The sequence below is a fragment of the Sphingomonas crusticola genome (assembly GCF_003391115.1).
Classification (GTDB): domain Bacteria; phylum Pseudomonadota; class Alphaproteobacteria; order Sphingomonadales; family Sphingomonadaceae; genus Sphingomonas_I; species Sphingomonas_I crusticola.
This window is the reverse complement of record NZ_QTJP01000001.1, coordinates 733,228-958,085: the sequence shown is the minus strand read 5'-3', so window position 1 is coordinate 958,085 and position 224,858 is coordinate 733,228. Positions and strand designations below refer to the sequence as shown.

230 protein-coding genes, 2 tRNA genes and 1 pseudogene (1 of these 233 running past the window's edge) are annotated in these 224,858 nt (G+C 64.8%); 122 read left to right on the top strand and 111 right to left on the bottom strand.

The annotated features are described in order from the left end of the window. Nucleotides 1-1,225, top strand: the 3' portion of a protein-coding gene (locus DX905_RS04625; RefSeq protein WP_116092329.1) for an FAD/NAD(P)-binding protein. 125 nt of this gene lie to the left of the window's left edge; only the last 1,225 of its 1,350 coding nucleotides appear in the window; its start codon lies beyond the left edge, outside the window; the stop codon is at nt 1,223-1,225. Between the two features lie 165 nt (nt 1,226-1,390). On the opposite strand, the gene DX905_RS04620 is transcribed toward DX905_RS04625, so the two are convergent. Beyond that, nucleotides 1,391-1,609, bottom strand: coding sequence for a hypothetical protein (locus tag DX905_RS04620; protein WP_116090308.1), 219 nt, complete (start codon nt 1,607-1,609; stop codon nt 1,391-1,393). Nucleotides 1,610-1,756: 147 nt separating this feature from the next. Here DX905_RS04620 and DX905_RS16370 point away from each other — a divergent pair, with 147 nt between their 5' ends. After that, complete coding sequence (locus DX905_RS16370; protein ID WP_116090307.1) at nt 1,757-2,266, top strand: hypothetical protein; 510 nt, start codon at nt 1,757-1,759, stop codon at nt 2,264-2,266. Nucleotides 2,267-2,345: 79 nt separating this feature from the next. Here DX905_RS16370 and DX905_RS04610 read toward each other — a convergent pair. Beyond that, nucleotides 2,346-2,420 (bottom strand) — tRNA-Gly (locus tag DX905_RS04610). A 200-nt stretch (nt 2,421-2,620) separates the two neighbouring features. On the opposite strand from DX905_RS04610, the gene DX905_RS04605 reads away from it, so the two are divergent. Next, a complete protein-coding gene (locus DX905_RS04605; protein WP_116090306.1) occupies nt 2,621-3,517 on the top strand; it encodes a tetratricopeptide repeat protein in 897 nt (298 codons plus the stop codon). Next, nucleotides 3,517-4,149 (top strand): LON peptidase substrate-binding domain-containing protein, encoded by a 633-nt coding sequence (locus DX905_RS04600; protein WP_116090305.1) that lies wholly within the window; start codon nt 3,517-3,519, stop codon nt 4,147-4,149. The genes DX905_RS04605 and DX905_RS04600 overlap by 1 nt, the downstream gene beginning before the upstream one ends. Nucleotides 4,150-4,267: 118 nt before the next feature. Here the strand turns inward: DX905_RS04600 and DX905_RS04595 are convergent, their stop codons facing one another. The 4 genes from DX905_RS04595 to polA form a co-directional block, all read right to left on the bottom strand. After that, on the bottom strand, nt 4,268-5,485 hold the full coding sequence (locus tag DX905_RS04595; RefSeq protein ID WP_240320717.1) for a UbiH/UbiF/VisC/COQ6 family ubiquinone biosynthesis hydroxylase: 1,218 nt from the start codon (nt 5,483-5,485) through the stop codon (nt 4,268-4,270). Between the two features lie 140 nt (nt 5,486-5,625). After that, nucleotides 5,626-7,176 (bottom strand): lipopolysaccharide biosynthesis protein, encoded by a 1,551-nt coding sequence (locus DX905_RS04590; protein WP_116090303.1) that lies wholly within the window; start codon nt 7,174-7,176, stop codon nt 5,626-5,628. Beyond that, nucleotides 7,173-7,958, bottom strand: coding sequence for a hypothetical protein (locus tag DX905_RS04585; RefSeq protein WP_116090302.1), 786 nt, complete (start codon nt 7,956-7,958; stop codon nt 7,173-7,175). Before DX905_RS04585 ends, DX905_RS04590 begins: the two co-directional genes overlap by 4 nt. Next, nucleotides 7,955-10,702 carry a DNA polymerase I gene (polA, locus tag DX905_RS04580; protein WP_116090301.1) on the bottom strand — a complete coding sequence of 916 codons (2,748 nt, stop codon included), beginning with the start codon at nt 10,700-10,702 and terminating at the stop codon, nt 7,955-7,957. Before polA ends, DX905_RS04585 begins: the two co-directional genes overlap by 4 nt. Nucleotides 10,703-10,804: 102 nt before the next feature. Between polA and DX905_RS04575 the strand changes: the two genes are divergently transcribed. After that, complete coding sequence (locus DX905_RS04575; protein ID WP_116090300.1) at nt 10,805-11,611, top strand: class I SAM-dependent methyltransferase; 807 nt, start codon at nt 10,805-10,807, stop codon at nt 11,609-11,611. Here the strand turns inward: DX905_RS04575 and DX905_RS04570 are convergent. The 4 genes from DX905_RS04570 to queG all read right to left on the bottom strand — a co-directional run bounded on the left by DX905_RS04570 (nt 11,598) and on the right by queG (nt 16,287). Then, a complete protein-coding gene (locus tag DX905_RS04570) occupies nt 11,598-12,491 on the bottom strand; it encodes an alpha/beta fold hydrolase (RefSeq protein ID WP_116090299.1) in 894 nt (297 codons plus the stop codon). The two genes, DX905_RS04575 and DX905_RS04570, sit on opposite strands and share 14 nt — an antisense overlap. A 9-nt stretch (nt 12,492-12,500) precedes the next feature. Then, nucleotides 12,501-14,105 carry an L-aspartate oxidase gene (gene nadB / locus DX905_RS04565; RefSeq protein ID WP_116090298.1) on the bottom strand — a complete coding sequence of 535 codons (1,605 nt, stop codon included), beginning with the start codon at nt 14,103-14,105 and terminating at the stop codon, nt 12,501-12,503. A 4-nt stretch (nt 14,106-14,109) separates the two neighbouring features. Further along, on the bottom strand, nt 14,110-15,036 hold the full coding sequence (locus DX905_RS04560) for an ABC transporter ATP-binding protein (RefSeq protein WP_116090297.1): 927 nt from the start codon (nt 15,034-15,036) through the stop codon (nt 14,110-14,112). Between the two features lie 96 nt (nt 15,037-15,132). Continuing rightward, entirely contained in the window at nt 15,133-16,287 is a 1,155-nt protein-coding gene (gene queG, locus DX905_RS04555; RefSeq protein ID WP_205412191.1) for a tRNA epoxyqueuosine(34) reductase QueG, read from the bottom strand. Nucleotides 16,288-16,394: 107 nt separating this feature from the next. On the opposite strand from queG, the gene msrB reads away from it, so the two are divergent. From msrB to ypfJ, 3 genes are all read left to right on the top strand, one after another. Next, nucleotides 16,395-16,883 (top strand): peptide-methionine (R)-S-oxide reductase MsrB, encoded by a 489-nt coding sequence (gene msrB, locus DX905_RS04550; protein WP_116092327.1) that lies wholly within the window; start codon nt 16,395-16,397, stop codon nt 16,881-16,883. A gap of 41 nt (nt 16,884-16,924) precedes the next feature. Further along, nucleotides 16,925-17,998 (top strand): mannose-1-phosphate guanylyltransferase/mannose-6-phosphate isomerase, encoded by a 1,074-nt coding sequence (locus DX905_RS04545; protein ID WP_116090296.1) that lies wholly within the window; start codon nt 16,925-16,927, stop codon nt 17,996-17,998. A gap of 95 nt (nt 17,999-18,093) precedes the next feature. Further along, nucleotides 18,094-19,005 carry a KPN_02809 family neutral zinc metallopeptidase gene (gene ypfJ / locus DX905_RS04540; protein ID WP_116090295.1) on the top strand — a complete coding sequence of 304 codons (912 nt, stop codon included), beginning with the start codon at nt 18,094-18,096 and terminating at the stop codon, nt 19,003-19,005. Between the two features lie 65 nt (nt 19,006-19,070). Here ypfJ and DX905_RS04535 read toward each other — a convergent pair whose 3' ends face one another. Beyond that, complete coding sequence (locus DX905_RS04535) at nt 19,071-20,786, bottom strand: PHA/PHB synthase family protein (protein WP_240320716.1); 1,716 nt, start codon at nt 20,784-20,786, stop codon at nt 19,071-19,073. Between the two features lie 111 nt (nt 20,787-20,897). Between DX905_RS04535 and DX905_RS04530 the strand changes: the two genes are divergently transcribed. Both DX905_RS04530 and DX905_RS04525 read left to right on the top strand, forming a co-directional pair. Further along, nucleotides 20,898-22,103, top strand: coding sequence for an LL-diaminopimelate aminotransferase (locus tag DX905_RS04530; RefSeq protein ID WP_116090293.1), 1,206 nt, complete (start codon nt 20,898-20,900; stop codon nt 22,101-22,103). A gap of 8 nt (nt 22,104-22,111) precedes the next feature. Next, on the top strand, nt 22,112-22,579 hold the full coding sequence (locus DX905_RS04525; RefSeq protein ID WP_116090292.1) for a DUF2721 domain-containing protein: 468 nt from the start codon (nt 22,112-22,114) through the stop codon (nt 22,577-22,579). A gap of 562 nt (nt 22,580-23,141) precedes the next feature. On the opposite strand, the gene DX905_RS04520 is transcribed toward DX905_RS04525, so the two are convergent. The 4 genes from DX905_RS04520 to DX905_RS04505 are packed head-to-tail and all read right to left on the bottom strand — an operon-like array spanning nt 23,142 to nt 25,272. Continuing rightward, nucleotides 23,142-23,438, bottom strand: coding sequence for a DUF3175 domain-containing protein (locus DX905_RS04520; protein WP_116090291.1), 297 nt, complete (start codon nt 23,436-23,438; stop codon nt 23,142-23,144). Between the two features lie 60 nt (nt 23,439-23,498). Then, nucleotides 23,499-23,987 carry a hypothetical protein gene (locus DX905_RS04515; RefSeq protein ID WP_116090290.1) on the bottom strand — a complete coding sequence of 163 codons (489 nt, stop codon included), beginning with the start codon at nt 23,985-23,987 and terminating at the stop codon, nt 23,499-23,501. After that, nucleotides 23,984-24,958 (bottom strand): thymidylate synthase, encoded by a 975-nt coding sequence (gene thyA / locus DX905_RS04510; RefSeq protein ID WP_116090289.1) that lies wholly within the window; start codon nt 24,956-24,958, stop codon nt 23,984-23,986. The genes DX905_RS04515 and thyA overlap by 4 nt, the downstream gene beginning before the upstream one ends. Nucleotides 24,959-24,987: 29 nt before the next feature. Beyond that, the gene (locus DX905_RS04505) at nt 24,988-25,272 is read right to left on the bottom strand and encodes a chorismate mutase (protein WP_116092326.1); all 285 of its coding nucleotides are present in this window, start codon (nt 25,270-25,272) and stop codon (nt 24,988-24,990) included. A 102-nt stretch (nt 25,273-25,374) separates the two neighbouring features. Between DX905_RS04505 and DX905_RS04500 the strand changes: the two genes are divergently transcribed. After that, the gene (locus DX905_RS04500) at nt 25,375-26,388 is read left to right on the top strand and encodes a polyprenyl synthetase family protein (protein WP_116090288.1); all 1,014 of its coding nucleotides are present in this window, start codon (nt 25,375-25,377) and stop codon (nt 26,386-26,388) included. A gap of 19 nt (nt 26,389-26,407) precedes the next feature. On the opposite strand, the gene DX905_RS04495 is transcribed toward DX905_RS04500, so the two are convergent. The 4 genes from DX905_RS04495 to DX905_RS04480 form a co-directional block, all read right to left on the bottom strand. Continuing rightward, complete coding sequence (locus DX905_RS04495; RefSeq protein WP_240320715.1) at nt 26,408-27,790, bottom strand: sugar porter family MFS transporter; 1,383 nt, start codon at nt 27,788-27,790, stop codon at nt 26,408-26,410. A gap of 124 nt (nt 27,791-27,914) precedes the next feature. Then, entirely contained in the window at nt 27,915-28,634 is a 720-nt protein-coding gene (locus DX905_RS04490; protein WP_116090287.1) for a Crp/Fnr family transcriptional regulator, read from the bottom strand. 99 nt (nt 28,635-28,733) lie between these two features. Next, nucleotides 28,734-30,581 carry a DUF885 domain-containing protein gene (locus tag DX905_RS04485; protein WP_116092324.1) on the bottom strand — a complete coding sequence of 616 codons (1,848 nt, stop codon included), beginning with the start codon at nt 30,579-30,581 and terminating at the stop codon, nt 28,734-28,736. 56 nt (nt 30,582-30,637) lie between these two features. Further along, a complete protein-coding gene (locus DX905_RS04480; protein ID WP_116090286.1) occupies nt 30,638-31,240 on the bottom strand; it encodes a thymidine kinase in 603 nt (200 codons plus the stop codon). Nucleotides 31,241-31,421: 181 nt separating this feature from the next. Here DX905_RS04480 and hrpB point away from each other — a divergent pair, with 181 nt between their 5' ends. From hrpB to DX905_RS04450, 6 genes are all read left to right on the top strand, one after another. Beyond that, on the top strand, nt 31,422-33,860 hold the full coding sequence (gene hrpB / locus DX905_RS04475; protein WP_116090285.1) for an ATP-dependent helicase HrpB: 2,439 nt from the start codon (nt 31,422-31,424) through the stop codon (nt 33,858-33,860). An 89-nt stretch (nt 33,861-33,949) separates the two neighbouring features. After that, nucleotides 33,950-34,327, top strand: a complete 378-nt coding sequence (locus tag DX905_RS04470; RefSeq protein WP_116092323.1) for a hypothetical protein — start codon at nt 33,950-33,952, stop codon at nt 34,325-34,327. Beyond that, entirely contained in the window at nt 34,324-35,466 is a 1,143-nt protein-coding gene (locus tag DX905_RS04465; RefSeq protein ID WP_116090284.1) for a glutathionylspermidine synthase family protein, read from the top strand. The genes DX905_RS04470 and DX905_RS04465 overlap by 4 nt, the downstream gene beginning before the upstream one ends. Nucleotides 35,467-35,665: 199 nt before the next feature. Then, nucleotides 35,666-35,965, top strand: coding sequence for an NADH dehydrogenase ubiquinone Fe-S protein 4 (locus DX905_RS04460; RefSeq protein ID WP_116090283.1), 300 nt, complete (start codon nt 35,666-35,668; stop codon nt 35,963-35,965). Continuing rightward, nucleotides 35,965-36,561 (top strand): YdeI/OmpD-associated family protein, encoded by a 597-nt coding sequence (locus DX905_RS04455; RefSeq protein WP_116090282.1) that lies wholly within the window; start codon nt 35,965-35,967, stop codon nt 36,559-36,561. The genes DX905_RS04460 and DX905_RS04455 overlap by 1 nt, the downstream gene beginning before the upstream one ends. Nucleotides 36,562-36,687: 126 nt before the next feature. Next, nucleotides 36,688-37,125 (top strand): DUF2059 domain-containing protein, encoded by a 438-nt coding sequence (locus tag DX905_RS04450; RefSeq protein ID WP_116090281.1) that lies wholly within the window; start codon nt 36,688-36,690, stop codon nt 37,123-37,125. Nucleotides 37,126-37,155: 30 nt separating this feature from the next. Here the strand turns inward: DX905_RS04450 and DX905_RS15970 are convergent, their stop codons facing one another. The 3 genes from DX905_RS15970 to DX905_RS04445 all read right to left on the bottom strand — a co-directional run bounded on the left by DX905_RS15970 (nt 37,156) and on the right by DX905_RS04445 (nt 38,387). Further along, nucleotides 37,156-37,329 carry a hypothetical protein gene (locus DX905_RS15970; RefSeq protein WP_162875459.1) on the bottom strand — a complete coding sequence of 58 codons (174 nt, stop codon included), beginning with the start codon at nt 37,327-37,329 and terminating at the stop codon, nt 37,156-37,158. Between the two features lie 157 nt (nt 37,330-37,486). Continuing rightward, a complete protein-coding gene (locus DX905_RS15965) occupies nt 37,487-37,645 on the bottom strand; it encodes a hypothetical protein (protein ID WP_162875458.1) in 159 nt (52 codons plus the stop codon). Between the two features lie 403 nt (nt 37,646-38,048). Continuing rightward, on the bottom strand, nt 38,049-38,387 hold the full coding sequence (locus DX905_RS04445; protein ID WP_116092322.1) for a YciI family protein: 339 nt from the start codon (nt 38,385-38,387) through the stop codon (nt 38,049-38,051). Nucleotides 38,388-38,506: 119 nt separating this feature from the next. Here DX905_RS04445 and DX905_RS04440 point away from each other — a divergent pair, with 119 nt between their 5' ends. Together DX905_RS04440 and DX905_RS04435 are read left to right on the top strand one after the other, a co-directional pair. Beyond that, nucleotides 38,507-38,866 carry an ArsR/SmtB family transcription factor gene (locus DX905_RS04440; protein WP_116090280.1) on the top strand — a complete coding sequence of 120 codons (360 nt, stop codon included), beginning with the start codon at nt 38,507-38,509 and terminating at the stop codon, nt 38,864-38,866. Further along, nucleotides 38,850-39,341 (top strand): SRPBCC family protein, encoded by a 492-nt coding sequence (locus tag DX905_RS04435; RefSeq protein ID WP_116090279.1) that lies wholly within the window; start codon nt 38,850-38,852, stop codon nt 39,339-39,341. Before DX905_RS04440 ends, DX905_RS04435 begins: the two co-directional genes overlap by 17 nt. A 135-nt stretch (nt 39,342-39,476) precedes the next feature. On the opposite strand, the gene DX905_RS04430 is transcribed toward DX905_RS04435, so the two are convergent. Then, the gene (locus DX905_RS04430; RefSeq protein WP_116090278.1) at nt 39,477-39,863 is read right to left on the bottom strand and encodes a hypothetical protein; all 387 of its coding nucleotides are present in this window, start codon (nt 39,861-39,863) and stop codon (nt 39,477-39,479) included. 152 nt (nt 39,864-40,015) lie between these two features. Between DX905_RS04430 and DX905_RS04425 the strand changes: the two genes are divergently transcribed. After that, complete coding sequence (locus DX905_RS04425) at nt 40,016-40,657, top strand: dihydrofolate reductase family protein (protein WP_116090277.1); 642 nt, start codon at nt 40,016-40,018, stop codon at nt 40,655-40,657. Nucleotides 40,658-40,765: 108 nt separating this feature from the next. Here the strand turns inward: DX905_RS04425 and DX905_RS15960 are convergent, their stop codons facing one another. From DX905_RS15960 to DX905_RS15955, 7 genes are read right to left on the bottom strand one after another with little or no spacing between them, the layout of a single operon-like run. Next, complete coding sequence (locus DX905_RS15960; RefSeq protein WP_162875457.1) at nt 40,766-41,818, bottom strand: hypothetical protein; 1,053 nt, start codon at nt 41,816-41,818, stop codon at nt 40,766-40,768. Between the two features lie 4 nt (nt 41,819-41,822). Next, nucleotides 41,823-42,896 carry a ribonucleotide-diphosphate reductase subunit beta gene (locus DX905_RS04420; protein ID WP_116090276.1) on the bottom strand — a complete coding sequence of 358 codons (1,074 nt, stop codon included), beginning with the start codon at nt 42,894-42,896 and terminating at the stop codon, nt 41,823-41,825. A gap of 12 nt (nt 42,897-42,908) precedes the next feature. Further along, nucleotides 42,909-43,133 carry a hypothetical protein gene (locus DX905_RS04415; RefSeq protein WP_116090275.1) on the bottom strand — a complete coding sequence of 75 codons (225 nt, stop codon included), beginning with the start codon at nt 43,131-43,133 and terminating at the stop codon, nt 42,909-42,911. A 12-nt stretch (nt 43,134-43,145) separates the two neighbouring features. Continuing rightward, the gene (locus DX905_RS04410; RefSeq protein WP_116090274.1) at nt 43,146-43,385 is read right to left on the bottom strand and encodes a hypothetical protein; all 240 of its coding nucleotides are present in this window, start codon (nt 43,383-43,385) and stop codon (nt 43,146-43,148) included. Continuing rightward, on the bottom strand, nt 43,382-43,663 hold the full coding sequence (locus DX905_RS04405; RefSeq protein ID WP_116090273.1) for a hypothetical protein: 282 nt from the start codon (nt 43,661-43,663) through the stop codon (nt 43,382-43,384). The genes DX905_RS04410 and DX905_RS04405 overlap by 4 nt, the downstream gene beginning before the upstream one ends. Before the next feature lie 20 nt (nt 43,664-43,683). Further along, nucleotides 43,684-43,896 carry a hypothetical protein gene (locus DX905_RS04400; RefSeq protein ID WP_116090272.1) on the bottom strand — a complete coding sequence of 71 codons (213 nt, stop codon included), beginning with the start codon at nt 43,894-43,896 and terminating at the stop codon, nt 43,684-43,686. Between the two features lie 10 nt (nt 43,897-43,906). After that, nucleotides 43,907-44,083, bottom strand: coding sequence for a hypothetical protein (locus tag DX905_RS15955; protein ID WP_162875456.1), 177 nt, complete (start codon nt 44,081-44,083; stop codon nt 43,907-43,909). 264 nt (nt 44,084-44,347) lie between these two features. Here DX905_RS15955 and DX905_RS04395 point away from each other — a divergent pair, with 264 nt between their 5' ends. Continuing rightward, nucleotides 44,348-44,608 carry a DUF2171 domain-containing protein gene (locus DX905_RS04395; RefSeq protein WP_116090271.1) on the top strand — a complete coding sequence of 87 codons (261 nt, stop codon included), beginning with the start codon at nt 44,348-44,350 and terminating at the stop codon, nt 44,606-44,608. A 250-nt stretch (nt 44,609-44,858) separates the two neighbouring features. Here the strand turns inward: DX905_RS04395 and DX905_RS04390 are convergent, their stop codons facing one another. The 7 genes from DX905_RS04390 to DX905_RS04365 form a co-directional block, all read right to left on the bottom strand. Further along, nucleotides 44,859-46,088, bottom strand: a complete 1,230-nt coding sequence (locus tag DX905_RS04390; protein ID WP_116090270.1) for an ABC transporter permease — start codon at nt 46,086-46,088, stop codon at nt 44,859-44,861. Next, nucleotides 46,085-46,768: an ABC transporter ATP-binding protein gene (locus tag DX905_RS04385; protein WP_116090269.1), complete on the bottom strand. Its 684-nt coding sequence runs from the start codon at nt 46,766-46,768 to the stop codon at nt 46,085-46,087. Before DX905_RS04385 ends, DX905_RS04390 begins: the two co-directional genes overlap by 4 nt. Next, nucleotides 46,755-47,990 carry an efflux RND transporter periplasmic adaptor subunit gene (locus DX905_RS04380; protein WP_116090268.1) on the bottom strand — a complete coding sequence of 412 codons (1,236 nt, stop codon included), beginning with the start codon at nt 47,988-47,990 and terminating at the stop codon, nt 46,755-46,757. The genes DX905_RS04385 and DX905_RS04380 overlap by 14 nt, the downstream gene beginning before the upstream one ends. Continuing rightward, nucleotides 47,987-48,676 (bottom strand): Yip1 family protein, encoded by a 690-nt coding sequence (locus DX905_RS04375; protein ID WP_116090267.1) that lies wholly within the window; start codon nt 48,674-48,676, stop codon nt 47,987-47,989. The genes DX905_RS04380 and DX905_RS04375 overlap by 4 nt, the downstream gene beginning before the upstream one ends. Nucleotides 48,677-48,756: 80 nt before the next feature. Beyond that, nucleotides 48,757-48,945, bottom strand: coding sequence for a hypothetical protein (locus tag DX905_RS15950; protein WP_162875455.1), 189 nt, complete (start codon nt 48,943-48,945; stop codon nt 48,757-48,759). Nucleotides 48,946-48,992: 47 nt separating this feature from the next. Further along, complete coding sequence (locus DX905_RS04370; RefSeq protein ID WP_116090266.1) at nt 48,993-49,196, bottom strand: helix-turn-helix transcriptional regulator; 204 nt, start codon at nt 49,194-49,196, stop codon at nt 48,993-48,995. Further along, entirely contained in the window at nt 49,193-49,594 is a 402-nt protein-coding gene (locus tag DX905_RS04365) for a hypothetical protein (RefSeq protein WP_116090265.1), read from the bottom strand. Before DX905_RS04365 ends, DX905_RS04370 begins: the two co-directional genes overlap by 4 nt. An 859-nt stretch (nt 49,595-50,453) precedes the next feature. On the opposite strand from DX905_RS04365, the gene DX905_RS04355 reads away from it, so the two are divergent. Both DX905_RS04355 and DX905_RS04350 read left to right on the top strand, forming a co-directional pair. Further along, nucleotides 50,454-51,527, top strand: a complete 1,074-nt coding sequence (locus DX905_RS04355) for a M50 family metallopeptidase (protein ID WP_116090263.1) — start codon at nt 50,454-50,456, stop codon at nt 51,525-51,527. A gap of 1 nt (nt 51,528) precedes the next feature. Next, nucleotides 51,529-52,947: a HesA/MoeB/ThiF family protein gene (locus DX905_RS04350; RefSeq protein ID WP_116090262.1), complete on the top strand. Its 1,419-nt coding sequence runs from the start codon at nt 51,529-51,531 to the stop codon at nt 52,945-52,947. An 18-nt stretch (nt 52,948-52,965) separates the two neighbouring features. On the opposite strand, the gene DX905_RS04345 is transcribed toward DX905_RS04350, so the two are convergent. The 3 genes from DX905_RS04345 to DX905_RS04335 all read right to left on the bottom strand — a co-directional run bounded on the left by DX905_RS04345 (nt 52,966) and on the right by DX905_RS04335 (nt 57,290). Beyond that, a complete protein-coding gene (locus DX905_RS04345; protein WP_240320932.1) occupies nt 52,966-53,826 on the bottom strand; it encodes an alpha/beta hydrolase family protein in 861 nt (286 codons plus the stop codon). Nucleotides 53,827-53,831: 5 nt separating this feature from the next. Continuing rightward, nucleotides 53,832-55,085 carry a ferritin-like domain-containing protein gene (locus tag DX905_RS04340; RefSeq protein ID WP_116090260.1) on the bottom strand — a complete coding sequence of 418 codons (1,254 nt, stop codon included), beginning with the start codon at nt 55,083-55,085 and terminating at the stop codon, nt 53,832-53,834. Nucleotides 55,086-55,388: 303 nt separating this feature from the next. After that, complete coding sequence (locus tag DX905_RS04335; protein WP_116090259.1) at nt 55,389-57,290, bottom strand: ribonucleoside-diphosphate reductase subunit alpha; 1,902 nt, start codon at nt 57,288-57,290, stop codon at nt 55,389-55,391. Between the two features lie 395 nt (nt 57,291-57,685). On the opposite strand from DX905_RS04335, the gene DX905_RS04330 reads away from it, so the two are divergent. After that, the gene (locus tag DX905_RS04330) at nt 57,686-58,339 is read left to right on the top strand and encodes a hypothetical protein (RefSeq protein WP_116090258.1); all 654 of its coding nucleotides are present in this window, start codon (nt 57,686-57,688) and stop codon (nt 58,337-58,339) included. A gap of 26 nt (nt 58,340-58,365) precedes the next feature. Here the strand turns inward: DX905_RS04330 and DX905_RS04325 are convergent, their stop codons facing one another. Next, nucleotides 58,366-58,875 (bottom strand): hypothetical protein, encoded by a 510-nt coding sequence (locus DX905_RS04325; RefSeq protein WP_116090257.1) that lies wholly within the window; start codon nt 58,873-58,875, stop codon nt 58,366-58,368. A 4-nt stretch (nt 58,876-58,879) separates the two neighbouring features. Beyond that, entirely contained in the window at nt 58,880-59,125 is a 246-nt protein-coding gene (locus tag DX905_RS04320; RefSeq protein ID WP_205412189.1) for a helix-turn-helix transcriptional regulator, read from the bottom strand. 138 nt (nt 59,126-59,263) lie between these two features. Between DX905_RS04320 and DX905_RS04315 the strand changes: the two genes are divergently transcribed. The 3 genes from DX905_RS04315 to DX905_RS04305 all read left to right on the top strand — a co-directional run bounded on the left by DX905_RS04315 (nt 59,264) and on the right by DX905_RS04305 (nt 61,913). Beyond that, nucleotides 59,264-60,412: an MBL fold metallo-hydrolase gene (locus tag DX905_RS04315; RefSeq protein ID WP_116092320.1), complete on the top strand. Its 1,149-nt coding sequence runs from the start codon at nt 59,264-59,266 to the stop codon at nt 60,410-60,412. A gap of 161 nt (nt 60,413-60,573) precedes the next feature. Next, nucleotides 60,574-61,218, top strand: a complete 645-nt coding sequence (locus DX905_RS04310) for a hypothetical protein (protein WP_116090256.1) — start codon at nt 60,574-60,576, stop codon at nt 61,216-61,218. Then, on the top strand, nt 61,215-61,913 hold the full coding sequence (locus tag DX905_RS04305; RefSeq protein WP_116090255.1) for an FG-GAP repeat domain-containing protein: 699 nt from the start codon (nt 61,215-61,217) through the stop codon (nt 61,911-61,913). The genes DX905_RS04310 and DX905_RS04305 overlap by 4 nt, the downstream gene beginning before the upstream one ends. On the opposite strand, the gene DX905_RS04300 is transcribed toward DX905_RS04305, so the two are convergent. After that, nucleotides 61,903-62,490 (bottom strand): TetR/AcrR family transcriptional regulator, encoded by a 588-nt coding sequence (locus tag DX905_RS04300; RefSeq protein ID WP_116090254.1) that lies wholly within the window; start codon nt 62,488-62,490, stop codon nt 61,903-61,905. The genes DX905_RS04305 and DX905_RS04300 overlap by 11 nt on opposite strands. Before the next feature lie 117 nt (nt 62,491-62,607). Here DX905_RS04300 and DX905_RS04295 point away from each other — a divergent pair, with 117 nt between their 5' ends. After that, nucleotides 62,608-64,707, top strand: a complete 2,100-nt coding sequence (locus DX905_RS04295) for a serine hydrolase domain-containing protein (protein ID WP_162875454.1) — start codon at nt 62,608-62,610, stop codon at nt 64,705-64,707. A gap of 178 nt (nt 64,708-64,885) precedes the next feature. Here DX905_RS04295 and DX905_RS04285 read toward each other — a convergent pair whose 3' ends face one another. The 3 genes from DX905_RS04285 to DX905_RS04275 are packed head-to-tail and all read right to left on the bottom strand — an operon-like array spanning nt 64,886 to nt 67,625. Beyond that, nucleotides 64,886-65,539 carry a glutathione S-transferase family protein gene (locus DX905_RS04285; RefSeq protein WP_116090251.1) on the bottom strand — a complete coding sequence of 218 codons (654 nt, stop codon included), beginning with the start codon at nt 65,537-65,539 and terminating at the stop codon, nt 64,886-64,888. Continuing rightward, nucleotides 65,530-66,795: an MFS transporter gene (locus DX905_RS04280; RefSeq protein ID WP_116090250.1), complete on the bottom strand. Its 1,266-nt coding sequence runs from the start codon at nt 66,793-66,795 to the stop codon at nt 65,530-65,532. Before DX905_RS04280 ends, DX905_RS04285 begins: the two co-directional genes overlap by 10 nt. Then, nucleotides 66,792-67,625, bottom strand: coding sequence for an arylamine N-acetyltransferase family protein (locus tag DX905_RS04275; protein ID WP_240320714.1), 834 nt, complete (start codon nt 67,623-67,625; stop codon nt 66,792-66,794). The genes DX905_RS04280 and DX905_RS04275 overlap by 4 nt, the downstream gene beginning before the upstream one ends. Nucleotides 67,626-67,680: 55 nt before the next feature. Here DX905_RS04275 and uvrB point away from each other — a divergent pair, with 55 nt between their 5' ends. From uvrB to DX905_RS04260, 3 genes are all read left to right on the top strand, one after another. Next, complete coding sequence (gene uvrB / locus DX905_RS04270; protein WP_116090248.1) at nt 67,681-69,879, top strand: excinuclease ABC subunit UvrB; 2,199 nt, start codon at nt 67,681-67,683, stop codon at nt 69,877-69,879. Between the two features lie 232 nt (nt 69,880-70,111). Next, nucleotides 70,112-72,451 carry a TonB-dependent receptor gene (locus tag DX905_RS04265; RefSeq protein WP_240320713.1) on the top strand — a complete coding sequence of 780 codons (2,340 nt, stop codon included), beginning with the start codon at nt 70,112-70,114 and terminating at the stop codon, nt 72,449-72,451. Then, nucleotides 72,451-73,770 carry an alkaline phosphatase family protein gene (locus DX905_RS04260; protein ID WP_116090247.1) on the top strand — a complete coding sequence of 440 codons (1,320 nt, stop codon included), beginning with the start codon at nt 72,451-72,453 and terminating at the stop codon, nt 73,768-73,770. The genes DX905_RS04265 and DX905_RS04260 overlap by 1 nt, the downstream gene beginning before the upstream one ends. Before the next feature lie 10 nt (nt 73,771-73,780). Here DX905_RS04260 and DX905_RS04255 read toward each other — a convergent pair whose 3' ends face one another. Beyond that, a complete protein-coding gene (locus DX905_RS04255; RefSeq protein ID WP_116090246.1) occupies nt 73,781-74,635 on the bottom strand; it encodes a diacylglycerol/lipid kinase family protein in 855 nt (284 codons plus the stop codon). A 161-nt stretch (nt 74,636-74,796) separates the two neighbouring features. Between DX905_RS04255 and DX905_RS04250 the strand changes: the two genes are divergently transcribed. After that, entirely contained in the window at nt 74,797-75,354 is a 558-nt protein-coding gene (locus tag DX905_RS04250; protein ID WP_116090245.1) for an outer membrane protein, read from the top strand. A gap of 35 nt (nt 75,355-75,389) precedes the next feature. On the opposite strand, the gene arsC is transcribed toward DX905_RS04250, so the two are convergent. The 3 genes from arsC to accB are packed head-to-tail and all read right to left on the bottom strand — an operon-like array spanning nt 75,390 to nt 77,581. Next, nucleotides 75,390-75,725, bottom strand: a complete 336-nt coding sequence (arsC, locus tag DX905_RS04245) for an arsenate reductase (glutaredoxin) (RefSeq protein WP_116092318.1) — start codon at nt 75,723-75,725, stop codon at nt 75,390-75,392. 8 nt (nt 75,726-75,733) lie between these two features. Then, nucleotides 75,734-77,098: an acetyl-CoA carboxylase biotin carboxylase subunit gene (gene accC / locus DX905_RS04240; RefSeq protein WP_116090244.1), complete on the bottom strand. Its 1,365-nt coding sequence runs from the start codon at nt 77,096-77,098 to the stop codon at nt 75,734-75,736. Between the two features lie 6 nt (nt 77,099-77,104). After that, on the bottom strand, nt 77,105-77,581 hold the full coding sequence (gene accB, locus DX905_RS04235; protein ID WP_205412188.1) for an acetyl-CoA carboxylase biotin carboxyl carrier protein: 477 nt from the start codon (nt 77,579-77,581) through the stop codon (nt 77,105-77,107). Nucleotides 77,582-77,708: 127 nt separating this feature from the next. Between accB and thiS the strand changes: the two genes are divergently transcribed. The 4 genes from thiS to DX905_RS04215 all read left to right on the top strand — a co-directional run bounded on the left by thiS (nt 77,709) and on the right by DX905_RS04215 (nt 82,827). Beyond that, nucleotides 77,709-78,734: a sulfur carrier protein ThiS gene (thiS, locus tag DX905_RS04230; RefSeq protein ID WP_205412293.1), complete on the top strand. Its 1,026-nt coding sequence runs from the start codon at nt 77,709-77,711 to the stop codon at nt 78,732-78,734. A 62-nt stretch (nt 78,735-78,796) separates the two neighbouring features. Continuing rightward, nucleotides 78,797-81,760, top strand: coding sequence for a TonB-dependent receptor (locus DX905_RS04225; protein WP_116090242.1), 2,964 nt, complete (start codon nt 78,797-78,799; stop codon nt 81,758-81,760). 106 nt (nt 81,761-81,866) lie between these two features. After that, nucleotides 81,867-82,370: a hypothetical protein gene (locus DX905_RS04220; RefSeq protein WP_162875453.1), complete on the top strand. Its 504-nt coding sequence runs from the start codon at nt 81,867-81,869 to the stop codon at nt 82,368-82,370. Between the two features lie 19 nt (nt 82,371-82,389). Beyond that, nucleotides 82,390-82,827 (top strand): DUF5991 domain-containing protein, encoded by a 438-nt coding sequence (locus tag DX905_RS04215; RefSeq protein WP_162875452.1) that lies wholly within the window; start codon nt 82,390-82,392, stop codon nt 82,825-82,827. A 53-nt stretch (nt 82,828-82,880) separates the two neighbouring features. On the opposite strand, the gene DX905_RS04210 is transcribed toward DX905_RS04215, so the two are convergent. Genes DX905_RS04210 through cobA form a run of 5 tightly spaced genes read right to left on the bottom strand, consistent with a single transcriptional unit; the run spans nt 82,881 to nt 86,782 of the window. Further along, nucleotides 82,881-83,660 carry a phosphoadenylyl-sulfate reductase gene (locus tag DX905_RS04210; RefSeq protein ID WP_116090239.1) on the bottom strand — a complete coding sequence of 260 codons (780 nt, stop codon included), beginning with the start codon at nt 83,658-83,660 and terminating at the stop codon, nt 82,881-82,883. Continuing rightward, nucleotides 83,653-84,075, bottom strand: a complete 423-nt coding sequence (locus tag DX905_RS04205; protein WP_116090238.1) for a DUF934 domain-containing protein — start codon at nt 84,073-84,075, stop codon at nt 83,653-83,655. The genes DX905_RS04210 and DX905_RS04205 overlap by 8 nt, the downstream gene beginning before the upstream one ends. Next, nucleotides 84,072-85,700, bottom strand: coding sequence for a nitrite/sulfite reductase (locus tag DX905_RS04200; protein WP_116090237.1), 1,629 nt, complete (start codon nt 85,698-85,700; stop codon nt 84,072-84,074). Before DX905_RS04200 ends, DX905_RS04205 begins: the two co-directional genes overlap by 4 nt. Then, nucleotides 85,701-85,997 carry a DUF2849 domain-containing protein gene (locus DX905_RS04195; RefSeq protein WP_116090236.1) on the bottom strand — a complete coding sequence of 99 codons (297 nt, stop codon included), beginning with the start codon at nt 85,995-85,997 and terminating at the stop codon, nt 85,701-85,703. It lies immediately after the preceding gene. Then, nucleotides 85,994-86,782 carry a uroporphyrinogen-III C-methyltransferase gene (cobA, locus tag DX905_RS04190; RefSeq protein ID WP_116090235.1) on the bottom strand — a complete coding sequence of 263 codons (789 nt, stop codon included), beginning with the start codon at nt 86,780-86,782 and terminating at the stop codon, nt 85,994-85,996. The genes DX905_RS04195 and cobA overlap by 4 nt, the downstream gene beginning before the upstream one ends. A 145-nt stretch (nt 86,783-86,927) precedes the next feature. Between cobA and DX905_RS04185 the strand changes: the two genes are divergently transcribed. Continuing rightward, the gene (locus DX905_RS04185; protein ID WP_240320712.1) at nt 86,928-87,587 is read left to right on the top strand and encodes a cytochrome b; all 660 of its coding nucleotides are present in this window, start codon (nt 86,928-86,930) and stop codon (nt 87,585-87,587) included. Here the strand turns inward: DX905_RS04185 and astD are convergent. Together astD and DX905_RS04175 are read right to left on the bottom strand one after the other, a co-directional pair. Continuing rightward, on the bottom strand, nt 87,584-88,993 hold the full coding sequence (gene astD, locus DX905_RS04180) for a succinylglutamate-semialdehyde dehydrogenase (protein WP_116090234.1): 1,410 nt from the start codon (nt 88,991-88,993) through the stop codon (nt 87,584-87,586). The two genes, DX905_RS04185 and astD, sit on opposite strands and share 4 nt — an antisense overlap. Beyond that, complete coding sequence (locus DX905_RS04175) at nt 88,990-90,378, bottom strand: protein adenylyltransferase SelO family protein (protein WP_116090233.1); 1,389 nt, start codon at nt 90,376-90,378, stop codon at nt 88,990-88,992. Before DX905_RS04175 ends, astD begins: the two co-directional genes overlap by 4 nt. 19 nt (nt 90,379-90,397) lie before the next feature. Between DX905_RS04175 and DX905_RS04170 the strand changes: the two genes are divergently transcribed. The 3 genes from DX905_RS04170 to DX905_RS04160 all read left to right on the top strand — a co-directional run bounded on the left by DX905_RS04170 (nt 90,398) and on the right by DX905_RS04160 (nt 93,495). Continuing rightward, nucleotides 90,398-91,267, top strand: coding sequence for an alpha/beta fold hydrolase (locus DX905_RS04170; protein ID WP_116090232.1), 870 nt, complete (start codon nt 90,398-90,400; stop codon nt 91,265-91,267). A 57-nt stretch (nt 91,268-91,324) separates the two neighbouring features. Continuing rightward, entirely contained in the window at nt 91,325-92,728 is a 1,404-nt protein-coding gene (locus tag DX905_RS04165; RefSeq protein ID WP_116092315.1) for an NAD(P)H-dependent flavin oxidoreductase, read from the top strand. A gap of 62 nt (nt 92,729-92,790) precedes the next feature. Further along, nucleotides 92,791-93,495, top strand: a complete 705-nt coding sequence (locus tag DX905_RS04160; protein ID WP_116090231.1) for a glutamine amidotransferase — start codon at nt 92,791-92,793, stop codon at nt 93,493-93,495. A gap of 57 nt (nt 93,496-93,552) precedes the next feature. On the opposite strand, the gene DX905_RS04155 is transcribed toward DX905_RS04160, so the two are convergent. After that, a complete protein-coding gene (locus tag DX905_RS04155) occupies nt 93,553-93,840 on the bottom strand; it encodes a hypothetical protein (RefSeq protein ID WP_116090230.1) in 288 nt (95 codons plus the stop codon). A 145-nt stretch (nt 93,841-93,985) separates the two neighbouring features. On the opposite strand from DX905_RS04155, the gene DX905_RS04150 reads away from it, so the two are divergent. Further along, nucleotides 93,986-94,876 (top strand): iron-containing redox enzyme family protein, encoded by an 891-nt coding sequence (locus tag DX905_RS04150; protein WP_116090229.1) that lies wholly within the window; start codon nt 93,986-93,988, stop codon nt 94,874-94,876. Nucleotides 94,877-95,041: 165 nt separating this feature from the next. Beyond that, nucleotides 95,042-95,815 (top strand): transglutaminase-like domain-containing protein, encoded by a 774-nt coding sequence (locus tag DX905_RS04145; protein ID WP_116092314.1) that lies wholly within the window; start codon nt 95,042-95,044, stop codon nt 95,813-95,815. Here the strand turns inward: DX905_RS04145 and DX905_RS04140 are convergent. From DX905_RS04140 to DX905_RS04130, 3 genes are all read right to left on the bottom strand, one after another. Next, a complete protein-coding gene (locus DX905_RS04140; protein WP_116090228.1) occupies nt 95,807-97,096 on the bottom strand; it encodes a spinster family MFS transporter in 1,290 nt (429 codons plus the stop codon). The genes DX905_RS04145 and DX905_RS04140 overlap by 9 nt on opposite strands. A 51-nt stretch (nt 97,097-97,147) precedes the next feature. Then, nucleotides 97,148-97,327: a hypothetical protein gene (locus DX905_RS04135; protein WP_116090227.1), complete on the bottom strand. Its 180-nt coding sequence runs from the start codon at nt 97,325-97,327 to the stop codon at nt 97,148-97,150. A 204-nt stretch (nt 97,328-97,531) separates the two neighbouring features. Continuing rightward, the gene (locus DX905_RS04130; protein WP_116090226.1) at nt 97,532-100,312 is read right to left on the bottom strand and encodes a TonB-dependent receptor; all 2,781 of its coding nucleotides are present in this window, start codon (nt 100,310-100,312) and stop codon (nt 97,532-97,534) included. Nucleotides 100,313-100,529: 217 nt separating this feature from the next. Between DX905_RS04130 and DX905_RS04125 the strand changes: the two genes are divergently transcribed. Further along, nucleotides 100,530-101,342, top strand: coding sequence for a ferredoxin--NADP reductase (locus DX905_RS04125; RefSeq protein WP_116090225.1), 813 nt, complete (start codon nt 100,530-100,532; stop codon nt 101,340-101,342). Here DX905_RS04125 and nudC read toward each other — a convergent pair whose 3' ends face one another. Further along, nucleotides 101,343-102,230 carry an NAD(+) diphosphatase gene (gene nudC, locus DX905_RS04120; RefSeq protein ID WP_116090224.1) on the bottom strand — a complete coding sequence of 296 codons (888 nt, stop codon included), beginning with the start codon at nt 102,228-102,230 and terminating at the stop codon, nt 101,343-101,345. It lies immediately after the preceding gene. Beyond that, on the bottom strand, nt 102,227-103,264 hold the full coding sequence (gene mutY, locus DX905_RS04115; protein ID WP_116090223.1) for an A/G-specific adenine glycosylase: 1,038 nt from the start codon (nt 103,262-103,264) through the stop codon (nt 102,227-102,229). Before mutY ends, nudC begins: the two co-directional genes overlap by 4 nt. Before the next feature lie 26 nt (nt 103,265-103,290). On the opposite strand from mutY, the gene DX905_RS04110 reads away from it, so the two are divergent. The 7 genes from DX905_RS04110 (at nt 103,291) to leuB (ending at nt 110,458) form a co-directional block, all read left to right on the top strand. Next, nucleotides 103,291-103,836, top strand: a complete 546-nt coding sequence (locus DX905_RS04110; protein ID WP_116092313.1) for a DUF721 domain-containing protein — start codon at nt 103,291-103,293, stop codon at nt 103,834-103,836. A gap of 2 nt (nt 103,837-103,838) precedes the next feature. Then, a complete protein-coding gene (locus DX905_RS04105) occupies nt 103,839-104,540 on the top strand; it encodes a thioredoxin domain-containing protein (protein WP_116090222.1) in 702 nt (233 codons plus the stop codon). Beyond that, nucleotides 104,537-105,277, top strand: coding sequence for a thioredoxin domain-containing protein (locus DX905_RS04100; protein WP_162875451.1), 741 nt, complete (start codon nt 104,537-104,539; stop codon nt 105,275-105,277). Before DX905_RS04105 ends, DX905_RS04100 begins: the two co-directional genes overlap by 4 nt. A gap of 29 nt (nt 105,278-105,306) precedes the next feature. Then, nucleotides 105,307-108,708, top strand: a complete 3,402-nt coding sequence (locus tag DX905_RS04095; protein WP_116090220.1) for a chromosome segregation SMC family protein — start codon at nt 105,307-105,309, stop codon at nt 108,706-108,708. Between the two features lie 134 nt (nt 108,709-108,842). Beyond that, the gene (locus DX905_RS04090; RefSeq protein WP_116090219.1) at nt 108,843-109,076 is read left to right on the top strand and encodes a hypothetical protein; all 234 of its coding nucleotides are present in this window, start codon (nt 108,843-108,845) and stop codon (nt 109,074-109,076) included. A gap of 4 nt (nt 109,077-109,080) precedes the next feature. Further along, nucleotides 109,081-109,236, top strand: a complete 156-nt coding sequence (locus DX905_RS15945; RefSeq protein ID WP_162875450.1) for a hypothetical protein — start codon at nt 109,081-109,083, stop codon at nt 109,234-109,236. Nucleotides 109,237-109,405: 169 nt separating this feature from the next. After that, a complete protein-coding gene (gene leuB, locus DX905_RS04085) occupies nt 109,406-110,458 on the top strand; it encodes a 3-isopropylmalate dehydrogenase (RefSeq protein ID WP_116090218.1) in 1,053 nt (350 codons plus the stop codon). 1 nt (nt 110,459) lies between these two features. Here leuB and DX905_RS04080 read toward each other — a convergent pair whose 3' ends face one another. Then, nucleotides 110,460-111,008 carry a glutathione peroxidase gene (locus tag DX905_RS04080; RefSeq protein WP_116090217.1) on the bottom strand — a complete coding sequence of 183 codons (549 nt, stop codon included), beginning with the start codon at nt 111,006-111,008 and terminating at the stop codon, nt 110,460-110,462. Between the two features lie 74 nt (nt 111,009-111,082). Between DX905_RS04080 and metZ the strand changes: the two genes are divergently transcribed. From metZ to DX905_RS04055, 5 genes are all read left to right on the top strand, one after another. After that, nucleotides 111,083-112,288, top strand: a complete 1,206-nt coding sequence (metZ, locus tag DX905_RS04075) for an O-succinylhomoserine sulfhydrylase (RefSeq protein WP_116090216.1) — start codon at nt 111,083-111,085, stop codon at nt 112,286-112,288. A gap of 11 nt (nt 112,289-112,299) precedes the next feature. Beyond that, nucleotides 112,300-112,698 carry a Co2+/Mg2+ efflux protein ApaG gene (apaG, locus tag DX905_RS04070; RefSeq protein ID WP_116092312.1) on the top strand — a complete coding sequence of 133 codons (399 nt, stop codon included), beginning with the start codon at nt 112,300-112,302 and terminating at the stop codon, nt 112,696-112,698. Further along, on the top strand, nt 112,695-113,480 hold the full coding sequence (locus DX905_RS04065) for a LysR family transcriptional regulator (protein WP_116090215.1): 786 nt from the start codon (nt 112,695-112,697) through the stop codon (nt 113,478-113,480). Before apaG ends, DX905_RS04065 begins: the two co-directional genes overlap by 4 nt. 88 nt (nt 113,481-113,568) lie before the next feature. Continuing rightward, the gene (locus tag DX905_RS04060) at nt 113,569-114,255 is read left to right on the top strand and encodes a class I SAM-dependent methyltransferase (RefSeq protein ID WP_116090214.1); all 687 of its coding nucleotides are present in this window, start codon (nt 113,569-113,571) and stop codon (nt 114,253-114,255) included. A gap of 108 nt (nt 114,256-114,363) precedes the next feature. After that, the gene (locus tag DX905_RS04055) at nt 114,364-115,308 is read left to right on the top strand and encodes an alpha/beta hydrolase (RefSeq protein ID WP_205412187.1); all 945 of its coding nucleotides are present in this window, start codon (nt 114,364-114,366) and stop codon (nt 115,306-115,308) included. Nucleotides 115,309-115,346: 38 nt separating this feature from the next. Here the strand turns inward: DX905_RS04055 and parE are convergent, their stop codons facing one another. The 3 genes from parE to DX905_RS04040 all read right to left on the bottom strand — a co-directional run bounded on the left by parE (nt 115,347) and on the right by DX905_RS04040 (nt 118,566). Further along, the gene (gene parE / locus DX905_RS04050) at nt 115,347-117,329 is read right to left on the bottom strand and encodes a DNA topoisomerase IV subunit B (RefSeq protein WP_116090212.1); all 1,983 of its coding nucleotides are present in this window, start codon (nt 117,327-117,329) and stop codon (nt 115,347-115,349) included. A gap of 72 nt (nt 117,330-117,401) precedes the next feature. Continuing rightward, a complete protein-coding gene (locus DX905_RS04045; protein ID WP_162875449.1) occupies nt 117,402-117,803 on the bottom strand; it encodes a DUF4174 domain-containing protein in 402 nt (133 codons plus the stop codon). Nucleotides 117,804-117,921: 118 nt separating this feature from the next. Then, on the bottom strand, nt 117,922-118,566 hold the full coding sequence (locus DX905_RS04040) for a GcrA family cell cycle regulator (protein WP_116090210.1): 645 nt from the start codon (nt 118,564-118,566) through the stop codon (nt 117,922-117,924). 118 nt (nt 118,567-118,684) lie between these two features. On the opposite strand from DX905_RS04040, the gene DX905_RS04035 reads away from it, so the two are divergent. After that, nucleotides 118,685-119,452, top strand: coding sequence for an ABC transporter permease (locus tag DX905_RS04035; RefSeq protein ID WP_240320929.1), 768 nt, complete (start codon nt 118,685-118,687; stop codon nt 119,450-119,452). Nucleotides 119,453-119,498: 46 nt separating this feature from the next. Here DX905_RS04035 and DX905_RS04030 read toward each other — a convergent pair whose 3' ends face one another. Beyond that, nucleotides 119,499-119,657 carry a YdcH family protein gene (locus DX905_RS04030; protein ID WP_116090208.1) on the bottom strand — a complete coding sequence of 53 codons (159 nt, stop codon included), beginning with the start codon at nt 119,655-119,657 and terminating at the stop codon, nt 119,499-119,501. Nucleotides 119,658-119,825: 168 nt separating this feature from the next. Between DX905_RS04030 and DX905_RS04025 the strand changes: the two genes are divergently transcribed. The 5 genes from DX905_RS04025 to cyoD all read left to right on the top strand — a co-directional run bounded on the left by DX905_RS04025 (nt 119,826) and on the right by cyoD (nt 124,102). Continuing rightward, nucleotides 119,826-120,014 (top strand): YdcH family protein, encoded by a 189-nt coding sequence (locus DX905_RS04025; RefSeq protein ID WP_116090207.1) that lies wholly within the window; start codon nt 119,826-119,828, stop codon nt 120,012-120,014. 107 nt (nt 120,015-120,121) lie between these two features. Further along, the gene (gene cyoA, locus DX905_RS04020) at nt 120,122-121,018 is read left to right on the top strand and encodes a ubiquinol oxidase subunit II (protein ID WP_116092311.1); all 897 of its coding nucleotides are present in this window, start codon (nt 120,122-120,124) and stop codon (nt 121,016-121,018) included. Continuing rightward, on the top strand, nt 121,015-123,030 hold the full coding sequence (gene cyoB, locus DX905_RS04015) for a cytochrome o ubiquinol oxidase subunit I (protein WP_116090206.1): 2,016 nt from the start codon (nt 121,015-121,017) through the stop codon (nt 123,028-123,030). Before cyoA ends, cyoB begins: the two co-directional genes overlap by 4 nt. Further along, the gene (cyoC, locus tag DX905_RS04010; RefSeq protein WP_116090205.1) at nt 123,027-123,716 is read left to right on the top strand and encodes a cytochrome o ubiquinol oxidase subunit III; all 690 of its coding nucleotides are present in this window, start codon (nt 123,027-123,029) and stop codon (nt 123,714-123,716) included. Before cyoB ends, cyoC begins: the two co-directional genes overlap by 4 nt. After that, on the top strand, nt 123,713-124,102 hold the full coding sequence (gene cyoD, locus DX905_RS04005; protein ID WP_116090204.1) for a cytochrome o ubiquinol oxidase subunit IV: 390 nt from the start codon (nt 123,713-123,715) through the stop codon (nt 124,100-124,102). The genes cyoC and cyoD overlap by 4 nt, the downstream gene beginning before the upstream one ends. 131 nt (nt 124,103-124,233) lie before the next feature. On the opposite strand, the gene DX905_RS04000 is transcribed toward cyoD, so the two are convergent. After that, the gene (locus tag DX905_RS04000; protein WP_116092310.1) at nt 124,234-124,704 is read right to left on the bottom strand and encodes an Hsp20 family protein; all 471 of its coding nucleotides are present in this window, start codon (nt 124,702-124,704) and stop codon (nt 124,234-124,236) included. Nucleotides 124,705-124,912: 208 nt separating this feature from the next. Between DX905_RS04000 and DX905_RS03995 the strand changes: the two genes are divergently transcribed. The 5 genes from DX905_RS03995 (at nt 124,913) to DX905_RS03975 (ending at nt 129,727) form a co-directional block, all read left to right on the top strand. Next, complete coding sequence (locus DX905_RS03995) at nt 124,913-125,332, top strand: DUF1465 family protein (RefSeq protein WP_116090203.1); 420 nt, start codon at nt 124,913-124,915, stop codon at nt 125,330-125,332. Nucleotides 125,333-125,355: 23 nt separating this feature from the next. Then, entirely contained in the window at nt 125,356-126,012 is a 657-nt protein-coding gene (locus tag DX905_RS03990; RefSeq protein ID WP_116090202.1) for an EF-hand domain-containing protein, read from the top strand. 99 nt (nt 126,013-126,111) lie between these two features. Then, nucleotides 126,112-127,383, top strand: coding sequence for a 3-methyl-2-oxobutanoate dehydrogenase (2-methylpropanoyl-transferring) subunit alpha (locus DX905_RS03985; protein ID WP_420822148.1), 1,272 nt, complete (start codon nt 126,112-126,114; stop codon nt 127,381-127,383). 62 nt (nt 127,384-127,445) lie between these two features. Next, entirely contained in the window at nt 127,446-128,450 is a 1,005-nt protein-coding gene (locus DX905_RS03980) for an alpha-ketoacid dehydrogenase subunit beta (RefSeq protein ID WP_116092309.1), read from the top strand. Beyond that, on the top strand, nt 128,450-129,727 hold the full coding sequence (locus DX905_RS03975; protein WP_116090200.1) for a dihydrolipoamide acetyltransferase family protein: 1,278 nt from the start codon (nt 128,450-128,452) through the stop codon (nt 129,725-129,727). Before DX905_RS03980 ends, DX905_RS03975 begins: the two co-directional genes overlap by 1 nt. Before the next feature lie 154 nt (nt 129,728-129,881). On the opposite strand, the gene coaA is transcribed toward DX905_RS03975, so the two are convergent. Next, the gene (gene coaA / locus DX905_RS03970; protein ID WP_240320928.1) at nt 129,882-131,120 is read right to left on the bottom strand and encodes a type I pantothenate kinase; all 1,239 of its coding nucleotides are present in this window, start codon (nt 131,118-131,120) and stop codon (nt 129,882-129,884) included. 146 nt (nt 131,121-131,266) lie between these two features. Between coaA and DX905_RS03965 the strand changes: the two genes are divergently transcribed. The 4 genes from DX905_RS03965 (at nt 131,267) to DX905_RS03950 (ending at nt 138,488) form a co-directional block, all read left to right on the top strand. Further along, nucleotides 131,267-133,432: a TonB-dependent receptor gene (locus DX905_RS03965; RefSeq protein ID WP_162875448.1), complete on the top strand. Its 2,166-nt coding sequence runs from the start codon at nt 131,267-131,269 to the stop codon at nt 133,430-133,432. Between the two features lie 102 nt (nt 133,433-133,534). Then, a complete protein-coding gene (locus DX905_RS16365) occupies nt 133,535-136,087 on the top strand; it encodes an ABC transporter substrate-binding protein (protein ID WP_116090198.1) in 2,553 nt (850 codons plus the stop codon). 158 nt (nt 136,088-136,245) lie between these two features. Further along, a complete protein-coding gene (locus DX905_RS03955) occupies nt 136,246-137,004 on the top strand; it encodes an ABC transporter permease (RefSeq protein WP_240320711.1) in 759 nt (252 codons plus the stop codon). After that, entirely contained in the window at nt 137,001-138,488 is a 1,488-nt protein-coding gene (locus tag DX905_RS03950; RefSeq protein WP_116090196.1) for an ABC transporter ATP-binding protein, read from the top strand. The genes DX905_RS03955 and DX905_RS03950 overlap by 4 nt, the downstream gene beginning before the upstream one ends. Nucleotides 138,489-138,554: 66 nt before the next feature. Here the strand turns inward: DX905_RS03950 and DX905_RS03945 are convergent, their stop codons facing one another. The 4 genes from DX905_RS03945 to argJ form a co-directional block, all read right to left on the bottom strand. Continuing rightward, nucleotides 138,555-139,349: an inositol monophosphatase family protein gene (locus DX905_RS03945; RefSeq protein ID WP_116090195.1), complete on the bottom strand. Its 795-nt coding sequence runs from the start codon at nt 139,347-139,349 to the stop codon at nt 138,555-138,557. After that, complete coding sequence (locus DX905_RS03940) at nt 139,346-139,783, bottom strand: GFA family protein (protein WP_116090194.1); 438 nt, start codon at nt 139,781-139,783, stop codon at nt 139,346-139,348. Before DX905_RS03940 ends, DX905_RS03945 begins: the two co-directional genes overlap by 4 nt. Next, the gene (locus DX905_RS16450) at nt 139,780-139,953 is read right to left on the bottom strand and encodes an SEC-C metal-binding domain-containing protein (protein WP_420822147.1); all 174 of its coding nucleotides are present in this window, start codon (nt 139,951-139,953) and stop codon (nt 139,780-139,782) included. Before DX905_RS16450 ends, DX905_RS03940 begins: the two co-directional genes overlap by 4 nt. Before the next feature lie 173 nt (nt 139,954-140,126). Beyond that, nucleotides 140,127-141,353: a bifunctional glutamate N-acetyltransferase/amino-acid acetyltransferase ArgJ gene (gene argJ / locus DX905_RS03930; protein ID WP_116090193.1), complete on the bottom strand. Its 1,227-nt coding sequence runs from the start codon at nt 141,351-141,353 to the stop codon at nt 140,127-140,129. A 114-nt stretch (nt 141,354-141,467) separates the two neighbouring features. Between argJ and DX905_RS03925 the strand changes: the two genes are divergently transcribed. From DX905_RS03925 to secA, 3 genes are all read left to right on the top strand, one after another. Then, nucleotides 141,468-142,013 carry a TonB family protein gene (locus DX905_RS03925; RefSeq protein ID WP_162875447.1) on the top strand — a complete coding sequence of 182 codons (546 nt, stop codon included), beginning with the start codon at nt 141,468-141,470 and terminating at the stop codon, nt 142,011-142,013. A 98-nt stretch (nt 142,014-142,111) separates the two neighbouring features. After that, on the top strand, nt 142,112-142,366 hold the full coding sequence (locus tag DX905_RS03920; RefSeq protein WP_116090191.1) for a hypothetical protein: 255 nt from the start codon (nt 142,112-142,114) through the stop codon (nt 142,364-142,366). 99 nt (nt 142,367-142,465) lie between these two features. Beyond that, on the top strand, nt 142,466-145,201 hold the full coding sequence (gene secA, locus DX905_RS03915; protein WP_116090190.1) for a preprotein translocase subunit SecA: 2,736 nt from the start codon (nt 142,466-142,468) through the stop codon (nt 145,199-145,201). 117 nt (nt 145,202-145,318) lie between these two features. On the opposite strand, the gene DX905_RS03910 is transcribed toward secA, so the two are convergent. The 4 genes from DX905_RS03910 to DX905_RS03895 form a co-directional block, all read right to left on the bottom strand. Further along, a complete protein-coding gene (locus DX905_RS03910) occupies nt 145,319-145,963 on the bottom strand; it encodes a hypothetical protein (protein ID WP_116090189.1) in 645 nt (214 codons plus the stop codon). Nucleotides 145,964-146,043: 80 nt separating this feature from the next. After that, nucleotides 146,044-146,613, bottom strand: coding sequence for a hypothetical protein (locus DX905_RS03905; RefSeq protein WP_116090188.1), 570 nt, complete (start codon nt 146,611-146,613; stop codon nt 146,044-146,046). Between the two features lie 50 nt (nt 146,614-146,663). Further along, nucleotides 146,664-147,215 (bottom strand): hypothetical protein, encoded by a 552-nt coding sequence (locus DX905_RS03900; RefSeq protein WP_162875446.1) that lies wholly within the window; start codon nt 147,213-147,215, stop codon nt 146,664-146,666. A 134-nt stretch (nt 147,216-147,349) separates the two neighbouring features. Then, complete coding sequence (locus tag DX905_RS03895; RefSeq protein ID WP_116090186.1) at nt 147,350-148,555, bottom strand: kynureninase; 1,206 nt, start codon at nt 148,553-148,555, stop codon at nt 147,350-147,352. 63 nt (nt 148,556-148,618) lie between these two features. On the opposite strand from DX905_RS03895, the gene DX905_RS03890 reads away from it, so the two are divergent. Both DX905_RS03890 and DX905_RS03885 read left to right on the top strand, forming a co-directional pair. Then, nucleotides 148,619-149,953 (top strand): APC family permease, encoded by a 1,335-nt coding sequence (locus tag DX905_RS03890; RefSeq protein WP_116090185.1) that lies wholly within the window; start codon nt 148,619-148,621, stop codon nt 149,951-149,953. Nucleotides 149,954-149,988: 35 nt separating this feature from the next. Then, entirely contained in the window at nt 149,989-150,996 is a 1,008-nt protein-coding gene (locus DX905_RS03885) for an alpha/beta fold hydrolase (protein ID WP_116090184.1), read from the top strand. A 13-nt stretch (nt 150,997-151,009) separates the two neighbouring features. On the opposite strand, the gene DX905_RS03880 is transcribed toward DX905_RS03885, so the two are convergent. From DX905_RS03880 to DX905_RS03860, 5 genes are all read right to left on the bottom strand, one after another. Then, entirely contained in the window at nt 151,010-151,660 is a 651-nt protein-coding gene (locus tag DX905_RS03880; RefSeq protein WP_116090183.1) for a GDSL-type esterase/lipase family protein, read from the bottom strand. 23 nt (nt 151,661-151,683) lie between these two features. Then, the gene (locus tag DX905_RS03875; RefSeq protein ID WP_116090182.1) at nt 151,684-152,691 is read right to left on the bottom strand and encodes an MBL fold metallo-hydrolase; all 1,008 of its coding nucleotides are present in this window, start codon (nt 152,689-152,691) and stop codon (nt 151,684-151,686) included. A 68-nt stretch (nt 152,692-152,759) separates the two neighbouring features. Continuing rightward, on the bottom strand, nt 152,760-153,641 hold the full coding sequence (locus tag DX905_RS03870; protein ID WP_240320710.1) for an alpha/beta hydrolase: 882 nt from the start codon (nt 153,639-153,641) through the stop codon (nt 152,760-152,762). Further along, nucleotides 153,638-157,099 (bottom strand): transcription-repair coupling factor, encoded by a 3,462-nt coding sequence (gene mfd / locus DX905_RS03865; protein ID WP_116090181.1) that lies wholly within the window; start codon nt 157,097-157,099, stop codon nt 153,638-153,640. Before mfd ends, DX905_RS03870 begins: the two co-directional genes overlap by 4 nt. After that, nucleotides 157,100-157,366 carry an FAD assembly factor SdhE gene (locus tag DX905_RS03860; RefSeq protein ID WP_116090180.1) on the bottom strand — a complete coding sequence of 89 codons (267 nt, stop codon included), beginning with the start codon at nt 157,364-157,366 and terminating at the stop codon, nt 157,100-157,102. A 73-nt stretch (nt 157,367-157,439) separates the two neighbouring features. Here DX905_RS03860 and recG point away from each other — a divergent pair, with 73 nt between their 5' ends. Both recG and DX905_RS03850 read left to right on the top strand, forming a co-directional pair. Then, entirely contained in the window at nt 157,440-159,503 is a 2,064-nt protein-coding gene (gene recG, locus DX905_RS03855; RefSeq protein WP_116090179.1) for an ATP-dependent DNA helicase RecG, read from the top strand. Nucleotides 159,504-159,551: 48 nt separating this feature from the next. Next, the gene (locus tag DX905_RS03850; RefSeq protein ID WP_116090178.1) at nt 159,552-160,121 is read left to right on the top strand and encodes a hypothetical protein; all 570 of its coding nucleotides are present in this window, start codon (nt 159,552-159,554) and stop codon (nt 160,119-160,121) included. A gap of 1 nt (nt 160,122) precedes the next feature. Here DX905_RS03850 and DX905_RS03845 read toward each other — a convergent pair whose 3' ends face one another. Together DX905_RS03845 and tyrS are read right to left on the bottom strand one after the other, a co-directional pair. Then, nucleotides 160,123-160,827, bottom strand: a complete 705-nt coding sequence (locus DX905_RS03845) for a TylF/MycF/NovP-related O-methyltransferase (protein ID WP_116090177.1) — start codon at nt 160,825-160,827, stop codon at nt 160,123-160,125. A gap of 124 nt (nt 160,828-160,951) precedes the next feature. After that, complete coding sequence (tyrS, locus tag DX905_RS03840; RefSeq protein WP_116092305.1) at nt 160,952-162,184, bottom strand: tyrosine--tRNA ligase; 1,233 nt, start codon at nt 162,182-162,184, stop codon at nt 160,952-160,954. 156 nt (nt 162,185-162,340) lie between these two features. On the opposite strand from tyrS, the gene DX905_RS03835 reads away from it, so the two are divergent. The 4 genes from DX905_RS03835 to DX905_RS03820 are packed head-to-tail and all read left to right on the top strand — an operon-like array spanning nt 162,341 to nt 165,000. Next, a complete protein-coding gene (locus tag DX905_RS03835; protein ID WP_240320709.1) occupies nt 162,341-162,862 on the top strand; it encodes a DOMON-like domain-containing protein in 522 nt (173 codons plus the stop codon). A gap of 4 nt (nt 162,863-162,866) precedes the next feature. Then, complete coding sequence (locus DX905_RS03830) at nt 162,867-164,066, top strand: exo-beta-N-acetylmuramidase NamZ family protein (protein ID WP_116090176.1); 1,200 nt, start codon at nt 162,867-162,869, stop codon at nt 164,064-164,066. A 21-nt stretch (nt 164,067-164,087) separates the two neighbouring features. Then, nucleotides 164,088-164,417: a hypothetical protein gene (locus DX905_RS03825; protein ID WP_205412186.1), complete on the top strand. Its 330-nt coding sequence runs from the start codon at nt 164,088-164,090 to the stop codon at nt 164,415-164,417. Nucleotides 164,418-164,421: 4 nt separating this feature from the next. Next, nucleotides 164,422-165,000: a TMEM175 family protein gene (locus DX905_RS03820; protein WP_116090174.1), complete on the top strand. Its 579-nt coding sequence runs from the start codon at nt 164,422-164,424 to the stop codon at nt 164,998-165,000. A 117-nt stretch (nt 165,001-165,117) separates the two neighbouring features. Here DX905_RS03820 and rpoD read toward each other — a convergent pair whose 3' ends face one another. The 4 genes from rpoD to DX905_RS03800 all read right to left on the bottom strand — a co-directional run bounded on the left by rpoD (nt 165,118) and on the right by DX905_RS03800 (nt 169,961). Continuing rightward, nucleotides 165,118-167,163: an RNA polymerase sigma factor RpoD gene (rpoD, locus tag DX905_RS03815; RefSeq protein ID WP_116090173.1), complete on the bottom strand. Its 2,046-nt coding sequence runs from the start codon at nt 167,161-167,163 to the stop codon at nt 165,118-165,120. A gap of 27 nt (nt 167,164-167,190) precedes the next feature. Then, nucleotides 167,191-169,050, bottom strand: a complete 1,860-nt coding sequence (dnaG, locus tag DX905_RS03810; RefSeq protein ID WP_116090172.1) for a DNA primase — start codon at nt 169,048-169,050, stop codon at nt 167,191-167,193. After that, on the bottom strand, nt 169,050-169,424 hold the full coding sequence (locus DX905_RS03805; RefSeq protein ID WP_116090171.1) for a GIY-YIG nuclease family protein: 375 nt from the start codon (nt 169,422-169,424) through the stop codon (nt 169,050-169,052). The genes dnaG and DX905_RS03805 overlap by 1 nt, the downstream gene beginning before the upstream one ends. Nucleotides 169,425-169,508: 84 nt before the next feature. Continuing rightward, nucleotides 169,509-169,961: a GatB/YqeY domain-containing protein gene (locus tag DX905_RS03800; RefSeq protein WP_116090170.1), complete on the bottom strand. Its 453-nt coding sequence runs from the start codon at nt 169,959-169,961 to the stop codon at nt 169,509-169,511. 139 nt (nt 169,962-170,100) lie between these two features. On the opposite strand from DX905_RS03800, the gene carA reads away from it, so the two are divergent. The 5 genes from carA (at nt 170,101) to DX905_RS03780 (ending at nt 176,232) form a co-directional block, all read left to right on the top strand. Next, entirely contained in the window at nt 170,101-171,270 is a 1,170-nt protein-coding gene (gene carA / locus DX905_RS03795; RefSeq protein ID WP_116090169.1) for a glutamine-hydrolyzing carbamoyl-phosphate synthase small subunit, read from the top strand. Then, nucleotides 171,267-171,572 (top strand): hypothetical protein, encoded by a 306-nt coding sequence (locus DX905_RS15940; protein WP_162875445.1) that lies wholly within the window; start codon nt 171,267-171,269, stop codon nt 171,570-171,572. Before carA ends, DX905_RS15940 begins: the two co-directional genes overlap by 4 nt. Beyond that, nucleotides 171,572-174,892 carry a carbamoyl-phosphate synthase large subunit gene (carB, locus tag DX905_RS03790; RefSeq protein WP_116090168.1) on the top strand — a complete coding sequence of 1,107 codons (3,321 nt, stop codon included), beginning with the start codon at nt 171,572-171,574 and terminating at the stop codon, nt 174,890-174,892. The genes DX905_RS15940 and carB overlap by 1 nt, the downstream gene beginning before the upstream one ends. 136 nt (nt 174,893-175,028) lie before the next feature. Next, nucleotides 175,029-175,505 (top strand): transcription elongation factor GreA, encoded by a 477-nt coding sequence (gene greA / locus DX905_RS03785; protein WP_116090167.1) that lies wholly within the window; start codon nt 175,029-175,031, stop codon nt 175,503-175,505. A 100-nt stretch (nt 175,506-175,605) separates the two neighbouring features. Further along, on the top strand, nt 175,606-176,232 hold the full coding sequence (locus tag DX905_RS03780) for a rhomboid family intramembrane serine protease (RefSeq protein ID WP_240320708.1): 627 nt from the start codon (nt 175,606-175,608) through the stop codon (nt 176,230-176,232). Nucleotides 176,233-176,316: 84 nt separating this feature from the next. On the opposite strand, the gene DX905_RS03775 is transcribed toward DX905_RS03780, so the two are convergent. From DX905_RS03775 to DX905_RS03750, 6 genes are all read right to left on the bottom strand, one after another. Further along, a complete protein-coding gene (locus DX905_RS03775; protein WP_116090165.1) occupies nt 176,317-176,535 on the bottom strand; it encodes a DUF4170 domain-containing protein in 219 nt (72 codons plus the stop codon). Between the two features lie 46 nt (nt 176,536-176,581). Then, the gene (locus tag DX905_RS03770) at nt 176,582-177,181 is read right to left on the bottom strand and encodes an MlaC/ttg2D family ABC transporter substrate-binding protein (RefSeq protein WP_116090164.1); all 600 of its coding nucleotides are present in this window, start codon (nt 177,179-177,181) and stop codon (nt 176,582-176,584) included. A 65-nt stretch (nt 177,182-177,246) separates the two neighbouring features. Continuing rightward, nucleotides 177,247-177,702 (bottom strand): hypothetical protein, encoded by a 456-nt coding sequence (locus DX905_RS03765; protein WP_116090163.1) that lies wholly within the window; start codon nt 177,700-177,702, stop codon nt 177,247-177,249. Beyond that, nucleotides 177,695-177,997: a DUF3618 domain-containing protein gene (locus DX905_RS03760; RefSeq protein WP_116090162.1), complete on the bottom strand. Its 303-nt coding sequence runs from the start codon at nt 177,995-177,997 to the stop codon at nt 177,695-177,697. Before DX905_RS03760 ends, DX905_RS03765 begins: the two co-directional genes overlap by 8 nt. Next, nucleotides 177,994-178,329 carry a phage holin family protein gene (locus DX905_RS03755; protein ID WP_116090161.1) on the bottom strand — a complete coding sequence of 112 codons (336 nt, stop codon included), beginning with the start codon at nt 178,327-178,329 and terminating at the stop codon, nt 177,994-177,996. The genes DX905_RS03760 and DX905_RS03755 overlap by 4 nt, the downstream gene beginning before the upstream one ends. Continuing rightward, on the bottom strand, nt 178,329-178,916 hold the full coding sequence (locus tag DX905_RS03750) for a hypothetical protein (RefSeq protein WP_116090160.1): 588 nt from the start codon (nt 178,914-178,916) through the stop codon (nt 178,329-178,331). The genes DX905_RS03755 and DX905_RS03750 overlap by 1 nt, the downstream gene beginning before the upstream one ends. 166 nt (nt 178,917-179,082) lie before the next feature. Between DX905_RS03750 and eno the strand changes: the two genes are divergently transcribed. The 13 genes from eno (at nt 179,083) to DX905_RS16445 (ending at nt 190,089) form a co-directional block, all read left to right on the top strand. Then, nucleotides 179,083-180,360, top strand: a complete 1,278-nt coding sequence (eno, locus tag DX905_RS03745) for a phosphopyruvate hydratase (protein ID WP_116090159.1) — start codon at nt 179,083-179,085, stop codon at nt 180,358-180,360. Nucleotides 180,361-180,462: 102 nt separating this feature from the next. Continuing rightward, complete coding sequence (locus DX905_RS03740) at nt 180,463-181,104, top strand: RBBP9/YdeN family alpha/beta hydrolase (protein ID WP_116090158.1); 642 nt, start codon at nt 180,463-180,465, stop codon at nt 181,102-181,104. 30 nt (nt 181,105-181,134) lie between these two features. Next, on the top strand, nt 181,135-181,443 hold the full coding sequence (locus DX905_RS03735; protein ID WP_116090157.1) for a UBP-type zinc finger domain-containing protein: 309 nt from the start codon (nt 181,135-181,137) through the stop codon (nt 181,441-181,443). A 94-nt stretch (nt 181,444-181,537) separates the two neighbouring features. After that, nucleotides 181,538-181,846, top strand: a complete 309-nt coding sequence (locus tag DX905_RS03730; RefSeq protein WP_116090156.1) for an FtsB family cell division protein — start codon at nt 181,538-181,540, stop codon at nt 181,844-181,846. A gap of 167 nt (nt 181,847-182,013) precedes the next feature. Then, entirely contained in the window at nt 182,014-183,075 is a 1,062-nt protein-coding gene (gene pdhA / locus DX905_RS03725; RefSeq protein ID WP_116090155.1) for a pyruvate dehydrogenase (acetyl-transferring) E1 component subunit alpha, read from the top strand. A 12-nt stretch (nt 183,076-183,087) separates the two neighbouring features. Beyond that, the gene (locus tag DX905_RS03720; protein ID WP_116090154.1) at nt 183,088-184,536 is read left to right on the top strand and encodes a pyruvate dehydrogenase complex E1 component subunit beta; all 1,449 of its coding nucleotides are present in this window, start codon (nt 183,088-183,090) and stop codon (nt 184,534-184,536) included. A gap of 144 nt (nt 184,537-184,680) precedes the next feature. Then, nucleotides 184,681-185,349 carry a squalene/phytoene synthase family protein gene (locus DX905_RS03715; RefSeq protein ID WP_240320707.1) on the top strand — a complete coding sequence of 223 codons (669 nt, stop codon included), beginning with the start codon at nt 184,681-184,683 and terminating at the stop codon, nt 185,347-185,349. Between the two features lie 103 nt (nt 185,350-185,452). After that, nucleotides 185,453-185,911, top strand: a complete 459-nt coding sequence (locus tag DX905_RS03710; RefSeq protein ID WP_116090153.1) for an EF-hand domain-containing protein — start codon at nt 185,453-185,455, stop codon at nt 185,909-185,911. Beyond that, the gene (locus tag DX905_RS03705; protein WP_116090152.1) at nt 185,901-186,380 is read left to right on the top strand and encodes a GNAT family N-acetyltransferase; all 480 of its coding nucleotides are present in this window, start codon (nt 185,901-185,903) and stop codon (nt 186,378-186,380) included. Before DX905_RS03710 ends, DX905_RS03705 begins: the two co-directional genes overlap by 11 nt. Nucleotides 186,381-186,708: 328 nt before the next feature. After that, on the top strand, nt 186,709-187,152 hold the full coding sequence (locus tag DX905_RS15935; protein ID WP_162875443.1) for a hypothetical protein: 444 nt from the start codon (nt 186,709-186,711) through the stop codon (nt 187,150-187,152). Between the two features lie 404 nt (nt 187,153-187,556). Continuing rightward, entirely contained in the window at nt 187,557-189,137 is a 1,581-nt protein-coding gene (locus DX905_RS03695; protein WP_116092302.1) for a ribonuclease J, read from the top strand. 7 nt (nt 189,138-189,144) lie between these two features. Continuing rightward, a complete protein-coding gene (locus DX905_RS03690) occupies nt 189,145-189,420 on the top strand; it encodes a DUF1467 family protein (RefSeq protein ID WP_116090150.1) in 276 nt (91 codons plus the stop codon). Nucleotides 189,421-189,510: 90 nt separating this feature from the next. Continuing rightward, a complete protein-coding gene (locus DX905_RS16445) occupies nt 189,511-190,089 on the top strand; it encodes an energy transducer TonB (protein WP_116090149.1) in 579 nt (192 codons plus the stop codon). Nucleotides 190,090-190,202: 113 nt separating this feature from the next. Here DX905_RS16445 and DX905_RS03680 read toward each other — a convergent pair whose 3' ends face one another. Then, nucleotides 190,203-190,634, bottom strand: coding sequence for a LysR substrate-binding domain-containing protein (locus DX905_RS03680; protein WP_116092301.1), 432 nt, complete (start codon nt 190,632-190,634; stop codon nt 190,203-190,205). 23 nt (nt 190,635-190,657) lie between these two features. Here DX905_RS03680 and DX905_RS03675 point away from each other — a divergent pair. The 5 genes and pseudogenes from DX905_RS03675 to paoC form a co-directional block, all read left to right on the top strand. Further along, nucleotides 190,658-191,383, top strand: a pseudogene (locus DX905_RS03675) (aldo/keto reductase); the annotation flags it as partial. A gap of 16 nt (nt 191,384-191,399) precedes the next feature. Then, nucleotides 191,400-191,885 (top strand): (R)-mandelonitrile lyase, encoded by a 486-nt coding sequence (locus tag DX905_RS03670; protein ID WP_240320706.1) that lies wholly within the window; start codon nt 191,400-191,402, stop codon nt 191,883-191,885. A gap of 90 nt (nt 191,886-191,975) precedes the next feature. Continuing rightward, nucleotides 191,976-192,602: an aldehyde dehydrogenase iron-sulfur subunit PaoA gene (paoA, locus tag DX905_RS03665; protein ID WP_116090147.1), complete on the top strand. Its 627-nt coding sequence runs from the start codon at nt 191,976-191,978 to the stop codon at nt 192,600-192,602. Continuing rightward, nucleotides 192,599-193,564 (top strand): FAD binding domain-containing protein, encoded by a 966-nt coding sequence (locus tag DX905_RS03660; protein ID WP_116090146.1) that lies wholly within the window; start codon nt 192,599-192,601, stop codon nt 193,562-193,564. Before paoA ends, DX905_RS03660 begins: the two co-directional genes overlap by 4 nt. Then, nucleotides 193,561-195,780 carry an aldehyde oxidoreductase molybdenum-binding subunit PaoC gene (paoC, locus tag DX905_RS03655; protein WP_116090145.1) on the top strand — a complete coding sequence of 740 codons (2,220 nt, stop codon included), beginning with the start codon at nt 193,561-193,563 and terminating at the stop codon, nt 195,778-195,780. Before DX905_RS03660 ends, paoC begins: the two co-directional genes overlap by 4 nt. Before the next feature lie 117 nt (nt 195,781-195,897). Here paoC and DX905_RS03650 read toward each other — a convergent pair whose 3' ends face one another. After that, nucleotides 195,898-198,147 carry a coiled-coil domain-containing protein gene (locus DX905_RS03650; RefSeq protein WP_162875442.1) on the bottom strand — a complete coding sequence of 750 codons (2,250 nt, stop codon included), beginning with the start codon at nt 198,145-198,147 and terminating at the stop codon, nt 195,898-195,900. A gap of 67 nt (nt 198,148-198,214) precedes the next feature. On the opposite strand from DX905_RS03650, the gene DX905_RS03645 reads away from it, so the two are divergent. Then, entirely contained in the window at nt 198,215-199,453 is a 1,239-nt protein-coding gene (locus DX905_RS03645) for a hypothetical protein (RefSeq protein ID WP_162875441.1), read from the top strand. Nucleotides 199,454-199,502: 49 nt separating this feature from the next. Next, entirely contained in the window at nt 199,503-200,018 is a 516-nt protein-coding gene (locus tag DX905_RS03640; RefSeq protein ID WP_116090142.1) for a hemerythrin domain-containing protein, read from the top strand. A gap of 43 nt (nt 200,019-200,061) precedes the next feature. Here DX905_RS03640 and DX905_RS15930 read toward each other — a convergent pair whose 3' ends face one another. The 7 genes from DX905_RS15930 to DX905_RS03610 all read right to left on the bottom strand — a co-directional run bounded on the left by DX905_RS15930 (nt 200,062) and on the right by DX905_RS03610 (nt 205,629). Beyond that, a complete protein-coding gene (locus DX905_RS15930; protein ID WP_162875440.1) occupies nt 200,062-200,208 on the bottom strand; it encodes a hypothetical protein in 147 nt (48 codons plus the stop codon). Further along, nucleotides 200,205-200,681 (bottom strand): DUF6628 family protein, encoded by a 477-nt coding sequence (locus tag DX905_RS03635; RefSeq protein WP_205412185.1) that lies wholly within the window; start codon nt 200,679-200,681, stop codon nt 200,205-200,207. Before DX905_RS03635 ends, DX905_RS15930 begins: the two co-directional genes overlap by 4 nt. Before the next feature lie 66 nt (nt 200,682-200,747). After that, nucleotides 200,748-202,070, bottom strand: coding sequence for a bifunctional folylpolyglutamate synthase/dihydrofolate synthase (locus DX905_RS03630; protein ID WP_116090140.1), 1,323 nt, complete (start codon nt 202,068-202,070; stop codon nt 200,748-200,750). A gap of 34 nt (nt 202,071-202,104) precedes the next feature. Further along, nucleotides 202,105-202,962, bottom strand: a complete 858-nt coding sequence (gene accD, locus DX905_RS03625; protein WP_116090139.1) for an acetyl-CoA carboxylase, carboxyltransferase subunit beta — start codon at nt 202,960-202,962, stop codon at nt 202,105-202,107. After that, nucleotides 202,959-203,771 carry a tryptophan synthase subunit alpha gene (gene trpA, locus DX905_RS03620; protein ID WP_116090138.1) on the bottom strand — a complete coding sequence of 271 codons (813 nt, stop codon included), beginning with the start codon at nt 203,769-203,771 and terminating at the stop codon, nt 202,959-202,961. The genes accD and trpA overlap by 4 nt, the downstream gene beginning before the upstream one ends. Further along, nucleotides 203,768-205,000, bottom strand: a complete 1,233-nt coding sequence (gene trpB / locus DX905_RS03615) for a tryptophan synthase subunit beta (protein ID WP_116090137.1) — start codon at nt 204,998-205,000, stop codon at nt 203,768-203,770. Before trpB ends, trpA begins: the two co-directional genes overlap by 4 nt. Continuing rightward, nucleotides 204,997-205,629, bottom strand: a complete 633-nt coding sequence (locus DX905_RS03610; protein WP_116090136.1) for a phosphoribosylanthranilate isomerase — start codon at nt 205,627-205,629, stop codon at nt 204,997-204,999. The genes trpB and DX905_RS03610 overlap by 4 nt, the downstream gene beginning before the upstream one ends. A 103-nt stretch (nt 205,630-205,732) precedes the next feature. Between DX905_RS03610 and DX905_RS03605 the strand changes: the two genes are divergently transcribed. Genes DX905_RS03605 through DX905_RS03580 form a run of 6 tightly spaced genes read left to right on the top strand, consistent with a single transcriptional unit; the run spans nt 205,733 to nt 210,157 of the window. Then, nucleotides 205,733-206,290 carry a CvpA family protein gene (locus DX905_RS03605; RefSeq protein ID WP_205412290.1) on the top strand — a complete coding sequence of 186 codons (558 nt, stop codon included), beginning with the start codon at nt 205,733-205,735 and terminating at the stop codon, nt 206,288-206,290. Further along, on the top strand, nt 206,287-206,721 hold the full coding sequence (locus DX905_RS03600; protein ID WP_116090134.1) for an iron-sulfur cluster assembly scaffold protein: 435 nt from the start codon (nt 206,287-206,289) through the stop codon (nt 206,719-206,721). Before DX905_RS03605 ends, DX905_RS03600 begins: the two co-directional genes overlap by 4 nt. After that, nucleotides 206,718-208,496, top strand: coding sequence for a cation:proton antiporter domain-containing protein (locus tag DX905_RS03595; protein WP_116090133.1), 1,779 nt, complete (start codon nt 206,718-206,720; stop codon nt 208,494-208,496). Before DX905_RS03600 ends, DX905_RS03595 begins: the two co-directional genes overlap by 4 nt. Next, nucleotides 208,493-208,846, top strand: coding sequence for a DUF423 domain-containing protein (locus DX905_RS03590; RefSeq protein ID WP_116090132.1), 354 nt, complete (start codon nt 208,493-208,495; stop codon nt 208,844-208,846). The genes DX905_RS03595 and DX905_RS03590 overlap by 4 nt, the downstream gene beginning before the upstream one ends. Next, nucleotides 208,843-209,238: a cupredoxin domain-containing protein gene (locus DX905_RS03585; RefSeq protein WP_116090131.1), complete on the top strand. Its 396-nt coding sequence runs from the start codon at nt 208,843-208,845 to the stop codon at nt 209,236-209,238. The genes DX905_RS03590 and DX905_RS03585 overlap by 4 nt, the downstream gene beginning before the upstream one ends. Before the next feature lie 28 nt (nt 209,239-209,266). Continuing rightward, complete coding sequence (locus DX905_RS03580) at nt 209,267-210,157, top strand: hypothetical protein (protein WP_116090130.1); 891 nt, start codon at nt 209,267-209,269, stop codon at nt 210,155-210,157. On the opposite strand, the gene aroB is transcribed toward DX905_RS03580, so the two are convergent. Beyond that, nucleotides 210,154-211,248 (bottom strand): 3-dehydroquinate synthase, encoded by a 1,095-nt coding sequence (gene aroB, locus DX905_RS03575; RefSeq protein WP_116090128.1) that lies wholly within the window; start codon nt 211,246-211,248, stop codon nt 210,154-210,156. The genes DX905_RS03580 and aroB overlap by 4 nt on opposite strands. Beyond that, nucleotides 211,245-211,787 (bottom strand): shikimate kinase, encoded by a 543-nt coding sequence (locus DX905_RS03570; RefSeq protein WP_116090126.1) that lies wholly within the window; start codon nt 211,785-211,787, stop codon nt 211,245-211,247. Before DX905_RS03570 ends, aroB begins: the two co-directional genes overlap by 4 nt. A 72-nt stretch (nt 211,788-211,859) precedes the next feature. Here DX905_RS03570 and DX905_RS16360 point away from each other — a divergent pair, with 72 nt between their 5' ends. Genes DX905_RS16360 through DX905_RS03550 form a run of 5 tightly spaced genes read left to right on the top strand, consistent with a single transcriptional unit; the run spans nt 211,860 to nt 216,099 of the window. Continuing rightward, nucleotides 211,860-211,994: a hypothetical protein gene (locus DX905_RS16360; protein ID WP_275896058.1), complete on the top strand. Its 135-nt coding sequence runs from the start codon at nt 211,860-211,862 to the stop codon at nt 211,992-211,994. Beyond that, on the top strand, nt 211,978-213,795 hold the full coding sequence (locus tag DX905_RS03565) for a hypothetical protein (RefSeq protein ID WP_116090125.1): 1,818 nt from the start codon (nt 211,978-211,980) through the stop codon (nt 213,793-213,795). The genes DX905_RS16360 and DX905_RS03565 overlap by 17 nt, the downstream gene beginning before the upstream one ends. Continuing rightward, the gene (locus DX905_RS03560; protein ID WP_116090123.1) at nt 213,792-214,730 is read left to right on the top strand and encodes a tyrosine recombinase; all 939 of its coding nucleotides are present in this window, start codon (nt 213,792-213,794) and stop codon (nt 214,728-214,730) included. The genes DX905_RS03565 and DX905_RS03560 overlap by 4 nt, the downstream gene beginning before the upstream one ends. A gap of 9 nt (nt 214,731-214,739) precedes the next feature. After that, nucleotides 214,740-215,687, top strand: a complete 948-nt coding sequence (locus DX905_RS03555) for an acetyl-CoA carboxylase carboxyltransferase subunit alpha (RefSeq protein ID WP_116090122.1) — start codon at nt 214,740-214,742, stop codon at nt 215,685-215,687. 7 nt (nt 215,688-215,694) lie between these two features. Further along, nucleotides 215,695-216,099 (top strand): (deoxy)nucleoside triphosphate pyrophosphohydrolase, encoded by a 405-nt coding sequence (locus DX905_RS03550; RefSeq protein WP_116090121.1) that lies wholly within the window; start codon nt 215,695-215,697, stop codon nt 216,097-216,099. Here the strand turns inward: DX905_RS03550 and DX905_RS03545 are convergent. After that, entirely contained in the window at nt 216,091-216,996 is a 906-nt protein-coding gene (locus DX905_RS03545; protein WP_116090120.1) for a methyltransferase domain-containing protein, read from the bottom strand. The two genes, DX905_RS03550 and DX905_RS03545, sit on opposite strands and share 9 nt — an antisense overlap. Before the next feature lie 49 nt (nt 216,997-217,045). On the opposite strand from DX905_RS03545, the gene DX905_RS03540 reads away from it, so the two are divergent. The 5 genes from DX905_RS03540 to DX905_RS03520 all read left to right on the top strand — a co-directional run bounded on the left by DX905_RS03540 (nt 217,046) and on the right by DX905_RS03520 (nt 219,459). Further along, complete coding sequence (locus tag DX905_RS03540) at nt 217,046-217,756, top strand: ComF family protein (RefSeq protein WP_240320705.1); 711 nt, start codon at nt 217,046-217,048, stop codon at nt 217,754-217,756. Between the two features lie 41 nt (nt 217,757-217,797). Further along, entirely contained in the window at nt 217,798-218,055 is a 258-nt protein-coding gene (grxC, locus tag DX905_RS03535; RefSeq protein WP_116090118.1) for a glutaredoxin 3, read from the top strand. After that, nucleotides 218,055-218,885: a carbon-nitrogen hydrolase family protein gene (locus tag DX905_RS03530; RefSeq protein WP_116090117.1), complete on the top strand. Its 831-nt coding sequence runs from the start codon at nt 218,055-218,057 to the stop codon at nt 218,883-218,885. Before grxC ends, DX905_RS03530 begins: the two co-directional genes overlap by 1 nt. Next, nucleotides 218,882-219,334 carry a DUF1178 family protein gene (locus DX905_RS03525; RefSeq protein ID WP_116090115.1) on the top strand — a complete coding sequence of 151 codons (453 nt, stop codon included), beginning with the start codon at nt 218,882-218,884 and terminating at the stop codon, nt 219,332-219,334. Before DX905_RS03530 ends, DX905_RS03525 begins: the two co-directional genes overlap by 4 nt. Before the next feature lie 48 nt (nt 219,335-219,382). Next, nucleotides 219,383-219,459, top strand: a tRNA-Arg gene (locus DX905_RS03520). Between the two features lie 4 nt (nt 219,460-219,463). On the opposite strand, the gene DX905_RS03515 is transcribed toward DX905_RS03520, so the two are convergent. From DX905_RS03515 to DX905_RS03500, 4 genes are read right to left on the bottom strand one after another with little or no spacing between them, the layout of a single operon-like run. Then, nucleotides 219,464-220,681 (bottom strand): SAM-dependent methyltransferase, encoded by a 1,218-nt coding sequence (locus DX905_RS03515; protein WP_116090113.1) that lies wholly within the window; start codon nt 220,679-220,681, stop codon nt 219,464-219,466. 41 nt (nt 220,682-220,722) lie between these two features. After that, nucleotides 220,723-222,429, bottom strand: coding sequence for an ATP-binding protein (locus DX905_RS03510; protein WP_240320704.1), 1,707 nt, complete (start codon nt 222,427-222,429; stop codon nt 220,723-220,725). Then, the gene (locus tag DX905_RS03505) at nt 222,426-222,944 is read right to left on the bottom strand and encodes a TOL_0243 family YfiR-like periplasmic protein (protein WP_162875439.1); all 519 of its coding nucleotides are present in this window, start codon (nt 222,942-222,944) and stop codon (nt 222,426-222,428) included. The genes DX905_RS03510 and DX905_RS03505 overlap by 4 nt, the downstream gene beginning before the upstream one ends. Further along, entirely contained in the window at nt 222,941-224,848 is a 1,908-nt protein-coding gene (locus DX905_RS03500; RefSeq protein WP_116090108.1) for a TOL_0244 family TonB-dependent receptor, read from the bottom strand. The genes DX905_RS03505 and DX905_RS03500 overlap by 4 nt, the downstream gene beginning before the upstream one ends. Nucleotides 224,849-224,858: the final 10 nt, after the last annotated feature.

The window sequence follows — 224,858 nt, the reverse complement described above, 5'->3', positions numbered from 1 at the left end:
GGTCGCTTATTCTGCGGCGCATCCCGACCACCTGCTCAACGTGCGCACCGGCAATATGAGCGCGCTGCCGCAGGATCCGGGCCATTTCGAACGTTGGCTTGAACGGCGCCATCCCGGCCTGGTCGGCGGCTTCGCGCCGCGCTTGATCTATGGCGACTATCTTGCGGAATTGCTGGCGCAAGCACGCGCGCTGGCGCCCGACCGGCTGCGGGTGGTGCAGGGCGAGGCAGTCGATCTCGTCGCCGTGGGGGAGGGGTGGCAGATCGCACTGGCCGACGGTGCGCGGATCGAGGCCGATGCGGTAGTGCTCGCGCCGGGCAACCTGCCACCCCATATACCAGGCGGCATCGACGCCGCGGCGCTGCCCGCTGACGCATTCGTGGCCGAGCCCTGGGGCGGCGACATCGCCGCCGGATTGTCCGCCGATGACGTCGTGCTCGTGATCGGCAGCGGGCTGACTATGATCGATATCGCCTTGTTGCTGGATGCGCGGGGCTTTGCGGGCCGGATCGTCGCTTTGTCGCGGCGCGGCCTCAGCCCGCGCGCGCATGCCGCCGTGGCGCCTTCGACGCTGGACATGCGTCCGCCGCCGAACGCCGTGGCTTTGTTGCGGCACATGCGGGTGCGCTCCCGAGCGGTCGGCTGGCGCGCGGCGGTCGATGAGGTCCGCCCCTATACCGAAGGCTTGTGGATCGCGGCGGATATGGCCGAGCGCCGCCGCTTTCTGCGCCATCTGCGGGCCTGGTGGGACGTTCACCGCCACCGCATTGCACCGCAGGTGGCTGAGAGGATTGCCTCGATGCGCGCGGCGGGGCGGCTCGAAATCGTTGCCGGCAAGCTGGCCGAGGTGGCGGCATCGGGCAATGGCCTGCGCGTCCGCTATCGCCCGCGCGGTCAGGATGCGCTGGAAACGCTCACGGTACGTCGCATCATCAATGCGAGCGGTCCGCAGGGCGACTTGCTCCGTAGCGAGGAGCCACTGCTGCGCCGGCTGATCGGGCGCGGCCTGATCCGCCCGGACCCGCTTCATCTGGGAATCGAGGTCACGCAGCAATCCGAGGTGATCGGCGCCGATGGGGCGCCGCGGCCGAATTTGCTCGCGGTCGGGCCGATGACGCGTGGGACATTCTGGGAAATCGTGGCGGTGCCGGACATCCGACGTCAGACGTGGGCGGTCGCGCGCAAGCTTTCCAACGCCCATTGGGTCGGCGGCGAGGGCCTGTAGCGGCCGCCGGATAAAAGAAGGCCCGATGGCTTGCGCCATCGGGCCGGAGGATCCGCCAGGGAGTCAACATGGCGTTGGTCCCGATATATTCCCTACTTTAGCTATAGGAAATAGAAAAGCTGCTTGCGCGGCCGATAGCTCAGCTTCGGCCGTCGCGGTGCCGGCTCAGCCGTTGGTCAGCGCGTCCGAGGTGTTGCTGCCGTTGTCGAGCGTGGCATCGACGGCATTGTCGGTGGCGCCGAGATCGGTGGCATTGAGATCGGTCGCGTTCAGATCGGCACTGGTGTCATTGACCGTGACGTTCGTATTCTCGGTCTTGCTGGTGCAAGCCGACAGGCCCAGTGCGGTAATGGCGATAAGCGGCAGAACGATAAGCTTCTTCATGGGTATTCCCTCCTGTTGGGGCGGGCAGGATAGCTACCCGATTCTCCCCCCGCAATCCCTATAGTGACGCTGGGATATTAGCGGCACCTCTTGCCAGCAAGGCGAACGAGGCCGAAACAGGCCTTCTCGCGGGCAAGGAGACCATCGGTGGCGAAGAAGGACAAGGCGGCGCGGCTGCCGAAGAAGGTCGGCGGCGTGAAGCTGCCCAAGCAATTCCGCAAGTCGGCGGGTGTTGTGGCCGAGCTCGCCCAGAACCCGATCGCGCGGGAGGTCGTGTCGGCCGCGCTTGTGGCTGGAGCAGCCGCGCTCGCCAAGCGCAGGATCAGCGGCACGCCCGCATCTGCCAATGCGAGAAAGCCGGGCGGCGAACTCGACAGCCTGGTTGCCCAAGGCAAGGACATCGGCAACATGTTCGCGCAGGGCGTAAGTGCGTTTTTCGGCGAGCTGCTGAAACCTGCGGAAAAGGCGCCGGCTCCGTCAGATCCGGCGTCGGCCAAGCCCGCTGCTTCCAAGGGCGGCGTCGCGCGTTCGGCCGCCCGGCCCGCGGGTGCCAAGCCAGTCGCGGCGAAGACTGCGGCCGCGAAGCCTGCAGCCGGAAAATCCGGAGCGGCGAAGCGCACGGTGCGCGCGAAGCCCCGGCCCAAGCCCGCATCCTGACTGGCCGCGCAGAGGCATCAACGATCGGAATTGTCATGGCCGCCGGCCGCTGGGAAAACCCAGATCGACCCATGAGAACTGGAGCGGGCGAAGGGATTCGAACCCTCGACCCCGACCTTGGCAAGGTCGTGCTCTACCCCTGAGCTACGCCCGCTCGCGTGCATCCGGGGAAGAGACCCCGGGGGTGAGGGGCGGCTGTTAGCAACCGTTTTGCGGTGCCGCAACCCCCAAGCGCCATTGGCCGTCGCGCTTTCCTGCCGCCATGACGATGCGGCTTTCGGGCTTGTGCGACTGCGCGAAGGGCCCACATAAGCCTGCGATCAATCTGGAGATACACACTTGGCGACGTTGGGAATGAGCGCGGCGGAGCGCGAGGCGATCGAGGCATTCAAGCGCGACGTGATCGAGCCGTCGATGGATGCGCTCGTCATCCTCGATTTCTGGGCGGAATGGTGCGGGCCGTGCAAGCAGCTGACGCCGGTCCTGGAAAAGGTCGCGGCCACTTATGCGGGCAAGGGCGTCAAGCTCGTCAAGATCAACGTCGACGAGCAGAAGATGATCGCGGCGCAATTTCGCGTTCAATCCATCCCGACCGTCTACGCCATTTTCCAGGGCCAGCTGGTCGCCGACCTGACCCCGGCACGGACCGAGAGCCAGGTCAGCAAGATGCTGGACGATATATTGCGCCAGCTTCCGATCCGCGGTGCCGACGATGCGGCCCACCAGGACATCGCCCCGCTGATCGCGATGGGCGAGGAGGTGCTGGAGGCGGGAGATGCCGAGCGCGCGGTGTCGATCTTTGCCCAGCTCGTTGAAATGGCGCCGGAGGATTTGCAGGTGATTGCCGGCCACGCGCGCGCCTTGCTCGCAGCCGGCCGCAAGAACGAGGCGCGCGCGGTGCTGGAAGCGGTGCCCGACGACAAGGCCAGGGACGCCGGCATTGCGCGGGCCAAAGCGGCGCTGGCCTTGGCCGACGAAGCAGGGCCGGTCGACGATCTTGCCGGGCTCAAGGCCAGGGTTGCGGCCGATCCCGACGATCAGGACGCGCGCTACGAACTTGCCGGCGGGCTGATGGCGAGCGGCGACCGCGATGGCGCGGCGGAGCTGCTGCTCGGCTCGATCGAACGCGATCGCGAATGGAATGAGAGCGCCGCGCGCAAGCGATTGTTGACCCTGTTCGAGGCTACGGGGCTTGAGGATCCATGGGTTGCAGCCGCGCGGCGCAAGCTCTCCGCGGTTCTGTTCGGCTGATGCTCAAGACTGGCACCCGCCTTTCGATTTTTCCGCTCAGCGGCGCGCTGCTGCTGCCGGGGGCCTATCTGCCGTTGCACATCTTCGAGCCGCGCTATCGTGCGCTGGTCAGCGACGCGCTGGCCCGCGACCGGCAGATCGCAATGATCCAGCCGCTGCCGGGCGAGAGCGAGGAGCATCCCGCCTTGTTCGACGTGGGGTGCGTCGGCAAGATCGGCCATGTCGAGGCGCTGCCCGACGGCCGCTTCAACCTGATCCTCGAAGGGCAGTCGCGGTTTCGGCTGTTGCGCGAGCTGGATGTCACCACACCCTTTCGCCAGATCCAGGCCGATCTCGAAAGCTTCGGCGAAGATGCCGGCGACGAGCTGGTGCTGGCGAGCGCGGCCCGCGCGGGGATCGAGCAGGAAGCGCGGCGCTTTGCCGAGGCCAAGGGCTATAACATCGACTGGGATCAGGTGGCGCGGCTGGACGACCAATCGCTCGTCAACGGGCTGGCGCAGGTGATTCCGTTCGACGTCGCCGCCAAGCAGGCGTTGCTGGAGGCGGCCAATCTGGAAGTGCGCGCCGACCTGCTGGCGGAGTTGCTGCGCTTCTCCGCCGCGGGCGACGGCGACGGGATCACATTGCAATAACTGTACTTACCCGCTCATCCTGAGTAGCCACTGAGCTTGTCGAAGTGGCGTATCGAAGGATCCTTCAAGACGAGGCTTCGGCAAGCTCAGCCTCTCTTCAGGATGAGCGGGTAATGGGCTAAACTTCCAACCCCTGCAGCAATTTCGGCAGGGCACCGGATTCGCCGCGCGCTTCGGCCATGAAGGCGCGTTTGAGCGGGGGGATGCGTCCCACCATGTCGAGCCCGAAGCGCCGTATCGCACGCGGAGCCTTGCCAGGCAGGCCGAACAGGCGGGTGAGGCCGTCGGTCGTGGCAGCGACGAGGAAGCTGTCGAGCGCGCGCCAGCGCTCGTAACGCGCCAGCAATTGCGCGTCGCCGAGATCGAGCCCCAGCCTGGCACCTTCGACCAGCACCTCGGCGAGTGCCGCGACATCGCGGAAGCCAAGGTTGAGGCCCTGGCCCGCAATCGGGTGGATGCCATGCGCGGCATCCCCGATCAGCGCGAGCCGCTCGGCGGTGATGCGCGCGGTATGGTGGAAGCCGAGCGGATAGGAAGAACGCGGGCTGACCGAACGCAGCGGCCCCAGCATGCCGCCCATCCGTTTTTCCGCCTCGGCGAGGAAAGCGCGATCGGGCAGGCCGAGCATGGCCGCGCCATGCTCGGCGGCCACCGTCCACACGATCGCCGAGCGCGGACCCTCCTGATCGTCCAGCATCGGCAGCAAGGCGAACGGGCCGCTCGGATAGAAGATTTCATGGGCGATCCCGGTGTGCGGCCGGGCATGGCCGAGCGTGGCGATGATCGCGGTGTGATCATAGCTCCAGCGCGCGACCTTGATCCCGGCGGCGGCGCGCGTCGGCGAATTGCGCCCCTCGGCGCCGATCAGCAGCGCCGCGGTGAAGACGCGGCCGTCGTCGATCGTGACGCGTGCCGACACCGCATCGCGCTCGACCGTCGCCGGCCGGGCAGGCATCAGTAAGTTGATGTTGGCGACTTCGGACGCCGCGGCATGCAAGGTCCGCCGCAGCAGCCGGTTCTCGTACATCACACCCAGCGGGCCTGACGCCGGATCGGCGTCGAAGAGCAGGGCGCGGGGCGTGAGGCCGTCGCTGACCTTGATGCTGTGGATCGGGCATCCCTGACCGGCGAGGCGCGCACCAATGCCGATCGCATCCAACATATGGTGACTGGCGCTTGCCACGGCGGAGGCGCGCCCGTCGAAGCCGCGCGCGAGCACGTCCGCAGGCTCGGCCGGATCGATCACGACGCTGGACAGGCCATGCGCGTCAAGCGCGAGCGCGAGCGTCAGGCCGACTAAGCCGCCGCCGAGGATGATGATATCTGCGTTATGCACTGCATCCTTCCCGCTCATCCTGAGGAGAGGCTGAGCTTGCCGAAGCCTCGTCTCGAGGGAGCGTCCTTCGATACGGCACTTCGTCTGGCTTACTGCCTACTCAGGATGAGCGGGTCTGGCTAGGTAACAGGCGGGTTTGGCTAGGTCGCCGCCGCCTCGTGGCTGCGGAAAAGGGCGCGGTCGTCCTGGTTGAAACCCTTGAACCAGATGATCGCGCCGAATGTGCCAAGGATCAAAGGTACGCCGACCACCAGCTCGAACCACTCGAAACTGTGCGGCAGGCGGGTCACGCCCCAGCCGAGCGTGCCCGCGATCAGCGCGGCCCAGATCAGCGACCAGCGCCAGCCGTTGACGCGTGCGCCGAGCATCCGGCGCAGCAGCAAGGCCTTGGCGATCGCAGCCAGGCCAAGCCCGACCATCAGCGCGATTGCCGGGCCGGCGGCGGCGATCGCGTCCTCGCGCGGGTCGGGCCGGGGCTTGACCCAGCCGGCGTCCGCCAGGGCAGGGAGAAGCGCCCGTAGCAGGTAGACGAAGGCGACCGACAAAGCCGCCTGGAGCACGATCATGGCGACCGATATGGCAAGGTTACGCCAAGGCGCGACGTAGATCAGAGCCGCTTCGCTCACAACTGCGGTCGCGGCGATCGCCTCCGCGGCCAGCAGGACGGCGAGCGCTCCCGTGCCGCCGACGAAGCTCGGCCCGACCAGACCCATCACGGCCTTGCCGGGGATCGACAGCGCCAGCGCGATGCCGATTTGGGCGGCGATGATCCAGAAGCCGACCTGGCGGACCTGCTTGGCGACGGCCTTCTTATTATCTTCGGCCAGATTCTGGGTGATGACCGGCCCCAGGATCGGATCGAAGCTGGTCTTGAGCTTTTGCGGCAGGCTCGCGACCTGTTGCGCCACATAATAGATGCCGACGATCGCGGGCGCGAAGAACAGGCCGAGCATGGCGATATCGAGCCGGCGCGAGCCCCATTCGATCGCGTCCGCGCCCGCCAGCGGCAGATTCTTGAGCGCGGTGCGCGACAATTGGATCGGCTCGGGCCGCCAGCCGCGCGGGCGGCCATAGGTCCGGAGCAACGGGTAAAGCGAGGCGGCGAACGCCGCCGCGGCCGAGATGGCATAGGCCATGATCAATCCGTCGCGCAGCGAATACCAGGCAAGGCCGAAGGCGGCGATGCTGATCACCCATGGCTCGATCAGCGAGCGTGCCTTCAGGGTCGCGCCGATATCGCCGCGATAGGCGAGCGCGGCGAGTGCGATGTCCGATCCCGCCCAGCCGAAGATGGTCAGCGGCAACAGATAGTCGCGGTGGTTGATCTCGCTATTGGGGAACATCAGTTGCGGCATCGCCATCAGCACGCCGGCGGCAATGACCGACGCGATCATGCCGACCAGCAGTCCGTCCCACACGACCGAGCTCGGATCGCGTTTGGTGTTGGCAAGCTGCTGCGCGAGCCCGCGCTTAAGCCCCATGGTCGCGAGCTGGCCGGCAAATTCGACGATGATCGTGGCATAGGCAAAACGGCCGAGCGCGTCGGCGCCGTACCAGCGCCCGGCGATGAACAGGAACGGCAGACGTGCCGCCAGGCGCAGCAGGAAACCCAAGAAATTAGTCCGCCCGCCCTTGGCCAGCGTCTCGATATCGCCCGGACCCGTTGCGTCGATCGCCTTCGCGCCGCTCACCGCGAAGCGAGCCCGCTCGAAAGCTTGACGAGCGGTATCGAGAAGGCCGTCGCATCGATCGAAGAAGCGTCGGTTGCCAATTCTTCCCGCACGAACGTTCCACGGCCGTCCGTCCGGTCGATCGCGACACAAACAAAGGCGCCCTTCACGCCGCACCGCCCCAGATCGACCCCGTTCATGCCCGGCAGGGGATCGGGAAGAAGCAGCTCCGTCTTGCGCGCGCAGAATTTCGCCGGCGAGGCTGCGTCGTCGCAGTCGATGCGCGCCGCCCCGCGTGCCGCACGATCGAGCGCGGCGACGGCGAAATGCACTTCGGCCGGCGACGGGTCCGTGCCGGTCTGGTTGCGCACCTCGAAATATCCCGATGTTTCCACTGGGAGCAGATGGTCGGCGGGGCAGGCCTGCGCGGCACCCGCCGGGGTTCGCCTGAAATAAAGTCCGTCCACCCGCTCCGTTTTCGAGGTGCGATGGTCAAAGACCATCGTGATCACGCGCAATGAGCATAATTCGGCAAAAGCCGTGCGGCGCGGCGCCTCTGCAAACTCGATCATGTCCGTCAGCTGGGCACGGCCTGGGGTGGGGTCGGCGAATAAGGCCGGGCGCGCGGCGACGATCTTCGGCCGGCTCTTGCCGAGAACCAGATCCGCGAGCGCGGCTGGAGGCATAGTCTGCGCCTGCGCGATCGGAATGCGCATCGCCGTCCGCGCGACGGCGGGCGACCAAGCCGCGCCGGATAATGCCGCGATCAGGCACGCGGCCCAAACTGCGCGGACGCGGCTCAATGCGCGTCGCCCCAGCTGCGGCCGGTGCCGATCTCGATGCCGAGCGGCACCGACAAGGTGACGTGCGGCCCGGCGGCGTCGGCCATGACGCGTTCGATCACCGGCTTGGCCGCCGCGACATCCTCCTCGGGCAGTTCGAATACCAGTTCGTCATGAACCTGGAGCAGCATGCGCACATGGCCCAAGCCTGCCGCCTCCAAGGCCGGGTCCATGCGCACCATCGCCCGCTTGATGATGTCGGCGCTAGTACCCTGGATCGGGGCGTTGATCGCCTGGCGTTCGGCGCTCTGGCGCTCGCCGACGGTCTTGCCCTTGATGCCCGGGAGGTGGGTCTTGCGCCCGAACAGGGTGGTGACGAACCCTTTCTCGCGCAGCTGGTTGATGGTCTCGGCCATGTAATTTTTCACTCCCGGGAAACGCTCGAAATAGCGGTCGATGATCGCCTGCGCCTCGGCGCGGTCGACCCCTAGCCGCCCAGCAAGGCCCCATGAGGAGATGCCGTAGAGGATGGCGAAGTTGATCGTCTTGGCTTTGCCGCGCGTGTCGCGGTCGACCACGCCGAACAATTCCTCGGCGGTCAGGCTATGTATGTCCTGCCCCTGTGCGAACGCCTCGCGCAATTGCGGCACGTCGGCCATGTGCGCCGCCAGGCGAAGCTCGATCTGCGAATAATCGGCCGCGAGCAGGACGTGGCTCGGAGGTGCGACGAAAGCGTGGCGGATGCGCCGACCATGCTCGCTGCGGATCGGGATGTTCTGGAGGTTGGGATCGGTCGAGGACAGGCGCCCGGTCTGGGCGATGGCAAGGCTGAAGCAGGTGTGGACGCGGTCGGTGGCGGGGTTGATCTGCTGCTGCAGCGCATCGGTATAGGTTGACTTGAGCTTGGATAGCTGGCGCCAGTCGAGCACCAGCCGGGCGACCTCGACGCCGTCGGCGGCAAGCCGTTCGAGTTCGTTCACGTCGGTCGAGTAGACGCCGGTCTTGCCCTTGCGGCCGCCGGCCAGGCCGAGCCGGTCGAACAGGACCTCGCCCAATTGCTTGGGGCTGCCGATCGTGAACGGACCGCCCGCGGCTTCGTGAACCTTCGCTTCGAGCCGGATAATCTCCTCGCCGAACTCGGTCGAGAGGCGATGCAGCTCGCCGCGATCGACCAGGATGCCGGCGCGCTCCATCTCCGCCACCACCGGGACGAGCGGGCGATCGACCAATTCGTAGACGCGATTGGCCTGCTCCGGCACCAGCCGCGGCTTGAGCCGGTGCCACAGTCGCAGGGTGACGTCGGCATCCTCGGCGGCATATTCCGTCGCCCGGTCGAGCGGCACGAGATCGAAGCTGACTTGGTTCTTACCGCTGCCGCACACATCCTTGAACTCGATGCAGGCATGATCGAGGTGACGTTTGGCAAGATCGCTCATGCCGTGGCTACCGAGCCCCGCGTCGAGATCGTAGGACAGCAGCATCGTGTCGTCATAGGGCGTGACGTCGATGCCGCTGCGGCGGAACATGATCAGGTCATATTTGAGGTTCTGCCCGATCTTGAGGATTGCCGGGTCCTCCAGCAATGGCTTGAGCCTGGCCAGCACCAGCGGATGGGGCAATTGCTCCGGCCGTTCGGTCCACAGATCCTCGCCGGCGCGGCCATGGCCAACCGGGATATAGCAGGCCTTGCCGGGGGCGGTGGCGAGGCTGACCCCGACCAGATTGGCGCGGATGCAATCGATATGGTCGGTCTCGGTATCTATCGCGACGACGCCGGCCGCATAAGCCTGTGCGATCCAGCGATCGAGATCGGGCTCGGTCGTGACCGTCTCATAATCCGTGTGGACGAACGGGACCGCGTCCGCGACCCGCGCAGGCAGCGCCGCGCTGGCTTCGTCGCCGCCCAATTTCATCAGCAGCGAGCGGAAGCCTTGGTGGGTCAGGAATTCCTGCAGTGGCGCCTTGGGCAGGCCCTTGAGGATCAAATCGTCCAACGGCTGCGGCAGCGCGCGATCGCACACCAGCCGCACCAGCTCGCGGCTGAGGCGGGCCGCGTCGGCATGTTCGATCAGGCTCTGGCTGAGCTTGGGCTTCTTGATGTCGGGCGCGGCGGCAAGCACGCCTTCGAGATCGCCGTAAGTGCGGATCAGCTCGCTCGCGGTCTTGGGGCCGACGCCGGGAACGCCGGGGACATTGTCGACGCTGTCGCCCATCAGCGCGAGCACGTCGCCCAATTGCTCGGGCTCGACTCCGAACTTCTCCAGCACATGCTCGCGGCCGAGCCGGCGATTGTTCATCGTATCGAACAGATCGAGCCGGCCGGGCTCGATCAGCTGCATCAGATCCTTGTCGGAGCTGACGATGGTGACTTTCCAATCCTCCGCCAGCGCCGCCTTGGCGTAGCAGGCGATGATGTCGTCCGCCTCGAGCCCTTCCTCCTCGATGCAGGGCAGCGAGAAGGCGCGCGTGGCGTCGCGGATCATCGGGAATTGGGGAACCAGATCCTCAGGCGGGGGCGGACGGTGCGCCTTGTACTTATCGTACATGTCGTTGCGGAACGTCTTGGACGACGCGTCGAAGATCACCGCCATGTGGGTCGGGCCATCGGCGGCGTGCAGGTCTTCGACCAGCTTCCACATCATGGTGGTGAAGCCATAGACCGCGCCCGCGGGCTGGCCATGCTTGTTGGTGAGCGGCGGAAGCCGATGATAAGCCCGGAAAATATAACCGGAGCCGTCGACGAGATAGAGATGATTGGAAGGCATGCGGCGCCGTTCTAGCAGCCTGCAGGGGCGTGCACAGCCTCCCTTTCACGAAACGTCCGTATCGGGCACAAGGCCGCTGACAATAAGATAAGGATGCCGTGCATGCGAACCGCCAGCTTTGCTACATTGATCGCGTCGGTGGTACTTACTGCCCCGGCCTATGCCGCGCCTGGCGCCGCAATCCAGGCCGCCATTGCCAATCCGGCCCGGCAGGACGCAGAGCGCCTGCGCGATCGCTATCGGCACCCGGCCGAGACGCTCGATTTCTTTGGCGTGGCGCCGGGCCAGACGCTGATCGAATATTCCCCCGGTGGCGGCTGGTATACGCGCATCCTGATGCCGCTGCTGGCCGGCAACGGCCGTTATGTCGCTGTAGTGTCGAACGATCCGCGCTCGACCGAGAATGCGCGCAAGCTGGTCGCCGGCCTGCCGGGTGGGGCCGCGGCGTTCGTGACGACGTTCGATCCTGCCACCGCGACCATGGCCGCTCCCAATAGCGCGGATCGCGTGCTGACCTTCCGGAACGTCCACAATCTGCTGATGGCGGAGGATGGCGGGGACAAGGACGGCAAGGTCGCGCTCGCCTTTTTCCGAGCCGCTTACAAGGCGCTCAAACCCGGCGGCGTGCTCGGGGTCGTCGATCACCGCCTGCCGGAAGGAGCGACGGCGCGACGCGAGGAGACAAGCGGATACGTCAAAAAGTCGACGGTGGTACGCCTTGCCACCGCCGCGGGCTTCAGGCTGGATGGCGAAAGCGAGATCAACGCTAATCCCAAGGACACGACCGATTGGCCGAAGGGTGTGTGGACGCTGCCGCCGTCTTTGCAGCTGGGGGAGCAGGATCGAGCCAAATATCTGGCGATCGGCGAAAGCGATCGCATGACCTTGCGGTTCGTCAAACCTCGGTAAGCGTGGTCGAGGAATAAAGCGCGATCAGGCGCGAGGCGACCTCCTGCGGCGCCTCGCGCGTCGGGAAATGGCCGACGCCGGGCAGGACGATCCGCTCGAACGGCCCGGTGAATTTGGCGGCGATATTCGCGCTGACGGACGGCGGGTCCACGCCGTCGGCTTCACCCTGGATATACAGGAAGGGCAGGGTCAAAGTCTTCGCCTTCCTGACATTCTCCTCGAGCCATTCGCTGCGCGGGTCGACCGCGGTCTCTCCCCAGCGGGCGCGGTAGGAATGGATCGTAATCTCCGCCCAATCGGGATTTTCGAAGGATTGCGCGACGCGATCGAACAATGCGTCATCGAACCAGCCTGCCGGTGACCAATTTTCCCACATGGTGCGGGCAAACCCCTTGGGATCCTCGCGCACTGCGTCTGCCCCGAGCTGCGTCGCCTGGAACCACTGATACCATAGCAGCCGCGCGTGCCAGAAGGGCGGCGTCGCCACGCCGCCGAGCCGGGGCGGCGATGACAGCATCGCCAGGCGCGCGACGCGGTTGGGCCAGCCGACCGCCAGCGCCTCGGCGACGTTCGAGCCCCAATCGTGACCGGCGACGAAGAAGCGCACGATCCCGAGTCGGTCCATCATGACCATCGTGTCGAGCGCGAGCACAGCGGCGTTCCCGGTGCGGGGCGTTTCGGGCGAGAGGAAGCGGGTATTGCCGAACCCGCGCAGGCTCGGCGCGATCGTGCGGAACCCCGCCTCGTTCAGCCGCTGGCCGACCGCGTCCCAGGTGCTCGCATCGTCGGGCCATCCGTGGAGCAGCAGCACCGCCGGCGCCTCCACAGGGCCTTCGTCGCGATAGTCGATTTCCAGCAGGTCGGTCTTGATCGTCGGCATTAGCGGGCCTCAGGGCATGAGGATCGTGTCGACCGCGCGGGCCTTGGTCTCGGGGAAGTCGAGCGTGTAATGGAGGCCGCGGCTTTCCTTGCGCTTCAACGCCGAGCGCACGATCAGGGTTGCCACCACCACCAGATTGCGCAGCTCGATCAGGTCGGGCGTGATCCGGTAATTGCCGTAATAATCCTCGACCTCCTGCTGAAGCAGGGTAGCGCGGTGCAGCGCGCGTTCCAGCCGCTTGGTGGTGCGGACGATGCCGACATAATCCCACATGAAGCGGCGGATCTCGCGCCAATTATGCTGGACGACGATATCCTCGTCGGAATCGCGCACCCGGCTTTCGTCCCACGGGCGGATCGGATCGGGCTCGGGCATGTCCGCCCAATGGGCCTCGATATGCCTGGCGGCCGCCTCGCCGAACACGAAGCATTCGAGCAGGGAGTTCGAAGCGAGGCGATTGGCGCCATGCAGCCCGGATTGGGTGACCTCGCCAGCGGCGTAGAGGCCGGGCAGATCGGTGCAGCCGTCGCGATCGATCATCACGCCGCCGCAGGTATAATGCATCGCCGGCACGACCGGAATCGGCTGTTTCGTGATGTCGATGCCGAGCGTCAGCAGCTTCGCGTAGATGGTCGGGAAATGATGCTCGATAAAGTCGGCCGGCTTATGGCTGATGTCGAGGTGGACATAATCGAGGCCGAGCCGCTTGATCTCGTGGTCGATCGCGCGGGCGACGATGTCGCGCGGCGCCAGTTCGGCGCGCGCATCGAAATCGGGCATGAAGCGGTGGCCGTTAGTCGGCAGCTTAAGCAGCCCGCCTTCGCCGCGCATCGCCTCGGTGATCAGGAAATTCTTGACCTCCAGATTGTAGAGGCAGGTCGGGTGGAATTGGTTGAATTCCATGTTCGACACGCGGCAACCCGCGCGCCACGCCATGGCGATGCCGTCTCCCGATGCACCGCGCGGCGCGGTCGAATATTGATAGACGCGGCCGGCGCCGCCGGTGGCGAGGATGGTCGCGCGCGCGGTGAACAAGGCGACATGGCCGGTGGCGCGATGAAGCGCGTAGACGCCGCGCACCCGGCCGTCGCCCGAATAGCGTAGCGCATGGCGGCCGGTGACGAGGTCGATCGCGACCATGTCGGTGATGAGGCTGATGTTGGGATGGGCGTGGGCGGCCCGTTCCAGCGCCTGCTGCACCGCCCAGCCGGTGGCGTCGTCGACATGGACGATGCGGCGGTGGCTATGCCCGCCCTCGCGCGTGAGATGCCACCGATCGTGGCCGCCGTCCGCCGCTGCTCCGTCGGTGGGGTTGAACGGCACGCCGAGCGCGGCGAGGCGCTCGATCGCGGCCGGGGCATGCTCGACCACGAATTCGACGGTCTTGCGGTCGTTGAGGCCCGCACCCGCCACCATCGTATCCTCGATATGGCTTTCGAACGTGTCGCCCGGTTCCAGCACCGCCGCGATGCCGCCCTGTGCCCAAGCGGTCGATCCTTCCGACAGTCCGCCCTTGGCGAGCACCGCCACCTTGCGCGTGTAGGCGAGATTGAGCGCAGCGGTGAGACCGGCCGCGCCTGAGCCGATGATCAGGACGTCATATGCGTGGGCCATCGGATCAGGCAGCCGCCGGCGCCCGGGTCAGGTTGAGGAACACATCCTCCAGATCGGCCTCGTGGGTTGAGACGTCGACGATGCCGAGCCCGGCGGCTTGCAGCGCGGCGAGCACTTCGCCGGCATTCACCTTGTCCTTGGAATAGGTGATCACCACGGTGCGCTCATTCTTGAGCTCGATCCGCTCGAAGCAGGCAGCCTGCGGGGCGGCGCTGAGGTCGCGGTCCAGCGTAACCGTCACCGCTTTCTCCTGCGCCATGGCCAGCAATTCGGGCGTCGGCCGGTTGGCGATGACCTGGCCGTGGTTGATGATCGCGATGCGATCGCAGAGCTCTTCGGCTTCCTGGAGATAGTGGGTGGTGAGGACGACGGTCACGCCATCCCCGTTCAACCGGCGCACATATTCCCAGAGCTGCTGGCGAAGCTCGACATCGACGCCCGCGGTGGGCTCGTCGAGGACCAGCACCGGCGGATTATGGACCAGGGCCTTGGCCACCAGCAGGCGGCGCTTCATGCCCCCGGACAGCGAGCGCGCATAGGCATTGGCCTTGTCGTCGAGATAGACCGCGCGCAGCAGCTCCATCGAACGGCGTTCCTTCTTCGGCACGCCATAGAGGCCGGCATAAAGCTCCAGCATCTCGAATGGGGTGAAAAAGGGATCGAACACGATCTCCTGCGGCACGATCCCGATCGAGCGCTTGGCGTTGCGCGGGTGCTCGTCGATATCGAAGCCCCAGATCGACGCCTTGCCCGACGTCTTCGTCACCAGGCCGGCGAGAATGTTGATCGTGGTCGACTTGCCCGCGCCATTGGGCCCGAGCAGCCCGAATATCTGACCCTGCGGCACGTCGAGCGTGACGTCCGTCAGCGCCTGCTTGCCACCCTTGTACGTCTTGCACAGGCCCTGAAGGCTGATCGCCGCTTCGCTCATGGCTGGAGCGTGTAGGAGCTGATTGGCGTTGGTGGAAGCACTCGCGTGCGGATCGGGACTGCCTCGCCGCTTTGCGGCTCGCAGCGACGGAGAATTCTAGATCGTCAGTGCGAGCGGCGCGAGGCAATCCAGGTCCGTCCATTCAGCGCGCACGTCCCCGTCTTTTTCAATCGCAATCCGGCGACGGCTTTCCGCCTCGAAGCGCGTCTGATCGAGGCAGGACAAGGCCCAGGCGGCGGCCCCGCGGACGACGGACGCCTCGTCGTCCAGCAACGCCAGCACGTGCGGCAGCAGGTCGCGCCGGCCGCTATTGCCCGCCGCGATCAGCGCGTTTCTGACCATTCGGTCACGGCCGATCCGCTTGATCGGCGAACCCGAGAAGATTTGCCGGAAGGCGGCATCGTCCAGCTGAAGCAGGTCGGCGAGCTCGGGCGCCGCCAGCTCTGCCCGGGCGGCAAAGGCGCGATTGGCGTGCGCGGCGTCGGCGAACTTGTTCCAGGGGCAGACTGCGAGGCAGTCGTCGCAACCATAGATACGATTGCCGATCGGCCGCCGGAATTCGAGCGGGATCGGGCCCTTATGCTCGATCGTGAGGTAGGAGATGCAGCGCCGCGCATCGAGCCGGAAAGGGGCGGGGAAGGCGTTGGTGGGGCAGGCGGCGAGACAGGCGTCGCATGAGCCGCAGCGTGTGTCGCCCGGAGCGTCGGGCGCAAGATCGAGCGTCGTCATGATCGCGCCAAGCAACAGCCAGCTGCCGTCTTTGCGGCTGACGAGGTTGGTATGCTTGCCCTGCCAGCCGATGCCGGCCGCCTCGGCGAGCGGCTTTTCCATCACCGGGGCGGTATCGACGAACACCTTGAGATTGCTGTCGGGCACGGTAGCGACCAGCCAGCGTGCCAGCGCCTTGAGCGCTTTCTTGACGACATCGTGATAATCCTGGCCCTGGGCGTAGACGGAGATGCGGCCAACGTCCGGCTCGCCCGCCAGCAGCAGCGGATCCGCCGCGGGTGCGTAGCTCATGCCCAGCATGATCACCGAGCGGACCTCGGGCCACAAGGAGGCGGGGCTGCCGCGTTGGTGCGAGCGTTCCTCCATCCACAGCATGTCGCCATGCGCACCCTCGTCGAGCCAGGTCTGGAGCCGCGGAGCGGCATGCGGCGCGGCATCGGCACGCGCGATGCCACACGCGGCAAAGCCGAGCGCGCGCGCTTCCTGCTTGATCGCCTGTTCCAGATTGAGGGGCAGTGTCACGGGCTCCTATTACCACATCGTCGCGCTGGCGCTTGTATCGCGAACCGGCGATGCACATTTTTTGGCTCGTTACGCGTTCATCACGAATGCGGCGCGAAAGGATCGGGATGCACGTTTCGAGGAGGGCATTGATCGGAGGCGGCACCGGTGCGCTGGCTGCGGTCCTGCTGTGGCCGTCGGGAGGCCGCGGCGCGCCCACGCATTACGAATATACGCTGACCGACGCGCAATGGCGCAAGAAATTGTCGCCCGCCGCCTATGACGTGCTGCGCCACGAAGGGACCGAGCGGCCGTTCAGCAGCCCGCTGCTCAAGGAGCATCGCAAGGGTATTTTTGCCTGCGCCGGATGCGGGCTCCCGAACTTCTCCTCGGCGACCAAGTTCGAGAGCGGGACCGGCTGGCCGAGCTTCTGGGCGCCGCTCAAGGATGCCGTGCTGACACGCGAGGACGGCTCGCTCGGCATGTCGCGTACCGAAGTCCATTGCCGCCGCTGCGGCGGCCATCTCGGCCACGTCTTCGACGATGGCCCCAAGCCGACCGGCTTGCGCTATTGCATGGACGGCGTAGCGCTTAGTTTCACTCCAGCGAAAGCCTGATTGCGGATGCACCTGCGGTTCGAGCGCCTGTCGAGGCGCGCATGAGTCTGATTACGCCCGTCATCCTGTCCGGAGGGTCCGGCACGCGGTTGTGGCCGCTGTCCCGCACGGGCAAGCCCAAGCAATTGCTGAGCCTCACCTCGGATGAGACGATGCTGCAGCTGACGGCGGAGCGGGCGCCGTCATCGGAGGGCTATGCGCCGCCGGTGGTGGTCGCCAACGCTGCCCACGCGGCCATGATCGAGGAGCAGCTCGGCGCGATCGGCATCGACGACGCCTTGCTGATCCTCGAGCCGGCCGGGCGCAACACCGCGCCCGCGATCGCCGCGGCCGCGCTGGCGCTGGACCGCGATGCGATAATGCTGGTCATGCCGAGCGATCATGTGATCCGCGACGTGCCGGCTTTCCGCGCGGCGATCGCGGCCGCGAAGCCGCTGGTCGAGCAAGGCTGGCTGATCACTTTCGGAATCACGCCCGACGGTCCGGAGACCGGCTATGGCTATATCCAGCGTGGCGACGAACTCGTGCCCGGCGTCGCCCGCGTTCATCATTTCGTCGAGAAGCCGGATCGCGCCACCGCCGAGCAATATCTGGCGGAAGGCAATTACAGCTGGAACGGCGGCATCTTCCTCTTCGGAGCGGGCGCTTATCTCGATGCGCTCGGCAAGCATGCGCCGGCCATCCTCGCCGCGGTCGAGCGTGCGATGCAGAGCGCGGAACGGGAAGGCGATCGCCTGTATCCCAACCCGCATGACTTTGCCGCCTCGCCCAGCCAGGCGATCGATTATGCGGTGATGGAGAAAGCTGACCGGGTTGCCGTCGTGCCGGTCGAGATGGGCTGGTCCGATGTCGGTAGCTGGGACGCGCTGCATGCGATTTCCGACATGGACGATGCGGGCAACGCGCAGCATGGCGAAGTGTTCGCCATCGATACGCAGCGCTGCCTGATCCGCAGCGAAGGGCCGGTCGTGGCGGCGGTGGGGGTCAGCGATCTGATCGTGATCGCCACGCCCGACGCGGTGCTGATCATGCCGCGCGGCGAGAGCCAGGAGGTGAAGCGTGCCATCGCCGCGCTGCAGAAGGATGGCCATATCACGCTCGATCGCGCGGTTTGACCATTCACCGCGGCACGCGATGCTCTTCGCGCGGCCGGTCTGCTGCAACCGTTCCGCCTCCGTGCCGTTAAAGGGGGAAACGTAAAGGATTTGCCATGCGGCTCGACGATTACCGGCAAAGCGACAATGTTGGCGATCAGCGCGGGCAGAGCTTCGGCGGCCTGGGTGGAGGCGGCGGCGGTCTCGGGATGATCCTGGCATTGGTCGGCAGCCGTTTCGGTATCGGCGGCGTGATCGTCGTTGTGCTGGGGGCGATGCTGTTCGGCTTCAATCCGTTCGGGGGCGGCGGCAGCGGTGTCGTCAGTCCGCAACAGCAGACCGAGGTCGGCCACAACGTCGCGACCAAGGCCTGCAACGTCGATGCCGCATCGTCCTTTTCGTGCAAGGTGCTGGCGTCCGCGGAGGATGTCTGGGCGCCGATATTCCAACAGAGTGGCCAGCGCCTGACGCCCGCCGCCCTGATTTTCTATGGCGGACAGGGCAGCTCCGGCTGCGGCGCCGCCCAGTCGGCGATGGGCCCCTTCTATTGCCCGACCGACAAACGCATCTACCTCGATACCGGCTTCTTCAACGAGCTGCAGACGCGCTTCGGCGCGTCGGGCGATTTTGCCCAGGCTTATGTGATCGCGCATGAATTCGGGCACCACATCCAGGATCAACTGGGTACGCTCGGCAGCGTGCATGACCGCCAGCAGGCGGCGGGCGAGGCGCAGGCCAATGCGTTGCAGGTCAGGGTCGAGCTCCAGGCCGATTGTTATGCAGGCGTCTATGCCGCCAATGCGAAGACGCCGCAGGGTCAGCCGGTCATGGAACCGGGCGACGTGGAGGAAGGGCTGAAGGCAGCCAGTGCGATCGGCGACGACACGCTGCAACGGTCCGCCGGGCGGACGCCGGTTCCGGACAGCTTCACCCACGGCACGTCTGCCGAACGTGTCGCCTGGCTGAGGCGCGGCCTGGAGAGCGGCGATCCGGGCAAGTGCGATACGTTCAGCGGATCGATCGGCTAGGGCTTGCGGACTTCGCGGCTGCTCTACCGCAAGGCACCTATGTTCACGTCAATCTGCATGCTCGCTCAGCGCGTCAGCACGTAGCGGCCGGGGGCGTCCTCGATCGCCTTGAGCTTGCCCTTGCCGGGGATGCGCGCGCCCTTGGCAGGGACTTCGCCGCCTGACCGTCCGTTGATCCAGGAAAGCCAGTCCGGCCACCAGCTGCCCTTATGCTCGGTCGCGCCGGCGACGAATTCGGGCAGGGTCGCGACTTTGGCGTCGTTGATCCAATATTGATATTTGCCGGCCGCCGGCGGGTTGACCACGCCGGCGATATGGCCGGACCCGGCCAGCACGAACCGCAGCGGGCCCGAAAAATGATGGGTCAGTTTCCACACGCTTTCGGGCGGCGCGATATGATCCTCGCGGCCGGCCTGGACATAGACCGGCGTCTCGATCGACGAGAGGTCGATCGGGATATCGTCGACGGTCAGCTCGCCCTTCACCAGCTTATTGTCGCGGTAGAAATCGGCGAGGTACCGGCGATGCCAGTCGGCCGGAAGGTTGGTGACGTCGCTGTTCCAGTGCAGCAGGTCGAACGGCTTGTAGTCGTCAGCCAGCAGGTAATTGTTGACGACATAATTCCAGATCAGGTCGCGCCCGCGCAACAGGTTGAAGGTCGCCCCCATATAGCGGCCGTCGAGGAAGCCCTCGGGCGCCAGGCTCTCGATCAGCGCGAGTTGGGCGTCGTCGACGAACAATTTGAGATCGCCGGCCTCGCTGAAATCGACCTGGGCGGTGAAGAAGGTCGCAGTGGCGACCTTGTCCGCCTCGCCCTTGGCGGCGAGCCAGGCGAGCAGCATCGAAAGCGCGGTGCCGGCGACGCAATAGCCTACGACATGCACGCTCGGCACGTCGAGCAGCTCCCGGATCGTATCGATCGCGTCGCGCTGCCCGCGCAGCACATAATCGTCCATCGTCGTCGTCGCCATGCCGGCGTCGGCCGACTTCCAGGAAACCATGAACACCGACAGGCCCTGGTCGAGCGCCCACTTCACGAAGCTCTTCTCGGGCGAGAGATCGAGAATGTAGAAGCGGTTTATCCACGGCGGGAAGATCAAAAGCGGCGTCGCCTGCACCTTGGGGGTGGTCGGCGCATAGTGGATCAGCTGGTAGAGCGGGGTCTCCTTGATCACCTTGCCGGGCGTGGTCGCGATCGTCTTGCCGACTTCGAACGCATTCTCGCCGACATGGCGCATCTGGCCGGCGCCGGCATCCGCCAGCATGCGCTCCAGCCCGGTCAGCAGATTCTGGCCGCGGGTTTCGATGATGCGGTCCAGCACCTGCGGGTTGGTCAGCGCGAAATTGGCCGGGCTCATCGCCTCGACGAAGCTCTGCGTGGCGAAGCGAAGCTGCTCCTTCTGCTTGGGATCGATCCCCTCGAGCGCATCCACGCCCTTGAGCAGCTGATCGGCGATCGCGACATAGCTCTGGCGGATCATGTCGAAGACCGGTTCTTCCCAGCGCGCGCCCTTGAAGCGCCGGTCTTTGCTCGCCGTGGCCGCCGCATCGCCCGCGACCGGCAACATCGACTGCCACTGCGCCATGGCGTCCTTCCACCACGCCGCCTGCGTCTCTAGCAACTCGCTGCCGGCTTTCTTATTCTCGCCGAGGATGGCGGCGGTATCGTCCACCGCCTTGAGCGCGGCGGACGCGCCATGCTCCATCAGCAATTGCTGCATGCGTCCGGCAATGCCGGTCCAATGCGCCATTTCATCCAGCAGGTTAGCGTCTTCGGCCATCATCTTCCTCGTGGGTGCCTTTAACGCGCAAAGCAGCTATAGCGACCCCGCCCGGCACGATGGGCGATACGCGCCCGCACGCAAAGAGGCTTCTTTCAACCCGAGGATCTGATGACCGAGGATTTCTACCGCATCCGCCGTTTGCCCCCTTACGTGTTCGCCGAAGTGAACGCGATGAAGGCGGCGGCGCGCGCGGCGGGCGAGGACATCATCGATCTCGGCATGGGCAATCCCGACGGCGCACCGGCGCCGCACGTGATCGACAAATTGTGCGAGGTCGCGCGCAACCCCAATGCGCATGGCTATTCGGCCTCGTCGGGCATTCCCGGCCTGAAGAAGGCGCAAGCCGGCTATTATGCGCGCCGCTTCGGGGTCGAGCTGGATCCGGCGAAGGAAGTTGTGGTGACGTTGGGCTCGAAGGAGGGCCTCGCCAACCTCGCCCAGGCGATCACCGCGCCGGGCGACGTCGTGCTCGCGCCCAACCCATCCTATCCGATCCACACGTTCGGCTTCATCATCGCGGGCGCGGCGATCCGTTCGATTCCGGCCGCGCCTGGCCCTGATTTCTTCAAGCGGCTGGAATATGCCATGGCCTATACGGTGCCGAAGCCGTCGGTGCTGGTGATCGGCTATCCGTCCAATCCGACCGCTTATGTCGCCGATCTCGCTTTCTACGAGCAGGTCGTCGCCTTCGCGAAAGAGCACAAACTCTGGGTGCTGAGCGATCTCGCTTATGCCGAGATCTATTTCGGCGACACGCCGACGCCGTCGATCCTGCAGGTGCCGGGCGCAGTGGATGTCGCGATCGAATTCACATCGATGTCGAAAACCTATTCGATGGCGGGCTGGCGGATCGGCTTCGCGGTCGGCAATCGCCAGCTGATCGGCGCGCTGACGCGGGTGAAGTCGTATCTGGATTACGGCGCCTTCACCCCTATCCAGGCGGCGGCGGTGGCGGCGCTCAACGGGCCGCAGGATATCGTCGTGGCCAATCGCCAGCTCTACAAGTCGCGCCGTGACGTGATGGTCGAAAGCTTCGGCCGGGCCGGATGGGATATCCCGTCGCCGGAGGCGTCGATGTTCGCCTGGGCGCCGATCCCGCCCGCGCTCAGGCATCTCGGCGCGCTCGAATTCTCCAAGCAATTGCTGACCCACGCCAATGTCGCTGTCGCCCCCGGCGTCGGCTTCGGCGAGGAAGGCGAGGGCTATGTCCGGCTGGCGCTGGTCGAGAACGAGCATCGCATCCGCCAGGCGGCGCGGAACGTGAAAAAATATCTCGCCAGCATGGGGGTCAATGCCGCGGCACGGGCGGGCTGACCGACGCGATGCTCGACGATATCTTCCAGGTCGCGAGCCTGCCGGGGCTGGCGCATACGATCCAGCTATCGCTGGCCCCGGCATTTCTCCTCAACGGTATCGGCATCATTCTGGGCATGCTGACCGGACGGCTGACGCGCATCGTCGATCGGGCGCGGGTGGTGGAGGCCGATTTCACGCCGCGCGACCATCCGCTGCACGCGCATCAGGTCAATGAATTGCGGCTGCTCGACCGGCGGATGCGGATCGTGAACAATGCCATCTTCTTGGCAACGGCCAGCGCGGTCGTGCTGTGCACCGTGGTGGCGATGATGTTCGTCGCGCGGCTGGCGGGCTTCAGCTTCGCGCGCACGCTGGCGGTGATGTTCGCCACCTCGCTGTTGCTGCTGATCGCGAGCCTGGTCCTGTTCCTGGTCGAGGTCCGCGTCGCGGTGCGCGCGATCCGCATCCGGGACGAGCTGCTGGAACGGAGCTGACGACTGCGCGGGTGGTAGCTGGCGTTGCCCAAGCCCGATCAAAGGCACACCAGCCCAATCGGTGTTGACAATTGTACGCACAAAGCGTACGCATCACGATGCGACGTTGATGCCCTCCTCGGCAGCTCGCCGCCCTGGCTATTTCTCAGGTTTAACAATCTGCAACGGCATCGTCGGGGTGCCCGTTCGCCGGCGGCCCAAGGCGGCTTCATCCTTGCACGGGCGGCAAATCATCAAGTTCGTTTCTGATGTTTTTTATTTTCCCGCTCGGTGAAGTTCGCGCCTGGAACGAAGCCAGCCGCCCATCGGAAGTCCCAAAACGGAAGAAGGGCCGCCGGGTTACCCCAGCGACCCTTCCAACATGGGTCAGCGGCCGGAACGTTCGGCCCGGGAGACCCCGGTGCTCCTAACCGTGGTTAGAAGCACGTCTCCCGAACGGACAGAACCGACCCCCAAGCTGAACCATGAGACATCGGTCACCTCCTTTCGCCAAGTTGAAGAGCAAGCGGAATGTGATTCATTCCGCGCTTACGAACAAGCCTTGATTTCAACTATTTTCGCGTCAGGATGCTCGGCTTCGCGCGGGCTTCCGCCCGAAGGCCTCACGCAGCTCATCCTTGGCATTTTCCAGCACCTTACGCTGCTTGGCATCCAGCCCGTCGCCGGCACGGTTGATGTAGAAGGTGAGCATCGACATCGCCGACTGAAAGGGTGTGCCCTTGCGGCGCTGGCTGTGCTCGGCCGAGCGTTTGAGCGAGGCCGCGATCGCCTTCGGATCGTCCTTCTTGAAGACCTCGCCTTCGAGGTTGAGCGCATCGCTATGCTCGGTCACATCCTGCGACCATTTCTTCGCCGCCATGATCCGCGCGCCTTGAAAATATTGGACATCGCAAAACGGGCAAGCGCGGGAGCAGGTTCCTTAGCTGCGGCAATCCTCGACCACGCGGGCCGGCTCGGCCCAGGCCGGAATGTCGATCTCGGTGAGGCCGGGGCCGCTGATCGAGAAGCGGCCGCGGCTGAAGGCGATCTGGTCGAGCGCCGGGTCGGCCGGCGCGAAACTGACCACGCTGCGCCCGTCGGTGCCGATCTGCGCGGGCCAGCTCCGCTCTGCATAGGAAGTGCGGATGGTCAGGCTGGAGGTTGCGCCGGATACGGAAATGACGATCAGCCGCCGTGCGGCATCGCATTGCATGGTCAGCAACGGCGCAATGCCTGCCGGCCCGAACGACGCGGTGCGGTTGGCGTAGCGCCACAGGCCAGGTGTGTAGGGCTTGTCGCGCCAGTCCAGGAGTTCGGTGTCATTGGGCGTGATCACTGGAACCGGCGCTGCGATCTTCGGTAGCTGCGGGGCGGGCGTGGAGCAGGCTGCCGCGAAAAACGGGAGCGCGAGGGCGAGATGCTTCTTCATATGGCGACCGGCGCCGCAATATGAGCCTGGGGCGCGTAATCGATCACGGTGAAATCCTCGATCCGATAATCGAATATGCTCGGCGGCTTGCGCAGCAGGCGCAACCGGGGGGCGCCCGCCGGGGTGCGGGCAAGCTGCTCTTCGACCAGATGTTGATGGTTCAGGTAGACGTGGACGTCGCCGCCGCTCCAGATCAGCTCGCCGGGCTCGAGATCGCATTGCTGGGCGAGCATCGCGATCAGCAAGGAGGCCGAAAAGACGTTGAAGGCGAAGCCGAGGCCAAGGTCGCACGACCGCTGCCACAGCATGCCCGACAATTTCCCGTCCGAGACGTGATATTGATAGGTCATGTGGCAGGGCGGCAGCGCCATCCCCTCCAGCTCCGCGACATTCCAGCCGGTGAATATGTGCCGGCGTGAGGCGGGGTTGTTCTTGAGACTGTCGACCAGCGCCGCGATCTGGTTGATGCCCGCGCCGCGCTTGTAAAGCCCAGGCTCGTCCGCTGCCTCGTAACGCGGCCAATCAACCCATTGCTTGCCGTAGACCGGGCCAAGCTCGCCCCATTCGGCGGCGAACGCATCGTCGCCAAGGATGCGTGCCTCGAATGCCTCGCGATCGATCGTCGCGCCGGTCGCCCGGCGATAGCGGTCGAGCGGCCAATCGGTCCAGATATGGACCTTGTCGGCAACGAGCGGCTGAATGTTGGTCGAGCCTGTGAGAAACCATAACAATTCGCGCGCCGCCGTCTTCCACGCGACCCGCTTGGTGGTGAGCAACGGCACGCGATTGTCGGAAAGGTCGAACCGCATCTGTGCCCCGAACAGGCTGCGCGTGCCGACGCCCGTACGGTCGCGGCGCTCGTCGCCGGTTTCCCAGACGCGACGCAGCAGGTCGAGATATTGCTGCTCGTAATGCATGGGATGGGGCTTAGCCCGCCCATCGGTGCGCGCCAACCCGAACCGCGTCGCCATGCTGAACTTGTTTCAGCATGGCGAAGACGTCAGGCGCTATCCCGCACGCGTTCGTGGTGGCGGATGACCTCGTCGATCACGAAGCGCAGGAACTTTTCGGAGAAATCCGGGTCGAGCCGCGCCGACTGGGCGAGCGCCCGCAGGCGGGCGATCTGCTCGGCCTCGCGCGCGGGGTCGGCCGGGGGCAGGCCGGCGGTCGCCTTGTAGCGCCCGACCGCCTGGGTGACCTTGAACCGCTCGGCGAGCAGGAAGATCAACGCCGCGTCGATATTGTCGATGCTCTGGCGAAATTCGTCGAGCTGCGCGTCGGCCACTGTCGTCTCCTGCCTCGTCCCGTTGCCCTCATGCGGGTCGACCGCGTCGGGTGCAAGTCGCCCGCTTGCCTTTGCGGGGCGGAGAGGCCTAAGCGCGGCGCCATGGTCGCCACGGTAACGCCGCTGCATCGCAAGTCTGTGCCCTCGCTCGATCCGATGATCCAGCTGGTCGCGGCCGACATGAACCAGGTCAACAAAGTCATCCTCGCGCGCATGCAATCGGACGTGCCGCTGATTCCCGAGCTGGCAGGTCACCTCATCGCCGGGGGCGGCAAGCGTATGCGGCCGATGCTGACGCTCGCCTGCGCACGGCTGCTCGATTATCCGGGCGGGCGCCACCACAAGCTCGCCGCGGCGGTCGAGTTCATTCACACGGCGACGCTGCTTCATGACGACGTCGTCGACGGCTCCGGCCTGCGGCGTGGGCGACGCACCGCCAACATCATCTGGGGCAATCCGGCGAGCGTGCTGGTCGGCGACTTCCTGTTCAGCCGCGCGTTCGAGCTGATGGTCGAAGACGGGTCGTTGCGTGTGCTCAAGACCTTGTCGCACGCCAGCGCCGTGATCGCCGAGGGCGAGGTCAATCAGCTGACCGCGCAGCGCCGGATCGAGACGAGCGAGGAACGCTATCTCGACATCATCGGCGCGAAGACTGCGGCCTTGTTCGCGGCCGCCTGCCGCATCGCCGCGATCGTGGCCGAGCGCGATCTCGCCATCGAAGATGCGCTCGATTCCTACGGCCGCAATCTCGGCATCGCCTTCCAGCTGGTTGACGATGCAATCGATTATGCGTCGGACGAAGCGACGATGGGTAAGGATGCGGGCGACGATTTCCGTGACGGCAAGGTCACGCTGCCGGTGATCCTGGCCCATGCGCGCGGCTCCGACGCCGAACGACGCTTCTGGCGCGAGGCGATGGAAGGCCACCGCACGTCGGACGCGGATCTCGCCCATGCGACCGGACTGCTCGCGCAGACCGACGCAATCGCCGATACGCTCGACCGCGCGCGCCATTATGGTCAGCGGGCGATCGATGCGCTGGCCGGCGTGGGTTCCGGCCCGGCCAAGGCGGCATTAGTCGAAGCAGTCGAGTTCGCGGTGGCGCGAGCCTATTGAACGGCTGCGGGCGGCGCGGCTATTCCAATGCCACGCCGAGCCGGCGCTCCATCTCCTCGAGCGGAACGCCCTTGGTTTCGGGGAAATAGCTCAGCACGACGATGAACTGCACCAGCATCATCGCGGCGAAGAAGAAGAAGGGCAGGCTCACCGAAATCGCGGCAATGGCCGGGAAGGTGGCGGCGATCACGGCGTCCAGTCCCCAATGAGTCGAGGCGCCGACCGCGCTGCCGCGGCCGCGTACCGAAGTGGGGAACACTTCCGAGATATAGACCCAGATGACGGCGCCGGTGCTGGGCGCGAAGAAGGCGATGAAGCCGATGAGCGCTGGCAGCACCACCCAGCCGGGCAGCATGGCGCCCATCGCGAGCCCCGCCGCCACCAGGCATGATGCCATTCCGAGCGAGCCGATCAGCAACAGCGTGCGGCGACCGATACGATCGATCAAGGCCATGCCCACCGCGGTGAAGATCGCGTTGACCACGCCGATGATAATCGCCTGCACATCGGGCGAGAGGCTGCCGCCAGCATGCGCGAAAATATCATTGAGATAATAGAGAAGCGCGTTGATGCCGGAGAGCTGGTTGAAGCCGGCAACCATGACGGCGAGCAGGATGGGTTTGCGATGCCGCCCCCAGGACAGCCGGCTGCGATCGGTGCGCACCGCCAGCGAAGCGCCGATCGTCTCGGTTTCCCGCCGCGCATCGGCTTCGCCGATGCCAACCCGGCCCAGCGCCCGCACCGCCTCCTCGATCCTCCCACGTGCAACCAGCCAGCGCGGACTGTTGGGGATGCGCAGCAGCAGGAGCAGGAACAGGAGTGCGGGAAGCGCCGATACACCGAACTTCCACCGCCAATCCTCAGCGCCAAGCGCGAGCGAGGCGATGATTGCATTGGAAAGGTAGGCGGCAAGGATGCCGAAGATCACCATGAACTGGAAGGATGCGACCAGCCTACCACGCTTCGCCGGAGGAGAGACCTCGGCGATGTAAACCGGCGCCAGTACCGACGAACCACCGACCGCCAATCCCGCGATCATCCGGAAGAAGACCAGCGACTCCCAGTTCCAGGCCAGTCCGCAGCCGAGCCCGCCGGCGATGTAGAAGAGCGCAAGGATACGCAGCGTGTTGCGGCTGCCGAAGCGGTCGCCAGGAATACCCGCTCCAAGCGCGCCCACCAAGGTGCCCCACAAGGCCGACGACACCGTCACACCGAGCCAGACGTCGCTGAGCGCATATTGCGCGCGCAGCGATTCAGTGGTGCCCGATATAACCGCGGTGTCGAAGCCGAACAGGAGGCCGGCGAGGGCAGCAGTGGCGATGCAGGCAAGCAGGCCAGGATGAAGCAGGGAAGGTTCGTTCATCGGCCCGTCGCTTCCGGCTGCTTCCGTCACAACCGCCATGGATCCCATCCTCCCGCCAAGTGGCTCCCGAATGACGCTTTAGGATTTGATTGTCGACGCCGAAGTGGTGCTGCCGGCGAGGTCAAGCGGCCAGGCGCCATCCAAGTCAGCCATCGCCAACCAATCAGTGGCGGCGGTGTTCGAGGTAGAGATAGTCCGGGTCGAACTCGCCTATCTGCTCCATCCGCGCCTGATCCTGAATGGTGACGCGCCCGCTCTTGAACTGGACAATGCCCTGATCGCGCAGCTCCTTGAGCGTCCGATTGACGTGGATCGGCGTTAGCCCCAGGCATTCGGCCAGGTCCGCCTGGGTCAAAGGCAGGGCGTAGCCGTCTTCGTCGCTCAGCCCGACCACTTCCAGCCGGACACGCATCTCGCAGAACAGAGAGGCAAGCTTGGCAATTGCCGATCGTCGGCCGAGCGACAATTCCCACTCGCGGTGGATGGCCGCGTCCAACGTGGTCGAGAACCAATAAAGACGCGTCAGATGGGGGTGTTGCTCGGTGATCCTTTCCAGCCGCTCGTGCGGCATCATCACCACCCGACAGGGCGTCAGTGTCAGCACATTATGGTCGAGATGCTTGAGCGTGAAGCTGTGGAGATCGACGAAGTCACCCGCGACATGCAGCTCGGTGATCTGGCGCTGGCCATCGCTCAAATCCTTGTAGCGACACATCATGCCGTCGAGCAGCAGGGTGCAGGCTTCGAGCTGCTCGCCTTGACGGATCACCGTCTGATCGGCGGCATAGTTTCGCACCTCGCCGAGCGCATCGCGGATAGCTTGTTCCTCTTCGGCGCTGACCGTGTCGCGCGCGCGCAGCTTGAGGAGGTGCCGTTCAATCATGAAAGCGGCCGCAGATTTTGAGTAAGAATTGCGCCATCGCCGGTCTAACGCATTTTGTGCCGGCCGGTTCTATCGGCCGCGTCCCCGCCGCGCCGGCCGTCACGCGCGGGCGCTCGCGATGTAGCGATCGACGACGCGCGCCAGCATCGTGAGCGGCATGTTGCCGCCGAGCACGATCGCATCGTCATAGGTGCGGATGTCGAAGCGCGTGCCGAGTGCGGTCTGCGCGTGTGCGCGCAAGCGGTTAATCTCGTTATGGCCCATCTTGTAGCCGCACGCCTGGCCGGGCCAGGAGCAATAGCGATTGAGCTCCGCGCGCAATTGTTCGCGCGGCTGGCCGGTGCCTTGGGAGAACCAGTCGAGTGCCTGATCGAAGCTCCAGCGTTTGGCATGGATGCCGGTGTCGACGACCAGCCGGCAGGCGCGGAAATTGATCGACTGGAGATATCCGATCTTGCCGAGTGGGTCGTCGGTATAGGCGCCAAGCTCGTCGCCCAATTGCTCGGCATAAAGCGCCCAGCCTTCGGAATAAGCGTTGAACGCGAGCAGCGAGCGGATCATCGGCAGCTTGTAGCTATATTCGCCCTGCCAGATGTGGCCGGGAATGCCCTCGTGATAGCAGAGCGTCGGCAGCGCGTAGCGCGGCCAGTTCCCATTGTCCTTGAGGTTGATGAAATAGACGCCGGGCGTGCTGCCGTCGATTGCACCGGGGCCGGCATAGCCGTCGGGCATGCCGTCCTGGATCGCTTCAGGCACGCGCTTGATGACGAGGTTGCCCTTGACCATGGTGGCGAAGGCGCGCGGCAGGCGGGTGCGGATGTCGGCAATGCGGCCGTTGAGATAGGCCAGCAATTTGGCGCGCCCCGCATCGTCGTTCGAGAAGAGCAGATCGGGCCGCTTCGACAAGGCGGTCAGCCGTGCGCCGACGCTGCCCTGGGTGATGCCCTGCGCCTTGAGCAATGTGTCGATCTGGGCATTGAGTGCGACATTCTGCTCAACGCCGAGGCGATGGAGTTCGTCGGGCGTTGCGTTCGTGGTCGTGCCGGCTTTGACGAGCCAGGTGTAATAAGCCTCGCCGTTCGGCCGCGCCCACACGCCCGGCACGTCGCTCGCCTTGGGGCGGGCGGCGGCGAGCGTCGCTGCCTGTCGTTCGAGCGCCGGTACGACTCGCTGTCGGCTCATTGCCGCGGCTTTATCCGCGTAGGAGGCGGGAAGCCCGGCCTTGGCGCATTTAGCCTTTAGACTTTCAACCAGGCCCCATTGCTCGGTCGGCTGATCGCGCATGCCGCGCAATTGCCGCACGGCAATGTCGTTGAGGAAGCCCGGCAGCAACGCGCCCTGCGCCTGATCGGCGGCGAGCCGGCCGGTTTCCCCATCGACCGCGCGCGCATAGCTTTCGATGCGGGCGAGATAGGCTTCGGCATCGGCGGCATTGGCGATATCGTGATGATTTTCAAGCGTATCGGGCAGCTCGACATAAGCGCCGGTATTTTGCGACACGACATAGGGCGTGCTGCGGTAGCTGTTGTTGCTGTTGAAGATGGCGACATCGCCAACCGGCATCGTCCGCCATCCTTCAACCGCCAGCTCGTGTGCGCTCTGGCAGACGTCCAGGTCGAGCGCGATGCCGGGTGACAGGCGGGTGCGATCGATCGCTCTCGACCGGGTCAGTCGCTCGGCGGCGCGGGCGGCCCGCTTGCGGTCGGCTTCGCGGCTGCGGTCTCCGAGCCGGCTATGGAGCGTGATGCGGGCGCCCTTGTCGATACCGAGGCCAGCAGCGGTTTCCGGGAAATCGGCGAGCAGTTCCTCGGCGATGGTGTCGAGATAGGCGGTCGCCTGCGCGTCTCCCGGCGCCGCCGTGGCGGAAATCTGCGCGCCGCTCGGGAAAGCCGCGGCCATGCCGACCGCGCCGGCGCCGGCCAGCAACTCGCGACGGGTTGTAAACATGAGGCAGGTCTCCTGGATCTTGCTTGTCATTGAGGGGAAGTGATTGTCTTCGACGCCTAGCCCTCAAACTCGGGAAGCACTCCGTCGCGCATAGCCGCCATGAAATGGCGGCGACACATGGCGACGTAACGGTCATTGCCGCCAATCTCGGTCTGCGCGCCCTCGCGCGCGGCCCGGCCAGACGCGTCGACACGCAGGTTCATGGTCGCCTTGCGGCCGCAGCCGCACACCGCCTTGATCTCGTGCAAGCTGTCGGCGAGCGCGAGCAGCCATTTGCTGCCTTCGAACAATTCGGCCTGGAAATCGGTGCGCAGGCCGTACGCCAGCACCGGGATGCCGACCTGATCGCAGATGCCGGCAAGCTGGAACACCTGCTCGCGCGACAGGAATTGCGCCTCGTCGACCAGCACGCAACTGAGCGGCGTGAGCTTATGCTGTGCAAGGATGTCGGCGCCGAGATCGGTCTCTGTCGCGAACAGGTTGGCGGCGGCTTCCAGCCCGATACGCGAGGTGATCGTGCCGGCGCGGAAGCGGTCATCGATCGCGGCGGTCCACAGCATCGTCGCCATGCCGCGCTCGCGATAATTGAAGTCGGCCTGAAGCAGGGTCGTCGATTTCCCCGCATTCATCGAGGCGTAGTAGAAATAGAGCTTGGCCATTGCATGAAGGCTATGGCGGATAGCGCGGCGGGTTTGAAGCCGGCTTTCGCAAGGCCATTACCGTCACCCTGAACTTGTCTCAGGGTCTACCCATCTCGCTTACAGCCGTGCCTGGGACATGATGGATGCTCGAAACAAGTTCAGCATGACGAAGCAGGCGGGGCGGCGCTAAGCCAATCGCGTGACCGATCTTCCTATCCATGCCGTACTGCCCTACCTGCTCGCTGCGCTGGCGGAGGGAACCGGCGCAGTGCTGGTCGCGCCGCCGGGTGCGGGCAAGACGACCGCAGTGGCGCCCGCCTTGCTCGATCAGTCCTGGTGCACGGGGCGCGTGCTGCTGCTGTCGCCGCGGCGGATTGCGGCGCGCGCGGCGGCGGAGCGGATCGCGGAAATGGCCGGCGAGCCGATCGGTGGGCGAATTGGCTATGCGACGCGGCTCGACAGCCGCCAGTCCGCGGCGACACGGCTGCTGGTGGTGACACAGGGCATCTTCGTGGCGATGGTACAGGCCGATCCCGAACTGGCCGGGATCAGCGCGGTGTTGTTTGATGAGGTCCATGAGCGCAGCCTCGACGGCGATTTCGGGCTGGCGCTGGCGCTGGACGTGCAAGGGGGGCTGCGGCCTGATCTGCGGCTGGTGGCGATGTCGGCGACGTTGGCAGGCGAACGCTTCGCGGCCTTGCTGGGTGGAGCGCCGGTTATCGAGAGCGCGGGGCGCTCGTTCCCGATCGAACATGTCTATCTCGGTCGGCGCGAGCAAAGGATCGAGGACGATATGGCGGCGGCGGTGCGGCGCGCGCTGGTGGAGACAACGGGCGGCCTACTGGCCTTCCTGCCGGGCGTGGCCGAGATCGAACGCACCGCCGAGCGGCTCGCCGGGCTTCCCCCTGAGGTCATGCTCCACCGCCTGCATGGGTCGCTAGATCCGGGCGCACAGCGGGCGGCGATCCGCGCCGAACCACCGGGCAAGCGCAAGCTGGTCCTCGCCACCGCCATCGCCGAGACCAGTCTGACGCTGGACGGGGTCTCGACCGTGGTGGATTCGGGGCTGGCGCGGCGGCCGCGCTACGACCGTGCCGCGGGCGTGACGCGGCTGTCGACCGAGCGCGTCAGCCAGGCGGCGGCGACGCAGCGCGCGGGCCGCGCCGGACGCCAGGCGCCGGGCACGGTCTATCGGCTGTGGGAGGAGGCCGCGACGGCGGGGCTGGCGCCGTTCGATCCGCCGGAGATCGCAGAGGCCGACCTGTCCGGGCTGGTGATGGCGTGCGCGATTTGGGGGGTGAGCGACCCCGTCCAATTGCGCTGGATCGACCCGCCAAGCGCGCCGGCCGTGGCGGAGGCGCGGCGGCGGCTGACGGCGTTCCGGCTGGTCGACGGGGAAGGGCGGCCGACCGCACATGGCCGTAAGGTGGCGAGCCTGCCGGTAAGCCCGCGGCTTGGCCATATGCTGGTCGCTGCGGGCGAGCATGGTTGGGGACGGACGGCGGCCGAGGTGGCGGTGTTGCTGTCGGAGCAGGGCCTGGGCGGCGGCAACGATCCCGATCTGGAGACGCGGCTGCGGCGCTGGCGCAGCGAGAGCGGGCGCCGGGCGGAGGCGGCGCGCGGGCTGGCGCAGCGCTGGGAGAAAATGGCGTCGGGCAAGGGTGGGCCCAACGACGGAGACCTGCGCCCGGTGGGCGCGTGCGTCGCCTTGGCCTTTCCGGACCGGGTGGCGAAACGGCGCGGTGCGGATGGCGCGGACTGGATCGCGACCGGCGGGCGCGGCTTCCGGCTCGACCCGGCTTCGTCGCTGGCGCGGGCGGAATGGCTGGCGGTGGCGGAGACGCAGGGCTCGGCGGCGAGCGCGCGCATCCTGTCGGCGGCGTCGATCGAGCAGGCGGAGGTCGAGGGGCTGTTCGGCGAACGGATCCAGACACGCCATATGGTGACGTTCGATCCGGCGACCGGCGGCGTCACCGCCACGCGCGAGCGGCGGCTGGGCGCGATCCGGCTGTCGTCCGGGCCGGATAGCAATGCCGATCCGGCGGACATTGCGGCCGCTTTGGTGGAAGGCGTACGGGCGCATGGCTTGGAACGGCTGCTGTGGTCGGATGCCGCCCGGGCGCTGCGTCGGCGTGCCGCGTATGTCGGCGGGGCGGATCTGTCGGACGAAGCTCTCATCGCCCGCCTGGACGAATGGCTCCCGGCTTTGGTCGAGGGTAAGCGCAAGCTGGCCGACATCGCGAGCGCCGCCCTATTCCAGGCGCTGGAAAACCTGATCGGCTGGGAGGGCAAGCAGGCGATCGACGCCCAGGCGCCGGCGCATTTCACATCGCCGCTGGGGACGACGCATGCGATCGATTATGGCGCCGAGGGCGGCCCCGCGGTCGAGCTGCGGGTGCAGGCCCTGTTCGGGCTGGCGACACATCCGATGATCGGGGGGACCCCGCTGGTGCTGCGGCTCACCTCGCCGGCCGGCCGCCCGATCCAGACGACGCGCGACCTGCCAGGCTTCTGGAAAGGGAGCTGGGCGGCGGTCGCGAAGGAGATGCGCGGGCGCTACCCGCGCCATCCCTGGCCGGACGACCCGACGCAGGCCGATCCGACGCTGAGAACGAAACGGGCGAGCGGGCGATCTTAGTCCTTCCTTTCCAGGGCAGGGGCTTACTTCGTGAAATCGTTGCCCGATTTGGCGCCGCCTCTATGCTTGAAGCGATTCCCGGGGACCCCATGAAGACGATCCATCTCAACCTGACCCTGGCCGCGGCGTCGGCGATCACGCTGGCGGCATGCGATCAGCCGGTCGACCATTGGACTGCCGAGCAGGACACGGCGATCTGCACCGACCGCAACGGCACCCGCGTGCCCGACGCACAGTGCCAGACGCATCATGTCGGCAGCGTCGGCACGGCCTTCCTGTGGTATTATCTCGGCCGCAACAGTGTGGTGCCTTATTATGGCGAGCGGGTCGCGGGGGGCTCCTTCACGCGGACGGCGGGGGCGACCTATTTCCACGCGCCGGTCAGGACCGCGATGACGCGTAGCGCGGCGGTCGCGCGCGGCGGGTTCGGGTCTTCGGCGCGCAGCTTCGGCAGCTTTGGCGAGTGATCCGCGACACGGTCGCGCCGCGGCCCGACTGGCAGGATAAAGTCGAGGCGCGGGGTCTGGTCTGGCACACGGCCGGCGGTGTGCCTTATTGGGACGAGGGCACGTTCTACCGCTTTGATCGGATCGAGGTGGACCTGATCGAGGGCGCGACGGCCGAGCTTTACCGCCTGTTCCTGGCGGCGGGGCAGGCGGTGATCGACGACCCCAAGGCACTCGCTGTGTTCGGCATCCCGGAATATTGCCACGACGCGATACGGCAGGCCTGGCAGGAGGAACCGCCGGCGCTGAATTTCGGGCGGTTCGACCTCGGCTATAGCGGCAAGGGCCCGCCCAAGCTGTTCGAGTTCAATTGCGACACGCCGACCTCGCTGCTGGAAGCTTCGGTGATCCAGTGGGACTGGAAGCAGGAGGTTCTGCCCCGCAGCGACCAGTTCAACAGCCTGCACGGACGGCTGGTCGGCAAATGGGCGGACCTGCGCACGCTCGTGCCGGACCGGCAGGTTCACTTCACCCACGTGGCCGACGCCGTCGGCGAGGATATGGTGACGGTAGCCTACCTGCGCGACACGGCGGAGGAAGCGGGCCTGAAGACCAAGGCGATCGCGATCGACGATATCGGCTGGGATCGCGCCAACGGCGTGTTCCTCGACCTGGACGAGCAGGTCATGACGACGATCTTCAAGCTATATCCGTGGGAATGGCTGACCAGCGAGCAGTTCGGCCGCAATCTTCTTACGAGCCTCGACCGGACGATCTGGATCGAGCCGATCTGGAAGATGATCTGGAGCAACAAGGCGATCCTGCCCGTGCTGTGGTCGATGTTCCCCGATCATCCCAATTTGCTGCCGGCGAGCTACAGCCCGCTCGGCGGCGATGTGGTGACCAAGCCGGCCTTGTCGCGCGAGGGCGCCAATGTGGTGATCCACCGCGACGCCAAGATGATCGCGGCGAGCTCGGGCGCCTATGACGATAGCCGCACGATCTATCAGGCGCTGTACGAGCTGCCCGAGACCGCACCCGGCTGCTACCCGGTGGTGGGCAGCTGGATCGTGGACGGCGCCCCGGCGGGGATGGGCATCCGCGAGGACGGGCTGATCACGGGCAACACCGCCCGGTTCGTGCCGCATGTCATCGGGTGAGCCGGTGGGGGGGGCGGATGGATTTTAGCCGTCGCCCAGCGGAGGCTGGGGCCCATGGCTAGCGCGGCTTGGTATATCGCGTTCCCGAGCGGCGTCGCTTGTGGTGCGGATATGAATCCCAGCCTTCGCCGGGACGACGGGTGAAGATGACGGCAGGCTAGGCCCTTGACCCGTTCGGCGGCCACGGTATCGCAGCAACATGGCACACGCCCGCATCCGTCAGCGCATCAAGAGCAGCATGCAATCGGGCCGCGCCCACGAGGGGCAGTGGATCCTCGAATATGAGCCGGCGGAGGCCAAGCGCGCCGATCCGCTGACCGGCTGGGCCGGATCGGGCGACACGCGCGAGCAGGTGCAGCTGGGCTTCGCGACGCTCGACGCGGCCAAAGCCTATGCCGAGAAGCATGGCCTGGCCTATCATGTCACGGTCGGCCAGGTGGAGCGCCCGCTCAAGATTCAGACCTATTCGGACAATTTCAAAGGCCCCGATCTGTTCTGATGACGCGCGATCCCCGGATCGACGCCTATATCGCCGCCGCCCAGCCGTTCGCGCGCCCGATCCTGGATCATCTGCGCGCCGCGATCCACGATGCCTGTCCGGACGTGACCGAGACGATCAAGTGGAGCCGGCCGTTCTTCGAGCATAAGGGGCGGATGTTCGCCGCGCTGGGCGCGTTCAAGGCCCATGCCTCGCTCGTCTTGTGGCGGATGGGGGAGACGGGTGGCGCGACCAGCCGCGACCAGGAGGGGATGGGCCAGTTCGGGAAGCTGACCAGCCTCGCCGACCTGCCCGACGAGGCCGAGTTGCGGCGCGCTATCCAGGAGGCGACGGCAGCGATCGAGGCAGGCAAGCCGATGCGGGCCAAGCCCGCGCCGCGTCCCGACCTACCGGTACCGGACGAATTGCGCGCGGCGCTAGCGGCGGCGCCCGCCGCTCAGGCCGTCTTCGACGGCTTCTCACCCAGCAACCGCCGCGATTATTGCGAGTGGATCGGCGAGGCCAAGCGGCCCGAGACACGCGCGTCGCGGGTCGCGCAGGCGGTGGAATGGATCGCCGAGGGCAAGCCGCGTCATTGGAAATATCAGCGCGGCTAAGCCCCGCGGCAGATCGTGCGGCCGTCCTCGTCCGGGCGGAGCAAGTCTTTCTGTTCATCCGCCAAAAAAGAACCGAAACCGTCGGAGACTCCCGCGCTGGCTGGGGGCCTGAAGGAGAAAAAGTATATGCTGATCGCGATCGCTCTTGCCGCCGCAATGCCCTCGGCCGAGGCCAAGGCGTTGGGGGCGCAGGTGGTGCGGATGGGGCCGGCGTCGGGGATCCTGCCGTTGCTGGCGCGCCAGCAGGCCGAGGAGCTGATCTCCGAGCATCCGGAACTAAGCGATCCCGACCGGATCACGCTGCGCGGCATTGCGCGGGATACCGCGCAGCGGGCGATGGATAAATTATTCGACGCGCTGGGGCATGGTTATGCCGCGGCGTTGAGTATCGAGGACTTGCGCAAGATTGCGGCCTTCCAACGATCGCCCGCCGCCGTCCACTATCGCGCGGCGATGGCGCAGGTCATGATCGAAGGAATGGAGATTCTCGGCGAGGTTGATCTCAAAGCCGAAGCCGTGGCGGCCTTCTGTGCCAAGACCGGCAAGCTCTGCGCTGCGAAATAGCCCCGCCGGTGTGGAGCGCGGCCCGTGGAGTCAGGCCGCGACCTGGCTGTCGCGCGTAGCCTCGGCACGGGCGCGGCGGGCATAAGCCTCGGCGAAACGCAGGTGGATGGAATGCACGGCAGGATCGGTCGTGCTCGCAGCCATCGCCCGCGCCTGGCGTTCACGTTCGAGAAAATAATTCTGGTCGTCGTTGCGCGCGAACATTGTCACGCTCCTATGCCCTACAAGCGGCAGCCCTGCGCTGACACAGCCCGCTGTCTCGACACCATGCCTGCGTAGTGAGTCGGCGCCGATGGAACCATTCATACGCCTGTTCGTAGTGGCGGCCTACTGACCTGCATCAGTAGCGGCCATTTCGGTTCTATCTCTTGTCGCTGGCCGCCTTGCGGTCGCGGATCAGCGCGTCGAGCTCGGCGATGCGGTCGCGGATCGGGGTGCCCACGGGCAGACCCTTGAGCCGCGCCTCGGCCCACAGCCGGTTACGCTCGCCCTGCAATTCCTTGATCGATGGTTCGGCCATGTCGGCGTCCTAGCGGATCGCCGCGCGGATGGCGACCGGGCGCAAGCCGGCCTCGATCGGGCGAGAGCTGGACAGCCGACCCAACGCGCAAGCAGTCCTGCGGAGGGGCAAAATAAAAAAACACCAGAAACGAACTTGATGATGCGACGCCTCGACAGCGCCAATAGCGCCAGCGGCGGCGCACGCGCGGCAGGTCGGCTATCGTCGTCGACCGGGAGCCTGCCGTAAATTATCAAACATGAGAAAGAGCCGAACGGCGTACCGAAGGCCAATGCGTCGCCCCGGCGGGCGTACGCTATGACCATACGCCAACGCGTACACGATTTGTTCCGCTTTGGCAAGCTTGCGGGCGCGGCTAAGTTTCCGCCAGGCGTGATCGAATGTGGGAAGGGCCAGCCGGGCGCTAACCGGCCGGATCATACATGAATTCGCGCAATTCCTGCGCGCAGCGGCAGGCGGCGGCGATCTTGCTGGCCCAGAGAATGGCCTCCGCGCGGGTGGGCAATTCCAGCACGGTGAAGCCGCCTCTGAGCCGGCTGCCCGGATAGATTTCGGGCGAGACCGATCCGTCGGCGGCGACCAATACAGGATCGACCTTCTCCTCGATACCGCCGCCGAAGACGTAGACGCCGGCGGCCCTGGCGTCCTCGATCACGGCATGGGCCTCGGCCACGACGACCGGGAATTCCGCGTCGGTCAGCACCATCGCTTCGCTGGGAAAGGAGATGAGATATTTGGTCATGCCGGCATGGTGCATGGTCGCATTGGCGACGGCAAGACTAGGCAGCCGGCAGGCACGTGGTCGCGCGCCATCAGACGGACTTGACGATTGCAAACTCCGCATTCTAAACAGTGAACCAAATGGTTCAGTTTGCAAATGCCCGGCTCGATGCCTCGTTCGGCGCGCTTTCCGATGCGACGCGGCGTGGCGTGCTGGAGCAGCTTGCGCGGGCGGATGCCTCGATCAGCGATCTCGCCGCGACCTTCCACATGACGCTCACCGGCATGAAGAAGCATGTCGGCGTGCTGGAGCAGGTGGGGCTGGTCACGACCGAGAAGGTCGGGCGCGTGCGGACCTGCAGGCTCGGCGTGGCCGGGCTGGAGGCGGAATCGGACTGGATCGCGCGGCAGCGCGCGCTGTGGACGGCGCGGTTCGATGCCTTGGACAAAGTGGTCGAAAATCTAAAGGCGAAGGAGCGAGACGATGGATCAGACAAATAGCGCATCCGCCGTGGGCGGCACGATCGTGGAAGGAACATCCGACCGCGAGCTGATCGTCACACGCACCTTCGACGCGCCGGCGCGGCTGTTATTCAAGGCGTGGACCACGCCCGCCTTGTTCATGCAATGGTGGGCGCCGAAGTCGATCGGCGTGCCGATGCTGTCGTGCGAGATGGATGTGCGGGTCGGCGGCGGATATTGCGTGGCGTTCGGCGAGGATGCGGCGACGGCGATGAAATTCTACGGCGAATATATTGAGGTGGTGCCGGATGCGCGGCTCGTCTGGACCAATGAGGAAGAAGCAGACGGCGCCGTGACCACGGTGACGTTCGAGGAAAAGGACGGCAAGACCTTGCTGACCTACCGCGAACTCTTTGCCTCGAAGGAAGCGCTGGACGGCGAGGGCGGCGGGATCATGCCCGAGCAACTCGACCAATTGGATGCGTTGCTGGCGAGCTTGGAGGCGGGTGCCTAGCTACGACCCGCCTCCCAACGTGACCAGGACGAGCTAACGACCGTACGGATCGGGGGCGCACGGTCGGATTGCCAGCTGCATCGCTGTGGTTGTGGACACCGCTGCTTTCGGCCTCATGTCGCGAAAGTGGGCGTTTCAGCAGGGAGTATCGGCGAAGGGATAGGCGACTACCTGATGCTCATCTTCAAAGACGATATATCCGGGACGATTAGCGCGCAGCATCCTAACCGAAAGGCCATATCTTTCGAGAACGAGCTGGTAATCACGCATTCGCTTCACGTGCTCAGTCGCGGTACCGCGAAACCAACTTAGAGCCTGGGCTTTGGCGTGCGGTTTAGACGATACCGCAAAACGCGTAGGCACGAGGAGATGCGCCTTAAACCAGGCGTATAGCTCTTCCAAGGTTTCCATGTCGCTCGGGTTCATTCGGCCGCTCTGAAGCAGCGCCTCCCCTGCTTGGAAAAGGCCCTGTCGGCGACCTGAGTCCACGTCGCGGGCATCTATCACAAACCTGACGAACATCAGGCTGCTTCCTAGCAGGTTCCACCGTCGAGGCTAACAGCGCCAACTAGCGGTGCTGACGACGAAGCGACCCCGCTAAGATAGCTTGAGCGATGTTGCCTGGGGACCGCGTATCCCGCAATCATAGTGTCAGGCGATAAAGGAGAGGCCGGATGGGGCGTGTCAGGGTGGCGGGGTTTTCGGTGTCGCTCGACGGGTTCGGGGCGGGGCCGGAGCAGAGCCTGCAGGATCCGCTGGGCAGGAACGGGCCGGCGCTGTTCGGCTGGTTCTTCGGGACGAAGACGTTCCGCGCCATGGTTGGCAAGGATGGCGGATCGGAGGGGGTGGACGAAAGCTTCGCGCATCGTGCGATGGACGGCTTCGGCGCCTTCATCCTCGGCCGCAACATGTTCGCGCACTCGCGCGGGCCGTGGACGGACGACGGCTGGAACGGATGGTGGGGCGACAATCCACCCTATCACGCGCCGACCTTCATCCTGACGCACTATCCGCGCGACCCGATCGAGATGGAGGGCGGCACCGTCTTCCACTTCGTGACCGACGGGATCGAGGCGGCGCTGGAGCGTGCGCGCGACGCCGCGGGCGAGCGCGACGTCAAGATCGGCGGAGGCGTCTCGACGGTGCGCCAATATCTGCAGGCCGGGCTGATCGACGAACTGCACTTTGCGCTGTCGCCTGTGTTGCTGGGGCGGGGGGAAGCGATGTTCGCGGGGCTGGATTTGCCGGCGCTGGGTTATCGGGTGGTGGAATCGACCGCCAGCGAGCTCGCGACGCACATTGTGGTGGGGCGCTAGGGGCCGCGATGATCGCGCAGGCGGCAATTAGGTATTGTGTCCCCGGATTAGAGGATTGTTGTCTCGGAATTCGTGTCACAAATCTAGCGAGCTCTTATTACAATCTCGTTACGGATTATGCAGTCGTTCTTTCATGTTTGTTAAATACCTTATGGGATTATCATAATGCGCGCGGTTTCTGCTCAACAGGGACTTTCCTATCTCCACGACGCAGGAACCAAGCGTTACAGCAAGAGCTGTCCCTGCTGCCGCCGACAACGGGGCCCCGCCAAAAGATGCAAGTATTCCTGCCGCAGCAGAGCTAAACGTGCTTTCTTTGGAAAAAGCTACGCCAATTGTATTATTTATTGTCTGAAATTTCCAAGCGGAGACAACTTTATCATGATGATATATCTTGCTTAACAAAGTGTCCTCTATTTCGGATGATGACTTTCCTTGAAGGTTTTCAGAGAAAAATAATCGGAGATCGCGCAGGGCCGCTCGAGATTCTGAATCGTTCCTGAATTCTACAATCATCTCCCATGGCGTTTTATTTATATCAACAAGATTCAGTCCCGAAATGTGATTAAAGAAGGTTCCATCCTCTTCTTGAGAGGCGTTCTCTTGAGAATGACTGAGCTTTCCAAGCATGGAAATTCCTTGGGCATCCCATATGGGTGAATTTGAAAAGCCCGACTCAATGATCATTCGGTCAAGAGCTTTGTTAATTATCGCCCTTTGTTGATTTGTTACCTTTTGAGAGCGACGCGCCTTATTTATCTCCGTGCTAAATGAAACATCAAGCACCTTCGAAAGGTGATCCTCCATCGGCTTGTCGCGGGGCAAGAATTTTCCGTTTTTGTCAGCCGCAGCTATATACAGCATTAATAGCCCGAAGGACGCTATAGTATGTTCAACATACACGCGCGATTCTTTGATATCGCTCCGAAATAAGCTTGATATTACCGAGTTAGTCCTAGGATCATTCAGTTTTGGAACGTAATTTTCTAATAGTTCTTCCACCATTTCCTCGGTTAGCTCTTCTCCATTCTGGCTAACCGTCGTGTTTCGGACAAATGAAGGGGTGCCCAGATCAATCGGAAAAACCCGGTCAAAATATAGGGCCGCTTCCTTTGGCGGCCCCAAGCAAACAATCTTAGAATGCGTGTCGCCCGCAGCCACGGCTTTACTCCGCCGCCACCCCGGCATGCCCGAACAGTCCGCCTTCGCCGCCGCTCTCACCCGCGCCGGCATCTTCATTAGCCACTTCGGACTTCGCCTTGGCCGACTTGCGGGCGTCGAAGCTGTCCCACACGTCGCTCCAATCGCCGCGCGTCGCCGCCTTCGAATATTCGGTGGCGCGGGTTTCGAAGAAGTTGGCGTGCTCGACGCCGTTGAGCATCGGGGCGAGCCAGGGGAGGGGGTGTTCCTCGATCATGTAGATCGGCTTGAGGCCGAGCTGGCCGAGGCGCCAATCGGCGATGTAGCGGACGTAGCGCTTGATATCCTTGGGCGTCATGCCGTTGACCGGGCCCATCTCGAACGTGAGATCGATGAAGGCGTCCTCCAGGCGGACGGTCTTCTGGCACATGTCGAGGATGTCGTCCTTGACCGCCGGCGTGAGGCATTTCCGCTCCGCGCAGAAAGCGTGGAACAGCTTGATGATGCCCTCGCAATGGAGCGTCTCGTCGCGGATTGACCAGGTGACGATCTGGCCCATGCCCTTCATCTTGTTGAAGCGCGGGAAGTTCATCAGCATCGCGAAGCTGGCGAAGAGCTGGAGCCCCTCGGTGAAGCCGCCGAACATGGCGAGCGTGCGCGCGATATCCTCGTCGGTATCGACGCCGAACTGGTTCAGATAGTCATGCTTGTCCTTCATCTCCTTATATTGGAGGAAGGCCGAATATTCGCTCTCGGGCATGCCGATCGTGTCGAGCAGATGGCTGTAGGCGGCGATGTGGACCGTCTCCATGTTGCTGAACGCGGTCAGCATCATCTTGATCTCGGTCGGCTTGAACACGCGGCCATATTTTTCGTGGTAGCAATCCTGCACCTCGACATCGGCCTGGGTGAAGAAGCGGAAGATCTGGGTGAGCAGGTTGCGCTCCTGATCGGACAGCTTCTGCGCCCAGTCGCGGCAATCCTCGCCCAGCGGCACCTCTTCGGGCAGCCAGTGGAGCTGCTGCTGACGCTTCCAGAATTCATAGGCCCAGGGATATTCGAAGGGCTTGTAGGAGCGCGAGGCTTGGAGAAGAGGCATGGTCTTGGTCCTTCAGACTAAGCTTTGAATTCGGAAGAAAAGAAAGACGATTGCAAAAAGGCCGGATGCCGCAGCGATGATCGTTCGGCTTCGCCGCGTCGCCGTGACCGCGCCAAGCGGCGACTCCCGCCGAACAAATAAAATCCAGACGCTCTGTCCGAGTACCCAGGCGCCGAGCAATAGCGCCGAGAAATCGTGTCTCCAGAAGCTGCCGTCAGTGGCTTGGGGGATGGACATCGCATTCCCCCGCTACAGCTGAATGGTCTGGATGTTGCGGACCGGTCCGAACAGCCCGAAGCAGATTGCGGCGAACAGCAGCCAGAAAAGCGGCGCCAGCGTCATGAAGAGCATGCCGATCATGCGGCGCTTGATCTCGCCCGGATTGTCCTGCGGCAGCGGCCGGCCGAGGCGCGCGAAGCGCAGGCCGTTGGCGAACAGGCCGAGGCAGACGAGCGTGCCGAGCCCGAGCATGAGCCAACCGCTGGTCATCGCCGCGCCTGACTGGCGCCGCCGGCGAAGCCGCCAATGCCGAGCACGAAGCCGAAATTATACCAGGCGCCGTTATTGGGCACCGCGTAAACGGCGATGTCGGGGCTGAAGAGCGAGACGATGAAGCTCACCGGCGCGATGAAGCCCTGGACGAGCCCGAGCAGGAAGCCGGGCGCGGACGGCTTGACCGTGCCGTGCATCTGCGTCGCGCAGGCGGCAAGCGCCAGCGGCACGGCCAGCATCGCCAACCGGGCGAGGGCGGCGCGCGAGGGCAGCATTGGGCTCCGCAAATGGCGCATCACGCGGTCTTCCAGAAGGTGATGGCGAACACGATCAGGACCAGCCCGAGCGCGGTCAGCATCGTGCCGACGATCCTCAATATATAGACCATCTGGGGCGATTTTTTGAGTCCCAAGGTCACGCGCGTGGCGTGCGGACGCAGCAGCACCGGCAGGCCGATGACGCCGATCAGCGCGCCCAATATCGCCATGATGCGCAGAGAGGTCGGCATCGGCGGAGCCCTAGACGCCATGACGATTGGCAAGGATCACGCCGAGCGCGAGCACGACGAGCAGGACCACCGCCAGCAGCACCCACGACGAGCGCGGCGTCGGGCGGCGGTTGCGCGCGGAGGATGCGGCGACGACCGCCACGGCTGCGCCGACAATCACGATGAATATGCCCGTCGTCGAATCCACGCGTCCCTCCCCCCGGCGAAAACCTCCAAGCAGAACGTAGCACGAACAGCCCGATATGTGGGTAAGGCTACGCCGATCCGCCACAAAGTCTAGCGGGTTGGCAGCCTTTTCCACAGATATCTGCGCCCGATCGTGCCCGGTGCAGGGGCGGCGGCGGGACGCCGGTCGCGACTGTCGCACGCTTGCACGAAATCGTTACATGTCCGATGCGGCTTTCCCGCGGATCGTGCGTTGGGCTGCGGCACTCTAGCGAGGGAATTCACAATGGCAGATCTGTCGAACATCACCGAACATATGGAAGTCATCGGCGCCGACGGCGTCCATGTCGGCACGGTCGATCATGTCGAAGGCGACCGTATCAAGCTGACCAAGAAGGACAGCGGCGCCGACGTGGAAGAAGGCCAGGGCGGCCATTCGGGCCACCATCATTATATCTCGGGCGGCCTCGTCGCCGAAGTCGAGGGCGACAAGGTGCGCCTGTCGGCCAATGCCGACGTCGCGATCACGTTCGAGGAAGAAGAATAAGCTTCGTTCTGCCCGCGATGTGCCGGTCACATCGCTGAAGCGGAGAGATGCGGGCGTCACTCGTGGAGTGGCGCCCGTTTCGTTTGTGGTGGGAGGGCGCGTTTCGCGCTCTTTCCCGTCATCCCGGCGGAGGCCGGGATCCATCGGGCCGCGGGCGCGGCGTGCATAAGCTGGGGGGAGGCCTAGCCGCGGAATGGACCCCGGCCTGCGCCGGGGTGACGATAGTGGGTGTATTGGCCCAGCGCCCCGGTCATTCGTAGCGCAGCGCCTCGATCGGATCGAGCGAGGCGGCGTGGGCGGCGGGGGTGACGCCGAAGAACAGGCCGACGAGGGTCGAGAAGCCGAGCGACAAGATCACCGCCCATAACGGCATGTGCACCGTCCCCAGCGCCGGCACGAGCAAGGTCGCCGCATAAGCGAGCGCGCCGCCGATCATCAATCCGACGATGCCGCCGAGCGTGGAGATGATCCCGGCCTCGGCGAGGAATTGCAGCAAGATGTGGTGGCGTTGCGCGCCGAGCGCCTTGCAGATGCCGATCTCGCGCACGCGCTCGTTCACCGAAGCGAGCATGATGTTCATGATGCCGATGCCGCCGACCAGCATCGAAATGCCGATCATGCCGCCGAACACGATCGTCAGCATGTTGGTAATGGTCGAGATCGATTCGGTCAGCTGGCGCGCGGTCATTACCGTGAAGTCGTTGTCCTGGCGCGGCTTGAGGTTGTGGAAGCCCCGCAGCAACGTCTCGATCCGGTCCTGGACCTGCTTGATCTCGTCCACGTTGCGGACGTTCATCGCGATATTGATGTCCTGCTGGTTGACGTTGGCGAGCTCGGTCTCGCCGGTCGAGAAAGGCATCAGCACGTAATCGTCCTGGCTGATGCCGAAGATCTCGCCGCGCGCCTCCATCACGCCGACGATCTTGAACCACGAGCCACTGATGTTGAGGAACTGGCCGATCGGGTTGCGGCCGAGCTTGAGATCCTTGCGCACGCGATCGCCGATCACGCACACCTTGCGCTTCGACTGCTCGTCGCCGGCGGTGAAGAAGCGGCCGAGCGCCGGATAGACCTTGTAGGTGTCCTGATACATCGGCGAGACCGCGAGCACGCGGGTGGAGGTCGAGCGGTTGCCGAAGCGCACCTCGGCCGCGCCGCCGCCATAAGGGAAGAAGGCGGGGACCATGTTGGTGACGCCGCGCACGGCGCGGGTGAGCTTGGTATAATCGACGAAGGTCAACCGGTTGCGCTTGCCGAGCAATTGATCGGCGAAACTGGTCTGCGACTGAACGGTGAGCACCGACGCGCCGAGATTGTCGAAGCTGCTCGTCACCGACGAGGAGACGCCCTGGACCAAGGCCACCACGAGCACGAGCGAGGCGACGCTGACGGTGATGCCGAGCGCGGTGAGGAAGCTGCGCGAGGAGTATCGCAGCACATTGCTGAAGGCGAGCTGGAGGATGACGCCGTAGGAGTTCATGCCGCCGCCCGCCGCTCGTCGCGTTCGACCTGGCCATCGCTGAGCGTCACCACGCGCGAGCTGCGCTGCGCGACCTTGGGATCGTGGGTGACGACGACGAGCGTCGCGCCCTCGGCGTGGAGCTGATCGAACACTTCGAGGATTTCGGCGGCGGTGCGGCTGTCGAGATTGCCGGTCGGCTCGTCGGCGAGCAGGATCGAGGGCTCGGTGACGAGCGCGCGCGCGATCGCGACGCGCTGGCGCTGGCCGCCCGAGATCTGGCTGGGGAGATGGGCGGCGCGGCCGTCGAGCCCGACGCGGCGGAGCGCCTTCCACGCGCGCTCCTTGCGCTCGGCCGCGGCCATCCGGCGATAGACCAGAGGCTGGATGACGTTCTGCAATACGGTGAGGCGGGGCAGCAGGTTGAAGCTCTGGAAAATGAAGCCGACCTCCTGGTTGCGCACCACGGCGAGCTCCTGCTCGCTCATGTCGGCAATGGCCTTGCCGTTGAGGACATAGCGGCCGCTGGTCGGCCGATCGAGGCAGCCGAGCAGGTTCATCATGGTCGACTTGCCCGAGCCGGACGAGCCGATGAAGGCGATGTAGGAATTGGCCTCGATCGTCAGGCTGATCCCGGCGAGCGCGTTGACGGTGTGATCGCCGACCAGATACCGTTTGGTGACCTCTTCAAGCCGCATCATGGCCGGCGGACCCCTTGATGGTGGCGGTGACGGGTTCGCCTTCGGTGAGGAACTTCACCTTCTTGTAGGGGCCGACGAGCACGATATCGCCGGGCTTGAGGCCCGATTTGATCTCGGTGAAATTGTCGTCGGATGCGCCGAGCGTGACGATCTGCTTGGCGACGCGGCCGTCGCGCATGACGAACACATAATTGACGACCGTGTCGCTCGCGCCGGGCGCGTCATCGTCGCTGGCGGTGGCGGTGTTGTTGTTGAATACCGCCTGCAGCGGCACCGACAACACCGGCCGCGACGAATTGACGAACACTTCGGCGCGGCATGTCATCGACGGCTTGAGCACCATCGTGTCGGGCTTGGGGAAGCCGACCTTGACGGTATAGGTGCGGGCATTGCCGGGCTGCGGCACGGGCAGACCCTCGCCGCGGCGCAGCGCCAGCGAAACGAAGTTCACCACGCCCTGCAAGGTGCGGTCGGGATAGGAGACGGGGTGGATCGCCACCCGCTGGCCGGGGCGGATCGCGGCGACGTCCGATTCGTCGACGCTGAGCTCGAGGATCATGCTGCCGGTGCGCGCGATCGTGATCAGCGAGGATCCCTGGATGCCGATCGTGCTGGGCACGGCAGTCTCGCCCGGCTTGATGTTGAGCGAGGTGACGAAGCCGGTGATCGGGGAGGAGATGGTCGTCTTGCCGAGCTCCTCGGCGGCCTGCTGGAGCATCGCGCGCGACTGGCTGATCGACAGCTGGCTGGCCTTGAGGTTGGTCTGCGCCGACACCAAGGCCTGGCGGGCATCGTCGAGCTGGCCGCGCGAGACGAAGCCGCGTTCCGCCAGCGCCGCCATGCGATCGAACTTGAGCTGTTCGGTCGTCAGCGCGGCGCGCTGCTCCACCGCGCGCTGCTGCTGGATGTCCTGGCCGGCGCGCTGCTGATCGAGCGCGGCGCGGTAGGTGCTGGCGTCGATCTGCAGGATCGGCTGGCCGGCGATGACCGCGTCGCCTTCCTTGACATAGACATGGGTGACGCGGCCGATGACCTGCGGCGACAGTTCGACTTGCCCGTCATAGACGAAGCTGCCCGAGGTGAGCACCGACGATTGCACTATCCGGTAGGCGGGATGCTCGGCCTCGATCGCCTGGGCCGCCTCGCGGCGGGTGAGATGGGCCAGTATCGGGGACAACAGGATAAGGGCGATACCCGCGAACCACAGCCAGCGACGCTTCATTTGATATGACCGATCGCCAGGATGAGCAGCCAGCCGCCATAGATCAGGAGGTAAGGCGCGCAGACGATCGCCGCGGCGGAGCGGGTCGGCATCCCCGTCAGCTGGCGCAGGCCGATGACCATCAGCACGATCTGCCAGATCGTGATCAGGTTGAGATTGGACAGCAACGTCAGATAGGGGTTGGGCCGGGTGACGTGGAAGACGAGATTGTTGAGCGAGGCCGGGTTGAGGTCTTCGGGAAACAGCCGGCCCGATGGGGTGAGATACATGGTGATCAGGCCGGCCGGGAGCAGCAGCACCACCGGCAGCGCCGCCCAGCAGACCAGCCGAAAACATTCGCCGAAGCGCCGGTTCGACCCCTGCAATTTGGTGACGAGCACGAAATAGATGGCAAGCAGGAGATCGAGCACCGGCACGATCACCAGCACGCCCGCCAGGCCGAACGCCTGCATGTTGCGCTTCGACATGAGGCCGGCGAGGACGCGCTTCTGCTGATCGGTATAGCCGACGTACATCCAGTCGACCAGCCAGCCGAAATTGACGTAGCCATAATAAAGATAGAGCAGCAACGCCGAGCAGAACAGGCAGACGGCGAGCGGGATCAGCGCGTGATTGCGTCGGTCGGCAAAGATGTCGGCGAAGGCGCCGGTCGGATCATAAAAGATGCGCGCCAGATTGCGGATCAAGAGACTGTCCTTTCCCCAGAAGACCTATGATGTGCGGATGAGCGGTGCGGAGATCTGTGCCGGCTGAGCGGTCCTGCCGCTCAGGCAGCGGGCGAGGATCTGCGGCGCCAGAAGAAGAGGATCAACACGCCCAGCCCGAGACCCTGGATGAAGCCGCCCCACCCGTCCTGATCGACGCCGAGCAAGGTACCGTGTTCGAACCGGACGATATATTGGCTGACGGCGAGCGCCAGGCAGGCGGCGATGCACAACAGGGACAATCTTCTCACGTCAGGCTCTCCATGAGGGGGGGCGGGGGATGGGGCGCGGCCACGGCTCAACTTTGCCGGGTCGGGCTGGTGAAGACGTTCTCGACCGCAAGGCCGAACAGTTCGGCGATCTTGAACGCCAGTGGCAGCGACGGGTCGTAGCGGCCGGTTTCGATCGCATTGACGCTCTGGCGCGACACGGCGAGCCGGTGGGCGAGATCGGCCTGGCTCCATCCCTGTTCTGCGCGCAACACCCTGAGCCGGTTGATCATGCAATGGCCCGGTTGGTCGCGCGATTGAACACAGCGCCGACGCCGAGACCGGCAAACCAGGCGAGGCCGACCCAATGCGCATCCGCGCGCGAGACCAGGCCGAACGAATCGAGAAACCCCCAGATGGTGGCGACGCTGAGCGCGAAGCCGCAAGACACCAAGGTCTGGCGGACCATCAGGAGGCGCACGAATTCGTCGTCTTCCTCGGTCAGATAGCGGCCGATCGCGGCGAACATGGCAATGATCGGCAGCGCCGGCAGGATCGCTGCGACATAAGCGGCGGCGCCGTCCAGCAGACCATCGCGGAACAATTGATCAACACCGACCAGGACGATGAGATAGATCAAACTCAGGGCGACAAATGAACGTCTATACCTTCGTTTGGCGGCGCCGACCATGACAACCAACCTTTCCCTTAAGTAGTGCAGGCTTTACAAAGTCACTTATCATGATCAAGGACAGAAACATCCATAGTCAAGCATAGTATTCGATTCGGCTGACATTGGATCAATCTAAAGCCATTTTGGATTAAACCTAGAGAGGTATTTGTATCTCTGCGATTTAATTAGATAAGTAACGGTGGTCGGCGCCGATCCAGCCGGTGGCTCGCAAATGCGTTTCCGATCGAAACGAGCCAGAAACGATCCAATATCGGATCGCGCTGGCGGCTGGGCTTAGTCTTGGAAACCGCAAACCTTATTATCGGCGGCGGACTTCGCCGGCGCGCGAACAGACGAACAGTCCCAAGGTCGTCATCGAACAATATTTATCGATGATGAAACTTTGCTTGTAAGAAATATCTAACCAAAATCGACAAAACGGCGTTTGATTCCGCGATTTGGCTATGATCATTTCCTAATTGCAGCGGAGGCAAGGGGTGCTTTCCGGTGTAAAAGGAGGTTTACATGACTATCGAAGAGATCAACGCAGTAGAAGCGCCTTCCGACCTCGCCTACATCGCCGGTGTTGCAGCTGGTGTCGCGGTCGTTCTGCTGTTCACGTCGTAATAACGACGCCGATCAACAGCGGTAGCACTTAACAGAGGGAAATCGATATGGTTATGGAAGAAATCCAGTCGGTCGAAGCACCCGTCTCCGACTTCGTCGCCGGCTTCTTCACCGGTGTCGGCATCGGTCTTGCCATCGCTTTTGGCTGCTGAGATCCCCACGGATCACAGCAGATATCGGTGATGCAAAGGGTCAGCCATCCTTCCGGGACGGCTGACCCTTTCCTTGGGGGTGGGGCGGAAAATCGCAGATGATACCGAGACTGAAGCCGAGCGTTTCGTTTTTTCCGATCAACGACAATCTCTTCCACGTCTACGATTCCAATACCGCGCGCCATTTCAAGCTCGGCCGGCAAGAGGTCGACTGGCTCCGCCGCTTCGATGGGCAGGCGTCGAGCGACGATCTCCGCAAGATCGTGCCGATGGAATATTTCGACGATTTTCTCGGGCATTTGCGCCGGATGCAGCTGATCGAAGGATCCGAAGCGCCGCGCAAGATCGATCCGCTCAAGATCAAGACCAAATTGTTCAATCCGGACGCTCTGCTCGACCGGTCCCTGCTCTTCTGCAAGATCTACTCGGCGATATTGTTCATGGCGACGCCGTTCCTCGTGCTCGCCAATCTGGCGATGATCGGGATGACCTGGACCCGGGTCAACGAATTGAACGCGACGATGCTGTTCTCGCCGTCGCACATCGCCTTCTTCGTGGCCTGCGTGATCGTGTCGGGCATGCTGCACGAAATGTCGCACGCGCTGGTGGCCAAGGCGCATGGCGTACATGTCCCGGTAATCGGCTTCATGTTCATGCTGTTCTACCCGGCCTTCTACGCCGACGTCAGCGGCATCAACCTGCTGGCAAAGCGCGACGACCGGATCAGAGTGCTGGTTGCCGGTATCCTCTGCAACAACGCGATCCTGTTCTTCGCGCTGGCGATCTTGGTGATTTCGCCAAGCCAGACGGTCGCCAGCCTCGCGGCGATCGTGATCGTGGCGAACCTGATGTTCGCCTTGTTCAACCTGATCCCGTTCGTCGAATATGACGGCTATTACATATTGTGCGAAATGCTCGGCGACCCGAAATTCGCGGTCACGAGCCGCATGGCGATCCTCACGCGGCGTGACGTACGGCTGATCAACATCCTGTATTTCGCGGTGAGCAACCTGTTCATCACCGCGATCATCTTCCTGCTGGTCAACGCCGTGCGCGGGTTCGTGCTGCCGTGGAGCGGGGCATGGGTCGCCAACGCCGGCGCGGTAGCGCTGTTCGCGGTGGCGATGGTGCTGATATCGCAGCGCATGCTGCGCAGCAGCGGGGTACGGTGAGATGGAGCAGCTGACGCTCAACCCCTATGCCTTCATCTCCGAAGTCGGCAATCAGTTCGTGATCAATGCCAGCCCGCGGCTGCGCTACACGTTGTCGAACCGCAACCGCGAATTGATCGACTATCTCACGACTGCCGAGCAGATCGACCGCGACCGCCTGCGCGGCTTCCTTTCGGCCGATCGCATCGAGGAGATGATCCGCAAGCGCGTGCTGATCGTCGGCAAGCCGCTGCCCCGCGAGGGCCGCTATTCGCGCCAGATGGGGTTCCTGTCCTTCTTCGCGGGCGATGCCGCGCGCGACCAGGCGGTGCTCGGCAAGGCGAACGTGTTGCTGCTCGGCGCCGGCGCAGTCGGCAGCCACGTCCTGTGGAACCTGGCCGCGATCGGCGTCGGCCAGATCACGGTGGTCGATTTCGACACGGTCGAGGAATCCAATCTCAACCGCCAACTGATGTACTGGCCCGAAGATATCGGGCGGGTGAAGGTGGAAGTGATCTGCGAGAGGATCGGCGCGTTCAACCCGAACATCATCGTCACGCCGGTCATTCAGAAGATCGAGACGATCGAGGACATCCGAACGCTGCTGCCGGGGCACCATCTGGTCGTGAAATCGATCGACACGCCGGTCGAGTCCAACGATTGGGTCAACGAGGTCTGCGTCGAGGCCGGCATTCCCTATGTCACCGGCGGCTTCCTCGACAATATGGGAGTCGTCGGTCCGGTCTACATTCCGGGGGTCGGCGCGCATTGCCTCGCCTGCCTCGACGAACCGCCGCTGTCGCGCATCCACGGCACGGGGCCGACCTTCGCGCCGCTCACCACGATCGTCTCGTCGATGATCGCGATGCACGCCTTCAAGATATTGGTTGGCCAGGGGGCAGCGCTCAAGGACCAGCTGCTGATGTACGACGTGCTCGATAACAATTGGTCGTCCGTTTCGATGACCTCCCGCAAGGCGTGTAAATTGTGCGGCAGCCCGGCGACGCCGGTGGCGAGGCCGGTCGATCCGGTCGCCGGCAAGCTGATCGCGTACCGCACGGCCGTGGTCGCGCTGACCTTGCTCGCCTCGATCATGCGGCTCGCGACCGGGAACGCCTCGGTCGGAGTGATGATGGTGGCGGTGCTGTTCGCCTCTACGCTCGCGCTCGACGCGATCACTTCCGATCAACGGGTGGTCATTCGCGAAATCTTCGTAGCCGCGATCCTGTACACGCTGATCGCAACGGTCACGTTCGTGCTGATCAATGGATTGGGTGCGCCACCGGCCGGGGCAGGAGACATTTTCGGGCGGCTCCAGCGCTTCTTCTCGATCGCATTGCAGGCCTGTCTCAGCGCAACCGTGCTGACCTTCCTCCTGATCCTGTTCCGCACCGGCGTGCAGGCGCTGCTTCGTATGGCCAGGCGGCTCAGCCCAGCCTGAGCGAAGACGCGGTCGGGACTAGGCGGCGGGTGGGTCGCAGAGGTGGAGCCAGGTTAGCACTTCGGTCTGCAGCGCGATCCGGTGATCCGAATAGCTATGGTCAGTCGGGAAATGCGCCTGCCGCAGCTTGCCGCCGCCACATCGCGCGACCGCGCGGGCAAGCGCATCGCTGCCGGGCGCAAATCCGTCGTCCGAAGTGACGAGGAGCAATGGCCGTCCGGCAAGCGCGGGGGCGAAGGTTTCGAGGCGCCATTGGTCCGACCGCGCGCCGGCCTCGTCGGCGAGCCGTCCGGGGGAGGTGCCCGACAGGATGTGTAATCCCTCGCTGGTCCCGACATTCTCGTCGACGACCGCGACTGCCCGGTCCTTGTCGGCGGCACCGAAGACAGGCCCCAGCGCGACCCCCGAGAGGAGGCCCGCGCCGATCAGGCCGGGGTCCGCCGCCGCGAGATGCGCCGCGACGAAACCGCCCATACTGTGTCCGACGACCGCGATCCGGTCGCGGTCGATGCGCGGGCCGGAGGCACGGGCGCGCAGCCAGGCCAGCGCGGCCGCGCCATCTTCCAGGCAATGGTCAAACGAGAAGCTGCCTGGGCTGCCCCACGACCCGCGGTAATGGAGCGTCAGCACGTTCCATCCGGCGCGCCGGGCAGACTGGGCGAGATCGATATTCTGCTCATTGCCGGGCAAACCGTGGAGCAGCAGAATCGTCGGGTGCGGCCCTTGCCCGCTGGCGGTGTAGAGGACCGCGTTGAGGTTGACGCCGCCGCTCGGGATCGCCTGGGCCAAGCTCTGCGCCGGCGCGGTCGGATCGGGCGGCGGGTCGCGGAGCAGGGCATCGGGGATGGCGCACATCGACGCTTCGGCGGCGGCGGCCACGTCGATCAACCGCCCAGGCCCCTAAGGCTGTCCGAGGCTCGCGTAAGCGCATCGCGGACCTTCGCGCTTTGTGCGCCGGCAGCGTTGGACAAGGCGACGGCGCGCTCCACCAGCAGTCGCCGCTCGACCGAGCCGTGAAGCAACGGCTCGACGCCGCGCAGCATGGTGAAGGTCATGCCGGCATTGACGCCGTTGTGTCCCGTAGTGGCAGGAATGCGCGCCAACGCGGTGGCAGTTTCGCCAAGGACGTGCATCAGTTCGATCGCTGCCCCCATCAGCGCATTAGGCGCGGCCCCTTCAGTTTCGGGACGGGCAAAGCATTGAACCAGGCAACGCAGCAGCAAACCGTAGGTGGCGCAGGCGAAATCGAGCAGCGTGACGGCTTCCGGATGATCGACGAAAACCTTGCCCTCGGGCTCGGGCGGCTGGCGCAATACCGGGCTGTCGGCGACTGGCCAGGCGGGCACGAAGCTGGGATCCTGACGCGTCAGCTCCTCCAACTCGTCCCTGATCCCGAGGAAACTGCGATAGTGCGATTCCTCGCGGTCGGCCGCGGAACCCTCCCCCTGTTCGACGATCACGTCGATCGCCGCCAGCGCGCCGGCCAGATCGCTGATCGGCTCGATGCCCTTGAGATCGAGCACATCGCGGCCGATCTGGCCCGCGGTCCCGCTGACGAACAGTCCGTCGCGGCCGAGCTCACGATCGAGCGCGCCGAGGTTCGACCGGATCGCTTCGTAGAGATAGCCGATGGTCGCATAATCCTGCGCGCTCGGCATCAGCCCGGGACGGGCCTGCTCGCGGCGATAATCGTCTTGCTCGAATTCCGCGCTATCCGCGCCCTCGACCCCTTGCGGCCGTTCGAGGAAGATGAAGTGATCCAGTGTCTCGGCGTTGAAGCCGGTCAGCCGGACCGCGACGCCGGAGGGGAAATAGCCGGGGGCGACCGGGAAATTGGGCCGCCCGAAATGCGGACGGCCGCCGACCGCGACGGTGAGGTTCGCCACCATCGCGAGATGCCCCATCTCCTCGATCGCGACGTTGAGGATCGCCTTGCGCCAGCGCTCCAGCGCCGCGCCCTCGGTCTCGCCGACCCCGGCTTCGCCGGCGCGCTTGAGACTGAAGACCGCGTAGAGATAGCTGCACATCAACGTGTGCTCGATCTCGGCCGCTTCCGCGAGGAGGTGCAGAAGTTGCTCGCGCGAGCCGACGACGATCTCCGGCTCGGGCGTCTGGTGCAATTCACGGCTCTCTGACATTCGCGCTCAACGAGCGAGCGCGTGAATGGGCCCGCCCGCCCACGGATTATCGGGCGGGCGCGGGCGCCCGGTCGATGTTCCGTACGGCGTTGCCTTTGGGATGCCCTTCACGACCGTCTGCGGCGAAGGCTGGCGTCGATCGGGCCGCAGGCGCGCCTATAATCGGCTCAAGCCTAGCCGCGGAATGGACCCGGCCTGCGGGCCCCCGCAAAGTACTAGTTGCGGGGAGCCCTGCGCCGGGGTGAGGGTCGTGTCGGTGACTTCAGGCCAGAGCGCCGGCCGATCAGCCGAGAATCCGGGGGATTATTGGCAGGCCAGACACTCGTCATAATCCTTGGCTTCGACCTCGATCTGGCGAAGCTCGGGCGTGTTGTCGGCTTCGACGCCGCCGGCGAAACCGGCGCGCTGGATCGACTTGGAGCGCAGATAGTAAAGCGACTTGATGCCGAGCTCCCACGCGCGGAAGTGCAGCATCAGCAGATCCCATTTCTCGACGTCGGCCGGGATGAACAGGTTCAGGGACTGGGCCTGGTCGATATAGGGCGTGCGATCGGCGGCAAGTTCGATCAGCCAGCGCTGGTCGATCTCGAAGCTGGTCTTGAAGATGTCCTTTTCCTCGGTCGTGAGGAAATCGAGATGCTGGACCGAGCCGCCTTGCTCGAGGATCGTGTTCCACACCGCGTCGCTGTTCTTCGACTTCTCGATCAGCAGTTTCTCGAGATAAGGATTCTTGATCGAGAAGCTGCCCGACAAGGTCTTATGGGTATAGATATTGGCCGGGATCGGCTCGATGCAGGCCGAAGTGCCGCCACAGATGATGCTGATCGAGGCGGTCGGCGCGATCGCGGTCTTGCAGCTGAACCGCTCCATTACGCCCATGTCGGCGGCATCGGGGCAAGGCCCGCGCTCCGTGGCGAGATGCATCGAGGCTTCGTTAACCTGCGCCTGGATATGCTTGAAGATGCGCATGTTCCAGCTCTTGGCCATCGCGCCTTCGAACGGCAGGTTGCGCGCCTGGAGGAAGGAGTGGAAGCCCATCACGCCGAGGCCGACCGAACGCTCGCGCTCCGCCGAATAGCGCGCGCGCTCCATGCCCGGCTCGGCGCGGTCGATGAAATCCTGCAGGACATTGTCGAGGAAGCGCATCACATCCTCGATGAAGCCCTTCTCGTCCTTCCACTCGTCCCACGTCTCGAGGCTCAAGGACGACAGGCAGCAGACGGCGGTGCGCGCCTCGCCATATTGGTCGCGTCCGGTCGGCAGCGTGATCTCCGAGCAGAGGTTGGAGGTCGAGACCTTGAGGCCGGCATCGCGATGATGCTTGGGCATGGCGCGGTTCACGGTGTCGGCGAAGACGATATAGGGTTCTCCGGTGGCGAGCCGGGTCTCGACCAGCTTCTGGAAGAGCGAGCGGGCATCGACTTCGCCGCGCTTCGAGCCGTCCTTGGGCGACTTGAGATCGAAGGTCGTGCCGTTGCGCACGGCTTCCATGAACTCGTCGGTCAGCAGCACGCCGTGGTGGAGGTTGAGCGCCTTGCGGTTGAAATCACCGGAGGGCTTACGGATCTCGAGGAATTCCTCGATCTCGGGATGGGCGACGTCGAGATAGACCGCGGCCGAGCCGCGCCGCAGCGAGCCCTGGCTGATGGCGAGCGTGAGGCTGTCCATGACGCGCACGAACGGGATGATGCCGCTGGTCTTGCCGTTGAGGCCGACCGGCTCGCCGATGCCGCGCACCGAACCCCAATAGGTGCCGATGCCGCCGCCGCGCGAGGCGAGCCAGACATTCTCATTCCAGGTGTCGACGATGCCGTTGAGGCTGTCGTCGACGCTATTGAGGAAGCAGGAGATGGGCAGGCCGCGCCCGGTGCCGCCATTAGAGAGAACCGGCGTGGCGGGCATGAACCACAGGCGCGAGATATAATCGTAGACGCGCTGGGCATGCGCCTGATCGTCGGCATAAGCCGAGGCGACGCGCACGAACAGATCTTGATAGCTTTCGCCGGGGAGCAGATAGCGGTCGCGCAGCGTATCCTTGCCGAATTCGGTGAGCAGCGCGTCGCGCGAATGATCGACGTCGAGCGGGAAGGGCGTGTCGCGGCGCTTGCTGCCGGTGGCGGCAGGCTCGGCCGCGGCGGTTTCCGCAACGTCCAGAAGGGTGGCCATATCGTTCGCTTCCCGCTCGCTGTTGCTCGAAAAGTCCATCGCCTGTCCCCTGTCCCGTTCCACCAATGTTCGACTCGGGGGACGTTGCCCCCGGATGCTAAGCGCATCGCCAGAGGGGGCAAGGATCGAGACCGCACGAACCCGTTCCATCCCCATGTTCCACAGGGCGGGCTCTCCCGGAAACGATATGGTGATCGCTCCGGTGAATCTCAATCTGAAGCCGGCGCCCCCTGGCCCCGACACAACAGATAGTGTCACTCCCGATTCATCCGCACAAGATGTTTAATTTATGACAAAGCGGATTGTCCGCTTGACGGGCACAAAAGAGTCAGTTTTTCGCCGCGTCGCTGCGGGTGCGAAGAACTGGGTAGGCAGGGGCCAGGGCGCGATCTTACAGTGGATCCCATGAACCTTCGGCGACGGGTGGAGGACATGTGACGACATTCAAGATGGCCCAACGGGCGGCGGTGGCAATCGCGACGCTGGCCGGGGTGATCGCCTACGCGCCGCAGGTCCTGGGTTTCCCCTATGAGGCGCGCTTCGGCCAGACAGTGGTCCGGTCAGAGCGACCGCTGCCAGCCGATTTCGGCGCGATTCTCGACGAGGCGGATGCGCTGGCGGCGCGAAGCCCCCTTTATACGGGCCCTGTCGCGCGCTTGATCTTCCTTACAAGCGGCGGCTGGCGCTGGCGGCTGGTCGCACTTCAGCAGAGCGGCGCGGTTGCATTCCGGCGGCCGCTGCGAAACCTGATCGTCGTCAACGATGCCGATCCGGCGGCGGACCGCGCCCGCAACCATCGCGCCATCGGCGGCATCCGCACGCTGCACGACGTGCTCGCGCATGAAACGACGCATATCCTGATCACCGATCATTTCGGACTGGCACGGGCAATCGCTTTCCCGCACTGGAAGGTAGAGGGCTATGCCGATCATGTCGCTGGCGCCTCCTCCGTCGATGACGCGCAGGCGCGGCAATTGCGGGCGAAAGATCCGCGCGACCCGGGGCTGGCTTATTATGATGCGCGCAGGCGGGTGGAGGCTGCGCTGGCGCGCGATCCGAGCGTGGATCATCTGTTCCTCCGGCCATGACGATGACCGAGCGGAGTCTTAGCGGGTCAGTCCTCGTCATCAGCTACGGCGGGTGGCTGGAGCCAGCTCGCGATCAGGGTGGGCAGCAGCATGAAGCAGGCCTGAAACGCAAAGGCGAGCGCGACCCAATGATTGGGATCGTGCGGGCGCCAGGCGCCGAGCGGGACGGCGACCGCCATGTAGAAGCAGCCGGCCATTGCGAGCACGGTCAGGATGATGCTGGACACGGCACCGGCACGGGCCTTCACCATCAACTCGCGTTCGTCGAGCGGGCCATCGATAGAGGGCACCATCCGCGGGCCGAAGATGCGGAAAATGAACGCACCGAGATAGCCTCCATAAAAGAGGCCTACCCCTGCCATGAAGTGCGTAACGTGCGGGAGAATCGGCTGTGCCAGCAGCACATAGCCCACGGCCATCGCCGCGATCACCAGCAAAGGCGACCAGCGCAGAGTGCGCGGCTTCACCTTCATGAACACTAGCCGGTCGATGCCGGTCGCGTAGACGGCGCGGTCCATTTTCTCGAGCAAGGTCATGGCATCACTCTCCCACCGCGGCCGCGCGGCGCAGCGCGTCGGCGACGGATTCGAAGGGTTGGAAGGAAAAGAGCAGCTCGATCGGCACACCGAAGAAGGCGGCGATCTTCATCGCAAGCTCAAGGCTGGGCTTATAGTCGCCGCGCTCGAGATAGCCGATCGTCTGGTTGTTGACGCCGACCGCCTCCGCCAAGGCGCGCCGTGACACGGCGCGTTCGGCGCGGAAAAGGGCAATGCGGTTGTATATCACTAAGCATCCATCGGTCAGAACGACGATATATTGCGTTTACACAACGATTCGCCCGAACGTCAAGAGACCGATTATTTTAACTGGCCCATTGCCCTGTTTTGGTAGCGCGCTAGTGCAGCCACGATGAAGCCGGTGCTGATGCGTATCTGGAGCTGGATCTGGCGCGGGCTGCTCGCCACCTTGATCCTGCTGTTGCTGGTGCCGGTGGTGATCCCGCCCTTCTTCGATCGCATCTACTATCGCGGGCCGGTCAGCGGCCATTTCGACGGGCAGCGTTTCTTCAATCCGGACGGTGAGCAGGGCACCGGCGGTGCGCGCAAGCGCACGCCGCTCGGCATGGCGTGGCGGATGATGACGATCAAGGACCAGGAGCCCTGGCCGGCGCACGTGGCGACGCAGCCCGGCTATCCCGCGTCCGCGGGGGTGACCTGCCCGCTCAAACCGGCTCGCGCGCTTGAGAATTGGGCGCGCTGCGTCGCCAAGGCCGACCCCAAGCGCATGTTCGTCACCTGGATCGGCCATTCGACCGTGCTGGTGCAGGCGGGTGGGATCAACATCCTGACCGATCCGATCTACGCCGAGCGCGCAGGCCCCTGGGGACTGCTCGGGCCGAAGCGGGTGCGCGATCCGGGCATCGCCTTCGACGATCTGCCGAAGATCGATCTTGTGCTCGTCAGCCATAATCACTGGGACCATATGGATCTGCCGACGCTCAAGCGGCTATGGGCGCGTGACCGGCCGCTGATCGTCACCAGCCTGGGCAATGACACGATCCTGAAGAGCGTCGGCGTGCAGGCGGTGGCACGCGACTGGGGCGGCCGAGTCCAGGTGCGGCCCGGAATCACCGTGACGATCGAGCGCGTTCATCATTGGGGCTCGCGCTGGATCAGGGACAGGAACCGCGCCTTGTGGTCCGGTTTCGCGGTGACCTTGCCCGGCGGTAATCTTTTCTTCGCGGGCGACACCGGCCCGGGCGACGGCAGCTGGCCGGTGGAAGATGCCAAGGACGGCCCCTATCGCCTGGCGCTGATCCCGATCGGCGCATTCCAGCCGCGCGAGATGATGAGCGGCAACCATATCGGCCCGGTCGAGGCGGTGGATGCCTTTCAGAAGCTGGGCGCGGCCAATGCGCTGGCGGTGCACTGGGGCACGTTCAAGCTGTCGAGCGAAGGCCTGTACGATCCGCCGAAGCTGTTGCACGCGACGTTGGCGGCGCGCGGCATCGCGCGAGGGCGATTCCGCGCGATCGAGGTCGGTCAGAATTGGGAAGTGGCGCCGCTGCGCTAAGTGATGGCGTGATGAGCGGCAGCCGCTCGCCCGTTAGCCTTTTCGCCCATTCACGAATTTGTCCTGCCCGCCGCAAGCAAGGTGACCTAGCCCGCTCCTACATTTCACCGCCTATCCGATGCCGGAACAGGCGCGGTTATTGAAGCGGTGCAGGAGCAATCATGGCTGACAATCCGACGCCTCTCACGCGGTTCGAGCTACCCCAAGCCTTCTATCTCGATAGGAGCCTGGCCTTTCCGACCGCCGTCGTTCTTACCGGCAATTACCATCGCAACGATGAAGTCGACATTCACCTCGACCGGCCCATACTCACCGACACTGGGCTGACGTCGACATTGCGCTTCGTCGCCTCCTCGGATCCGGTAGACTTTTCCCACTATGTTCCGCCGTTCACGCTGGTGGATGCAGCGGGGTTCTCGCTGGCCGCGCAACGCGGCGATTATCACATCGTCGATGTGACGGTCGTCCAGGCCGCGACCGGGGCTAAGATCGTTTATTCCACGCAAGAGCTGGCCGCCATGAGCTTCTCGACCGGCTTCAGCATCAGGAGCGGGACGCCCAACGACTTCGATGGCGGGCACCTGAGCGACATCTTGTGGCTGAACCGGTCGGGCGCGACCAGCACTTGGCTGGCGAACGAGGCTTCCGGGTCGCTCCATTTCGAGGCCAAGGGCAGGTTCAATGACCAGACGGTCGACCCGTCCTGGAAAGCGGTCGAGACGATGAACTTCGCGGGGACCAATGCGTCAATCCTCTGGCGCAACAGCGATGGAAGCCTGGCGGTCTGTACGGGGCGAGCTCGGTGACCGACAATCAGGGACACACCAGTTTCACCCCCATTTCCTACAATCACGGACCGATTGCGACGGAATGGACCATCGCGGCGGTCGGTGACCTCAATGCCGACGGCAAGGACGACCTGTTGTGGCGGCACGTGGACGGCGCGATCTCGACCTGGAATTCGACCGGCACCGGCTTCATCGAGAATAGCTATTATCACGGCAGCGTCGGCCAGAGCTGGACTGTGGAGGGACTGGCCGACTTCACGGGCGACAACCGTGCCGATATCCTGTGGCGCAACACCGACGGCTCGCTTTCAACCTGGACGGCGACCGACGCCGCGTCGGGCGCGGGCTTCAGCGAGAATAGCTGGTTACGCAACCCGATCGACCTTGCCTGGCACGTGGTCGGTCTCGGCGACTTCAACGGCGACGGCAAAGACGACATTCTCTGGCACCATGATAGCGGTGCCTTGTCGGTCTGGACGTCTACGGGCGCCGGTTTTGCGGAAAACCAGTTCAACGCAGGCGCCGCGGCAAGCTGGCAGGTTGCGCAGGTTGGCGACTATAACGGCGACGGGCTCTCGGATGTACTGTGGCGCAACTCGGACGGGGCGGTGTCAGTATGGCAATCGACCGGCAGTGGGTGGGCGCAGAACACCTATTATGATGCAACCAACGGGGCCGACTGGACGCTGGTCTCGCATCATTTCAGTCTGTGAGCAGCGGCTCGGTCAGGCAGGAGATCGCTGCGACGATGTCCGCCTCGATCTCGTCGAACGCGCGATCGAGCGCAAGGCCGCTCCACACAATGCCGTCGCGGATCGCGCCGATCGCGAGGGCCGTTTTCAGGGGGCTCATGCGCAGCCTGACGCGGCCCTCCCGCTCCATGGCGGAAAGGTGGCTAACAACAAGGTCGAGCGCGCCAGCGATGATCGGCCTGAGGAGATCGTGCTGCGCGCCCGGGCGGATGCCGGCGGCGTAGACCTGGAGCTGCATGCGCGCGACCGTGGCGGCATCGAAGCCGTCATCGCCCGCCATGCTGGCGACTGCCGCGGCGAATTCGGGCCAGGTTTCCGGGAGATAGGCTTCCTTGACCGACGCGAAGCGCAACGCCGCAGCAACGATCGCATCCTTGTTGGCGAAATGTGTGTAGAGCGCGCCCGCGCTTAGCCCAGCCTGCTTGCGGATCTCCGCGATCGAGGCCCGCTCGATGCCGAGGTCACTGATACAGCGCAGCGCCGCGCGCAGGATCCGTTCGCGCTGCGCCTCCATATGCTCTGGCGGCCTCTTGGGCATCAGCGGCTCCTGCTTCCTGTCATGCGCACCTAATACACCTCTTGACCAAATCGGAAAAATGGACGATCGTTCGTTTTATTCCCGCGCGTCTTGACCGCCAAATGCAAGGAAATTGCCATGATCAATCTGCGGAATGTCAGGACGGCCATCATGCGGCAAGCGCGAGCCTTGGTAATGTATTGGACCCGTAAGGTGGCGGGATGGGTGAATGTCCGCTTCCGCGCCGCGGCGACCTCGGGGCTGCTCCAGATACTGGTCGTGTGCGGGATCGTCGGCATGGCGGGACAGGCGATGTCGCAGCAACCGCGGGCCGCAGCGCCGCTCGCCCCGCCGACGTCCGTGCAACCGTCGCAAGACGATCCTACGTCCGCGCAGCAGCCGGTCCATCCGCTCGATGCCACCGATCTCGAAAGCTGGCTCGACGGAATGATCCCCGCCGCGCTCGAGCAGGGCGACATTGGGGGGGCGGTGGTCTCGGTGGTGAAGGACGGAAAGGTCCTGCTCGCCAAAGGCTATGGCTATGGCGACGTCGCCGCCAAGGCGCCGATGAACGGGCAAAGGACGCTGGTGCGTGCGGGCTCGGTCTCGAAGCTGTTCACCTGGACGGCGGTGATGCAGCTGGTCGAGCAGGGGAAGATCGACCTGGATGCCGACGTCAACCGCTACCTCGATTTCAAGGTACCGGAGCCTTACGGGCGGCCGATCACAATCAACGACCTGATGATGCATCGGACCGGGTTCGAGGAGGGTCTCAAGGACGTTCTCGTCTCCGACCCGAAACAGCTTCAGCCGCTCGGTCAATTGCTCAAGCAGCATGTGCGGCCGGTGCTGTACGCCCCGGGCACGGTGCCGGCTTATTCCAACTATGGTGCGACACTGGCCGGTTATATAGTCGAGCGCGTGTCGGGCGAGCCGTTCGCGGACTATGTCGCGCACCACATCCTGACGCCGCTCGGCATGAACCACTCGACGTTCGCACAGCCTTTGCCGCCGGCGCTCGCCCGCCAGGCGTCCAACGCCTATCGCAGCGCGAGCGAAGGGCCGCGGCCGTTCGAACTGGTCGCCCAGACTCCCGCGGGCGCGCTCAGCGTGACCGCGGCCGACATGGCGCAGTTCATGCTGGCCCATCTCCAGGAAGGCCGCGCCGGCACGGGGCAAATCCTGCGGCCCGAAACGATGCGCCTGATGCACAGCCCTTCGATCGTGCTGCCCAACGGCTTCGATACGATGGCGCATGGCTTCTTTCGCGGGCAGCGTAACGGCCGCCTGGTGCTGGAGCATGGCGGCGACACCGTCCTGTTCCACAGTGACCTGGAGATCCTCCCGCAGGAGGGTGTTGGCATCTTCGTCAACTTCAACAGCCGCGGGCAGGGGGATGCCACCTACGGCGTTCGCGAGCGGCTGATGCAGGCTTTTCTGGACCGCTATTTTCCCGCGCCGCCTTTGGCCGAGCCGCGCGCGCTGCCGACCGCCAAAGCCCATGGCCACGACATTGCGGGGCGTTATGAAACGTCGCGCCGCGTGCAATCCGGATTCATCAGCCTGTTCTATGTGCTGCAGGGGCAGGATGTGGTGGGCATCAATCCCGACGACACGATCAGCCTCTCGTCCGCGCCCGGCAAGGCGTTCCGCGAGGTCTCGCCTTATGTGTGGCGCGAAGTCGGCGGCACGCGCCTGCTCCAGCTTACCAACGTGGGCGGCATTAAGACGATCGTTGACGGCCATAATCCCGCCGGCGTGCTGCAGGCGGTGCCGCTCAAGCGGAATGCGGGGCTCAACCTGCCGATCTTCCTGTTCGCGCTGTTCGGTTTGATCGCCGCTGCGGTCGCCTGGCTCATCGCCGAGGCGGCGCGTCGTTATTATCGCCAGCCGTCGAGCCTGTCCGGCCGGCCTTTGCTGATCCGGCGGCTGACACGGATCGCGACCATCGCCGACCTCCTCTATCTGTTGGCGTGGTTCATCATCCTGAAGCCGATCCTGAGCAGCGATGTCGTGTTCTATACAGGCTCGCTCGATCCGGTCATTCGCCTGCTTCAGGTGGCCGCGATCGTGCCTATCGCGGGCGCGATCCTGGGCCTGTGGAACATGGGATTGTCACTGCGCTCACGACGGAGCCGGATCATCAAGGCCGGCAGCATTCTGGTCGCTTTTGTCCTGCTGGCTACGGTCTGGATCGCCTATGTCGGCGGACTGATGGACTTCACGCTTAACTATTGAGAAGGGCCGGCGCCGCGCGGCAAAAACTTGCCCTTGGTACGGCTGGTAAGGTGGATCAGCCGGCAGCGGTCGCAGCGGTAGGGCCGCAGCGACAGGGCGGCGCGCTCCGCGTACAGCAGCGCCTCCTGCAGCGAAGCGAAACGTGCCTTCCTGGAACAGGTGCTCAACTTGGTACGCATCAATCGCGATCGGGAGCGCCGAGAGGGAAATAGCCGCGATAGGGGCGGGCCTCTTCCACCGCGCGGGCGAAGGCGGGTCTGGCCAGCAGGCGTGCTCGATAGGCACGCACTTGCTGGAATTCCGCACCGATGGGGTGGACCCAATCGGCGTAGAAAAGCGACGGCGCCGCGGCGCAATCTGCCATGGTGAAGTCGGCGCCCGCCGCCCAGGTGCGGCCGGCCAGCCGCTGTTCAAGCCAGGCGTAAGCGGTGTCGAGCGCCAGCCGCGCTTCCGACATCGCCTCGTCCCTGCGCGTGCCGTCCTCACGGAGCGCTTCGAACACCGGCTTCTGCATCGCCGTCATGACATAGTGATCGAAGAAACGGTCCATGAAGCGAACCTCCAGCGCCGCATCGCGGTCATCGGGCAGCAGCCGCATCGGACCCCAATGATGTAGGTCGAGATGCTCGATGATGATGCTGGATTCGACGATGGTGCGGCCGTCATCCACTAGCACGGGGAAGCGGCCGAACGGCCACAAGGCCGCGCGCTCTTCCGCCGCGCCCGGCTCCTCTAGATGGCGGTAGGTGAAGGGGGTGTCATTCTCCCACAGCGCCGTCAGCACTTTCTGGCAATAGGACGAAAATGGGTGCGAGTAGAGCGTCAGCGCCATCGGCTATTCTCCTCGCGCATCGCGATCGTGGCGATCAGGGCTACGCCGATCATCGCGGTGACGTACCAGAAATAGTAATTTTCATGCCCCGCCTGTTTGAGGCCGAGCGCGACCGTTTCGGCGGAACCGCCGAACAGTGACTGGCTGATCGCATAGGGGAGGCCGACCCCGAGAACGCGGATGTGCGGCGGGAACAGCTCGGACTTGACGATAGCGTTGGTGGCGGTCGCACCAGACAGGATGACGAGCGCGGTGAGCACGAGCGCGAAGGCGACGAGCGGATCGTGCGTGCGTCCGATCGCCGTCATCAGCGGCACCGTGCCGACGATGCCGCCGATCCCGAACCAGTAGAGCAGGGGTTTGCGGCCGATGCGATCGGACAAGGCACCCAGCGCAGGCTGGAGCAGGATCGCGACGATGGTGGCCACGGCACAAATCTGGCTCGCAAGCGGCTTTGTCAGTCCCGACGTCACCACCAGATATTTCTGCATATAGGTGGTGTAGGTATAGAAGGCGACGTTGCTGCCGACCGCCAGCCCGAACGCTATCAATACCGCGCGGCGATGATTGAACCACAATTCCGCGATGCCCCCGGCGCGGCGCGCGGGCGCGGCCTCCTCGGTGAACGCCGGCGTCTCGTCGATTCCGCGGCGGAGGAGGTAGACGCCGAGCGCGAGCGCGGCGCCAACGACGAAGGCGAGCCGCCAGCCCCATTCCGACAAGGCCGCATCGCCGATGCCGCTTGCCTGCAGGCCAAGCAGGAACGCGAGCGCCAGCAATTGCCCGCCATAAAGCGTGACATATTGGAAGCTGGACCACAAACCGCGGCTGCCGGCCGGCGCGATCTCGCTGAGATAGGTCGCCGCCGCCCCATATTCGCCGCCGAGGCTGAGGCCCTGGACGATGCGCGCGCACATCAGCAAGACCGGCGCGGCGATGCCGATCGTCGCATAGCTGGGAATGGCAGCAAGCAGCAGCGCGCCGCCGCCCATCATCCCCACGCTCCAGGCCAGCGCGGTGCGCCGGCCATGGCGGTCGCCGATCCGCCCGAGCAGCCAGCCGCCGACCGGGCGCATCAGGAAGCCGATCCAGAAGATGCCGCTGGTGGCGAGGAACTGGGCGGTCTGATCCTGGCCCGGGAAGAAGGTCTTGGCGAAATAAAGCGAGAAGGCCGAATAGACGTACCAGTCGAACCATTCGACCAGATTGCCCGCCGCGCCGCCGAGGATCGACCGGAGGCGCACCGGCTCGCTCATGCGGCGGGAAACAGCCCCAGCGCGGCGACATCCTCAGCCGCTAGATCGATCCCGAACAGCAGGCTGAGGCGCATGCGGTAGACGCGCGGATCGCCGATCTCGCCGGACGCTTCCTTATCGCCATTGCGGCGGCGATAGGCGGCGTCGGTCAGGCTGGCGAAGCCCTGCGGCAGGACGATGCTGGCGATGCGGACGTTGCGAAAGCGGCTGTCTGGCGCGGTCGAGGTCCAGTGGTTGGAGAGAATCAGGTCGTTGGTGAAGACCGGATCGAGGCTAAAACTATATTGCGGCTGCCAACCGGTGCCGCCGCCCCGCCCATCCGTCGTCGCCGGATCACCGTCGCGCTCCAACATCCAGCCGTGCAGCGGGTCGCGCATCAGTCGGAAGCGGGCGCCATCCGGTGCATCCGCGGTTTCACCCTCGGCAAGCGGCATCGGGGGGGCGTAGGAACCGCCGAAGCCAGCGTCGGCGATCCAGCACTGCCCGTCGATCGTGACGAGGCTGAGCGTGTGGGTCTTGGGCGGAGGCGGACCCTGGATGCCGAGCCAGACGCGCGCCAGCAACGGGCGGGCGACGAAGCCGAGCGCATCGAGCGCGTCGCCGAACAGGCGGTTCTGCTCGAAGCAATAACCGCCGCGGCGGGCGGTCACGAGCTTGGCGAACACCGAATCGCTATCGATCGCAATGCCGCGACCAAGGATCACATCGAGATTCTCGAACGGGATCGTCAGCCGATGCGCGCGCTGGAGCAGGGCCAGCCCCTCGGCGGTTGGGGGCGGCGCGACGGCGAGGCCCGTGCGGGCGAGGTAGGCGCTAAGATCGAAGGGCACGGTTGCGCCTTGTAGCGCTGGAACAAAGCGCGTCCAGCACCCATATAGCGAGTCTATGGCGATCCAGATCCGCACCAGCCTCGACGAGCCCGAGACGGGGCAAAGCTTCATTCCTCATCGGCCCGAGCGGCCGGAGAAAAGCCAGGGCGGCAAGCCGTTTCGGCTGGTGGCCGAGTATGAACCCGCCGGCGACCAGCCGACGGCGATCGCCGAGCTGGTGGAGCAGGCGCGCGGCGGCGAGCGCGACCAGGTGCTGCTCGGCGTGACCGGATCGGGCAAGACGTTCACCATGGCCAAGGTGATCGAAAGCTTGCAGCGCCCGGCGCTGGTGCTTGCGCCCAACAAGATCCTGGCAGCGCAGCTCTACGGCGAGTTCAAGAGCTTCTTTCCCGACAATGCGGTCGAGTTCTTCGTCAGCTATTACGATTATTACCAGCCTGAGGCCTATGTCCCGCGCTCCGACACCTACATCGAGAAGGAAAGCTCGGTAAACGAAGCGATCGACCGGATGCGCCATTCGGCGACGCGGTCCTTGCTGGAACGCGACGACGTGCTGATCGTCGCGTCCGTATCGTGCCTCTACGGTATCGGCTCGGTCGAGACCTATTCGGCGATGATCTTCGACCTGAAGACCGGCCAGACGGTCGATCAGCGCGAGATCATCCGCAAGCTGGTCGCGCTGCAGTATAAACGCAACGACGCGGCCTTTCAGCGCGGCAATTTCCGCGTACGCGGCGACAATCTGGAGATTTTCCCGTCGCATTACGAGGACAGTGCGTGGCGCGTGTCTTTCTTCGGCGACGAGATCGAGCAGATCACGGAATTCGATCCGCTGACCGGCAAGACCTCGGCGACGCTCAAGGAAGTGCGGATATACGCCAACAGCCATTATGTAACGCCGGGGCCCACGCTCAAGCAGGCGACCGAGGCGATCAAGTTCGAGCTCGCCGAGCGGCTCAAGGAATTGCAGATCGAAGGCAAATTGCTGGAGGCGCAGCGGCTGGAGCAGCGCACCCATTTCGACCTGGAAATGATCGCGGCGACCGGCAGCTGTGCCGGCATCGAGAATTATAGCCGCTTCCTGACCGGCCGCCTGCCGGGCGAGCCGCCGCCGACTTTGTTCGAATATCTGCCGGAGAACGCGTTGCTGTTCGTGGACGAGAGCCACCAGACAGTGCCGCAGATTGGCGGCATGGCGCGGGGTGACCATCGCCGCAAGATCACGCTCGCCGAATATGGTTTCCGCCTGCCGTCGTGCATCGACAACCGCCCGCTGCGCTTCAACGAATGGGACGCGATGCGCCCGCAATCGGTCTATGTCTCGGCAACGCCGGGATCGTGGGAGATGGAGCGCACGGGTGGGGTCTTCTCCGAACAGGTTATCCGCCCCACGGGGCTGATCGATCCGCCTGTCGAGGTACGGCCGATCGAGAGCCAGGTCGACGATCTGGTGCATGAGGCCAAGCTCACTGCCGCCAAAGGCTATCGCAGCCTGGTGACGACGCTCACAAAGCGCATGGCCGAGGATCTGACAGAGTACCTGCACGAGGCGGGTATGAAGGTCCGTTACATGCACAGCGACGTCGAGACGCTGGAACGGATCGAGCTGATCCGCGACCTCAGGCTCGGCGTCTATGACGTGCTGGTCGGGATCAACCTTCTACGCGAAGGATTGGACATTCCCGAATGCGGGCTGGTCGCGATCCTCGACGCCGACAAGGAAGGCTTCCTGCGGTCGGAGACGTCGCTGATCCAGACGATCGGGCGCGCGGCGCGCAACGTCGACGGCAAGGTCATCCTCTACGCCGATCATATCACCGGATCGATGGAGCGGGCGATGCTGGAGACATCGCGCCGGCGCGAGAAGCAGGAGGCGTTCAATGCCGCCAACGGGATCACGCCTGAGACGATCCGTCGGGGCATCACCGACATTGTCGGGCATTTGTCGTCGCGCGATCAGGTGACGGTCGACACCGGGATCGAAGACCGCCCGCACATGGTCGGCCACAATTTGCGCGCCTATATCGAGGATCTCGAGAAGCAGATGCGCGCCGCTGCGGCAGACTTGGAGTTCGAGACTGCGGGCCGGCTGCGCGATGAGATCCGCAAGCTGGAAGCGGACGAGCTCGGCCTGCCGCCATCGGCGCATAAGGCACCGATCCGTGGCAATTCGACGCTCGGCAAGCCCGGCACGCGCCAGACGCGCTACGGCAAGGCCAAGGCGGCGCGGGCGAGCCGGCGCGGGCAGGGGTAGACGAACGGCTGGCCATATCGACGCGCATGCCACTCACGCCGGTCATTGCGAGGGCGGGAGTGACGAAGCAATCCAGTTCGGGCCTGGATTGCTCCTCGCCTTCAATGACGGGGGAAACTAGGGCGAGGTCGACACCGTAACGCAACCGCAACTTTAGCTTCATCACGCTGCAATGCAGCAGGATCAGGAGCCCGATCGAAGGCGAAGCGTCGCCTCGAAAGGGAATCAGACCATGAAGCCGACCTTCGCGTCCCTTGCGACGGGCATTGCGCTCGCCGCCTTTTCTGCCACATCCATGCATGCCGCCGATCTAGCCGTGCCTGCCGCGCCCGCGGCCGATCCCGCGCCGGCCGCGGTCGACGCGGCCCCGGCCGATGAGGGCGAAGTGGTGGTACTCGGCTTTGGCCGCGGGCGTCAGGAGCAGGAAGTCACGGCCGCCGACATCGGACGGCTGCCGCCAGGCTCGACCCCGTTCAAGGCGATCGAGAAATTGCCGGGCGTGCAATATCAGGCGGGCGATCCGTTCGGCGCCTACGAATGGGCAGTGCGGATCAGCCTGCGCGGCTTCAACCAGAACCAGCTCGGCTTCACGCTCGACAACGTGCCGCTCGGCGACATGAGCTATGGCAACGTCAACGGCCTGCACATCAGCCGTGCGATCATTTCGGAGAATGTCGGCCGTACGGTGGTGGCGCAGGGCGCGGGTGCGCTCGGCACGGCCTCGACCAGTAATCTCGGCGGCACGATCCAATTCTACAGCGACGATCCCAATCGCGAGTTCGGTATCGCCGCATCCGGCACGGGCGGCTCGGACAATACGTATCGCGGTTATGCGCGGATCGACTCGGGCGACATTGGCGGCGTGCGCGGTTCGCTTAGCTACGCCTATCTCCACACCGACAAGTGGAAGGGCGACGGCCCGCAATATCAGCATCAGGCCAATGCCAAGCTGGTCGGCGATCTCGGCACCGCCAGCACGCTGACCGGCTTCTTCGATTTCTCGGCGCGGCGCGAGACCGATTATCAGGATCTGACGCTCGAGATCATCGACCGGCTCGGCAAGCATGACGGCTTCCGGGTCGACAATATCCGGCCGGATTACGCCACCGCCAAGGCGATCGCTTTGGCCTATCAGAACGGCACCGCCTTCCCGGCGCCCTATACCAATCCCGACGACGTCTATTTCGATGCCGGCGGCGTCCGGAACGATTATCTCGGCGGCGCCACGCTTGACCTCAAGCTCGCGCCCGAGCTGACCTTCAAGGGTACCGGCTATTATCACGAGAATAAGGGGCAGGGGTCGTGGATCACGCCTTATGCCGCAACCCCGGCCGGCGCGCCCGACCAGGACGGCAATGCCATAGCCGCGCCGGCTCCCTTGTCCTTCCGTACCACCGAATATGCGATCCATCGCGAAGGCGCGATCGGCGCGTTCACCTATAACAGCGGCAGCAACAGCATCACCGCCGGCGGCTGGTACGAGCGTAACCATTTCCACCAGGCGCGGCGCTATTACGGGCTCGCCAATGCCGCGTTCAATCGCAAAACGCTGGAGTTCCAGAAGAACCCCTTCGCCACGCAATATGAGGGCGATTTCCACACCAACACCTTTCAGTATCATGTCGAGGACACGCTCAAGCTGGCCGACGACAAGCTGGTCCTGACCGGCGGGTGGAAGGGCGTGAAGGTCACTAACAAGGCGGCGGTGCAGACCGGACCGCTCGCCAGCGGCGAGATCGGCGCCAAGGACTGGTTCCAGCCGCAGGTGAGCGTCGTTTATCACGTGACGCCGAGCACCGAATTGTTCGCCGATTATACCGAGAATATGCGCGCGTTCGTCTCCGCGCTGACCAGCGGGCCGTTCTCGACGACGCAGGCCGGGTTCAACGCGATCAGGGGCACGCTCAAGCCAGAAAAGTCGAAGACCTATGAGGGCGGCGTGCGCTTCCACGACGGGCCGTTCCAGGCTTCGGCGGTCGGCTATTATATTGACTTCACCAACCGGCTGGCGGCCTTCGCCAACGGATCGGGCATCGCCGGCAATCCCGCGATCCTGAACAATGTCGGCAGCGTCCATGCCTATGGCGCGGAGCTGGCGCTCAATTACAAGCTCACGCGCGCTTTCTCGCTATTCGCCAATTATTCCTACAATCATTCGGAATATCAGGACGACGTGATCCGCGGGGACGGCACGGTCTACGCTCGCACCAAGGGCAAGACCGTGATCGACGCCCCCAAATCGATGCTCAAGGGCGAGCTCGTTTATGACGACGGCACCGTCTTCGGGCGCGTCGGCGGCGACTATATGTCGAAGCGCTTCTTCTCCTACGAGAATGACCAGGTCGCGGGCGGGCGCTTCGTGGCCGATGCGAGCATCGGCTATCGCTTCGCCGGGTCGGGCTGGCTCAAGAACATCTCCATCGAGGGCAGCGTCACCAACCTGACCAACAAGCGCTACATCTCGACCGTCAACACCAACAATGTCGAGGTCAGCGGCAGCGATTTCGACAATCCCAACTTCATGGTCGGCGCGCCGCGCCAGTGGTTCCTGACGCTGAAGAAGGGCTTCTGATGCGGCGCCTGCTGGTGCTGGCGGCCGCGCTGCTGCTCGGTGGCGCCCCGGCAGCGGCCGGTCCGGTGCTGATGATCTCGGTCGACGGGCTGCGGCCCACCGACGTGATCGAGGCAGACGCGCATGGGCTGAAGGTACCGAACCTGAGGCGGATGATGGCGCAGGGGGCCTATGCGGAGGGCGTGACCGGCGTGCTCCCGACGCTGACCTATCCCAGTCACGCGACCCTGATCACCGGCGTTGCGCCGGCGCGGCATGGGGTGGGGAACAACCTCACCTTCGATCCCACCAACATCAATCAGGTGGGGTGGGATTGGTATGCCGAGGATATCAAGGCTCCGACCTTGTGGAGCGCGGCGCGCGCGGCGGGGCTGAGGACCGTCAATGTCCACTGGCCCGTAAGTGTCGGCGCGCCGGTCGATTATAACCTGCCGCAGATATGGCGGACGGGGCATGACGACGACCGCAAGCTGATGCGCGCGCTGGCGACGCCGGGCCTGCTCGACCGGCTGGAGCATGATCTGGGGCCTTATGCGCAAGGGATCGACGAAAGCGTGGAGGCGGACGAAAACCGGGTGCGCTTCGCCGCCGAGCTGATTGCGGAGCACAAGCCCGCGCTCACCACCGTCTATCTCGCCAGCGTCGATCATAACGAACATGCGCTCGGCCCCGGCAGCCCGGAGGCGCTGGTGACGATCGCGCGCAACGACACGATGATCGGGCGCCTGGTGGCGGCAGCGCGGGCGACGGAGCCGGATCTGACGGTCGTGGTCGTGTCCGACCACGGTTTTCAGGCGGTCAGCACCGACGTGAACCTGCTCGCGCCGTTCATCGCCGCGGGACTGATCACGTTCGATGCGGCCGGCAAGGTCACCGCCTGGCAGGCCGAGCCCTGGTTCATGGGCGGTAGCGCGGGCGTGGTGCTGGCACGCCCCGACGATCCGGCATTGGTCGCGAAGGTGGCCTCTTTCCTTGCCGGTCTGAAGACCGATCCTGAGATGGGTATTGCCGAACTCCTCGATCGCGAGGCGATCGCGGCGATGGGGGGCGCGTCGCAGGTGAGCTTCCTGATCGCCTTCCGCCCCGGCTTCCAGGCGGGCCACGATCCGCGGGCCGCCAAGCAGACCCCCAGCAGCTACAAAGGGATGCACGGCTATCTTCCCGTCGATCCGGCGATGCGCTCCAGCCTGTTCGTCGAGGGGCCCGGCCTCGCCCGGCATGGCAGCCTGGGGCAGATCGATATGCGCGCGATCGCGCCCTCGGTTGCGCGGGTTCTGAGAGTGGCATTGCCGACGGCGGAGGCGAAGCCGGTCTTCTGAGGCGTCCGGCTCAAGCGAAGTGCAGGATGTCCGAGGCGATGGTGACATGGACGGGCAAGGTGGCGACAATGTCGCCATCCGCCTGAAACGGCGCCGTATCGCCATCGATGGTCAGTTCGGTACAGGAGAACAGAATGAGGTTAGGCCGACCAGCGAGAGGATGGCCGCGCCACAGCGCCCAGACGAAGCGCGCGAAATCCCGGCGGGTGGCGCTACGTAGCGCCACCACATGCAGCAGCGGCTCCTCCACGGAGGCCTGCGGCGCAAAGCTCCACGGACCGGCGAAATAGCGGCCCTTGGCGACATAAACCGCTTCGCACGCAATCTCCCTGTCCGGCGTCGCCACGCATAATTGCGGGCGGGGCCACCGGCCAAGGAGGGCGAGGAAGGATAGCAGGTAGGCGAGGCGCCCAACGCGCCGTTTGAGTCGCGGCGACAGGCCGGCCACGGCAAGGCTGTCGGGTCCGACGCTCGCCACACCGGAGAGGATCGTCTCACCGAGCAGGCCGACATGGTGGCCATAGCGCAGGCCGCCCGCCAGGGCCCGTGCCACGAAGGTGGCGGGGTCGCGTGAATAGCCGCGTTCGCGCGCGATGAGATTGACTGTGCCCATCGGAAACAGGCTCAGCGTAACCGACCTGCCGGCACGCCGGACGGCGGCCAGCACGTGCCGCAACGTGCCGTCTCCTCCGACCACACAGACGTGATCAGCCTCGACGGCGATGTCGACCCCGCCCGAGCGACTTTCCGAAAGGATCACATGCGCGCCGGCCGCCTTGAACGCCCGCTCGAGCGCGCGCAACCGCCGGCGCGATGCAGAGCCGGCATCGGGATTGGCGACGATCTGCACGGTTGTCCCGCTCATGCGCTGCTCCCCCCCCGATGAAGCCGCCTAACCTAGGCTGTGGCATGTAAGCCACTGAAAGAATGTTATGCCGCTGTTGCGAAACATCGGGGAGCGCAGCTGGTTCACCCCTCCGAGTAGGTCAATCCTGCTTACGTAATGTTTCGTAGGAGTCTCAAAACATGATTAAATTTGCTCTCGTCGCCGCTCTTGCGGTGGGCGCTGCCTCCGCTGCGGCGGCGCAAGATACCGCACCTGACGGCAGCCGGCCGTTCGGCCTGGAGCCCTATGTCGGCGTGCTCGGTGGCTATCACAGCTTCGATCGCCAGAGCGAATTCGGCAATGTCCCGCGCTACGGCAAGCCGACCGGCGCGCTGATCGAAGGCGTCGCGGGCGCCAACTTGCCACTCGGCCCGGTCTTCGTCGGCGTCGAAGGCAATGCCGCCAAGGGCTTCAACGACATTGATTGGGAATATGGCGTTCGCGGCCGCGCGGGCTTCCGCGCCGGCGACAGCGGCCTGATCTATGCCTCCGGCGGCTATCAGTGGGTCAATGGCAAGAGCAAGCGCGGCTTCGGCGACCAGCGCGACTGGATGTGGGGCGGCGGTGTCGAAGTCGGTCCGCAGGACATCGGCCTCGGCGGCGTCACCGGCAATGCCGGGCCGCGGCTGCGCCTGCAGTTCGAAACCTATGATTTCGACAGCATCCGCCCGATGGCAGGCGTGATCTTCCACTTCTGAGGTGGAACGGGCGGCGGGGCATAACCGCCGCCCGTCTACAATATCTCGCCTATTCTTTCCGGCGGGCGGCCGAGACGCACGCCCTTCTCCGTCTGGACCAGCGGGCGCTCGATCAGGATCGGATTGGCCGCCATCGCGTTCAGGATCGCATCGTCCGACGCGCCAACCAGCGCGCTCGCGGCGGGCTCGGCCAGGCGCAGCCCGTCACGCGGGCGCATCCCGGCCTTCGCATACAGCGCCGCGAGCGTCGCCCGATCCGGCGGAGTCTTGAGATATTCGACGATGGTGACGTCAGCATCGGCATCTTGCAGCAGCGCCAGCGTTTCGCGCGATTTGGAACAGCGCGGATTATGCCAGATCGTGGCCTTCACCCGCGGCGTCACGCCTTGTCCGCTTCGTCCTGCTTGGCGAGCCACTGTTCGAGCCACTTGATCGTGTAATTGCCGCTCTGGAAATCGGGCTCGTCGAGCAGAGCGCGATGGAGCGGAATGGTCGTCTTGACCCCATCGATCACGAATTCTTCGAGCGCGCGGCGCAAGCGGCGCAGCGCACCATTGCGAGTGGTGCCGTAGACGATCAGCTTTGCGATCATCGAATCGTAATAAGGCGGGATGCGATAACCGGCGTAAAGGCCGCTATCGACGCGTACGTTCATGCCGCCGGGCGCGTGATATTGCTTCACCAGGCCCGGCGAGGGCGCGAAGGTACGCGCGTCCTCGGCATTGATGCGGCATTCGATCGCGTGGCCGCGAAACTGCACATCGCTCTGGCGCAGCGTGAGCGGATGGCCCTCGGCAATACGGATCTGCTCGCGCACAAGGTCGAGGCCCGTGATCGCCTCCGTCACCGGATGCTCGACCTGCAGGCGGGTATTCATCTCGATGAAATAGAATTTGCCGTCCTCGTAGAGGAACTCGATCGTGCCGGCCCCGCGATAGCCCATGTCGGCCATCGCCTTGGAGACGATGCCGCCCATTTCCATGCGCTGCTCGGTCGAGATGACGGGTGAGGGGGCCTCCTCCAGCACCTTCTGGTGGCGGCGCTGGAGCGAGCAGTCGCGCTCGCCGAGATGGATGGCATTGCCATTGCCGTCGCCGAACACCTGGAATTCGATATGGCGCGGATCGCCCAGATATTTTTCCATGTAGACGGTCGCGTCGCCGAAGGCCGCCGCCGCCTCGCTGCCCGCCTGCTCGATCAGCGTTTCCAGCTGATCTTCGTTCTCGACCACCTTCATGCCGCGCCCGCCGCCGCCCGACGCCGCCTTGATCAGGACCGGATAGCCAATTTCGCGCGCGACCTGCTTGGCCTCGGCGACATCCTTGACTGGACCATCGGAGCCGGGGACGAGCGGCAGGCCAAGCTTGGCGGCCGTGAGCTTGGCCTCGATCTTGTCGCCCATTGTCCGGATATGCTCCGGCTTGGGGCCGATCCAGATGATGTCGTGTGTCTCCACGATCTCAGCGAAGCGGGCATTCTCGCTGAGAAAGCCGTAACCGGGATGGATCGCGTCCGCGCCCGAGATTTCGGCGGCAGAGATGATGTTGGGGATGTTGAGATAGGAGTCGGTCGCCGAAGGCGGACCGATGCAGATCGCCTCATCGGCGAGGCGGACGTGCATCGCGTCGGCATCGGCGGTCGAGTGTGCCGCGACCGTGCGGATGCCCATTTCGTGGCAGGCGCGATGGATACGGAGCGCGATTTCGCCGCGATTGGCGATCAGGACTTTCTCGATCTTGGCCAAGGCGCCTTACTCGACGACGACGAGCGGCTGGTCGAATTCGACCGGCTGGTTATTGTCGACCAGGATCGCGGTGACCGTACCGGCGCGGGGCGACAGGATCGGATTCATCACCTTCATCGCCTCGACGATCAGCAAGGTGTCGCCGGCCGCGACCTTGTCGCCAACCGCAACGAACGATTTGGCGCCGGGCGCGCCCGACATATAGACCGTGCCCACCATCGGCGACTTGATCGTGCCGGGGTGATCGGCCGGAGCAACCGGTGCCGCCGGCGGGGCAGCGGTGGCGGGTGCCGCAGCGGCAGGCACGGCAGCAACCGTCATTGGCGCTGCCGCTGCCGGCACCGCGATGTTGCGCACGACGCGGATGCGCCGGTCGCCGTCCTGCACCTCGATCTCGGTGAGGCGGGTCTCGTCGAGCAGCTCGGCGAGCTGGCGGACCAGCCCGGCATCGACCTGCATCGATGTAACATTGGTTTCGGTCATCAAACGATGCCCCTGAAAAGTGAAGGCGCGCTCATTGCAGAGCTTTGGCCGCACGTCCAGCGCATGAAGGCTCAACGGGTTTCATCTTTTGAAGCATCCCCTTAGAGCGAAGGGCATGGCGACTCCAATTCATAGCGACGGTACTATCTCGATCGTAGTCAATGGCGGGCATAAGCGCGTGCGCGCCGGCATGACCATCGCCGATCTGGCAAGCGAACTCGGGTTGGTGCCGGAAAAGGTCGCGGTCGAACGCAATCTCGAAGTGGTGCCCCGCTCGACTATCGCGCAGGTGTGCCTGGAAGACGGCGACGAACTCGAGATCGTGCATTTCGTCGGCGGTGGCGATCATCCGGGCCCCGGAGGCGATGCGGTCGCGACGGTGGACGAGGATCGCTGGACGGTGGCGGGGCGCAGCTTCCGCTCGCGCCTGATCGTCGGCACCGGCAAATATAAGGATTTCGCGCAAAATGCCGCTGCGCTGGAGGCGTCTGGGGCCGAGATCGTCACCGTGGCGGTGCGGCGGGTCAACGTGTCCGACCCGAACGTGCCGATGCTGACCGATTTTATCGATCCCAAGAAGGTCACCTACCTGCCCAATACCGCTGGCTGCTTCACCGCCGAGGATGCGATCCGCACGCTCAGACTGGCGCGCGAGGCGGGCGGCTGGGATCTGGTCAAGCTCGAGGTGCTGGGCGAGGCGCGCACGCTGTATCCCGACATGGTCGAGACTTTGCGCGCAACCGAGATCCTCGCGAAGGAGGGCTTCCTGCCGATGGTCTATTGCGTCGACGATCCGATCGCGGCGCGGAGGCTGGAAGATGTCGGTGCGGTCGCGATCATGCCGTTGGGCGCGCCGATCGGATCCGGCCTCGGCATCCAGAATCAGGTCACGATCCGGCTCATCGTCGAGGGCGCCAAGGTGCCGGTGCTGGTCGATGCGGGCGTCGGCGCGGCATCCGACGCGGCGGTGGCGATGGAGCTTGGCTGCGACGGCGTGCTGATGAACACCGCCATTGCCGAGGCCAAGGATCCGGTGATGATGGCGGCGGCGATGAAAGCGGCGGTGGAGGCCGGGCGGCTATCCTACCGCGCGGGGCGAATGGGCAAGCGCCGCTATGCCGATCCGTCGAGCCCGCTTGCAGGGCTGATCTAAAGGATCCGTCGACGGGAAGTGTGAAAGCTTCCGTTCAACAACCGAACTTTACGGGATCCTTCGTGCGCCATTCATTGATCCTGCTCGGGCTTCCGCTGCTGCTCACGCCCGAACTGGCGTTGGCCCAGGCCGCGCCTGCTCCTCCCCCAAATCCGGCGCCGACCGCGCCGGCGGCCGCACCCGCGGCCGATGACGAGGAGGAGGTGGTCGTACAGGGTCAGCGCCCGCGCGGGTCCGTGGTCGGCGACATTCCGGCCGAACAGACGTTGAGCCAGGCCGACGTTCGCGCCTATGGCGTCAACAATATTTCGGACCTGCTCGATCAGCTGTCGCCGCAGACCACGAGCGGTCGCGGACGAGGCGGCGAGCAGCCGGTGGTTCTGCTGAACGGGCGCCGCATTTCGGGTTTCAGCGAAATACGCGACCTGCCGACCGAAGCGATCTCGCGCGTCGAGATATTGCCCGAGGAAGTGGCGCTCAAATACGGATATTCGGCGGACCAGAAGGTCGTCAATTTCGTGCTGCGCGAACGGTTTCTGGCCTTGGTCGGGCAGGCGGGCGGCAGCACCTCGACCGAGGGCGGCGGCACCGGCGTCAATCCCGAGGCGAATTATGTCCGTATCCGCGGCGACAATCGCCTGACACTCAACCTGCGCTATCAAGAAAATGCGAAACTGCGCGAAAGCCAGCGCGACGTCACCGATGTCGGCACCACCCAGCCATTCGATCTGGCGGGCAATGTCGCCAAGCCGCGCGACTTGATCCGGCCGGGCTGCGACGCCGCGAATGCGGACACGGCCGTCTGCAACCAGATCGATCCCGCGCTCAGCGCACTGGCCGGCCAGCCGGTGACGGTTGCCGCCGTACCGACGTCGGCCGCGAGCGGTGCGCCAGCGCTCGCCGCGTTCGTGCCGGGGGCCAACAACCCCAACGTCACCGACGTAACGCGCGACCGCACCCTGAGAGGATCGTCCCAGCAATGGAGCGGCAATGCCGTCTATGCCCGGCCGATCTTTTCGCGCTCGACGGCGACGTTCAACGGCAGCCTGTCCTACAATAAGGGCGACAGCCTGCGCGGCTTGCCGGGTTCGGTATTCGCACTGCCAGCGGGCGACCCATTCTCCCCCTTTGCGGATCCGGTCGCGGTCTACCGCTATGTCGGCACCGATCCGCTTCATCAGCGCACGAGCAGTTTCGCGGGCCATGGCGGGCTGACGATCAATGGCGACAAGGGGCGCTGGCGCTGGTCGCTGACCGGCAATTACGATCATGGCGAGAACCGGACGCACACCCAGACCGGCATCGACACGAGCGCCTTCCAGGCGCGGCTCGCGGCACTGGATCCGACCGCCAATCCGTTTGCGGCGTTCGCGCCGAACACGCTCGGCGGGGTCACCACCAATCGTGCGCGTTCAACCACCGACACTGGAAATGTCCAGGCGGTCGCGGGCGGGCCCTTGTTCAAACTGCCGGCGGGCGACGTCACGACCAACGTCAAGATCGGCGCGGAATATATCGGCTTCGACACCGCCTCGACGCGCGGGCTGATCGCGCAGTCGAACGATCTTAGCCGCCGCAACGTCAACGGGCAGATCAATATCGACCTGCCGCTCACCAGCCGTCGCACCGGTGTGCTGCCCTGGTTCGGCAATTTCTCGCTCAACGCCAATCTTGCCGTGCGTCAGATTTCCGATTTCGGCACACTCACCACGCTTGGCGGCGGTTTCGTGTGGACACCGATCGCGCCGATCAACCTGATCGGTTCCTACACCAAGGATGCGGGCGCACCGACGGTCAATCAGATCGGCGACCCGACTATCTTCACCCCGCAGGTGCGCGTCTTCGATTATGCGCGCGGCCAGACCGTGGACGTGACGCAGATCAGTGGCGGCAATCGCGATCTGCGGGCTGATAACCGACACGTCTGGAAGTTCGGCGCGACGCTGAAGCCGTTCGGCGACAAGAACGACCTCACCATTACCGCCAATTATGTGCGCACGCGGACGAACAACGCGATCGCGTCGCTGCCCGAGCCGACCGCGGACCTCGAAAACGCCTTTCCGGACCGTTTCGTGCGCGATGCCGACGGTAATCTCATCCAGATCGATACGCGCTCGGTCAATTTCGCGCGCGAGCGGCGCGACGAGCTGCGTTACGGCCTGAACTTCTCGCTCAACCTGAAATCGATCATCCAGAAGAAGTTCGAAGCCTGGATCGCGGCGCGCCGCGCCGGGCAAGATCTGCCGCCGCCGATCCCGCGTAACGTATTCCAGCCGACGCTGGCTGGTAACAAGGCTGACCTAGCAGCGCGTCAGGCGGAGGCCCGCCAGCGTCAGCAGGAACGGCAAGGAGCTGCAGGCCAAGCCACCACGGCCGCGCCGCTCCCCAATGGCGCGCCCGCTGCGCCAGCGGCGCGCGAGGCCGGCGGGGTATCGGCCGGCGGGCCCCCGCCCGGCGGGGGATTTGGCCCCGGTGGATTCGGTGGGCGCGGCGGCGGTGGTGGCTTTGGCGGCGGGCGTGGCGGCCGCGGCGGACAGACCTCGGGCCGCTTGCAGGTCGCGATCTACGATACGTGGACAATCCGCGACGACGTACTGATTCGTCGCGGCGTGCCGCTGCTCGATCTGCTCAACGGCGATTCTGTGGGCGGCGGGGGCGGCCAGTCGGATCATCAAGTGCAGCTGCAGCTCGGCTATTCGAACAACGGTATCGGCGTGCGCGCGGAAGGCAATTACCGGACGGCGACTTTCGTGCGCGGCGACGGCACCGGTACGGTTGGCGACCTCCATTTCTCCGACCTCGCGACGCTCAACCTGCGCATGTTCGCCGACTTCGGTGCTATGCCGAAGTTCATCGCCAAGCCGTGGGCGCGCGGGCTGCGCGTCAGCGTCGGCGTGAACAATGTCTTCAACGACCGCCAGCATGTGCGCGATGCGAATGGCGGCACACCGTTGAGTTATCAGCCCGCCTTCCTGGATCCGCTCGGGCGGACGGTGTCGATCAGCATCCGCAAGCTGCTTTTCTAAGAAGATCCCGCAGCGTCGGGGCATCGTCCTAATGGGCCGCATCGGCACCTTTGCGGCAAATCATGCGTTCATTCCGCGTCCGTCCCACGCCAAAAGGAGAAGCGTGATGCGAAAAGAGCGGAAAAGCCTGACCGTTACCGCAGCGCTGGCCGGTACGATTTCCCTGTCCGGTGTCGCTGAAGCGCGCAACCTGATGCTGCCCCCAGTCCCCGGGTTCGTGGAGGGTTATCGGCAGACGCAGGGTCAGAACGCGATCCTCGAACTCGTGCCGCGCGGACAGAATGTGAACAATTATACCAAGATGGTAACGATGCAGCGCGTGGCCGGCACGCGGGTGCCGGCGAACCGCTTCCTCGCCGAATTTGCGCGGCGCTATCAGGCGAGCTGCCCACGCGCTGCGGTATTGGCACAACCGATGGGCGTAGCGGGCGGTGTTCGCCTGGATTGCCCGCGCCATCCGCGCACCGGGCGCACCGAAACCGTGCTCGCCCGCGCGATCGACGACGGCACCGGGATTTACCTGGTCCATTTTACCTTCAAATATATCCCCGCCCCCGGCGAGACCCGCTGGGCGCGAGACTATCTCGGCCGCGTCGGTTTCACGAACTGACGCTACAGGAGAGAGCAAGATGACCAGATCGACGATCCGATTTGCGGTGCTGGGGATGGCGGCGTTCGCTGTCGCCAGCGCGACGGCGGCACCCGCCGGCTGGAACGGGACCTATCTGTACGAGCAGTCGCTCGGGCCCAACCTCACCAGGGAGGTGGTGCCCTTCGTCAACCATCGGCTGGTGCTGGACCAGCGCGGTTGCCGCCTGACGGTCCGCGGATATCAGACCGACGAGCAGATCATTTGCGATGCGGTGCGGCGCGGCGCGGGGCTGGAAATCCGCTTCCGCAGCTACGCCGATGGATCGACTGCCAATAAATATGGCGTAAAGATCTATCGACCGGGCCAGCCGTTATTCGCGCTGACGAAGGAGACGGGCGGGCTGACTACCACCTGGCAGAGCTACACGCATAAACCGGAACGCGCGAAGCAGGGCGTGTTTTTCAGGAAGAGCTGACGCCAGTCGCTGCGTCGATCGACGGACGGTGTCGTGACGAAGTACGGACGCGCTCAGAAGATCGGATCGTCCGCGCTTGGTCCGTCGATCGGCGTATGGATGCCGCATTCGACCTTGTCCCAACCACGCCAGCGGCCGGCGCGCGGGTCTTCGCCCGGCATAACGCGGCTGGTGCAGGGCGAGCAGCCGATCGAGAGATAACCCTGGGCCTCGAGCGGATGACGCGGCAGCTTATGCTCTTCGAAGTATAGGTTAAGCTGATCCTTGGACCAGCCGGCCAGAGGGTTGAGCTTAAGCTTGGGGCCGTCGGCGTGATCGGCATCGAGCTCGAACAAGGGCAAGGCGGTGCGAGTGCCCGCCTGGAAGCCCTTGCGCCCCGAAATCCATGCGTCGAAGCCCTTGAGTGCACGCTGCAGCGGCTCAACCTTGCGGATCGCGCAGCAGCCGTCGGGATCGTAGGACCAGCGCAGGCCGGTTTCGTCCCTCGCCGCGAGCAGCCGTGGGTCGGGCCGATAGACGCGCAGATCGGTGAAGCCGAGCCGTTCGGACAATTCGTCGCGATAGGCCAAAGTCTCGCCGAACATTTTCTGGGTATTGGTGAAGACCAAGGGAACGTCGCGGTCGATCTGGCTGACGAGGTGGAGCAGGACTGCAGATTCCGCGCCGAAGGAGGACACCAGAGCGGTGCGGCCGAACAGCTCGCCGGTGAGCAATTCGCGCAGCATGATGCCGGTCGGCACGCCGGTATAACGCGCGTTGAGCGCATCGACATCGGCCTGGGTGAAGGCCGGGCGGACGTCGATGGCGTCGATCTTGCGGGCGGCCTCACCCATGACGCAGCTTCCACACCGGCGCGCGTTCGTCGGCGGCCTTTTGATAGACGTGCGGGAAACGCCCGAGCGCTTCTTCGACTGCGGCAGGATCGAGCGGGGACTCGCTGGCGAGCGCGTCGAAGCCGCAGCGGCGATAGTCGATCACCTGATCGAGCAAGATGTCGCCCTGGGCGCGCAACTCGCCCGTATAACCTGCCTCCCGCAATATCCGGGCGGCGGAATAGCCGCGCCCATCGCGGAAGCCCGGAAAGGCGATCTCGATCAGCGCCAGCCGGTCGAGATAGGGGATGAGCGCACGCGCATCTTCGCCGGCCTCCAGCCGCACGGCGGTGGCGTTGGACTGGCCGAGGAAGTCGTCGAGCGTGCCCGCTGGTTCCTCATGCACCTCGTCGGTGCGGAAGCGGATGAGGGTCATGCGTAAATCGCCGCCTTGAAGGGGTCGAGGCCGACGCGGCGATAGGTGTCGAGGAAGCGCTCGCCCTCGGTGCGGAGTGCGCGATAGGTGTCGAGGGCCTTCTCGACCGCGTCCACCACGCCGTCCTCGGAAAAGCCGGGGCCGACGATCTTGGCGAGGCTCGCATCCTCCGCGCCCGAACCACCGAAGGAGAGCTGATAATTCTCGGTCCCGTGACGGTCGACGCCGAGGATGCCGATATGGCCGGCATGATGATGGCCGCAGGCGTTGATGCAGCCCGAAATCTTGAGCTTCACCTCGCCCAGATCGCGTTGCGTGGCGAGGCTGAACCGCTCCGATAATTTCTGCGCAAGCGGGATCGAGCGTGCATTGGCGAGGCTGCAATAGTCGAGCCCGGGGCAGGCGATGATGTCGCTGATCAGATCGAGATTGGGCGTGGCCAGCTCGGCACCGTCGAGTGCCTGCCACACGGCATAGAGATCGGCCTTGCGGACGTGCGGCAGAACGATGTTCTGGGCGTGGGTAATGCGCAATTCGTCATGGCTGTAGCGTCCGGCGAGATCGGCGATCAGGTCCATTTGCGCCGAGGTGGCGTCGCCGGGGATGCCGCCGATCGGCTTCAGGCTGATCGTAACGATCGCATGATCCTCGCGCTTGTGCGCCGCCACCTGCTGGTCGAGCCACAGGGCGAAATCGGGATCGCTGCGGTCGATCTCGGTCGACCCGCCCGTGAAGGCAGGGAGCGCGAACATCGCGGAAATCCGGTCCAGCTCGGCTGCTGGCGGATCGAGCGCCAGCCTTCGCACCTGGAGGAATTCCTCCTCCACCTGGCGGCGATATTCGTCGGCGCCGAGCTCGTGGACGAGGATCTTGATGCGCGCCTTGTAGATATTGTCGCGGCGGCCGTAGCGATTGTAGACGCGCAGGCAGGCTTCCAGATAGCTCACGAACTCGGTCGCGGGCACGAAATCGCGGATCAGCGGCGCGACCATCGGCGTGCGTCCCTGACCACCGCCGACATAGACCGCAAAGCCAAGCGTGCCAGCGTCGTCGCGCTTCAGCAGCAGGCCGATATCATGCAGCCGCATCGCCGCACGGTCTTGGTCGGCGGCGATTACGGCGATCTTGAACTTGCGAGGCAGATAGGTGAATTCGGGGTGGAAGGTGCTCCACTGGCGCAGCAGCTCGGCATATGGGCGCGGATCGGCGACCTCGTCGGCCGCGGCGCCGGCATATTGATCCGACGAGATATTCCGGATGCAATTGCCGCTCGTCTGGATGGCATGCATTTCGACCGTCGCCAGTTCGGCGACGATGTCGGGCGCATCCTCAAGCTTGATCCAATTATATTGGAGGTTCTGGCGGGTGGTGAAATGGCCGTAATCGCGGTCATATTTGCGCGCGATATGCGCCAGCATCCGCATCTGCGTGCTGTTGAGCGTGCCGTAGGGGATGGCGACGCGCAGCATGTAGGCGTGAAGCTGGAGGTAGAGGCCGTTCATCAGCCGAAGCGGCTTGAACTGATCCTCCGACAATTCGCCCGACAGGCGGCGTGCGACCTGATCGCGGAATTCCGCGACGCGCGCATCGACGATCGCCTGATCATAAGCGTCATAGCGGTACATTCAGATCACCCAGCTTTCGGACGCGGTCTCGGCCGCCTGGATGCCGAGATCCGGGCGCACGGTCGGACCGGAGGCCCGGATCCGTTCCTTGATATGGAGCGGCACCGGACCCTGCGGGCCGGGCGCAGCATCGATGATATATGGCCCGTTGACGCGGCGTGCGGCTTCCTCGCGCTTGGCGACCGCATCGGCGCCGTCGGCGACGTCGACCGCATCGGCGACCAGGCGCGACCAGCCATTGCCGGCCCACCATATGACGTCGCCGGTCACAAGATCGTTGCCGGTGAGCAACCTCATGCGAGCGCCTCCGCCTGAGAGGCAAAGGCAGCCAGGCGGTTTTCGGCATCGGACAGCAACACGACCTCGCCCACGATGATGATCGCCGGGCTGGCGACAGCATCGCGCTCGACCAGATCGCCAAGATCGGCGAGCAAGGTGCGCAGCGCACGCGCATTGGGCAGCGTGCCACGCTCCAGCACCGCGACCGGCATCTCCGGCGCGACGCCATCGGTCATCAATTTGTCGGCGATCGCGCGGGCATTGGCGACGCCCATATAGATAACGAGCGTGCGACCCTGTCCGGCGAGGCCCGACCAATCCTGCTCGGACAGGCCCTTGCATTGGCCGGCGACGAAGCTGACCGCGCTCGACCAGTCGCGATGGGTCAAAGGCAGCATCGCCTCGGCCGCGCAGCCGAGAGCAGCCGATACGCCCGGCACGACCTCGACCGGCAGGCCGGCGGCACGCACCGCCTCCACCTCCTCGCCGCCGCGGCCGAACACGAACGGGTCGCCGCCCTTGAGGCGCACGACGATCGAGCCGGCCTTCACATGCGCGACGATCAGCGCGTTGATCGCCTCTTGTGGCAAGGTATGACGCGCGCGCTGCTTGGCGACCGATATGCGTTGCGCATGCGCAGGCACGTAATCCAGGATGCTGGGATCGATCAGTCCGTCATGAACGACAATGTCGGCGATTTTGAGCGCTTCGACCGCGCGAAGGGTCAGCAGGCCGGGATCGCCTGGGCCGGCGCCGACCAGGATCACTTTGCCGCGCGCTTGAGGATCGAGAAGGCTCGCCATGATCCCAGCGAGATGGTCGTTCGCACGCCGGCGCGCAATCGAGCGATCCTTGGGGCCCGGCTAGAGATACTTTCGTCGCACGGCCCGTTGACGGCCCTCGCCGCGACCGCCACGCTCCGCCGGCGAGATGTAGGGGAGTGCTGGCGTGGCCAACAATGAAGTGGGGCGGATAGGCTACAGCAGCGGAGCGATCTTCCTGCATTGGGCGATCGCGATCCTGATCCTGTTCAACCTGTTCTCCGGCTTTTTCCATGACGCGGTGCCAAAGGCCGTGTTCGCCTTCCATATCTCCTCCGGCATCACGATCCTGGTGCTGACGATCATCCGCATCGGCTGGCGGCTGACGCACAAGCCACCGCCGTTCCTGCCGATGGCGCCATGGGAGCGCGGGCTGGCCCATGTCGTCCATTTCAGCCTTTATCTGGTCATGCTGGCCGCACCCCTGACCGGTTGGGCGATGATTTCCGCCCATGCCGACAAGCCCACTGCCGCCGCCATGGTGACGGACGCCGCCCCCCAGCCCGGACCGTCGCCCAAGCGCCGTCAGACGATGATCTGGGGCTTGATCCCGCTGCCCAAGCTGGCGCCGATCGTGCACATTGCCGACCAGCCCGACGGCGAGGCCAAGATCAAGGAAGCCCACGAGCTTTTCGAGGAACGGCACGAAACGATCGGCTGGATCTTCATCGGGCTGCTAATTCTGCACATTGCAGGCGCGCTCAAGCACCAGCTGATCGACCGCCGCCGCGAACTCGCCCGCATGGGGATCGGCAAGGCCCCAGCGGCGTGGGATACGCGGACCTAGGCGTCGAGCAGCCCCTGGCCAATCGTGGCGCGGGCTTCCTCCGCCTCGACGGAGGTGACCGGGTAAGCGCAATAATCGGCGGCATAGAAGGCGCTGGGACGGTGATTGCCGGAGATGCCGACGCCGCCGAATGGCGCGTTGGACGGTGCACCGTTGGTCGGGCGGTTCCAGTTGATCACGCCGGCGCGGGCGCCTGCCCAGAAGCGCCGGTACAGGTCGGCACTGTCGGTGACGACGCTGGCGGCGAGGCCGTAGCGGGTGGCATTGGCCGCGGCGATGGCGGCGTCGAAATTGGCGACGCGGATCAGCTGCACCAGCGGCCCGAATATTTCCTCGTCCGGTAAATCCTGCACGTCGGTGACGTCGACGATGCCGGGGGTGAGGAACGGCTTGCCTGTATCAGGACGCGTCATGGGCCTTAACGCCACGCCGCCTTTGGCGATGAGAGCCTCATAAGCGGCGAGAACCTGAGCGGCGGCATCATTGTCGATCACTGGGCCCATGAATGGTGCCGGCTGATCGTGCGGTGCGCCGACGATAACGCGGTCGAGGATCTTGCCGACCTCTTGCAGTAGCGGACCTTCCGTCCCGTCGCGCACGATCAGGCGCCGTCCGCAGGTGCAGCGTTGCCCGGCGGAGAGGAAGCCGGACTGGACGACAATCGTGGCGGCGGCGTGGATGTCCGGCGTATCCCACACCACCAGTGGATTGTTGCCGCCGAGCTCAAGCGCAAGGATGCGCTGAGGCGTGTCTGCGAACTGGCGGTTGAGAGCCGCGCCTGCGCCCGCCGAGCCGGTGAAGAGCAGTCCATCGATTCCGGGATGCGCGGCTACCGCCTTGCCCTCCTCGCGACCGCCCTGGACGAGCCGGATCGCACTTTCCGGCACGCCCGCCTCGCGGAACCGCTCGAACAAAAAGGCGCCGCTGGCGGGAGTCTTCTCGGATGGCTTGAAGACCACCGCATTGCCGGCCAGCAGTGCCGGCACGATATGCCCGTTGGGCAGGTGCGCCGGGAAATTATACGGGCCCAATACAGCCAGCACGCCATGTGGCTTGTGGCGGATCGCCGTCTGCGCGCCGAGGGCACCGTCCATCCGCCGCTCGGGCGTACGTTCGCCATACGCCGTGATGGAGATGCCGACCTTGCCGATCACGGCATCCACCTCGCCCTTGGCTTCCCACAGCGGCTTGCCCGTTTCGCGCGCGATGATGTCGGCAAATTCGTCAGCGCGGGCGCGGACGATGTCGGCAAAGCGGCGGAGCGTCTCGGCACGGTCCTCAAAGGGCTTGGTGGCCCATCCCGCCCAGCCCGCGCGCGCGGCGCCGACCTCAGCGTCGACATTGCCTGTCTCGCCCCTCCATAATTCCGCGCCGGTGGCGGGCTCGTAACTGATCAATTGGGTCATTTATGCGCCTCGCCCATGCGGCGGATCGCCGCGACCTTCTTGTGCAACAGCGACCAATCGTCGCGCGTGTCGATTGCCGCCCAGATCGCCTCCACTTCGTCGATGTGCATCGAGCAGGGCTCGGCGTCAGCCCAATAAGGGTGATCGGTCGTGCGGGCGCTGTCATAGCGCGTGAGCATGGTTTCAACCTCGCCGAAATGTTGTGTGTATGTGTGGTCATATGGACCAGGACGGCGCCGGCCCCCGGACCAGTCGAAGAAGAAACGGTCGATGCCGACGGTATGCGTGGCGAGGCCCTGCTCGATCGCCTGGACCAGCGCCAGATCGTCCGCGTCCGAGCGTGGCTGTACCCCGAGCCGCGCGAGCATGGCGCGGCTAAACGCATCCTCATAGACTTGCGGAAATGCATCGAGAATTGGCGCCAGCGCCTCGATCGGCGCCAGCTTGACCAATGCAATGGCGAGCTGAACGACATCCCAATGGATTGCCTGCGGCTGGCGCCCGAAGGCGTAGAGACCCTGATGGTCGAAATAGGCGGCGGTGAATTCCGCGTCCCAGAAAGGCGTGAAGCGCCACGGCCCGTAATCGAAACTCTCGCCGGTGACGTTGATATTGTCGCTGTTCAGCACACCGTGGACGAAGCCGGCCGCCATATAGGAAGCGGCAAGCCGCGCGGTACGCTGCACCACCTGTTCCAGCAGCCGCAGCGCGGGCGCATCACCCGGCTGTTCACCATAAAGTTGTTCGAGAACGTAGCGGGTCAGCTGCTCCATTTCATCCGCACGGTCGAGTATGTTGAGGCGCTGGAAGCTGCCGATGCGGATATGGCCGTGGCTCAGTCGCACAAGCACCGAGGAGCGGGTGGGGGAGGGCTCGTCGCCGCGCTGGAGAGGCTCGCCGGTCTCAATCAGCGAAAAGGTTTTGGAGGTGTTCACGCCAAGCGCTTCGAGCATCTCGGTCGCGAGGATCTCGCGCACGCCGCCCTTGAGCGTCAGCCGGCCATCGCCGAACCGGCTATAGGGCGTTGTCCCCGACCCCTTGGTGCCGAGATCGAGCAGCCGCCCCTGGTCGTCACGCAATTGGGCAAAGGTGAAGCCGCGGCCGTCGCCGAGATCGGGATTGTAGCTGCGGAATTGATGGCCGTGATAGCGCAGCGCCAACGGCTGCGGCAGATTTCCGGGCAACGGCCGGAAGCGGCCGAAATGCGCGACCCACTCGTCATTCGACAGGCCATCCATTCCGACCGCCGCCGCCGCGCGATCGTTTCGGAAGCGCAGTATCGCTTGTGGGAAATCGGCGGCTTCGACCGCATCGGCGAGGAAATCGGCGATGCCGACGATCGGCGGTTGCGGGGAGGATGCCATCGCGCCGATATGGGGTGGCATAGGCGGGAGACGCAAGCGCATGGCAGGCCCGACGTATCAAGACGGCTATTGGTATTCCGCCGACGGGCTACGGCTGCACTATCGCGACTATCCGGGCGACGCGGCCCGGGCCCCGATCCTGTGCATTCCCGGCCTGACGCGCAATGCACGCGATTTCGAAGGGGTGGCGGCGCGCCTTGCCGGCACGCGGCGCGTGATCGCGGTCGATCTGCGCGGTCGGGGCGAGAGCGAGTATGCGGCTGACCCGCTGACCTATGTTCCGCAGGTCTATCTGCAGGACCTGCTGGCCCTGATCGTCGAGCATGATCTTCCGCCATTGGTGGCGTTCGGCACCTCGCTCGGCGGCCTGATGACGATGCTGATCGCCCTGACGGATCGGGCGTTCCTGGCGGGCGTGCTGCTCAACGATATCGGACCGGTGCTTGGGGCCGAGGGCATGGCGCGGATCCGCAGCTATGTCGGCCGGGAGCAAAGTTTTGCCGGTTGGGACGAAGCAGCTCAGGCGATTGCCGCGCCGCATACCGCCACCTTCCCCAACTACACGGCCAAGGACTGGCGGCAGTGGGCCTATCGTGTTTGCCGGCGGGATGCCGATGGCCGTATCCGTTTCGATTACGATATGGCAATCGCGACGCCGTTCAAGCTACCGGTGCCCGATCCGGCCTTCGATCTGTGGCCTGCGTTCCAAAGCTTGCATGGCCTGCCGACCTTGCTGGTGCGCGGTGAGCATTCGGACGTGCTGGAGGCGGAAACGGCGTCCGAAATGGCACATCGTCTGCCGGAGATGGATTTCGTGACGTTGCCGGGTATAGGGCACACGCCAACCCTGGAGGAACCAGAGGTGGCCGCCGCGATTGACCACCTGCTCGAAGCGGTCGATCAAGAATAGACGCGCAATACGACTTGTGTTGGCCTAATATGGCCGCGATTTTTTTTGGAGGTTGGTTTGTTTAAGGGATTGCGCCCGATCATGTACGGAGGCCGCGAGGTCTGGCCGCTGATCGAGGGCGGCAAGGGCGTTGCGGTTTCGAACCATGCCAGCACCGGCGCGTGGGCGGCGGCGGGCGGCATCGGCACGGTTTCCGCGGTCAATGCCGACAGCTATGATCCCGAAGGCCGGATCATCCCGCAAGTCTATCGCGCGCTGACGCGCCGCGAGCGCCACGAAGAGCTGGTGCAATATGCTATCGATGGTGCTGTCCAGCAGGTGAAGCGCGCGTTCGAGATTGCGGGCGGCAAGGGCGCGATCAACATCAACGTGCTGTGGGAGATGGGCGGCGCCCAGCGGGTGCTGCATGGTGTGCTCGAGCGGACGAAGGGAATGGTCGCGGGCGTGACCTGTGGCGCCGGCATGCCCTATAAATTGAGCGAGATCGCGGCCTCCTACGGCGTCAATTACCTTCCGATCGTAAGCTCCGGCCGCGCCTTCAACGCGCTGTGGAAGCGGGCTTATTCCAAGGCGGCGGAATGGCTGGCGGGCGTGGTCTATGAGGATCCGTGGCTGGCCGGCGGGCATAACGGCCTGTCCAATGCGGAAGACCCGCGCGTGCCGCAGGATCCCTATCCGCGCGTCAAGGCGCTGCGCGAGACGATGCGCGCCGGTGGCGTTTCGGAAGAGGTGCCGATCATCATGGCCGGCGGCGTCTGGTACCTGCGGGACTGGGACCATTGGATCGACAATCCGGAACTCGGCGCCATCGCTTTCCAGTTCGGTACGCGGCCGTTGCTCACCCAGGAGAGCCCGATCTCCGAACAATGGAAATCGCGCCTGCCGACATTGGAGGATGGCGATGTGCTGCTGCACCGCTTTTCGCCGACCGGCTTCTATTCGAGCGCGGTGCGCAATCCCTTCCTGCGCAACCTTGAGCTTCGCTCCGAGCGCCAGATCGCTTTCAGCCTCGAGGCGGCGGGCGATCATCAGTTCAAGCTGGACGTCGGCGTGAAGGGGAAGAGCTTCTGGGTAACACTCGGCGATCTCCACCGCGCGCGCGAATGGGATGGCCTTGGCTATACGGTCGCGCTCAAGACGCCCGACAACACGCTCGTGTTCGTCACGCCCGAAGAGATGAAGGTGATCCGCAAGGATCAGGCGGATTGCATGGGCTGCCTCAGCCAATGCGCCTTCTCCTCCTGGGCCGACACCGAGGGCAATTCGACCGGGCGGCTGGCCGACCCGCGCAGTTTCTGCATCCAGAAGACGTTGCAGGATATCGCCCACGGTGGCGACATCGACCAGAATCTGATGTTCGCCGGCCATTCGGCTTATATGTTCAAGCAGGATCCGTTCTACTCGAACGGCTTCGTGCCGACGGTGAAGCAGCTGGTAGATCGCATCCTGACCGGCGATTGAGGCTTGCCCGCAGCCAAGGATTTCTGCGCACCACGGTCGATCACGCACGCTAAGGAGCGGCGATGAAGCACGCGCTGATCGTCCGCCATACCCCGTTCGAAGGTGCCGCCGGCTTCCGGCAGCCGATCGAGCAGGCGGGCTATCGATTCGCGCGGATCAACGTCAGCGATCCCGAATTCGCCACGTTCGACTGGCTCGATCCCGATCTGGTGGTGGTGATGGGCGGGCCGATGGGCGTGTATCAGCGTGACCTCCACCCTTGGATTGATGGAGAAATTACCGGGCTGGCGCTGCGGATCGCGGCCGGCCGGGCGACGTTGGGCGTGTGCCTAGGCAGCCAACTCATCGCGGCGGCGCTGGGGAGCCGGGTTTATCCGGGCCCGATCAGGGAAGTGGGTTTCGCGCCGGTGGCGCTGTCGGAAACCGGTGCGCGTTCGCCGCTGCGCCACCTTGTGGGTGTGCCGGTGTTGCACTGGCATGGTGATACGTTCGAGCTGCCGGAAGGCGCGGAATTGCTCGCTACCACGCATGCCTTCGATCAGGCCTTCCGCATCGGCGACAGCCTGCTGGCGCTGCAATTTCACCCTGAAATGGGTGAGGATCCACGCTTTGCGGAGTGGCTGAACGACGAAACCTATATCGCAGAAGCAGGCACCGATCCGCACAGCCTGCGCGCGGATCATGACCGCCTTGGTCCGGCGGCGGTTGCAGCCGGACGTCTGATGCTTGCCGAGTGGCTGGCGCAGCTACCCGACGCCTATGACTGATATAAGAAAGGCCCCGGGATCGCTCCCGGGGCCTCGCTGGTCGATGTCGATCAGCGCTTACTTGTAGTGACGATAGCCGCGCTTATCGATGTAATACTTACGACCGCGGCTATCGCGGTAATAATGATGGTTCTTCTTGAGCGCGGTGTAAGCCGCGCCGCCCGCGGCACCGATCAGAGCGCCATTGCCGGTCGAAACGCCCGGCAAGATCGCGCCGGCAAGTGCGCCGCCGCCGGCACCGATTGCGGTACCCTTGAGCATCTGGCCCGCGCTCTGCGCGGCGACCGGAGAGGTGAGGCCGACCGACAGGGCGACCGCACCCGCGAGAATTGAAATGCGCTTCATTGCGATGTCCTTCCGTATTGAAACAGCCCGAACCTGAACGGCACAACCGAACGCAAGTTCCTTCATTTCGGGTTCAGCTACTATTGGAACATCCCGTGACCAGACCGCGTTGACGGCCCGGATATCATTGGAATGGCGGAACAATATGGCCTCGCAGCCTAATCTAGATTATAAAAGCGGCTCGCAATTTTTCACCGATAGTTTTCAAAGAGGCCTCGCGCATTGGAACCGGGAGCGTCTGCAACCGGGCTTTCCCGACGCCAATTGGCAGAAGACGCTGGAACGCGACCTGCGCATGATGCGGCTGGAAGGCGGCTTCATCGAGGAATTGCGCGCTGAGGTGTCGGATGAGGCCGCGCGCGTGCCCACCGACCCTGAGGGCTTCGTCGCATGGTTCGAGAATCTGAAGCTGGTCGGACCCGGCCAGGGCGATCCGCTTTTCCCGTGGCTGGCCGAGGAAGCGACGCGCGACGAGCTGCGCTGGTTCTTCGAGCAGGAGGCGGCCGGCGAGGCAGGCTTCGACGATCTGGTGGCGCTGACCCAGATCAAGCTGCCGGTTCAGGCCAAGCTTGAGCTTGCTCGCAATTATTGGGACGAAATGGGCCGCGGTCAGGCAGCCGGTATGCACGGCCCTATGCTGGACGGCTTGGTCGAGACGCTAGCAGTCAATCCCGTGATCGAAAATACGGTGTGGGAAAGCCTGGCGCTGGCCAATGCGATGACCGCAATGGCGACGAGCCGCCGTTATGCGTGGCATTCGGTCGGCGCGCTGGGTGTGATCGAACTGACCGCGCCGGGCCGTTCGGCGCTGGTGGCGCAGGGTCTCAAGCGGATCGGCCTTTCCAACCGCGAGCGCCGTTATTTCGATCTCCATGCAGTGCTCGACGTGAAGCATAGCGAGGACTGGAACCGTGAGGCGCTGATTCCGCTGGTGATGGAAGATCCTGCCCGGGCGACCGCGATCGCCGAGGGTGCCCTGATCCGGCTACGCTGCGGGCTGGCCTGTTTCGAGCGCTACCGCACGACTTTGTGGTAATTATCACTCGCTAGGTTAAGGGTGGGCCACGTGAGCGCGGCTTTCAGCCGGACCGAGCTTCCCTGTATATCGTGACAAGCGCACGGCCGGCCCCCTGGGTCCGCCGTGCGCTTGCCATTGTTCGCCTTCAAACCTGTCCCAGCCCTGCTGGCCGAGGAGCCTGCCGTGAAGATCAGCATCGAATCCCGGCTGGATTATACGTTCGATCATCCGACCGACGTCCTGCTGCAGATGGAAGCGGCAATCATCCCCGAGCAGATGGTCAGCGCTTATATCGACGTTACGCAATGCGAGCATTTTGCGCGGGTGGCCGGCCACGACGATATCGGCGACCGCATCTGGCTGCGCGTTCAGGGGCAGCTGATCGTGGATTATAAGGCAATTGTGACCATCGACCGCGTCCTGGCTGACGTCAGCCAACTTTCGATGGTGCCGCCGCACCAGCTTCCCGGCGAGACGGTCCAATATCTGCTGCCATCCCGCTATTGCCCGTCCGACCAGTTTCAGAACTTCGTCGATGCGGAGTTCGGCGCCCTGCACGGCGGCGAGCGGGTGGCGGCGATGCGTGATTGGGTCGAAGCGCGCTTTTCCTATGTGCCCGGATCGAGTTCGGCCGACACGACCGCGCTCGACACGTTCGTGAAGCGTCAGGGCGTGTGCCGTGACTATGCCCATGTGATGGTTACCCTCGTACGTGCGTCCGGGATCCCGGCGCGGATCGCCAGCGTCTATGCGCTGGGCGTCGAGCCGCAGGACTTCCATGCCGTCGCAGAGGTATTTCTCGGCGGCTCGTGGCATCTCGTCGATGCGACCGGCATGGCGACCGAGGGCGGGATGGCAAAGATCGGGGTCGGGCGCGATGCGGCGGACGTAGCCTTTCTTACCGCCTACGGAATGGCGCACATGAACGGCCAATATGTCTCGGTGCAATCAGCCTAGCGAAGCTGACACGCCTTGCTGCCTGGCCAGCCGCACCGCGCGACCGGCGAGCAAGAAGTGCAGAGCCGCCCAGAAATAAAGTAGGAGGTCGATCCGCAGGGCCTTCACCAGCCCCGTAGCCGATGCGGCCGTGCATGCCGCGCTCTGGCAGGCCGCCGCATAGCCTGGCAGCGCCGCGCTCGCGAAGCTGTCGCTGAGCGCGCCGACCGCGAGCGGGCCCAGTCCGAGGCCGATCGCATTCATCACCATAAGCAGGATCGCGATCGCGGTCGCGCGCGCTTTGGGACCGACGCTGTTGACGGTCAGGCCATAGGTCGGGCCGAAATAGAGATGCGCGCCCGCGAGCGGTGCCACCGCGGCCATGGCGAGCGGGCGCGGATCGCCGAAGCTGAGCGCGATCGGGAACAATAACGCCGCCATCAATGCGCCGGCTGCCGCGACGCGCCCCGCGCCGCCGTCGCGGCGCTGGCCGTCGGCCAGCCAGCCGCCGCTGCCAATACCGATCGCGATCGCTATGCCGGCCACAATCCCGAAGCCCGTCGCCGCGTCACGCAGGGGCAGGCCATAAACGCGCATCAATAACGGGACGGCGAAGCTGGTCAGGCCATAGCCGGCAAAGGAGGCGATCGACGCGCCTGCCGCCATGTGGGCAAAACCGGGCGCATGCCACAGCTGAACGGCGACGGCGCGCAAGGGCGGTGCATCGCTTGGTGTCGTCTCCTGCCGCGGGTCGCGCAAGACGAGCGCCATCAGGATGGCGAGCAGAATGCCTGGCACGCCGAGCCAGACGAAAGCCATCCGCCAGCCGAGCGACTGGGCGAGCCAGCCACCCGCGATCGCACCGATCAGCATCCCGGCGGGAATACCCAGCGAAAATAGAGAGAGGGCGGTCGCTCGCTTCCCAGGCGGTACAAGATCGGCGATCAAGGATTGCGCAGTCGGCGCGTAGCCTGCCTCCCCCAGTCCGACGCCGAGCCGGGCAAGGACGAGTTGCGGCACGCTCTGGGCGAGGCCGCACAAAGCGGTCATCGCCGACCAGATGCCCAGCGAGATTGCGATTACCCCGGGGCGGCTCTTGCGCTCCGCAATGCGCGCCACCGGCAGACCCAGGGTGGTGTAGAATAACGCGAACGCCAGGCCGCTCAGCAGGCCGAGCTGGCCGTCGGTCAGACCCAGTTCGACCTTCATCGGCTGGCCGAGAATGCCGACCAACTGGCGGTCGACGAAGTTCAGCACATAAACAAGGGTGAGTAGCGCTATTGGCCAGCGAATCTTCGGCATTGCTCTCCCCAATCTCAGGCGTGGCCTTGAATCCGTAACGGGCGTTCGTGGTTATCGTCCGTTTCGCCGTTTGCCGTCAGTAGCTAAGACCAGGAGCAGCGAGAGCACGCCTCCCACAACGACGAACAGCTTGGCGTCATAGTGGCCCATAAACCCCAAGGTGCTGGCTGCGATCGTCAACAAAGCAGCGCTCACAAACAGCGCGCATGCGACGATGAGCCAGCGATCCATTGCAACGACCTATCAGGCTTCCATTCCGCGCCGAAGCCTGATTCAGCATCGACGAGAGCCATACGACAGGCGAATTTCGGGCGGCGGTTAACGAGTGGCCTCGGTAGCACTCGCGCTACACCGCTGACACGGCAAAAGAGGGTCATTGTTTCGTTGCCTATTTGTCTCAACGCGCCTGCGGTTCTTCGCGGAGCAGTCCAAGGTCTAGAATTTCGTGCGCACGGTCAGGCCCCATGTACGGGGTTCGCCGAGGAAGGCACCATAGAGCTGGGTCGAGGACGCGCCGAATGCGGTCACCTGCGCCACGGTGCCGCCACCCTGCAAAGGTTCGCTGAAGGCAATCTGCTTGTAGTTGCGGTCGAACAGATTCTGCGCCCACAATTCGATCGCCCAGCGCGCATCGTCGCCGCTGAGGCCGAGCCGCGCGTTGACCAGCGCGAAGCCGCCCTGCGCTTTTTCCACGAACAGGTCGGACCCGGTGTTGATCGCGCTCTGGTGGCGGACGTTGACATAGGCCAGCGCCCTAAGTGCGTCGCTCACCGCGGGGGTCCAGCTTGCAGCTCCCGTCCATGTATATTCGGGCGCGTTCGACAGGTGGTTGCCGGGCAGCAGGAAAAGATTGGGCTGAAGAGAATTATTACCGTTCGCCGGGTCCGGCGAGCCGGCGAGATCGTGGCGGTAGCGGGTGTCCGCATAGGTGAAACCCGCATCAAAGCGGACGTCGCGCATGGGGTGCGCGCTCGCTTCGATCTCGACGCCGCGCGAGGTCACGCCGCTGCGCGTGTTGGCACAAGCGGAGTTGCCGGCGACCGCGTCGCTGTCGGTCATGCCCAAATCGTCCTTGCAGCCGCGAATGTTGCTGACGAAGAAATTGAGCCCGTTGAAGGTGTTGAGCTGGAAATCGCGGAACTGCTCGTAGAACAAGGCGGCGTTCAGTTCGACGCTACGCCCGCCATATTTGGCGCCCAGCTCCCAAGCGTCGACCCGTTCCGGCTTGAAACCTAGCGAGCTGAAATCGTTGCGGGCGAGGGTCGCGGAATTGAACAGAGCGGCGCGGTCGAGATTGAACCCGCCCGCCTTGTAGCCGCGGGCAAAGCTTGCGTAGGCCAGCATGTTTGGCGCCGGCTTGTAGCTCAACACGGCGGTGCCGGACCATTCGCCCTCGTGGCGATGTGCGGCGAAGCTGCCATTGGCGCTGTTCACTACGCAGGCGAGGCCGGTGAACGAGGCCAGCGCCGAGTTGGCGAGTGTGCCGGCGAGGCTGCCAATTGCGGGGTTGAGCCCGCCATTACCGCTCGGATTGGCGGTTGCAGCTGCCGCGAGAGCGCGCAGGCGGGAGATGTTGGCTGCATAGACCCCGCAGCCGCTATTGGACGTCAGGGCGGCATCGAGCTGCTTGCGATCGTCAGTGTAACGCGCGCCGAGCGTCAGGGAGAGGCTGTCGGTCAGCCGGACAATGTTGTGGGTAAACACAGCGAGGTTGCGGTCGTGCTGGCTGTAACGATCCAGTTCGCCGGTGCCGTTGAGCGCAACATTCTGGACCTGGCTGGCGATCGTATCCACCACCTGACCGCGTGCCGCCGCCGGTACGCCCGGCATTCCCGCCAGCTGCCCGCTGACGAACGCCCTGGCAAAGCCGGTGAGGTTGGCGAGGCCGAACGAGGGAAAGGCCGCGAAACTCCCACCGGCCGCGCCGATGCGGGCGGCGGCGAACGTTTCGAAATCCTGCCCATAACTCTGGTTGTCGGCATAGGTCAGACGCTCATTGGCGTAATATGCGCCGACCAGCCAATCGAGCCGATCACCGAACGCCTGGCCCTGCAGTCGCACTTCCTGGGTGAAGGTGCGGAAGCGGGTGTAACCGCTGCCGTCACTCGCCCGTACGAGCAGGTCGAGATTGCCGAAATCGGCGTCCTGACCCTTGACGAATTTGTTGCCGCGATAGGCGGTTATCGACGTCAGATGGGCGGCTCCGATGTCGGCCTTAAGCTCGGCAGAGACGCCGCCGTCGGTAACATTCTGTCGGAAGCTGCGGCCAGGCGTGAGAGCCACCTTGCGCGCGAATGTATCGTCCAGAACGCGGCCCGCCCCAGCGCCAGACACCGCCGACACCGTGCGCCCCAGGAGTGCCTCGATCGACGAGGGTCCATAGACCGGCTGGCCGCCGGGTTTGCCGGGCGTGGAGCTGGTGACATCGGCGGCGGGTAGATAGGGTCCGACGCAGCATTCCTCGTTGCGCCTGGAATAGTCGGCGGACACCAAGAGCGAAAAGCTGTCGGTAGGTTGGTAGAGCAGCTTGCCGCGCGCCAGCCAGCGATCCCGATTCTGCAGATGGCGGCCGGAAATCACCTCCTCGATGAAGCCGCGGCGCTTCTGCCATACGCCGTCGAGGCGATAGGCGAGTGTGGACGATGCCGGCCCGGTGATGCCAGCGGCCAAGCGGCGATAGGCATAGTTGCCGATGCTGGCTTCGCCATATTCCGACTGCACGAATTTGGGGTTGGCGGTAACGATATTGATCAGGCCGGCAGACGCGTTGCGCCCAAACAAGGTGCCCTGGGGGCCGCGCAGTACCTCAACCTGCTCCAGCGGGCCGAGCTCAGTAAAGGCGACGCCGACGCGGCTGCGATAGACGCCGTCGACGAAAGTCGCGACGGAGCTTTCGAGCCCGGCATTGTCGCCGACCGTACCGATGCCGCGAATGCGCGCCCCGCCGCCCCCCGCTTCCGATGAGGTCGAGGAGACGAGCAGGGAAGGGGTCAGCTGGTTGAGCTGCCGGATATCCGTCGTACCGCTTTCCGCGAGCCGCCTAGCGCCGATCGCGGTCACGGCAATCGGCACGTCCGTCGGCTGGCCTCCGCGGCGATCGGCCGTGATAACGACCTCTTCGCCCGGGGAACTGGCTTGCGCAGGAAGGACGGCTTGCGCCCAGGCCGAGGTCGCGCCGGCAAGCGCCGCCAGCGCGGTGAGGATATGCTTAGCCATGTCCTGGTCCCCTCCAGCGCCCCGCACTTATGTCCCGCGAGACATTGTGGCAGGCGCGCTAGTCGCGAATCCGATAGCGCTCAATCGGAAAGAGATGGAGCGTGGAGGCTATGCGCAAGGCAAGCTATTCTAGCTGGCGCGCGACAGGCCAAGGTTGCACAGGCACCGGGCGCTGCCTAAGTCGCCCGCTTCCCGTCATGTTCAAAAGGCTGTTCCCGTGACCGTTGCCGTTTCCGCCCCGCTCGAGCCGTCGGCCAGCCTTTCGGTGGAGAAAGTGCTGAGCGTGACGCATTGGAACGAGCATCTGTTCAGCTTCACCATCACACGCCCGACGAGCTTCCGCTTTCGCTCGGGCGAATTCGTGATGATCGGGCTGCAGGGCGATAACGGCAAGCCATTGCTGCGCGCTTATTCGGTGGCGTCGCCGGCGTATGCCGAGGAACTGGAGTTCCTGTCGATCAAGGTGCCGGACGGCCCGCTGACGTCGAAGCTGCAGCAGATCCGGGAAGGCGACGAAATTTATCTCGGCCGCAAGCCGACCGGCACGCTCGTCACCGACGCACTCAAGCCCGGCCGCCGGCTGTTCCTGCTCGGCACCGGCACCGGGCTCGCGCCGTGGATGTCGATCATCCGCGATCCGGACGTCTATGATCTGTTCAACCAGATCGTTGTGGTCCACTCCGTGCGCCGCCTCAGCGACCTGGCTTATCATGACGTGCTGGAGGGCAAGCTGGCGGAGGATCCGCTGGTGGACGAGGCGGCTGCGAACCAATTGTCCTATGTGCCGACCGTGACGCGCGAGGATTTCCACACGCGCGACCGCATCGACGTGTTGATCAAGGACGGACGCCTGTTCAAGGACGGTGCGGCCAATCCGCCGCGGTTCGATCCGGAGCATGACCGGGTGATGCTGTGCGGCAGCATGGCGATGATCAAGGAAACCGCCGAATTGCTCGAAAGCCTCGGCTTCACCGAAGGCTCCAACGCGCATCCAGGTGACTATGTGATCGAGCGTGCGTTCGTCGGCTAACTAAGCGGTCGGAGCTTCGTGTAGCCAAGCATGGAACAACGTATTGGCAATGGCGTAGCGGGGCGGAGCGTCGAACGGCGCGTCCGGATCGCCCGCGAGTGCCGCTGAAACCTCAGCGCGTGTGACCCACTTGGCATCCTCCAGCTCGGCCATGTCGAGCGTGACGATGTCGTCGGCGACGGTGGCGATGCAGGCGACCATCAGCTGCGACGGGAACGGCCAGGGCTGACTGGCGATATAGCGTACGCTGGTTGCGACCACGCCGGCCTCCTCGTGCAATTCGCGCGCCACCGCTTCCTCGATCGATTCGCCGACTTCGATGAAGCCGGCCAAGGCAGAATAGCGGCCGGGCGCGAAGCTCGGCTGGCGGCCGACCAGCACCCGCTTTTCCCGCCCATCATCATGTTCCGCGAGCATGATCGCGACCGGATCGGTGCGCGGATAATGTTCGGTGCCGCATTGCGGGCAGCGCCGCGCCCAGCCGGCATGATGCGGCGCGCTGATCGCGCCGCAATTGGCACAGAAGCGATGGCGGGCATGCCAGTCGAGCACGCTGCGCGCGGCGGCGTAGGTCCCGGCCTCGCCGGCGGAAAGTCCGTCGAGCAGCGTCATCAATTCCGGCGTGCGGCGCGCGGCGGTTGCAGCGGGATCGATGCGCGCGAAGCGGGGAATATTGTCGATCAGGCCCAGCAGCAGCAACTCGTCCAAGGGCAGGGGCACCAAAGGCTGCCACCGCAGCGCACAGTCCGCGATCTGCGGTACATAGTCCGCGAGTTCCAGCATGAGCGCGGCCGGATCTGCCGCCAGACGGGCGAGCGCCTGCCCGTCGTGGCGGACCGGCTCGATCCGGTCCAGCCGCGAGCCGGTAAAGCCGACATACAGGCTCATGCAGCCTCGCCCATCGCCAGCCTGGCGGCACGCGCGAACACGGTCGGCAGCCCGGCATCGTCGATCGCCGCGATCGGCCACCATTCGCCCGTGTTGGAGCGTGCGGTGGAACGCACCGCCATCACGCGGTAATCCAACGCGAAGTGGGTGAAGACATGCCGGCCGGTCGCAACCTCCTGCCAGGCCGCTTCAACCGGAGCGCCCATCAGGCCGGGATCATCGTCACCCCACGGCCCGGTCGGGAGCGCTCGCATGCCGCCAAGCAGGCCGGAAGCGGGGCGGCGGACCAGCAGCACCGCGCCGTCGGATTCCAGCCAAAACATCGTTCCGCTCCACACGGGCTTCGCCGCCTTCGGCGCCTTACGTGGATAGACCGCCGGCGCTCCGGTCGCCCGCGCCGCACACCGATCCGACAAGGGGCAGATCGCGCAAGCCGGTGCGCGCGGCGTACAGATCGTCGCGCCGAGGTCCATCATCGCCTGTGCGAAGTCCCCGGCGCGCAGTGCGGGGGTGATAGTATCGGTGAGGCGGTCGATGGCGGGCCGGGCGGCGGGCAAAGGTTGCTCGATCGCGAACAGCCGCGCCACCACCCGCTCGACATTGGCATCGACCACTACGGCCCGACGGTCGAACGCGATCGCTGCGACGGCGGCAGCAGTATAGCGGCCGATGCCAGGCAGGGCGCGCAACGCGCTTTCGGTGTCCGGAAAGCGGCCACCGCGCGCAGACACCGCCCGCGCGCAGGCGATGAGGTTGCGGGCGCGGGCATAATAACCAAGCCCGGCCCAGGCGCTCATCACCTCCGCCTCCTCGGCGGCGGCGAGGGCGTCGACCGTCGGCCATGCCTGGGTGAATTTCGCAAAATAGGACTTAACCGCCGCAACCGTAGTCTGCTGGAGCATAACCTCCGACAGCCACACGCGATAGGGATCGGCGGCAACGCCGCCGGTCGCACGCCACGGCAACCGGCGGGCGTGACGGTCATACCAGGCAAGCAGGGTGGTGGCGGTATCCGAACCGCTATCGACGAGCATGGCGGCGCTATGGCATGGGCTGGATCATGACGGAACGAAAGAGTCGGGGAGGCAAGCCGCTGGAAGAGCCGAGGCGGCGCGGTCAGCGCGCTGTTGCCGATCTGCTGCCCGACGTGGGCGCGGCCGCCTTCAAGCGGTTCGGCTTCGTCCAGTCCTCGGTCGTGAGTCGTTGGCCCGAGATTGTCGGGCTTCGCTACGCAGAGGTGTCGGCGCCCGAATCTATCCGCTTCCCGCACGGCAAGAAATCCGACGGCACGCTGACGCTAACCGTCGCGGGTGCCCATGCGCCGATGATGCAGCATATCGCGCCCGCGATCATGGAGCGGGTCAACCTGTTCTTCGGTTATGTGGCGGTAGCCCGCATCGTCATCCGCCAAGGCACGATGGCGGTACCAAAGCCGCGGGTCGCGCCGCCTCCGCTGCGGCCGGTGCCCGCTGAACTTGGCGATTCGCTTCGGAACATCACCGATCCGGAATTGCATGCCTGCCTGTCGGCACTGGCCGGTGCGATGGCCGCATCCAATGGACCACCGCTGGTCGGCGTCCGCGTGAACAAAGGAAGCAACGATTGAGCATGGTTCGTCGATTCCTGATCGCTTTGTCGCTGGTGGTGCTGCCTGCCCAGCTTGCCGCCGCGCCCGCCCGCGATTGGTCCAAAGTCGCGCAACGTCTGCCATCGGGCGCGTTCGTTCAGGGCAACCCCGCCGCCCGGATCAAGCTAGTCGAGTTTCTGTCGTTGACTTGCCCGCATTGCGCCCATTTCGAGGGCGAAGCGATCAAGCCATTGACGGCGAAGTATATCGGTACCGGGCTGGTCAGCTACGAAGTGCGCCATGCGGTGCGCGATTCGTTCGATCTCGCCGGATCATTGCTCGCCCGCTGCGATGGCCCGCAGGCGTTTTTCACGACCTTGCCGCGGGTGTTCGCCCAACAAGATACGTGGTTCGCGCGGGCGCAGGCTTGGTCACAGGTCGAGCAAGCCGGCGGTTTGCCGCCCAACCAAATTCTGCTCAAGAGCGCGGGCGGGGCAGGGTTCGATCGCGTATTTGGCATGGCACCCGCGAAGATGAACGCCTGCCTCACCAACAAGGATGAGCAGGCGCTGCTGACCGCGATGGCGGGCGCGGCATGGAATTCGCCCGGCTTTCCCGGCACTCCCGCATTTCAGATCAACGGCCGCATGCAGCTCAAGGTTCGCGAATGGGTCGACCTCGATCGCGCGCTTGCCGCGGCACTCAAAACTCGAACCCCCGTACGAAAGACCACACGCCGATGAAGAACTCGCTCGCTTTGGCCGCGTTGATGGCGCTCGCACTTGCGGGTTGCTCCAAGAAGTCAGCCGACACCCCAGGCGGCGTAACCGCGCCGGCGACGCCGGTCGCCGCAGTGCCGCCGCCGGCGGGCAAGCAGTGGACCGATGTCGTCACTGCGACGCCCGAGGGCGGATATCTGATGGGCAACCCCAATGCACCGGTGAAGCTGGTCGAATATGCGTCGTTCACCTGCCCGCACTGCCAGCTGTTCGCCAAGACCGGCGTGGAGCCGCTCAAGGCGAAATATATCAGCAGCGGTCGCGTCAGCTGGGAATTCCGCTCCTTCACCATCCACGGTCAGGACATGCCGCTGACCATGCTGATGAATTGCCGCGGGGCCGAACCTTTCTTCACATTGTCCGAACAGCTCTACGCGAACCAGGATGCGATCGTGCAGAAGTTCGTCGCGGCGCCGCCGGCTGAATTGCAGCGCATTGCGGGTCTGGCACCGGTCGATAACTTCAAGGCCCAGGCCGAGATTGGCGGACTCTATGGGTTCTTCGGAGCCCGCGGCATGCCGCGTGCGCAGGCCGAAGCCTGCTTGGCCGACACGAAGGCGATCGACCAGATCACCGCTTGGCAAACCAAATATCAGGAAGATGGCGTCAACAGTACGCCGACCTTCTTCATCAATGGCGAAAAGCAGAATGTCGGTGAGTGGGAGCAGCTAGAGCCGTTGCTGGCCCAGGCCGTCGGCTGATGGCATAACGTTCGGCGGGCCGGGGGGCGATGCGGATCAGGAAACTTCGGCTGACGGGCTTCAAGAGCTTCGTCGAGCCGGCTGAGCTGCTGATCGAACCTGGCCTAACCGGCGTCGTCGGCCCCAATGGCTGCGGCAAGTCCAACCTGCTGGAAGCGATACGCTGGGTGATGGGTGAGGGCAGCGCCAAGTCGCTGCGCGGCGGCGGCATGGAGGACGTGATCTTCGCCGGCACCGCCAGCCGCCCGTCACGGGACTTCGCCGAAGTCTCGCTGCTCACCGATCAGGATGGCGAAGAGCATGAGGTGGTGCGCCGGATCGAGCGCGGCGCGGGTTCGGCCTATCGCATCAACGGCCGCGACGTCCGCCAGCGCGACGTGGCGCTGCTGTTCGCGGATGCCGCCACCGGCGCACATTCGCCCGCGCTGGTCAGTCAGGGGCGGATCGCGGCGGTCATCGCGGCCAAGCCAACCGAGCGGCGCCAGATGCTGGAGGAAGCCGCGGGCATATCCGGTCTCCACGTGCGGCGGCGCGAGGCCGAACTCAAACTGCGTGCCACCGAGGCCAATCTGCAGCGGCTCGACGAATTGCTGGGCGAGATGGAGGCGCGCATGGGTGCGCTCCGTCGCCAGGCCAGGGCCGCCGAGCGCTACCGGACGCTGTCGGCCGAGATCCGGCTGGCGGAGGCGCGCAGCCTGTTCGCGCGCTGGCGCGAAGCGGCGGCGGCAGCCGAAGCCGCGCGGGCCGAGGCGATCGCCGCTGAACAAGCGGTGGCGGCAGCGGCGGAGGCGCAACGCGCGGCCGCCGCTCACGCCGGGCAGGCGACCAGTAAACTTGCCGAAGCGCGGGTGGCGGCAGAGACAGCGCGCGAAGCCGCGGGCGGGGTGCGCCACCGGCTCGACGGACTGCGCGCGGAAAAGGTGTCGGTCGAGCGGCGGATCCAGGATCTCGTGCGTCAGGCGGACGCACTGGTGCAGGATCGGGCGCGCGAAGACACGCTGGCGGTGGATGCCGCGGCCGCGCTCGAACGTCTCGGCGAGGAGGAGCAGGGCCTGAACCGCTCGCTGGCAGCTGGCGAGGCGCAGCGTACCACGCTCGATACAGCCGTGGTCGAGGCCGAACGCGCGGCGCGCGACGCCGATGTCGCGTCCGCCCAAGCGATGGCGCGCGCTGCCGCCGAACAGGCCGATATGCGTATTGCGGAAACCGCCCTGGCCGGCGCGCGTCAGCGCCGAGCGCGCGCCGATGCGGAGGTCGCGCGGCTCGATCGTGAGTTTGCCGGGCTGGGCGAAGCGGCGCCGTTGGCGGCCGCCCTCGATGCGGCGCGTGCCGCGCATAAGGAGGCCGAAGCGCGCCTCGGCGTGCTCGGCAGCGCATTGAGCGCCGCGGAGGCGAAGCGCGATATAGCCGCTGCGGCACGTGACACTGCCGAAAGCGAAAACTCCGCCGCGCGGGCGATTCTCGCGGGGCTGGAGAGTGAAGAGCGCGCGCTCGCAACCGCCTTGGCCCAGGCGAAAGGGGATCGCGCGCTCGCCGCGTTGCGGGTCGCGCCTGGCTATGAGCGCGCGCTGGCGGCAGCGCTAGGCGACGATCTCGACGCACCGCTCAGCAGCGACGGCGCGCGCGGCTGGGCAGGCGCGGCTGCCGTGCCGGGCGATCCTGCGCTGCCCCCGGGCACGGCGCCGCTGGGTCCCCAGGTGGAGGGTGGCGAGCAGCTTGCCCGGCGGCTGGCGCAGATCGGCGTGGTGGAGCGTGACGATGGCCAGGCGCTCGCGGTTGGTCAGCGGCTCGTCACCCGGGACGGGCAATTGCGGCGGTGGGACGGTTTCTACGCGCGAGACGTCGGCGCGGCGGCGGCCGAGCGGTTGATCCGTGCCAATCGTCATGCCGAACTGACGACGCAGCTTCCGGCAGCGCGCACGGCAGTGAACGCGGCAAGGGCCGCGCTCGATGCCGCCGGGCAGGCGCAGCAGAAAGCGCGCACTGCGATCGACCGAGCTCGCGCCGAGATCCAGTCGGCAGAGCAGGCCTTGCGCAACGCCCGCCGGGAAGAGGATCTCGCCGGCGCCGCGATCGAGCGCCGGGCCGCAGCCGCAAGCGCACTTGACCAGCGGCGCGCAAGTGCCGACCAGGAACAGACGGACTCGGTCGCCGCCGAGGAAGCCGCCGCGGTGGCGCGCGCGGCGCTACCCGATGGCGCGGAGACACGCGCCGAAGTCGACCGCCTTGGCGCCGTCGCGGATGCGGCGCGTGCGCGGCTGGCGGAGGCGCGGGGCAGGGCGCTCGCACTCGCTCAATCGATCGAGCATGACGGTCGGCGGCTCCAGGCTGCCCGCGCCGAAGCCAAAGGCTGGAAGTCACGTGCTGGCGACGCGGCGCGGCGGATCGCCGAAATGACCAAGCGCGAGGAAGCGGTAGCCGCCGAACGCGCCAGCCTCGCCGATCGTCCGGCGGAACTGGATGCTGCGCTGGCGGCGCTTGCCCGCGATGCGGATCTGGCGGAGGCAAATGCCCGCGCCGCGCGCGAAACCGAAAGCGAGCGGGAAAGCGAACTGCGTCGCATAGAGCAGGTGGTGGCTGCGGTCGGCGAGACGCTGGCGGAGGCGCGCGAATCCCGGGCGGGAGCCCAGGCGCGGGCAGAACATCAGGAGAGCCGCCGCGCCGAACTTTCGCAGCTTTCGGGCGAGCGCTTCGACTGTCCGGCCGCGACTTTGGCGGAGCGGATCGGGTTCGACAGCGCCAGCCTGGCGCCGGCCGCCGATGAGGCGGCACGCCACGATCGGCTCGTCGCCGACCGTGAGCGGCTTGGTCCGGTCAACCTCGTCGCCGAAAGCGAATTGGCGGAGCTGGAAGGATCGCGTGAAACCAATGCCGCCGAGCGGGACGAGCTGTACCAGGCGGTCAATCGCCTGCGCGGCTCAATCGGTAGCCTCAACCGCGAGGGGCGCCAGCGGCTGTTGGCGGCATTCAAAGCGGTCGACAGGCACTTCCGGCGGCTGTTCTCGACCCTGTTCGTCGGAGGTGAGGCTCATCTCGCGCTGATCGACAGCGAGGATCCGCTCGAAGCCGGTCTGGAGATCATGGCGCAGCCGCCCGGCAAGAGGCTCGGCAGCCTGACCTTGCTCTCCGGGGGCGAGCAGGCGTTGACCGCTGTCGCGCTGATCTTCGGCCTCTTCCTTACGAACCCGGCGCCGATCTGCGTGCTCGACGAGGTTGATGCGCCGCTCGACGATGCCAATATCGAACGCTTTTGCGATCTGCTCGCGCAGATGACCGCCGAGACGGACACACGTTACCTGGTCGTGACCCACAATGCGGTGACGATGAGCCGGATGCACCGCCTGTTCGGCGTGACGATGGTCGAGCGCGGCGTCTCCCGCCTGGTCTCGGTCGATCTGGGCGGCGCGGAGACGTTGCTGGCGGCGGAATGAACCGGTGACTGCAAGCGGCCGATTTGCAACGCGCGACAGTTTGGAGACTGCGCTGCGCCGCTATATTATGGAGCGCCAATTGCTCGGATTGGTGTTTGAACGAGTCGGCAATTAGCCGCAGGGAAAGGCGCGGAATGGCCAAGAAGTATCGCGTGATCCTGCAGCGGAAGAACATGATCGAGGCGGTCATGTCGGGCCGGGGCTATCGCGACTGGTATGTGGCGCAGGCGAGCAGCCTGTTCGGTTGGCGCACGCTCAAGATTTGCCCCACCGCGGAGGAAGCGGAGCAGGCCTGTTCGGATCATGCGGGCGGGACCTTGCTCGCCGATGGCGGCCGGATCGTATCAGAGTTCGTCAGGCCGGAATGAGCTGATGGTCGGCGGCGTCCTGGCGATCGGCGACTTCATGCTGATGCTGGTGATGTCCGCCTTGTGGGTGGGGGCGGCGATCCTTTGCGCGGGACTGCTCGGTGTCGGCACGCTCGGCGGGCTTGCGATTGCCGCGCGACGGTGGTGGCGGGCGCGCTAACTGCCACCGTCATCCCAGCGAAGGCTGGGATCCATAACTATCAGGACGCGCGATGCCTCGCGGCGAGAGCCATGGGCCCCAGCCTGCGCTGGGGCGACGAGATGAGCCTCTCCTCAGGATGAGCCGGGCGGGGTAAGAGCGCCCGAATCCACGAGAGGGACCGACCAATATGCTGATCGCGCTGCTGCCCGGGGACGGGATCGGTCCCGAGGTCGTTGCCGAGGCGCGCCGCGTGCTCACGGCGGTGTGCGGCGACAGATTGACGTTCGAGGAGGCTCCCGTCGGCGGCGCGGGCTACAAGGCGCTGGGCCATCCGCTGCCGCCGGCCACGCTCGATCTCGCTAAGCGCGCCCGCGCGGTGCTGTTCGGTGCGGTGGGCGATCCGTCCTGTGACGGCCTGGAGCGGCGCCTGCGGCCCGAACAGGCGATCCTGGGCCTGCGCAAGGAGCTTGGCCTCTGGGTCAATCTGCGCCCGGCCAAGATGTTTCCCGAGCTGGCAGATGCCTCCACGCTGCGGCCGGAAATCGCCAAAGGTATCGACATGGTGATCGTGCGCGAGCTGACCGGCGACGTTTATTTCGGGACACCGCGGGGCCGGCGCACGACCGAAGGTGGCCGGCGCGAGGGCTATGATACGATGCGCTACGACGAGGACGAGGTGCGCCGTATCGCCGTCACGGGCTTCGAGATGGCCAAGCGCCGGCGGGGTCAGCTTTGTTCGGTCGACAAGGCCAACGTGCTCGAAACCTCGCAGCTTTGGCGCGACGTCGTGATCGAAGTTTCCGCCGATTATCCTGACGTGCAGCTCGAGCATATGTATGTCGACAATGCCGCGATGCAGCTGGTGCGCGCGCCCGCCCATTTCGATGTGATCATCACCGGCAACCTGTTTGGCGACATTTTGTCCGATCAGGCGAGCATGTGCGTGGGCTCGATCGGGCTGCTGCCGTCGGCCGCCTTGCGCGACTGGCGCGGTGAGCTCGGCCTGTACGAACCAATCCACGGCTCCGCCCCCGATATTGCCGGGCAAGGCAAGGCCAATCCGCTCGGTACGATTCTGTCGGCGGCGATGATGCTGCGCCACTCGCTCGACATGGAGAAAGAGGCGCAGCGGATCGAAACCGCTGTGGCGGGGGCCCTGGCGAGCGGCGCGCGCACCGCCGACCTCGGTGGAACGACCAGCACCACTGCCATGGGCGACGCCGTTCTGACGGCGCTCTAGCTCACTCGCTTGCGAACAGCTCGCGTTCGATCGCGCCGACAACGGCATCGTCTTCGGGAAGAGTGTCGGGCGCGAAGCGAGCAACGACGCTGCCGTCGCGCCCAATCAGGAACTTCTCGAAATTCCACAGTACTTCCGGCGCGGCATTCACCGTCCTGCCGCGGCCTTGCAGGCGGTCGCGCATCGATTCCGCATCAGGCGCGACGGGAACGGCGGCAATGAGTTCCCGGTACAGCGGATGCTTGTCGGGCCCGGTCACCGTGATCTTGGAGAACATCGGGAAGGCGACGCCGAAATTGGTCGTGCAGAAGCTGGCAATTTCTTCGTCCGTGCCCGGCTCCTGCCCCGCGAAATCGTTGGCCGGAAAGCCCAGGACGACGAAGCCTTCCTCCTTATATTTCTGGTAGAGCCGCTCCAGCCCTTCATATTGCGGCGTGAGCCCGCATTGCGAGGCGACATTGACGATCAACACGACCTGCCCGGCATAATCGGCCAGACTGCCCGTTTCGCCCTTGATGGTCTGCAGCGGAATGTCACGAATTTCGGTCATGGCGGGCCTCCGGAGGGTGATGCGCTTTCGGCCGAGCTTGCACGCCCGTCAACCGGCAGGCAAAGGCATGCGGCATGAAACGCAGGACTGGCCAGGATCGTTCGATCACGAACCATTGGCGACCCGCCACCCAGGCGGTGCGCGGCGGCACTGCGCGCTCTGAGTGGGGCGAGACGAGCGAGGCCCTGTTCCTCACCTCCGGCTATTCCTACGACAAAGCGGCCGATGCCGCCGCCCGCTTTGCCGGCGAGCAGCAGGGCATGACCTATTCGCGCCTGCAGAACCCGACGGTGGAGATGCTGGAAGGCCGCATCGCGCTGATGGAAGGCGCCGAGGCCTGCCGCGCGATGGCGACCGGCATGGCGGCGATGACCGCGGCCTTGCTGTGCCAGCTCGAGCAAGGCGACCATATCGTCGCCGGCCGCGCCGCCTTCGGCTCGTGCCGCTGGCTAACGGATACGTTGCTGCCCAAATTCGGCATCTCGTCGACCATCGTCGATGGGCGCGATACCGATGCGTGGCAGGACGCGATCCGGCCGAACACCAAATTGTTCTTCTTCGAGACGCCCGCCAACCCGACGCTAGACATCGTCGACCTGGAGGCGGTGTGCGGCATCGCTCGCAAGGCGGGGATCACCTCGGTGGTCGACAACGCCTTCGCCACGCCGATGCTCCAGCGACCGCTGGACTATGGCGCGGATGTGGTCGCCTATTCCGCGACGAAGATGATGGACGGCCAGGGACGTGTCCTCGCCGGTGCGGTGTGCGGGCGCGAGGAGTTTATCGAGAAGACCTTGTTAGCTTTCATCCGCAATACCGGGCCGACCCTGTCGCCGTTCAATGCCTGGGTGGTGCTCAAAGGGCTGGAGACGCTCGACCTGCGCATCCGCCGCCAGAGCGAGAATGCACTCAAGGTCGCAACCTTCCTCGATCGGCGGGTCGCCACCCTCTATCCGGGTCTCGGCAGCCATCCGCAGCACAATCTCGCCATGCGCCAGATGGAAGCGGCCGGCACGATCATCGCCATCGACGTCGAAGGCGGCCGGCCTCAGGCTCATGGCTTGCTCGACGCACTCGAACTGATCGATATCTCCAACAACATCGGGGATTCGCGCTCGTTGATGACGCATCCCGCCTCCACCACCCATTCGGGCCTGAGCGAAGAAGTCCGTATGGGCATGGGTGTCCGCGAGGGGCTGCTGCGGCTCAACGTCGGGCTGGAAGATCCACAAGACCTGATCGACGATCTCGATCGCGCATTGCAGGCGGTGGCTTTGTGAGCGTCGACACGCTGGCGGTGCTGTTCCCGTACAGCGCACGGACGGCGGGTATCGTCGTGCGGGTTTCGGTCAGCTTCCTGTCCGATCAGTCGGAACCCGCCAGCGATCGCTGGTTCTGGGCCTATCACATCCGCCTGGAAAATCAGGGCCAACAGGAAGTCCAATTGCTGACCCGCCGATGGGTCATCATTGACGGGCGCGGTGCGCGTCACTTGGTCGAAGGTGAAGGCGTGGTCGGCGAGCAGCCGGTGATCGCGCCCGGCCAATCCTATGATTATGTCTCGGGCTGCCCGCTCGATACCCCGACGGGCTCGATGGAAGGCAGCTATCAGATGATCGGCGCCGATGGCGCGCTCTTCAACGTCGCTATTCCACGGTTCTCGCTTATCGGGCCCGAGGACAGCCGATGAAGCGGACGCATCTGCCCCTGAATGGCCTGCGCGTGCTCGACGCAGCCGCGCGCTATCTTTCCTTCACGCGTGCCGCCGATGAACTGGCGGTGACGCCGGCGGCGGTCGGGCAGCAGATACGCACGCTGGAGGATGTGCTCGGCGTCGTGCTGTTCCGCCGCACCGCCAAGGGGCTGGAACTCACGCCTGAGGGCGAGGCCGGGCTCAATGCGTTGCGGCGCGGCTTCCTTGAGTTCGAGGAAGCGGTACGCGCGATGCAATCCCAGCAATCTTCCAAGCGCCTGACCATTGCCGCCCCGCGCGATTTCACGGCCAAATGGCTGGCGGCGCGGCTCGCCGACTATGGCCGCACCGACGCCGAGCTTGGCTTCGCCATGGTTTCCTCGGACGAGAGCCTGGACTTCACACAGGCCAATCTCGACCTCGCAATCTGCCTCGCCGCCGATAAGGGCGAACATGAGGGGATCGAGCTTGGCGGGCGTGACTATGTCACGGTCGGCCGCGCCGATTCGCCCGAACGCGATATCGGTTGGCCGGGATGCCCGATCGAGGGCGGGGAGGCCGTCATCACCGTCGCCGACGCTGGCCTTGCCATCGACGCCGCTGCCGCCGGCTTGGGTCGCGCTACCGTGCCCGCTTTGCTGGCCGAGGCAGACATCGCCGCCGGCCGGGTGCAGGCGCTCGCCCGGCAGGAAGGCGCGAACGGCTATTGGCTGATCGCCCCAGTGCCGCAATGGCGGCAAAAGAAGGTCAAGGCGCTGGTTGCCGCACTGACCGCCTGATTCCGACTGGTCAGATCAGAGGCGTGCGCCCGGAACGCGACATGGCGCGTTCCAGCCTGTGATGTGACCGTTTCATCGGAATTCCACAGTGACCGTGCACGTCCCCGATCTTATCGCCCGTGCGCTCGATCCCGAATGGGAACCTGGCCTCGATCAATATCGTGCCCATCTCGCGGCGATCAACCGGATCATGATGGATAGCGGGGTGCCGATGGAGGGCAGCCTGTTTACGCCCAATCGGCGCCCGGCGTTGCCCGATCTGCCGGCGCCTGCCTTTCGCGGCAAACGGCGCAATTTCGCCCTGTTCTGCACGAGCGGCTCATCGCTGCTCGAAATCGGCTTCAACGGTGGCCATAGCTGCATGCTGGCGCTGACGATCAATCCGGAATTGACTTATACCGGAGTCGACATCGGCGTGCACGCTTACACCCGGCCCTGTTACGACTATCTGCGCGATGTGTTCGGCGCGCGGCTCACGCTCCACGTCGGCGATTCCCGCGACGTGCTGCCTGCGCTCCTCGGGGAGGCTCAACGATATGACCTGTTCCATATCGACGGCGGCCATGGCATCGACGCGGCGATTGCGGACCTCGACAACGTCATAGCCTTCGATTGTGGCGGTGCCGGCTTGCTTGTCGATGACACGCCCGTGCCGGAGATCGACGCCGTATGCGAACTCGAGGTATTACGCGGGCGGATCACGCCGATAATCCAGAGCAGCATCTGGTCCGAGACCCCACTCCACCGCATGTTTCGCATCACCGGCAAGCGCTGACGCCCGGAGTGCGGTTACGGCAGGTCGACGGTCCGTTGCGCCTCTTTTGAACTTGCGACACTATGGCGAACATTCCTCGCAGATAGGGGAGTGGCGAGGGGGGCAGTCTTGCGCAAGCTTTTTGGGATTGCGGCGGGGTTATTGCTGAGTTCAGCCAGTTGGGCGGAGGCCGCAGACCGCGACGTCTCGATCGATGGCGGCAAAGCGCCGCTACACGGCTCTCTCATGACTCCTGCGGCCGCCCGCCCCGGGCCCGCCGTTCTTCTGATTTCCGGCTCGGGGCCGACCGACCGCAACGGAAACTCCGCCATTTCCGCGGTTCGCCCTGCAAATATGCGGTTGCTCGCCGAGGGGCTAGCCGCGCACGGCCTTGTCTCGCTGCGCTACGATAAGCGCGGAGTAGCGGACAGCGCGGCTGCAGTTGGTGCCGAGGCCGATCTGCGCTTCGCCACTTATGTCGACGACGCCGAGGCGTGGGTGCATTTCTTAGAGAAGCAGCCGGGCGTCAGCTGTGTTGTGCTGGCCGGCCACTCGGAAGGCGCACTGATTGCAACGATGGCCGCCGAGCGGACCAAGATATGCGGGTTGGTTCTTCTGTCCGGCGCCGGGCGGCCGGCGAGGGCCGTGATTGCCGAGCAGCTTGGGAAGGTGCCGGAGCCGACTCGCACGGCAGCACTTGCCGCGCTCGATCAGCTCGCTGCGGGCAAGCTGGTCGCGGATCCTCCGATACCGGCGCTGTTCCGACCGAGCGTGCAGCCATACATGATCTCCTGGCTGGCCATCGATCCGGCCGCGGAGCTGCACAAGGCTGCGGTTCCAGTCACCATCATTCAGGGGCTTAACGATCTCCAGGTGTCCGCGGACGATGCGCGAGCGCTGGCAAGCGCGCGTCCGACCGCGTCCCTGCTCATGCTGGATGGTGTGAACCACGTGCTAAAACCGGCTCCGGCGGATCCCGCGGCCAATTTCGCTACCTATGCCGATCCCAATTTGCCGCTCGACCCACGCATCGTCCCGGCGATCGTAGATCTGGTAAAACGCGCGCGACGTTGACGAACGAGGCGGCATCGCGACCGCTTCGCTCCCACATTTTAGGCGTCGATCGCGTCTTCCTCCACCGCCGCCGCATTGGCCTGGATGAAGGCGAAGCGGTGCTCGGGATTCTTGCCCATCAGTCGTTCGACCAGGTCGCGCGTGCCGGCGCGCTCCTCATATTCCTGGGGCAGCATGATGCGGATCAGAGTGCGCGTCTTCCGGTCCATGGTCGTCTCGCGCAATTGCTGCGGATTCATTTCGCCCAAGCCCTTGAACCGGGCGACTTCGACCTTCTTGCCCTTGAATTCGTTGGCTTCGATCTTGGCGCGCGCTTCATCGTCCATCGCGTACAGGCTCTTGCCGCCCGCGGTCAGTCGATAGAGCGGCGGCTGGGCGAGGAAGACGCGGCCATCGCGCACGATCGGCCCCATTTCCTGGAAGAAGAAGGTCATCAGCAAAGTCGCGATATGCGCGCCGTCGACGTCGGCGTCGGTCATGATGACGATCCGCTCATAGCGCAGCAAAGCCGGATCGCATTTGTCGCGGATGCCGCAGCCGAGCGCGAGCGTGAGATCGGCAATTTCCTGATTGCCCCTGATCTTGTCGGCGGTCGCGCTGGCAACGTTCAAGATCTTGCCGCGGATCGGGAGGATCGCCTGGGTCTTGCGGTCGCGCGCCTGCTTGGCCGAGCCGCCGGCGCTGTCGCCTTCGACAATGAACAATTCGGTCCCCTCGGGGTCGTCATTGGCGCAATCGGTGAGCTTGCCGGGAAGACGCAGTTTGCGCGCGCTGGTAGCGGTCTTGCGCTTCACGTCGCGCTCGGCGCGTCGCTTCAGCCGCTCGTCCATGCGATCGAGCACGAAGCCGAGCAAAGCGCGGCCGCGTTCCATATTGTCAGAGAGGAAATGATCGAGATGGTCGCGGACCGCATTCTCGACCAGGCGCGCAGCCTCGGGTGAAGTCAGCCGATCCTTGGTCTGCGATTGGAATTGCGGATCGCGGATGAATACCGACAGCATCAGTTCGACATCGGTGACGACGTCTTCGGGTGCGAGATCCTTGGCCTTCTTGTTGCCGACCAATTCCGCGAACCCGCGCAAACCCTTGATCAACGCCGCGCGCAGCCCTTGTTCGTGGGTGCCGCCGTCGGGGGTCGGAATGGTGTTGCAATAATAGCTGTAGGAACCGTCCGAATAGATCGGCCAGGCAACCGCCCATTCGACCGAGCCCTGGCCATTGGGAAAGTCCTGCCGGCCGATGAAAGGCTCGGCGGTCGCGCACTCACGGCTGCCCAATTGCTCGCGCAAATGATCGGCGAGGCCGCCGGGAAACTGGAAGCTGGCTTCCGCCGGCGTGTCGTCGCCGATCAGATCGGCATCACAACGCCAGCGAATTTCGACCCCTGCGTACAGATAGGCCTTGGAACGGGCGAGGCGGTAGAGGCGGGCCGGCTTGAAGCGCATCGCTTCGCCGAAAATCTCGGTGTCGGGAGTGAAGGCGACACTGGTGCCCCGGCGATTGGGCGTCGGCCCAATCGTCTCGAGTTTCGAGGTCGGCAGGCCGCGCGCGAACGTCTGGCGGTAAAGTGTCCGATCGCGTGCTACCTCGATCACCGTATCAGTCGACAGCGCATTGACGACGCTGATGCCGACACCATGGAGACCACCGGAGGTGGCATAGGCCTTGTCGCTGAACTTGCCGCCGGAATGGAGCATCGTCAGGATCACTTCGAGCGCCGACTTGCCGGGGTATTTCGGATGCTCGTCGACCGGCATGCCGCGGCCATTGTCGGTGATGGTCAGCCGATTGCCCGCCGCCAGCGTCACATCGATGCGGGTCGCATGGCCGGCGACCGCCTCATCCATCGCATTGTCGAGCACTTCGGCGGCGAGGTGGTGGAGCGCACGTTCGTCGATCCCGCCAATGTACATGCCAGGGCGGCGCCGGACGGGCTCAAGCCCTTCCAGCACCTCGATCGCCGAGGCATCGTAATTTTGGGATGCGGATTGTCCGGAGGAAGCGAAGAGGTCATCGGCCATAAGTGGACCGACCCTAAAGGGTCCGTAGGCGCCTGTCAGCTACCGCCTGTGAAAAGGCCCGCTCGGGCCGAGCTATCGTCGCGCGTCGATCGCGCGAATTATCGCTCCGCCGGCAAGCGGTGCGGGCGCGGCGAGCACGGTGTGGCCGTTCTTGTCGATCAGCACCACCCGAAAGGTGCCCAACGGCACCCGGAAGCGGCGGCGCAGCGAATCTGCGGTGTCGTGCGAACCGATGACCCGCGTCTTATCGACCTGGACAAACAACAGGTCGCGGGCGGCCGCCTGGACCGCGAGCTGGGCCATGATGGCGTGCTGGCGGGTCATGCGCGGATCGGCCAGCGACGGCGCGAACACCAGGAGGGCCCGGTTGTGCGTTTCCATCCCGGACACGGATCGAAGGTCGTCCGCGGTCGCCTGGGCCGTGGCCGGTGTGAGCAACATCAGGCCAAGCAAGGCAATGCGGATCATCTTCATGCGCGCCGAACGCGTGGCCACCCGCTATGATCCGCATAGGTGAAGGCAGATGTCGATCCACCCGGCGGCAAGGTCAGCGTAGCGCACGCTTCCCCTCGCCTGAGGGACGGCGGAAGCCTTACCTTACCCGTGGACCGCCATAAGGCAGGGGCGGCGGCGGGCGACGGTCGCGGCGCGGCAATTGCGCCTGATACGCGACCGAGCAATGCGACAGGCAATAAGGGAAACCCGGGTTCACCGGATTGCCGCAGAAGTGGAAATCGGGCTCGCCGGGATGACCGAGTGGCCATTTGCAAATACGGTCGTTGAGATCGAGCAGGCTCGTCTTGTCGGCCATTTCCGCTGAAGGCTTGGCCGGAACCAGTCGGCGCGGCGGGGCGGGCGGGATCGGCGATTGCTGTTCGTGCGGGTTCTGGCGCTGGAAGCCGCCTGGACCGATCGAGCGCACGATCGGCGCATCGGGCTTGGGCACGGCCGGCGCCGCGGCAGCTGGCGCGGGTTCGGCCGGAATCGCGGCGGGCGTGGGATCCGGCAGCGCTACGGGCGCAGGTGCTACGGCCACCGCGGGCTTTTCCGCCGGCGCTGCGGCGTCGGTCTCGCCCGCCTTGACTGGCGACGGACGCGATTGCAGACCCAGCCGGTGCGCTTTGCCGATCACGGCGTTGCGGCTGACGCCTCCTAATATCTCGGCGATCTGGCTGGCGGTATTGCCCGACTGCCACATCTGCCGCAGCTGCTCGATCCGTTCGTCGGTCCACGACATTTGAATGCTTCCCATGGCTTCGAGGCTTGCCGCTGCAGCACCCGGTGGCTACCGGACGCTCGTGAACGACGCCTCGATCGAAACTAAACGTCCCGCCCCCGGCGAACCGGTGATCACCATGATCAACTGGGGAGGACTGCGCGCCCTCTATATCAAGGAGGTGCGGCGTTTCTTCAAGGTGCAACTACAAACTGTGTGGGGGCCGGCCTTTTCGGCACTCTTGTTGCTGGTCGTATTCTCGATCGCATTCGGGCGCAGCGGCAAATTGGTGATGGGGGTCCCGTTCGCCACCTTCGCCGCGCCCGGCCTGATCGCCATGTCGATGATGCAGAATGCCTTCGCCAATTCCAGCTTCTCGCTGCTGGTCGGCAAGATGCAGGGCACGATCGTCGATTATCTGATGCCGCCTTTGTCATCGGGCGAATTGTTATGGGCATTAGTCGGCGCGGCAGTGACGCGCGCCGTGCTGATCTGCTTCGCGCTGATGATCATCGTCAACATCTGGCCCGGCCATATCCTGCCGGTAGTGCCATGGGCTGCGGTCTATTTCGGACTGATGGGGGCCGGCATGCTGTCGTTTCTCGGCGTGCTGACCTCGATCTGGGCCGAGAAGTTCGATCATAACGCGACCGTGACCAACTTCATCGTCCAGCCGCTGTCGCTGCTGTCGGGTACCTTCTATTCGATCGACGGCCTGCACGGCGCCTTCCGCGCGTTCAGCCACGTCAACCCGTTCTTCTACGTGATTTCGGGCTTCCGCTACGGCTTCCTTGGCACGAGCGACAGTCCGATCGCGCTCGGCGCGATTGTCCTGCTGTCGGTGAATTTGGGGCTCGGCCTGCTCTGCTACGGACTGATCCGCAGCGGCTGGAAGCTCAAGAATTAGAGTTGGTGGCTACCCCGGCGGCGTGCCGCTGCCGGGGCGCAAAAGCTCAGCCCAGTTTGGCGAGCGCTTCCTTGATTTTGAGTTTCTGCTTCTTGAGCATCGCAACCAGGATCGTGTCGGGCGCGGCACGGTGCGATTCGCTCGCGATCTGAGCGTCGAGGCGGGCATGCTTGGCCATTAACGTGGCAGAGTGGGAATTCGTCATATGCGACTCGCTCCTTCTTCACTGGTCGGACTGACAAGTAGAACACGCGAAGCGGGATCTGTCTCGCATGGAATTTCACCATCCCCCGCAAATTCGAACCGGTTCGGCGGGCCTTGAGCCTGCGGCGCCGAACGCCTAACGGGATCGCCGTTCGCGGGGTGGTGATTGATGGAAGAAACTGAGATCATCCGGCTGATCGGCGTGCTGCGCGAGGAGCATCGCAACCTTGACGAGGCGATCCTGCTGGCGCCTGCCGGCGATCAGATGCAGGTGGCCCGCCTCAAGAAGCGCAAGCTCAAGCTCAAGGACGAGATCGCCGCGCTCGAGGATCAACTGATCCCCGATATCATCGCGTAGCCGGCCCGCACTTCATCATGATCATCGTGATCTCTGCCCTTCGGAGCAAAATAGGTTAGGGATTGCCGTCCGACGCATGGCTATTGGCCTCCAAAAGGGCGTTTATGATGCGAATGAAGATCGGAAGGGCATTACCGATCCTGCTGCTGGCGCTGACCGGTTGCGACGAAGGGGTGCTCGCTCCGGTCGGGCCGATCGGCGCGGGCGAGCGCACGATCCTGTTCAACAGCCTCGCAATCATGATGGCGATCGTCATCCCCACGATCCTTGCCGCGCTCGGTTTCGCCTGGTGGTTCCGCGCCGGTAACAGCAAGGCGCGCTATCTGCCGGAATGGGCTTATTCCGGCCGGGTCGAACTGGTCGTCTGGTCTATTCCTCTGCTGGTGATCCTGTTCCTCGGCGGTGTCATTTGGGCCGGCAGCCACGATCTCGATCCCTATCGGCCGATCCAGTCGAAAGCGAAGCCCCTCGAGGTGCAGGTCGTCTCGCTCGATTGGAAATGGCTGTTCATCTATCCAGAACAGGGCGTCGCCACCGTGAACGAACTGGTCGTGCCGGCGGGCATCCCGGTCCATTTCTCGCTGACGTCCGCTAGCGTGATGAACGCGTTCTTCGTGCCGCGCGCGGGCAGCATGATCTACACGATGAACGGCATGGTCACGCAGCTACACCTGCAGGTGGACAAAGTCGGCAGCTATTGGGGCCAGTCCGCGCAATATAGTGGAGACGGCTTCTCCGACATGCATTTCCAGATGCGCGCGGTGCCGGCGGCTGAGTTTGCAGGCTGGGCCGCACGCACAAGGGGGCAGGGGCTTACCCTCGACGCAGGCGTCTACCAGGGGCTCGCCCGGCAGGGCACCTTCGCCAAACCGTTCGCTTACGGCGTTGTTCAGCATGGCCTGTTCGACTTGATAGCCAAGCAGCAAATCGCTCCGTCGGCCGGTCCGCGTACCGGTCCCCCTGGCCCAGCCGGTCCCGAAGTTTCTCCAAGGACTCCCCGATGAACATCCTGGGCAAGCTCGACTGGTCAGCGATCCCGCTCGACCAACCCATTCCGCTGATCGCCAGCGCCGTCGTCGGCGGCAGCATCGTCGCGGTCCTGGCCCTGATTTGGGCGAAGGGGTGGTTCCCCTATCTGTGGCACGAATGGCTGACCAGCGTCGATCACAAGCGGATCGGCGTGATGTACATATTGCTCGGCTGCGTGATGCTGCTGCGCGGGTTTTCCGACGCGATCATGATGCGCTCTCAGCAGGCGTTGGCGCTGCACGGCGCCGCCGGCTACCTCCCGCCCGAACATTATAATCAGGTGTTCTCCGCGCACGGCACGATCATGATCTTCTTCGGTGCGATGCCGTTCATGATCGGGCTCATGAACTTCGTCGTGCCACTGCAGCTCGGCGTGCGTGACGTCGCTTTTCCGACGCTCAATTCCACCGGTTTCTGGCTGACTGCGTCGGGCGCGCTGCTGGTCAACATCAGCCTGGTGATCGGCGAGTTCGCGCGCACCGGCTGGCTGCCCTATCCGCCCTTGTCGGAGCTGGCTTATTCGCCGGGCGTGGGCGTCGATTATTACCTGTGGGCGCTACAGATATCGGGGGTCGGCACGCTGACCACGGGCATCAACCTGGTTACAACGATATTGAAGATGCGTGCGCCCGGCATGTCCTATTTCCGCATGCCGATGTTCTGCTGGACGAGCCTCGCCGCCAACCTGCTGATCGTGGCTGCCTTCCCGATCCTGACCGCCACGCTCGCGATGCTGACGCTCGACCGCTATATGGGCTTCCATTTCTTCACGAACGAGGCGGGCGGCAACCCCATGATGTTCGTGAACCTGATCTGGGCATGGGGCCATCCGGAGGTCTACATCCTGATCCTGCCGGCTTTCGGCATCTTCTCGGAGATTTTCTCGACCTTCTCCGGCAAGCCGCTGTTCGGCTACCGCTCGATGGTCGCGGCGACCTTGTTCATCTGCATCGTGTCGTTCCTGGTGTGGCTACACCATTTCTTCACGATGGGGGCCGGCGCCGACGTCAATGCCTTCTTTGGCATCTCCACTTCCATCATCGCAGTCGGCACCGGTGTGAAAGTCTATAATTGGCTGTTCACCATGTATGGCGGGCGCGTGCGCTTCGAGGTGCCGATGCTGTGGGCGCTGGGCTTCGTCGTGACGTTCGTGATCGGTGGCATGACCGGCGTGTTGCTGGCGGTGCCGCCGGCCGATTTCGTACTCCACAATTCGATGTTCCTGGTGGCGCACTTCCACAACGTCATCATCGGCGGCGTACTGTTCGGCGCCTTCGCCGGTTACGAATATTGGTTCCCCAAGGCGTTCGGCTTCCGCCTCCACGACGGCTGGGGCAAGACCGCCTTCTGGCTGACCATCACAGGCTTTTTCGCGACGTTCATGCCGATGTACGTCCTCGGCCTGGAGGGGATGACGCGGCGCCTGCAGCATATCGACAATCCCCTGTGGGATAAGTGGGTGCTGATGGCGGGGGCGGGAACGGTGGTGATCTTCCTCGGCGTCGTATCACAGGTGATCCAGCTGGTTGTCTCGATCCGCCAACGCGAGGCGCTGCGCGACGTTACCGGCGATCCGTGGAACGGCCGCAGCCTGGAATGGCTGACGACCTCGCCGCCGCCGAGCTTCAACTTTCCCGTCCTCTACGACGTTCACGGCGAAGAGGCTTACTGGGGCATCAAGCAGGCCGCGGTCGCCCAGGAAAAGCTGCATGACGAACCGGATTATCAACCGATCGAAATGCCGCGCAACAGCCCGACCGGAATCATCACTGCCTTCTTCACCAGCTTCATGGGCTTCGCGCTGATCTGGCACATCTGGTGGATGGTCGCGCTCGGCTTCGCCGGTGCCTACGCCACGTTCGTCGTCTTCGCCTGGCGCGACGAGGATGAATATGAAGTCCCGGTTGAGGAAGTCGCGCGGGTTGATCGCGCACGGCGCGCGGCACGGAGTGGCGACTGGCTCGCCCAAGTCCAGGGTGCCGCATGAGCAAGGGGCTGACACCATCGGCGGTCGCGGCCGCTTATCTCGAACGCGGTCCTTATGCGCGGGGCCACGATCAACATGGCCGCGGCAATCCCGATGCGCGCGGCCATGGCGCGGGCGGGCCGGCGCCTAAGCGAGTGATCGTCGGCTACGGCTTCTGGATTTTCCTGCTGTCCGACATCGTCATGTTCTCGGCCTTCTTCGCGGCCTATGCCGTGCTTGCCGGCGCGACTGCGGGTGGGCCGACCGGGCGCGAGCTTTTCGATCTCAACCGCGTGGGGGTCGAGACCGCCTGCCTCCTTGCCAGCAGCTTTACCTGCGGCCTGGGCTATGTCGCGGCGTCGCAAAAGAAGCAGTTGCAGACCCAGTTTTGGATGGCGGTGACCGGGCTGCTCGGTCTGGTGTTCGTGATCCTCGAGGCGCTCGAATTTTACGAGATGATCCTCAAGGGAGCAGGGCCGGGGCGAAGCGCCTTCCTCTCGGCCTTCTTCGCGCTCGTCGGCTGCCATGGGCTGCATGTCACGATCGGCGGCTTGTGGCTGGCGACCATGATGGCGCAGATCTGGGTTAAGGGCTTCCGGCCGGAGATCATGCGGCGCCTGCTGTGTTTCAACCTGTTCTGGCACGCGCTCGATATCATCTGGGTGGCATTGTTCACGATCGTCTATCTGCTGGGAGCCGGCGCATGAGCGGCCACGACGAGGATGACCATGACGAAACCGCGCCGGGCGAGGAGCATCGCGGCGGTTCCGGGTTCGCGGCGATCCAGGTCTATCTGCTCGGTCTGTTGCTGGCGACGGGGCTGACCGTCGCCAGCTTCTGGATCGCGGGATCGGACCTCGTCTGGGGACCCGCAATCCCGGCCGCCTTGCTCGCGTTGGCCGTGGCGCAGATCGGCGTGCACCTCGTCTTCTTCCTGCACATCACCAGCGGCCCGGAAAATGCCAATAACAGTCTCGCGCTCGCTTTTGGCGTGCTGATCGTGCTGCTGGTCGTCGTTGGATCGATCTGGATCATGGGGCATCTCAACCACAACATGATGCCGATGGATCAGATGATACGGATGCAGCGCTAGGGCGTCGGTTTCAATCGCGTTGGCTGATCCCCAACAAAAACCCCCTCCCGCCAGGGTCGCGGAAGGGGGTTCTGAATGCCCGCGTGGGCCACAAAGGGCGCGCCGCGCTGGGCTCACGCCAGGCTGGAGGCTTAGGCCGCCTGGCGATCGTTGACCGCTTCGATCGTCTGCGGCGCGGCGCCGCTGTCGATCTCAATGTTGCGGGGCTTCTTGTGCTCCGGTACCTCGCGAACGAGCTGGATGTCGAGCAGGCCGTCATTATAGGCGGCGCCGGTCACCTTGATCGTATCGGCGAGCTGGAAGCGGCGCTCGAAGGCGCGCTTGGCAATACCACGGTGCAGGAACTCACGCTGCTCACCTTCGGCGGCGTCGAGCGCACGGCCGGTGATGATCAGGACATTGTCCTGCGCGGTGATTTCCAGTTCGTCGCGGGTAAAGCCGGCGGTCGCCATCGAAATGCGGTAGGTGTCTTCGCCGACCTTTTCGATGTTGTAAGGCGGGTAGGCCTCGGCTTCGCCACGCGTGGCGAAATCGACAAGGCGATTCAAATTCTCGAAACCGATCGAGGAGCGCAGCAAGGGCGCGAAATCAAAAGTACGCATGAATATCAATCCTTTCAAAGCGATCGAACATATCAGCGACCCGCGGAACTCCGCCGGGCCGTTTGCCTCCGCCCCTGACGGCGACGGAAGCTGAAACAGAGATAGGAAAAGCGAAAAAACCTTCAAGCGGTGCTGCAATCGGATCGCTGATCTTTGCGCATTTCAGCGGCGCCGTTCCTGTGGCAAGGATGCGAGCGAAAGGATCTTCATGGCTGCCGCCACTGGCCTTCCCCTCTCGGAGCGCATCGCCGAGACATTATATGCGGACGCGATGCTGCTCGCTGAGGAAACGCATGCTTATTTCGCTGGAGCCGGGCGCACCGACCGCGCGGCGCTCGTTCCCAAAGCGCGGGTCCAGTTCGCTCAGGAAGCCGTTAAAGCCACGATCCGCTTGATGCAGATACTTACTTGGCTGGCCGCGCGGCATACGGCGGAGTCGCAGCTCGGCGAAAGCACGCCAAGCGAGAGCGACGTGTTAGGCATAATGCCAACGGCGGCGCGGCAATTGATCATGACCGGTATCGACCTGCACGGGCGGGCTGGCCGCCTTGCCGCTGGGGTGGAAGCGCCGATCGCTGCCGCCAGCCCGGCACGCGCTTTGTTCCAGCGACGGGAGCGCACATTCTGATCTGGCGCCATCAAGGATCGGCGTTGCTGGCGCTGGCGTTGGCGGGCGCCGCAACGGCATCGAGCCCGAAGCTGCCGAGCGACGCCCCTGCCTGCGCCGCGCCCGAGACCGCGCCGATCTTCCTGTCGCCGATGGGCGAGCCCTTCCGCGCCGCGCCCGGACAGCCTTATCCTTCGGCAGTGTGGTTTGCCGCTGCCGACAGGAATCAAGACGGCATGCTCTCGCGCGACGAAATGGTGGCGGACGCGATGCGCTTTTTCCGTCAGCTCGATACCAACCATGACGGCCGCCTCACGCCCGACGAGGTGGGTGCCTATGAGAGCGTGGTGGCGCCGGAAACGTCGCTGTTCGCGGCACGGCCGGACGGCTTTTACGAGACACGCCGCCGCCGCCATGAGGCGGACGCGGTCGGCCGGTCGTCCGAATATGGCGGGGCGATGGGCGCGGGGCGTTATGCCTGGCTCAATATACCGGAGCCGGTCGCAGCAGCCGATCAGGATATCGACCGGGTCGTCACTGGCGACGAATTTGCGGCCGCCGCAGACCGCGCCTTCACAATATTCGATCACGGCGGGCGCGGCGGGATCAAGCTGTCCGAATTCCCTCGCACGCGGTTGCAGATCGCGATCGAGGGCCCTTGTCGCCCCGCTAAAGTTCAACGTGGCGCCAGCCGGAATTGATCACGGCCGCACCAAATGTTGCGCGAGCTTGCAACAAAATTATAAGCTCGCTAGCGGCAACGTGGGCCCGTCAGAGGCGTTTGGAGAAGAATGACCGACATGGCTGAAGGCGTCCGCCGCAACCTGCCGCCGCTCACGCTGCACGTGCCCGAACCGAAATTTCGGCCCGGCGATGCGGTGGATTATGCGGATTTCGATCGCGGCGCGGCCGGCGCCGTCAGCCGTCCCGCCATCGACGCGTCGCCGGATGTGATGCGCGATCATGCCTATAGTCTGGTGCGGGTGCTCGACGACGACGGCAAGGCAGTCGGGCCGTGGGATCCGCGTCTTGAACCGGAGCGATTGGTGGCGATGCTGCGCCACATGGCATTGACCCGCGCCTATGATGACCGCCTCTATCGCGCACAGCGTCAGGGCAAGACCAGCTTCTACATGAAGTGCACCGGCGAGGAGGCGACCTCGATCGCCGCGGCCTATGCGCTCGATCGCGACGACATGTGTTTTCCCTCCTACCGCCAGCAGGGTATCCTGCTCGCGCGCGGGTGGAGCCTGGTCGACATGATGTGCCAGGTCTATTCCAACCGTGGCGACAGGCTGAAAGGCCGCCAGATGCCGATCATGTATTCGGCGCGGGAAGCGGGCTTTTTCTCGATCTCGGGCAATCTCGCCACCCAATATCCGCAGGCGGTGGGCTTCGCCATGGCGAGCGCCGCCAAGGGCGATACCCGCATTGCCGCCGCCTGGTGCGGCGAGGGTTCGACCGCCGAGGGCGATTTCCATTCGGCCTGTACCTTCGCCAGCGTCTACCGCGCGCCGGTGATCTTGAATGTGATCAACAATCAGTGGGCGATCAGCTCCTTTTCGGGCTTCGCAGGGGCGGAGAATACGACCTTTGCGGCGCGCGCGATCGGTTATGGCATGGCCGGGTTGCGGGTCGACGGCAATGACGCGCTCGCGGTCTATGCCGCGACCGAATGGGCCGCCGAGCGTGCTCGCGCCAATGCCGGCCCGACGTTGATCGAATTCTTCACCTATCGCGCCGAGGGCCATTCAACTTCGGACGATCCGACCAAATACCGTTCCGCCGAAGAGAATGTTAAATGGCCGCTGGGCGATCCGATCGCCCGGCTCAAGGAGCATGTCATCGCGATCGGCGCGTGGGACGAGGAACGCCACGCGGCGATGGACAAGGCGGTGATCGACGAAGTCCGCACCGCGCAGAAGGAAGCCGAAGCCATGGGCATCCTCGCCGATGGCCTGCTCCAGCATCCGTTCGCGACCATGTTCGAAGATGTGTTCGAGGAGATGCCCTGGCACCTCAAGGAACAGTCCCAGCAGATGCACGACGAGCGCAAGAAGGCCGGCATATGACGGATATCGCCGCCCCTACCCAGGCCGAAGCGGAATTTGGCACGCCGGGATCGGCCAAGCCGATGAACATGATCCAGGCGATCAACAGCGCGCTCGACGTCATGATGGCGCGCGATCCCGACATCGTCGTGATGGGCGAGGACGTCGGCTTCTTCGGCGGCGTGTTCAAGGCGACCGAGCATCTCCAGGCGCGCTATGGCAAAACCCGCGTGTTCGACACGCCGATCACCGAATTGGGGATCATTGGCGTCTCGGTCGGCATGTGCGCTTATGGCTTGCGCCCGGTCCCCGAAATCCAGTTCGCCGATTACATCTATCCGGCGCTCGACCAGCTGGTCAGCGAGGCGGCGCGCCTGCGCTATCGCTCGGCGGGCGAGTTCACCGCGCCGATGACGATCCGCTCGCCGTTCGGCGGCGGAATTTTCGGTGGCCAGACGCACAGCCAGTCGCCCGAGGCGATGTTCACCCACGTTGCCGGGCTGAAGACCGTGATCCCGTCCAATCCCTATGACGCCAAGGGGCTGCTGATCGCGGCGATCGAAGATAATGACCCGGTCGTTTTCTTCGAACCCAAGCGTATCTATAATGGCCCGTTCGACGGCCATTATGATCGGCCGGTAACGCCCTGGGCGAAGCATCCGGCGGCGGTCGTGCCGGAGGATTATTACCGCATCCCGCTGGGCAAGGCCGCGGTGGTGCGCGAAGGCGAAGCTGTGACCATCCTGTGCTACGGCACGATGGTCCACGTCGCGGTCGGGGTCGTGGCCGAGATGGGTGTCGACGCGGAGATCATCGACCTGCGCACATTGGTGCCGCTCGATATCGCGGCGATCGAGGCGTCGGTGCGCAAGACCGGCCGGGTGGTGGTGGTGCATGAAGCGACCAAGACCAGCGGCTTCGGAGCGGAGCTCGCGGCCTTGATCCAGGAGCGCTGCTTTTACACGCTTGAGGCACCGATCGAACGCGTGACCGGATGGGACACGCCGTATCCGCATAGCCTGGAATGGGCTTATTTCCCGGGGCCGGTGCGGCTGACGCAGGCGCTCGAAAAGATCTTGGAGGCCTGATGGCGCGCTTTTCATTCAAGCTGCCCGATATCGGCGAAGGCATTGCCGAAGCGGAGATCGTGGCGTGGCACGTCAAGATCGGCGACATGGTCGAGGAAGACGATGCGCTGTGCGACATGATGACGGACAAAGCGACGGTCGAGATGACCGCGCCAGTCGCGGGCAAGATCGTAGAAGTGGCGGGTGAGATCGGCGACCAGATCGCGATCGGATCGGTGCTGGCGGTGTTCGAGACCGAGGACGGAGCTGAGGCGGCCGCCGAGCCGATGGTCGAGGTCGCGCCGAATGAAGCGGCGCAGGTGGTGAAGGTCGATCCGGTGCCGGAGCCGGTGGCGCCGGTCGGGCAGGAGCCGCTTCCCCGCGAAAGCCGGGACCCAGCTCCACCCGTTGAGATGGACCCCGGCGTTCGCCGGGGAACGGATACAAGCAGGCGCGTGCTCGCGTCGCCGGCAGTGCGCGAGCGGGCCAAGACGCTCGGCATCGATCTGGCGCAGGTAAAGGCGGAGGGCGATCGGGTCCGCCATTCGGATCTCGACAGCTTCCTGACCTATAATCAGGGCTATCGGGCGAACGCGGGGACGCGGGCGGACGAGCAGATCAAGGTGGTCGGCCTGCGCCGGCGCATCGCCGAGAATATGGCGGCGTCGAAGCGCGCGATTCCCCACTTTACCTATGTCGAGGAATTCGACGTCACCAAGCTCGAGGCCCTGCGCGCCGATCTCAACGATACGCGCGGGCAGAAGGATCGGCTAACGATCCTTCCGTTCCTGATCGTCGCGGTGTGCAAGGCGTTGCCGAACTTCCCGATGATCAATGCCCGTTATGATGACGAGGCGAATATCGTCACGCGCTCGGGCGCGGTCCATCTGGGCATCGCGACCCAGACCGACGCCGGGCTGATGGTGCCGGTGATCCGCAACGCGCAAGGCATGAACGTGTGGCAGCTGTCAGCGGAAGTGAAGCGACTGGCGGAAGCGGCACGCAGCGGCAAGGCCAAGAGCGAGGAATTGTCCGGCTCGACGCTGACGCTGAGCTCGCTCGGCCCATTGGGCGGCATCGCCGCCACGCCCGTGATCAATCGCCCGGAAGTAGCGATCCTCGGTCCCAACAAGGTGGTCGAGCGGCCCGTGGTGCGCGACGGCCAGATCGTAGTCGCCAAGATCATGAACCTGTCGATGTCGTGCGATCACCGCGTGGTCGACGGCCATGATTGCGCGAGCTTCGTGCAGGCGGTGCGGAAGCTCGTCGAGACGCCGGCTTTGCTGTTCGTCGACTAAGGGCGCTTCCCGGGAGCAGTTCGCCGCGAGCGGGCATCTCAGTTGCCGTCATCCCGGCGAAGGCCGGGATCCATTCTGCGGCTTGGCGCAGCCTCCCGATGGACCCCGGCCTTCGCCGGGGTGACGGTTTAGGTTGGCGACGAAGGACCGGAGCTTAAAGCTTCCGCAGCCAGAGATTGTCGATGCGGTGGTCGGAATCCTTGCGGACGATGACGTCGGCGCGCTGGCGGCTGGGGAGGATATTCTCGACCAGGTTGAGTTCGTTGACGTCGCGCCAGATGCGCCGGGCGATGCCGCGCGCTTCCTCTTCGGGCAATATCGCCAGCTTGTGAAAGAAGGCGGTCGGGTCTTGGAAGGCGGTTGAGCGCAGCAGCATGAAGCGCTCCTCGAACCAGCGGGAGATGTCGCCCGGCGCGGCATCGATATAGAGTGATAGATCGAAGAAGTCGGAGGCTGTGAAGGGTGCGCGCGTGCCATCGGGGCCGATCCCGATCTGCAGCACGTTCAGTCCTTCGAAGATCAAGATGTCCGGATTCTCCACCACCTGCACCTCGGGACGGACGTCGTAGACGTGGTGCGAATATAGCGGCGCGGTGCCGCGCCCCGTCAGCCGAATGTCCGCCAGGAACTGGATCATGCGGCGTACGTCGTAGCTCTCCGGGAAGCCCTTGCGCTCCATCAGCCCGCGCGCGGCAAGCGTGGCGTTCGGATAGAGGAAGCCGTCGGTGGTCACGAGGTCGACGCGCGGATGGTCCGGCCAGCGCGACAGTAAAGCCCGCAACAGGCGCGCACTCGTGCTTTTGCCAACCGCGACCGAGCCGGCAATGGCCACGACATAAGGACGCCGCGCCGCAGGGCGGCCAAGGAAGTCATCGGTCACGCGCGACAGGCCGTGGGCGGCGTTGACGTGCAGGTTGATGAGCCGCGTGAGCGGCAGATAGACATCCTGCACCTCGTCGAGTGAGATCGGATCATTGGTGCCCCGCAGGCGTACCAGATCGGCCTCGTCCAGCGTCAGCGGCACTGCCGAGCGCAGCCGCGCCCAGTCGGCGCGCGTGAAATGGGTGTGACTGGACTCGCTCGCGGGGAGCGAATCCACCAGGCGTCGCGTCGCGGTGGCCGCGTCGGCGGCGAGCATGGCGCGATCGTCGCGGATGCGCGTGTCGACGAAATCGAGCGGTACGAGCCGTGCTCCGTCGACCAGATTTCCCGGCACCTGCGCCGCCGCCATGATCTCGGGATGATAGGCGCCGTCAATATAACCGCGCACCAGCCAACGATGCACCGTCGACGGCGGCTTGCCGATGGCCGCGGAGAAACGCGATAGTCCGCCGAACTTGGCCGCGACCATCGAAGCAGGTGCGCCACGATCGATCGCTCGTTTGGGATTCATCTTCGCCACGCGGCCGCAATTCCACTCTGTGCGCATTCGCGCAACAGCAGCCTGCATTATTTTGCAAAATGCGAAATGTGCGCTTGCTTCTCGGGACTTGCGAGTTCATTTTTCCGCAAATGCGAAATAGTTCACAGACCAAGTCGTTGCTTTCGCGTCGGGCGCTCTACGCGCTCGGCCTGACCCTGATTCCTGCGCCGCTCCTCGCGCAGGCGGATACCGAAATCCTACCGGATATCGTCGTCACCGCGCAGCGCCGGCCCGAGCAAGCGCAGCAGGTCGGGGTCGCTTTATCGGTGCTGGGCGCCGCGGACCTCGCGACGCGCGGGGTGACCAACGTCAACCAGCTGCAATATCAGACCCCGGGATTGGAAGCGGTGCCGGCCTTCGGCGGCGGCCAGCCTCAATTTCGCCTGCGCGGCGTCGGTTTCGACGATTATGCCTCCAACAACGCCTCGCCGGTCGGCATCAGCGTCGACGAGGTCGCCAAGCCCTTTCCGGTCCAGACGCAAGGCCTGCTGTTCGATCTCGACCGCGTCGAGGTGCTGCGCGGGCCGCAGGGTACACTCTACGGCCGCAACACCACCGGCGGCGCGATCAACTTCCTGACCGCGCGCCCGACCAGCAGGCTCTCGGCCGGCATCGATGCGGAATATGGCAGCTTCGGCCTGTTTCGCGCCGAGGGACACATTTCAGGCCCAATCGGTGAAGGGATGAGCGTTCGCGTCGCTGCGGCGACCGAGCAAGGTGGCGGCTTCCAGCATGATCGCGACAATGGACGAGAGCTGGGTGATGCCGACCGTTGGGGTGCGCGCGGGCAATTGGCCTATAACGCGGGCCCGGTCGATCTGCTGGTCGAGGGACATTATGGCCGCGATCGCTCCGAGGCGACCGGCCTTTATCTGTTCGACCCGTTGGGCTCGATCCCCGCCGATACCAGCCGCCGTCGGACCGGCTGGGGTGCGTCTAGCCAATATGCCGCGCTGCTCGGATTCGACCCCGACACCAAACCGTTTCGCAACAATAAGACGGCGGGCGGTCATGCCACACTCTCGATCGATCTCGGCAGCGCCAAGCTGACCAGCATCACCGCTTACGAACATTTCGACCGGCGCGAATATAATGATTGGGACGCGTCCGCGCTGGCTTATGCCGGCACCTATTTCGGCAGCCGCGCCAATGTCTTCTCGCAGGAGGTGCGGCTTGCCTCGCAGGGGCCCGGAGCGCTTCGCTGGATCGTCGGCGGTTATTATTCGAACGAGAAGCTGCACGACCATTTCGACAGCGATTTCGTTCAGTCGCTCGGCTTCATCGCGTTGACCTCCTACCGCCAGCGCGCGCACACTTTCGCAGGCTTCGGCCAGCTGGACTATGACGTGACCTCGAGGCTGACGCTTACCGGCGGCCTGCGGCTGGAGCGCGAGGCGCGGCATTTGCGCGACTTTGACACGACCACGTCCCCGATCGTCGGCATCGGCGTGCCCGCTGGCAGCGCCGACCAGAGCTATACCGAGCTCAGCGGCAAGCTGGCGGCCAATTACCATTTGAGCTCAGCGAACCTAATCTACGCCAGCGCCAGCCGCGGCGTGAAATCGGGCGGCTTCACGGCCTATAATACGCTGACCGAAGACCAGTTGGCGCCGTTTAAGCCCGAGGTGCTCTACGCCTATGAGATCGGCACCAAGAACGAGCTGGCCGGGCGCAAGCTGCGGCTCAACGGTGCCGCTTTCTATTACGATTACCGGCGCCAGCAGGTGCAGTCGGCAATCTACGATGCGGTCTACGGCGCCGTCGGCAAGATCGTAAATGCACCGCGCTCGCACATCTATGGCGCCGAAGGCGAGCTGACCTGGGCGCCGGTGGCAGGGCTGGAGATCACGCAGGGGCTGGCCTGGCGCAAAGGCAAATATGACCGCTTCGATGATCTCGACATCGCCGCCAGCACCGCGGCCGGCCACACGGTCGCGGTCAGCCGCGCCGGCCAGGACCAGGGCTTCCCGCACTGGAGCTATAATGGCTCGGCCAGCTACCGGTTGCCGGTGGGCGGCTATGCGCTGACGGCGCAGACGGATTATTCCTATCGCGGCACGCTCGATCCGGTCCTGCTCGGTCCCAATTTCAAGGTGCATGATTATTGGCTGGTCAATGCAACGCTCACCCTGGGCGCGGGGCCATGGAGCGTCGGCCTTTATGCCCGCAACCTGCTCAACCAGCATTACGATCTGACGCGCAATTTCTTCCTCGGCGGCATCGACATCGCCTCGCCCGGACGGCCGCGCAGCGTCGGTGTGCGTGGTAAATACAGTTTCTGAAAGTGGCGGCGGGCGCGAACCGCCGCTAGAGGCCGACCGTCACCCTGAACTTGTTTCAGGGTCCATCGTGCCACAGGCGCCGACGGTGCAGAGGATAGATGGATGCTGAAACAAGTTCAGCATGACGGAATTGGGTGGATCGCCGCGTGTCTCCTCGCGGTCGTCGCGATGCTCGCTCTTGCCACACCCGCCTCCGCGCGCGACCGGATCGTGGTGGCGCTGCAACTCGAACCGCCGACGCTGGATCCGACGTCGGGTGCGGCGGCGGCGATCGACGAGGTTACCTATCGCACAATCTTCGAAGGGCTGACCACGCTTGACGCCACCGGCGCGGCAGTCCCGCTGCTAGCGGCCAGCTGGGAGATGGCGCCGGACGCGAGCAGCTATGTTTTCCATCTGCGGCCGAACGTGCGCTTCTCGGACGGCACGCCGTTCGATGCGCGCATTGTCCGGTTCAGCCTGCTACGGGCGATTGCGCCCGGATCCAGCAACGCACAGGCGCAGGCGCTGTCAGAGATAGCCGGGATCGATATTCTCGATCCGCTGACGGTGCGTATCCGCCTCAGCCAGTCCGATGCAGGGTTGCCGGTGCTGCTCGCCTGGGGCGATTGCGTGATGGTTTCGCCGCGTGCGGCGGGCAAACTCGCGACCGACCCGGTCGGCACCGGGCCGTTCCTCTACCGCGACTGGTCGCGCGGTGACCGGCTGACGCTGGTGCGCAACGATGCTTATTGGGGCGCCAAACCCTCGCTTGCACGGGTCGAATTTCGCTTCCTCAGCGATCCGGCGGCGGCCTATGCGGCCGTGAAGACGCATGCCGTCGACCTGTTTCCGGACTATCCGGCACCTGAAAACCTGGCCCAATTGCGTGCCGATCCGAGCTTGCGCGTCACCACCGCGCCGAGCGAGGGCGAGGTCATTCTCGCGCTCAACAACGCCAAAGGCCCGCTACGCGACCTGCGGGTGCGTCGCGCTATCGCCTACGCGCTCGACCGGACGGCGATAATCGACGGGGCGATGTTCGGCTATGGCCAGCCGATCGGGAGCCATTTCCCGCCGCAAAACCCCGATTATGTCGACCTGACGGGGCGCTATCCGCACAATATCGCCAAGGCACGTGCGCTATTGGTGCGGGCCGGTTATCCCCACGGCCTCTCCCTTACGTTGAAATTGCCGCCACCGGCCTATGCGCGGCGCAGCGGCGAGATCGTCGCGGCGCAGCTCGCTGCGGTCGGAATCCGGGCGACGATCGTGCCGGTCGAGTGGCCGCAATGGCTGGACGAGATATTCGCGCGCCACGCCTACGACATGACGATGGTGAGCCATGCGGAGCCTGCGGACTATGCCATTTACGGGCGGCCGGATTATTATTTCGGCTATGACGGCAGCACGGTCCGTGCGCTGCTGGCGCAGCTTAAAACCACCGCCAATCCGGCCGAACGCCACGCCTTGCTGGGCGCGGTCCAGCGCCGGATTGCGGACGACGCGGTCAACGGCTTCCTGTTTCAGTTCCCGCACCTCTCCGTCGCGGATGCGAGGCTGACCAATCTGTGGGTGAACACGCCGTTGCAGGCGGTGGACTTCTCGGCCGCGCGCTTCGCGGGAAGCGACGCGGCGGCGGTGCAGGGGGGCGGCACACGCGCTTGGGCGGCTCCGCTGGCGGCGCTTTTGATCGTTGTGGGGCTTGCCGGGTTGGCGCGCCTGCTGGGAATCGTGCTGCTGGCACGCCGCCTCGGCGTTCTCCTGCTGACGCTTATCGGGGCGAGCTTGGTGGTGTTCGCGCTGCTCCAGCTCGCCCCCGGCGATCCGGCGCAGTTCATGATGGGCCTGGAAGCGAGCCCCCGCGCAGTCGCCGCGTTGCGCGCCGAACTGGGCCTCGGTGGCCCTTGGCCCGCGCGTTACTTCGCCTGGGCCGCCGGACTGGTGCAGGGTGATCTCGGCATCAGCTATGCGTATCGCGTGCCTGTCACGGGGCTTATCGGCCCACGTCTGGCGGTGTCGCTGCCGCTCGCCGTGCTGGCGATGCTGCTGTCGGTGCTGATCGGCCTGCCGGCGGCCCTACTTGCCGCGCTGCGGCCGGGGCGGGGGCTGGATCGCGCCATCGGTGCCGTAACGCGCCTGGGCATCGCGCTGCCGAGCTTCTGGCTGGCGATGGTCTTGTTGCTGGTGTTCGCAGTGCAATTGCGCTGGCTTGACGCGAGTGGCTTCCCCGGCTGGGAGGCAGGAATAGGCCCGGTGCTTGCGGCTTTGGTCCTGCCGACGGTCGCGCTGGCGCTGCCCCAGGCGGCGCTGATTGCGCGCGTCGCGCGCGCCGCGTTGGTTGATGAACTGGCACGCGACTATGTCCGCACCGCGCGCGCCAAGGGGCTGGGACCCGGCCTCATCCTGTGGAGGCATGTCTTGCCCAATGCCGCCGCGCCGATCCTGGCGGTAATCGGCCTCCAATTCCCCTTTCTGCTGGCGGGCGGCGTGATCGTCGAGAATGTCTTCTATCTGCCCGGCCTCGGGCGCCTGCTCGTGCAGGCAATCACCGCGCGCGACCTGATCGTGGTGCAGGCGGTCGCAATGCTGATGGTGGCGGCAACGGTGGTTTCGAGCTTCCTGGTCGATGTGGCGCAGGCACTGCTCGATCCAAGGTTAAGGGATCGGGCATGATCAAGAACGACGATCGTTCTGTTTCCCCTTCCCCTTCAGGGCAGGGGCCGGGGGTGGGGCCGCGCGACAAGCGCGCGTTGCAGAGGACAGGCCCCACGCCAGCCCGTCCCCTGGAGGGGAGGGACGTACCATTCAATCTTGCCCTGCTTGCGCTGATCGTGGCGATAGCCGTTCTATCGTTGTTGTGGACGCCGTGGGACGTGGCGGCGATCGATGTCGCCGGGCGGCTTCAGCCGGGATCGCTTGCCCATCCGCTTGGCACCGATCAGCTTGGGCGCGACATGCTTTCGATGTTGATGGCAGGGGCGCGGCCGTCGTTGGGCGTGGCAACGCTGGCGCTCGCGATAGGTCTTCTCGGCGGCGTGCCGCTCGGCCTGGTTGCAGCCGTCCGGTCGGGATGGGTCGACGAGGCAGTGGCGCGTGGCGGCGACGTCCTGCTCGCTTTCCCAGCGCTGATGCTGGCAATGCTGGTGATCGCTGTGATGGGGCCGGGTGCAAGCCATGGGGGGCTCGCGATCGGCCTGTTCAATATTCCGATCTTCATCCGGGTCACGCGGGCATCGGCGCGCGCCATCTGGACGCGGGACTTCATCCTGGCGGCGCGGCTGGCGGGGAAGGGACCGGCGCGGATCTCGCGCGACCATATCCTCCCCAATATCGCCGGCCCGCTGATCACCCAGGCGGCGATCCAGCTTTCGCTGGGCGTATTGGCGGAGGCGGCCTTGTCCTTCCTCGGATTGGGCGCGCAGCCGCCGGCACCAAGCTGGGGACGGATGGTCGCCGATGCCCAGACGCTGATCGGGGTCGCTCCGCGGCTGGTGTTGTTGCCGGGCCTGGCGATCGTCACCACCGTGCTCGCCATCAACCTTGCCGGTGATGCGATCCGTAGCAGGTTTGCGCCGGAGGCAGGGTTATGAACCCGCTCGAGATCGAACGCCTGTCGGTACGCTACGGCAAGACGGTCGCGCTCGACGATGTGACGTTGAGCGTCGCCGCGGGTGAGATCGTAGCGCTGGCCGGCCCGTCCGGCTCGGGCAAATCGACGCTGGCCGCGGCGGCAATGAATTTGCTGCCCCCGGAGGCGGTCGAGCAGGGCCTGGTCCGCGTCGAGGGCGCGGATGTAACCACGCTTGGCGAAGCAGACTTGCGCGCCTTGCGCGGCGGGCGTGTCGGCATGATCTTCCAGGAGCCGGCGACCGCGCTCAACCCCGCGCTGACGATCGGGCGTCAGATCGGCGAAGCGTTGGAGCAGCATATGACGCTCACGCGGGCAGAAATCGCCGCCGAGGTTATCGATTTGCTGAAGCGGGTCGGGCTGGATCTGTCTCCCAAGCGCTATCCGCACACATTGTCGGGCGGCCAGCGCCAGCGGATCGCGATCGCGATGGCGATTGCCGCCAAGCCGGTGTTGCTGCTCGCCGATGAGCCGACCGCCTCGCTCGATCCGGTCGCACAGGCGGAGGTGGTCGCGCTGCTGGTGTCGCTGGTGCGTGAACGGCGCATGGGCATGCTATTGGTGACGCACGATTCCGCGCTCGCCGCGCGGATCGCCGATCGGATCATCGTGCTGGATCAGGGCCGGATTATCGAAGGGGCGGTCGCCGTCTCGGCAGCAGTACGCCATAATGTAACCGAAGCTGGTGACGAGGTGTTGTCGCTGCAGGATGTCACTCGAACCTATTCGGGCCGAGCCGGCCACGTGGCAGGGTTGAATCACGTTTCGCTGACACTTGGCCGCGGCGAAACGCTGGCGATCATTGGGCCGTCCGGCGCCGGCAAATCGACGCTGGCGCGGCTGGCGCTCGGCCTTGATCAGCCGGATGCGGGCAAAGTCACGCTCGGCGGAAAGGATTGGCGCACGGCGCGAGGAACAGCGCTGCGGGCCATGCGGCGCCGGGTCCAGGCGGTTTTCCAGGACCCCGCGGCAAGCTTCGACCCGCGACAGACGGTCGGCCGGATCGTGGCAGAGCCGCTGCATCTGCTGGATGCGGTTTCCCCGGCCGCGCGCGCGGCGATCGTGGCCGAGGCGCTTGCGCAGGTCGGCCTTCCTGCCGACGCGGCCGGGCGACTGCCGCAGGCTTTCTCCGGCGGGCAGCGGCAGCGTATCGCCATCGCCCGCGCGCTGATCCTCAGGCCCGACCTGATCGTGCTGGACGAGGCGCTGAGCGCGCTCGACGATGCGCTACGGGCCGAGATGGTCAGCCTGCTGCTCGATCTGCAGACGCGGTTGGGCATCGCATATCTTTTCATCGCCCATGACATGGACTTGGTGCGGCAGCTGGCGGACCGGGTGGTGGTGCTGCGGGAGGGGCGCGTCATCCAGAAGGGGACAGTGGAAGCCGTGCTGGCCCCGCCCGGGATGAATGACGGGGGCTGGATTGCTTCGCACCGCTCACGATGAAGGCCTTCGGCAATGGCCGTCATTGCCTGCCGCAAATGGCGCGACGATCCAGGCTCGGCTACCTCGTTATCTTAACAAGATTTCCGCTGCCTCGTCCCACATTTGCGGGGTCGCCGCGGCAAGCAGGCCTTTGCCGTCCTGCGTCACCGCGTAAGGCGTGCCGTCGAAGCGGGCGATCTTGCCGCCGGCCTCAGTCAGGATCAGCGCGCCGGGAGCGTGATCCCAGACATGCGTGCGCCAGAATAAAGCGAGGTCGTTGGTGCCGAGCATGACCCGCGGATATTGCTCGGCGGCGCAGCGCGGGATGTCCACGCAACGCAACTTGCCGTCCGCGCGCCGTTCCATGTCGTCGCGCAATTCGGGCGGCAAATAGCGGGTCGAGAGGCCGGCGACGGGGACCGCCTCGCCGCTCGTGCGGGTGGCGATGCGGGTGCCGTTGACGAACGCGCCCCGGCCGCGGATGGCGCTGCACAGGCGGTTGGCGACCGGATCGTACAGCCAGCCCGCTTCGCTGACCCCGTCGATCGCGAGCGCGATCATGATCCCGAACGGCGTCTCGCCGGCCGCGAAATTGGCGGTGCCGTCAATCGGATCGACGATCCAGGCAACACCCCGGCCGATGCCGTCCAGCACCGCAGGATCGGCCGACACGGCCTCCTCGCCGACCACGCGTGAATCCGGAAGCAATCGCCTCAGTCCTTCGGCCAGCGCTTCCTCGCTCTCCTTGTCGGCGATGGTGACGAGCTCGTCGGGAGCTTTCTCCTCGATCTGGCTGGGATCGAGCTGGCGGAAGCGCGGCATCACGATCCGGGCGGCGACGTCGCGGATCAGCGCCTGTACCGGTGCGTCCAGCTCGATCATCTTTCTTGTCCCGGTGCGAGGCCGCGCGTCTCGGTGCGAAAGCGGTCGTGCCGGGGCGTTTCGTCCGCGGCCGGTGCCCACCCGATCCGGCTGGCGTAGAAGATATGGAATTCGGGCACGATACTATCCGGCCGGTCGAGCGTAGCGATCGTGAAATCCAACGTCTCGGGCTGATGATCGACCTCCATCAGCAGCGGCGTGCCGCACCGCGTGCAGAACAGGCGGCGGCCGAAGGCGCTGGAGGCGAAGCGGCCCACTGCCTCCCCACCCTGGACCAGCTCGAAATCGTCGAGTGGGACGGTCGCAAAGGCGAGCGCGGGGCTGCCGGAGCTGAGCTGGCAAGTGCGGCAATGGCACCAGCCGGCATCGAACGGCTCGGAGGCGAGGCGGTATCGTACCGCCCCGCATGCACAACCGCCGGTCCGTTCGGTCATGCGTCGCTCCTCACCCTGTCAATCCCGCCAGTAATCGTGCCGTTCCGAACCATCGAAACCGCCCTGATGTAAGGCAGCACCGCTTGAAAGCTCAAGCTTGAGCCACACGGGCAGGGATCGTTTCGGCCGAGTTTCTCGATCAACTCGACATTGCCGTGCACCACGCGCATTCCGCGCTTGACGCAGGTTTCGGATGGATAACCCTTACGACGCTTGCTGGACCGCTCGAAAGCAGGGCAGGTCGGCGAAATCACGATTGCGTGCCATGGTGGCCTCCTGTCGCCCGCGCGACGCATGTGCCGCGCGGGCGGCGCTATGGCGGCGGGCCCGGTCGCTGTAAAGCTCAGCTGCGATAGTCGGCGTTGATCGAGATATATCCGTGGGTCAGATCGCACGTCCACACCGTGGCGCGGCCTTCGCCAAGGCCGAGGTCGGCGCCGATCTCGATCTCCCGGCCCTTGAGGTGCGCGGCCACGGGCGCTTCGTCATAGCCTTCCACCGCCAGACCATCGCGCGCGACCTGCACGCTGCCGAAGCGGATAGAGAGTTTGTCCCGCTCGGCCGGCTCGCCGGCCTTACCGACCGCCATCACCACGCGGCCCCAATTGGCGTCCTCGCCCGCGATCGCCGTCTTCACCAAGGGCGAATTGGCGATCGACAGGGCGATCCGATGCGCCGAGGCGTCGCTTTCAGCGCCGGTCACGCTGACCTGGATGAACTTGGATGCGCCTTCGCCGTCGCGCACCACCAGATGGGCGAGCTGGCGGCAGAGATCGGTCAGCGCCGCCTGGAAGGCATCCGCCCCAGCATCGTCGAATGACGAGAGCGGGGCATTGCGGGCCTTGCCGGTGGCGAAGGCGAGTACGGTGTCCGAGGTGGATGTATCGCTGTCGACCGTAATGCAGGAAAAGGTTGGCGCGTTGGCGGCGGTCAGCATCGTCTGCAGGAAGGGCGCCTCGACCGCGGCATCGGTGAAGATGAAGCCGAGCATGGTGGCCATGTCGGGCGCGATCATGCCCGAACCCTTGATGATACCGACAAGGTTGATCGTGCGGCCGTCGACGATCGCGGTGGCGCGCGCGCCTTTGGGGAAAGTGTCGGTTGTGCCGATCGTCTCGGCTGCCGCGCGCCAACCTGCCGCCGGTGCCTGCAGCACGGCGTCGATCCCGGCCTCAGCCTTGTCGATTGGCAGCGGCACGCCGATCACGCCGGTGGAGGCGACGAACACGTCCGACGGTTGGCAGCCGACATGGCCCGCCACCCGTGCCGCGATCGCCTCAACCGCCGCGCGGCCGCGACTGCCCGTAAAGGCATTCGAATTGCCAGCGTTGACGACGAGCGCGCGCGCCTTGCCGAGCGTCAACGCCGCGCGACACCATTCGACCTCGGGCGAGGGGCATTTGCTGCGCGTGGTGACGCCGGCGACGGCGGTGCCCGGATCGAGCGCGGCATAGGTCAGGTCGGCTCGTTCCCACGCTTTGTAGCCGGCGCGTGTGACGGCAAGGCCGACGCCGGCGATCGGCGGCAGCTCGGGAAAGGGGAGTGCGAGGGGGGAGGCGGCTTCCGTCATCGCGGCCGCCTAGCAGCGATCCCGGACTATGTGTATGCCCGACGGCCGCCAGAAGAGGTTACGATGCTACTATTGTTGCTGGCTGCGGTCGGCTTACCTTCTTCGCAGCCTTGGGTGACCCAGGACAATTATCCCGCGCTGGCGCTGCGTCTACACCATCAGGGTGTCGCGACGGTCGAGCTCACCGTCGACACGCAAGGACAGCTGGCCAATTGCCGAATTGCGATCAGCACTGGCTGGCAGGAGCTGGACGATGCGACTTGTGCCATGATTAGAGCGCGGGCTCGGTATGCACCGGCGAGGGACGATGCGGGTCAGCCGCTCGCCTATGTTTATCGTCTGCGTTTCCGCTGGGTTCTTCCCGGCAGTCAACCCCCGACATTGCCGCCCGATACTGAGCTCGACCTCAACGTGGCTGCGTTCCCCAAGGATATGGTCCGTCCGATCGCCGGCTTAACGTTCATCGTCGCGCCGGACGGCAAGATTGAAAGCTGCAGTGTGCCCGAGAGGCAGAGTTCGGGCTCCCCTGCGCTCGACAAGGCGGGCTGCGCTGCAATGTCGAAAAGCGAAACGTTTCAACCCGCCCTGGATGGAGACGGCAGGCCGATGCGCTTCATGCGAGTCCAGCAGGTCGGCTTCACGATAGATCGACCTAAATAGAAGCACGACGCGAAAATCGACATCATTCACGCGCATATAGCGTCCGAACGACGCCAAGGATGGACGCGCGGCTCCCCTTTTCCTACATAGCGGCTCATATGCGCCTGCTGCTTCTCCTATCCGCCTTTCTGACCGCCCTGACCGGCGCGATGGCCGGCACGGCTGCGTCCGCGCAGCCGGTCGTGGCGAGTGCGGCCGCAACCCAGGCCAAGCCGTGCAACTCGGTCAATGTACCTGCACCGCTTCCCGAGGAAGCCCAGGGCGCCTTTGCGGCCCCCGGCACGTGGCGCGCGCCCGCGCCGGTGAATGTGCGCTCGTCACGCCATCCGTTCGGCGAGCGGCGGCGCGAATAAAGCGGTCGCGCTTTCGGCCCCCCGCCGACCCGTTCCCTATTTCTAGCATATTGCGCGTCGCGTCGAGCGAGGCAGCGTATAATCCATAAGGAAATTAGCATGTTCGCCGGCATCGCCAAGGCCATCTTCGGCTCGTCCAACGACCGCTACGTCAAGTCCATGCAGCCGATCGTCAACAAGATCGCGGCCTATGAGACCAATCTCCAGGCGATGACCGACGAGGAACTCGCCGGCCAGACCGCCAAGTTCCGCGCGATGCTCGCCGAGGGCGAGACGCTCGACAAATTGCTGCCCGAGGCATTCGCCACCGTTCGCGAGGCGGCCCATCGCGTGCTCGGTCAGCGTCATTACGACGTGCAGATGGTCGGGGGGATCGTGCTCCATCGCGGCGAGATTGCGGAGATGCGCACCGGCGAGGGCAAGACGCTGGTGGCGACGCTTGCGGTCTATCTCAACGCGCTGCCCGGCACCGGCGTCCACGTTATCACGGTCAACGATTATCTCGCGCGGCGCGATGCCGAGTGGATGGGCCAAGTCTATAAATTCCTGGGGCTGACGGTCGGCGTGATCGTGCCGAATATCGGCGACGAAGAGCGCCGCGATGCCTACGCCGCCGACATCACCTACGGCACCAACAACGAATTCGGTTTCGATTACCTGCGCGACAACATGAAATATGACCGCGCGCAGATGGTGCAGCGCCCGTTCGCGCACGCCGTGGTCGACGAGGTCGATTCGGTGCTGATCGACGAGGCGCGCACGCCGCTGATCATCTCGGGCCCGACCGAGGACAAGTCGGAACTCTACAAGTCGGTCGATGCGGTGGTGAAGCTGATCGACCCGATCCACTACGAGCATGACGAGAAGGCGCGCTCGGTGATCCTGACCGAGGAGGGGACGGAAGTCGTCGAGCGCGCGCTCGAGGATGCCGGACTGCTCGAGGGCGACAATCTCTACGATTTCGAGAATACGCAGGTGGTCCACCACCTCAACCAGGCGCTCAAGGCCAATATCGCGTTCAAGCGAGACATCGATTACATCGTCAAGGACGGCAAGGTCATCATCATCGATGAATTTACCGGCCGTATGATGGACGGGCGGCGCTGGTCGGACGGGCTGCATCAGGCGGTAGAGGCCAAGGAGGGCGTCAATATCGAGCCCGAGAACCAGACGCTCGCCTCGATCACCTTCCAGAATTATTTCCGCATGTATCCCAAGCTGTCGGGCATGACCGGCACCGCCGCGACCGAGGCGAATGAATTCTACCAGATCTACAAGATGAACGTCGTCTCGATCCCGACCAACGTGCCGGTGCGGCGCAAGGACGATGACGACGAATTTTACAAGAATATCGGCGACAAGTTCGCCGCCATAACCAAGGCGATTCGCGAAAAGCAGCAGACCGGCCAGCCGGTGCTGGTCGGTACCGTCTCCATCGAGAAATCGGAGATGCTATCCGAATTCCTCCAGAAGGAAGGCGTCCGCCACAACGTGCTCAATGCGCGCTACCATGAGCAGGAGGCGTTTATCGTCGCCCAGGCCGGCCGCATGGGCGCGGTGACCATCGCCACCAACATGGCGGGCCGCGGCACCGACATTCAGCTCGGTGGCAATCCCGAAATGCGGATGCTGGCCGAGCATCCCGACCTTGTCGCCGGCACGCCCGAATATGATGCCGTTGCGAGCGGCATCCGTGCCGAGATCGAGCGCGAGAAGGAGGCGGTTCTGTCCGCCGGCGGCCTGTTCGTGCTTGGCACCGAACGCCACGAGAGCCGCCGTATCGACAACCAGCTGCGCGGCCGCTCGGGCCGCCAGGGCGATCCCGGCCTTAGCCGCTTCTACCTGAGCCTCGACGACGATCTGCTGCGCATCTTCGGCCCACAGACGATGTTCGCCAAGATGATGAACAAGAATCTCGAGGATGGCGAGGCGATCGTATCCCCATGGATTTCCAAGGCGATCGAGACTGCGCAGAAGAAGGTCGAGGCGCGCAATTACGACATCCGCAAGCAGGTCGTTGAATATGACGACGTCATGAATGACCAGCGCAAGGTGGTGTACGAGCAACGCGCCGACATCATGGATGCCGAAGCCGTCGACGATGTCGTCGACGACATGCGCGCCGAGACCGTGAACGCGATCGTCGCCGACGCCTGCCCCCCCGGCTCATATCCCGAACAGTGGAATATCGAGGGGCTGAAGGAAGCCACCGCCGATATCTTCGGCATCACGCCGCCGATCGAGGAATGGCTCAAGGAAGAGATGGTCGAGCCAGAATTGCTCGCTTCACGCATTGCCGAGGCGGCCTCGACGCAGCTCGCCGAGCGGGTCGAGGAGGTCGGCAAGGAAAGCTGGGCCAATATCGAGAAGAGCGTGTTACTCCAGCAATTGGACCATCACTGGAAGGAGCATCTGTCGACGCTCGATGCGCTGCGTCAGGTGATCCACCTGCGCGCTTATGCGCAAAAGACGCCGATCAACGAATATAAGACTGAAGCATTCGCGCTTTTCGAGCGCATGCTGTCGGCGATCCGCGAGGACGTGACGCGGACCTTGTCGAACATCCGCTTCAATTTCGCGCCGCCGGAATTGCCGCCGATGCCAGACATCTTCACGACCACCCACATCGATCCGCTTACGGGCTATGACGACACGTTCGATCGCGACGCGGCATCGATGGGGCTGGTCACGACGCGCCTGCCGCCCATGCAGATGGCGCAGCCCGACATGCCCGTCCTGGGCAATCCGGAGGAGTGGGAAAACCGCGTCAGCCGTAATGCGCCGTGCCCGTGTGGCTCGGGCCGCAAGTACAAGCATTGCCACGGTCAGCTTTAGGCTGATGGGTCTGGTAGACGGTACGTCTCGCCTGCCGTCATGCCAGCGGACCCTGGCATCTCAGGAGGTTGTGTCTAGCCGGCTGAGATCCCGGCTTTCGCCGGGACGGGGGTTACGTCAGCGCCGGCCGAACAGCCGCGAAAGCCAGCCGTGCGGGGCTGGTGCGGGCTCCGGCATGCCACCGATCGGCTGGAGCATCGACCAGCGAAAGCCGTCCGGTAACGGCTCATGCGGGCTGAACCCACATATCGCTTTCGATAATTTTCCCGGAACCTCAAACAGAATATCGATGCCATTGTCGCGGCCAATTTGCATCGCGACCGCGCGATATGCCTCGCCTATGATCGCCGCGAGTTGCTCCGGAAGCTTTCCCTCGATCTGAAGTTGGTCGTCGCGTCCCCGACTCTCAAAATCATAGTCCACACTCCACACTTCCCGTCCCTCGGCATACCAGTGCGCCTCGGCGAAACAGCCAGATCGGAATTTATGCCCGACGAAGGTCGGCCCTAACCGCGCCAGGCGGATCAACCGCTGATGATCGATCTCATCAATGCTCCCGAACAGCAGCAGCCAATCGTCGGCAAGCTGCGCCGAAAAGATCCTTTCCGAAAACTGTCCGTCGTCGACATCAGGAAAACCGGGCACGTCACACGCTTCCGCGCCATCCGCATATTCCATCTTCAGCGCTGCAAGCGCTTTTTCCGGCGAGAGCCCTTTGACCGCGACCCAAAAAAGGTCATTACCCTTTTCATTGTCATCCATTGAAGACCCTCCGCAGTAGGTTTCCCGGGCAGCTGCCGCAGATTCAGGCTTGCCGCTTTTGTACTCTTTCTGACGGTGTTCTAGCCGCGACCAAAGAGCCGGGCGAAGAAACCGGGCCGGCGGCCGGTCTGGACAGACCTAGGAATACCCGTTGATTTCAGGGTGACATGCCTGATCGTTTCGGGATCCCCTTTTCCAATCCGGAAGCCGCAGATCGATTCCGCCAGCTCTGCCGGAATCTCGAAGGCCAAATCTATCTCGCTATCCGCCTGTCCGGCCCGGGCCGCGGCGATGATGGAATCGAGTTGCGCGGGCGGCTGCCCGACGACGCTTACCCTGCCCTGGTCGGGCTTGACCGTGACTACCCAGTCATTTCTTCCTTCTCGGCCGCACGCTTGGGAATAGGGCGCGTCGACATCCACGCCATAGGCGACATAGGCGCGGCCAAGCCGGCCGAGCTCAGCCAGATCGCCTCCTGTCGCATCTTGGTCATCCTCGCTCAGCACGACCAGCCAGTCGTCCGACCATTCGAGCAGGGCGACACCTTCGAGTAGGTCCGCCTGGACGTCCGAAACCTCCATACCGAGCGCGTCCAGCGCTTGCTCGCAGGTCAGACCCTGAACCGCGATCCACGAATGTGAAAAGCCCATCGCGTCCTCCGATTACGGCCAAGTGATGTTGTGTGTTTGCGGCTGTCGGTTCAGCCGCGGCCAAACAACCGGGCGAACAAACCTCCTCCTGTCCCAGCCGTCTGCTTTCTGCCGCCGATCGGCTGCAGCTCGGAAAAATCGACGCCATCCGGTTCGCGTTCGCCAGGATGATAGCCGCAGATCGAATGTGACAGCCGCCCGGGGATCTCGATCATGTAGTCGACGCTGGCTTCCTCGCCGCCTTCCGCGTCCTGCTCGGCGCGCGCCGCGCGGACGATCGCTTCGAGCTGCGGCGGCGTGTCTCCGCTGATCTGCAAAGCGTAGAGGCTTTTTTCTTCCTCGGGGTTATGGATCACGCGCCATATTTCCTGGCCGTCTGCGTATCCGCGTAATTCCGATACCATGACGATTTCGGAGATTTCACCGGCGATGGCGGGGCCGAGCCTGGTAAGCGGCTCCAGCTGCCCTTCGAAGGCGTCGCTGCTGTCCCCACTTACGGCCAGCAGCCAGCCGCCAAGCATGGGACCCAGCACGACATTATCGCCCCACCCGATATCCTCATATTTGAGGACTTCCGACACCTCCATGCCGAGCGCGGCCAATGCCTGCTCCGGATTTACATTTCGCACCGCGACCCAAGAAAGAGTGTAGCCCACCGTTTGGCTCCCCGGTTTTGCGGCAGCGATGATCTTTCAATCGAACGAGAATTGCAAGAACAAAAAAGGAACGAGCAACGTCAGGTAACAATACCGCCCGATGCGAACCGAGCATCGCGCCAGGCGTTGCTGGTCATGACTTCGGCGACAGTCTCCGTGGCCAGCCACACATCTTCAAAGCTGAGCGTGAGTGGGGTCAGGCCGAAGCGGGCGACATCGGGCGTGCGAAAATCGCCGATAACGCCGCGTTCGACCAGAGCGCGGACGATGGCGAGCGCGTTAGGATGGGCAAAGGAGATATGGCTGCCGCGTGCGGCGGCTTGCGCAGCGGTGATATTGCGCAGCATCGGGCAAAGCGTACGCATGCGCGCGGCAAAGAGATCGTAAAGGCGCCCCGACTTCGCCCATAGGGCCGCAGGATCCGCTTCCAGCATCAGATCCACGCCCGTTTCCAGCGCGAGCAGCCCCAGCACGGCCGGGGTGCCGCTAAGGAAGCGACCGATGCCGGGTGCAGGTTCGAAGCGAGTCGAGAAATCAAATGGGGCGGCATGGCCGAACCAGCCGGCGATCGGTGACTGTAATGAGGCCTGCAGCCCGTCGGCGACATACAGAAAGGCGGGCGCACCCGGCCCGCCATTCAGATATTTGTAGCCGCAGCCCACGGCCAGCTCGACGCCATCGCGATGTAGATCGAGCGGGACGGCACCAACGCTATGGCTTAGATCCCAGACGATGCGTGTGCCGCGCCCCGTGAGTGCGGGCATGTCGTGCCGCGATCCGCTACGATAGTCGACATGAGCGATGACCGCGGCGGCCACGTCCGGGGCCAAGGCCTCCGCGATCTCCGCACGCGGCACGCTGCGATATTCGCGGCCGAGCAATTGCGCCACGCGGCCGGCGACGTGCGCATCGGTCGGGAAATTGTCGCTTTCGGCGAGGATCGCGCCGTCGCGCGTTTCCGCCGCCGCCATCAGTAGCTTGAACAGGCAGACGGAGGTGGAATCCGCGACTATGACCTCGTCGGATCGGGCACCGATCAACTTTGCGATCTTCGCGCCAACGCGCTGCGGCGCATTCACCCAGTCGCGGTCGTTCCAGCTGCGGACCAGACCTTCGCCCCATTCCCGGTCAATAACGGTCCGCATCCGCTCAGCGGTGGCGCGGGGCAGGGCACCCAACGAATTGCCGTCGAGATAGATTATTCCCTCGGGCAAGGCGAAGCGCTGGCGGAAAGATGCCAGCGGATCGGCCGCGTCCCAGGTGCGAACTTCTTGAAGCGTCGTCATAAAGGCTTGTTGCGGCTTCCGTATCCGTCGGGCAAGCTTTGCGAGTCACAGGGGGAAAGACGCATGGCGACCACCGCAGAACTCGCCGCCGAAGAACGAGGCCGCGATCACGGCCTCGTGCGCGCGATGGGTGTTTTCGCCTTTGCCGCCGCGATCACCAACGAGGTGGTCGGGTCGGGGATCTACCGGTTGCCGGCATCGATGGCGACGGCGGCCGGCACTGCGGCGCCTTATGCCTATCTTGCCTGCCTCGTCGCGATGGGTGCGGTCGTCTTGTGCTTTTCCGAAGCCGGTAGCCGAATATCCACCAGCGGCGGCCCTTATGGTTATGTCGAGGCGGCGTTCGGAAAGGGGCCTGGCTTTGTTGCGGGCGTGCTGCTGTGGCTGTCGAGCGTGCTCGCCTGTGGCGGGGTCGCGGCAGCATTGGCCGACACCGCGGGATCCGCTTTCCCACTGTTCGCGCAGCCGGGTGTTCGCCAGATCCTGATCATCGGTGTGCTCGGCATCATGGCTGGCATCAACATCGTCGGCGTTGACCTCGCCGCGAAGGTGCTGGGGTGGGCGACCGTCATCAAGGTGCTACCGCTGCTGCTGTTCCTCGTCGTCGGCGGGATCGGGCTGGCAATGGGGCATAGCGCGGCGACCCCGATCACCCACGCCCCCGACGCCAATTTCGGGCGCGCCGCGATTCTGGCGATGTTCGCGCTGACGGGCATGGAGACGCCGCTCGCCGCCTCCGGCGAGGTGCGCGATCCCGCCCGCACCGTACCGCGCGCCTTGCTGCTCGCTATGGGATCTATCGGAATCCTCTATATCGCCATCCAGTTGATCGCGGACGCTCTGTTCGGGGCGGGGCTGATGACCTCCGGAGCGCCCCTTGCAGACGCACTCGGCACGCTCGATCCGCGCTGGCGCGCGCCACTGCTGATCGGAGCATTCTTTTCGATGCTGATCTGGCTCGGCAGCGATTTTCTGGGGGCGCCGCGGGTGTTGTTCGCCTTCGCGCGCGACGGAATGCTGCCGTCCGTGCTCGGCAAGGTCCATCCGCGCTGGCGGACGCCTTATTGGGGGATCATCGTCCACTTCCTGCTGGCGGCGGGCCTCGCCCTCACTGGTACGTTCGAGAAGCTCGCCATCCTTTCGACGCTTGCGATCGCGCCGCTCTATTTCCTCGCCTGCGCCTCTGCCGTCGTGCTGAAGCGGCGAAACATTGCCACCCTGGGCAAGCCGCTTGCCTTGCCCGGCATCCCGTTCATCGCGGCGTTTGGGATGCTGTGCATGGTCGTACTGGTCGCGCTGGCGCAGTGGAGCGAGATAATTGCGCTTGCGGGCGTTCTGGTCGGCAGCAGCCTGCTCTATCTCGTCATGCGTCCGCGCGGCCGAGCCGGATCGATGTGAGGGATCAATCGGCAGCTGCCGATAGTTTTTCGTTCGTGAAAAAGTATCTCTCGCTCGCGGTGCTGTTGTCGATCGGATTGGCCCAAACGCCGGCCCTCGCGCAGACCGTGCCGCTCGGCACGAACCTCGAGCGCTTCGATTATCCCTATCCGGTGCGGTGGTTCGACACGCGTTCGCAGGGCCAATCGGTCAGGGTGGCTTATATGGATGTCGCGCCGATAGCGGCACCCAATGGCCGGGTGGTGGTGCTGCTGCACGGCAAGAATTTCTGTGGCGCGACATGGGGCGAAACCAGCCGCGCGTTGGCGCAGCGAGGCTTTCGGGTGATCGTGCCGGACCAGATCGGCTTCTGTAAATCATCCAAGCCCGCGGGCTATCAATATAGCGTCGCCGCTCTGGCCAGTCTGACCCGCGATTTGCTCGATCATATCGGAGCCAAGCGGCCCGTGCTGATCGGCCACAGCACTGGCGGCCTGATCGCGATGCGGTTCGCCTTGCTGTTTCCGGAGCATCTGTCGTCGCTCGTGCTGGTAAACCCACTGGGACTGAGCGATCCGCTCGCGGAGGGGGTGCCTTATACCGAACTTGGTGCTCTTCGGGCAGAAGAGGCCATGACGGACGCGGCGTCGATCAAAGCCTATCAGCTCAAGGCCTATTATCACGGCGCGTGGCGGCCCGAATATGATCGATGGGTTGCGATGCTTGCGGGCCAATATGCCGGGCCGAATGGCGATGTGGTCCGCGACGCACAAGCGCGTCTATCCGACATGATCGAGACGCAGCCGGTCGCGGCGGAACTGTCGCGCATCGCAGTACCGACGACTTTGATTATCGGTCAGGCTGACACGACCGCGTTTCGAGCCTCCAGTGCACCGCCTGATATACGGCCGCACATCCGCACCGTACCGCAGGCGGCTGAAGGCGCCGCGCGGGCGATCAGGGGCGCGCGGCTGATCCGCCTCGAGGGTTTAGGGCATGCGCCGCAGATCGAGGCGCCGGCGCGATTCCAAACCGCCTTGATCGACGCGCTCTCCACCGATTAGCGACCAGCGCGGATCAAGTGCCCAGTGGTGCGTGCACCGCCATCCCCACGATGCGTTCGCACTGGCCACGCATCGCCTTGTAACCGGCCTTGGTCAGATGCACGCCATCGGTCGTGAACGAGGGGCGCAGCACGCCAGCGTCGTCGAGCAGCGACTGCGCATAATCGATGTGAATGACGCCGGCTGAGCGGCAATATTGCAGAAGCTCCGCGCGCAGCACCGGGAGCAACTCCGGAAAAGCGAACAGATGCTCGGCGGCTGGTGCGACGGGCGGCGGAGCGGCCAGGATCACGCGCATTCCCAGGGTTCGGGCTTGTTCGGCTATCAGCATAAGGTTGGCGAGAGTGGTTGATGCTCCAGGCCCGGGTGCCCCGTACCAGAGATCGTTGGTACCGCCCATGACGTGCAGCACCTTCGGCGCCAACGCAGCAACATCGCGCTCAAACCGATCCAGCATGTCCGCGCTGGTAAATCCGGAGACACCGAGGTTGATCCGTCGAGGCCAGAACAAGGCTGGGTCAGCATCAAGCCAGAATTGCGTGATGGAATCACCGAGGAACACTACCTCGGGTCGGCCGAGCCGCCTTGCCATGGCATCGACCGCCCAGGCGCGCGGTTTGGCGGTGGTCGCGCCGAGCTTCCGTACGAGGTTTGGCAAGCGCACAGCGTGACTCCCGGCGGGCGAAGCTATAGACCATCTTGCGGGGACGAGCTTCCAAAGTTGAAGACGTCACCTGCCGAGGCGGCAGGGAATCGCGCTTTATCAATCGCCCGCCGTTCCAGCGCCTGACGAAGCAGCGTTAGCGGTTCCTCGCGCTCCTCATCGGTCAGCCGGAAGTCTCCCCAGTGGATGCCGATGGCGTGCCGCGCGTCGAGGTCATCCATGATGCGCACCGCTTCATGCGGATCAGTGTGCTGGGCCGCCATGAACCAGCGCGGCGCATAGGCGCCGATCGGCAGCAAGGCGACGTCGACGGGACCGAACCGCGCCCGCATCGAGCGGAAGATCGCGCCGTTGCCATAGCCCGTGTCGCCGGCGAAGTAGATCAGGCCGGCCGGGGTCTGCAGCATGAAGCCGCCCCATAGCGCCATCCTGCGATCACCGACGCCGCGTGCCGACCAATGGTGCGCGGGCACGATGTGCACCTCCGCCTCCTGCTCCAGCGCGACACGGCCTCCCCAATCCCCCACGGCCATTCGTGCGTCCGGCAGCGCGCGACGGACGATGGCATCATTCCCGAGAGGTGTGACGATAAGCGGCCGGTGCGCCTCGTGAAGACGCCGCAAGGTCGCGATGTCGAGATGGTCATAATGGTTATGCGACAGCAGCACGGCGTCGATCGGCGGCAGATCGTCGAACGCGATTCCCGGAGGGGTGACCCGGCGCGGCCCCGCGAAGCCGACCGGGCTGGCGCAATCGGACCATAAAGGATCGGTCAGCACGTTCAGGCCGGCCGCCTGGATCAGCAAGGTTGCATGGCCGACCATCGTGACGCGTAAGCCCTCGATGCGTGCATCGGGAGTCGCCTGGCGACCAGGAACGGAAGACGGCCAGCGGGCATGCTGCTCGCCGAACCGCCACCGCAACACATCGCTCAGCGAACGATCGGTGTTGGGGTGATCCGGATTGAAGAAGCGAACGCCATCGAAATGGTCGGACACCGGCCCGCTATAATAAGGGTTATTGCCTGCCATTCGTCAGCCGCCGCTTACTTGCAATGGGTTTGGTCAGCCGTTCGCACCGCTGACCCCAGACATAATGGTCAGCGACTGTGGTCGGCGAAGCCCGCCTCAATCCGCTTAACCGCCGCCGCCCAACTCTTGGTTTCCGGGCTGATCAATTCGACATGGCCTTCATTGGCAATAGTGATGCGAGCCGCCTTCCTCTTCGCTGCATATGCGGCGGCGAAGGCAGGTGGAGCGATGCGATCCAGCGTGCCGTTGATGAGTGTGATTGGGATGGCCGGATCGGGCAGGCGTGCGGGCGACGTGTCGGCAAAGACATCCGGCCGCGCCGGCGTGGGTTGGCCGGCCAGCTTGAGCACGGGTTCGGTATCGCACGTATTTCCCGGCGCAATGGTCGCCGCTTCGAGATCGGGCAGGCCGCCGAGGCTGATAGCGGCTGCCAGCCTTATCGGGCGGGCGGCGTAAAGCTGGGTCGATTTGGGAAGCGATCGTCTCGCGCCCAGCCACAGGGCAAGATGGCCACCGGCGGAATGGCCGATGACGACGATGTTGCGCATCCTGAGACGATAGGTTGCGGCATGCGCCGTAAGCGCATCCGCCGCCCGCGCGACGTCCAGGAACGTGCCTGGATAGCCGCCGCCGGGGCGGTCGACACCGCGATATTCGATATTCCAGACGGCGATCCCGCGCGTGCGCAGATCGTCCGCGATCCAGTTCATGATATCCGCCTTGGCCACCTCGGTCTGCCAGCAGCCGCCATGGACCATCAGCACCACCGGATGCACGCCCCGGCCCTTCGGCAGCCATAGATCGACATGCTGGAGCGGGTCCGCGCCATAAGCGATGGTGGCATCAGCCTTCGGCTGTGGCCGCGAAAGCAGATCGGACCAGGCCATCGGCTTCGCCGCCGCCGCTCCTGCCAGGAGGAAAGCGAAGGGGAGCAAACGCCGATGCATCATGCCAGTATCTTCGCCAGTCCCTTGGACAGTTGCAAGGCGCCATGAAGCTGCGCGGCAGTGTCGGGCCAGTTGCGCGTGATGACGAGCTTGCTGTCCGGCCGCAGCTTGGCGGTACCCTTCAGCCGATCGACGTAGGCCAGGAGCCCCGGCAGATCGGGGAACTGGTTTTCGAAGAAGGTGACGAGCGCCCCCTTCGGCCCGACGTCGAGCTTGGCGACGCGGGCCTTTTTCGCGTTGAGCTTGGTCTCGAGGATCGACAGCAGGTTTGCGGTTGCCTCGGGCAGCGGCCCGAAGCGGTCGATCATCTCCGCGGCGAAGCTTTCGATCCCGCCCTTGTCCTCGATCTCGTTCATGCGGCGGTAGAGGCCCATCCGCAGATCGAGGTCGGGCACATAATCCTCGGGGATCATGATCGGCGCATCGACGCTGATCTGGGGGGAGAATTCGCGGCTGCGCATGGCCTGCGCCATCCCGCCCGCCTTGGCCTCCAGGATCGCGTCCTCCAGCATCGACTGGTAGAGCTCGAAGCCGACTTCCTTGATATGGCCGGACTGCTCGTCACCGAGCAGATTGCCGGCGCCGCGAATGTCGAGATCGTGGCTGGCAAGCTGGAAGCCCGCACCCAATGTATCGAGATTCTGCAGGATGTGCAGGCGCTTCTCCGCCGTCTCGGTGATCTGGCGGTTGGGCGGGGTGGTGAGATAGGCATAAGCCCGCGTCTTGGCGCGTCCGACGCGACCGCGCAGCTGGTAGAGCTGCGCCAGCCCGAAGCGATCGGCGCGGTGGATGATCAACGTATTGGCGCTGGGGATGTCGAGCCCGCTTTCGACGATGGTCGTAGAGACGAGCACGTCAAACTTGCCCTCGTAAAAGTCGCTCATGCGCTCTTCGACCTGGGTCGCGGCCATCTGGCCGTGGGCGACGACGTAGCGGACTTCGGGTACCTCCTTGCGCAGGAATTCCTCGATGTCGGGCAGATCCTTGATGCGCGGTGCCACGAAGAAGCTGCGCCCGCCGCGATAATGTTCGCGCAGCAATGCCTCGCGCAGCACGACCGGATCCCACGGCGCGATATAGGTGCGTACCGCCAAACGATCGACCGGCGGCGTTTGCAGGACCGACAATTCGCGCAGGCCGGACATCGCCATCTGCAAGGTGCGCGGGATCGGCGTGGCGGTGAGGGTGAGAACGTGGACGTCCGCCTTCATGCCCTTGAGCCGTTCCTTGTGGGTGACGCCAAAGCGCTGTTCCTCGTCGACGATGACTAGGCCGAGCCGCTTGAATTCGACGCCTTTGGCGAGCACCGCATGGGTGCCGATCACGATATCGATCTTGCCATCGGCCAAACCCTCTCTGGTTCGTTTGGCCTCGGCGGCTGGAACGAATCTGGATAGGCGGCCGACTTCAATCGGGAAGCCGCGCATTCGCTCTACAAAATTGGTATAATGCTGGCGCGCGAGCAGGGTTGTCGGACAGACCAGCGCAACTTGCATCCCGGCCATCGCCGCAACGAAGGCGGCGCGCAGCGCCACCTCGGTCTTGCCGAAACCGACATCGCCGACGATCAAACGGTCCATCGGCTTGCCCGCCGACAGATCGCCCAGCGTATCGTCGATGGCGCGATCCTGGTCATCCGTCTCTTCGTACGGAAAGCGATCGACGAAGGCGCTGTAGGCGGCATCGGTCTGCGCGACATCGGCGGCGCGCAAGGCGCGCTGCGCGGCGGTGGCAATGAGTTCGCCTGCAATCTCGCGGATGCGCTCCTTCATCCGTGCCTTGCGCGTCTGCCAGGCGACTCCGCCGAGCTTGTCGAGGCTCGCGCCGTCTTCGCTGCCGTAGCGGCTCAGGACTTCCAGATTCTCGACCGGAACGTAGAGCTTGTCGCCACCGGAATAGGACAAGGCAACGCAATCGTGCGGCACCTTGCTGACCGGGATTTGAGTCAGCCCGTCATAGCGACCGATGCCATGATCGGCATGGACCACCAGGTCACCCGGCGAGAGCGTCGCCAATTCGGCGAGGAAGGCGTCGGCGGATTTGCGGCGCTTGGCACGACGGATCAGGCGGTCGCCCAGCATGTCCTGCTCAGTCAGCAGCGCCACTTGAGGGGTGGTGAAGCCATGGTCGAGCGGCAGTACGGTAAGTGCCGTGGTGCCGGGGCGGAAGGCGCTGCCGAGCGCATCCTGCCAGTCATCCGCCAGCATCGCCGCATCGAGGCCATGGTCGCCGAGCAGCCCTTTCAGCCGCTCGCGCGCACCGACCGAATAGCTGGCCAGTACGATCTTGCGCTTTGATCGGGCAAGGTCGCGAATATGCGCGACGACCGCCTCATAGACGTTGGCGTTCTGGGTACGCTCGGGCGTGAAATCGCGCGGACCATCCACACCGAAGTCGATCACTCGCGCGCTTTCCGGCTCGTGATAGGGCGTCGTGAGATGGATCGGGCGATCGACAAGGGTTTCGGCCCATTGCTCGCGCGGGAGATACAGCGCTTCGGGCTCGATCGGGCGATAGCTGCCGGGGTCGCTGGCGCGGGCACGCACCCGATTATCGTAATAGTCGGCAATCGCGTCGAACCGGGCCATGGCCGCGCCATCGGCGCCGCTGTCGCGAACGATGAGATCATCCGGCGAGAGGTGATCAAACAGCGTAGACAGCCGTTCCTCAATCAGCGGCAGCCAATGCTCCATGCCGGCCAACCGGCGCCCTTCGGACAAGGCCTGGTAGAGCGGGTCGCTGGTAGCGGTAGCGCCGAACTTCTCACGATAACGCGACCGAAAGCGCTTGATACCTTCGGCGTCGAGCAAGGCTTCGGACGCGGGCAGCAGGGTGAAGCCGTCGATCGACGCGATCGTCCGCTGATCCTCGGCGGCGAATTGGCGAACCGTTTCGATCTCGTCACCGAAGAAATCGAGGCGAAGCGCCAGCGCTTCTCCGGCGGGGAAAAGGTCGACCAGCCCGCCGCGCACGGCATATTCGCCGGCTTCGTGGACAGTGTCGGTACGCTGGTAGCCATTGGCCTGGAGCAGTTCGGCCAAGGCATCGCGATCGATGCGCTCACCCGGCGCGAGGGTCGCCGACAGCTGACGCAGGCGGAAGGGCGTGAGCGTGCGTTGCGTCGCGGCGTTCACAGTCGTGACGAGCAACTGCGGCTTGTCGGTCTTGCGCTGGAGGGCGTGCAGCCCCGCGAGGCGTTCGGACGTGGCGCGCAGCGAGGGGGAGGCGCGGTCATAAGGCAGGCAATCCCACGCGGGGAAAGTCACGACATCCAGCTCGGGCGCAAAATAACGGGCATTGTCGGCGAGCGCGCGCATGGCGGCCTCGTCAGGCGCCACGAATACGGCCCGGCCTTTCGCGGCGCGCGCGAGATCCGCCATCATCCACGGCAGGAAACCAGCAGGCGCACCCGCCAGCGTCAGCGCCTCACTAGCTTTCAGAATATGTTGAAGATCAGCCACTTACTTCTCGATCGGAATATAGTCGAGCAGCCGCATCCGCTCCATCATCGGCCCATGCCAGTTATTGGGGATAGGGATCGTGCCGATCGCCCAGCCCATGATGTCGACATCTTCCTCGTCCATCAGCGCTTCGAACCAAGCGATCTCGGCGTCGGACCAGCTGTCGGCGCAGGTGTCGAAGAAGCCGCCGACCATCAGATCAGCTTCCTTGGTGCCGCGATGCCAGGCGCGGAAGCGCAGGCGTTTGAGGCGGATGTCGCGGTCCATGGAGCTCCAAATGGAAATGCCGGCTGCCGCTTTGCGGCGCCGGTGAAGGGGGGCTATTGGGCCTTATCTAATCATGCGCCCAGATATTCTCAATCCGCTGTTCACCGAAGTCGAGGCGCTGAAAGGCGTCGGGCCCACGCTCGCCAAACCGCTGGCGCGGCTCGGCCTGGCACGCGCGATCGATTTGCTGTTCCACCTGCCAACGGGGTGGGTTGATCGCAAGGCGGTCAATGAACTGGATGAAGGCGATGTCGGCCAGATCGTCACCGTCACGCTCACGCCTAGCGAATATCGCATGGGCGGCAGCCCGCGCGCGCCATCCCGCGTCGTGGCACTCGACCCGGCCGGCAATGCGGTCAGCCTGGTCTTCTTCGGCAGCGGCTCGGGCTACGCCACGAAACTGCTCCCGCTCGGCGAGCCGCGCGCCATCTCCGGCAAGCTCGATCGCTACGATCAATGGCTGCAGATCGTCCATCCCGAGGTGATGACCGCCGAGGAAGCCAAAGGGCTGCCGGCGCGCGAGGCAGTCTACGCGCTGTCGGAAGGTCTCACCAACAAGCGGCTCGCCGCTTTGGTGGCGCAGGCGGTTGCCCGCGCGCCGGTGCTTCCCGAATGGATCGAGCCGAGCCTGCTCGCCAAACATGGCTGGCCGAGCTGGGCGGAGGCGATCGCCCGCATTCATGCCGATCCGGCCGACGGCAAGGCGCGGGAGCGGCTGGCCTATGACGAATTGTTCGCAAACCAGCTTGCGCTGATGCTGGTGCGGGCATCTTCGCGCGCAAGGCGCGGGCTCCCGCTTCAGGGCGACGGGCGCCTGCGCGCTGCCCTGAAGCTCCCTTACAGGCCCACCGGCGCCCAGACGCGCACCGTCGCCGAAATTGAGGGCGATATGGCGCAGTCGGCGCCGATGCTGCGCCTGCTGCAGGGCGACGTCGGCGCGGGCAAGACCCTCGTCGCGCTGATGGCTTTGCTGATCGCGGTGGAGGCCGGCGCGCAGGGAGCCTTGCTCGCGCCGACCGAAATCCTCGCACGGCAGCATTATGACAATCTGTCGCGCCTGCTTGCGGGGGTGCCGGTCAATGTGGCCGTTCTTACCGGGCGTGACAAAGGGCGCACCCGCGAATCGACGCTCATGGGGCTTGCCGACGGATCGATCCACATCCTCGTCGGCACCCACGCCATTTTCCAGGAAAGCGTGAGCTACAAGAAGCTCGGCCTCGCGGTCGTCGATGAGCAGCATCGCTTCGGCGTCGCCCAGCGCATGCTGTTGACGCAGAAAGCTGAACGGCCGCCGCACCTGCTGGCGATGACCGCGACGCCGATCCCGCGCACGCTCACGCTCAGCCAATATGGCGAGATGGATGCTAGCCAGCTGGACGAAATGCCCCCCGGCCGCCAGCCGATCGAGACGCGCGTCATATCCGACGACCGGCTGATCGAGGTGGTGGACGGGGTCGCGCGGCATCTCGCTGCCGGCCAGCAGGCCTATTGGGTCTGCCCGCTGGTCGAGGATAGCGAGGTCAGCGACCTTGCCGCCGCCGAAAGTCGCGCGGCGGCGTTGAGCTCACGGTTCGGCGGCGGGGTCGGACTGATTCACGGACGCATGAAGGGACCGGAAAAGGATGCCGTGATGGCGGCCTTCCAGCGCGGCGAACTCGGCCTGCTGGTGGCGACTACCGTTATTGAGGTCGGCGTCGATGTGCCGAATGCGACCTTGATGGTGATCGAGCATGCCGACCGCTTCGGCCTCGCCCAGCTGCATCAGCTGCGTGGGCGGGTCGGGCGCGGGGAGGGGCGCTCGATTTGTCTGTTGCTGCGCACCGCCGGCGGGCTGAGCGAAACCGCGCGCGCACGGCTGGCGCTGCTGCGGGAAACCAATGACGGCTTCCGTATCGCCGAGGAAGATTTGCGTCTGCGTGGTGCCGGCGAAATATTGGGTACGCGCCAGTCCGGCGAGGCGGCGTTCAAGCTCGCCACGCCGGAGCATAGCGCGGCGCTTATCGAGAGTGCCACGCAGGATGCGCGGCTGCTGGTCGACCGCGACGGCGGGCTGGCAGGCCCGCGCGGGCAGGCGGCCCGAACCGCGCTCTATCTGTTCGAGCGCGATGCGGCGGTCGCACTGATCCGGTCAGGGTGATCCTTCTGGGCAATTCCACCCGGGCCAATTTCACTCTAGGTCGCTGGCATGCTGGGAAAGATCGCGTTTACGCTCCTGCTACTTCTCTGGCCGGCGGCTGTATCCGCCAAGGTCACGCTCACCTTTTATTCGCGCGAACTCGGCGTCTATTTCCCCCATGCCTTCGTGCGGATCACCGGCGCGACCGACGCCGAGCCCCAGAAGCTGCTCGACGACAATTACGGTTTCACGGCCAAGGTTGTGACGCCGGCTTTGCTGGTTGGGGCGGTGCCGGGAAAGATGATGGCGGCGCCAAAGCCGTATGTCGCGCGCAGCGACTCCCACCTTTCGCTGACACTCACCGACGAACAATATTCGGCCGTGCTGGCGACTGTGCAGAAATGGCGCGACCTGCCCCAGCCGTCCTACGATTTGAAGACACGCAATTGCGTCTTCTTCGTCGGCGATGTTGCCCGCACGCTGGGCATGCGTGTCGATGACGGCGAACCGCGGCTGATGACGCGCCCGCGATCCTATATCATCAACCTCATCCGCCTAAATCCGGGCGTCGGAACGCTTACTCCTGGCGGCCGCGCTGAGCGCGCGCTGGCAACCCCGGCGGACAGCCCCAAGCCTTGAATTAGGCCAGCAAGCGCTTCCACCAGGGCTTTGCGACCTCCGCGGTCTTCACGATGACGGCATGACCGTTGAGATTGTGCAGAGCAACGGTTCCGGGCTGCGCCATCCGTTCATTCACCAGCCGGGTGATGCCACTACATGTATCGAAGCCGTAATCGTCATAAACGACGATCCCGCCGACCGGCATCCGCGGCCAAACCCACTCGAGCACGTCACGCGCGGAATCATAGACGTCAACGTCGATATGGCACAGCGAGAATTGCCGATCCGCCACGCGGCCGGCAGTGTCGTCGGGAAAAATGCCCGTAAGAAGTTCGACGTTGGCAAGGCCCATCATATTGGCGAGGCCCTGAACGATTTCGGCCGACGTGTCGGCATGCTCGCCGCCGACATAGATGCTGTCCTTGCCGCCAGCCTTCACGACCCCGGCGAACGTGTCGCACAGAAAAACCTTCGCGGGCGATCCCAACAGTTGCGCGCGGCGCGCCATCAAGCAGCCGGTGCCGCCGCGCCAAACGCCGACCTCAATGATGTCGCCGGGAAGCTTCGTTGCCTGCTCAACCAGCTGCCATAATTCAAAGCAGCGGAGGTGATCGACCATGGTATTATGGGCGACCTGCGCCAGCGTCGTCTGGAAATCCGGATCCACCAGCCACGGGGCGTAGGTGGCATTGGGATAGGACTTTTCGTAACCAAGCTCGCTCATGGCCGCTTGCTGGTACGCCGCTGATTTCAATGCAAGTTAGAATCACCCAAACCGGCGTAGATTGGTTTTAAATCACGGCTGCCCGCTGCGGCTGGAAGCGGATGTCTGCTCACGCCGCCGAGGCTCAGCTCCGTTGCAGCAGGCCATGACGCTTCTTGCCAAGGCTCAATTTGACTGGTCCGTTTTCATCCAGAACGATCTCATAACGCTCGTCGGTGACAGTGACGTCGTTGAGCCGCACCGCACCCTCGGCGATCTTACGCCGCGCCTCACCGTTGGAAGCGGCAAAGCCGAGCACAGTCAGTGCGGTAATGATGCCGATGCTGCCTTCGGTCACCTTCAGGGTCGGCAGGCCATGTCCGGCGCCGCCTTGTGCGAATGTCTCCTGGGCAGTGGTCTGGGCCTGCACGGCGGCTTCCCCGCCACGGCAGAGCCTGGTCGCCTCGGTTGCCAGCACAATCTTGGCATGATTGATCTCCGCGCCCTGGAGTTTTTCCAATCGGGCAATTTCGTCGAGCGGGAGGTCGGTGAAAAGGCGCAGGAATTTGCCGACATCGCCATCGTGCGTGTTCCGCCAGAATTGCCAATAATCGTACGCCGGCAGTTGATCCTCGTTCAGCCATACCGCACCTGCGGCGGTCTTGCCCATCTTGGCGCCGTCGGCGGTCGTGATCAGCGGCGTGGTGAGGCCGTAAAGCTCGGCCCCATCGATGCGACGGCCAAGCTCAATGCCGTTGACGATATTGCCCCATTGGTCCGATCCACCCATCTGCAGGCGGCACGACACGCGGCGCGAAAGCTCCAGGAAATCATAGGCCTGCAGGATCATGTAGTTGAATTCGAGGAAGGTCAGCGGCTGTTCGCGCTCGAGCCGCAGCTTGACGCTGTCGAAGGCGAGCATGCGGTTGATCGTGAAATGCTGGCCCACGTCGCGCAGGAACGGGATATATTCCAGGGCATCGAGCCACTCGGCATTGTCGACGAGGATGGCATCGGTTGGGCCATCGCCGAATTTGAGGAAGCGTTCGAACACGCGCCGGATCGAGGCGATATTGCCGGCGATCGCATCGTCGGTGAGCAGCCGCCGGCTCTCGTCCTTGCCCGACGGATCGCCGACCTTGGTGGTGCCGCCGCCCATCACCACGATTGGCTTGTGGCCGGCCTGCTGCAGGCGCCGTAGCATCATGATCTGCACCATCGAGCCGACATGGAGCGAGAGCGCGGTCGCATCGAAGCCGATATAAGCGGGGACGATCTGCTTCGCTGCGAGCGCATCGAGCGCCGCCGCATCGGTCACCTGGTGGATATAACCGCGTTCGGACAATACGCGAAGGAGAGTGGACTGGTATTCGCTCATGATGATGGCGCTTAGCATAGTCGGGTGTGGATGCGAGGCTGAACTCCGCCGCCTTTGCAAGCGTGGCGAAGCTATCGGATCCGCAAGCTAGGGAGCTGGATTGCTTCGTCGCTACGCTCCTCGCAATGACTGCCGACATCGCGCTAAGGCGTTCCCATGCTGAAATGTTCGCTAAGTCTGCATCCCGATAGCCGCTCCCCCGTGGAGAGTATTGAGATCGCCGTCCTGCGCGACGCATCTGGCCCGCTGCTGCTGACCTACCATCTTTTTGGTGCCCTCAATCGTGTGATCTTCCCACCAGCCCGGCCATCTCTACGCACCGACGAGCTGTGGAAGCATAGCTGCGTGGAGGCCTTCCTCGCGGCGGGAAGCGGCTATTACGAGCTGAACTTCTCTCCCTCGTCTCAATGGGCAGCCTATCGCTTCGATAGCTATCGGACGGGAATGCAGGATCTGCGCATGCCAACTCCGCTGGTTAGTTGGAAACTGGAAGGGGAGCGCGCGGAACTCGCTGTGAGGGTAGAGCTGCCACTCGACGTAAGCGGCTCGCTCGGCCTGTCGGCAGTGATCGAAGATATAGAGGGCAAAAGGTCCTTCTGGGCGCTGGCGCATTCGCCCGGGCCGCCGGATTTCCATAACGCCGCTTGCTTCGCCGCCGAACTGCCGCCAGCAGGCTGAGATTATGGACTTCGGTATCGATCGGCTGCTCGCCGACCCTTCTCTCCTCGCCCAGCTCAAGGGACAGCGCGTCGCCCTGCTCGCCCATCCCGCTTCCGTCACCGCCGACCTCGCCCACTCGCTGGACGCGCTGATCGCCGCCGGCGTGAACGTCACCGCAGCGTTCGGCCCACAACATGGCCTGCGCGGCGACAAGCAGGACAATATGGAGGAGTCGCCCGACTTCACCGATCCGGTGCACGGCATGCCGGTGTTCAGCCTTTACGGTGAAGTGCGCCGACCGACCGGGCAGGCGATGGGAACGTTCGACGTGCTCCTTGTCGACCTGCAGGACGTCGGCTGCCGCATCTACACCTTTATCACGACCTTGCTCTACGTGCTCGAGGCTGCGGCCCGACATGGCAAGGACGTGTGGGTGCTCGATCGGCCTAACCCTGCCGGTCGGCCTGTCGAGGGACTGACGCTACTGCCCGGTTGGGAAAGCTTTGTCGGCGCCGGCCCCATGCCGATGCGCCATGGGCTTACGCTGGGCGAACTTGGCCGCTGGTTCATCGATCGCGGCCGGCTGGATGTAGCTTATCGCGTCATCGCGATGGCCGGCTACGATCCCGATACCGCACCCGGTCACGGCTGGCCGCTGGGGGAGAGACCCTGGATCAACCCAAGTCCCAACGCAGCCAATCTGTGGATGGCGCGCGCATATCCCGGCACCGTTATGCTTGAGGGCACCACCTTGTCGGAAGGTCGCGGTACGACCCGTCCACTGGAATTGTTCGGTGCGCCGGACATCGTCGCGCGGGACGTGATCGCGGAAATGCGCCGTCTCGCGCCCGACTGGCTGGCGGGCTGCGCGTTGCGTGAGATCACGTTCGAGCCGACCTTCCATAAACATGTTCACCGGCTCTGCTCGGGTGTGCATATTCACGCCGAGGGCCGCTGGTACGATCACGAGGCCTTTCGTCCGTGGCGGCTGCAGGCGCTCGCCTTCAAGGCAATCAGGGGCCTGTATCCGGCCTATGAATTATGGCGCGACTTTCCCTACGAATATGCTTTCGGCAAATTGCCGATCGATGTGATCAACGGCGGTCCCGGCTTGCGTGAATGGGTGGACGATCCAGCCGCCGCGCCCGGCGACCTGGACGCCATTGCCGAGCCTGACGAAGAAGCCTGGCGCGTCGAGCGGCAGCCTTACCTGCTCTACTGAGCTCAACGAGAAGGAAGTTGCATGTTCAATCGATCGGTGCGTTTGGCGGGAATGGCCACAGGATCGCTGCTGTTTGCCATCCCGATGTCGGCGCACGCTTCGACCGACGCTGCCTGGGCCGCTTCGGCCAAGGCCGGCCGTGCGGCCTGTATCGCCGCTGCGAACCTGGCCCGGCCGACCGTATCGGCGCCGCTCAACTTCAGCGATCAGGTGGGGCGCGACGCCATGCTGGTTCGAGGCATGTACAAGCAGCGCTTTATGAAGCGCGCGTGGGGAACGATGCTGTGCCTTTACGACCGGCGCACACATCGGGCCGAGGTGGTGGAAGCCAAGGGCTGGACAGCGGGCTGAGCGCATGAAAGCTAACCGGCTGGAGGCGTTTACCGATGGCGTGATCGCGATCATCATTACGATCACGGTGCTGGAGCTGCCGGTGCCGCGCCACGCCGATCTGGCGTCGCTCCGCGCAGAGGCGCCGATCCTGCTCGCTTATGTGCTCAGCTTCGTGAATGTCGGCATCTACTGGAACAACCATCACCACCTGCTTCACGCGACCGACCGCATCGACGGCAGCGTGCTGTGGGCTAACATGTTCATGCTGTTCTGGATGAGCCTGGCGCCGTGGGTAATACGCTGGCTCGATGAGACCAGCTTCGCGGCGATGCCGACCGCGGCGTTCGGGCTGGTCTTCGGCATGACCGCAATCGGCTATTTGTGGACGCAATCGCGGATCATTGCCGTCAACGGCGCGCAATCTGCAGTCGGTCGCGCGGTCGGCTCGGATCTGAAGGGCAAGCTCAGCCTGGCCGCCTATTTTTCTGCGATGTTGCTTGCGTTCGCTGCGCCGTGGATCGCCGGCCTGATTTACGTCGGCATCGCCATCGCCTGGCTGATCCCCGATCGCCGCATCGAGCATGAACTGACACGCAGCTAAAGCTTGCGCCATCGCAAGGCGCGGAATGCGCCGCGGCGATCCGGACCCAAAGCAGTAACGGATTGCTTGGCCCTGATCGCCATGATGATCAGCGGCAAGCCGTCTCCGCCTCCCGACCTATTGGTCGAGGAAGCTCCGCATCTTCCGGCTGCGGCTCGGATGCTTGAGCTTGCGCAGCGCCTTGGCCTCGATCTGGCGAATACGCTCGCGCGTGACCGAGAATTGCTGGCCGACTTCCTCCAGCGTGTGATCCGTGTTCATGCCAATGCCGAAGCGCATGCGCAGCACGCGCTCTTCGCGCGGGGTGAGGCTGGCAAGGACGCGGGTGACCGTTTCCTTGAGGTTGGCCTGGATCGCGGCGTCGACCGGGATCACCGCATTCTTGTCCTCGATGAAGTCGCCGAGATGCGAATCCTCCTCGTCGCCGATCGGCGTCTCGAGGGAGATCGGCTCCTTGGCGATCTTCATCACCTTGCGCACCTTCTCGAGCGGCATGCTCAGGCGCTCGGCCAGTTCTTCCGGGGTCGGCTCGCGGCCGGTCTCGTGCAGGAACTGCCGGCTGGTGCGGACCAGCTTGTTGATCGTCTCGATCATGTGGACGGGGATACGGATCGTGCGCGCCTGATCGGCGATCGAGCGTGTGATCGCCTGACGGATCCACCAGGTGGCGTAGGTGCTGAACTTGTAGCCGCGGCGATATTCGAACTTATCGACTGCCTTCATCAGGCCGATATTGCCCTCCTGGATCAGATCCAGGAACTGCAAGCCGCGATTGGTGTATTTCTTGGCGATGGAGATGACGAGGCGCAGGTTCGCTTCGACCATTTCCTTCTTGGCGATACGGGCCTCGCGCTCGCCCTTCTGCACCATGTTGACGATGCGGCGGAACTCGGGGAGCGACATGCCGGTCGCGGACGCAATTTCCCCGATCTCGGCGCGGATGCGCTCGACCGGATCGGCTTCTTCGGTCGCGAAGGCCGTCCACTTCTTGTCCAGCTTGGCGACCGTCGCCAGCCAGCCTTCCTCGGTTTCATGGCCGATATAACGGTCGAGGAAATCCTTGCGCGGCACCTTGTGACGTTCGGCCAGGCGCAGCATCTGGCCGCCGAGCGCGGTCAGGCGGCGGTTGAACGAATAAAGCTGATCGACGAGATGCTCGATCTTGGCGGCGTGGAATTTCACGCTTTCGACCTGCGCGGTCAGCTCTTCGCGCAGATTTTGATATTTGGTCTCTTCCCCCTTCGGAAAATCATCGCCCATGCCGAGCGCGTTGACGCGCTTGGCCTGCAGCTTGGCGAAGCTCTTATAGAGCGCGGTAATGGCGGCGAACTTCTCCAGCGCCTGCGGCTTGAGCTGCTCCTCCATCTGCGCCAGCGACAAGGTATTGTCCTCATCATCGTCGTCGGACGGGCGGGGCACGCGGCGTTCGGTCAGGCCGTCTTCGTCCTCGTCCGCGGCGGGCGCCTCCTCCGGCTCATCCTCTTCCTTGAACGATGGGCCGGCGCTCTTCTCGCTGATCTCGCCGGTGTCGTCCTCCGCACCCTCGACCTGTTCGGCGGTCGGGCCCTTGGAAACCATCGCATCGAGATCCAGGATCTCGCGAAGCTGCATCGTGCCTTCGTTGAGCTGGGTCGACCAATCAATGATCGCGTTGAACGTGATCGGGCTTTCGCACAGCCCCTGAATCATCGTGTCGCGGCCGGCCTCGATCCGCTTGGCGATCGCGATCTCGCCCTCGCGCGAGAGCAATTCGACCGCGCCCATTTCGCGCAGATACATGCGCACCGGATCGTCGGTACGATCGACCGTTTCCTTCTTGGTCGCGGTGGCGGTGAAGGTCGCAACAGCCTCGTCGCCGGTCGTTTCCTCGACTTCGTCTTCGTCCGCCTGCTGCGGCTGCTCGCCTTCTTCGCCGGCTTCCTCATTCTCGACGACGTTGACGCCCATCTCATTGAGGGCAGCCATGACGTCTTCGATCTGCTCGGAGGCCATCTGGTCCTGCGGCAGCGCTTCGTTGAGCTCGTCATAGGTGATGTAACCGCGCTTCTTGGCGCGCGCGAACACCTTCTTGATCGACGCGTCGTTGAGATCGATCAGGGGCGCATCCCCGCCGTCTCCACCATCGCCGGTTCCGCCCGCCGCTGCCACTGCCGTCTTCGCCATGCTACCTCTTAGACCCCGTCAACTCGTTCATTCGCCTTCCGGCTGCATTAAATCCATCAGCCTGCGTTCGACGTCCTGCTTTTCGCGGGTCAAACGCTGCTGTTCCGCAAAGCTCGCCTCGTCGGTGGTGGTACCGAACGTGCGGGTTGCTTCGGTGAGCGCCTGTTCGATCAATGGCCGCGTCACCAGCACATCGATCGCTTCCCCCAGGTCGCGTGTTGCGCGACTCGGGTCCGCATCGCTGCGCAGAAAGGAAAAGGCAAGACCGTTCGTCCGGCACAGCTCCTCCGTTGCCGCTTCAAGCCCGGCATCCGCCAATATGGAATGCGCGCCGCCACCTTCAAGGGAGCGGCCGGTGAAAGCAGCGTCGACCAGTGCATCACGGATGCGCTCCAACACCGGATCACCCAGCTCCAGGCCTGCCAGCGCCTCCGCATGCGCCGCCGCGGTGCCTGGGTGGAGCACCAGCCCGGCAATCACCGCGCGCGCGAACATGCGGTCGACGCCGCTTTTGCCGATCGATCGCGCGCCGGCGGACGTCGGGCGAGGCGGGGGCTTGCGGAAATCGCCGCGGCGAAACGGCTGGCGCTCGCGAAAGGGCGGGCCTTCACTGTGCTGACGCGGCGGCGCAGCGCCAAAGAGCGCGTCGAAGCGCCGACGGAATTCCAGCTTATATTGTTCGGATGTGCCCTGGTCGGTGATCGATGCGGCATGTTCGGCAAGACGGCGGCGCAGCCCGGCGCGCGTTTCGGGCGTGTCGAGGGCGGTTGCCCCCGCTTCGTGGCGCCAGATAAGGTCGACCAAAGGGATCGCCGACTGCAACGCGTTTTCGAACGCTGCCTTGCCGCCTGCCTTGACCAGATCGTCTGGATCCTGCCCGTCAGGCAAGGTCACGAAACGCAGCGACCGGTCAGGCCCTACCATCGGCAACGCACGCAACGCGGCCCTGATCGCCGCCTTCTGCCCCGCTTTATCGCCGTCGAAACACAGGACCGGCACCGGCACCAGGCGCCACAGCCGCTCGATCTGCGCCTCGGTCAACGCGGTGCCGAGCGGGGCTACCGCCTCGTCAATGCCGGCCCTCGCAAGCGCGATCACGTCCATATAGCCTTCGACAACGATCACGCGCTCGGCCTTGCGGCTAGCCGGCGCCGCGCGATCGAGATTGTAGAGCGTGCGACCCTTGTCGAAGAGTGGCGTGTCAGGGGAGTTGAGATATTTTGGCTCGCCCGCATCGAGGATGCGCCCACCGAACGCGATTGTCCTTCCCCGCGCATCGCGCACGGGAAAGATTAGCCGCCCGCGGAAACGGTCATAGGGCTCCTTCTCGTCGACCAGGATCAGCAGCCCCGCCTCGATCAAAGTATCGTTGCCGAAGCTGGCGAGCGCTGCCTTGAGCTTGCCGCGCGAATCGGGCGCGAAACCGAGTCCAAATGCCTTGACCAGATCGTCCGGCACGCCCCGCTTGGCGAGATAGGCGCGAGCCTCCGCACCCGCGATCCCCTGCAGTTGCTCGGCGAACCAGCTTTGCGCCGCCTCCGACGCGGCCACCAGCCCGGTCGCGCGTTCGGCGCGCTCGGCGGAGCGCGGATCGGCCGCAGGCACATCCATCCCCGCCGCCTGGGCGAGTTCCTTGACCGCCTCCATGAACGGCATGCCCTTGGCTTCCGTGAGGAACCGGATCGCGTCGCCATGCGCCGAGCAGCCGAAGCAATGGTAAAAGCCTTTGTCGTCATTGACGTAGAAGCTCGGCGTCTTCTCGTCGTGAAACGGGCAGCAAGCGCGATATTCGCGGCCGGCCTTTTGGAGTTTCACCGACCGGCCGATCAGCGCGGAAAGCATCGTCCGGTGGCGCAACTCGTCCAGGAATTGCGGGGAAAGCGACATCAGGAATTCCCCTCCCGCTTGCGGGAGGGGTCAGGGGAGGGGAGTGCGGTAATCGCACCCTCACCGTTCGTCCTGAGCGAAGTCGAAGGACGTTCCTTCGGCGGAATGGCCAACCACGAGATGCGAGCCCAATCCCCTTCGATCAGGGCCAGCTTTTTCGCACGTGTCCATCCCTTTAGCCGGCGTTCCGCCGAAAGCGCTTCCTCGCGCGTCGGGAACTCCTGCGACCACACCAAAGCGACCGGCCGTCGCCGGGCCGTGAAATCGCAATAGCGGCCATGCTGGTGCTGGCTCATTCGTCCTTCAAGATTGTCCGTATGGCCTACGTAGAAACGCTCGTCGGCGCATCGTAACATATAGGCCCAGAACGTCATCCCTGCTCCCAGAAGCGTCCTTCGACTTCGCTCAGGACGAACGGAGACTAACTCATCAACTCCCGCAAGCGGGAGGGCAGCAGCTTACGCCAACCGCGCTTTAACCAGCGCACTGGCCTTGCTCATATCGAGCTGCCCGGCATGGCGCTCCTTCATGGCGGCCATCACGCGGCCCATATCCTTGACCGAGGTCGCACCGAGCTCCGTCGCGATCGCATCGATGGCGCTGGCCGCTTCCTCTTCGCTCATCTGCTGGGGGAGGAAGCGTTCGATAACCGCGATCTCGGCCAGTTCGGCGTCGGCTAATTCCTGGCGGCCGCCTTTTTGATACAGTTCAACCGATTCGCGGCGCTGCTTGATCATTTTCTGCATGACTTCGGTCACCACCACGTCGTCGTCGGGTGTGGACGCGGAGGTGCGCAGTTCGATGTCGCGATTCTTGATCGCAGCCAGGATCAACCGGCTGGCGTTGAGGGTGGCGGTGTCGCGCGCCTTCATCGCGGCAATCTGCGCCGCCTGGATATCGTCTCGAATCATCGGAATCTCTCGGGAAGAGCGGAAACCACCATGCTAACCCGGTCCGGCCGGATTGGGTAGAGTTGACCGGTGGGGGCAGGCCATCTAGCAGACGCCGCTTAGCGACATCGCTGCTCACCCATTGGAGTGCCCGCCCACCATGGCCGACGCCACGACCCCACGCGCGCCGTCTCCCGCAGGAGCCACCGGCGTACTCGTATTGGGGGATGGCAGTGTCATCTGGGGCCGGGGATTCGGGGCTGAGGGCGCCGCCGTCGGCGAGGTCTGCTTCAACACCGCCATGACCGGCTATCAGGAGGTGATGACCGATCCGTCTTATGCCGGGCAGATCGTCACCTTCACCTTCCCGCATATCGGCAATGTCGGCGCCAATCCGGAAGATATCGAGGCGATCAACCCGCATGCGCTCGGCTGCATCGTGCGTGAGGACGTCACCGATCCGTCCAATTTCCGCTCGACCCAGCGCTTCGACGGTTGGCTGCGCAACAATGGCCGCATCGGCTTGTCGGGGGTCGACACGCGTGCGCTGACCCGCGCCATCCGCCTCGGCGGCGCGCCCAACGGCGTGATCGCGCATAATGCCAAGGGCGAGTTTGATGTCGATGCGCTGCTGGAGCAGGCCCGGCAATGGCCCGGCCTGGAAGGAATGGACCTCGCCAAGGAAGTATCGTCCACCCAGAGCTACAAGTGGGATGACGGCCTGTGGACGCTGGGCGAGGGCTATGCGGCCTACGCCGCCAATCCCGACGGCCCCCACGTTGTCGCAATCGATTACGGTCTCAAGCGCAACATCCTGCGCAACCTCGTCGCCGCCGGTGCGCGCGTGACGGTGGTGCCGGCGACCGCCACGTTCGAGGACGTGATGGCGCACAATCCGGAGGGCGTGTTCCTGTCCAACGGGCCGGGCGATCCCGCTGCCACCGGCATCTATGCCGTGCCGGTGATCCAGGAATTGCTCAAGATCGCCAAGCCGATCTTCGGCATCTGCCTCGGCCACCAATTGCTGGGCCTCGCCGTCGGCGCCAAGACCGCCAAGATGCACCAGGGCCACCGCGGCGCCAACCATCCGGTCAAGCGCAGCGAAGACGGCCGGGTCGAGATAACCAGCATGAACCACGGCTTCGCGGTCCTGACCGAGACGTTGCCCGCCAATGCCGAGCCGACGCATATCTCGTTGTTCGACGGATCGCTCGCGGGTCTGCGCCTGACCGACAAACCGGCTTTCTCGGTGCAATATCACCCCGAAGCCAGCCCTGGTCCGCAAGACAGCCACTATCTGTTCGAGCAGTTCGTGGGTGCGTTGCGTTGATCCGCTCGCTGTTGCTAGCGCTGTTGGTGGGCGCTTGCGCGCGTGCACCCGGACCTGTTCCAACAAACTGGAAAAAGATGTCCCTTGAACAACGGCAGGGTGCCCTCGATGCGATCGCCGATCAGTGTAGGCTTTCACGATCAACCTTGCTGGTCAGCGGCGACGAAGTGCGTCTTCGTCCCGAACCGACAGCAGAATACGAAAGCGTCGATTGCGCCTTGGAAAAGCTGAAGCAACTTCCAGGGTTGGGCATGAAAATGGGCTTCGTCGGCAACGAAGCATATACGAACGAGAGCCAATAATGCCCAAGCGTACCGACATCAAATCGATCCTCATCATCGGCGCGGGCCCGATCGTCATCGGGCAGGCGTGCGAGTTCGATTATTCGGGGACGCAGGCGTGCAAGGCGCTGCGCGAGGAGGGCTATCGCATCGTCCTGGTCAATTCCAACCCGGCGACCATCATGACCGATCCCGACATGGCCGACGCCACCTATGTCGAGCCGATCACGCCCGAAGTGGTCGCCAAGATTATCGAGAAGGAGCGCCCCGACGCGGTGTTGCCGACGATGGGCGGGCAGACTGCGCTCAATACCGCTCTCGCTTTGTGGCACGACGGCACGCTCGAAAAATATGGCTGCGTCATGATCGGCGCCGATGCCGAGGCGATCGACAAGGCCGAGGACCGGCTCAAATTCCGCAATGCGATGGATAAGATCGGGCTGGAAAGCCCGCGCTCGCGCATCGCCCATTCGGTCGAGGAAGCGGTCGCCGCGCTCGATTTCGTCGGCCTGCCGTCGATCGTGCGGCCCAGCTTCACGATGGGCGGGCAGGGCGGGGGCATTGCCTATAACCGCCAGGAATTCATCGAGATCGTCACCTCAGGGCTCGATCTGTCGCCGACCACCGAAGTGCTGGTCGAGGAAAGCGTCCTCGGCTGGAAGGAATATGAGATGGAGGTCGTGCGGGATCGCAACGACAATGCCATCATCATCTGCTCGATCGAGAATGTCGATCCGATGGGGGTGCATACCGGGGACTCCATCACCGTCGCGCCGGCTTTGACGCTGACCGACAAGGAATATCAGATCATGCGCAATGCCAGCATCGCGGTGTTGCGCGAGATCGGGGTCGAGACGGGCGGCTCCAACGTCCAGTTCGCGGTCAATCCCAAGGACGGCCGCCTGGTCGTGATCGAGATGAACCCGCGCGTGTCGCGCTCGTCTGCGCTGGCGTCCAAGGCGACCGGCTTCCCGATTGCCAAGGTCGCCGCCAAACTGGCGGTCGGCTACACGCTCGACGAGATCGACAACGACATCACCGGGGCGACGCCCGCGAGCTTCGAGCCGACAATCGATTATGTCGTCACCAAGATCCCGCGCTTTACGTTCGAGAAGTTCAAGGGTGCCTCCGACAATCTGACCACGGCAATGAAGTCGGTCGGCGAGGTGATGGCGATCGGCCGCAACTTCCATGAGAGCCTGCAGAAGGCGCTGCGCGGGCTGGAGACGGGGCTTTCGGGTCTCAACATCGTCGATCGGCTGAAGGGTGCTCCGCGCGCCGAGATCGAGGCAGCCCTGGCGGAGGCGACACCGGATCGCCTGCTCAACGCCGCGCAGGCATTGCGCGAGGGCTTCACCGTCGATGAAGTCCACCGCATCGCCAAGTACGATCCCTGGTTTGTCGAGCGATTGGCCGAGATCGTGCGCGCGGAGGAGCGGGTCTGCCGTGACGGCCTGCCCGGCGATGCCGCCGGCATGCGCAAGCTCAAGGGCATGGGCTTTTCGGACAAGCGCCTTGCGTGGCTCGCGCTCAACAGCGCTAACCTGCCGGGCATGCAGCGCGAGATCGCGCGCGGCTCGGGCATCGTCCACGACGCGATTAGCGCCATGTCCGGCGGCGTGACCGAGGCCGAGGTGCGCGCGCACCGCCACAAGCTCGGTGTGCGGCCGGTGTTCAAGCGCATCGACACATGCGCGGCCGAGTTTGAGGCGAAGACGCCTTACATGTACTCGACCTACGAGGCACCGGCGTTCGGGGAGCCCGAAAACGAGGCGCATCCGACCGACCGGCGCAAGATCGTCATTCTGGGCGGCGGGCCCAACCGCATCGGCCAAGGCATCGAATTCGACTATTGCTGCTGCCACGCCTGCTTCGCGTTGTCGGACGCGGGCTTCGAGACGATCATGATCAATTGCAATCCGGAGACGGTCAGCACCGATTATGACACGTCCGACCGTCTTTATTTCGAGCCGCTGACGGCCGAGGACGTGCTTGAGATACTCCATGTCGAGCAGCAGAATGGCGAATTGGTCGGCGTGATCGTCCAGTTCGGCGGGCAGACTCCGCTCAAGCTCGCGCAGGAGCTGGAGAATGCGGGCATCCCCATTCTGGGTACTTCGCCTGACGCGATAGACCTGGCCGAAGACCGTGAACGCTTCGCCGCCTTGGTCGAGAAACTAGGTCTCAAGCAGCCGGCCAATGGCATTGCCCGCAGCCGCGACGAGGCGATCGCGGTCGCCGAGCGCATTGGATATCCGGTGCTGACGCGCCCTTCCTACGTGCTGGGCGGACGGGCGATGGAGGTGGTCGATACGCCCGCCCAGCTCGACAATTATATCGCGACCGCGGTGCAGGTGTCGGGCGACTCGCCCGTGCTGATCGACCGCTATCTGCGCGACGCGATCGAGGTCGATGTCGATGCGATCGCCGACGGCACCGACGTCGTCATCGCGGGCGTAATGGAGCATATCGAGGAAGCTGGCGTGCATTCAGGCGACAGCGCCTGCTCGCTGCCGCCGTACAGCCTGTCTGCGGAGATCGTCGCCGAGATCGAGCGCCAGACCGATGCGCTCGCCCGCGCACTCAAGGTCAAGGGCCTGATGAACGTCCAGTTCGCAGTCAAGGACGGCGAGGTCTATCTGATCGAGGTCAATCCGCGCGCCAGCCGCACCGTGCCGTTCGTCGCCAAGGCGGTGGGCGCGCCAATCGCCAAGATCGCCGCGCGGGTAATGGCCGGCGAGATGCTCAAAGACCTGCCCAAGGTCGATCTCGACATCGATTATATCGCGGTCAAGGAGGCTGTCTTCCCGTGGGCGCGTTTCCCGGGCGTCGATCCGGTGCTGTCGCCGGAAATGAAGTCGACCGGCGAAGTGATGGGAATCGACCGCGATTTCGCAACCGCCTTCGCCAAGGCTCAGCTCGGCGCCGGTACGGTATTGCCGCAGGCCGGGACGGTGTTTGTTTCGGTCAAGCCGGGGGACAAGCCGGTAATCGAACCGGCGGTGCGCCATCTGATCGAACTCGGTTTCACGATCGTCGCGACTGACGGCACCGCCGCTTTCCTGCAGGCGCATGGGCTCGAGGTTGAGCAGGTCAACAAGGTGATGCAGGGTCGGCCGCACATCGTCGACCGCCTCAAGGATGGCGGCGTGCAGCTGGTGCTCAACACGACCGAGGGCTGGCAGTCGCTGCAGGATTCGAAATCGATCCGCGCCTCGGCGATGCTCGCGCGCATTCCTTACTTCACGACGGCTGCGGCAGGGGTGGCTGCGGTGCGCGCGATCGCGGCCTTAAGGGAGCACAGCCTTGAAGTGCGCTCGCTCCAATCCTATCATGGCTAACTGACGATCCCAGACATCGCGAAGATGCGGGCGTCGCCAACCGGCGGCGCGGGGGTTGGTTTATGACGGTTCAGATTTTTACGGTTCGATTTTTTACGGTTCGATTTTTTTACGGTTCACAAGGGGTTTGGTTGAAATGGCGAGCGACGAGAAGATGCCGATGCTGGTGGAAGGGCATGACATGCTCACCACCGAGGTCGCGCGTCTCAAGACGGAGCGGCCGCAGATCATCGATGCGATCGAGGAAGCGCGCGCCCATGGCGACCTTTCCGAAAATGCCGAATATCATGCCGCCAAGGAGCGCCAGGGCCAGATCGAGGCGATGATCGCCGACATCGAGGACAAGCTCTCGCGCGCTATGATCATCGATCCAAAGACCTTGTCGGGTGACAAGGTGGTGTTCGGCGCGACGGTTCATCTTGTCGATGAGGATGAAAAGCCCATCACCTACCAGATCGTCGGCCAGACTGAGGCGGACGCCAAGGCTGGGCGCATCTCCTATTCCTCCCCGCTGGGTCGCGCGCTGATCGGCCGTAAGGTGGACGAAGAGGTCGAAGTGACCGTGCCCTCGGGCGACAAATATTACGTCGTCACCGGCATCGAGTTCATCTGACGCGGATGCCGGCGCGCGCCTCCGTCGGCCGGGCGGAGGCCGACGGCGCCAGCAGTCGCCTCATAGCCAGGATGCGGGCCTCTTTGGACGCGATTAGTCGGTGAGGACCGCTCCTCCCAAGATGACGATCGCGCTCTGTGTGGCGACGGTCGCCAGCTATTTTGTGCTGAGCGCACTCGGCAGCCTCGATATGGCGGCGGTCGCCGGCGGCTTCGTGCCGGCGCGCGTTTCGGAAATGCCGGCAACGTTCGCGCTCCCGGTCTGGCTGACACCCTTGAGCGCCACTTTACTCCATGGCGGCTTACTGCACCTCAGCTTCAACCTGGTGATGCTCTATTATTGCGGTCGGGAGGATGAGGTCGCGCTGGGCCGTGCTGGCGTGATCACGCTTTATGTCGTCGGCGCTTATGCCGCTGCGGCGGCGCAATATGCGGCCAGCCCGCATTCGCCCGTGCCGATGATCGGTGCAAGTGGGGCGGTTTCGGCACTCGTCGGTGCCTACGCCATGCTCTATGGTCAGCGCCGCCCGTCCAAACTTTCGCCCGAAGTCGCGCGTTGGCTGCACATCGCCTGGCTGGCGGCGGCTTGGCTCGCGGTTCAGCTGCTGCTCGGCCTCGTTTCGCATATGCAGGGCATGGCGATCGCCTGGGCGGCCCACGTCGGCGGGTTCATTGCCGGTCTGGTTCTCGCACGCCCGCTACTGCGGTGGCGTTACCGCAAGGCGTAATGTCGGCGCGTCGTCCCAGCGAACGCTGGGATCTCAGGCAGCCAAGAGCACCTTACGAAACGCCAGCTTCGGGGACGGCAACCTTCAGTCTTTAGGGACTGGTTCGAGCAGCCTGTGCAGATGAACGATGACATAGCGCATCTCGGCATCGTCGACCGTACGCTGCGCCGCCGCGCGCCAGGCTTTCTCGGCGCTCGTATAATCGGGAAAGAAACCGATCACGTCGACCTTTGACAGATCTTCGAAGTCGAGCGTGCGCGGATCCTTGACCCGCCCGCCGAACACCAGGTGCATCTTGCTCATGGAAATGCCTCCTGGCGCCGGTAAGCGGGCCTTGCAAGTGCGCGCTTTAGCCGCGCGCCTTCATCATCCGCACCAGCGCGTCGAAGCCCTGGCGCTGGATCACCGAGTCGAAGTCGGCGGCCTGCGCCATCGCAACGTTGATGCCGGCGACATTGAGGTTAAGCACCTTCCACGCGCCATTGACCTTCACCACCGACCAGGTTGCCGCAATCGGCTGCGAGCCGGGCTTGATCACCTGCGTGAACACGTCCGCGCCGCCGCCGGCGGTCGGCTGCGCGCGGATGACGCGCACGGTCGCACTGGAATATTCGAACAGGCGGTCGGCATAGGTGCCGACCACATAGCCTGGCAGTGCCGCCTTATAGGCTGCCTGTTGTGCAGGCGAGGTCGTCGGCAGCCAGCGCCGGATCAGGCGGGTACCGATCTGCTCGACCGCAACATTCTGGGCCAGCAGGGCACGAAACTTGGCCTTGGCCGCCTCGCGATTGCCGGTCCGCATCGCCAGGAAGCCGTCCGTGGTGAAGGTCGAGATGAAACGCTGCGGATCGCTGGTGTCGATCGCCGCCGCCGCCGGGCTGAACACGGCCGGAAGCAGCGCGCCCGAGGCGATTGCGATCGCCGCGAAGGCGCTACGAAATTTGGTCATCAGTCTGCTCTCCAAATACGAAGGGCGGACGCAAGCGCCCGCCCGTCTGAACTTGCGTTGAATTTCTAGCGCGTGGCGGACTCGCGTGCGGCCTGGATGGCCGCAGTACCAGCGGTGCCGGCGGCTTTGAGCGCCTGTTCCACCAGCTTGGAGACCTGACCGCGAAGCTGGTCGGTCGATAAGCCAGCTTCATCCAGAGCATCGAGTCCGGCGCTCCGGCCGGCATCGAGCGCGGCGCGTGCTGCATCGCCAATCTTCGCGCCGAGCGGGTCCAGCAATTCCTTCTCTTTCTCGATCCGCGGCAAAAGCGCACCCGCGATCGCGCCGATGGCAATGCCGCCGAGCAGAGCGCTCAGTGGATTCGCCTCGAGCGACTGGCCCGCACCCGCCGTCTTCTCGCGTGCGGCCGCATAAGCGGCGGCGACGCGATCGCTGACCTTCCCGTAAGCGTCGGTCAGCGCACCATTGCTGGTGTCGTTGTCGGCCGCTTTGGGCTTGCTGGACTTACTCGGCTTACTCATCTCTATCTCCATCACTGATCTTGCCGCGCAGCCGGGCGAACAGCCGTGCAAGCGGTTTACGGGCGATCAACGCAGCAACCCCGATCGCGGCTGCAGAAGCTGCGACCGGCCGTTGGCCTATTGCGCGCGCGGTGCGCGTCGCGGCGGTTTCACCCGCGTCGCGCGCGCTCTCCCACGCGTCGCTGGCCAGTGCCGCCGGCTTCAGCCGCGATTGCAGCGCATGGGCCGACCCCAACAGACGCTCGCGGGCAAGCGCCACATCGGCGCGGGCGCGGGCGACATCCGTCTCACTCATTTCACTATGCCCTTGATCCGTTTCACCGCCGTCCAGCCGAGCAGCCCCGCGACCAGCAGCACCACCAAAGCTGCCACCGCGAAGCCGCCGGCCAACCCAAGCCAGCGCGCCAGCAACAGCCCCAGTGACGCGGCCAATATTGTCGCCGCCGCCTGGACCAGCACGATTGCGACGACGATCAGCCCCGCCGCTGGGCCGGCCTGGGCCGCCTTGGTCGTGACCGTCGTTTTGGCGAGCGTCACTTCCGCCCGGACATAGGCCTTCCCATTGTCGATTACGCGCGCGGCGAGTTCGCGGAGCGACTCGGGCTCCCCGACGGCGTTCGGCAGCATCACGCCTTCGGCGCATCTTTGTCCGAGCCACCCTCAGGCAAGCCGGACCGCGCAAGCCGCGCCACTACGAAGCCCAGCGCCGCCGCCGTACCCACGGCGATCGCCGGCGACTTTGCGATCAATGCGCGTGCATCGGCGAACAGTTGGTCGACGTCCTTGTCGCGGAACGTCTCCGAGAAATTGCCGATGCCCTGGGCCGCGCGGCGCGCATAGTCACCATATTGGCTACCCAGTTTCTGATCGATTTCCTCTGCGGCGTCTTCGACCGTCTGCACCAGGCTGTCGAGGGCCGAGGTGGCGCGATCCTTTCCCGCCTGTGCGAAATCGCGCGCCCGGTCGGTAGCCTGGCCACGCAGATCGTCGAAGCGGTCGAACAGGGCGGCCTTGGCGGTCTCGCCTTCCGATCTGATCGCGGAAATCTCCGGCTCGGGGCGTGCGGCGGCGGAATTACGGCCTGTTGAGGTTCCGGCCGAATTTTTTCCATTGGAGCTTCCAGTGGCGAAATCGTCGTCTCCGCCATCGTCACTCACGCCGGCACCTTCGATGATGGCGTCGGTACCCTCGGGCAGCTGCTCGTCGGAAGCCATGTCGTCGTCTCCTGAATAACCCAAGTCTCAGCGATTCAACCGCTGCACGGGGGCTGCGTTCCATCGGGCTAATACACTATTTCATATCGGGAGCGTTATTATTGCCTCCGCGCTCTGCCGCCGATAGAGCCCGCGCCATCCGTTTCAGGCCAGCCGAGGAAAAATCATGACCGCGATCGTCGACGTCCACGCCCGTACCGTGATCGACAGTCGCGGCAATCCGACGGTCGAGGTCGACGTCACGCTGGAGGATGGCAGCTTCGGCCGCGCGGCGGTGCCTTCGGGCGCATCAACCGGCACGCGCGAGGCCGTCGAGCGCCGCGACGGCGACAAGGGCCGCTGGGGCGGCAAAGGCGTCGACGATGCGGTCGAGGCGGTCAACGGCGAGATCGCCGAGGCGGTCGAGGGACTGGAAGCCGAGGACCAGGGCGAGGTCGACGGCATCATGATCGAGCTCGACGGCACCGAAAATAAGGGGCGGCTCGGCGCCAACGGCATTCTCGGCGTCAGCCTCGCGGTCGCCAAGGCGGCGGCGGAAGCGCGCGGCTTGCCGCTCTACCGTTATGTCGGCGGCGTCTCGGCACATCTCCTGCCGGTACCGATGATGAACATCATCAATGGCGGCGCCCATGCCGACAATCCGATCGACTTCCAGGAATTCATGATCGTGCCGATCGGCAGCGACAGCCTGATCGAGGCGGTGCGCTGCGGCACCGAGATTTTCCACACGCTCAAGAAGAAGCTGCACGATCAGGGGCTGGCGACCGCGGTCGGCGACGAAGGCGGCTTCGCGCCGAACCTGGCAAGCCCGGCCGAAGCGCTCGATTTCATTATGAGCTCGATCGAAGCCGCCGGTTACACGCCGGGTGAGGATGTCGGCATCGCGCTCGATTGCGCGGCCAGCGAATTCTTCAAGGGCGGCTTCTACGATCTGGAAGGCGAGGGGCGGAAGCTCTCGCCCGAAGAGATGGTGGATTATCTCGCCGAGCTCGCCGGAAGGTATCCGATTGTGTCGATCGAAGACGGCATGGCCGAGCAGGATTGGGACGGGTGGAAGCTGCTGACCGATCGACTCGGCGCGACCTGCCAGCTGGTCGGCGACGATATTTTCGTCACCAACCCCCGCATCCTGGCCGAAGGCATCGAGAAGGGTGTCGCCAACTCGCTGCTGGTCAAGGTCAACCAGATCGGCACGCTAAGCGAAACGCTGGAAGCGGTCAGCATGGCACAGCGCGCCGGCTATACCGCGGTCATGTCGCATCGTTCGGGCGAGACCGAGGATTCGACCATCGCCGATCTCGCCGTCGCCACCAATTGCGGTCAGATCAAGACCGGCAGCCTCGCGCGTTCGGACCGGCTCGCCAAATATAACCAGCTCATCCGCATCGAGGAGGAATTGGGCGCCGTAGCCCGTTATGCCGGGCGAAGCGCGATCAAGCGGTAAGGGCCCGGCCAAGCCAAGCTACGCCCGAGCCAAGCCTAATTGTATTTCCTAGTTAAAAAGTAGGGAATACGATAAGCGCACATCCGATACGGAGTGCGGCACATGATCGACGGCGAGCTCGGCCTTTCTCCCCTGTGCCTGATCGTGCCCGGATTGGGTAATTCGGGGCCGGGCCATTGGCAGACGATCTGGGAAGCCGAACGCCACGATTGCCTGCGCGTCCAACTCGGTGTTTGGGACGATCCGATCCGCAATGTCTGGATCAGCCGCATCGATCAGGCCGTCGGCGCAGCGCAGGGGCCCGTCGTGCTCGTCGGCCACAGCCTTGGCTGCCATGCGATCCTGTGGTGGGCGAGTTTGTTGGCCGAGGATGTCAGCGGCAATGTCGTCGGCGCTTTGCTGGTGGCACCGCCGGATGTCGACCGTCCGGGCACCGATCCGCGGGTCGAACGCTTTGCGCCGGCACCCAAGACTATTTTGCCGTTTCCCGTAACCGTGGTCGCCAGCAGCAACGATAGCTGGTGCGATGCCGCGCGTTCCGCCGAACTGGCGGCCTCTTGGGGTGCGCATCACGTGCTGCTCGATAGCGCCGGGCACATCAATGCCGAGTCGGGCCTTGGCGATTGGCGTGAGGGCCAGGAATTGCTGGAGCGCATTCTCGACGTCCGCCCCCGCACCACCGGTGCGCGCGGCTGGCGCGGGCTGAAGTCGTCAAAGTCGGATTCGCGTTTCGCGCACCGTTGACGGTGTGCGCCTGTCGGCTAGGCTGGTGCCATGGCGGATCCTTGCGCGCATTATCACACGATCGTTACCGTCGTACCGAGCGCGGACGGTTGCGAGGAGTGCCTCAAGTCCGGCTCCTGGTGGGTCCACCTGCGCCTGTGCCGCACCTGCGGTCATGTCGGCTGCTGTGATGAATCGCCAAATCGACATGCTACCAAGCATTTCCATGCTACGGCTCACCCGATCATCGAAGGCTATGATCCACCGGAGGGCTGGGGCTGGTGCTATATCGATGAGGTGGATTTCGACCTGCGCGACCGGATGACGCCGCATCCCCGGCCGATTCCGCGCTTCATCTAGCCGATCGATGCGACTCCGCCTGACTCAGCTTTTGCACGTTTCGGCGGCTTTTCGCTTGAAGCCATTGTCAAATCGTGATTCTCCAGGCGTCGAGATGTCGCGCCGCCCCGCCCTGAACATGATCCGGTCCGCCTTTTGGCCAACCGTGGCCGTGGCGGTGATCGTTTATTTTGCCGGCGCCGCGATCGTCGGCCAGAATGGGCTGTTTTCGCTTGCGGGTTATCGTCACCAGCGCGCCGAGCATCTCGTCACGCTGCAGTCGCTGCAGGCCGAACGCGCGCGACTGGCGCATCATGCCGATCTGCTCGATCCCCGCCACGTGGACCCGGACTTCGCCGAAGAGATGGTGCGCAAGCAGACCGGTCAGATCCGGCCCGACGAGGTCATCCTCCCCGCCAATTAATGGATCGATGGTCGACCCGCCGGCGACCGATTCCACCCATTATCTACACCGGGCATTCGCAGTTGCATGCCACGCAATGGAAAGCGCGGAACTGCCCGTTGCGGGAGCGGGTTTGTCACGCCTATAGGGGCGCCTTCTAAGAAGCGCCCGCAGGAGAGAGATCCGCCTTGGCCCGAGCAGAAAAATCCGTCGCGCCCGTCGCCCCGGCAGCGCCGCCCGCGACGCCCAATCGCGAACGCCCCCCCGAGCCGAGGCCTTATGATGCGTCGAAGGAGGAGCTGCTCGAATTTTATCGCCAGATGCTGCTCATCCGCCGTTTCGAGGAAAAAGCAGGGCAGCTTTACGGGCTCGGCCTGATCGGCGGCTTCTGCCACCTTTATATCGGCCAGGAAGCGGTCGCGGTCGGCCTGCAGTCGGCGCTGAAGGTCGGTCGTGACTCGGTCGTCACCGGCTATCGTGACCATGGCCACATGCTCGCTTACGGCATCGATCCGAACGTCATCATGGCGGAACTGACGGGTCGCCAGGCCGGAATCTCCAAGGGCAAGGGCGGCTCGATGCACATGTTCTCGGTCGAACATGGCTTCTACGGCGGCCACGGTATCGTCGGCGCGCAGGTGTCGATCGGCGCGGGCCTCGCCTTCAAGCATAAATATGCCAATGATGGTGGCGTGGCTCTTGTCTATTTCGGCGATGGCGCGGCCAATCAGGGCCAGGTCTACGAAAGCTTCAACATGGCGGAGCTGTGGAAGCTGCCCGTCATCTTCGTGATTGAGAATAATCAATACGCTATGGGCACGAGCGTGAACCGCGCCTCGGCCGAGGACCAGCTCTACAAGCGGGGCGAAAGCTTCCGCATTCCCGGTATCCAGGTCGATGGCATGGATGTGCTGGCGGTGCGCGGCGCGGCCGAGACCGCGCTGGAATGGGTCCAGGCCGGCAAGGGCCCGGTTTTGCTGGAGCTCAAGACTTACCGCTATCGCGGTCATTCGATGTCGGATCCGGCTAAATATCGTTCGCGTGAAGAAGTTCAGTCGGTCCGGGACAAGAGCGATCCGATTGATCATCTCGCCCGCATCCTTGCCGAAAAGGGCGTGAGCGAGGATCAGCTCAAGTCGCTCGACAAGGATATCCGCAAGATCGTCGCCGACAGCGCCGCCTTCGCCGAGGAATCGCCCGAACCGGAAGCTTCCGAACTTTACACCGACGTCCTCGTCGACACTTATTGAGCGCGAGAAAAGATGCCCATTGAAATCAAGATGCCCGCGCTCTCGCCGACGATGGAGGAGGGCACGCTCGCCAAATGGCTGGTCAAGGAGGGCGATACGGTGAAATCCGGCGACGTCCTCGCTGAGATCGAGACCGACAAGGCGACGATGGAATTCGAGTCCATCGATGAAGGCACCGTCGCCAAGATCGTGGTGCCGGAAGGCACGGACGGCGTGAAGGTCGGCGCTATTATCGCATTGATCGCGGGCGAGGGTGAGGCGGAGGCGGACCGGAGCGCCGGGGACACTTCCCAGCCGACGACGGCCGCCGCGCCCGCCCCGCAGGCGCAGCCGGTCGAACAGCCGAGCGACCAGAAGACGGAGCCCGAGGGCGAGAGCCGCTCTGAGGAAGCGCCCAAGCGCATGGAGACGGCCGCGCGCGCGCTGGTCGCCGACGTCGCCGACACGCACGAGGATCCCGAAGTGCCGGAAGGCACCGAGCTGGTCCGCACCACCGTCCGCGACGCCTTGCGCGACGCCATGGCGGAGGAGATGCGCAAGGACGACCGCGTATTCGTGATGGGCGAGGAAGTCGCCGAATATCAGGGCGCCTATAAGGTCACCCAAGGCCTGCTCGACGAGTTCGGCGCAACCCGCGTGATCGACACACCGATCACTGAATATGGCTTTGCCGGCATCGGCACGGGCGCGGCGATGGCGGGCCTCAGGCCCATCGTCGAGTTCATGACCTTCAACTTCGCGATGCAGGCGATCGATCACATCATCAATTCGGCCGCCAAGACCAACTATATGTCGGGTGGGCAGATGCGCTGTCCGATCGTGTTCCGCGGTCCCAACGGCGCCGCCGCCCGTGTCGCCGCCCAGCACAGCCAGAATTACGGGCCGTGGTATGCGAGCGTGCCGGGCCTGATTGTGATCGCGCCTTACTCGGCGGCCGACGCCAAGGGCCTCTTGAAGGCGGCGATCCGCTCCAACGACCCGGTCGTCTTCCTTGAGAACGAATTGCTCTACGGCCAGTCGTTCGATGTGCCCAAGCTCGATGATTATGTCCTGCCGATCGGCAAGGCGCGCGTCGCCAAGAAAGGCAAGGACGTAACGCTCGTCAGCTACACGATCGGCGTCGGTGTCGCGCTCGAAGCCGCTAAATTGCTAGCGGAAGACGGCATCGATGCCGAGGTGATCGATCTGCGCACGTTGCGCCCGCTCGACACCGCGACCGTGCTGGCTTCGCTCAGGAAGACCAACCGCATGGTGGTAGTCGAGGAAGGCTGGCCGACCTGCTCGATCGCGTCCGAGATCGCGGCGGTGGCGATGGAGCAGGGCTTCGATGATCTCGACGCGCCGGTGCTGCGCGTCACCAATGTCGACGTGCCGCTGCCTTACGCCGCCAACCTCGAAAAGATGGCCCTAATCACCGCCGATCAGGTCGTCGCTGCGGCGAAAAAGGTCTGCTACCGCTGATGCACTGCTCCCCTGTCTGGGGGGAAGTGCACGGAAGCCGATTATCAACATCTTGTTCCCCGGCGAAGGCCGGGGCCCAGGCCCGAATGTCAGTTTGGACACTCGCCTTCGCGGGGGAACGATTACCGACCGGCCGGGGAAACCGTGCCCACTGAACTCGACCATATCGCCGACCCCGAACGTGCGCTCGCTATCGCCTACGCGCCCGCCGCCACGCGCGCCGCGCTGACCGCCTTGTTCCAGCTGGACGAGCGCTTCGGCCAGATCGTTTCTTCCACGACCGAGCCGATGATCGGCCTGATGCGCCTTGCCTGGTGGCGCGAGGCGCTGGAAAAGCTGAATCCCGACAGCGCGCCCGCCGAACCGCTGCTGCGGGCACTCGCGACGACAGCATTGCCGCACGGCGTGACGGGGGCGGCACTGGCCGCGATCGAGGACGGCTGGTCCGCATTGATCGACGGGGACGAAAGCGAACTCCTTATTCCGCGACATGGGCGGGAGCGAGGTCGCAACCTGTTCGCGGCGGCGGCAGCGATCCTCGGCGCCGCAGATGATCGCTTGCCCGCGGCAGGAGAAGTGTGGGCGCTGGCCGATCTTGGCTTCCATCATTCCCGGCCCGCGGTGCGCGATGCCGCACTGGCGCGCGCCCGCGAGCTTGCCCGCGACGTTCCCTCCCGGACCTGGCCTCCCGCCGCTCGCCCGCTCGCCGCCCTGTTCGTGCTGGCGGAGCACGACAGCAGGCTCGGCGGCCGCGTACAGGGCAGTCCGGCTCGATTGCTACGAATACTGGCGCTACGAATTACGGGGCGTTAGCAAAGAAGAAAGGGTGACCTGATCATTGTTCGCCCAAGTTTAGCATGAACGGACAAATGGGTAGCAATTCGCTCTCACGGGGCGAGCGAAGGAGGCGGACAATATGTGGCGCTATTGGGTCGGAGCGGTGGTAGCCTTAGTGCTGTTGGTCGGCGGCGTCCTATGGTGGCGCAGCACGGCGGTTGCCCAACATGGGATCTCGCACGCGGCGACCGCCAGCGCTTCGCCGGACGCGGACGACGAACCAATGCCGGCTACGCCCGCCGCCAGTGAAAAGACCCGCGAGGAGAAACGCTTCTCGCGTAGCGATCATGACAAGAATGGCGCCATCAGCCGCGACGAATTCCTCGCCGCCCGCCACCGCAACTTCGCCAAGCTCGATGTCAACAATGACGGCCGGCTGACTTTCGACGAATATGCAGTCAAGGCCGAGGAGAAGTTTGGTAAGGCGGACGCCGACAAATCGGGCTCGCTCAATCCGGCCGAGTTCGCGACCACCCGCGTCGCGCGCAAGGCCAAGGCGGCCTGCGCCTGCCAGCCGAAGGGCGACGATGGCGACTGACGCGGGCTGGCGGATCGTCCCGGGCGACCTCGCCGATCCGCATATTATCGCACTGCTGCAAACCCACGTCGCGACCGCCACCGCCGATATGCCGCGCGAGAGCTGCCATGCGCTCGATGTGGGGGGCCTGCAAAAGCCCGAGCTGACCTTCTGGGCAGTATGGGAAGGCGACAGCCTGCTCGGCGTCGGCGCGCTCAAGGATCTCGGTGACGGGGAGGGCGAGGTGAAATCGATGCATGTCGCCGCAGCGGCGCGAGGTCGCGGCGTCGGTTCTGCCATCGTCGCGCACATCCTCGCCACCGCCCGCGCGCGTGGCTATCGGCGGCTCTATCTCGAGACCGGCGGCATCCCCTATTTCGCGCCGGCCCGCGCGCTTTATGCGGCGCATGGCTTCGTCGAATGCGCCGCCTATCGCGGCTATGTGCCCGATCCCAACAGCGTGTTTATGACACTCGAGCTTAGGGTATAGCCGCCTGAGACGCCTACTTTCCCCTTTCTTCCACTGCGTGATGCTCGCGGCGGCTTCGATCGTCGCCGGAGGGTGCACGGCGGCCGCGCCGACAGCTCCTGCGCAGCTCCGAATTGCGACTGGGTCTTTGCATGGCATACCGTATCGCGAAATCGGCGTCGCCCGACCGCTGCGGACGATCATTCTGATTCGGGGAGGCCCCGACCAGCCGACCGTCAGCAAGATTGACGACCTCGATCGTTATCTTACTTCGCGTTTCCGGGCGCGCGTAATCACACCCGCTTATTACGGCTCGGCGGAGCGCTCTGCCTGGACCAGGCCGCCCTCGTTGGACATTGCGCTGCCGATGTCACGCGACGCCATCGTTGAGCGCATCCTGGGTGAAGTCCGCAGGACCTACGCCGGCATGCCACGAGCGGTCCGTGAGATGCGGATGGTCATTCGACATTGGGACGGACCCTCGACCGTGATCGTCGGCGAAAGCTACGGCGCTTTCCTCGCGGCGATCGCCGCCCAGGCCAGGCATCGCGGTACGCTGGTACTCCTTTCGCCCATGCTCGCGACTTATCGTGAGATCGTCGCCGCCTCGCTTGACGGACGTCACCCCTTGCAGGCGCTGGTTGCTCCGCCTCAACTGGTCTTCTGCGACGTCGATCGAACCAACGAAATCCTGGACACTCCGGCAAGGCGCAGGCAGCTGCTCGAAGTAACCAGCCTCGTTATTATGCGCCATGGCAGGATGCCGACCTGGGCTCGATCCTGCGCCGGGTAACGGGGAGGGTCGAAGTCATCGCCGGCCTCAAGGATCTCATTGCGATGGTGACGGGGGAGGAGTGGCGAAGGCTTCGCGCCAATGCTCCGGATGGGGTGCAAATATGCATAGACCCCGGGCTCGGCCATGAAGCACCCACGGCGACGGCCCATGCTCGGCGATGTCTGGACACCGCGATGCGCGCGCAATCGAGGGTCCCTCCGGCTAGGCGACGAGGCTCAAAACATCAGCTCGCGCAGCGCAACCTTGCAGCGAACCGCGCAACCTCTACATGAGATGTAGCCGCAGGCCTCGCCGCGGCACGAAATCATTGCGGCTTACGGCCGCCAACAATCGGAAACTAAGTGACAATTCCAGGAAAAGAACTGCTGTTCCTTGCGCTCGGCGGATCGGGCGAGATCGGCATGAACGTCAATCTCTACGGTTGCGACGGTAAATGGGTCATGGTCGATCTCGGCCTGACCTTTGCAGATCCGGCTTATCCGGGCATCGATCTCATCCTGCCCGACCTCGAATTCATCGAGCGGAACCGCGACAACCTGCTCGGCATCGTGCTCACCCACGGCCATGAGGATCATATCGGCGCGATCCCCTATCTCGCCGCCGATCTCGGTGTGCCGCTGTTCGCCACGCCATTCACCGCCGGCCTGATCCAGGGCAAACTCGACGAAGAGGGCATAGCGTCCCAGGTCGAACTCAACATTGTCGAGCGCGGCGGCAGCGTCCGGCTCGGACCGTTCAACTTCACCTATGTGCCACTCGCCCATTCGATCCCGGAAGGTAACGGCTTGCTGATCGAGACCCCGTACGGCAACATCTTTCATACCGGCGACTGGAAGCTGGACGAGCAGCCTTTGGTCGGCGCGCCCGCTACCCCGGCCGAATTGAGCGCGATTGGCGATGCCGGCGTGCTCGCGTTGGTCTGCGATTCAACCAATGTCTTCAACGATGCCGCGTCCGGCTCCGAAGCGTCCGTGCGCGAAGGCCTCGCGGGCGTCGTCAGCGCGGTCGAGGGGCGCGTGCTCGTCACTACCTTTGCGTCCAACGCCGCGCGCGTCCAGACGCTCGGCCAGGTCGCGCGCGATTGCGGCCGCCAGCTCTGCGTCGCGGGCCGTTCGCTCGATCGCATCATCAAGGTCGCCAAGAGCGTCGGCTATCTCCAGGATTTCCCGCCGATCATCGATTTCGACGCGGCGATGAAATTGCCCGCGCACGAAGTGATGATCGTCGCCACCGGCGGCCAGGGCGAGGCCCGCGCCGCACTCGGCCGGATCGCCTTCGACAGCCACCAGCTCAAACTGTCCGAAGGCGACACCGTCGTCTTCTCGTCCAAGCAGATACCCGGCAACGAAATGGCGATTGGCCGCATCCAGAATGCGCTCGCCACCAAAGGCGTGATCATGATCACCGAGCGCCAGGCGCATGTCCACGTCTCCGGCCATCCCGGCCGACCCGAGCTGGCGCTGATGTATCAGTGGATGCGTCCGGAAATCATTCTGCCGGTCCATGGCGAGATGCGCCACCTGGCCGAGCAGGACCGCTTCGCACGCTCGCAGGGCGTGCCCCGGGGCATCGTTCAGGTCAATGGCGAGGTCGTCCGGCTCGCGCCCAACGGGCCGAAGAAGATCGGCAACGAGCGCGCGGGACGGCTGATCCTCGACGGCGACGTCATCCTGCCCGCCGACGGTTCCACCATGAACGAGCGCCGCCGCATCTCCGCCAATGGCGTGATCGCGGTGACGGTCGCGCTCGACCAGAATAACCGCCTGCGCGGTGAGCCCGCCGTCGCGCTGCAGGGCATTCCGGTAGAAGAGGATCGCGACGATTTCCTGGACGATGCGCGCGATGCCGCGGCGGCCGCGGTCAAGGGCAACAAGAAAGACGAAGCCGGCCTGCGCGAGGCGATCCGCCTGAGCGTGCGCCGCGTTGCCACGACCTGGACCGGCAAGAAGCCGGTCGTCGAAGTCAGCCTGATCCAGGTATGAGCCTGCGATGCGCCTGAGCTCGATCATCGCGCTCTATCCGCTGTTCTGGGCGCTGAGCTTCTTCTTCGTCCTGCCTTTCCGCCTGCGCGCGGACGGGCAGGAAAACCGCGTCCCCGGCCAGTTCGAAGGCGCGCCACCCAGCTTCAGCTTCTGGCGCACCGCCAAATGGACGACGCTGGTCGCGGCCGTGCTGTTTGGCCTCTATTACGCCAATTACGTCTATCAATGGCTGCCGGTGCAGAGCTTCAACCTCGTGCCGGATCGGGTGCTCGAGGGCGGCTGAGCGGCATCGACTTGCTTGGTGGTGTATCGCTGCCCCGCCCGCTATTGCTAAGTCAGCTGCGAGAGCAGGCCCCTTTGGCTGGAAACGACCATGCACGCTTTGCGGTTGGGAAGTTCACTATTCTCCGTTCTCGCGGTTTCCGTAGCCGCACAATTGCCGAGCACGGGCAGCAGCTTGCCTAAGGCGCATCTGCCTCAGCCCACCCCTATTTGGTTTACGTTCGACGACTACCCGCGCGACGCTGTAATTCAGAGGATGCAGGGGAGCGTAGGGTTTAGGCTGATACTCGGCACGGACGGCTTGGTCCGCGACTGCATTATTGCGCAATCGAGCGGACATGACTTACTCGATCAGGAGACCTGCTCTATCCTTCGCCGTCGCGCCAAACTGGATCCGCCACGGAATGATGCAGGGCAGCCGCAGGTCTCTCAATATGACGGAAGAATAACTTGGCATTTGCCCTCTGGGCCAGTGAAGCTTCCCGAGCCTTATCGCACTGTGGGAATTGAAGTGCGTAACGCACAGCCCGTTTGCTGGATCGATTGGAATGGAGCACGTCGCGATCTAAGTGCGAAAGTTTGCGCACGAATGGTGTCAGAATTGCCTGAAACCACGGCCTTTCCGGTCAAGCTCAACGTATCTGCGACGCCTAAGGAGCTCGGTTTTTAGTGAAGACCGTTAAATCGTCGAACGTCCAATACAGTCCTGCCCGTAATAGCAGCGGAAGTGGCGCTACCGGCGGCAGAACAACTTTCGAGTGGCGCCGTCTCCATCAAAACCGCTCATCCCCGATAGCGCAGCGCATCCACTAGGAGGCTGAACGCCGGCGAGGGCTGGCGTCGGCTGGCATAATAGAGGTGGTAGCCGTCGAATGGCTCGCACCAATCCTCCAGCACCCGCATCAGGCTGCCCGCCGCGACGAACTCGGCGACATGGTCTTCCATGATGAAGGCGATGCCGTGGCCTGCGATCGCCGCATCCATGATCAGGTTGACGCGATTGAACACGAGCTGCCCTTCGACCCGCACATTAAGTTCGCGGCCGTCTTTCTCGAATTCCCACACATAGAGGCCGCCGGAGCTCGTCTGGCGCAGGTTGATGCAGGAATGCGCTGACAGATCGTGGGGCGTGGCGGGAACGCCTCGGCGCACGAAATAGTCCGGCGCCCCGACCGCCGCCATGCGTAGCTGTGGTCCGATGCGCACGGCGATCATGTCCTTTTCGATCCGCTCGCCGCAATGGCGTGCCCTCGGACGGGCTCGACAGCCGGCCCGAGCGTATTCGTGAGGTCGCCGACGCCGCCCTCAAGCGCCTCCGCACCGATCGTATCGACCTCTTCTATCAGCATCGCGTCGACCCGGATGTGCCGATCGAGGACGTGGCCGGCACGGTCAAGGCGCTGATCCAGGCGGGTAAGGTGAAGCATTTCGGCCTGTCGGAGGCGGGCGTCGACTCGATCCGCCGTGCGCATGAAGTCCAGCCGGTGGCGGCATTGCAGAGCGAATATTCGATGTGGTGGCGTGATCCCGAGACCGCGATTCTGCCGCTGCTGGAAGAATTGGGCATCGGCTTCGTGCCGTTCAGCCCGCTCGGACGCGGCTTCCTCACCGGCCGCTTCGATGCGAACGCCACCTTCAGCGACGGCGATTTCCGCAGCACCGCGCCCCGCTTCTCGCCCGCTGCCTTGCAGGCTAACCAAGCGCTGGTCGACGTCATCCGCGATGTTGCCGCTCTGAAGGGCGCAACGCCTGCCCAGATCGCGCTCGCTTGGCTGCTGGCGCAGCGGCCCTGGATCGTGCCCATCCCCGGCACCACCAAGCTCCACCGGCTCGAGGAAAATCTCGGCGCTGCCGATATCGAGCTTGCCGCAGACGATCTGGCTCGCATGGATCAGGCGCTCGCCGCTATTGAGGTGCACGGGGAACGCTATTCCCCGTCGCAACAGCGTTTTGTCAATCGTTGAGCAGAGGAGCCCCGGCATGACCAGCGATCCTCCTTCCGTGACGCTGAATGACGGCATCGAGATGTCGATCCCCCGCGTCGATGTGCCCGCTCCCGAACCCAAGCTGCGGATCGTCCCGCCGCATTGGTCGCCTACGCCGGGCGCCGCCGATTACTTCACCGGCGCGGTCGCCGTCACGTCTCCCTTCAAAGGCACCGGCGGAGCCCGTCTTGGCGGAGCGACCGTGACCTTCCAGCCGGGCGCGCACACCAATTGGCACACCCATCCACTAGGACAGCTGCTGGTCGTGACCGACGGCAAAGGATGGGTCCAGCTCGGCGGCGAGCCCGCTCAACCCATCAAGGCGGGCGATACCGTCTGGATCGGCCCCGGCGTGAAGCATTGGCATGGTGCAGCGCGCGAGACGGCGATGACACATGTGGCGGTGTCGGAGGCGCTCGATGGAACGAGCGTCACCTGGCTGGAGCCCGTGTCGGATGAGCATTACAATGCGCTTCGATGAACGATGTGCTTCAATAGCCGCTCGAGCGTTCTGAACGGAACGGCAGGCGCTGAGGCGGGGCGAACCTCGTCAGGAAGGGAGTGGTTGGCAATGACCTCTGAACTGGAGATTTCGAGACGCGGTCTGCTCGCTGCCGGCGCGGCCACCGCCGCAGTCGCGGCGGCACCCCCGGTTGAAGCTCAGCCGCGGACGGCCGCCCCACCCTCGACCATGCCTGTAACGCTGACGGTCAACGGTCAGCGTCGCGAACTGCAGCTCGATACGCGCACCACCCTGCTCGATGCGCTGCGCGAACATCTTCACCTTACCGGGACCAAGAAGGGCTGCGATCACGGCCAGTGCGGTGCCTGCACGGTCATCGTGAACGGCACACGGATCAACTCCTGCCTTAGCCTTGCCGCGCAGCATCAGGGCGACAAAGTCATCACGATCGAAGGCCTCGGCACGCCCGATCGGCTGCATCCGATGCAGGCCGCGTTCGTCAAGCATGACGGCTATCAGTGCGGCTATTGCACGCCAGGGCAGATATGCTCGGCGGTTGCTGTGCTCGACGAGATCAAGGCCGGCATACCGAGCCACGTCCAGCAGGACGTGACGGCCCGTCCGCAGGCCACAAATATCGAGCTACGCGAGCGGATGAGCGGCAATATCTGCCGCTGCGGCGCCTATTCCAACATTGCCGAGGCAATCGCCCAAGTAGCCGGAGGCCAGGCATGAAGAGCTTCACTTATGCCCGCGCCAGTAGCCCCGCCGCGGCGGCAGCGGAGGTCGCGCACACGCCGGGCGCCAAATTCCTGGCGGGCGGTACCAATCTGCTCGACTTGATGAAGCTGGAGATCGAGACGCCGGCACATCTGGTTGACGTTCAGGATCTGCAGCTCGACCGTATCGAGAGGACGGCGGATGGCGGGCTTCGCATCGGCGCGCTGGTCACCAATACCGCCCTGGCCAGCGATGCGCGCGTACGCCGCGATTATGGCGTGCTTACCCGCGCGATCGTGGCGGGCGCTTCGGGGCAGCTCCGGAACAAGGCGACGACTGCCGGCAATCTGCTGCAGCGGACGCGTTGCCCCTATTTTTACGACACGAACATGCCGTGCAACAAGCGCAAGCCGGGATCCGGCTGTTCGGCCATCGGCGGCTATTCGCGCCAGTTGGGCATTATCGGCACCAGCGACGCCTGTATCGCAACCCATCCGGGCGACATGGCGGTAGCGATGCGCGCGCTGGACGCGGTGGTCGAGACGGTCACCCCGCAAGGCACGACCCGCTCTGTTCCGATCGCTGATTTCCACCGCTTGTGGGGCGATACGCCGCACATCGAGACCAATCTGCAGCCCGGCGAGCTGATCACGGCCGTGACGTTGCCGCGCCCGCTCGGCGGAACCCACATCTACCACAAGGTGCGGGATCGCGCCTCCTACGCCTTCGCGCTCGTCTCGGTGGCGGCCGTGATCCAGAAGGACGGCACCGGGCAATTCGCGGTTGGCGCGATCGCGCCGAAGCCGTGGCGATCGAGCGCCGCCGATCAGGCGCTTCCCCAGGGGGCCAAGGCGGCGGCCGACCGGCTGCTCGCCGGCGCGCGCCCGACTGAAGACAACAGGTTTAAGGTGGCTTTGGTCCAGCGCACGCTGGCGGCGGTGCTGGCGGACGCGCAAAACGGGAGGAACGCGGCATGAAGTTCGATCAACCCGCGGGCCGCAACCCGATCGATCAGGGCAACGTGATCGGCAAGGCGACCGACCGTATCGACGGACCGCTCAAGACGACTGGCACGGCGCCCTACGCCTATGAACGCCATGACGCGGCGCCCGACGCGGCCTATGGTTACATGGTGGCTAGCGCGGTCGCAAAGGGCCGCATCAACCGCATCGACACGTCCGAAGCTAAAGCGGCACCCGGCGTTCTCGCCGTGGTGACGACCTTGGACGTGCCCAAGCCGATCCGGGGCAGCCAGAATGCGGCCAGCCTGTTCGGTGGGGCGGAGGTGCAGCATTATCATCAGGCGGTGGCCGTCGTCGTTGCCGAGACGTTCGAACAAGCCCGCGCCGCAGCCTATCTGGTGCGGGTCGATTATGCGCGCGCACCCGGCAAGTTCGACCTGGAAAGGGAAGCACCCAACGCGCCGCTGGAAGGCGGCAGCAGCGGGGAGGGCTCGGGCGCTCCGCCGGTGGACGAGATCGGCCATTTCGATGCCGCCTTCGCTGCGGCGCCGGTGAAGATCGACCAATATTATTCCACGCCCGATGAAACCCACGCAATGATGGAGCCGCATGCCACCATCGCGTCTTGGCAAGGCGACAAGCTGACCATCTGGACGTCCAATCAGATGATCGCCTGGAACAAGGGTGATCTCGCCAAGGTGTTCGGCCTGAAGAAGGAGAATGTCCGCGTCGACTCGCCCTTCATCGGCGGCGGCTTCGGCGGGAAGCTATTCCTGCGTGCGGACGCCGTGCTCGCCGCGCTCGGATCGCGCGCCGCCAGGCGTCCCGTCAAGCTGACGCTGGCCCGGCCCCAGATCGCCAACAATACGACCCATCGTCCCGCAACGATCCAGCGCGTCCGGCTTGCAGCAACGCCGGACGGCAGGCTGACCGCGATCGCGCACGACAGCACGTCGGGCAATCTGCCGGACGGCAAGCCGGAGACGGCGGTTTCCCAGACCAAGCTGATGTATGCCGGCGCCAACCGGCTGACCTTCATGAAGCTGGCCAAGCTCGATTTGCCCGAAGGCAATGCCATGCGCGCACCCGGCGAGGCGCCGGGGCTGATGGTGCTGGAAATGGCGATGGACGAAATGGCCGAGAAGCTGGGGATGGATCCGGTCGAGTTCCGCATCGTCAACGACACCCAGGTCGATCCCGAGAAGCCGAACCGGCCTTACTCGCAGCGGCACCTGATCGAATGCCTGCGCACCGGCGCCGACCGCTTCGGCTGGTCCCGGCGCAAGGCCAAGCCGGCGAGCGTGCGCGAGGGACGCTGGCTGATCGGAATGGGCGTGGCCGCCGGTTTCCGCAACAACCTGCTGATGAAGTCGGCAGCGCGCATCCGGCTGGAGCGGGACGGGGGCCTTACCGTCGAAACCGATATGACCGATATCGGCACGGGATCATACACCATCCTCGCCCAGACGGCCGCCGAGATGATGGGCGTTACCGTCGACCGCGTGAAGGTGAAGCTCGGCGATTCCGACCACCCGGTATCCGCCGGCTCGGGCGGGCAGTGGGGCGGGAATAACTCGACCGCCGGCCTCTATGCGGCGTGCGTTAAGCTGCGCGAGCTAGTGGTACAGCGCCTCGGTTTCGACGCGTCGGACGTCAGCTTCGCCGATGGCCGCGTCCGCGCCGGCAACCGCTCCTTCCCGCTGCGGGATGCCGCCAAGGACGGCCCGATCGTCGCCGAGGACAGCATCGAATATGGCGATCTCGACAAGACCTACCAGCAGTCGACCTTCGCGGCTCATTTCGTCGAGGTGGCGGTCGACGGCTTCACCGGCGAAACCCGCGTCCGCCGCATGCTCGCGGTGTGCGACGCCGGCCGCATCCTCAACCCCAAGACGGCGCGCAGCCAGGTGATCGGCGCGATGACCATGGGTGTCGGCGGCGCGCTTACCGAGGAACTGGCCGTCGACACGCGGTTCGGTTTCTTCGTCAACCACGACCTCGCCGGCTACGAAGTGCCGGTCCACGCCGACATCCCGCATCAGGACGTGATCTTCCTCGATTATCCCGACGACAAATCCTCGCCGATGAAGGCCAAGGGTGTCGGCGAGCTCGGGCTGTGCGGCGTCGGCGCCGCGGTGGCGAACGCTATCTACAACGCGACCGGTGTGCGCGTCCGCGATTATCCCATCACGCTCGACAAGCATCTGGATCGGCTGCCGACGATCGCCTGATAGTCGCACGATTTCGCCGTAACAGGGGCATCGCATTCCCTGTTGCGGCCTAAATGGCCCTGCGCGAAAATTTCCTGGCAAAAGGGAAGCCGCGCGACAGGCCGGCAGCGGCCAAGGCTATTTGCGCAGGCGCTCGATCGCCTGGGCCAGCGCCACATAAAGCTTGCCGGTGTCGGACGACAGCATGGTCGTCGCGATCGGCGTGCCGTCGCGGGTTGCCATCACGCGGCGCAGCAGCGCCTCGAAATCGTGGACGTAGCGGTTGACCTGATCGCGGAACTCGCCGTCCTGATTGTAATGCTGGACCACGATCTGGGCGTCGGTGCGGTCGAGCAGCCGCACCGCGCGGCGCGTGAAGATGCCGCGGTCGCCGCGCAGATAGGCTTTCCACTCTTCGTCGGTGACTTCGTTCGAAAAGATTTTGGCAATGTCGATCGCGGTCGAGTTGAGCGCCTCGATCAGCAGGCCGGCGGTACGCGCGAAATTCTGCTCGTCATGCGCCTCGGTGTCGGTGCGATTGGCTTCGATCCGCGCCTCGATCGCGGTTGAGGTTTCTGCGATTGTGACCAGCTGACGGGTCAGCCGCTCGGCGGCGAGATGCGCAGCCTTGATCGCTTGCTCCGATGTCGCGCCGATCGCGGCGATCTCTTCCTTGCCGACATCGGCCAGCGCCACGCTCATTGCCCGCGCCGCGCTCTCGCTCATCCGCTGGGCGACGCGCGGGATGGCGGCGGTGAAGGCGTCGCGCGCATGGTCGGCCGCCTGGGTGGCGGTGTCGCGTACCTGATTGAGCGCTTCCACCAATTGTCCGGACGCGCCTTCGCTCAACGAGCGCACCTCGGCATCGGCCTTGGCAAGCAATTGTTCGAGCACGCGCGTTTGTTCGGTAAGCCCGGCCAGGCGGCTGTCGGTCTGGCCGCCGATTTCGGCAAGCGCGGCCTGCTGACGCTCGAGCAATGCTTCCGCCTCCGCCAGCCGCTCGCCGACCGCGGCGGCCGCCTCGCTCAGATTCTCGGTGCGGGTGCCGGCGGTGGCAATCGCCTGCAGGCTCTGTTCGGCATGCAGTCGGATCCGCGCCAGCGCGGCGGGGATCGTGTCGGAAATGGTCGCGCTGCTGGCCTCCGCCTGCTGACGCAATTGCCCGACCCGGTCGAGCAAGGTCGCGGCGGTCTGGTTGCTGCCGCCGAGCGCGCGGCCGACCGCGTCGGCATGGTCAGACAGCGCGCCGATATGTTCGACCAGCTCTGCAGTATGCGCGGTACCCTTGTCGCCCAATTCCGCAAACCGCGCCTCAACCGCGGTGATCGCCTGATCGAGCTGAGCGACGAGTCCGCCGGCCGTCGCTTCCTGCCCGCGCAGTCCGGCCCCGATCGCCTCGACGCGCGCCGCCAGATGGTCGAGCCGTTCGGACAATGCGCGCATCGCCTCGTCACTGGCAGCGGTGACCGAGGCGCGGTTCTGGTCGACCATGGCGGTCAGCGCGGCGCTCTGGCCGGCGACGACCTGGCGGCTGTCCTCGAGGCTTTCGGCCGCTGCCTCCAGCACGCCGTCGATCGCGCGGCCCATCGATCCGGCCGCATCCTCGATCCGCTTGTCGGCCGCCGCCGCGCTCGCCTCGATCCGCTCGAGCTGACTTGTCAGACGCGCGGCCGCGCCGCCCGTCGATTCATTGGCGGCCTTAGCCTGCGTGTCGAGCTGACCGAGCAATTCCGCGAGCGCCCGCGCCCGCGCATCCGCTTCCGCGCCCCCCTCGCGCAGCCGTTCGGAAAGGCCGCGCGCCACGGTCTCGGCATTGGGCAATTCGCTCAGCAGCACGTCCATATCGCCGCGCGCGACTGAGGTCGCGTGATTGAGCGACGCGACGGTCTGGCCGACTGCGGCGGCCTGGTCGCGCAGCTCGATCGCCGCGCGCCCGATCCGCTCGCCCGCGTCACTGCCGAGACGGGCCAGCCCGGCGGCCTGTTCGTTGAGCGCGCCGCGTGCTGTCGCGATCTGCTCGTTGAGCATAGCGAGCGTGCCGGTGAGCGCCGCGGTGTCGGCACGCAGTCGGGCGGATGCGCGCGAATAGGCCCGCGCCTCGACCCGGCCCGTGCGCAGCAGTAACAGGTAGAGCGTTGCGATCAACGCTAGGGGACCGCTGGCGAGGCCGATCCATGCCGCCAGCGTCAGCGGCGGCAGCAGCCGCGTCGGGCTCGAGGCGAACAAGGTCCAGCCAAGCGCCACAACCCAACCGATCGCCAGCAGGGCGAGCAGAGCAGCAGCGATGATAGCCGGCCACGGTCGCGGCGAGGCCGCCTCCGCATTGGGATGATCGTCCGAAGCGATGGCCGCCGCCTCGTACAGCGGCTCGTCTTCCGCGTTCGCCACTTCTACCGCTCGCTGATTCATGACGCGAGTGTATCATCTTGCCGCGTTCGCGACAGCCAAGAGATGCGTGCCGCTTGATTTGCGGCGCAGGGCGACGGACAAGCCACATGTGGAGGGGGAGGGACCGACCGCGCTGATCGGCGCCTATGAGCCTGGGCCGGGCCCGGGTGGCCTGCGCGCGCTGCAGCCGCTGGCCGGCATGAGCGTGGTCGAGCACCAGGCACGGCGCGCGATCGAGGCGGGGGCCGGACGCGTGCTATTGCTGATCGACGAAGCGCCGCCCGAACTGGCCGAAGCGATTGGGCGACTCCGCAATGACGGAATCCAGGCGGGGCTGGCCAAGGGCATCGATCAGGCCGCCGATGCGCTGCCGCAGGACGGCACCGTGCTGCTCATTTCCGAGGCCTGCTTGCCCCAAGTCGTCTTGCTGCGGGCAGTCGCCGGCGCTTCGGTTCCGGCACTCGGCACGCTGCCCGACACGCCCGAGTTCGGCCAGTTCGAGCGGATCGACGCGGAACAGCGCTGGGCGGGGGTGGCGCTCCTCGACGGGCACCGCATCGCCGAGACCGCGGCCATGATCGGCGCGTGGGATCCTGTTTCGACCTTATTACGCCGCGCCGTGCAGGAAGGCGCGGTTCGCATTGCCGCCGAGACGCCGCCGATCCTGGCAACCGACGCGGAGGCCTTGGCGGCCGCTGAGCAGGCCATCTTCGCCGCCGCGCGCCAGCCTGCGGGCGATCTGATCGGGCGGGTATTGTTCTCCCCCGCCGAAGAATTGACGCTGCCGCTGCTGCTCGCCCGCAATACCGACGCGACCATGGTGGCAGCGGGAGCGGCCGGCCTCTCACTGTTCGGTGGCATGTTCGCTCTCGCCGGCTGGGAGTGGGCGGCGCTGATCGCCCTGTTGCTATCCGGCCCCGCTGCCGCGGGAGCGGGGCGGCTCGCCCGCATCAGCCAACGCCCCCACAGCCGGCAGCGGCTGTTCGGCCTGGTGCGGACCGCCGGTGCCGCGCTTGGCGCGGTCGGCCTGGCACGAAGCCTGGCGGCCGCGAGCGGGCAGTGGGGTTGGTGGCTGACCGGCGGAGTGGCGATCGCGGCGATGCTTGGCCTATGGGTGGAGCGGCGGACGAACATTCTGGCGCGGCCGCTATGGCTTGCGAGCGTCGATACGCTGATCTGGTCGATGCTGCCCTTTGCCGTACTCGGCTACTGGGAATGGGGTTTTGCCGCGGTCACCGGCTATGCCGCTGCCTCGTTCGGATGGATCGAAGCACAAAAATCGCAAGGTGGCACGCTGCCGAAATGAACCCTTTGCCACAGGTCACGTTCTCCCGCCGACAGGATGGGAGTTTATCATGGCCGAAGACATGCCGACCGATGCGATCGCACTACTGAAGGCCGATCACCGCAAGGTCGAGGATCTGTTCGAGGAATTCGACAAGGCGCGCCGCTCAGATCGCAAGGCCGCGATCGTGGCGCAAATCTGCACCGAGCTGAAGGCGCACACGATCATCGAGGAGGAGATCTTCTATCCGACGGTCAAGCCCAAGATCGATGGTGCGATCGTGGAGGAAGGCGTGGTCGAGCATGACGGCGCCAAGGTCATCATCAACGATCTGGAACAGGCCGACCCGAAGGACGAATATTACGACGCCAAGGTCAAGGTGCTGTCGGAGGAGATCAAGCACCACGTCGCCGAAGAAGAGCGATGGATCACAGGCATGTTCGCCCAGTCGCGCCGCACGGATATCGATATGGAGGCATTGGGTGCGCGGCTGGCGGCACGCAAGGAGGAGCTGCTGGCTCAGGCCAAGAGCGGGAAAGGCTTGCCTTATGCGAAGCCGACAGCGCTGAAATTGGTTAAAGCTTGAGGGGTCTGGCGGCGGAATGCTCCGCCGCCCCCTTTAGCGGCTCCTAGAGAGCCAGCACGAGCCCGACGGCAAGCGCATGGGCCGCGATCGCGAGCACGATGCTCGTCGCGTTTTCAAACGTGTTCACTACGATTTCCTTATTGCGAATATCCGCCTCTATTGTGCGGTGCAGCGCAAATAGGGTGCTCACGCCTTATCGCCATTTAAAAACGGGTCATCGCGGTTGCGCGAAACGCAATCGCCCTGGAGCGGCATTCCTAGGTCGTGGAACGCCACGGCCACTGCCTGTGCGCTCATCAGCGCTCCCAAGCAGGTCCGCGTCTGCAGCATGCCACGCATCGCCTCATGCACCGCTTCCGGGCTGGCTGGGGATTCGGCTATGAGCTCGAGGAGCATGGCCTCGTCATGCGTCATCCGGGTACAGCAGCAAGGTGCCACCGTCAGCTTCGTTGCTGCGACGCGTGCCAACTCAGCCATCAGCGCGCGTAGCAAGACTAGCGGCCGCCGGTATCCCAGTCCGAAGCCGGTAAACATTGCGTGCGCTGCATGTGCGTCACCGATCCCTCCGACCGCCATCCGTCGTATCGCGAACAGCAGCAGGCGTCGGTAAGGACTGGCCGGGGCAGCATGCGGCAACATGGTTCGCGGTTCTGTTTCGCGCATCGATGGCTCCTATCAGGATCCGATGCTCCCATTTCCGCTAATGATAGTCAATCGCAATAAGCGCCATCAGGCAGGTGGATTGCCATTAGCGGCTAACACCGTCCCTGCGAGATAAAGTGAGCCACCGATCAGAATTAGCGGGGCCGCTCCTCCGGCTGCCGCAATTTTTTCGAGGGCAACGCGGACGTCAGCTACGGCATCCGCTAGCAGCCCGAGCTCCGCGGCTGCCTCCGTTACGGCGAGGGAGCCGTGATGCTCATGACCCGGTACCGGTACGGCATGGATATGCGCGCCGCTGCCCGCAAAAGGCTCGAGGAAGCCGCGTAGATCCTTGTTGGCCAGCATGCCGAGGATCAGGTGGAAGGGGCGGCCTGGCGCGATCCGCGCGCGGAAGAAATCGGCGATGGCGCGCCCGGCGGCCGGATTATGGCCCCCGTCGAGCCAAAGCTCGCTGCCGTCAGGCAGCAACGCAGGCAGTGGCCCGGCAGCGAGCCGCTGCAGGCGCGCCGGCCATTCGGCCCACCCCATCGCAGCGCGCAGGGAGGCAGCCGGCACTTGGATGGCCTGCTGATGGCGTAACATGGCCACGGCTAGCGCGGCGTTAGCCGCCTGATGGGATCCAGGCAGGCGGGGCAGGGGAAGCTCGAGCTCCCCTTGCTCGTCGCGATAATGAAGTTTGCCGCGCAAGGCCGATGCATCCCAGGCGCCGCCTCGTGCGAGCCAGTAGGCGCCGGTTTCGAGTACTACCCGCCCGATCTCGTTGGCGAGCGCTGGCGGATAATGTTGCGTGACAAGGGGCACGCCTTCCTTGGCGATCCCCGCCTTCTCGGCCGCAATCTGCTCGATCCGGTCGCCCAGGAATTGCTGGTGGTCGAGGCCGAGCTGGGCGATACCGCACACCACCGGCGCAGCGATGACGTTGGTGGCATCAAGCCTGCCGCCCAGCCCGACTTCGATTATGCAAGCATCGGCAGGAGTGCGCGCAAAGGCTAGAAAGGCTGCGGCGGTCGTGACCTCGAAGAAACTGGGGCTGATGCCGTCGGCGACATTCAGCACCTCGCCGAGCAGGCTCGCCAGCAACGCATCATCGATCAGCGAGCCCGCGATCCGGATGCGCTCGTTGAAGCGGACGAGGTGTGGGCTGGTATAGACGTGCACCTTCTGCCCCGAGGCCTCGATCGCGGCGCGCAGGAAGGCACAGGTCGATCCCTTACCATTGGTACCGGCGACGTGGAACACCGGCGGGAGAGCCCGATCCGGGTTGTCCAGCCGATCGAGTAGCGCGGCGATCCGTTCGAGGCCCAGCACGTCCGCACCCGGGGAGAGCGTTGCCAGCCGATCCAGCTGAGCCTGGACGGCGGGGTCGGACGAGACGGCAAAGTCGGCCATTATTTCCCCTCTCCCCGCGGGGAGAAGGCGCCCATCACGCTGCCGCCTGCACGCCCGGACACAGATAGGCGATCAGCCGCGCCAGCTCGGCGCGCAATTTGTGACGATGCACGACCATGTCGAGCATGCCGTGATCGAGCAGATATTCGGCGCGCTGGAAGCCCTCCGGCAGTTTCTCGCGGACGGTGCTTTCGATCACCCGCTGGCCGGCAAAGCCGATCAGCGCACCCGGCTCGGCGATCTGGATATCGCCGAGCATGGCATAGGATGCGGTGATGCCACCGGTGGTGGGATCGGTCAGCACCACGATGTAAGGCAGTCCCGCCTCCCGCAATTGCTGCACCGCCACTGTGGTCTTGGGCATCTGCATCAGGCTCATTATGCCTTCCTGCATCCGCGCGCCGCCGCCCGAAGTGAAAACGATATAGGGGCAATTCTCCGCGATTGCCGCCTGCACGCCGGCAACGAACGCGGCGCCGACCGCGAGCCCCATCGTGCCGGTCAGAAAGCCGAAATCCTGTACGCCGACGACCGCCTTGAAGCCCTCGATCCGGCCGGTCGCGTTGAGCAAGGCATCCTGCTCGCCGGTCTTGGCGCGGGCGGCCTTGATCCGGTCCGCGTATTTCTTGGAATCGCGGAATTTGAGCGGATCCTCACGCACCTGCGGCGAGGGAAGGGGCGTATAGACACCGCCATCGAACAGCTCGTCGAACCGTTCGTCGGGGCCGATCCGTCCATGATGCTGGCATTTCGGACAGACGGACTGATTCTCTTCATATTCGCGCGTGAACAACATCGTCCCGCAGCTCGGGCATTTGTGCCAGAGATTGTCCGGCGTCTCGCGCTTGGGAATGAAGGGCAGCGCGTTGCGCACCCGATCGATCCAGCTCATGCCGCCATCTCCTCGCGCGCGGCGCGCACGGCGCCGCTTAAATCCCTGACAAGACTTGCGACCGCGGGAGCAGGATCATGTCCCTGCTCGGCAGCCGCTGCAATCACATCGACAATGGCCGATCCGACAACGACTCCGTCCGCGACGCGCGCTACCGCCGCCGCCTGAGCGGGCGTGCGTACGCCAAAGCCGACCGCAATCGGGAGATCGGTATTCGCCTTCAGCTTCGCAACGGCCTCCTCGATGCTGCCGCTCGCCGCCTGCTGCATCCCCGTGATCCCGGCGACCGAAACATAATAGAGAAAACCGCTGGCGCTATTCAGCACGGCGGGCAGGCGCGCTGCATCGGTGGTGGGGGTTGCGAGCCGGATCACGGCAATTCCCTCCGACCGAAGCGCCGGACCGAGCGCCGCATCCTCTTCCGCAGGCGTATCGACGCAGATGACGCCATCGACGTCCGCCCCGGCACAGGCGCCCGCGAACCAGGCGGCCCCACGGCGAAGCATCGGATTGGCATAGCCCATCAGAACCAAGGGCACGTCCGGATGGCGCGCCCGAAAGCCATTGGCGATGGCGAAGATATCAGCCGTGCGCGTGCCCGCCGCGAGCGAGCGCAGATTGGCGCGCTGGATGGCCGGCCCGTCTGCCATCGGATCGGTGAACGGCATGCCGAGCTCAATCACGTCGGCGCCGCCGTCCACCAATGCGTCGAGGATCGCCGGCATCGCCGCCGGCGAGGGATCGCCGCAAGTGACGAACGTCACCAGCGCCGGGCGGCCCTTAGCGAAGGCGGCGGAAAGCCGGCTCACATTTCTACTCCGAGCGCGCTGGCGACGGTGAAGATATCCTTGTCGCCGCGACCCGAGAGATTGAGCAGGATGATCTGGTCGCGCCGATATTCCTTCGCCTTGTGAACGATCGCCGCGATGCCGTGGGCGCATTCCAGCGCCGGGATGATGCCTTCGACGCGCGAGCAGAGCTGGAAGGCGTCGAGCGCTTCCTTGTCGGTGATCGGTTCATATTGGACGCGGCCGATTTCGTGCAGCCAGCTATGTTCGGGCCCGATCCCGGGATAATCGAGGCCGGCCGAGATCGAATGCGCCTCCGCGATCTGCCCGTCTTCGTCCTGGAGCAGATAGGTCTTGTTGCCGTGGAGGATACCGGGCGAGCCGCCGTTGAGACTGGAAGCATGGAGCTTGGTATCAATGCCGTGGCCGGCTGCCTCGATCCCCAGCATCTTGACGTCTGGATCGTCCAGGAAGGCGTGGAACAGCCCGATCGCGTTCGATCCGCCGCCGACCGATGCGACCAGCAGATCGGGCAGGCGGCCCTCGGCCTGCAAAATCTGCGCCTTGGCCTCGTTGCCGATGACCGATTGGAAATCGCGCACCAGCTCCGGATAGGGATGCGGTCCGGCGGCGGTGCCGATCAGGTAGAAGGTGTCGTGGACGTTGGCGACCCAGTCGCGCAGCGCCTCGTTCATCGAATCCTTGAGCGTCTGCGCGCCGCTGGTGACCGGGACCACCTCGGCGCCGAGCAATTTCATCCGGAACACGTTGGGCGCCTGCCGCTCGACGTCCTTCGCTCCCATATAGATCACGCACGGCAGGCCGAAGCGCGCCGCGACGGTGGCGGTCGCGACGCCATGCTGGCCGGCGCCGGTCTCGGCGATGATGCGCGTACGGCCCATTCTCCGCGCAAGCAGAATCTGGCCGAGGCAATTGTTGATCTTGTGCGCGCCGGTGTGATTGAGCTCTTCGCGCTTGAAATAGATTTTGGGCCCCATGCCTTCCGGCGAGGAGGCGCGCAGCGTCTCGGTCAGCCGCTCGGCATAATAAAGCGGGCTCGGCCGGCCGACATAATGCGTCATCAGACCGTCCAGTTCGGCCTTGAACGCGGGATCGGCTTTGGCCGCGCGATATTCGCGCTCCAGCTCAAGGATGAGCGGCATGAGCGTTTCGGCGACATAGCGGCCACCGAAATCACCGAAATGGCCGGATGGATCGGGCTGCTGGCGGAGGGAATTGGGGAGGGTCATAGACGGGCTGCCGCTTGGAGGAAGGCTGCGATCTTGTCCACATCCTTGACACCTGGCGCGCGCTCCACGCCGGAGGAAACATCGATCATGGGCGCGCCCGTCGATCGCGCGGCATCCGCGATATTAACCACGTCGAGCCCGCCGGACAGCGCCCACGGCAGCGGATGGACGAACCCGTCGAGCAGCTTCCAGTCGAAGCGCAAACCCATGCCGCCCGGCAGCGTGCCGGCGGGCGTACGGGCGTCATAGACGATGCGATCGGCCACACCGCGATAAGCCTGCGCCAAATCGAGATCGGCGCGGGTGCGGACCGGTACCGCCTTCCATAATTCGAGGCCATGGCGTCTGAGCCCCGCAAGCCGTTCCGGGCTTTCATCGCCATGGAGCTGCAATGCGGTCACCCCGGCCGCTATCACGCCTTCGATCAGCGCGTCGTCAGGATCGACCAGCACGGCCGCTTTGCCGACCCTGGCTGGCGCGCGCGCGATCAGCGAAGCCGCCTGTTCCGTCGGCAGATCGCGGGGGCTTTTGGGGAAGAAGACGAAGCCCAGCCATGCAGCGCCACCCGCCACCGCCGCGTCGACGGTTTCGATGGTGGACAAACCGCATATCTTTGTCTGGACCGGCATGATGTGCGGCGACGTGGGGAAAGCAGCGGGCCAGCGCAAGCAAGAATGACTTGGCCCCACAGGCCTTGTGATTGCACAGGGCGATTGCCATAGCGGAACCATGCTGACCGCAATGGACATCGTCGTCCTGCTCCTGATTGGCGGCGGGGCAATTCTGGGCTTGATCCGCGGCTTCGTCACCGAAGTCCTGTCGCTGTTCGCCTGGGCTGCGGCTATCTTTGCGCTGAAGCTGCTTCATGGTCCCGTGTCGGGCCTCATGATTCATGTCGTGCACAATCCAAGCGGCGCGGCGGTGCTCGCTTTCGTGCTGGTGTTCGGCGTGGTGTTTTTCGGCGGGAAGATGGTGGCGGCTTCGCTCGGGCGCCGCACCCGCTCTTCGGTGCTCGGCCCGGTGGATCGCGCACTCGGCTTCGGCTTCGGCGGACTCAAGGGGCTGCTGATCGCCACCGTCCTCTTTCTGGGCGTCAATCTGGTTTATGACACCATCTATGGTGGCACGTCCGAACGTCCGGGTTTTATCCGCACATCGCGCACCTATCCGCTGCTGAACGCGAGCGGGCGAGCGGTCGTCGATTGGGTCCAGCATCGCCGCGCGCGCGCCGCCGATCCGGATAATGCCACGGCCGACAATGTGCAGACCAACAATGGCAGCGCACGATGACGGCGCTCTACAACACGCAGATCCTCAAGCTCGCGACGAGCATCCCCCACCATGCGCGCCTTGCGCATCCGCACGGCACGTCGGAGCGCCGCTCGCCGATCTGCGGCAGCCGGGTGACGGTCGATGTCGTGCTCGACGATAACGGCCGCATCGCCGAATTGGGGCAGGAGGTCCGGGCCTGTGCGCTCGGGCAGGCTTCGGCCTCGCTGATGGGTGCGCATGCAATTGGCCGCAGCTTGCCCGAACTCGAAGCAGCGCGCGACGCGCTTGCGGCATTCCTGGCCGGCTCAAGCGAGGATCCGGGTGGCTGGCCCGGGCTGGAACTTTTCGCGCCGGCACGCGCGCACAGTGCGCGCCATGCCTCGATCCGGCTGGCATTCGAGGCGGCCGCGGAGGCCGCCGCCCGTGCGGCCAGGGCCGAGGCGGCATGAACGAGACGCTCGTCTCCGACGGCGTCATCATGCTCGGGGTGGCGCTGGCCTTCGTGCTGCTGTTCCGCAAGCTCGGGCTCGGCGCTACCCTTGGCTATCTGGTCGCAGGTGCGCTCATCGGACCGCAGGCGTTGCGCCTGGTCGACGGTGCCGAATCGAAGCTCAGCATCGCTGATCTCGGCATAACCCTTCTACTGTTCCTAGTCGGGCTGGAGCTGAACCTGACGCGGCTGTGGCGGTTGCGGCGGGACATCTTTGGTTTCGGCCTCGCACAGGTTGCGCTGTGCGGCGCCGGGCTTGCCGTGGTCGTCTATTTCACCGGTTTCAGCTGGCAGGCGGCATTGGCCCTCGGTCTGCCGCTGGCTTTGTCCTCGACTGCCCAGGTGTTGCCGATGCTGCGGTCCGCCGGGCGGCTGAACACGCCATTCGGCGAGCGCGCCTTTTCCGTGTTGCTGTTCCAGGATTTGTCGATTGTCCCGTTGATCACGATTATCGCCAGCCTGTCGCGCGGTCCCGCTGATCCCGCGGCGCCGCCCGGCTGGCTACTCGCCCTTTATACGGTCGGTGCGATCATCGGGCTGGTGCTCGCCGGACGCTATCTGCTCAACCCCTTATTCCGGCTGATTGGGGGCATGGGCGAGCGCGAATTGTTCGTGGCCGCCGGCCTATTCACCGTGCTGGCAGCGGCATCGGTGATGGAGTTACTGCATCTTTCGACCGCGCTTGGTGCCTTCATCGCCGGCGTGATGCTCGCGGATTCGCCCTATCGCCACGAGCTCGAGGCTGACATCGAGCCGTTTCGCACCGTCTTGCTGGGCCTGTTCTTCCTCGCGATCGGCATGAATCTCGACCTTCATGCCATCATCGCCCGGCCGGTGTTCGTGGTTGGAATGGCATTGTCGGTCGTGGCGATCAAAGCGGTGCTGATCTTCCTGGTCGCGCTGGCCTTCGGGCTGGAGCGGCGGCCGGCGTTCGCGCTCGGCCTGTTGCTCAGCCAGGGCGGCGAATTCGGCTATGTGTTGTTCGGGCAGGCGGCGCTCGGCCAGCTGATCGAGCCCCAGGCGGCAAGCCTCTTCAGCGCCATCGTCACGCTATCGATGGTGACGACGCCCTTCCTGATGATGGTCGCCACGCGGTTCAATCGGCCGAAAGGCATGGTAAAGCGCGACGATCTCGACGGCCCGGAACAGGCGCAGCATGCGGCGGCGATCGTGGTGGGTTACGGGCGGTTCGGCCAAACGGTTGCGCAAATGCTGATGGGGGCGGGGATTTCCGTCACCATCATCGACAGCGACGCGGAGATGATCGACATCGCGGCAAGGTTCGGCCTCAAAGTCTATTACGGCGACGGCACCCGCCTGGAATTGTTGCAACAGGCCGGCGCCGACGAGGCGCGCACGATCGTGTTCGCGATGGACAAGGATCAGCTCGATCGCGAGGAACTCGAAACCGCGCTCAAGACCTTTCGGCAGGCCGCCATCTTCGTCAGAGCCTTCGATCGCCGCGCGCTGATCAGCTATCGCGGGCTTGATACGGCGGCAGTGATCCGCGAAGTGTTCGAAAGCGCGATCCTGATGGGACGCAAAACGCTCAAGACGCTTGGCGTCCATGACGACGTGATCATCAAGATCGAGCAGGCTTACCGCGCGCGGGACAAGGAAAGGCTGCGCGTCCAGGCCGAGAAAGGCCTCTTCTCGACCGAGGCGCGTTCGCTGTTCACGCCCAACAAGCTGCTGCTGCTGGAAGACGAAATGCTGTTGGACGACAAGAAGTGACCAATGGATGGCTTGTCCGTCTGGCGGCGCTGTCGGGTGCGGTTGCGGTCATAGCCGGCGCTTTCGGTGCACATGGCGTGACGGGAAAGCCTGCTGAGTGGCTGCGCACCGGCGGCGAATATGAACTGATTCATGCGGTGGCGACGATCGTCGCGGTTCAGCTTGGTATAAGGTGGGCGGCGGCATTGTTGCTCGGAGGATCGGTGCTGTTTGCCGTCACGCTCTATGCGATGGCGCTGGGGGCGCCATCGTGGTTGGGCGCCGTTACGCCGTTGGGTGGCTTAGGCATGATCCTCGGCTGGCTGCTGCTGGCGGGGAAGACCACCAGCAATCAGGAGAGACGACCATGAAGTGCCTCATCCCGCTCACGCTGCTTGCGCTGGCGACACCGACCATCACCTCGGCACAGGATTGGGGACGATCGAAGCGGATCGAAATCGACCTCGCGAACTTCAAATACACGCCCAATCGCATTCTGCTGCGCCACGGCGAGCCCTATGTGCTGCACTTCGTCAATCGCGCGAGCGGTGGGCATGATTTCGCGGCAAAGACCTTTTTTGCCGCCGCGCGGATTTCTCCGGCCGACAGCCGAAAAGTGGCGGCGGGCAGGGTCCAGCTTGCTGGCGGCGAGAGTGCCGATGTGCGCGTGGTCGCCCCGGCGGCGGGGGCGATCTACGAAGTTCACTGCTCGCATTTCATGCATGAGACTTTCGGTATGAAGGGCGAAATCGTGGTCCAGTGAGGCCGCGTCTTCCTGCGCACGCCGCTCCATGACCAATCTCATCAATGCGCTCGCGGTCCGCGTGCATCAGGCGGTCGTCGAGCCTGTGCTCGCGCTGGCGTTGCGAGGACCGCGGCTCCGTATGTTCGGTGCCGATGCCGAGTGCCGTGCGGAGCTGACGGTCGAATGGCATCGGCAGCACGATTGCCGCGCGCCATGCCCACTCGACCCGCGTGAAGTGCCCAAGCTGTTGCGGCGCTATGCCCGTTATAAGGCGCGAAACTCTTCTTGGGGGGAGCGGACGCGCCTGACGCCGATGCTGATAGACCTTGCCGAGACGAAGGATCTGGCGGCGTTCGATCGCGTTCTCAAGACCCGCTCGGCGCGCACCTTGTCCAAGATTCGACGGGCGAAGCGCGTGGGTTATGGTGCGCGCCCGTTCATGCTCGCCTCGCATGTCGATGACCTTCATGCGATCAAGACCTCGATGGCGTTCCGCGCTGCGGGTCCGGTGTTCGACCGCTGGTTCTTGAGGCCGGAACATGTCGGTAGCGCCGCGACCGCGCCACTGGCGGTGATCCCACCCTGCTGCCCGGTCCACTGGACGATCTGGTGGGGGGTGTTCGCACCCGAGCCTGGACATGTTCAGGGCAGTGTTGAGGTCGGCGAGCGCCTCGTCGCCTACGTCAAGGTCATGCGCATCGGCGATGTCGTCCACTATACCGACATTATGGGCCACCGCGCGCGACTGGCCGATAATGTGATGCTGCTCCTCCATTATGAGATTACGCGCTGGTTGATCGAGCAGCGGGAGCCTGCTGCTGCTGGAGCGCGCGTTCTGCTTTATGGTGCTGCCGAACATGGCGGCGCGGGACTGCTCACGTGGAAAAAGCGCGGCGGCTTCCGTCCCGGAGGGCTGCGCCTGGCCGAACTCGCTTAACGCTCACCATCGAGAAAGCGGGCGACCTCCGCCAGATCGACATCCTTGGCGAGGAAAGTCTTACCGATGCCGCGTGCGAGCAGGAAGGGAAGGCGCCCGCCCGCCATCTTCTTGTCATGCGCCATATGCGCTACCAGGGTCGCCCCGTCGGCAGTGACATGGGCCTCCGCCAATGTCGTCGGCAGGCCGGCCTGGGCGAGATGCTGGCCGACGCGGACTGCATCCTGACGTGGACATAGCCCAAGCGCGGCCGAAAAGCGGAACGCCAGCGCCATACCGCAGGCAACGCCCTCACCATGCAGCAGCATTTCCGAAAAGCCGGTCTCGGCCTCGAGCGCATGGCCGAAAGTGTGGCCGAGATTGAGTAAGGCGCGCGTGCCGGTAGTCTCGCGCTCGTCCGCGGCGACGACGCGTGCCTTGGCCGCCACGCCGTGGGCAATGGCATGGCTGCGCGCCTCGGCGTCCCCGGCGAGGAGGGCCGCTGAATGGGCCTCGCACCAGGAAAAGAAGGCGAAATCGTCGATCAGGCCGTATTTAACGACCTCCGCATAGCCGGCCCGCACTTCGCGCGGCGCCAGCGTGTCGAGCGTGGTCGGATCGATCAGCACCAGATCGGGCTGGTGGAAAGCGCCGACCAGATTCTTGCCCGCACGCGTGTTGATCGCGGTCTTGCCCCCGACCGAACTGTCGACCTGTGCGAGCAGGGTGGTGGGTACCTGGATAAAGCCGCAGCCCCGCTTGAGGATGGCCGCCGCGAAACCGACGAGATCGCCGATCACGCCTCCACCGAGCGCGACGATATGGTCGCTACGCTCCACGCCCAGCTCCAGCAATTGGTCGGTCAGCCGCTCAAGCATGCCCCAGCTTTTGGTCGCCTCGCCCGCGGGCAGGATGATCGGCACGACAGCGATCTCGCCAAGCCCGGCGGTGAGCCGGGGAAGTTGGGTGGTGGCGACATTCTCGTCGGTCACGACAATCAGCCGGCCGCCACGGGCATATCCAGTGAGTTGCTCTGCCGCGCGATCGAGCAACGCGGCGTCGACCAGGATCGGGTAGCTGCGCTCGCCCAGCCCGACATCCACCCGAATCATCGGCCAAGTGCCTGCAGGATGGCGTCCACGGTCGCATCGTGCGGCAAAGGCCGGCTGCGAATGTGGATCGGCGCGAGCGCGTAGACGGGGTTGCGTACTTCAGCGAGCGCCGCGAGCTTTTCATGCGGATCCACGCCCTTGAGCAGCGGCCGCGCGCCCGCTCGCCGACCGACGCGCTCGGCGAGCACGTGGACATCGGCGTCGAGCCAGATCGCGGTCGCCCGCTCGAGGATGAGGCTGCGCGTCTGGTCGTTCATGAAGGCGCCGCCTCCGGTTGCGATTACCTTGGGCCGGCCGTCGATCAGCCGGGCAATCACGCGCCTCTCGCCATCGCGAAATTCCTCTTCACCATATTTCTCGAACATTTCGGCGATAGTCAGGCCGGCGGCCTCCTCGATCTCGTGGTCGGAATCGACGAAGGAAAGCCGCAGGCGGTTCGCCAGCCGCCGTCCTACCGTCGATTTGCCCACGCCCATCAACCCAATCAGCACAATCGGGCGAAGGATCTCGTCCTGGTGCAGATTGGAGGCTGGCGGCATGCCGGGGCTATACACAGGCGCCTCCGGTCGGGCAAAAGCGGCGCCGCGAATGATTTCTTGAAGGATGCCAACTTGCCGCGCCCGATCCTGATCCTGCTCATCCTCCTGGTTGTCATCATTGGCGCGATGGTCGCGCTGTCGGCGCTCGACCGCCCGGTGCCCGTCACGCACGTCGAACAGCCGGTGACGAATGCGGCGACGCACTAAGGTCCTGCTTGGGACGGTGGCGGCGATCGCCACCGGGCTCGCCGTCGCGTTGCCGGCGCTGGGGCAGGACACCCCACAGTCGATTCTTCCGCCGGGGTTCGGCAGCGCGCCTGCTCGCCCGGCCGGCGCCAATACCCCCAACCGCAATTCGGACGCGCCGGTGGCTGCGGACACGCCGACGCCGCCGGTATCGCCCACGGCCGACGAACCGATCGCCGTGTCGACGCCTTCGTTGCTGCCCGCCGACATCTCCGACTTGGCAGCCGCGGAGGTGATACCCCCGGAGGAGATTCCTGACGGTGCAAGACGCGCGTTGGATCGCGTCGGCACGGAGCCGATTTACGGCGAGGACGCCTTTGGCGACGCAGACGGGCGCTATCTCGTAACGCTGATGCGCCGGTTGCAAACGCCGATCGCATCACGCTGGGCCGAGATCATGCTGCGGCGGGTCTTGCAGGGCGTGACGCCCGCGCCGCGGGGGGAAGGGCAGGCCGATTGGGTGGCCGATCGCGCCGCCTTGCTGCTGCGCATGGGCGAAGCTGATGCGGCACGGATGCTGGTGCAGGGTGTCGATGTCGATCGGTTCAGCCCGCGCCTGCGCCGCGTCGCGATCGGAACGGCGCTCGCTACCTCCGATCCGCAAGGTCTTTGCCCCTTGTCCGACGGTAATGAACAGGTCGGCGGACAACCCGCCTGGCCCATGATCCGCGCCATGTGCGCCACGCTTTCGGGCGATAATGCCACCGCCAACGCCACGATCGGCCGGGCGCCGCCTGGCGACCCGATCGATCATGCGCTGGCCGAGAAACTGGTCGCAGCGGGTGGCGGCGGTCGACGCCAGGTTCAGCTGGAATGGGCCGCCGTCGACGCATTGACCGACTGGCGCTTCGGTCTGGCGAGCGCGCTCGGCGCCGTGATCCCCCAGAGCTTGCTCGATGCCGCGCCGGTCTGGTTCACCGCCTGGCTTGCACGCGCGCCTTCGCTTTCGGCCGCGGATCGGGTGGGCCCGGCACGCGTCGCGGCGGCGCTAGGGGTTCTGTCGAACGCGGATCTGGTCGACCTTTACGGCCGGGTGATGGACGAATCAGGCGACGCCGACACCGACAGCCCGTCGGGCCGGCTACGGGCCGCCTATCGCGGGGACGATGACGATGCCCGCCTTTCGGCGATGCATGCGCTTTGGGACGCGGCTACCAACGGCAATGGCGGCGAGCGGGACCGCTATGCTGCCTCCATCCTGACCGCACGCGCCGCAGCGGCCATCGCCCCGTCGGCGGAGCAGAAGGATGATGTGGCACCGTTGCTCGCGTCGATGTTCGCTGCCGGTTTCGACGTGCAGGCGGAGCGCTGGGCCAATGTGGCGGCGGCAACCGGCGGTGCCGATGGCGACCGGGCCTGGTCGATCCTTGCGGTCGGGGCGAGCCGGCCGGTGATGGAAGTCACCGCAGCCCGCGTGCGCAAATTCGCGGACGGGGCCGGTGCCGCGGGGGTGCAGCGTAGCGCCTTGCTGGTTTCGGCTCTCGCCGGACTTGGACGACTGAGCGATGCCGACGCCGTGCGGCTTGCGGCGCGGCTGGGTGTCACGCTCGGCCAGCCAACCCCCTATGGCAATGCGCTGCGCCGCGCCGTTTCCGGCGGCGAGCGCGGTACGGTCGCCTTGCTCGTCGCGGCGGGCATGCAATCCTCCAGTTGGAAGGGCGTGCCGGCCGCAGATTTCTATCAGATGGTTAGCGCCTTGCGTGCCGTCGGCCTGGAAAACGAAGCGCGCATGATCTCAGCCGAGGCAATGACGCGGCTGTGACCGCGGTCGCTGCGAGCGGAGACGATGCTGCGCTGATCGAGCGTTTCCTGGAGATGATGGCGGCCGAGGCGGGCGCCGCCAGGAATACGCTTGTCGCTTACCGGCGCGATCTCGCGGGCGCCTCCTGCTCGCTGAGCGGGAAGCTAGGGTGCGCGCAGGGTCCCGCACTGGCGCAGCTGGGCGAGCAGTGGCTGCCGCTCGCGCGCAGTAGCGTTGCGCGCAAGGCGTCTGCGCTACGGCGATTCTTCGCGTTCCTCGCCGAGGAAGGTCTGCGCGCGGACGATCCGTCTGACGCGCTGCCACGCCCCGGCGCGGACCGGACGCTGCCGCGCATTCTAGACCATGCCGATGTCGATCGCCTCTTCGCGGAGATCGAGCGGCGCCTTGGCATCCAACGTTCGCCCGCCAACTTGCGTTTGTCGGCTTTGGTCGAGCTGCTTTACGGCTCGGGGCTCCGCGCGACGGAGCTTGTGTCGCTGCCGCGCAACCTTGTCCGGCAGGATCATCCTTATCTGATCCTGCGCGGCAAAGGAGGGCGCGAGCGGCTGGTGCCGGTTTCCGATCGCGCGCGGGCCGCGGTCGGCGAATATGCCGCAACTTTGCCGAAGGACGGGCCGTGGCTGTTCCCATCGGGCAAGGCGCATCTGAGCCGCGTCCGCCTGTTCCAGTTGCTCCGTACGCTCGCTGCGGATGCGGGCATCAACCCCGAACGGGTCAGCCCCCATGTGCTACGGCATGCCTTCGCCACCCACCTGTTGGAGGGCGGTGCCGATCTGCGCGCACTGCAGACGATGCTCGGCCATGCCGACATCGCCACCACGCAGATCTACACCCATGTCGACAGCCGCCGGCTGGTCGATCTGGTCAATCAGCGACACCCGCTTGCCGACGTGAAGACAAGCACGCGCGTTGACGCTGGGCGCGACGGCTCTTAACCGCGCGGCATGGCTGCATTCCTCGAATTCGAAAAACCGATCGCCGAGCTCGAAGCGCGGATCGTCGAACTGCGTGAGACCGCGGACAATCACGACGGCGCGCTGGACATCGAGGCGGAGGTCGCGCGGCTCCAGGCCAAATCGGACCGCCTGCTGCGCGAAACTTATACCCGGCTGACGCCGTGGCAGAAGACGCAGGTCGCGCGCCACCCGGAACGGCCGCACCTGAAGGATTATGTCGCGGGCTTCGTCGACGATTTCATGCCGTTGGCGGGCGATCGCGCCTTTGGGGAAGATCAGGCGATCGTCGGCGGGTTCGGCCGGATCGGCGGCCGCCGGGTGATGGTGATCGGCCACGAGAAGGGCGACGACACCGCCACCCGCATCAAGCATAATTTCGGAATGGCCAAGCCCGAAGGCTATCGCAAGGCCATCCGGCTGATGCGGCTCGCCGAACGGTTCGGCTTGCCGGTCGTGACCCTGGTCGACACCGCCGGCGCCTTTCCCGGCGTACAGGCGGAGGAGCGCGGCCAGGCTGAAGCGATCGCGCGCTCCACCGAACAATGCCTGGCGCTGACCGTGCCGATCGTGGCGATAATCGTCGGCGAGGGTGGTTCCGGCGGCGCGGTGGCGCTTGCCGCCGCCAACCGCGTTCTGATGTTCGAGCACGCAATCTATTCGGTAATCTCGCCGGAGGGCGCCTCATCGATCTTGTGGCGCGGTCCGGAAAAGGCTGCTGACGCGGCGGAGGCGATGAAGATCACCGCGCAGGATCTCGAGAAACTGGGCGTGGTCGATCGCATCGTGCCCGAGCCGGTCGGCGGCGCGCAACGCGATCGCGCTGCAGCGATCGCTTCTCTCGGCTCGGTGATCGAGGAAGAATTGGCGGCGTTGGAGGGGCAGACATCGGCGTCGCTGCTGGAGCAACGCCGGGGCAAATTCCTGGCCATCGGCTGACTATTGCATGGAATTCCTGGCAGTAGCGGCGGTGGCGCTGATCGATGCCGACGGTCGCCTGCTGGTCCAGCAGCGCCCGCCGCACAAGCCTTTCGGCGGGCTATGGGAGTTTCCGGGCGGCAAGGTCGAGCAAGGCGAGACGCCCGAAGCCGCTTTGATCCGCGAGCTCAAGGAAGAACTCGGCATAGACGTGGAAGCGGCCTGTCTCGCGCCGGCGACGTTCGCCAGCGACCGTCAGCCGGGTGGCGATCGCCACATGGTGCTGTTGCTCTATGTCTGCCGCAAATGGCGCGGTCGTCCCGAATCGCTTGAGGGCGGCAGCCTGCGGTGGGTGCGGGTCTCGGATCTGTACGAGCTGCAAATGCCGGGGCCAGACCGCCCGCTGATCGGCTTGCTGGAAGCCTTACTTTGACGCTGTTCGCAAGGCCTCGGCTAGCGACGTCGTCCCGGAGCCGCGCCGTGCCGGCTGGGGCTGATCGGGTCCCGGTGCCCATCCCGTCATGAATACCAGTTCGAATCGTTCCCGCACGCGCCCGTCCGCATCCGCCTGCGCCGCAAAGGACTGGACGAGATGTGCGACGCGCCCACGCGTGAGCGCAGGCGCGCCCTGGCCGGCGAGCAAGTTGGTGGCCGCCATACCCCGCAGATCGGCCATCAGCTTGAGTGGATTGGCGTAGCCCACATCCAACGGTTCACCATCGGCCACGGGCAAGGCAAATCCGGCACGGATGAGCAAGTCTCCCGCCGAACGCACGTCAATCAGCGGGTGCACGCGTTGCGGCACCGCCCCACCGGCGGCCTGGTCGGCATCGAGCAACGCCCGTTTCAGCCGCGGCAAACTGCCGGCGCCGGCGAAACCGGCGAGGAACAGTCCATCCGGTTTGAGCGCCCGGCGGCATTGGATCAGCGCCCCCGGCAGATCGTTGACGGTGTCGAGCACGCCGGCGGAAACGATCAGATCGAATTCCCCCGCAGCGAATGGCAGATGATCCTCGTCGCATTGCACGCCGTCGCCGGCAAAAGCTGCGCCGGCATCACTCGCTGTAACCCGCATGCCGCGTTGGCGTAACGCCCGCGCCAGGCCGCCATCGGCAGTGCCGAGATCAAGCGCGTGCTCGAAGGACCGGGTGACGAGGTCCAGCCGGTCGAGCAGGCCTTCGACGATGGCGTCGCGAATGAAGCTATAGTCGCCGAAGTCCGGCGCGGCACGATCGCGGCGCAGGCGGCGCAGGCGCCTGTTGAAGATTTCCGGCGATTCCACAGCGGGGGGCTTGTGCCCGCTGGCACCCCAGCGGACAAGCGACACCATGTCGCCCCTGCCGATGGCCCGCTTTTTCCGTCAATTATTCGGGGCGATAGTGGCGTTTCCTCTTCCGCCGCGCTGCCCGGGCTGCGGCACGGTGGTGGCGCAGGATCATGTTTTCTGCCTGCCGTGCTGGCAGGCGCTGGATTTTCTCGGCGGCCCCGCCTGCGCACAATGCGGCCAGCCGGTCGCCTTGGCCTTTCACGAGGAAGCGCGTTGCGGGTCCTGTCTGGCCGATCCCCCGCCGTTCGATCGGGCGCGCGCGGCTGTCGCTTACGGGCCGATCGCCCGTGCGCTCGCGCTCAAGCTTAAATATGGTCGCCGTCCGGGTGTCGCGCATACCATGGCCCGGCCGATGCAACGCGTCGCCGGCACGATGCTGGATGGCGCGCTGGTGGCGCCGGTGCCGCTCCATCGGCGAAGATTATGGTCGCGCGGATATAATCAGGCAGCGTTGATCGCGCGGGCGCTGGTACGTGACGGCATGGGCGAACTGGCGCTCGACCTGCTCGACCGACCCAAGGCCACGCCTCCCTTGCGCGGGCTCGGTCGACTGGCGCGCGAGCGCACCGTTGCCGGTGCCTTCCGGCTCGGCCAACGCTGGAAGCAGGAAATCAAGGGCCGGCGGGTGGTTCTGGTGGACGATGTCTATACGACGGGCGCGACCGTGAAGGGCTGTGCGCGCGCGCTCAAACGCGCCGGCGCGAGTGAGGTGAGCGTGCTTTGCTGGGCGCGCGTGGTGCGCGATGGGGATGATGAGCGTTGACAGGGTGACCCGCCGACCACAGATCGGCAAAAGGAGCCCCAATGCCTAAAGTTGAAATCTATACGAAGATGTTCTGTCCCTATTGCGTGCGTGCCAAGCGCATGCTCGCGGATAAGGGCGTAGCGTTCGAAGAATATGACATCACCATGGGCGGCCCGCAGCGCGCGGAGATGATCCAGCGCGCCAATGGCCGTACGACCGTGCCGCAAATCTTCATCGGCGAGACCCATGTCGGCGGGTCCGACGATCTCGTCGCGCTGGAACGCCGAGGTAAGCTAGACCCGATGCTCGCCGGCTGATGCGAGCGACGGTCTTTCAGGCGAATACTGGCGTCGATCCACTGCTGGGCACGCGTGCCTTGGTCGAGGCGGCCGAACGCGCCGCAGGCGAGGGCGCCGATATGCTGTTCACGCCGGAGATGAGCGCCGTGCTCGATCGGGATCGCGTACGCGCGGCCGGATCGATCGTCACGGAAGACGAGGACGTTGCGCTTGCGGCGATGCGCGAGACGGCAGCCAAGCACGGGCTATGGATCCATCTAGGCTCGCTGGCGGTGCGCGACGCTAACGATGATGGCCGATATGCAAATCGCGGCTATGTGATCGACGCGTCCGGCGCAATCCGCGCGCGTTATGACAAGATTCACCTGTTCGACGTGGATCTGCCAGACGGCCAGTCGATCCGCGAGTCCGCCGCCTACAAGCCGGGAGACCAGGCGGTGGTCGTCGACACGCCGTGGGGCCGGCTCGGCCTATCGGTTTGCTATGACCTGCGCTTTCCTGACCTGTTCCGCGCGCTCAGCGATGCCGGAGCGACGATGCTTTCCGTGCCCGCAGCCTTCACCGTGCCGACTGGTAAGGCACATTGGCATGTCCTGTTGCGCGCCCGCGCGATCGAGGCCGGCGCCTATGTCATTGCGGCGGCCCAGTCGGGCCGTCACGCCGATGGCCGCCAGACCTTTGGCCACTCGCTGGTGGTCGACCCGTGGGGTGAGGTTCTGCTGGATATGGGCGACAAGCAGGGCGTCAGCATGGTCGAGTTGGACTTGGCAAAAGTCACGGACGCGCGCAGCCGCATCCCGGTGTTGCACCATCGACGCGCGATCGGCTCGGTCGAGGTAGCGCGATGATCGTGTTCGACCTCGCCTGCGGCCAGGGTCATGTTTTCGAGGCGTGGTTCGGTACGTCGAATGACTATGAGGACCAGCGCACGCGCGGCCTGGTCTCTTGCCCTATTTGCGGCCAATCCGAAGTCGAAAAAGCCGTGATGGCCCCCAATGTGTCGGCCAAGACCAATTCAGCCTCTCCGCCGGTGCCCATGCAGGGGGGCAAGCTCGCGCCGGCCGAAATGAAGACCATGCTGGCGGCGCTTGCCCAGGTGCAGGCGAAAATGCTGGAAGGCTCGGAACATGTCGGCGCGCGTTTCGCCATCGAGGCGCGTGCAATGCACGATGGTGACGCGCCCGAACGCCAGATCCACGGACAGGCGACGCGCGAGGAAGCCAAGGCGCTGATCGAAGACGGTGTGCCCGTCGCGCCGCTGCCACTGCCCGTCATTCCGCCCGAAATCAGCCATTAGGCCGGCGGCGTTGACCCGATGCGTCACCTCACTTAGTCGTCCGGCCGCGCCCCGGTAGCTCAGCAGGACAGAGCAACGGTTTCCTAAACCGCAGGTCGGGAGTTCGAGTCTCTCCCGGGGCACCATCTCTCAATCGCCAGTTTCGGTCAGCTTCAGCTCCGCCGCCGCCATATAGTCGCGCGTGATGGGCAGCGCGTCGCGCCGGCGGCCGAGCTGGATCTGGAAGTTGCAATGGCCATCGTGCCGGAACGCGACCATCGCGCCGGCGAGATAGAATTGCCACATGCGGAAGAAGCGCTCGTCATAAAGGGCGACAATTTCCTCGCGGGCCGCGCCGACATGGTCGTACCAATGTTGCAGCGTCCAGGCATAATGCAGGCGCAGCACTTCGACGTCGGTAATCCATAACCGTGCCTGCTCAACGGCGGGCGCGATCTGGCTCAACGCGGGGACGTAGCCGCCGGGAAAGATATAGCGGGCCAGCCAACGATCGGTGGGCGCCGGTCCATCTGCTCTGCCGATCGTGTGCAGCAGCATCACGCCATCCTCCGCCAGCAGGGAGCGACAACGGCGGAAAAACGCGCCATAATATGGCGGCCCGACATGCTCGAACATGCCGACCGATACGATCCGGTCGAACCTGCCTTGGACAGCCCGAAAATCGAGCAGCTCGAATTTGACCCGATCCGCTACGCCAGCGGCATCAGCGCGCTGTCTTGCAATCGTCAGCTGCTCCTTCGAGAGGGTAATGCCGAGTACGTCGACGTCCGCGATTTGATGTAGATGGAGGGCCAGCCCACCCCAGCCGCAGCCGATGTCCAGCACACGCTGGCCCGGCGCCAAAGCCAGCTTGGCGGCAATGTGCGCTTTCTTCGCGGCCTGTGCCGCCTCCAATGTGGCGTCAGCCGTGGTGAAGTAACCGCAGCTATATTGCAGGTCATTGTCCAGGAAGAGGGCGTAGAGCTGACGCGACAGGTCGTAATGATGGGCGACGTTGCGCTTCGCCCTGCGCTGCCAGTTCCAATTCTCCCACCGGCTAAGGCGCCACGGCCGCCACAGCCGCAGCCTTGCCGCGGCGTCATCATCCCATTGGAGGTTACGCCCGATCAGATCGAGGAAAGCGGCGATATCGCCTTCCTCGACGATCAGCCGCCCAGCCATATAGGCTTCGCCCAACTCAAGCGCGGGGTTGAACGCGGCGCGCCGTGGCGTGGCACGATCCGTGAAGCGGATCGTCACGCGGGACCCATCCGCATCTCCGTAGACGTGCCGCGAGCCGCCGGCATCGATGACGGTCAACGATCCTTTGCGGACGAGCTTACGAAGCAGCATGTCAAACAGCTTCATGCGACGAGCCTAGAAGCGCGGTACGATCCTGCCAACGTGACTTAGCGTGAGGTCAGCGCCTGGCTGAGAGCTTCGCCCAACGCTTCGATCGTGTACGGCTTGATCAGCAACGGGAATCCTTCCGCGGCCGCGGCCGCGGCGGCCTCGCTGAAGCCCGTCATAAGCACCACCGGCAAATCGGGCTCGCGCCGCACCACCTCTTGGGCCAGCTCGAGCCCGTTCATTTTTCCCGGCATGATCATATCCGACAGGACCAGGTCGAACGGGCCGCCTTCCTCCAGTGCCCGTAGGGCTTCGGGGGCCGCCGCCACACGCTCTGCCCGGTAGCCGAGCTCGCGGAGCATTTCGCAGACGAGATCCGCGACATGATCGTCATCCTCTGCCACCAGGACCGCCGCATTGTGCCCCGTTTCGCCGATCCCGTCTTTGCGGGTGGCCGCGTGCGGAAGACGCTGGGCGGAGCGAGGAAACAGCAGCGAAACGCTGGTTCCCTTGCCCAGCTCGCTTTCGATCCGGACCTCGCCGCCGGAGGATCGTACGAAACCGTAGACCTGGCTGAGGCCCAGGCCCGTACCACTGCCGACGCTTTTGGTGGTGAAGAAGGGCTCGAAAACTTTTTCGAGCATCTCTGGTGCTATGCCGGTGCCATTATCGCGGATCGAGAGGTGGACCATGTCGTCACTGCCCTCACCAGCGGTCGGAACGTTGCGAGCGCTTATGCGGATGATACCGCCGGATGCCATCGCATCGCGGGCATTGATGGCGATGTTCAACACCGCCACGTCCAGCTGAGAAGGGTCGACCTCGACAGGCCACAGCCCGTTGGCAAAATCGAATTCGACCGTGATGTCCTCACGCAAAGAGCGTTCCAGCAAATCCTCGAGTCCGCGGACACGCGCGCCGATGTCCAGCACCTCGGGCGTCAGTGGAGACCTTCGCGCGAAGGTCAACAATTGCTGGGTCAGCTTGGCGCCACGGTCGATCGCTTGACGGATGCCGTCTTTCAGACGGTCGCGGCGAACCGGATCGGTGGTGCGCTCCAGCAGCTCCATGCCGCTTGAGGCGACCATCAGCAGGTTATTGAAATCATGGGCGACGCCGCCGGTGAGCTGGCCCATCGCTTCCATCTTCTGCGACTGGCGGAGCGCTTCTTCGGCTTCCCGCCGCCCCGTAATCTCCGCCTGCAGCCGGCGGTTGGCGGCGCTTACCGAGGCATAGAAGCCGGCGAGTACCGCAACCAGCAGGCAGGCCATCACGATTACGATCGCGATGCCCAGATAGCGTGCGGCACGCCTCGACCAACTCTCGGTGGCCGCATCGACGTAGACCGAACCGAGCTTCGCGCCGCCCTGATCGACTTCGCTCGTTACGATCAGCTCCGCGCCGCGGATGACGGGCGGAGCCACATGGTTGACCTGCGGCAACGGCTCGCCCCTGCGGGCAAAGCCGGCGACCAGCCGCCCATCCGCTCCATAAGCTCCGACGGCGTTGAATTCCGGGCTCGCCTTGAGCGCGTCGATATACTCGCGGGCGGCGTCGTCGTCGTCGAAGGCGAGCGGGCCAGCCAGGCTTCCCGCGAGCACGCGCGCCTGCACCTGCACTTCGCGCACCTTCTCTGCACGAGCCTGGTCTTCATTGTGATAGGCGAGCAGCAAACTTGCCAGCAGCAGCACGAAAGCGAGGCCGATCCCTATCGCCGGGGTTTCGGCCAGGCGATGCATCATCCGGCGGAGGAGCGAACCCATCATCGTGCGACGCTCACTGCCAGTCCGAGCAATTTGGAGCTTATTGTAATGCCACTATTCGCCGCCGCGCCCTGATCGATCATGAAGCGCACACGGCCGCCCACCATTACGAACTGGATCATGCCGCCGCTCACGCCGCGACTGCGATCGGTAACGGTCAGGACGGGCTGTCCCGCCACATTATGCAGCATGTCCTCGGCGCTTTCGCCCGAACCGGCAAATAGGATGTGGCACGGTTTGCCCGCATTCGCGCCATCGATGTGGCGCACGGCGATGGGACGTCCATTGACCCGCTGCCCGCGCACCGCATCGTCGAGCATGCGGCCGAAGGGGTCCTGGCCAACGATACAGATAGTGAGAGGGTCGCCCGCGCTTCCCAAGGCGGTCGCCGGCCACTGCACGAACGGCGCGAATTTGTAGAGATAGCTGGCCTTGACCGCATATTCGAGCGGCAGGTCCGCCGCCATCGCTAGGCTCGGCCCCATCGCCAGGATCAGGAAGGTGAATAGCCGCGTCACATGCGCCATTTCAGCCCGGCCAGGATCTTACGCGGAACCTGGTTGGCGGTCTGCGGCGGTAGTTCCTGATGCCATTTATGAAGCAGGTTCATCGCGCTCACGGACAGTTGCAATCGCTCCGAAAGGCGCCAGCCGATACGTCCGCCCATTTCAGTATAGGATGGTACGGCGGGATCGGGCAGGGGCCCAACATAGCGCAAATCGGCGTCTATCGTGATGCCGCGCCCCAAACTCATGGAGGACCGTAAGGTCGCTTGCCGCGGAGGGTCGTCCCCCAACTGCGACACACCCAGCAGGCCACTGGAACCCTGCTGAAAGCGGAATTTGTCGTGGAGCAGGTTCAGCCCCGCGCCCAGCTTCCACCAGCGCGTCACTGCGAGATCGCCCCATGCTTCCAGCCCGTAATTCCTGCCCTTGAGGCCGTTGCCCCAGCGGATCGGGATGAATCCCCCCGGTGCCGGCTCGATCGAGCGAAGATCGTCATAGATGTTGTAGTAAGCAGAGATCGACAGCGAAGCCTGGGCGCCTGCCTGAATGCGCGTGCCTGCCTCGAACGCGGTCAGCTTTTCGGTGCGGAAATCGGGGTCGCCGATCAGGAAGCGCTGCCCGCCGAGCACTTCCACGACATCGCGGTCAAACGGCGTAGGGGAGCGCACGGCACGCGACACCGCACTCCACAGCAGGAAGGTGTCGGTGGGTTTCCATGCCAGCCTGACGTTGGGCAGGATCGAGGTGCCGACATAGGGGTCATCCTCCGCCTTGATGCCGATGGTGAGCTTGAGCCGCTTGGCGAGAGCCAGCCCATATTGCGCGAACACATTGCCGAGCAGGAGGGTGCGCCGGGGCGGCTCGAAGAAGATCGAGTTGTTGCCGTTGATGTTGAACCGGCTGGCGCGAATGCCGCCGCCCCACACGAAATCGTTGCGCGCGCCTGGAGCGCTGTTGTGCTGGAAATACAGGTCATAGGTGTCGATCGAAAACTCGCCGCCATCCTGACGAGTTTCGCGCTTGCTGCGATCGAAATAGGCCTGCACTTCGAGTGCGCCGCCTTCCGTTTCGGTGCGAGTCCACCGTGCCAGCAGGTTGCGATTCTGGGTAAGCTCGTCGCCCGCCCCGAGATGGTCGGTGCGTGAGTTCATCAGGTCGCCCTGGAAGGTCAGCGCATCCTTGTTGCTCGCTGCCCAATCGAGCCTGAAACCGCCCTGAACCCGCCACCAATCGTCGTTGGCCGCGATGCCCGCGGCGGTGCGGCTCTGGTCGATCTCGATCCCGCGGACATAAGCACGCGCCGTCACGTCTGCGCCAAGCTTCGTACCATAACGCAAGCCGCCGTTACGCTCACGTGCGCCGCCGTCCGCGGTAGCCAATAGGCCCTGTGTCTGATCCGACCGGCGGGTGATGATGTTGATCACCCCGTTGACGGCATTGGCGCCCCACAGGGTCGCCCCTGGTCCGCTGACGACCTCGATCCGCTCGATATCGTCGGGCAGGACATCCTGCATGTCCCAGTAAACGCCCGAATATAGCGGGGTGTAGACGCTGCGGCCGTCGATTAGCACGAGCAATTTGTTCGTGAAGTTCTGCGCCTGCTGATTGCCGCTCAGCCCACGCGCCGTGATCGTATATTGGCTCGCCGACATTTGCGCGACGTACAGGTTGGGCGCCAACCGCAGGATTTCAGGTATCGTGGTGGCGCCGGAGCGCACGATGTCGTCGTGGGTGATGACGAAGATGGCGGCCGGCGCATCTCTGAGCGCCTCGCTCGATTTGCTGACCGACGAGACGTTCAGATTGGCAAGTTCATCGATCGACAGCGCGCTGAGATCCTGCATGGATTGCGCGCGAGCCGGCATGGCGGCGACGGTGACCAATGACACCGTCGCACCGATCAATATTCGTCGCATGCGAAGCGAC

Coding starts and splice junctions, on each gene's coding strand:
- DX905_RS04620 (WP_116090308.1), bottom strand. CDS start 1,609: ATGAAGAAGCTTATCGTTCTGCCGCTTATCGCCATTACCGCACTGGGC.
- DX905_RS04605 (WP_116090306.1), top strand. CDS start 2,621: ATGAGCGCGGCGGAGCGCGAGGCGATCGAGGCATTCAAGCGCGACGTG.
- DX905_RS04600 (WP_116090305.1), top strand. CDS start 3,517: ATGCTCAAGACTGGCACCCGCCTTTCGATTTTTCCGCTCAGCGGCGCG.
- polA (WP_116090301.1), bottom strand. CDS start 10,702: ATGCCTTCCAATCATCTCTATCTCGTCGACGGCTCCGGTTATATTTTC.
- DX905_RS04575 (WP_116090300.1), top strand. CDS start 10,805: ATGCGAACCGCCAGCTTTGCTACATTGATCGCGTCGGTGGTACTTACT.
- DX905_RS04570 (WP_116090299.1), bottom strand. CDS start 12,491: ATGCCGACGATCAAGACCGACCTGCTGGAAATCGACTATCGCGACGAA.
- nadB (WP_116090298.1), bottom strand. CDS start 14,105: ATGGCCCACGCATATGACGTCCTGATCATCGGCTCAGGCGCGGCCGGT.
- DX905_RS04560 (WP_116090297.1), bottom strand. CDS start 15,036: ATGAGCGAAGCGGCGATCAGCCTTCAGGGCCTGTGCAAGACGTACAAG.
- msrB (WP_116092327.1), top strand. CDS start 16,395: ATGCACGTTTCGAGGAGGGCATTGATCGGAGGCGGCACCGGTGCGCTG.
- DX905_RS04545 (WP_116090296.1), top strand. CDS start 16,925: ATGAGTCTGATTACGCCCGTCATCCTGTCCGGAGGGTCCGGCACGCGG.
- ypfJ (WP_116090295.1), top strand. CDS start 18,094: ATGCGGCTCGACGATTACCGGCAAAGCGACAATGTTGGCGATCAGCGC.
- DX905_RS04535 (WP_240320716.1), bottom strand. CDS start 20,786: ATGGCCGAAGACGCTAACCTGCTGGATGAAATGGCGCATTGGACCGGC.
- DX905_RS04530 (WP_116090293.1), top strand. CDS start 20,898: ATGACCGAGGATTTCTACCGCATCCGCCGTTTGCCCCCTTACGTGTTC.
- DX905_RS04525 (WP_116090292.1), top strand. CDS start 22,112: ATGCTCGACGATATCTTCCAGGTCGCGAGCCTGCCGGGGCTGGCGCAT.
- DX905_RS04520 (WP_116090291.1), bottom strand. CDS start 23,438: ATGGCGGCGAAGAAATGGTCGCAGGATGTGACCGAGCATAGCGATGCG.
- DX905_RS04515 (WP_116090290.1), bottom strand. CDS start 23,987: ATGAAGAAGCATCTCGCCCTCGCGCTCCCGTTTTTCGCGGCAGCCTGC.
- thyA (WP_116090289.1), bottom strand. CDS start 24,958: ATGGCGACGCGGTTCGGGTTGGCGCGCACCGATGGGCGGGCTAAGCCC.
- DX905_RS04500 (WP_116090288.1), top strand. CDS start 25,375: ATGGTCGCCACGGTAACGCCGCTGCATCGCAAGTCTGTGCCCTCGCTC.
- DX905_RS04495 (WP_240320715.1), bottom strand. CDS start 27,790: ATGGCGGTTGTGACGGAAGCAGCCGGAAGCGACGGGCCGATGAACGAA.
- DX905_RS04490 (WP_116090287.1), bottom strand. CDS start 28,634: ATGATTGAACGGCACCTCCTCAAGCTGCGCGCGCGCGACACGGTCAGC.
- DX905_RS04485 (WP_116092324.1), bottom strand. CDS start 30,581: ATGTTTACAACCCGTCGCGAGTTGCTGGCCGGCGCCGGCGCGGTCGGC.
- DX905_RS04480 (WP_116090286.1), bottom strand. CDS start 31,240: ATGGCCAAGCTCTATTTCTACTACGCCTCGATGAATGCGGGGAAATCG.
- DX905_RS04470 (WP_116092323.1), top strand. CDS start 33,950: ATGAAGACGATCCATCTCAACCTGACCCTGGCCGCGGCGTCGGCGATC.
- DX905_RS04460 (WP_116090283.1), top strand. CDS start 35,666: ATGGCACACGCCCGCATCCGTCAGCGCATCAAGAGCAGCATGCAATCG.
- DX905_RS04455 (WP_116090282.1), top strand. CDS start 35,965: ATGACGCGCGATCCCCGGATCGACGCCTATATCGCCGCCGCCCAGCCG.
- DX905_RS04450 (WP_116090281.1), top strand. CDS start 36,688: ATGCTGATCGCGATCGCTCTTGCCGCCGCAATGCCCTCGGCCGAGGCC.
- DX905_RS15970 (WP_162875459.1), bottom strand. CDS start 37,329: ATGTTCGCGCGCAACGACGACCAGAATTATTTTCTCGAACGTGAACGC.
- DX905_RS15965 (WP_162875458.1), bottom strand. CDS start 37,645: ATGGCCGAACCATCGATCAAGGAATTGCAGGGCGAGCGTAACCGGCTG.
- DX905_RS04445 (WP_116092322.1), bottom strand. CDS start 38,387: ATGACCAAATATCTCATCTCCTTTCCCAGCGAAGCGATGGTGCTGACC.
- DX905_RS04440 (WP_116090280.1), top strand. CDS start 38,507: ATGGTTCAGTTTGCAAATGCCCGGCTCGATGCCTCGTTCGGCGCGCTT.
- DX905_RS04435 (WP_116090279.1), top strand. CDS start 38,850: ATGGATCAGACAAATAGCGCATCCGCCGTGGGCGGCACGATCGTGGAA.
- DX905_RS04430 (WP_116090278.1), bottom strand. CDS start 39,863: ATGTTCGTCAGGTTTGTGATAGATGCCCGCGACGTGGACTCAGGTCGC.
- DX905_RS04425 (WP_116090277.1), top strand. CDS start 40,016: ATGGGGCGTGTCAGGGTGGCGGGGTTTTCGGTGTCGCTCGACGGGTTC.
- DX905_RS04420 (WP_116090276.1), bottom strand. CDS start 42,896: ATGCCTCTTCTCCAAGCCTCGCGCTCCTACAAGCCCTTCGAATATCCC.
- DX905_RS04415 (WP_116090275.1), bottom strand. CDS start 43,133: ATGTCCATCCCCCAAGCCACTGACGGCAGCTTCTGGAGACACGATTTC.
- DX905_RS04410 (WP_116090274.1), bottom strand. CDS start 43,385: ATGACCAGCGGTTGGCTCATGCTCGGGCTCGGCACGCTCGTCTGCCTC.
- DX905_RS04405 (WP_116090273.1), bottom strand. CDS start 43,663: ATGCTGCCCTCGCGCGCCGCCCTCGCCCGGTTGGCGATGCTGGCCGTG.
- DX905_RS04400 (WP_116090272.1), bottom strand. CDS start 43,896: ATGCCGACCTCTCTGCGCATCATGGCGATATTGGGCGCGCTGATCGGC.
- DX905_RS04395 (WP_116090271.1), top strand. CDS start 44,348: ATGGCAGATCTGTCGAACATCACCGAACATATGGAAGTCATCGGCGCC.
- DX905_RS04390 (WP_116090270.1), bottom strand. CDS start 46,088: ATGAACTCCTACGGCGTCATCCTCCAGCTCGCCTTCAGCAATGTGCTG.
- DX905_RS04385 (WP_116090269.1), bottom strand. CDS start 46,768: ATGATGCGGCTTGAAGAGGTCACCAAACGGTATCTGGTCGGCGATCAC.
- DX905_RS04380 (WP_116090268.1), bottom strand. CDS start 47,990: ATGAAGCGTCGCTGGCTGTGGTTCGCGGGTATCGCCCTTATCCTGTTG.
- DX905_RS04370 (WP_116090266.1), bottom strand. CDS start 49,196: ATGATCAACCGGCTCAGGGTGTTGCGCGCAGAACAGGGATGGAGCCAG.
- DX905_RS04365 (WP_116090265.1), bottom strand. CDS start 49,594: ATGGTCGGCGCCGCCAAACGAAGGTATAGACGTTCATTTGTCGCCCTG.
- DX905_RS04355 (WP_116090263.1), top strand. CDS start 50,454: ATGATACCGAGACTGAAGCCGAGCGTTTCGTTTTTTCCGATCAACGAC.
- DX905_RS04350 (WP_116090262.1), top strand. CDS start 51,529: ATGGAGCAGCTGACGCTCAACCCCTATGCCTTCATCTCCGAAGTCGGC.
- DX905_RS04340 (WP_116090260.1), bottom strand. CDS start 55,085: ATGTCAGAGAGCCGTGAATTGCACCAGACGCCCGAGCCGGAGATCGTC.
- DX905_RS04335 (WP_116090259.1), bottom strand. CDS start 57,290: ATGGACTTTTCGAGCAACAGCGAGCGGGAAGCGAACGATATGGCCACC.
- DX905_RS04325 (WP_116090257.1), bottom strand. CDS start 58,875: ATGACCTTGCTCGAGAAAATGGACCGCGCCGTCTACGCGACCGGCATC.
- DX905_RS04315 (WP_116092320.1), top strand. CDS start 59,264: ATGCGTATCTGGAGCTGGATCTGGCGCGGGCTGCTCGCCACCTTGATC.
- DX905_RS04310 (WP_116090256.1), top strand. CDS start 60,574: ATGGCTGACAATCCGACGCCTCTCACGCGGTTCGAGCTACCCCAAGCC.
- DX905_RS04300 (WP_116090254.1), bottom strand. CDS start 62,490: ATGCCCAAGAGGCCGCCAGAGCATATGGAGGCGCAGCGCGAACGGATC.
- DX905_RS04295 (WP_162875454.1), top strand. CDS start 62,608: ATGATCAATCTGCGGAATGTCAGGACGGCCATCATGCGGCAAGCGCGA.
- DX905_RS04285 (WP_116090251.1), bottom strand. CDS start 65,539: ATGGCGCTGACGCTCTACTCGCACCCATTTTCGTCCTATTGCCAGAAA.
- DX905_RS04280 (WP_116090250.1), bottom strand. CDS start 66,795: ATGAGCGAGCCGGTGCGCCTCCGGTCGATCCTCGGCGGCGCGGCGGGC.
- uvrB (WP_116090248.1), top strand. CDS start 67,681: ATGGCGATCCAGATCCGCACCAGCCTCGACGAGCCCGAGACGGGGCAA.
- DX905_RS04265 (WP_240320713.1), top strand. CDS start 70,112: ATGAAGCCGACCTTCGCGTCCCTTGCGACGGGCATTGCGCTCGCCGCC.
- DX905_RS04260 (WP_116090247.1), top strand. CDS start 72,451: ATGCGGCGCCTGCTGGTGCTGGCGGCCGCGCTGCTGCTCGGTGGCGCC.
- DX905_RS04255 (WP_116090246.1), bottom strand. CDS start 74,635: ATGAGCGGGACAACCGTGCAGATCGTCGCCAATCCCGATGCCGGCTCT.
- DX905_RS04250 (WP_116090245.1), top strand. CDS start 74,797: ATGATTAAATTTGCTCTCGTCGCCGCTCTTGCGGTGGGCGCTGCCTCC.
- accB (WP_205412188.1), bottom strand. CDS start 77,581: ATGACCGAAACCAATGTTACATCGATGCAGGTCGATGCCGGGCTGGTC.
- DX905_RS04220 (WP_162875453.1), top strand. CDS start 81,867: ATGCGAAAAGAGCGGAAAAGCCTGACCGTTACCGCAGCGCTGGCCGGT.
- DX905_RS04215 (WP_162875452.1), top strand. CDS start 82,390: ATGACCAGATCGACGATCCGATTTGCGGTGCTGGGGATGGCGGCGTTC.
- DX905_RS04210 (WP_116090239.1), bottom strand. CDS start 83,660: ATGGGTGAGGCCGCCCGCAAGATCGACGCCATCGACGTCCGCCCGGCC.
- DX905_RS04205 (WP_116090238.1), bottom strand. CDS start 84,075: ATGACCCTCATCCGCTTCCGCACCGACGAGGTGCATGAGGAACCAGCG.
- DX905_RS04200 (WP_116090237.1), bottom strand. CDS start 85,700: ATGTACCGCTATGACGCTTATGATCAGGCGATCGTCGATGCGCGCGTC.
- DX905_RS04195 (WP_116090236.1), bottom strand. CDS start 85,997: ATGAGGTTGCTCACCGGCAACGATCTTGTGACCGGCGACGTCATATGG.
- cobA (WP_116090235.1), bottom strand. CDS start 86,782: ATGGCGAGCCTTCTCGATCCTCAAGCGCGCGGCAAAGTGATCCTGGTC.
- astD (WP_116090234.1), bottom strand. CDS start 88,993: ATGACCCAATTGATCAGTTACGAGCCCGCCACCGGCGCGGAATTATGG.
- DX905_RS04175 (WP_116090233.1), bottom strand. CDS start 90,378: ATGCCACCCCATATCGGCGCGATGGCATCCTCCCCGCAACCGCCGATC.
- DX905_RS04170 (WP_116090232.1), top strand. CDS start 90,398: ATGGCAGGCCCGACGTATCAAGACGGCTATTGGTATTCCGCCGACGGG.
- DX905_RS04160 (WP_116090231.1), top strand. CDS start 92,791: ATGAAGCACGCGCTGATCGTCCGCCATACCCCGTTCGAAGGTGCCGCC.
- DX905_RS04155 (WP_116090230.1), bottom strand. CDS start 93,840: ATGAAGCGCATTTCAATTCTCGCGGGTGCGGTCGCCCTGTCGGTCGGC.
- DX905_RS04150 (WP_116090229.1), top strand. CDS start 93,986: ATGGCCTCGCAGCCTAATCTAGATTATAAAAGCGGCTCGCAATTTTTC.
- DX905_RS04140 (WP_116090228.1), bottom strand. CDS start 97,096: ATGCCGAAGATTCGCTGGCCAATAGCGCTACTCACCCTTGTTTATGTG.
- DX905_RS04135 (WP_116090227.1), bottom strand. CDS start 97,327: ATGGATCGCTGGCTCATCGTCGCATGCGCGCTGTTTGTGAGCGCTGCT.
- DX905_RS04130 (WP_116090226.1), bottom strand. CDS start 100,312: ATGGCTAAGCATATCCTCACCGCGCTGGCGGCGCTTGCCGGCGCGACC.
- nudC (WP_116090224.1), bottom strand. CDS start 102,230: ATGAGCCTGTATGTCGGCTTTACCGGCTCGCGGCTGGACCGGATCGAG.
- mutY (WP_116090223.1), bottom strand. CDS start 103,264: ATGCTCGTCGATAGCGGTTCGGATACCGCCACCACCCTGCTTGCCTGG.
- DX905_RS04110 (WP_116092313.1), top strand. CDS start 103,291: ATGACGGAACGAAAGAGTCGGGGAGGCAAGCCGCTGGAAGAGCCGAGG.
- DX905_RS04105 (WP_116090222.1), top strand. CDS start 103,839: ATGGTTCGTCGATTCCTGATCGCTTTGTCGCTGGTGGTGCTGCCTGCC.
- DX905_RS04100 (WP_162875451.1), top strand. CDS start 104,537: ATGAAGAACTCGCTCGCTTTGGCCGCGTTGATGGCGCTCGCACTTGCG.
- DX905_RS04095 (WP_116090220.1), top strand. CDS start 105,307: ATGCGGATCAGGAAACTTCGGCTGACGGGCTTCAAGAGCTTCGTCGAG.
- DX905_RS04090 (WP_116090219.1), top strand. CDS start 108,843: ATGGCCAAGAAGTATCGCGTGATCCTGCAGCGGAAGAACATGATCGAG.
- DX905_RS15945 (WP_162875450.1), top strand. CDS start 109,081: ATGGTCGGCGGCGTCCTGGCGATCGGCGACTTCATGCTGATGCTGGTG.
- leuB (WP_116090218.1), top strand. CDS start 109,406: ATGCTGATCGCGCTGCTGCCCGGGGACGGGATCGGTCCCGAGGTCGTT.
- DX905_RS04080 (WP_116090217.1), bottom strand. CDS start 111,008: ATGACCGAAATTCGTGACATTCCGCTGCAGACCATCAAGGGCGAAACG.
- metZ (WP_116090216.1), top strand. CDS start 111,083: ATGAAACGCAGGACTGGCCAGGATCGTTCGATCACGAACCATTGGCGA.
- DX905_RS04065 (WP_116090215.1), top strand. CDS start 112,695: ATGAAGCGGACGCATCTGCCCCTGAATGGCCTGCGCGTGCTCGACGCA.
- parE (WP_116090212.1), bottom strand. CDS start 117,329: ATGGCCGATGACCTCTTCGCTTCCTCCGGACAATCCGCATCCCAAAAT.
- DX905_RS04045 (WP_162875449.1), bottom strand. CDS start 117,803: ATGAAGATGATCCGCATTGCCTTGCTTGGCCTGATGTTGCTCACACCG.
- DX905_RS04040 (WP_116090210.1), bottom strand. CDS start 118,566: ATGTCGTGGACCGACGAACGGATCGAGCAGCTGCGGCAGATGTGGCAG.
- DX905_RS04035 (WP_240320929.1), top strand. CDS start 118,685: ATGATCAACTGGGGAGGACTGCGCGCCCTCTATATCAAGGAGGTGCGG.
- DX905_RS04030 (WP_116090208.1), bottom strand. CDS start 119,657: ATGACGAATTCCCACTCTGCCACGTTAATGGCCAAGCATGCCCGCCTC.
- DX905_RS04025 (WP_116090207.1), top strand. CDS start 119,826: ATGGAAGAAACTGAGATCATCCGGCTGATCGGCGTGCTGCGCGAGGAG.
- cyoA (WP_116092311.1), top strand. CDS start 120,122: ATGCGAATGAAGATCGGAAGGGCATTACCGATCCTGCTGCTGGCGCTG.
- cyoB (WP_116090206.1), top strand. CDS start 121,015: ATGAACATCCTGGGCAAGCTCGACTGGTCAGCGATCCCGCTCGACCAA.
- cyoC (WP_116090205.1), top strand. CDS start 123,027: ATGAGCAAGGGGCTGACACCATCGGCGGTCGCGGCCGCTTATCTCGAA.
- cyoD (WP_116090204.1), top strand. CDS start 123,713: ATGAGCGGCCACGACGAGGATGACCATGACGAAACCGCGCCGGGCGAG.
- DX905_RS04000 (WP_116092310.1), bottom strand. CDS start 124,704: ATGCGTACTTTTGATTTCGCGCCCTTGCTGCGCTCCTCGATCGGTTTC.
- DX905_RS03995 (WP_116090203.1), top strand. CDS start 124,913: ATGGCTGCCGCCACTGGCCTTCCCCTCTCGGAGCGCATCGCCGAGACA.
- DX905_RS03985 (WP_420822148.1), top strand. CDS start 126,112: ATGGCTGAAGGCGTCCGCCGCAACCTGCCGCCGCTCACGCTGCACGTG.
- DX905_RS03980 (WP_116092309.1), top strand. CDS start 127,446: ATGAACATGATCCAGGCGATCAACAGCGCGCTCGACGTCATGATGGCG.
- DX905_RS03975 (WP_116090200.1), top strand. CDS start 128,450: ATGGCGCGCTTTTCATTCAAGCTGCCCGATATCGGCGAAGGCATTGCC.
- coaA (WP_240320928.1), bottom strand. CDS start 131,120: ATGAATCCCAAACGAGCGATCGATCGTGGCGCACCTGCTTCGATGGTC.
- DX905_RS16365 (WP_116090198.1), top strand. CDS start 133,535: ATGCTGAAACAAGTTCAGCATGACGGAATTGGGTGGATCGCCGCGTGT.
- DX905_RS03950 (WP_116090196.1), top strand. CDS start 137,001: ATGAACCCGCTCGAGATCGAACGCCTGTCGGTACGCTACGGCAAGACG.
- DX905_RS03945 (WP_116090195.1), bottom strand. CDS start 139,349: ATGATCGAGCTGGACGCACCGGTACAGGCGCTGATCCGCGACGTCGCC.
- DX905_RS03940 (WP_116090194.1), bottom strand. CDS start 139,783: ATGACCGAACGGACCGGCGGTTGTGCATGCGGGGCGGTACGATACCGC.
- DX905_RS16450 (WP_420822147.1), bottom strand. CDS start 139,953: ATGCGCGTGGTGCACGGCAATGTCGAGTTGATCGAGAAACTCGGCCGA.
- argJ (WP_116090193.1), bottom strand. CDS start 141,353: ATGACGGAAGCCGCCTCCCCCCTCGCACTCCCCTTTCCCGAGCTGCCG.
- DX905_RS03920 (WP_116090191.1), top strand. CDS start 142,112: ATGCGCCTGCTGCTTCTCCTATCCGCCTTTCTGACCGCCCTGACCGGC.
- secA (WP_116090190.1), top strand. CDS start 142,466: ATGTTCGCCGGCATCGCCAAGGCCATCTTCGGCTCGTCCAACGACCGC.
- DX905_RS03910 (WP_116090189.1), bottom strand. CDS start 145,963: ATGGATGACAATGAAAAGGGTAATGACCTTTTTTGGGTCGCGGTCAAA.
- DX905_RS03905 (WP_116090188.1), bottom strand. CDS start 146,613: ATGGGCTTTTCACATTCGTGGATCGCGGTTCAGGGTCTGACCTGCGAG.
- DX905_RS03895 (WP_116090186.1), bottom strand. CDS start 148,555: ATGACGACGCTTCAAGAAGTTCGCACCTGGGACGCGGCCGATCCGCTG.
- DX905_RS03890 (WP_116090185.1), top strand. CDS start 148,619: ATGGCGACCACCGCAGAACTCGCCGCCGAAGAACGAGGCCGCGATCAC.
- DX905_RS03875 (WP_116090182.1), bottom strand. CDS start 152,691: ATGGCAGGCAATAACCCTTATTATAGCGGGCCGGTGTCCGACCATTTC.
- DX905_RS03870 (WP_240320710.1), bottom strand. CDS start 153,641: ATGATGCATCGGCGTTTGCTCCCCTTCGCTTTCCTCCTGGCAGGAGCG.
- DX905_RS03860 (WP_116090180.1), bottom strand. CDS start 157,366: ATGGACCGCGACATCCGCCTCAAACGCCTGCGCTTCCGCGCCTGGCAT.
- recG (WP_116090179.1), top strand. CDS start 157,440: ATGCGCCCAGATATTCTCAATCCGCTGTTCACCGAAGTCGAGGCGCTG.
- DX905_RS03850 (WP_116090178.1), top strand. CDS start 159,552: ATGCTGGGAAAGATCGCGTTTACGCTCCTGCTACTTCTCTGGCCGGCG.
- DX905_RS03845 (WP_116090177.1), bottom strand. CDS start 160,827: ATGAGCGAGCTTGGTTACGAAAAGTCCTATCCCAATGCCACCTACGCC.
- tyrS (WP_116092305.1), bottom strand. CDS start 162,184: ATGAGCGAATACCAGTCCACTCTCCTTCGCGTATTGTCCGAACGCGGT.
- DX905_RS03835 (WP_240320709.1), top strand. CDS start 162,341: ATGCTGAAATGTTCGCTAAGTCTGCATCCCGATAGCCGCTCCCCCGTG.
- DX905_RS03830 (WP_116090176.1), top strand. CDS start 162,867: ATGGACTTCGGTATCGATCGGCTGCTCGCCGACCCTTCTCTCCTCGCC.
- DX905_RS03825 (WP_205412186.1), top strand. CDS start 164,088: ATGTTCAATCGATCGGTGCGTTTGGCGGGAATGGCCACAGGATCGCTG.
- DX905_RS03820 (WP_116090174.1), top strand. CDS start 164,422: ATGAAAGCTAACCGGCTGGAGGCGTTTACCGATGGCGTGATCGCGATC.
- rpoD (WP_116090173.1), bottom strand. CDS start 167,163: ATGGCGAAGACGGCAGTGGCAGCGGCGGGCGGAACCGGCGATGGTGGA.
- dnaG (WP_116090172.1), bottom strand. CDS start 169,050: ATGTCGCTTTCCCCGCAATTCCTGGACGAGTTGCGCCACCGGACGATG.
- DX905_RS03805 (WP_116090171.1), bottom strand. CDS start 169,424: ATGACGTTCTGGGCCTATATGTTACGATGCGCCGACGAGCGTTTCTAC.
- DX905_RS03800 (WP_116090170.1), bottom strand. CDS start 169,961: ATGATTCGAGACGATATCCAGGCGGCGCAGATTGCCGCGATGAAGGCG.
- carA (WP_116090169.1), top strand. CDS start 170,101: ATGGCCGACGCCACGACCCCACGCGCGCCGTCTCCCGCAGGAGCCACC.
- carB (WP_116090168.1), top strand. CDS start 171,572: ATGCCCAAGCGTACCGACATCAAATCGATCCTCATCATCGGCGCGGGC.
- greA (WP_116090167.1), top strand. CDS start 175,029: ATGGCGAGCGACGAGAAGATGCCGATGCTGGTGGAAGGGCATGACATG.
- DX905_RS03775 (WP_116090165.1), bottom strand. CDS start 176,535: ATGAGCAAGATGCACCTGGTGTTCGGCGGGCGGGTCAAGGATCCGCGC.
- DX905_RS03770 (WP_116090164.1), bottom strand. CDS start 177,181: ATGACCAAATTTCGTAGCGCCTTCGCGGCGATCGCAATCGCCTCGGGC.
- DX905_RS03765 (WP_116090163.1), bottom strand. CDS start 177,702: ATGAGTAAGCCGAGTAAGTCCAGCAAGCCCAAAGCGGCCGACAACGAC.
- DX905_RS03760 (WP_116090162.1), bottom strand. CDS start 177,997: ATGAGTGAGACGGATGTCGCCCGCGCCCGCGCCGATGTGGCGCTTGCC.
- DX905_RS03755 (WP_116090161.1), bottom strand. CDS start 178,329: ATGCTGCCGAACGCCGTCGGGGAGCCCGAGTCGCTCCGCGAACTCGCC.
- DX905_RS03750 (WP_116090160.1), bottom strand. CDS start 178,916: ATGGCTTCCGACGAGCAGCTGCCCGAGGGTACCGACGCCATCATCGAA.
- eno (WP_116090159.1), top strand. CDS start 179,083: ATGACCGCGATCGTCGACGTCCACGCCCGTACCGTGATCGACAGTCGC.
- DX905_RS03740 (WP_116090158.1), top strand. CDS start 180,463: ATGATCGACGGCGAGCTCGGCCTTTCTCCCCTGTGCCTGATCGTGCCC.
- DX905_RS03735 (WP_116090157.1), top strand. CDS start 181,135: ATGGCGGATCCTTGCGCGCATTATCACACGATCGTTACCGTCGTACCG.
- DX905_RS03730 (WP_116090156.1), top strand. CDS start 181,538: ATGTCGCGCCGCCCCGCCCTGAACATGATCCGGTCCGCCTTTTGGCCA.
- DX905_RS03720 (WP_116090154.1), top strand. CDS start 183,088: ATGCCCATTGAAATCAAGATGCCCGCGCTCTCGCCGACGATGGAGGAG.
- DX905_RS03710 (WP_116090153.1), top strand. CDS start 185,453: ATGTGGCGCTATTGGGTCGGAGCGGTGGTAGCCTTAGTGCTGTTGGTC.
- DX905_RS03705 (WP_116090152.1), top strand. CDS start 185,901: ATGGCGACTGACGCGGGCTGGCGGATCGTCCCGGGCGACCTCGCCGAT.
- DX905_RS03695 (WP_116092302.1), top strand. CDS start 187,557: ATGAACGTCAATCTCTACGGTTGCGACGGTAAATGGGTCATGGTCGAT.
- DX905_RS03690 (WP_116090150.1), top strand. CDS start 189,145: ATGCGCCTGAGCTCGATCATCGCGCTCTATCCGCTGTTCTGGGCGCTG.
- DX905_RS16445 (WP_116090149.1), top strand. CDS start 189,511: ATGCACGCTTTGCGGTTGGGAAGTTCACTATTCTCCGTTCTCGCGGTT.
- DX905_RS03680 (WP_116092301.1), bottom strand. CDS start 190,634: ATGATCGCCGTGCGCATCGGACCACAGCTACGCATGGCGGCGGTCGGG.
- DX905_RS03670 (WP_240320706.1), top strand. CDS start 191,400: ATGACCAGCGATCCTCCTTCCGTGACGCTGAATGACGGCATCGAGATG.
- paoA (WP_116090147.1), top strand. CDS start 191,976: ATGACCTCTGAACTGGAGATTTCGAGACGCGGTCTGCTCGCTGCCGGC.
- DX905_RS03660 (WP_116090146.1), top strand. CDS start 192,599: ATGAAGAGCTTCACTTATGCCCGCGCCAGTAGCCCCGCCGCGGCGGCA.
- paoC (WP_116090145.1), top strand. CDS start 193,561: ATGAAGTTCGATCAACCCGCGGGCCGCAACCCGATCGATCAGGGCAAC.
- DX905_RS03640 (WP_116090142.1), top strand. CDS start 199,503: ATGGCCGAAGACATGCCGACCGATGCGATCGCACTACTGAAGGCCGAT.
- DX905_RS03635 (WP_205412185.1), bottom strand. CDS start 200,681: ATGCGCGAAACAGAACCGCGAACCATGTTGCCGCATGCTGCCCCGGCC.
- DX905_RS03630 (WP_116090140.1), bottom strand. CDS start 202,070: ATGGCCGACTTTGCCGTCTCGTCCGACCCCGCCGTCCAGGCTCAGCTG.
- accD (WP_116090139.1), bottom strand. CDS start 202,962: ATGAGCTGGATCGATCGGGTGCGCAACGCGCTGCCCTTCATTCCCAAG.
- trpB (WP_116090137.1), bottom strand. CDS start 205,000: ATGACCCTCCCCAATTCCCTCCGCCAGCAGCCCGATCCATCCGGCCAT.
- DX905_RS03610 (WP_116090136.1), bottom strand. CDS start 205,629: ATGCCGGTCCAGACAAAGATATGCGGTTTGTCCACCATCGAAACCGTC.
- DX905_RS03600 (WP_116090134.1), top strand. CDS start 206,287: ATGACGGCGCTCTACAACACGCAGATCCTCAAGCTCGCGACGAGCATC.
- DX905_RS03595 (WP_116090133.1), top strand. CDS start 206,718: ATGAACGAGACGCTCGTCTCCGACGGCGTCATCATGCTCGGGGTGGCG.
- DX905_RS03585 (WP_116090131.1), top strand. CDS start 208,843: ATGAAGTGCCTCATCCCGCTCACGCTGCTTGCGCTGGCGACACCGACC.
- DX905_RS03580 (WP_116090130.1), top strand. CDS start 209,267: ATGACCAATCTCATCAATGCGCTCGCGGTCCGCGTGCATCAGGCGGTC.
- aroB (WP_116090128.1), bottom strand. CDS start 211,248: ATGATTCGGGTGGATGTCGGGCTGGGCGAGCGCAGCTACCCGATCCTG.
- DX905_RS03570 (WP_116090126.1), bottom strand. CDS start 211,787: ATGCCGCCAGCCTCCAATCTGCACCAGGACGAGATCCTTCGCCCGATT.
- DX905_RS03565 (WP_116090125.1), top strand. CDS start 211,978: ATGCGGCGACGCACTAAGGTCCTGCTTGGGACGGTGGCGGCGATCGCC.
- DX905_RS03555 (WP_116090122.1), top strand. CDS start 214,740: ATGGCTGCATTCCTCGAATTCGAAAAACCGATCGCCGAGCTCGAAGCG.
- DX905_RS03550 (WP_116090121.1), top strand. CDS start 215,695: ATGGAATTCCTGGCAGTAGCGGCGGTGGCGCTGATCGATGCCGACGGT.
- DX905_RS03545 (WP_116090120.1), bottom strand. CDS start 216,996: ATGGTGTCGCTTGTCCGCTGGGGTGCCAGCGGGCACAAGCCCCCCGCT.
- grxC (WP_116090118.1), top strand. CDS start 217,798: ATGCCTAAAGTTGAAATCTATACGAAGATGTTCTGTCCCTATTGCGTG.
- DX905_RS03530 (WP_116090117.1), top strand. CDS start 218,055: ATGCGAGCGACGGTCTTTCAGGCGAATACTGGCGTCGATCCACTGCTG.
- DX905_RS03525 (WP_116090115.1), top strand. CDS start 218,882: ATGATCGTGTTCGACCTCGCCTGCGGCCAGGGTCATGTTTTCGAGGCG.
- DX905_RS03515 (WP_116090113.1), bottom strand. CDS start 220,681: ATGAAGCTGTTTGACATGCTGCTTCGTAAGCTCGTCCGCAAAGGATCG.
- DX905_RS03510 (WP_240320704.1), bottom strand. CDS start 222,429: ATGATGGGTTCGCTCCTCCGCCGGATGATGCATCGCCTGGCCGAAACC.
- DX905_RS03500 (WP_116090108.1), bottom strand. CDS start 224,848: ATGCGACGAATATTGATCGGTGCGACGGTGTCATTGGTCACCGTCGCC.